The sequence below is a fragment of the Neptunomonas sp. CHC150 genome (genome assembly GCF_030397555.1).
GTDB classification, from domain to species: Bacteria; Pseudomonadota; Gammaproteobacteria; order Pseudomonadales; family Balneatricaceae; genus Neptunomonas; species Neptunomonas phycophila.
In genome coordinates, this window is sequence record NZ_JAPNXU010000010.1 from 1 (window position 1) to 230,686 (window position 230,686).

The window sequence follows — 230,686 nt, forward strand, 5'->3', positions numbered from 1 at the left end:
GGCTCTGGCTCTGGCTCTGTAATTAGTGTGTTCGCCTCTTGAGGTATGTCTACCTTCTCTAAGGAAATTTCTTCTTCTGCAGCAGCCAGAATTTCCTCAGGTACTGAATCATTCGTTTCGTCTGAGTCTGGCTCCATCAACAAGGCTTCTAAATACTCAAAAACAACCTTTTGCTGCTTTCCGTCATTTGTTTTATCAGACATATATTACCTCTGCTGCTCAACGAGAGTGCGCAGCAAGCGCGCATACGCCAGTACACCACGGCTACTAGAATCTAGTTGCGATGGTACAACACCTTTCATACTGGCATTACGAAATTTTGTATCAATAGGAACGACTGCACTGGCCAGCTCATCTGGATAGCGCTTATGTAGCTCACGTAAACAGCCTACCGATGCCTGTGTACGGCGATCATAAAAAGTTGGAATGATCGTGTAAGCTAACTTTTTCTTACGCGCGCGATTAATCATACTAATGGTTCTGATCATACGCTCCAGACCTTTTAAGGCCAGAAATTCTGTTTGTGCCGGAATTATAAGGTGATTACACGCCGCCAGTGCATTCACCATCAATACACCCAAAACGGGTGGGCTATCAATCAAAACATAGTCATAAACGGTTTTTTGGTGGCGCAAAGCACGCGCAACTTGCAGCCCCATGCCTTCGTGTTCTACCGCACGACGCTCTAAAGTCGCTAACGCCGTAGAAGCCGGTAAGATTTGGATTTTATCCACATTGGTGTCGCGGATTAATGAAGCCACTTGTTTTTCGGTAACTTCGCCACTGTGCGCAAATAAATCATAAACACTGTGCTCTAAGTCATCAGGCTCGTATCCGAAATAACTGGTTAGTGATCCATGCGGGTCTAGATCGACCAATAAAACGCGATATCCAACCTCGGCCAACAATCCTGCTAAGGAAACGACCGTGGTCGTTTTACCGACACCACCTTTCTGGTTTGCAATTGCCCATACTTGCATACGGTTATCCCAAAAAAAACGATAGACTTTTTTATTAACTCACTGATTTATATCAGCAGTATAGATGAATAGTATCGGCCGCGATGTCTTTTTTATGATGATCTATTCTTAAAAAGTAGCTAACAGTCAATAAGTTCGTTAGAAAGCTGCTTATCGTCGACCTGCGCGGCTCAACAATCCACCAATTGCATTTAGATCTAACACTTCATCAGCCAAACCGGATTTGACAATGGCTTGGGGCATACCATAGATGGTGCAGCTTTCTTTATTTTGCGCCCAAATAGTCGCCCCCGCCTTTTTAAGCAGGCGAGCGCCATCAGCCCCGTCGGCTCCCATACCCGTTAGAATAATAGCATGCACTCGATTACCCAGCGCTTTAGCTGCTGACGCATAGGTTATGTCAACACTAGGGCGATACGTCACTCGCTCATCACTCTCTAATACACGTACTCGATCTGGACGACGTGGATCAACCACTAACTGATGGCCACCCGGTGCAAGATAAGCGGTACCTGGCCGCAAATTATCGCCGTCTTCCGCTTCTTTCACCGTAATTGAACACTGCTGGTTAAGACGAGCGGCAAAAACATTAGTAAATGCTTTAGGCATGTGCTGAACGAGAATGATTGGGTAGGGAAATTGAGCCGGTAATTCGCTTAGTATCTTTTGCAATGCCGCTGGGCCGCCAGTTGAGGCTCCAATGACGACCAACCGACATTGGCTAGGGAATGCGGCTGTATTTCCTGCGGCCTGACGAACCGCCAGTGCTGCACGCGTCTGCTGACCAGAACCTGCGGCTCCACTGTGGTTTGCGCTCTGTAATACACTACGATCGTCTTTGCGATTATCCGCATTCATCATTGCACCTTTGGCAGTGATCGCTCGCTGAGCAGATATACCGTCATTAACAGAAGGGCCACCTATCCGCCCATGCGTAGGTGAAGATGTAGGTGTAGGCCTACGCGACAGGGAAAGTCGCGACATAGATTGATCCGAACTGGTTTGCTCAAATCGCCGACGGCGACCTAACTTAACCAACCGCTCAGTAAACTCATTGTGAACTAAGTTAGAAGTGGAGGTCCAGTTACGGATATCCTTTGTTAAAAAATCAGAGGCACCTGCCTCTAGTGCCTTCAGTGTAATGTTAGCACCCTGACGAGTAAGAGAAGACAACATCAAGATAGATGTGGGACTATCGCGCATTATAATCTGGACGGCATCAATACCATTCATGTCTGGCATTTCAACATCCATTGTCACCACATCAGGCTTAAGCTGCTTGCACTTAGCAACGGCTTCTCGACCGTTTGAAGCAGATCCCACCACAATCAAACGATCGTCCTTAGCGACTAGGTCATGAATCCGCTTTCGAAAGAAGCCTGAATCATCAACAATTAAAACCCTGATTGGCTGCATTTAGATTCCCGCCAATACTGAGTTAGGTAGACGCGTAATTTTTAAGCAGATTAGGTATATCAATAATTAATGCGATACGCCCATCGCCCGTTATAGTCGCACCAGACAATCCAGGGGTACCATGCAGTATCGAACCTAGTGGCTTGATTACCACTTCTTCCTGCCCTACTAACTGGTCAACTACAAACCCAACACGCATTGTACCTACCGTTACGATAACCACATGGCCTTGCTCAGGCAGATCAGTAGACTCTTGCCCCTCAACTAGCCAACGCTTCATATGGAATAGCGGTAATGCTTGGTCGCGCACGATAATAACTTGCTGCCCATCAACAACGTTTGTTTTACGCAAATCAAGATTGAAGATTTCATTCACATTGACCAACGGCAAAGCGAATGCTTGATCTTCCAAAATAACCATTAGGGTCGGCATAATCGCCAAGGTCAATGGCACTTGAATAGCTATGCGTGTCCCTTGGTTAATGACAGAGTCTATATTTAACGTGCCGTTAAGCTGGGTAATTTTGGTTTTCACCACGTCCATACCCACGCCTCGGCCTGACACATCAGAGACTTCTGTTTTGGTTGAAAACCCTGCTTGGAAAATCAAGTTGAAACATTCTTGATCAGACAGTCTGTTAGCGGCTTCTTGATCCAGCACACCACGACTAACAGCAATTTTACGCAGTTTTTCGGGGTCCATGCCGGCACCATCATCTTGAATAACTAACAAGATGTGATCGCCTTCCTGCTCCGCTGAGAGCAATACGTGACCTTCACGCGGTTTCCCTACACCTTCACGCACTTCTGGCGCTTCTATACCGTGATCGACGGAGTTACGCACTAAGTGAATCAGCGGATCAGCTAACGCTTCCACCAAGTTTTTATCTAAATCGGTTTCTTCACCTCGCAGCTCAAGACGAATTTCCTTCTTCAAACTACGGGATAGGTCTCGAATCAAGCGCGGGAAGCGGCCAAAGACCTTTTTCACCGGCTGCATACGTGTTTTCATCACTGACATTTGTAAGTCAGCTGTAACCATATCCAGTGTGCCTAAGGCTTTTGCCATTTCTTCATCTTCGCGTGATGCGCCTAAACGCACCAAACGGTTACGCACTAATACCAGCTCACCGACCATGTTCATAATTTTATCAAGTAAGCGCGTATCGACTCGCACATTACTCTCGGGAGGGGGAGCTTTTTGATTGTTTTTCTGCGCTGCAGGAGCCGAAGCCGTACTCACCGGCAAACTTGGTTCGCTTGATTCTGCAGGTTGAGCTGGCGCTTCCTCACTAGGCGCATCACTTTGAGCAAAAGCGCCTTGTCCTTGAGCTTGGAGATCATCCAACAAGCTTTCGAATTCATCATCGGTAATTAAATCAGAACTGGCCGATTCGCTAACTTGAGGGGCGGATGTATCGTTTTCCATACCGGGAGCTCCGTTTTCGCCATGCAGCTCGTTCAACAGAGACTCGAACTCATCTTCAGTAATCAAATCATCACTAACAGGCTGCTCTTGTAGGGGTGCTACATCATTGAGCAGCATATCGAATTCATCATCAGCCGAGCCGGCAGCGGGTTTCGCTACAGGTGCTGGCGTAGCTTTCGGTGCAGCAACCGGAGCGGGTTCAGGTGCAGATTCTATAGGCTGGGAAGGCGCCGCTGGGGCCGCTTTACCGGCCGCATCAGGTACACGCCCCTCACAGTACGCTTGCAAAGCACTCAATAGCGAGGGGGCCGCTGGCGATGGGGACTGGCCAGACCGGACATCATCAAACATGCTGTTGAGCGTATCCAATGACTGCAAAACGACATCCATTAAATCAGATGTGATTTTTACTTCACCATTGCGCAGCAAATCAAACAGGTTTTCTGCTTTGTGGCAACACTCAACCATGGCCTCTAACTGCAAGAAGCCTGCGCCGCCTTTTACGGTATGAAATCCTCGAAATATCGCATTTAGTAAATCTTTGTCGTCCGGGCTTTTCTCAAGATCTACTAATTGCTCTGATAGCAACTCGAGAATTTCTCCCGCCTCAACAAGAAAGTCTTCAAGAATTTCGTTATCTACATCCAAACCCATAGGAAGCTCCTAATCAAAAACCTAAGCTCGATAGCAGATCGTCAACATCGTCTTGACAGGTAGCAACGTCAGGATTTCTTCCTGCTAGTTGTGGACCTTCTGCTGCAATCGGGTCTTTTTTATTGTGAACTTGCTCTTTAGCTAAGGATTCAACACCGCTAATGCTTTCGACTTTAGAGGCCATCTCTACTAAATGAACAAGGCTGGCTTCCAATTGGGTTACCAGCGTTATTACTTTTCTGATCAACTGCCCAGATAGATCCTGCGAGCTCTGGGCAACCAGTATTTCGGTTAATTGTTCTCGCATCTCTGAAACAGTATCGGCTGATTCTTGCTCTAACTGACAGGTTCTATCGTAAACACCCCTTAGGCCTTCGTACTCACCTTCCAGCTGACCTACGAGAGACAAAAGGTTTTTAAATCTGTCAGTTTGATCATCCATCCTAGAAACCAACAATAGAGACTTATCGACTCTATCCATGGTTTCATGAGCCGTTTTTTCTGTTAGTTCAATGACATAATTAAGGCGCTCTGTCGCATCTTCCATGATGGGAATAGAACCACCAGGATCAATGTTACTGAATTGCTCGACATCCACTGAGGCAGAAAAAGACTTGATCGCCTCATGCAAACCTCGCGTTAGGTGGCCTACTTCATTGTAGAAGGCATGATGGCGGAACTCTTGAAGCTCTTGGATAATGTTCATAGCCGAGCTTAAGTCACCCTGCTGAGTGGCCAGCATAAGCTCCTCAGCCTTGGCGCGAAGCCCATCTTCAAAGTTACCCAGACCTATTGAAATATCTGATTCGGACATAGTGCTAACTACCTTTGGTCTGCTTAACCATCAATACGCTGGAAGATTTTTTCGAGTTTTTCTTTCAGCACAGCGGCCGTAAATGGTTTAACAACATAACCATTTACGCCAGCCTGAGCAGCTGCAATTATTTGCTCGCGCTTGGCTTCCGCAGTTACCATCAAGATGGGTATTGATTTTAGGTTAGGATCAGCACGGACTACTTTAACGAGATCGATTCCCGTCATGCCTGGCATGTTCCAATCGGTCACTAGAAATTGAATGCCGCCTTGCTGAAGAATAGGCAGGGCCGTTTTACCGTCGTCTGCTTCAACAACATTGTTGAAACCAAGATCGCGCAGTAAGTTTTTAATAATACGTCTCATTGTAGAGAAATCATCTACTACAAGAATCTTAATGTCTTTTTTCAAGACAACATCCCCCAAATTCAGAAATACACACTAGCAAAAACTAAATGTGACATTAGCCTGACTAAAATCTAGACCAGTTTTCTGGAAAATGGCTACTCAGAGATAAGATTTATTGCCAATCTCTGAGTCGACCACGTAATCGGTGGGCTGCTTGACTGTGAATTTGACTCACGCGGGACTCGCTTACGCCTAAAACTTCACCTATTTCTTTTAAGTTAAGTTCTTCGTCGTAATAGAGCGCTAAGACCAGTTTTTCTCGCTCCGGCAATGTCGTGATCGCATTAGCCAGGGCGCTTTTGAAAGCATTTTTCTCACCATGGATGCTAGGCCCAAGGTCATCCCCTGTTACTTGCTGTCCTGGTGTATCTTCACCGTCTGAACTAGTGAGCTCTTCAAAACTGAATAACCGGCTTTCCACAGAGTCTTTCAACAGATCATGATACTCAGCCACACTAATATCCATTTCGGCCGCTATTTCAGAATCTGAAGCATCTCTTCCGGTTTCTCCTTCAATTTTTTTGATAGCTTCGTTTATTCGGCGACCATTACGGTGAACAGAACGAGGAGTCCAGTCGCCACGACGTACCTCATCGATAATAGAACCACGTATGCGGATACCCGCATAGGTCTCAAAACTTGCACCCTTGGTGGCATCGTATTTTTTGGCTGCCTCCAGCAAACCAATCATACCTGCCTGTATTAGGTCATCTAACAGTACGCTCGCAGGCATACGCCCCATTAAATGGTGAGCAATACGCTTAACTAACGGCGCATACTGTTGAATTAAATCATTGCTAGAAGCTGTATCTTGCGGGTTGTACATGGAGCCCCTTCCAGACCCGAAAATTAAACACCCTGAACCAATTGTTCAACAAAGAATTCCAAATGGCCTCTCGGCATGCTTTGCACTGGCCAACTGTCAACTCGGGTAGCTAACTGTTTATAGGCCAATGCGGCTTTACTCTTTGGAAACGCTTTAAGTACAGGTACTTGTCGCTGTACTGATTTGCGAACGCTCTCATCATAAGGTATTGAGCCGACGTATTGAAGTGTTACATCAAGGAACCGGTCAGTTACTGTAAGTAACTTGTTAAACATGCTCCTACCTTCGGTATCGGTATATACCATGTTCGCTAAAACTCTAAAGCGCGTCATACGATAATCGCGATTGAGTAGTTTAATCAAGGCATATGCATCAGTAATTGACGTTGGTTCATCGCAAACAACAACAAGCACCTCTTGTGCTGCCCTAACAAAGCTTACCACTGAATCAGATATACCGGCCGCTGTATCAATGATCAACACATCCATTTCATCGGCAACGTCATTAAATGCATAGATCAATTCAGCATGCTCGTGAGCACTTAATGAGGTCATGGCTTGTGTACCAGAACTGGCCGGCACGATCCGAACATTGTCGTTTACGTCTAACATAACATCCGTCAAACGGCACTCACCTGCCAATACATCACTAATGTTACGCTTAGGCCTTAGCCCTAACATGATATCGACATTGGCTAGACCTAAATCAGCATCCATCAGCACAGCTTTACGACCCATCTCGCCCAAGGCTAATGACAAGTTCACTGATACGTTGGTTTTACCAACGCCGCCTTTACCGCCAGTGACGGCGATGACTTTTACAGGGTGGTGACTATTCATGTGCACATCTACTTCAACTTGCGGAAGGAAGGGCGGAACTGCCCGGCGCACTGCGCTGGCGTTCTCGTTCCAGCGCTTTTTGAGCGGTAACAACAGCACGACTAACGAGATCATTGCGCTGTGCAACTTCTATGTCATCGGGTACTTTTTGTCCATCGGTCACATAGGCTATGGGAAGGTTGCGCTCAACAGCCAATGTCAGCGCCTCTCCTAGGCTGCCTGATTCATCCAGCTTACTTAACACGCACCCATTTAAACCAATGCTATGATAGTTATCGTACGCATCGTCTAAAACTTGACGCTGACTTGAGCATGACAAGACCAACAACTTTTTCATCCGTACCGACACGCCCTCAAGCATCGCTTTTTGCGCCAAGCTAGGGCCTTCATGCTGACTCATCCCTGCGGTATCGATTAGCACTAAACGCTTCCCGCGCAACGAAGCGAGTACATCCTCTAGCGTATTCTGTTCATCAACTACCCGCACTGGCACATCCAAAATACGACCAAAGGTCTTTAATTGCTCATGTGCGGCGATACGGTAGCTATCTGTCGTGACCATCGCCAAACCTGAACTACCATGCTGCAATACGTAACGTGCCGCCAGCTTGCCAATAGTGGTTGTTTTGCCCACGCCTGTCGGCCCAACAAAAGCAATCATCCCACCACGTGATATATAGTCTTCACTCATAACAGGCACAGACTCTGTCAGCCGAGACAATGCTGAGCGCCATGCTTTTGATAACTCAAGATTAGGGTCTACTGAGTGGATTAAATGCTCGGTTAATTTTGCACCTAACCCGACACGTTCAAATCGCTTGGCTAGCTTCCCTTCAATGCTATTAGGATTGGAATGATTCGCCACATCACTGCGGCTCTTACGCTCTTCAACCCATACTTTACGGGAAGAAATTTGCATTTGCTGCTCTAAAAGGGCTTTAAGTTGTTTGATCTCATCTTGCATGGACTCAATAGCAACATGATCTCGGGTAGCTGATAAAGCATCAGGCTTAGTCGTTTCTAAACGCTCATCAGCTAGATCGTCATCTGCCATCCAGTCCAGCGTATCGTTAGGTACCCGCCTATTTATTGCCGGCGTTGCATCTGTGCCTTGCTTAGGTTTTAGCGACTCTAGGATCATTTTGAGATCCTCTTCGTCGTCTGGGTCGATCTGACGGTTACGGCTACCATGATCGGCCAACGGCTTAGAACCACCAGCACCTTCCTGGGCTTCAGCAATACGCATACGTGCTCGGCGCAGCTCTTCATCTAGATCAGCGCGAGTTTTAACCGCTTGAACCGCGGCCTGCTCTTCCCGTTCTTTTTTATGGGCTTGCTCACGAGCAAACTCAGCTTGAGCTGCTTCAAACTCATGTTCATGAGCGGCAACTACTTCAACACCACCCGCAACACGGTGATTGGAAACAATGACAGCATCAGGACCGATCTCTTCCCGGGCCCGGCGCATCGCTTGTCTCATATCAGGTGCAAATATTCGTTTAACCTTCATCTCAGTCATCCGTGCTCAGGGTGTCTAATATCATGCTATCGCGCCTGCCCACCAACGGTGGACACAATGGTAATCTTTTTATTCTCTGGTATTTCTTGATAAGAAAGCACATGTATTGTCTGTTCACTATACCTGACAAATTTAGCCATGAGCGGTCTCACCGGTGCAGCAACTAATAAAATCGAAGGCTGTCCCATCATTTCTTGTTTTTGTGCGGCTTCAACCAAAGAGTTTTGTAAACGTTCGGCCATACCCGGCTCCAACGCTAGCCCTTGGTCACTGCCTTGGCTTTGCTGTACCGACCCTAATAACAGCTGCTCTAATTTAGGATCTAACGTTACAACAGGTATTTCTGGTTCTGGACCGTTAATCGTTTGAATGATCAAGCGCGAGACAGCCACACGAACTGATGCCGTCAACGCAACGGGGTCTTGGGTGCGAGTGGCCGCATCAGATAAGGCCTCCGCCACACTGCGGAAATCTTTCAACGGTACATGCTCCATGAGCAAGTTTTGCAACACTTTTAACAACACACTTATAGATAGCTTGGTAGGCACAAGGTCTTCAACCAACTTGGGAGACGTTTTTGCCAGCATATCCAACAATTGCTGTACTTCTTCATGCCCTAGCAGCTCATGAGCGTGATTCTGTAAAATTTGGTTTAAGTGTGTTGCTACCACCGTACTAGCATCTACAACGGTATAACCTAATGTTTGAGCATGCTCCCGCTGCCCTGGCTCAATCCACGTTGCTGCTAAACCAAATGCGGGATCTTTTACTTCAACACCTTTCAACGAACCAAACACTTGTCCCGGATTAATCGCTAAATCACGGTCTGGAAAAATATCAGCTTCGCCTGCCACAACGCCCATCAAAGTGATGCGATAAGCTCCCGGCATCAGATCCAAGTTATCGCGAATGTGAACAGAAGGCACTAAAAAACCTAAATCTTGCGACAGCTTTTTGCGCACGCCTTTTATGCGATTAAGTAGTTGTCCACCCTGTAGCTTATCCACCATTGGGATCAAGCGATAACCTACTTCAAGCCCCACCATATCCACGGGCATGACATCTGACCAGTCCAGATCCTTGGCATCATCAGGCGATTCGGAGGCTTTCGGTTCTGATTTCATCTGCTGTTCGACTTCGGCTTTTACGCGCGCCCGCTCTTTTTGGCGAATCAGGAACCAAGCAGCTCCGCCACAAGCCGCCGCTAATGATAGAAAAGCGACATGCGGCATACCCGGAACCAACCCCATAATCATCATAATAGCGGCCGTTACTATCAAAGCACGAGGCGAACCAAACATCTGGCTAATGATTTGCGTACCCATATCATTAGACGAGTTTTGACGCGTCACCATGATGGCGGCAGCCGTGGAGAGTAAAAGCGAAGGGATTTGAGCGACCAAGCCATCACCAATCGTCAACAGCGAGTAATATTCAACAGCGACATCAAAACTTAAGTCATGCTGGATTAAGCCTATGAGCAAGCCGCCTAAAATATTAATAACCAGAATTAAAATACCTGCGACAGCATCGCCCCGCACAAACTTAGAAGCACCATCCATAGCCCCATAAAAGTCGGCTTCTTGCGTTACGTCCTGACGCCGCTGCTTGGCATCTTCTTGATTAATGAGCCCAGCATTCAAATCAGCATCAATCGCCATCTGCTTACCCGGCATAGCATCCAACGTAAAACGCGCACTCACCTCTGAGATACGCCCTGCACCTTTGGTAACAACGACAAAGTTAATAATGACCAGGATAAGAAAGACAACAATACCTACGACATAGTTACCACCGATAACCACGGAGCCAAAGGCTTCGATTACTTTACCGGCAGCGTCGCCTCCTTCATGGCCATACATGAGTACTACACGTGTCGATGCCACGTTCAGGGCTAGTCGCATTAAAGTAGATAAAAGCAAGATCGTCGGAAAAACTGCAAAATCGAGCGGTCTAAGCGAGTAGACACTAACTAAAAGCACAACGATGGATAATGCAATATTGAATGTGAACAAAACATCCAATAAAAAGGCAGGCATAGGCAGCATGACCATCGCCAAGATGACCAACAAAAACAGCGGTATGCCTAAGTTTCCTTGGCTCAACCCCCGCATATTTTGCATAACTGCTGTTCTATCCAACCCAACCTCTCGTCAAAAAAATGACACAACAAACACAATAACGTCAAAAAAACATCATAAATACTGAAATTTGCTATTTATCAACAAATAGCTGACATCAACCCAGAATAATTGCAATTTTTGTGCCGTTAATACAACGCAATAGCGTCAATATTAGAACAGTTTGCGGATTACGCGAATGTAAAACAGATAGCGATGGGTCGGCGTTACGTAGAGGGAGTTTCTGTACGCAACTCAGGAGGGATAATGAGCTCACGATCAGCAGGACGTACAGGTTTTTCCCCCTCACGCTTTTGGTAGCGCTTGAGCTGGAAGACATAAGCCAATACTTGCGCGACAGCTTTATACAAGCCAGCTGGTATTTCCTGATCCAGTTCTGTATTGAAATAAATAGCTCGCGCCAACGCTGGGGACTCAAGAATAGGTACTTGATATTCATTACCGATTTCTCGGATTTTTAACGCGACAAAATCAGCGCCTTTTGCAACAACAACCGGAGCATTTCGATGATCCGCCATGTATTTAAGCGCTACAGAAAAATGTGTCGGGTTGGTAATAATCACATCCGCTTCGGGAACTTCCTTCATCATCTGACGCTGAGCAATCTCTCGCTGCATCTGACGAATCCGCCCCTTGACCTCTGGCTTACCTTCCGTATTTTTCATTTCATCTTTGACCTCTTGCAAGGTCATTTTTAGCTTTTTACTGTAATCATGTAACTGAAAAGGAACATCAATTGCTGAGATGATAATCAGGCTAGCGCTCATAATTAGAAAAGCCCAAGCCACCATATCAGTCGCGTGCAATATGGCGGTTCGTATATTTTGCGCACCTAAGCCGTACAGTTCCGGTTGCAGCGTCATTAGCACAAATACAGCAAAGGCCATGACGACCAAGAACTTACCAATTGCCTTAATCAGCTCAACTAATGCTTTAACTGAAAACATCCGCTTAATCCCCGCGCCCGGATTAAGCCGACTCAGCTTAGGCTGAATAGATTGCCCACTAAAATTCCAGCCACCTAATGCAATGGGAGCGAGCAATGCCGCAGCCAGCACAAAGGCCATAAACCCAGCAACCGAAATAGCACCCTCATAAACCGAGGCCGCCAGTTGAATAATCATCATTTGGGGATCAAAAGCCTGCTCGCGGCTAAGCTCAAAGCCTGACATCATCATGCCCGCAATGTGACTAGCGGTGTAGCTACCAAACATCAACATAGCGGCCGCCGCTGCCATAAGCAAAGCGGTAGAGTTCAGTTCTCGCGATCGCGGAATGTCGCCTTTTTCGCGTGCATCCCGCAATCGCTTGGGGGTGGGCTCTTCGGTTTTTTCCTGACCTGTCTCTTCTGCCACGTTATTGCTCCAAGAGGCTCTGAATAACCGCTAACGCATGGTCAGCAATCACTTCAAACTGCCCCAAAAACCCTGACAAGCTCATCCACGTAATGACAAGCCCAAGCGTCATGGTTAATGGAAAACCAATTGCAAAAATATTTAGCTGCGGTGCTGCTTTTGTCATTATGCCAAACGCTAAATTAATAACCAGCAACGAGGTCACCGCAGGTAAAGACATCAACAAAGCACCAGAGAATAGCCAAGTGCCTGCGGTGGCGATATCCATTAAGCGCAGAGAACTAAAATTTAACACCGCCGCAGGCAGTATTTCAAAGCTCGTCGCGATCACATTAAATATAATGAGATGCCCATCCATTGCCAAAAAAAGCAACGTTACCAGCATAAGGTAAAACTGCCCAAGCACCACCACGGACACACCATTCGCGGGATCTGTCATAGACGCGAAGCCCAAACCCATTTGGTTAGCAATCAGCTGCCCGCCTACAGCGAATACTTGGAAAAAAATATGCAAGGAAAAACCTAACGCCGACCCAACCAGTACCTGCTGTGCAATCAATAAATAGGTATCGATAGAGAGGCCATTTAATACGGGCGGCTGCGGTAGTACTGGGACTAAAACGGCCGTCATTACAATGGCCAACCCTAAACGCACACGCATAGGCACTAGCTGGGTACCTATCATAGGCATAGCCATTAAGAATGAAGCAATACGAAAAAAAGGGATAAAGAAGGCTGATACCCAGTTTTCAATGTCCAGCTGGGCCAAGTCGATCATGGTGAACCAATAAGAACCGGTATCATGGCAAATATTTGATTAAACTGATCACTCAAACGCGTCACAATCCAAGGCCCCATAGCCATAACGATCATTAAAATCACTAACAAACGCGGTAAGAAACTCAGCGTTTGTTCGTTGATTTGTGTCGCTGCCTGAAAAACAGCAATAGCCAAACCCACCAACAAACTGGGCAGCACAATCACACACACCAACTCAACGACAAGCCAGAGCGCTTCGCCAAAAAGGTCTAATGTCAGTTGTGGTGTCATTTATCCTCACTCACAAGCCAAAACTTGCTACCAGCGACCCAACAATCATTACCCAACCATCTACCATAACAAATAACATAATTTTAAACGGTAATGAAATAATCACAGGTGACAACATCATCATACCCATAGCCATTAATACACTGGCCACAACCAAGTCAATCACCAAAAAAGGAATGAAGATCATAAAGCCAATTTGAAACGCCGTTTTCAACTCACTGGTTACAAATGCAGGGACTAAAACCGTGAATGGTATATCTTCAGGCGTATTAACATCTGGCGTACCCGAGATACGCAAAAACAAGTTGAGGTCATTCTCTCGGGTTTGGTGCATCATAAATTCCCTGAATGGCTGACTAGCCGCTTGCACCGCCCCAAATGGGTCTAATTCTTCATTTAAATAAGGTTGAACAGCAACTTGATTAACCTCATTGAGCACAGGCGTCATAATAAATAAGGTTAAAAACAGCGCCAGACCAATCATCACCTGGTTGGAAGGCGTTTGCTGAAGGCCCAGAGCTTGCCGCAAAATAGAGAAAACAATAACAATCCGTGTAAAAGACGTCATCATTAACAAGATAGCCGGCAGGAATGTCAGCATCGTCATTAATGCGAGGATTTGAATGGTTACGCTATAATTCTGATTTCCATCAGCATCAGTCGTTAATGTAACCGCCGGAATCCCGACATCAGCAGACCATGCCATTGCAGGCCATAATGACAAAAGCACAAGCAGCCAGCGCATTAGCGATCTATCCCTGTTGTTGTGGGTACGGGTTCAGGTGATGCGGAGCTTTTAGGTTGATCCGAGGAACTTCCTTTTTTTTGCTGCATAGCAAGCGAAGCTTTAAGCTGAGAAGCAAACTCACCGCCTTGAGGCGCCGTGATGATAGGTTCATCGTAACTTTCTAACAATGATACTCGACCAGGCGAAACGCCTAACAACACTTGCCGCCCACCTACTTCGATTAGCACCGCGCGCTCTCGCGTTCCCAGCGCCAAACTAGAAACAACTTTCATCTGCTGATGAGTATTATGTAACCGTGTGACCCGCTTAAGCACCCACGCAAGCGCCAAGATGAGTACTATAACTAAGCCCAGCCCAACAACTACCTGTAGTACGGCAGAAGTAAGATCAATTTCAGCAGGTGTATTCGAGGAAGGAGGAGGTGCAGCGTTGGCTAACCCAGACATCCATGCTACTACCGCCATTACAGAGAACAAAACTCTCATTATTTTAAACGCTTAATCCGTTCTTGCGGGCTAATGACATCGGTTAGCCTAATCCCGTACCGCTCATTAACCACCACCACTTCACCATGAGCGATTAGCGTTCCATTCACCATGACATCTAAAGGCTCACCAGCGACTCGGTCTAATTCAACCACCGAGCCTTGGCTCAGTTGCAGTAAATTTCTAATGGATATTTCTGTGCTACCCACTTCCATTGATAAGCTGACTGGGATGTCCATTATGACATCTAGCTTAGGATCATGGCCGGGGCTGCTATCATCACTTAACTCATCAAACGCAACCGCACTCACCGCATCATCAGCACCACTGGCATCAGCGGTTTGCTCTTCCATTGCGGCGGCCCACTCATCAGCCATCGCTTGCTGATCAACGTCCATTTCTGTGTTTTCGTTTTCGTCACTCATACAGCGTCTGCTCTACAGCTAAAATCAATCCGTCAGTTTGATTTTATCGATTATTTTTACAGCCAGATTGCCACGGGATGTACCCATCTTACAATGAAAGATAGGCACTGCATTGGCTTTAAGCTCAAGATTTTCAGGGATTTCAATCGGTATTATATCCCCGGCTTGTAGCTCCATCACATCGCGCAGGGTAATTTCACGCTCCGCTACCGTAACACTGACCTTCATATCAGCCAACGCAATGTCACGGCGGAAAGCATCAATCCAACGGTCATCTTTTTCATCTTCTGCCGGCTGGAAGCCAGATACAAGCAGATCCCGAATCGGTTCGAGCATCGAGTAAGGCAAAGTTACATGAAACTCACCGGTTCCCCCTTCCAAATCGACATGGAAGGTACTTACCACAACGACTTCAGAAGGACTGACTGCATTGGCCATTGCGGGGTTCATCTCATGACCAACCCGGGTGAAGTGCAGCGGGTAAACAGAACGCCACGCCTCATCTAAGTCTTTAAAGAGCAACTCAATAGCTTTGTAAACCAGCCTGGTTTCAGTGTGAGTAAACTCGCGCCCCTCGATCTTAGCGTGACGCCCATCACCACCAAAAAAGTTATCCACCATTTTATAGACCAGCTTGGCGTCCATAATCACCAAGCCTGTGCCTCGCAACGGCGGCGCCTTAACAATGTTTACACTGGTGGGTACATACAATGTGTTGATGTAGTCACTGTACTTCATGACTTGCACGCCGCCCACCGCCACATCGGCACCGCGTCGCAATAAAGTAAATAAACTAGCACGAGCCAAACGCGCAAAACGCTCATTAATCATTTCAAGCGTAGGCATACGGCCACGAACAATACGCTCGTGGCTGGCCAAATCATAGGGGCGAACTTCACCGTCGCCATAATCTACTTCTTCTTCCGCTTCCCCTGCATCGGAGTCATCTGTACCGTGAAGAAGTGCATCTATTTCATCTTGTGATAAGAGGTCTTTTACCGACATGGAGAGATTTGATCCCGTTAACGACCGACTCGACTAATACTTAGCCCGTAACTAAATTACTACTGCATCACAAAGTTAGTAAACAGGATTTTTTCAACACCTGGCTTACCAATCTTTTCTTGTAGAATGCCTTGTACTAACTCTGTTGAGGCCTGTTGCAACTTTTCTTTTCCTTCAATAGACATCAGTTCATCAAAGTCTTGCGTTGCAAATAAATTATTTAAACGCGCAACAATCAATGGCATGTGAAGGGTTAGCGCATCAGCCACATCTTGGTCTCGACTCTTAGCTTCAACAAACGCTTGTAAATAATGGCGTTTTCCATCGGCTGATTGCAAAGTTGCCACAAATGAAGGCTTACCTTCAAGTGTACGGATTTTACTGTAGATTGCTTCTTTTTTTATCGATTCTACTTCAACAACAACTTCTTCTTTCCCTCCCAGCAAAAAGAATGCTGCGCCACCAGCGGCGGCTGCACCTAAGAGAACACCGATAATAATGAAGATTATGAGTTTCTTTTTAGATTTACCGCCTTCTTCAGCTGCTGCTTGTTCTTCAGCCATACCGTATCACCCTTTACTCTAAATTATTACTATTCATAGCCGCCAAACACGGCTACAAAAAGCCACCAAAATTCAGCTCGTTATAAATATAACACACCGCTAGAATTTCGTAGGCTCAGGCATAATAATCGACCAAAGAAAGTGAAGTTTTGTTTTCATTTTCAGACACTTCCGCGCCTTCTTCACGAGAAGCATCATAACGACCATCTCTGCTCGCTACTCCTGTTTGCTCATCCCTATCTCGATCGGAAGAGGAAGCACCTTGGTCATTGACCGATGATTCACCTAAGCTCAACCCCTGTTCTTCGAGCATTTCTTTTAAACGCGGCATACTTTGCTCTACAGAATCCCTTACCGAGGCATGTGGCGACGAAAAGCTTACGCTGACTTGGTCATGCGTAATATGCAACTTAACCTGCAAACTCCCTAACTCTGGCGGGTCTAGCTGTAAGGTCGCGGTTTGCACACCTTGTTTACTTGCCCAAACTACTCGCTCAGACATCGCCTCAGACCAACCGGGTTGGCCTGGATTCATCCCCGCCGGCATATTCATTTGCACTGGGGTTGAGGTCCGGTTCAACGCTGACGCCGCCTGAGTTAAACCACTCAAGCTCGTTTCAGCTCGATCTCTTATGGACGCATTAGATGCCGATTCGTCATTCAACGCCGCATTTCTGCGGCTCACATCAGCAATATCCTGATCACGCATACTCTGATCTAACTTAGAAGCTACCGCGACATCAGCTGGAGCCGCTTGGGCATTTGAATTAATGGGGGTCTGCACAGCACCGGACGCATTAGACGCGAGCGCCGCTCCACCTCCTAAATTGTTGGTGCTGTTCTGGGATCCGGAATCTTGATAAGAACCTCCCTGCGCAACCGTCGCGTTCATTGATACACCGTTTTGATCAGCTTTAGTCGCTTGGTTAGCCCGATTTGCTGCGACGAGTGCCGCTGCAATTTCTGGCTCAGATAGCTCAGATACAAGACCATCTGTCGCTGACGTTGCCGACAAAGGTTCCAAAGTCGCATCAACCAAGTCTGCGGATGCAGAGAGGTTACGTTCATTTTCAGACATCGACGACGCATTAACCGACAGAACATCGTCGCTCGGTATCGCTTCACCATTTTGTTGCCCAGCCGATGGATCTGAAACCTTCCCCAAAGTCAGGTCATACCATTCCTGTTGCCCGGCCTCTTCTTGCAAAGCAGAGAATTGACTCAAGGACGCTTGAGATACTGTTTGCTGTGCGGCTAGCGGTTGGGAATTTAGCGTCTCACTAGTTGTTTCGCCCCCCTGCAAGCGGTTCACCACCTGCTCGATCAAACCAACCACATCGCGAGGAGTTTCAAGCGACGTATTATTAAACGCCAGTGCCAAAGCGGTTGTTGAATCGGCTTCTCCATCTTGGACGTCAGCCTTTTCACCCGTGATCTTCTCTATATCATCTAACAAGTTTTTCAACTTGGTGATTAACTGCTCACTCATCCTTGTATCAAACACATGAGTGGATACAGAGCCCTCCGTCTCCCCCCCTTCAGCGGTTAATTGATTAAACTCATCAGTTGCCGGCTCTGCAGACACATTCACAGTTTGCACTGGCTCCGATGAGTTATCTGCCGAAACCGCATCCAGCAACACATCTTGCGACACAGGAGTGCTTTCGTATTCATTAACTATTGTTGTTTCGGGATATGCACCGGAAGCACCAGCCTCAAGCGTTGCCGGGAGTGCCTGCTCGTCTAAGGAGGCTAACATCGAGCGTAAGGTATCTAGCGTATCACTCAGTTTTTGACTCAACTCATCAAAAACGCCTGTGAGACTGCCAGCCCCCGAAGAAGCTCCGTTCTCAACATTCGCCATTAATGCAAGTAACGAGGCGGCGCCCGACGGCATCATGTCTGCCATACCTAAATCGCCAGTACTCACCTGATTACTATTAGCGCCCAACATCGTTTGCCAACCGGTCAAAGACTGAGTAAGAGCGGCAAGCTGGTCCGACAAACTTCCCCCATCAAGCGGCAAGGCATTACCGCCTGCCTCTAGGCGTGATACCAAAGCGGCAAGGCTACTGGCATTATCGAGACCAGACGAATCACCCGACGAGAATGTCCCAGAGGCAACCAGCTTAGCATTGACAGAATATTCAGACATAAGCGATGAAAAACCAGAAAATCCTGATATATCAGCACCTTGAGAAGAACCACCCATTGATAACAACCCGCTAAAGGTTGAGGATGTTTTTGTATTAGAGGTCCCCGCCAACTGCATCAAGAGCGAAGTTTGTGAGAGTTGAGTCGCCATAAACATAATACCTTTTTCATAGATATTAAGCTTATTAGCAAAGAACAGGCCAGCCTCACAACAATGAAGCATTACCCACAAAGAGAGCGCTAAAAAACAGAAGTGGTCTGCTGGGAGCGCTCATCTAACTGCTTTTGAAGTGCTTTATCAGCTTTTTGTTGTTCGGCATCCAGTGCTTTATCGGCTAACGACTCCAACGCACTGTGGCGACCATGCATTTGTGCCCAATAGCGCTTCACTTGGGCTAACTGGTCTTTATTCACCTTCATGGTTTTTTTATGCTGCTCAATTGTGTCGGCTATTTTGGTCATGAACGCCTGATAGTTTACTATCTGAGGCCCCAACATCCCCTGTTGCATTGCCTGCTGATATAAGCTTTGGTATTCAGACAAATATTGCTCTAATTGCAACAACTGCGTCGCGTCAGAGTCCACCCGCTTAATCTGATCAGCCAAGAACTTTTCCGCTTCTTTCTTGCGCCGCTCAGCCAAATCAGTAACGAGCGATAGACGCTCAGAGCGTTTTTTCATAATTCAACCTATCTAACTGTAGCGATATCAGAGGCTTTTAATGACGTGAATTAAACAGCCTTATTTTTTAATAGCAGGCCGAGCCGGCGGTTCATTAGGCTGCAAAGACATCGCCAACATTTGCAAACTTTGCTCTACATTAACGGATTCATGCAAACCTTGCTGCAGAAACTGACGAATAGTCGGCATTTTTTCGATTGCAAAGTCAGTATCAGGATCACTACCACGCACATAAGCCCCCACCGCAATGAGGTCAGTATTTTGCTGATATTTTGAGTATAGCTGCTTAAATCGCATGGCAGCCTTTAAATGCGCCGCCTCAACAATTGCCGGCATAGCCCGACTAATAGAAGCCTCTATATCGATTGCCGGATAATGCCCTTGCTCTGCTAGCTGACGCGAAAGCACAACGTGACCATCTAAAATAGCCCGTGCTGAATCAGCAATCGGGTCTTGCTGATCATCCCCTTCGGTTAATACCGTGTAAAAAGCCGTAATAGACCCCTTACCTGTCGCATCGTTACCCGCTCGCTCTACCAGCTTGGGCAGTTTAGCGAACACAGAGGGCGGATACCCCTTAGTCGCTGGAGGCTCACCGATAGCTAAGGCAATTTCACGCTGCGCCTGCGCATAACGCGTGAGCGAATCGACCAACAGCAGCACACTTTTACCTTGGGACCGAAAATACTCAGCAATGCGCGTAGTGAGCTGAGAAGCTCGCAATCGCATTAAGGGCGAATCATCAGCGGGAGATGCCACAACGACAGAGCGCGCTAAGCCTTGTTCGCCTAAATTATGCTCAATAAACTCTTTGACCTCTCGCCCCCGCTCCCCGATCAAGCCTACGACCGTTATATCTGCTGACGTTGCTCGCGTCATCATACCGAGTAGCACCGATTTACCCACACCACTACCGGCAAACAAGCCTAACCGCTGCCCTTTACCTACGGTTAGCAGTGCATTTATGGCTTTAATTCCTACATCGAGAGTTTCATCAATGGGGTGTCTATCCAACGGGTTAATGGTCTCGCCAGCCATGGAAACAGATAACGCACACCCCAAAGGTCCTTTGCTATCTATAGGCTCGCCTACACCATTTAAAACGCGCCCTAACAACTCAAAACCCACAGGGACGTTCCGAGAGGCCGTCATAGGAATAACCTTTGCCCCTGCTGACAAGCCTTCAACCGGCTGCAAAGGCATTAGATAAATCTTTTCATCATTAAAGCCAACGACTTCAGCTTCAATTTTTTGCGAATTAGATACGAGAATTAAGCAATTATCACCGATAGCAACACGCAGCCCAACCGCCTCAATAGTTAGGCCTATCAAACGGGTGATTCGCCCTTCTAAACGCGGAGCAGGTTGTGCAAGCGGGGTTGATAAAATCCCCTCTAAACCAGCCGTAAAGTTACTCGGATCCATTGTCGTCTGCTTGATGAGTTTGATCCGCGAGCTGATGGCTCAATGCTAACGCAACACGCTCACGCAGCTCACCAGCCACCGCGTCAAAGCGGGTTTGGATGAGATGATCTATATCTGTGTGCTCTGATTTAATCACACAGCCGCCTTGCTGAATATCAGGCTTAGCCACCACACTCACTTGCACATCGTCATCAACCATTGCCGCAACGCATTCATTCACCGCATTCACTTCATCTGGATGAGCTAAGACACGAATACGACCTACGTTATTAGGGAGCTGCGCCAACGACTCCTCCACAGCTTGAGCGATGGCCTTAAAGTCGCTAGCCAATACAGCTGACGGTATAACCGCCTCTGCCACAGCTAATGACAGCTCAGTAGCCAATAACGCTAATTGCTGTTGGTGTTGCGCTAAGGGAGCATTTAATGCCGTTATCAAGCTAACCAATTGCGCTTGCTGCTGAGCTAGCAAAGCATCCGCTTGCGCACGGCCTTCTGCTAACCCCTGAGCCAACCCTTCTGCATGTCCAGCTTTACGGCCTTCCTCGCGCCCTTCTTCGTAGCCTTCAAGGTGGGCTTGCTCATGAATTTTTTCTAACTCTGCCAACGTCACCTTTTCTGCAACGACTTCTTCATCAACCACAGTCACTTGCGCACTAGCGGTGTTTTTCGACACTGTTTGAGCCGAATGAGCTATTCCCGCTTGACCAATGGTATTAGTGCGCTTAGATGTTGAGGGCTCAGTTGTGCCTGATGCAATGCCTACTGAAGAGCCAGCCTTAGAAGGTTGTGAAGAAGAAACATCCGGAAGCACCCAATTCTCGTAGGGTACTTGGGATGATTTTGGGCGGAATTTAGCTGACATTAGGCATCACTGTGACTTATCAATTCGCATTATGAGAAAGACACTGAATGGTTAAACCATGGCCTCGCCACCGCCACCCAGCATGATCTCTCCATCATCCGCCAAACGACGTGCAACAGACAAGATCTCTTTTTGAGCATCTTCAACTTCACTAACACGGACAGGGCCTTTCGCTTCAAGGTCGTCACGTAGAAGTTCGGCTGCTCGTTTCGACATATTCCTAAAGATTTTTTCCTGCAAGGCAGTATCCGCGCCTTTGAGCGCCAAAATCAAGACATCACTAGCCACTTCACGCAAGATCACTTGGATCGCTCTATCATCGACATCAATCAAGTTATCAAAGACAAACATGAGCTCTTGAATTTGATTTGCCAAGCTTTCATCAACCTCTTTAATGCCTTCCATCAATTCGGCTTCGATGGTGCTCTCGATGAGGTTCATGATATCTGAGGTATGTTTCACACCACCCATGGTGCGGAACTGACCAGCCGAGCTAGTTGATTGCCCTTCGAGCATTTCATTAAGCTCTTGTAAGGCTTGCGGCTGCACACGGTCCATAGATGACACACGCATAATGATGTCTAGACGCACTTTATCGTCAAAGTAAGATAACACATTGGCGGCTTGATCAGGCTCTAGATACGCGATGATGACGGATTGTATCTGCGGGTGCTCGTAACGAATGGTCTCTGCAATTTGACGCGGTTCCATCCAACGCATCGTATCCAAACCTGACGTGTTGGTCGTCATGAGTATACGATCAATCAACGTTTTTGCTTTTTCTTCGCCCAATGCCTGATTCAGCATAGCGCGGATATAACGATCATTATTGATACCAATACCGGTTTGGTCTTGTACCAATTCCATAAAGTCGCTAACAACACCTTCCACGCGCGATTGAGCGATGTTGTCCAATTCTTTCATAGCTTCGCCGATCATCTGAACCTGTTTAGGGCCAAGATACTTGAGCACTTCAGCCGCATCATCCTCACCCAAGCTAATCATGAGTATGGCGGCTTTCTCGATATCCGTTAGCTCTTCATCACTCATCTCGGTTCAACCACTGCTTCACGGCTTGCGCTACACGCGCAGGATCTTCGGCGATCATGCTACGTACTGCATTTAATTGAAATTCAAAACTCTCACTTGGCGTAGGCAACAAACCATCACCTCGCCCACCGAACGTTACCTTGTCATCTGACAGATCTTGACCGCCCAAACCTTCTAACTCAGCTGCCACTTCATCGGTTTCATCTGTTTTTTTAGTTGGGATAATTGCGCCAGTTGTCGCTAGGTTTTTCAGTATAGGACGTAATACACCAAACACCATCAAGAGCACAAACAACACGGCGCCAACCTGACGGGCTATATCCCATACCCATTGCTGCTTCCAGATAGGGATTTCAATATCCTCAAACGGCTGTTCAGGTACAAACGGTGAGTTAATCACGTTAACACTGTCCCCTCTCACCGCCGAAAAACCGACAGCATCTTGTACCAAAATACGTAAGCGTGCTAATTCACTTTCACTCCACGGTGTTCGTGTGAGCTCTCCTGTTTCTGGATCCGATGCTGTCAAATCATCGACGACAACAGCAACCGTTAAACGCCCTATTCGCCCTGTATGGTGCCGTGTATAAGAAATAGAACGGTCTAATTCAAAATTACGTGTCGCTTGATTTTTAGCCGTACCAGGCACTGTGGCTGCACCACCGTCTCCTGCCGCGCCATTCGCCACTTCAGGGACAGCTGTAGGCCCTGGCGGCTGGTTAGATAACGCCCCAGGAACACCCTGCGCCGGGGCCGTACCTACACGTGTTTCCTCCAGCGTTTGCTCACTTCTGAGTGCTGGAAGATCCGGGTTATAAATTTCGTCGGTTTGTTCAACTGCCGTAAAATCGACATCTGCCGATACTTCAGCTCGATAACGCCCTTGGCCGACAACCGGCATTAGAATACTGTTAACTCGGTTTAAGAGCGTCTCTTCTACTTTTCTTGAGTACTCAAACTGTTTGCCAGCCAAAACGACATCAACATCTTCGTCTCGCGAATTTAATAACTGCCCGCGCTGATCGACCACCGTCACATTTTTGACGTCTAGAGAAGGCACAGACGACGCGACTAAGTTCGCAATCGCCGCTACTTGGGCCCTATCTAATTTTCGCCCCGTATAAAGCTCCACAAAAATTGAAGCGCTGGGTTGCTTCTGATCGCGTACAAACACACTTTCTTTAGGAATCGCTAAATGGACACGGGCATTACGTACCGCGGTTACGCTAGTAATAGTACGTGCCAACTCACCTTCTAGCCCTCGCCGAAAGCGAGCACTTTCCATAAACTGGCTCACCCCTAAGCTTTGCTCTTGATCGAGCAGTTCAAAGCCTACCGTCTTATCATTAGTAAAGCCTTCGGAAGCAAGCCGTAGTCGGGCTTGATAGACATATTCTTCGGGGACAAGGATTGTTCGAGCATCGCCTTCAAACTTATAAGGAATACTCAATAGGTTAAGCTGATCAATAACTTCATTGGCATCAGCATATTGTAGGTTTGAGAAAAGAACGCGGTAATCAGGCGCTTTAGACCACAAGACCACAGCCAAGCCAATAGCGATACTGGCAGCCAGCCCTACCATTAGGCCAAACTGACGTAAAAACGACAGTTTATTAAACCCCGCTAGTAGCCCTCCTCCGGAGGTTTCGATTGTGACTGTGCTGTTATCAGTAGCCATGACCAGTATTACTTTCCGAAATCGTCATTAAATTGACATGTTCATTACATCTTCATACGCAGACACGAGACGATTACGCACTTCAGTCATCGCCTGAAAAGACACGGAAGCTTTTTGTAACTGCACCATTACTTGCGTTAGCTCTACGCTGGTATCCCCTTGCTCATAAGCCGTTGCAAGGCGTGACGCTTCCATTTGCGTATTATTTACACCGTCGATTGCACTTTTTAACAAAGAGCCAAAGCCATCATTACTTTCAGCAACAGGGCGAACAGAAGGCATAGCCACTTCTGCCGGATTATTGACATGACTAACACCCATTTGGGCCTGTTCTTTCATGGCTCGCATTTGGGTTAGTACACTTTGGATATCCGTTCGCTCAATCATCTTGCACCCTGAATGACAACTTATTGACATTATAAGCAATTAACCTGTGTTCACAAGCTAACCACCAGCATAAGCGCCATATAAATGACGCTTAGCGGCAATTTTGCAATATATGAATAGTTAAATGCAAAAAACGAGCCAACAAAATCATATCTATCAAGCTACTGACAAAGAAAAAGAGCGACGTGCCAACCGGTTAGCACGCCACCTCAGGTGGGGAGCCATGAGTCAACCGAACATACATGAGCGCTACGGTAATTGCGTCACCTAAAGCGGTGTGCCGCTCAAGCATCGGAATATCAAGCTGTTTAGAAATAGTATCAAATCGCAGGTCTATATTACCGCCGACTGAACGCCACTTAATAATGTCATGGTACACATGAGATAACTCTATGGCCTTATTCGGCAAACCAAACCCATAGATAGGCCGAATAAATTTATCCAGCATGCGAATATCATAATTAACGTAATAACCTAAAATTGGCCGGTTACCTACAAATGCGAGCACTTGCTGCAACGCATCTTCTAGCTCAATACCTCCCTCTAAGTCCGTTGCACGCAGTTTATGTACAACAATGGAATCACCTGTGAGTGTTTTGGGCGGTTTCAGCTTAATATCTAAGCGTTCGCTGGTTAGTAGTTTTTTTCCTCGGATCTTAACAGCACCTATCGACAAAATTTCAGCGCCGCTCACATCGAGACTTGTCGTCTCACAATCTAATGACACAACCTCGTCGCCTTTATAAGGCTCAAAAAGATGAGCATAAGGCCCTTGTTTGTGATCCATCTTGTCTTTCAGTTTTCGAATCGTACGCGGGATGATCATGAATCATCGACTCCCTAGGTGATAACGAGATTCCAGGTGCTTTTTAAACCCTTTAACCACATGAAAGGCATCACGTAAAAGCTCCCGATCCATTTTATGCAAAGATTGTAAGTCCAGCGTATTAGGCGTTGGATCAACACCCTTCTCTTCCTCTTCGGCCCGCTTAATTTGCTGCCTGAGGCGTAATTGGATAAACAACCCTAGCGCTTCACTTAACTCCCGTCCGTGTTTATCTTCCATAATACCAGCTTCTACCAACGCCTCGATACGCTTAAAAGTGTTCGTTGCCAAAATCCGATATTCAAGCGCTAAGGTACGCACCCCGTGGACGATAGGGAAAATCCCTCCCTTTTTAATGTCCAACTGCCCCTTATCTTTCAAATTACCAAATAAAGTTAACGGTGTGTGGAATTCCAGCGCCACTTTTGCAAAGTGTGAGAAGAACAAATCATTATTTTTAAGCGATTTAAAAAACCAATTACGACCCGCTTTAAACAAAGCCGGATTCCCCGCAACCGGTTTTGCATCAACGGCGATGGCTAAATTCATCTGGTCTTGCTCTTCCCAGCTACTCGACCAGTCAGCTAACTTTTGAGTCCAATCACCCAGTGAGTTCACCCAATACGGATTAGATACCATAATATTGCCTGGGCATGGCGGGTAGCCGAACTCCATTAATTTATTGGAGAATTCTTGCAATGTCTGTGACATTTGCGGCCAAACAAGCCCATCACGGTGGATAATGGCGTTATCCTGATCTGTTTTCATAATTTGCTCGCCCCGACCTTCTGACCCCATGACGATCAAACACACATGTGGCTGCATATCCTCGGGGATTAGCATTTCAAACAGTTTAGCCATAACCCGGCCGTTCATTGCTGATAACAGATCCATCGCAAAGCGCGTTTTTACCCCATACGAGACCAGCGATTTAATCAACTCGTTCAAACCGCTAGCGGCTATGAATAAGTCCTCGACGGTATTCGCTCGTTCGATGCGCAACCCAATAACATGGGAGTGACTCGAAAAGAAACTCAATACGTCGGTCAAATCAACAATACCGATCAGCTCTTGCTCTTTCATCACCACAACACGCTCAATTCGTTGCCGAGTCATGGTCACTAACGCATTAAATAAGTAATCATCGGGGTGAATACTAATCAGGCGGTATGTCGCTATTTCTGAAACCGGCGTTGTGAGTGGCATTTCACTAACAACGGCGGCATTCAGTAGATCTGTGCCCGTTACCATACCGTAACGTGTGCCGCGTTTTACCAAGAAGCAATCGACCTGGTTTTCACGCATAAATAAGGTGGCTTCTTTTATTGTGGTTTCTTCCAGAACAATTAATGGATCCCGAATCACACCTTCACCCACGCGGGCTAGCATGAACTCTGCCATGTCCTGAGTTTCGCCACTGTGTTGCTCTACAATTTCTGTTTTTGCGGCTAAGTTTTGTTGGAAATAATCGGCAAACAAGGCATTGGTTGACACCAAATCAAGAACAGTTTTGGTGGGTATAATATGGCAAATCGTTTCTTCTTCAGCGATAAAGTTATGTATCGCCTTACCTTTAATGGCAGACCAAGCACCGAAGTAATCTTCATTTTCGTAATGAACATAAACTTGATGAGATTGTCCGCTTTCATCATCGCGGGACTCACTCTCTGATACCCGGCCTTTTAAAATAACATGCACGCCTTCCGGTACCGACCCTGCCGCCATAACCACTTCGCCCTTTTGGAAATAAGCTATATCCAAATGATTACGCAATGTGGCTTGCTCGCTTTCCGTTAGCAAACTAAACGGTAAGTTATCCATCTTAAACGAAGTAGGCATAACGACACTCCTTTATCCAAGCGGCCTCATTCCTATAAACAGCAGGCTGGCCACTGATAAAAAAGGCGCATCAACTTTCGCCGATACGCCTTATGTTTTTGAGCGTAACGATATAACAAGTTTATATGCTATATCGTTCACAGGTTTTAGTGATCGTGAGCTTCACCCGCACCACGTGGGATACGTAGATCTTCTACAATACGCTGCATCTCTTCAGAAGGAGGAGGCGTCATTGATGCAACAATCATAGCAACGATGAAGTGAAGCACCATGCCTACCGCACCGAATCCACCAGGACCTATTCCCATGAAGTAGTCAGCTTTATCACCGCCACCGAAGACGAAGTACCACATGTAGCCAACGGTAGAGATCAAACCAACCAACATACCGGCAATGGCACCTTGTGTATTCATGCGCTTGTAGAAGATACCCAGCATAATAGTTGGGAAGACCGACGCACATGCAATACCGAAGGCGAGTGCCACCACCTGCGCCACAAAGCCAGGAGGGTTAATACCGAAGTAACCAGCAATACAGATTGCCACAACGGCGGCCATCCGTGCATACATAAGCTCTTGCTTCTCAGTAATATTCGGATTAATGGTTTTCTTCATCAAGTCATGCGCTACCGCTGTCGAAATTACCAACAATAAGCCTGCTGCAGTCGATAGAGCGGCCGCTACGGCACCCGCTGCCACCAAGGCGATTACCCAGGCAGGAAGTTGCGCAATATCAGGGTTAGCCAATACCATGATGTCACGGTCTACATATAGCTCGTTTGCAAACGGTTGCTTAGAGGCATCAAAATCAGCACCTTGGATCGCATTGGTAGCGATACGCTGACCTTGGTCACCACGCTCGTCGCCAAAGGCTGGCTTACCGTTGCCATCAAATGCATTACCTGCTGCATATTGGATTTTGCCGTCACCATTACGGTCATTCCAACCTAACAGGCCAGCATTTTCCCAGTTTTTGAACCAGCTAGGAATTTCTGAATAGGTTGTGCCCGTGTTATCAACACCGTTAACCGTTTGAATCAAGTTCACACGACCAAAGCCACCAACACCTGGAACAGCGGTGTAAAGTAGTGCGATGAAGATAAGCGCCCAACCAGCAGACGTACGTGCATCTTTAACACGAGGAACCGTGAAGAAACGTACAATTACGTGAGGAAGACCCGCCGTACCACACATCAGCGCCACAGTCAGACAGAAAATATCAATTGTAGACATTTTACCCGCCGTGTACTGAGCAAAACCGAGATCTACAGAGAGCTGATCAAGCGTCGCTAATACAGACTGTCCAGAATCAAGCGTCGCACCTAGACCGATTTGCGGCAGGATATGCCCTGTTACTTGAGCTGATAGGAAGAAAGCCGGAACGGTGAAGGCAAGAATCAATACGCAGTATTGAGCTACCTGAGTGTAGGTAATCCCTTTCATGCCACCTAAAACAGCATAAAAGAATACAATCGCCATACCAATGATAACGCCCGTATTAATATCTACGTGTAAGTAACGTGAGAATACGATACCCACACCACGCATTTGACCTGCTACATAGGTAAACGAGATTACAATAGTACATACCACCGCAATGGTACGCGCCACGTTAGACTCATAACGGTCGCCCACAAAGTCTGGCACAGTAAATTTACCAAACTTACGCAAGTAAGGCGCTAAAAGCATGGCTAGGAGTACGTAACCACCGGTCCAACCCATGAGATACGCAGAACCATCACGTCCGATAAACGAAACTAGACCCGCTAAAGAAATAAAGGAAGCTGCTGACATCCAGTCAGCGGCAGTAGCCATACCGTTAGCAACCGGATGTACACCACCACCTGCCACGTAGAACTCTTTTGTTGACCCAGCACGGGCCCACACTGCGATACCGATGTATAGGAGGAAGGATCCGCCTATAAAGAGGTAAGATAAAACATCAACACTCATAATCACGCCGTCCTGTTCTAAATTTTATTATTATTCGTGAACGTCATACTTCTCATCGAGTTTGTTCATGCTGAACACGTATGCCCAGATCAACCCGACGAAGACGAAAATTGAGCCTTGCTGACCAAACCAAAAACCTAATGGGAATCCAAAGAATTGGATCTCATTGAGCTGATCAACAAAAAGAATGCCACAGCCGTAGGAGACTACGAACCAGATGACAAGGTAAGTTAAGATAATCCGGAGATTTTCACTCCAGTACGCTTTTGCGGTTTCACTACTGATTGACATGGCACTTTCCTTTATTTTTTGTTATCGGATCAAGTGAAATAGTAGACAGATTGAATTTAGCAAAGAGCATTGACAAAAAAATCCCCGACTTTAGTCGGTAACCTTTGTCAACCCATTGTCAACAATTGGCTGCAAGCGGCGCCGTTGCTTGCTTCTTGTATTTGGTCGAAAACGCCTTACCCTTCAATAAGGTAGACGATGGTATAAGGGAAAGCGTTAGGTTATGCGCAAGATTCGGTTACACTAGATTTATTCAGGTGTAACTATAAGGTTTGTCGACATGCTGTCGGGCTGGTTTATCATTTTAGTCTCATTATTATATGTGGGACTGCTCTTCGGTATCGCTTATTACGGCGATAGCACCCAAAAAGGAAAGTCTTACGCAAGTAACCCTGTGGTTTACTCGCTGTCCTTGGCTGTCTACTGCTCTTCTTGGACCTTTTACGGCGCCGTCGGGCGAGCCACCTATTCAGGCTGGGAGTTTATGGCCACTTACATAGGGCCTATTCTGGTCTATGCCCTTGGGTGGCGGGTCGTCGAGAAGATGATCCTTATCAGTAAGCAACAAAACACGACAACCATATCGGATTTCATTTCGTCGCGTTACGGCAAAAGCCAATCACTTGCAGTCTTAGTTACCTTAATCGCCGTCTGCGGAACACTCCCTTACATCGCTATGCAGCTTAAGGCAGTGGCGATTAGTTTTAATGCCCTAACACCCGGTGCCACAGAAGCACTCAGCAAAGGGAGTGATACGGCACTGTTTGTAGCTATTTTGATGGCTATTTTTGCCATCTTGTTTGGCACCCGCCACATTGATGCGACCGAACATCACGAAGGAATGGTGCTGGCAGTTGCTTTCGAATCTATCGTTAAGCTCACCGTGTTCATCGCTGTCGGATTATTTGTCTCAATTAATGTATTTGACGGCTTTGGCGATACCCTCTATCAAATCACCCAAGCGCTCCATAGCGAACGAAAGTACCAAAGCTTTTTAGGAGGGAGCTTTCTCACGGAGATTCTTCTCGCCTGCATCGCTATCCTGTGTTTGCCGCGCCAATTCCATGTGGCAGTGGTTGAAAATACAGACATCCGCAATTTACGTGTCGCGCGCTGGATATTCCCGCTATACATGCTTGTGATAGGCATTTTTGTTTTACCGATATCCACAGCCGGTAATTTTTACTTTAGTGGTGAGCCCATCGACGCGGACACCTTTGTGCTTATGCTACCACTGGAGTCAGGCAGCAAAACGTTAGCCATGTTAGCTTTTATCGGCGGGTTATCTGCGTCTACTGGGATGGTCATCGTTGCCAGCATTACGCTGTCTACTATGGTGTGCAACGATATCATCATGCCTCTGTTATTTAGGCTCTCTGGACGTAAATTATCAGATAAAAAAGATTTAGGCGCCCTGCTGTTAACTGTTCGACGTATGACCATCCTCAGCCTGATGTTAATGGCTTATTTCTACTATCGAATTTTGGGTGAGCAAGGCCCGTTATCATCATTTGGTTTACTCGCATTTGCGGCAGCTGCTCAGTTTTTACCTGCCATTGTGGGCGGTCTGTTTTGGAAAAAGGGATCTCGTCGCGGAGCCTTAACAGGCATGGTGATGGGGTTTATTCTTTGGGCCTACACATTAGTGCTTCCCACCTTTATGAATGCGGGAATTTTATCACCCGATTTTTTAACAGGTACATTGTTTAACTACCACTGGCTTGCGCCTACCTCCTTGATGGGGCTGAGCTTTAATGAGCCGCTATCACATGGCGTATTTTGGAGCTTAATGGTCAATGCGAGCCTGTACGTGCTTATATCTCAATATTCACCGCAACGTTTAGTTGAACGCATCCAAGCCAGTGCTTTTGTTGACGTTTACAACAAGGACTTAACCGTGCCTTCTCGTCAGCATGGTGTTGTTACTGTTGGCGACCTTCAAATGCTCACCGAGCGCTTCCTTGGATTAACGCGCACACAAGATGCGTTCGCAGGCTATGTCGCACAACGAAACGAAGAGCCTTTATTGTCTGGCGACAAAGCCACCCCTGAACTCATTCTATTTACCGAACGCTTACTCGCCGGTGTTATTGGGGCTTCTTCTTCTCGTATCGTTCTGGCTTCAATCCTTCGGGGCCGGGAAATGCAAATCGGTGATGTTGTTTCAATCGTAGACGAAGCTTCACAAGCCTTACGCTTTAACCGATCACTACTGCAATCTACCATCGAAAATATCGGCTTAGGTATCAGCGTTGTCGACCAACAACTGCGTTTAGTAGCATGGAACCGCCCTTACATCGAGATGTTTAGTTATCCAGAAGGGCTTATCTGTATTGGTCGTGAGATAGAGGAAATATTTCGCTATAACGCTCAAAAAGGTGAATATGGTCCAGGGGATGTAGACGAGCAAGTGCATCGCCGCTTACAAAGCATAAAGGCAGGCCGTCCCCATGGCTACGAGCGCTATCGACCTGATGGTACGGTGCTGGCTGTTCGTGGTAACCCGATGCCCAACGGCGGCTACGTAAACACCTACATGGATGTAACCCAACAAAAACAAATTGAAGAAGCCTTGCGCGAAAGCGAGCAAAATATTCGCATCTATACGGATAACGTCCCTGTTCTTATCGCTTATCTTGATACAGAGCGCCGCTACCTGTTTGTCAATAAAGCCTACGCTGACGCTTTTGGATTAGACCGGCACACAATAGTTGGCATGCCTGCCTATAAGGTCCTTTCAAGTGAGGAATACGAAAAGCGTCGCGGCTTTATTCAAAACGTTCTCGAAGGCAAACGCCAGCGTTTCGAAACCATTTTACCTAGCCAACAAGACATAGAACGGTTCGCTGAAGTCACTTATATTCCTCACATTGGCGAATACGGCGATATTTTAGGCTACTTTACGCTATACCAAGATATAACCGAACGGCGCGAAGCCGAACTTGCACTACAAATAACCAATGAAACTCTAGAGCAACGAGTTAAAGAGCGGACACATGCCCTGTCGGTAGTGAATAAAGAACTGCGAAAAGAAAACACCATTCGCGCCTTGATGGAAGATGAGCTTCGCCAAGCAAAAAGTGATGCAGATGCGGCTAACTTGGGTAAAACTCGCTTCCTTGCCGCCGCCAGTCATGACCTGCTGCAGCCGTTAAACGCCTCTCGCTTATTCGCTTCCGCTTTAGCTCAACAAAGCCATAGCTCACCCGCAACTAAAGAGCTAGTTTCAAACCTCGATGGATCATTAAAAGCAGCGGAAGAACTCATTACCGCCATCTTAGACATTTCTAAGCTGGATGCAGGAGCACTTGAACCGTCCATTAGTCACTTTTCTTTGGACACCCTGTTTAGCAATTTGAGCACCGAGTTTACGGCTGTTGCCAATGACAAAGACTTAGCGTTCCATTATGTAAACTGCCATAAAGTCGTGATTTCCGATCAGAAGTTATTGCGCCGCATTCTGCAAAACTTTTTGTCCAATGCTGTTCGATATACGCAATCAGGGAAAATACTATTAGGCTGTCGACGCCATAAAGATATGCTGCGTATTGAGGTTTGGGACACGGGTGTAGGCATTCCGAAAAGCCGCCTCAATGAGGTGTTTGAAGAATTTAAGCGCATAGATAACCCCAAACACTCCCAAGTTCAGGGTTTAGGCTTAGGTTTAGCAATCACAGAACGAATCGCGCGCATGCTCGGCCATCGCATTAATGTTCGCTCGTGGGTCAATGCCGGTACAGTATTTAGCGTTGATGTACCACTGGGAGATCCTCAAAAAGCCATACAAGCCAAGCCTGAGCAGCGGGGCTGGATACGTTCTAAAGCTCTCAACGGCACAGTGACACTGGTGATCGATAATGAGCCTAAAATTTTAGAGGGTATGACAGCACTGCTACAAGGTTGGGGCTGTGAAACTTACACCGCTTTATCAATAAACGAAGCCACTGCCCTATACACTACTGGTGATGCGCCGCTGCCAGACATTGTATTAGCTGATTATCATTTAGGCGAGACAGAAACAGGCATTATGGCGCTTGAGGCACTGTATCAATTGTGGGGGACTAACGTGCCTTCCATGGTGATAACGGCCGACCGTACGGAAGCAGTACATGCCGAAATAGAAGCTTTTGGCTCACAATTATTGACCAAACCTATTAGACCCGCTGGGCTAAGGGCCATGATCAATAAACTACGAGCTTAAGGAATTGCAAAGCTGACAACGTTGGCAAACAAGATAGGCTGTAAGTGGGAGTCTAAAAAGCGAAAGAGAAGCGATAAAACCAGGACTAACTCAACATATCGAATTAGTCCTACATGGCTAGCGCTCAGAAAGGCCTAAAGGCCTTAAGATATAGCGCGTTACTCCATCTCAGTGCGCGCAGGGTCAACACTCAAATGCTGAGCAGCAATAACCGCTTGCGTGCGGCTATGAACGCCGAGTTTTCGCAAGATAGCGGTTACATGCGCTTTAATCGTCGCTTCTGACACATTCAGCTCATACGCAATCTGCTTGTTAAGCAGGCCTTCGGTCAGCATCGTTAATACACGGAACTGCTGAGGCGTTAGCGAAGCCAGCGCTACCGCAAACTTACGTTCATCTTCTGTAACATCCTGCTCAGGTTGTTCATTGATTTCACGAGGTAACCACTCTTCACCTTCTAGAACAGCAACAATGGCTTCTGAAATCGTTTCTAGCGGAGCTGATTTAGGAATGAATCCTGACGCTCCAAAATCCATAGAACGTTTCATCACACTGACTTCTTCACTACCTGAAACCACCACCACAGGAATGCCCGGGTTTTGCCCGCGTAAAAAGACTAAACCTGTAAACCCGTTAGTCCCCGGCATATGTAGATCCAGCAATACCAAGTCAGCATCGCCATGTACAACAACGGCTTCTTGCACAGCCTCAAGCGAGTCGGCCTCTACAATTTCAACGCCTTCGATTGCTTGAGACACCGCTTGTCGTAGCGCGGCACGAAACAGTGGGTGATCATCAGCAATAATGATTTTACTGGCTAACTGCATGCTTATCCTCCGGACGTTGTGCGTCCTTTTAACCTTCAGTTGTGGTTTGATATTACCATTTCATGAAACGCAAAACTCCCCCTCTAGGTCAACTAAAGGAGGAGTTTGTGGAAGTTTTAGGCTAATTGATAATAAGTTTTAGCCTTTGCGGTTCATTCGATGCTCAATTAGATCATCAACTACCGTTGGATCCGCCAATGTAGACGTATCACCCAAGGCTCCAAAATCATCCTCAGCAATCTTACGCAAGATACGGCGCATGATTTTACCTGAACGTGTTTTTGGCATGCCTGGAGCAAACTGAATTAAATCAGGCGATGCGATTGGACCAATTTCAGAACGCACGTGTAAGCGCAATTCCTTCATCAGCTCATCAGACTGCTCATAACCTGACTGTAAGGTCACATACACATAAATACCTTGGCCTTTCAGGTCGTGCGGGTAACCCACAACCGCCGCTTCAGCAACCGCAGGGTGAGCCACTAACGCTGACTCTACTTCAGCTGTCCCCATACGGTGGCCTGATACGTTGATAACATCATCAACACGGCCTGTAATCCAATAGTAACCATCTTCATCACGACGAGCACCGTCTCCCGTTGTGTAAACACCTTTATAGGTAGAGAAGTAAGTTTGAACGAAACGTTCATGATCACCCCAAATCGAGCGAGCCTGTGCTGGCCACGAATCGGTGATGACTAAGTTACCATCGACCGCGCCTTCCAGTGTATTGCCCTCAGCATCAAGCAAAGCTGGCTGAACACCGAAGAAAGGACGTGAAGCCGAACCCGGCTTAGCCGCTGTAGCACCAGGCAAAGGTACAATCATGATACCGCCCGTTTCAGTCTGCCACCATGTGTCAACGATTGGGCATTTTTCATCGCCTACAATCCGGTTATACCATTCCCATGCCTCTGGGTTAATTGGTTCACCGACCGAACCAAGAATTCGAAGGGTAGATAAATCCGAATCGCCGAGTACATCTTCACCTTGCTGCATTAATGCACGAATCGCCGTAGGCGCGGTATAGAACTGATTGACCTTATGCTTCTCGATAACTCGACCAAAGCGGCTATTGTCTGGGTAGCTCGGCACACCTTCAAACATCAACGTTGTGGCGCCGTTAGCCAAAGGACCGTATACAATGTAGCTATGGCCTGTTACCCAACCCACGTCAGCAGTACACCAGTAGATATCGCCATCTTTATAATCAAATACATACTCATGCGTCATTGACGCATACACCATGTAGCCACCCGTGGTGTGCTTTAAGCCTTTTGGCGCACCGGTAGAACCTGAAGTGTACAAAATGAACAGTGGATCTTCTGCGTTCATTTCTTCAGCAGGACAATCAGCCGACGCTTTAGCAACAAGGTCTTCATACCACTTATCGCGACCTTCAACCCATGGCAGTTCTTGCTCTACACGGTTAACAACAATCACGGTTTTACATGAAGCTGCTGCATTCTCGTTTTGCAGCGCTTTGTCCACATTCGCTTTTAATGGAACAACTTTACCGCCACGTAATGAAAAGTTTGAGGTAACCACTACTTTCGAGTTAGCACCTTCAATACGTGCCGCGAGTGCTTCAGGTGAGAATCCACCGAATACGATAGAGTGGACAGCACCAATGCGTGCACACGCAAGCATCGCTACGGCTGCTTCTGGGATCATTGGCATATATAGCGTGACAACATCACCTTTCTCTACACCTTCTGCTTTTAGGGCATTAGAGAAACGGCTTACACGCTCATGTAAATCACGGTAAGTAATCGACTCGGAGTCACTTGGGTCGTCTCCTTCCCAAATGATAGCAACTTGGTCACCACGCGTTTCTAGATGACGATCTAGACAGTTATAAGCTGCGTTCAAGGTGCCATCTTCAAACCAGCGAATATCAACATTGTGTGGATCGAAAGAGGTATTTTTTACTGTAGAGTACGGCTTAAACCAATCAATGCGTTTACCTTGCTCGCCCCAAAAAGCGTCGGGGTCATTCACGGACTGCTCATACATGGCTTCATACTTAGCATTATCAATATGCGCAGCAGCCGCCACTTCGGGTCTGACTGGATATACTTTTTCACTCATGGTGATGCCCTTAACTTGATTATTTTATTTATTTGTCCACAAGGCCATTCTTAGTTTTTATTTTTCACGATGGCAAACGGAATCGTTAATCAATTTATACAGAACCGCACACAACACCCTGAATTAGACATTGGTCTATCCAACCACCTCCAATAGTATAAGCAAGCCCTTTTTAGGCATTTTTTATTCAACTTAAGTTTCAGGCTTAGGGCTTAAGTAAGGCTTCTAAGTCAATTCCTGCCTCACGAATTTTGGCAAGCTTATAACGTAATGTGCGTGGACTAATTTCCAGTTTTTCGGCCGCTTCTTTTCGGCTTCCGCCTGTGGCGCGCAAAGCATCGATAATCAACTGGTACTCATGCTGACGTAAGTCATTGCCTAAAGTCCCGTTCGCTAAAGCAGAATCAACCGCTGCAGCCGGCTGCGGGTTATCTATAGCAACCTCCTCTGCCACCTGAGTCACCGACGATTGGTTGATAGTCTGCTCTGGAGTTGATGCATTAATCACAATAGCCCCTGTCATCATGTGCAGATCACAAGCCATGATTTGATTACCCGTTTGAAGTATCAATGCGCGCTGAATGACATTATCTAATTCACGCACATTTCCGGGCCATTGATGATTAATCAATGCAGCTTCTGCATCAGGCATAAACGTGGCCTGTGGGCGTTTCATCTTTTGGCAATATTTTTCGAGTAGCCGTTTTGCCAGAGGGACGATATCCGCTTTGCGCTCACGCAAAGGGAGCCACTGTAGAGGGAATACGTTTAAACGGTAATAGAGGTCTTCTCGAAACTGTCCGTCGGCAACATAGCTGGATAATTCACGGTTTGTGGTGGCGAGCACACGTACATCTAACTTGATAACACTGCGGCCACCAACCCGCTCTACTTCTTGCTCCTGAAGCACGCGTAACAGCTTGGCCTGCAAACTTATATCCATTTCAGTGACCTCATCTAACAACAAGGTACCTCCATTGGCTTGCTCAAACTTACCGGGCTGGCTATTCACGGCACCGGTAAAGGCTCCTTTTTCATGACCAAAGAGCATCGCTTCCAGCATATTTTCGGGAATGGCTGCACAGTTAATGGCAATAAAAGGCTCGCCTGCTCGCGTAGACTGGTCATGAATATATCGAGCTAACACTTCTTTACCAGTGCCTGATTCCCCAGTGATTAGTACGGTAGAATCGGTTACAGCGACCCGACGTGCTAATTGCAGTAACTGCTTACTTACCCCATCTTCGGCAACAGGTTCATTTCCAGAAAGCACTACGCCGCAGGCAAATTGACGAATCGTATCGACTAATGCATCGGCTTCAAAAGGCTTAACCAAATAATCGACTGCCCCTTTACGAATAGCCTCTACCGCTTTACCGACTTGGGCAAACGCGGTAATTAATAAAAAAGGCAGGGCTGGAAACTGCTCGCGAACATACTCAAGTAAAGCATGCCCATCGATTCCGGGCATATTAACGTCAGACACGACCATATCTACGACACTGTCTTTTAAACGTAAGATAGCTGTTTCACCATCTTCCGCCTCTATCGTGCGTATCTCTGCCAGTTCGAGGGTATCCACCAGAGCCTCCCTCAAATCACGATCATCCTCTACCACTAACACCGTAATCGTCATGTTAATTTCCCTATTCCATGCGCAGATATGGAAGATTAAATTGTGCACAGGTCCCTTGCCCCAGCGACGAACGCAGGACAAACTCCCCATGGTGCGCTTTTGCGACAACCTGAGCAACGGCAAGTCCAAGACCAGTGCCGTGCGACTTAGTGGTATGGAATGGTTCTAACGCCTTTTTAACACCAGCACTGTCCATACCCGGGCCCTGATCGATCACTTGCAATACGAGATTATCCGCTTCAATTGACGCTTTAATGCATAAAGGATGCACATTGCCAGCGGCCTGTAATGCGTTATTGACTAAATTCAAAATCGCACCGAGTAACGTTTCTTTATTACATTGTAGCCAATAACCTTTTGCTTGATTGTCTAATTCACAATCCGCATCAAACTGGCTTAAAGGCACATCTAAAATATCATCTATCGCATTAAATAATTGCTCGGTTGATAAGCGGTCATCCAGTAAGGTTTCCCCCCGCGCAAAAAGCAGCATGTCCTTAACTTGTTGCTCTAAATGAATTAATCGCGATTTAACTTTGTGCGCAAATTTAATGCGTTGCTCATCCGTAATATGATCTTTAGTAAGATGGCTGGTGTACAACATAGCCGCAGTTAATGGTGTACGAATTTGATGAGCCAAGGACGCCATCATCCGTCCCATCTCTGATAAACGCTGGTAGTGCGACAAACGTGACTGCAAAAGCCTCGTATCCGTTTGATCAGTTAATAACACTAACTGCCCTGGCTCATGCTTCATTGGACGCGTTAGTAAACGTACACGTCGACCATCACGCAACGAGATTTCATGCCCATCATCGTTACGTGGGGCAAAGCTACGCTGAATAACCGATACCCAACTTTGATCTTTAAGTGGCGTTCCTAACAGCGATTCGGCGGCCGGGTTACAATTTGAGACCAAACCGTGGTTATCAATAAGCAGCACGCCTGCAGGTAACAGGTCGAGTAACTGCTTCATTCGTATAGCAATTAAGTCACCGTGAGCCTCTTCCCGATCCCTCTCACGCTGGATCTGATCCAATTCCGAATGCGTTTTTGCCAGTGCCTGCTCTAGCTCGGCAATTTTCGCCGCTTGCTCTTTCTCAAGATCTGTCATTAATTGACTCGCTGTATACCGTATTTACGCATTTTTTCGACCAGCGTTGTACGACGTATAGACAACAGCGTTGCCGCACGCGCCACAACATGCCCCGTATGTTCTAACGCTTGATTAATTAAGTGCTGCTCGATGTGCTCCAAGTGCCGCTTTAGGTCAATGCCTTGCTCCGTTAGCGTGAGCATCGTTTCTCCCGCTTTATGGTCGGTGCTATCAGTTGAGGCGGCCGTTAAAAATGACTCATCAGTATCAGCTAACAGCGTTTCAGCCAAGGAATGATCCGGTAGATGCAATGCATTCTGCGATTGATAACGACCCGGTTTAGGTTCCGCTATGTGACGACACTTTTTAGGTAACTCAGAAACCCCAACCACACCATCAGGATGCATAATCGCTAAACGCTCAATTAAATTAGCTAATTCCCTGACATTTCCCGGCCATGTATGACGTTGTAATGAATCCAATGCCGATGGCTGAAAACGTAAGCGCCCCAAACCCTCCGCTTCTGCCCGTTTTGCTAACGCCTGAATCAATAAAATCACATCGTCTTTGCGGTCGCGCAGGGCTGGCGTTTCTATTGGGTAAACATTTAATCGATAATACAGGTCTTCACGAAAATCGCCTTCAGCGATCATGCTTTCTAAATTTTTGTGTGTAGCCGCGATAATCCGGACATTCACTTCAACGGTTTTAGTCCCGCCTACGCGTTCAAAGCAGCGCTCTTGTAAAACGCGTAATAACTTAACTTGCATTGCTAACGGCATATCGCCAATTTCATCTAGAAACAACGTACCGCCATCAGCCATTTCAAAACGCCCCACGCGGGCATTAACCGCACCGGTGAACGCTCCCTTCTCATGACCAAATAACTCGCTTTCTAATAACTCAGGAGGAATTGCACCACAATTAACAGGAACAAACGGCTGATCAGCTCGCTTCGAGTAGTCATGTAAACTACGTGCAACCAACTCTTTACCTGTACCGGATTCGCCCGTTATGAGTACATTCACATCGCGATCAACAACGCGTGACATCACCTGCTTAAGCTGCCCCATAGCTTGGCTTTGCCCAATTAACAACGGAAACAACCGCTCGTCAGGATGCGCTTTAAGTGATTGCCCTTGAATCACATGCGCTTCGTGTAACAGATCCGTCAACGAGTGTTCATTTAATGGCTCATCTAACACCCGTAACAACTGAACGCGTGACTGATCGGTTAATTGGCTAAGGTCATCCCACGCTTCAAGCAGGCACACTGATGCGGCAACATCTTGCCGCCGCAACGAAGCCATTAACTTTTCAAGAGACACGGGCAATTGACTACGCCCAATGAATGCAAGGCTTGCACTGGGGCGTTCAGAGAGCTGAAACCATTCTACGAAGGTCATTACTTGATGCGGCACACCTAAAAAACCAAACACAGCACTGAGTGTCTGTCGGCGCGACTCTTCATCATCAACCAGCAAAACTAATGCGTGGGATGCAAAATTAAGAGTGCTCATAAGCGGGTCAACCTTAATGCCATTTTTTTGACGAATCAAGCAACATAGTAGCAGAGTTCTACTAGTGCTCAAGTAAATATGTCAATTTATCGACACTTTACTTCCACAGCCCTTTTGTAACTGATATGAACCCACAGCACGGCCCGAATGACAGGCATTAAAAAGCGCCAATTAAGGCGCTGTTTAAAAGCTTAGCGTGTAATAAGCGGATTATGCCGGTACTTCCATACCAACCCAACCCGACTTAATTTCCAACATCAATCCAATAACTTCTTGTACCTTGTCGGCATCGTTATTACGGTTTGCTTGCAACAACGTACGAATCATATAGTCGTAGAGCGCATCAAGGTTAGCCGCGATCTCTCCGCCTTTTTCTTGATCTAAAAAATCACGCAAACCCAGAATAATATTGTTGGCTTTGTTGAGCTGAGTCGTCCGCTCTTGGATATCCTTTCGCTCAATAGCACCTTTTGCTGTAGCCATTGCCCTTAAGGCCCCATCGTATAGCATGGTTATTAACTCTTTTGGGGATGCTGTGGCGGTAGCAGCTCGTAAATCCACACTTTGATACTGTTTTAAAGCGCTTTTATTAATCATAAATATTTCCTAAAACTGGCTAATAAGTGCCTGAAAAACGTTGTTAATTAATTACTACTAGCCGTATTGGGGAGCGTATCGAATAAACTAGATAGCGAATCGCCGGTTGTTTGAAGGCTTGTAATAATGGCCTCCATTGCCGTGAACTGAGCAGTAAGCCGATCTTCAAACATCGTCATTCTTCGATCAAGATCATCTTGATCATCTGCAATATCATCTATTTGCGAGTTTATATTGTCTTCTCGCATAGCGATGGCACCCGTGGTGTCATCCAAAAAGGTATCCACTAACAACGACAGCTCGCTAGCTAAACCACGAGAAAAATTAAACGTGTGATCGCCCAGCGCACCCTCTTTGATGGTTAGGTTAATACCATAAGCATCTGACCCCACAGCTGGCAGCAAGATGTTGCCAGAACCAAACGCAGGTTCACCATTAATAGTCCCTTCTACGTTAGTCCCTGCTGTACTAACCGAATTGGCTGATAAGCCCGTAGCACTGGCGAAGTCATCTCCTTGCGCGGTGATCGAAACACCGGAGGCACTACCAAACTCTCGTGAAACAATGCTGATAACTCCAGCATCGTCTACTTGAACGTCAACCCCGATATTGGCCGCTTTAATATTCTCATCGTTATTGATTAGGCTTTGTAGCGCACTGCGTAATTCATCGGCGCTGGTAAAATCACCTTCCAACGTCAAACTTTGCGACGCTACACCATCGACCTCAACACTAAAGCTATAATCAGGCGTCGCTAAGGGGTTCAACCCTGGATCGGCTGTATTGAAAGCACTAAATGCACTGTCGCTAGTTACAGAGCCTTTAGATGGCGATGTGGTAATAGATACATCATAACTACCTGGAACAGCTTGGCCGGAATAACTCCCCATTCCCACTTCAATAGCGCTAGTACTTGAGGAAGTTTTAGGCGCAAAAATTGCGGCAACATCATCAAAGTTATTATCAATAGCGGCCGAGAACTCGTCTTCGACTATTTCTAACGTGCCATCCAACTGAGTACGAATACCGAGATTGGTCAGCGCATTAAAGTCTTCTACACCAGGCACACTAGCCGTCATCATAGAGCGAATACGTGATATAACGGCTTTTGCTGTCCCGTCCGAGGCTAATGTACCCGCCGTGGTCTCCTCGGTATCGGCATCCGTTGAAATGCCAGTGAGTGATTTGGCCGTTTCGTAAAACGTGTTGTACGCGTCTACAAAATTACGTATTTCGTCTTCGGCTGTAGCACTGTCTTCACTGATAGTGAATGATATCTTCTCTCCAGCGCTCGCTTTATTCAGCGTAAAATCAAGACCTGTAATTACGTCGTCAATCTCGTTACTTTGACGAAAAACAGACAAGCCATTCACTTTAATTTCGGCGTCTTGTCCTTGTAGGGTTTCAGTCATACTGCTGTAATCAGCGGTATTAAAATTAAAACCCGATAAGCTTGCATCATCGCTCGTTATCTCAAGTGCATTATCTTCACCTGAGGGTGCATTGATCATTAACTGATAAGCCCCGTCGACCAATAATACAGATGCTTGGACTTGCGAATCTGCCTCATTAATTTTGTCTGCGATGTCTTGGAGAGTATCGTCCGCAGCCACTTCGATATTGAGAGCTTGAGCTGATTCATTTTCAGCAAAACTAGCAGGGTTATTGCTCGCGTCATAACTCCAAGCACCTAACCGGATAGTTAAGTTGCCGGTCGCATTAAGACTGCTGTCTTTATCATCGAACGTTTGATTAGCGACTAACGTTTGTGCCTGTGCTATCGCCATTACTTCAAGCTGATAGGACCCGGTTTGCGCGTTAGCTGATAGTTCGTTAGGGGTAATAACATCAGTATCAGGGAAGGACACTGCCCGTGAATTAAAAATATCTTCACTGGTTAATGATGCTATTGAGTCTTGTAACGTGGACAAGCTACTAGACAGAGCACCGTAAGCAGAAATCTGAGACTCCAGGGTCTCTTTTTTTGTATCAAGACGTGCTTGAGGAGCTGAGCGCTGAACGTCAACTAGCTGCTCAACTAGGCTGGTTGTGTCTATCCCCGAACCTGCGCCTAGCGCTGAGACGATGCTTACCATGGGACTCTCCTACGAACCTATCCTGAAAACCGGTACCGCACTTTCGTTTATTACGAATCCGGTGCTCATTTGCTGGGTTACGCTTTATCGTTAAAAATAAGCCCTAACATCCCTTCAAGGTGTTTAGAAAGCTTAAGTGTTTCCTCTGATGGGAACTGGCGAATCACTTCTTCCGTCTCACCATCCATCACTTTAACCACCACATTATCCGTTTCTTCATCAACGCTAAAGTTTAGGTTATGTTGGCCATTCTGCATTAAGCCATTTAGCTTATCGACCACATCTTGAACTTCTTCAGTGGTTAATTGGGATTCTTGTCCAGAAACAGAATTAACCTGAAGATCTTGTATGCTGGATTGAATGGCATCAGGCTTTTGTAAGCTTGTTGCAGCTTGAGTTTGTGCCGCAGTGGCAACATTGGTATTCATTGATTCAACTGACATATTACACCCCCGGAACCAAAAATCCCCCACCTAAGGTGGTGAGGGATGGCTCTTGGTAAGTTTAGTAAACTTTCAGCTATCTGCTGTCATTGTCAAAATAACGATTACTGCAGTAGTGATAGTACGTTCTGAGAAGACGCATTTGCCTGAGCTAGCATCGCTGTACCCGCCTGTTGCAGTACTTGCGCACGGCTTAGGTTGGCAGATTCAGCCGCAAAGTCAGCATCTTGGATCTGTGAACGTGCTGCTGATACGTTTTCGGCAACGTTAGACAGGTTGTTTACCGTAAAGTCTAGACGGTTGCTGACCGCACCCAAATCACCTCGAGTCGAGTTGATTTGCTCTAGCGCCGCATCGATTGTATCGATTGCTTTTTGAGCGCCTGCCGCTGTTGAGATGTCGATAGAAGCAACGTTAGAACCAGCACCTTCAGCGCTATTCGTCTCTTGGATACCAATTGCAGTTTCCATTGCGCCCGCAACGGTCGCATCAGCGTACTCAATTGAAATCTCAGACCCATCTAGCGTTTCTAGTTTTAGTACATCTGTACCAGAGCTACCATCGATAGAAGCAACGACACCAGTCTCAGCACTCTGCTTGTTGATGTGAGCAACTACGTCAGTATTTTCGCCAGCAGTATCATTACCATCGACATCAATCGCATTGTCGTATTCATTGATAGATACGCCATTTATCTTAATGTCACCGGACTCAAATGATGCTGGAACCATCGCAGCTCGACCAGAAATAGAGCCCGCTGTGTTACGAGTATCGATACCTGTAACGTTAGCATCTGATGCCGTTGTATAAGTAACGGTGATACCATCCGTACCCGAATCAGCCGTTAATGCAAGTTGGGCTTGCTGTGCCGAACCTGTGGCCATACCAGTACCTAAAGCTGACAACGCTGTACCGGCACCAGTTTCACCAATGGTGATTGACGATCCAGCTTCGCTCGATAACTTTAAGTTACCGGAATCGTCAAGGCTTGCTTCAATTAAGCCACCTGACTTTTCGTTAATCGCTGAAACCAAATCATCCATGCTACCTGTGTTACGGATCTCTACCGAAGTCGATGAGCCATCAGCGTTACCCAAGGTAAAGGTAACCGCATTAGTACCTTGAATGACACCATCACCTTGTGTAGAAGCCGTCATTTCAGTAAATGCGGTAACTGTTACACCCGAGATGTTTGTATTAATTGCATTAAGTTTATCTTCTAATGTTGCACCCACGGTCGCGTCGCTTAGATCACCAACGTCTTGGCCATTGATAAACATATCATTAGTACCGTCACCGGCAATATTAGCCAAACTTGCTTGCAAGCTTGCACCTGAACCGGTGGTACCTGTAATGTCTGCTCCTGCACCATTACCTAGTGACTTGGTATCCATCGCACCAATTTCCATAGAAATGGTTTGGTTAGATTCAGAACCAACCTGCAGATCAACTTTACCGAGTGTACCGTCAAGGATGTTCAAGCCGTTGAAAGAAGTAGTCTCAGAGATACGATCCAATTCTTCTTTAAGCTGGCTAACTTCTGCGTTCAATGTAGAACGGTTACCTGAGTCATACGTGCCGTTGGCAGACTGAACCGACAGTTCACGCATACGTTGTAAAATGTTTGTAGACTCATCCAGCGCGCCTTCAGCCGTTTGGATAAGAGATGAACCATCATTCGCGTTACGAACCGCTTGGTTCAAACCGTTGATTTGTGATGTCATACGGTTAGAGATAGATAAACCAGCGGCGTCATCGGCTGCAGAGTTAATACGTTTACCAGATGTTAAACGCTCCATCGCTGTATTTTGCTCGTTCTGAGACATAGTCAGGTTACGTTGAGCATTTAGCGACATGATGTTGGAATTGATTACCATTGACATGAGATTTTCTCCTCATCAACTCGCTCTGCGAGTTGTTTAGTGTTCATTTCCGGCTCTGCAGTATCGCTTTTGTCGCCGGTTATGATCATTTATCGACCAATTTTTTAGATGCTTTAGTGTTTCTTTTTTTCTTTCTAATATGACAGCATGCTGTCTTGTACTTTTACTTATCGGCACTTTGAAAAACCCCTTTAGAAAAAAAATGGCTTTTTTATGATCAATCTACTTGAACAACTGTTTGAATTAACTAGGAATTTGAAGGATGCGTCGCTTAGCGGAGACTGGGATTCTGTTTTAAACATTCAGCGCCAGCGCGAAGCCCTTTGCCAAACCCTTGAAAACATGGAGAAACCCGACAGCGCAACTCAGGGAGATGAAATACGCCGTTTAATACAAGCGATACAACGTCTCGAAAATGAAGTGATGCCACTGATAAAATCACAGAAAAAAAATATTGTTGAGCAACGCAGTACGCAAAATAAAGGAAAGAAAATGACTAAAGCCTACAAAGGAATTTAACCCACAAACACATTTTCCTTCCCCCTTTCACATAGCCATTTTTACAACCCAAGACGAAAAAAAAGGCTCTTAAAGAGCCTTTTTTCTATGCACCGAATCAAACGGCTAATTAATGTAATCGAATAAAGACAAGGACGTTATCCGCCCAAATAGCGCTTGCGACGCCTGCAGTGCTGTTTCTTCAAGCGCATATTGACTCAGTACTTCGGTTAAATCAGCATCAACTAAGCTCGATAAAGCCGTTTGGGTAAATAGCTTAAAGTCAGCATTACTATCGGTAATCTTTTCAATACTGCTTAAGCGAGTACCCAGGGCAGAGGTCGCTTCTAAGTTGCGGTCAGCCGCTTGCTCAAACTGATTGAGTGTCGTTGCTAAAATTTCGTTAAGCTCTTCACCTTCTACATTGCGTAACGCAGTAGAAAAGTTTTGTGCCACGTCTAAAATGTTCATCTGCTCTGGAGCTATATCTAGTGTGATCGACGTATCAGGATCGCCAGGAGATAAGGCCGCCAAATCAAACGCTAACCCTTCGTATTCAATGGTGTCGCCATCATTGAATACCCCACCCGCTAGAGACGTACCGCTACTATCGGTAATACTATAGTTACTATTCGTCCCATCATGGGAGATGGTAACTGTGAGATCACCCAACCCTTTAGTTGCCTCAAGGAAGGCTGCTTCTTTGTCTGTATCTTCAAACGCGGTACTAAACGTAGCCCCCGCTGGAGGTACGGTTAGAAATGGACTGCCGGCAGAAACGGATGCGCCGGTCATCCCCACTTCTAATCGCCCTTCCACCGCCTCAAACAAGTAGCTTCCTGAATCATTAGAAGGAATATATAGATTGGTGCCAACTTGAATGTGGCGTTGACCGTCATCGCCATTGTATTGGTAGCTACCATCACCTAATTGCTCATAAGGCTGAGTTCCACCTTTGCTGCCTGCAAAAATATATTCGCCCAGAGAGTCCTGAGTGTTCATTAAGCTTGCCATGTACTCGGTAAGCTCTTCAACCTCAGTAGCAATCGTTGCGCGATCGGCCGAGGTGAGAGTTGAGTTACCTGCATAAATGCCTAACTCTTTAAATCGAGTGGTTGCTGTATACATACTATCGAGTATGGTTTCTTCTAGCTGCAAACGGCGCTCGGTCACATCGATGTTATCTTCGAATTTGGAATATTGAGCCAGTTCTCTTTCTAACTTTACGACTTGTGCAGCAGCTACCGGATCATCCGAAGGCGTCTGTAAACGCTTTCCACTAGAGGCTTGCTCTTGTAACTCAGCCATGTTGGTCTGAGTACGCTGCATGTTATCTACCGTTTTTAGAAACTGTTGCTGGGTAGAGATTCGCATAATAATACCTCAGATTATGAGTTACAGACTGCTAAGCAGCGTATCAAACAGTGTTTGTGAAGTAGAAATCAGCTGTGCTGACGCTTGATAAGCTTGCTGAAACTGAACAAGCTTGGCTGCCTCTTCATCTAAATTAACCCCAGACACACTGGCTTTTGCATCAGATGTCGATGTTAAAACCGCTTTATTAGCATCCAAGTTGATTTGAGCAGTGGAAGTACGAGTACCTACTCGCTCTAGCAAACTTCCGTATAAATCTTGGTAGGCGCCTTTGTTACTGACATCCGCTTCTTGTAGATCTGACATGATTAAGGCATTGCGGTTATCCGAAATACCATCCTCGTTAAAACTTATGCTGAAGCGATCACCCGCTTTAGGCTGACCTGTAATTGTGGCTTCAAACCCTTTCAGCTGGATAGAGTCACCCGCTGTGTAAGGAATGTTTTCTAATACTTCAGCCGTACCATCGCCATCGCTATCAAAACTATAGGGCTGCGGATTGAGGCTATCGGTCATGTCGTAAACGGTATACTGAACAGGGTCCGCGTTATTAAATACAATTGATAAGGGCGGCGCTAACTCTCCAGATGCATCAAAACTGAGTGCTCTAAAATCAGTGACGGCTACTTCAGTTACGCCGGAGCCCGTATTCTCGGTGTCGGACACGACCCTAATCGGTGAGGCTAAGGCTAAATGATCCCCATCTTGAATTTCTAAGTTCATGTCCTCGGCACCTGTGCGCACCGGCTGCAATACAAACTCATCACCTGTCGACATACGTCTATCAGTGCTCAGGGTGACTTTCATGCCATCAACAGCAAAAACCAGCTCTTTTGAATTATTCAAATAATAGCTGCCTTGCTCTACATCGTACGGGTCACTGACTTGCTGTAAATCATTGATACGGATAACCTTTCCGTCACTTTCTCGGGTAAGGGTGATACGATTATCACCCTCGTATAGTACGGTATATTCGCTGGCTTGGATTTGGCTAAGGTCGTCTATTTCAACAAGCCCATCTTCTAACTGTGCGCGGTTATCACTGTCTGCCAAAACACGACTGCGTTGCAGTTGCGCTGAGTTAACATCAGAGAAAATCAAACCGCCTAAGTCATTGTTAAGATCAATACCTGATTGATGCGCTTCGTTCATGCTTTCCGATAGCAGTATCGCCACACGCCCTAATTCATCACGCGCGTCATTTAATGCTTCTTCGCGATACTTAAGCGCTCCCCCTATCTGGCCACCACTTAGCTGATCGGTAACATCCACTTCATTATTGGAGATAGTTAGCGCCAAGTTTGTCTGGCTTGCATCAGGATCACCCGGAATAGCCGACAGCCGGTTAGCCGAGCCACCTACCACCAGTGGCTGTCCGTTCCCAACGAACAAACTAATTTGATTCCCATCTTGTTCAACGGCATCAACACCCACCAGCTCCGATAGTTGGTTGATTAGCTCTTCGCGCTGATCTTCTAACTCGTTAATAGGACGATTAGCCGCCGTACCTACTTTAATTTTATAGTTAAGCTCAGCAATATTCGTGGTTAGTGAGTTAACCTGATCGGCAAGATCTTCCACGCTATCATTGATCGCCACGTTCTGAGTCTGCAAGCTTGCGTCTAAATTGTTAAAACGCTGAACTAACGCGTCGGCTTCAGCAATAAACAGCTCTCGGTTAGGTGTCGATGTGGGATCATCAACTACATTCTGTAAAGCACTAAAATAGCTATCTAAGGCCGATGAGATACTGGTAGAGTCTGTTGCTAGTAAATCATCCAAACGGCTAGAAAACGCAGAGTACGTCAGGGATTGGTTGTAGGTGGATACATCTGACCACATTTGCTCCGTCAAAAAACGATCGGTAATTCGGTCGATACTTTCAACTTGAACACCCGAGCTGTATTGGACAGTCGTGAGGCTCACCACTTGTCGGCTATAACCTTCAGTATTCACGTTAGAAATATTTTGCCCAACCGTACCTAACGCACTCGAATTCGCTTGTAGCGCCTGGGTGCCTAGGTTTAAAAGGTTATAACTGGACATGTATCTTCTCCTGAGTGCCCTGCACTCGCGCTCGTTCTATCTAGAGGTTAGCGGCCGTTCGTTAACCTTCTTTAGTGGCCGCTTGTGCCATACTAAGAATGCGATTTTCAAAGATTGAATTAATTTTATCGGCGTAAGCTGGGTCTGTTGCATACCCAGCTTGCTGCAGCTCTTGTAAATACTGCAACGGACTATCCGCGACATTTAAGGCTTGCTGATAGCGAGTGCTGTTTTTTAAAAAATCGACATAATCACGGAAGCTTTCCTGATACGAACCATAACTTCTAAAGTCCGCTCGCTCTTTTTGTGCAATGCCATCACGATATTCCAGAGTGCTGACTTGCGCGCGATCTCCGTCCCAACTGCGGCCGGCTTTAATATTAAAAAGGTTGTAACTGCTACTTCCGTCACTTTCTTTTATGACGTATTTACCCCAGCCTGTTTCTAACGCGGCTTGAGCCACGAGCACTTTAGGGTCGACACCCAACTCGCCCGCCATTTTTTCGGCTAGAGGCAACAGCGCCTCCACAAACTCCTCAGGAGAATTAAAACGATCAGGCAGGTTCTCTGCGGGTTCGTCAGAACTAGCGACTGATTGCGCTAATGCTTCAACCGTTTTATCCACAGGCGTTACGCCGGGCTCTTGATCCGTTAACTTACTTTGAATTTGTCCTAACACTTGGGAGCTAGCGTTCATGGCTCCGACACTGAATGCGCGATTTAATAGGCGTTCTGACTCTGAAACATCGCCAGTCTGATCCTCTTTATCGCTATCCATACGTATATCAAATTGCTGGCTTAACTGGCGCACCAGTACATCGGTCAAGCCTACGCCGCTGCCACCTTGAGAAAGCTCTAATGTGACTTGGCTATCCATCATGTCTTGGTAAAAACGCACTTGCGAGCTGTTAAACACATCATCGCTTCCAAACGCCTCATTTGCATCGCGCATACTGGTCATCAGCATCTTTAAGAACATTTGTTCAAATTGCTGAGCCACTTGGCGTAGTGCTTCTGGGCTATCTGTTTTCGATTGGTTTTTTATTTTTTGTAGACTATTTAAGTCCGTATAAAAACCTGGATCTGTATTGCTCGTGCTATTAATGGCCATGATTGAGCCTTTTAGTTATTACGTGGTAAACCTGCTTTCAAATACAGCTTAGCCTACTTTTGGGAGGCTTTAGATAACAATCAATTCAGCTTTCAGTGCGCCGGCTTGTTTAAGCGCCTCTAGAATCGCCATTAAATCCCCTGGTGCCGCTCCTACTTGGTTGACCGCTTCAACAATATCGCGCAAAGACGTACCCGGAGAGAATTCGAACATATGGCCTGAGCCTTCATCCACTTCGATACCTGTGCGCGGTGTAATAACCGTTTCGCCACCCGCAAAAGGGTCAGGCTGGTTCACGTCTAAGTTTTCGGTGATAGCAACAGTCAGCCCACCATGCGTAACCGCCACTGGTGATACTCGCACATCTTGACCGATAACAATTGTGCCCGTACGAGAGTTAATAATAACTTTAGCGACCTCTTTAGCCGGAGTGATCTCTAAGTTTTCTAAAACAGAGATAAAAGATACGCGCTGCGCTGCATCCCGCGGAGCCCTTACACGGATAGATGTCGCATCCATTGATGAAGCCGTGTGCGCACCTAGTAGCCCATTGATTTCTTCTGCTACACGACGCGACGTTGTAAAGTCAGGATGGTTCAGGTTGAGTGTCAAACTATCACCCAACGCAAAAGCATTAGGTACTGTGCGTTCAACCGATGCACCATTGGGAATACGGCCAACGCTGGGTACATCAACCGACAAACGCGAGCCGTCACGCCCTTCAGCACCAAACCCCGAAACCACAAGATTGCCCTGCGCCATGGCATACACTTGCCCATCAGCCCCCTTTAACGGTGACATGAGCAAACTTCCGCCACGCAAGCTTTTCGCATCGCCAATTGCGGAAACAGTAATGTCGATGGTTTGTCCCGGTTTAGAAAATGGTGGGAGCTCAGCGTGAATAGCAACAGCCGCAATATTTTTTGAGCTAGGGTTCGTTGTTGGTGGTATGGCCACGCCAAAATTATTCAACATGTTTCGGAAAGTTTGCGAGGTAAAGCTGGTTTTATCACCCGTACCATCCAACCCCACCACTAGGCCATAGCCTACTAGCTGGTTATTCCGCACACCGGCTACGGATGTTATATCCTTAATTCGCTCAGCCATCGCCAGCGGCGCCAGTGTGATAATCATCAAGCCTAGTAGTAAATTACGCATCTTATTCTCCGTCGATAGGCTAATTAAGGGGTGGCTAGATTAAAATGGCCACAACGGGCTAATAAAGAACTTAGAAAGCCACCCTTGTACATTTGAATTTTGTACGCTGCCAGTACCGCTATAAGCGATACGCGCATCGGCCAACTTAGTGGACTCAACGGTATTGTCCGATTCAATATCCTGCGGGCGAACCATGCCGCTCACCGTAATGTATTCATCTCCCTGATTAAGCGTTAGCCACTTTTCACCGCGCACCACTAAAATCCCATTGGGTAATACTTCGTGCACTGTCACTGTGATATCGCCACTCAGGCTATTGCTCATATCAGAACTGCCTTCGCCATCAAAGGTGTTACCCGTCGAATCTAAGTTAGCGGAAATAGGTAAACCAAAAGCAGACAACCCAGACCCCAACACCGTGGCTTGCGGTAATGACATAGATGAGCTTTTGTCTGTTGAGGTTGAAGCGGTTTTAGATGATTGGGTTTGCTCACTCAATACGACAGTAATGATATCGCCTACACGATGAGCTCGTCCGTCACTGTAAATATTGATATTGGTGTACGCATTAAAGATCGCGCCATCAACGGGTTTAGGCTGCTGCAGTTGCTGTGGCGACACCGGTGCATAATAAGCGCGATCCGGCTTTACCGGTGTTTGCACACAGCCAACACCCGCTACACACATTAAAAGAACAAGAGCAAAACGAATCATTTTAATCACCTGTGTAAGACTGAACTTACAATTGCTGCGTTACAAACGACAACATCTCATCGGCCGTTGATATCACTTTAGAATTTATTTCGTAGGCGCGCTGAGTTGTAATCATGTTAACTAGCTCTTCAACCGCATTCACGTTGGAAGCCTCTAACATTCCTTGGCGCAAAATACCTAAGCCTTCTTCACCGGGCTGAGCTACTTGCGGTGCACCACTGGCAGCTGTTTCGAGGAACAGGTTCTGACCAATCGCTTGCAAGCCTTGGGGGTTAACGAAATCGGCAATTTCTAAGGTACCAATTTGAGTGGGCGTAGCGTCACCGGCAACAACGACCTCGACTGTTCCATCCACGCCTACGGTAAAGCTTTGCACATCATCAGGAAGCGTAATGGCAGGTTCTATTAAATAGCCTTCGGCCGTTACCAACTCATTGTCTGAATTAAGATGAAATTGCCCGTTGCGGGTATAGCCTATATCCCCGTTAGGCATGGTGACTTGAAAAAAGCCACGCCCATTAATTGCCACATCAAATGTTTCGTCGGTAACTTGAATCTCACCGGTACTAAACATTTTCTGCGTGCCCACTACACGCACACCATTACCCAGCTGCAGACCTGATGGTAATTGATTACCTTCTGCCGTCTCTGCTCCTGGCTGGCGAACTGTCTGATAGAGCAAATCTTCAAATACGGCACGGTCTTTCTTGAACCCAACCGTACTGACGTTAGCTAGGTTATTGGAGATAACTTTTAATGACGTATCTTGAGCCGACAACCCTGTTTTAGCGACAAATAATGCACCGTGCATAAAAGCTCCTCCCTTAATTCAACGACAAAATAGATGTAGCCGCTGAAGACACTTCTTCAGCCGTTTTCATCATGCGTATATTCATTTCAAACTGGCGAGATTCGGTAATAATGCTGGTCATCTCATGCACAGCATTCACATTACTCGTTTCTACATATCCAGAACGTATCTTTAAATTTAAATCAGGCGGCTGCACGGCATTAGCATCCACATGCATTAGTCCATCAAGACCTTTAAAGCTGGTTGCTGGGTCAAGCGTTACTAATTTAATGCGGTCAATGACGAGCAACTCAACGGCATCTTCACCCTGAGGCTGGATAGATATTGTGCCATCGGTGCCTATGTCTATTTGGTCGAAGGGCGGAATAACGATTGGTACGCCTCCGTTACCCATTACCGGCAATCCACTGCCTGTCACTAATTCATTAGCGGCATTAATCTGCAGCTCACCACTGCGTGTATAGCCCTCGTTGCCGTCAGCCCCTATAACGGCAAACCAACCATCGCCATCAACGGCAATATCTAGCTCTCGCTCCGTGCTGATAAAAGTACCTGCTGTACGATCGGTAGCCGGACGCTCAGTTTGTGCATAAACACGTGAGGCAAACCCTTCGCCAAAAACTTGCATTGCGCGGGCTTGAGACAAGTCTGCTTTAAAACCTGAGGTATTGGCATTTGCTAGATTGTTAGCATGGGCTTGTTGCGAAAGCATATTTTCGCGAGCGCCGCTCATTGCTATATAAACTAATTTATCCATGGTTAGACCGGAAAACCTTTGCCGTTTTTTATCGTTACTTATGACAAAAGCAAAGGGCGTGCCAACCGTTCAAACAGTTGTTTGTAGGCATGAAACAAGACAAGAAAAAAGAAAGGCCGCAGAAGCGGCCTTGTCATTCGTTAAAGTACTATTAAATCTGCAAAATAGACTGGGTGACGGTATTCAGGGTTTCTAATGTTTTAGAGTTCGCCTGGAAGTTACGCTGTGCTTCAATCAATTTAACCAATTCAGATGACAAATCTACGTTCGATTGCTCAAGCGCTGCCGATGTCAACGTACCATTTAAACCTGTTCCTGGTGGGTTAAGCACGGCTGCCCCCGAATCAAACGTAGCGATCCATTCGGTATCACCACTTGATTGCAAACCAGACTGGTTAGCGAACGTTGCGATAGACACCAATCCTAGCTTTTGAGTTTGACCGTTACTAAAGCTAGCCACCATCTCGCCGTTTTCAGAGAAAGCCACGCCAATCAGGTCTCCTTTGGGGTAACCATCTTGCGAAGAGCTTTTAACGATTGAGTCGGATGCAAACTGACTAGAGCCTGTAATATCAAGCTGCACACCCACTAACGAGTCAACATCACTATCAAGCAGCGTATCATTAGGGTTAGCTGGGTCTGCCCCTAGAATGGTAATGTTAGGTGCTGTGCCGCCATCAGGAACTTCTTCACCGTTCACTTCGGCTAACTTACCAGTCGTAGAGTTAAACTTGATAACAATAGGGCCTACTTCTGTTTTATCCGTCAAGAAACCACTCTCACCTGGATCTACAACCTTACCCAAGTTTAATTGTTGCTCATCATTTAGATAAGCATACATACGATAAGCGCCTTGGAAAGAGTTATCCCCCTGAACAACAGCTATATCTACGTTACCGGGTGTTGTTTCAACAAAAGGACTGTTAGCCCCACCAGAAATGGCGAGTAAATCCACGTTACCAGCAACGGCTTCCCAAGTAATATCGATCTCACCTGTGGCTTCATTAAACTCAACAGATTCAATATCAGGGTTATTGTCGATAATCTCTTGCTGAGCATCTTCAATAGCTAGCCCCACGTCCTCTAACGTCATACCTGTATCGAGTTCAAGAGACACACCACCGATGGCAACCGTAGTGGCATTGTTTAACGTGTCATCACCAACCGACGCATTATAAGAGAACAACGAAGAATCAATCGTAAAAGTTTGAACCTCGTTCGCCGCACGTGTACTTGGCACACCGTCATCTAAATTAGCTACCGGGTATTCAGAACCACTAGTATCACTGATCACCACATCGCCAGCACTGGTAGAGTCAGCTTTTAATTCAAAAGTAAGCGTGCCACCTGAAAGAGATAAGGTATCTAAATCAATCCGTGGATCAGCCGCTTCCAACGCATCTTCTTCGGCAGTCGTTAATGGAGTGCTAGTCGATGTAATAGTCACACCTGAGATTGTTAAATCTTCACCAGCAGGTAGGCCTGACACATCAAACTGGAACTGCTCACGAACAGCCGCTTGCTCAACAAAGTAATAACGGATTGAGTTTGCATTACCTAAGCTATCGAATGTCTCTACCGTGGTAGAATATGAGTAAGAGCTAGCGTTTGTTTTATCAAATGAGCGCGCTAACAACTCAGCATCTTTTGCCGAATCGATGTTAAATGCCAAGTCAATAGACTCTGTGGCATGTGGTGAGCTCTCTTTTTGGGTTACCGCTAAGTTTTGCAACGGTAGCTGATTACCCAACTCGTCTAAGCCATAACCCTGTAGGTATTTGCCTGTTTTAGAAACAATATAGCCTTCGCTGTCTAGTTCAAATGCACCAGCACGCGTATAGGTCGTACCGCCCTGCCCATCATCCAACTGGAAAAAGCCTGAACCATTAATGGCTAAGTCTAGGTTGTTGTTGGTAAATTCGATGGTGCCCGCACTGTAGTCGGTAGCGATATCCATCACTGTTACACCAGAGCCTGCGGTATTCACCGTGCCTGCCCCAACGACAGCGGTAGCGTAAATATCACCAAACTCTACACGCGATGCTTTAAAGCCTGTTGTACTTGAGTTTGCAATGTTGTTACCGGCGACATCCAGGTCGGTGGTTGCTGCTTTGATACCCGTAACTGCTGTATTAAAACCTGCCATAATAGTGCCCTCTTACCTTTATGTCTTAACCGATCTGTAAAATATCGCTAGTGCTGTATGCACCGGCATCGGTATTTACTTTCATACCAATACCGTTTTGTCCCAGCGTAACGCTGTTCACAGTATGGCCTATATAACTGTCTATATTTTCTGTGGTGCCATCAGATGATGATTTTTGAATCACAACCGAGTAGTTACCTGCGGCGTTTTCACCACCTTGCCACTCAAATGAATGATCTCCTGTTGCTAAAGCACCTTCAGACCAGCTATCGACCAGGCTTCCTGCCGAGTCATAAATAGAGACCTGCACATTAGAGGCACTCGTATCGAGCGTGAACGCCCCTTCAATACTTCCACCAGCGGATAAGCTCGCTTTGTCGGTTGCAACAAACGCTTGCTGACCTACCATCGATGATGCCTGCAACGCCGCCTGGCTCGTCATCATTTCTGAGCTAAGTTCGGTCATGGTTGACGTTAGCTCAGTAATGCTTTCAACCATCGTCATGTTAGATATCTGCTGCATGAAATCAGCGGTATCTGCCGGGCTGGTTGGATCCTGATTTTGCAATTGCGCAATCATCAGCTCCATAAACATCTGACTATCAGATTCACTCTGCGTGGTAGATGTAGAGCTAGACGAATTTGCCGCATTAATCTGCTCAAATATCGATGTAGCTGTAGTACCAGTAATATCAGCCATAATCGTTGCCCGCCTCTAATTATTGACCAATCGTGAGAACACGTTGGACCATCTGTTTTGCTGTATTCATAATTTCGGTATTCACTTGGAATGCGCGCGAAGCAGAAATCATGTCCGCCATTTCTTCAACCACATTCACATTAGGGTAATGCACATAGCCATCTGCATCCGCCATTGGGTGAGACGGGTTATATTCTGTACGTAAAGGGGCTTCACTTTCGACGATACCAACAACTTGAACACCCTGACCTGGAAGCAAACCCGCATCGGAATCCGTCATTTGCTCCAACGTAGGTTCTTGCAATTTAAAAACAGGCTTGCGTGCTCGATATGTCTCTTCGACGCTTGAACTAACGCTGTCTGCATTTGCCATATTGCTAGCGGTTGTATTTAAGCGAACTGTTTGTGCGCTCATGGCTGAACCAGCGATATTAAAAATATTAGTAAGTGACATAATTATTCGCCTTTAATCGCTGTTACCAGCCCTTTAAATTTTCTGTTTAGCAAATCAAACGATGTTTGAAAGCCTAAAGAATTTTCTGTGTAACGTGCCATTTCTTCTTGGATATCCACCGTATTTCCATCAACGGCTGGCTGCATCGGTGTTCGATACATTAACTCGGCTGCAAAATCAGGATTGATTAACCCCGTTTGATGCCCCGCATCAGTCTTAGATAAAGTTAACGGCGTATTCACACTCATCTCGCCTGCAAGTGTCGCGTGAAAATCGACATCTCTGGCTTGAAAATTAGGGGTTTCTGCATTGGCAATATTGTTAGCCAAGATTTCCGCACGCTTAGAGCGCAGCTGTAGCGCCTCTTCATGCAAACCTAATGCTTTATCAAAATTAATTGCCATATTGCCCCCTAATAAACTCTATCTTGATAAAAGCAAACACCATGCCAAAAAATCAATACATTGTTTTTAAAGGGATTTATAGAAAAAGGGATGATTTACAGGGGAAGAGTGAGCGGTAAGCGGCAAAGGTATGCCGCTTGTTGCCGCCTACGACCAGCGGAGGAATATAGTAACAGTAAAAATCAAATTGCTTGGTAAATAATACCCGGACGACAATGAATCATCGTGTAACAGTCACTTAACCCAGAAAGCGATTCGGATGCTCCCAAAACAAGATAGCCACCAGGTGCAAGCTGCTTATGCATTTTGCGCAAAATTTGCGTTTTAAGTTCAGATGAAAAATAAATCAGAACGTTACGGCAAAAGATAATATCAAACTGACCTAGAGTGCCGTATTGATCTAATAAATTGAAACTTTGAAAGCGTACACGCGACTTGATGCCCGGATTGATGACCCAGCTACCGCGTTCGGTGGCTTTGAAGTGACGTTGAAGTCTTTCTTTATCCAACCCTCGACCCAAAGCCAGCATCTCATACTCACCAGAACGAGCTTGCTGCAGCACATTGGTAGAAATATCAGTGGCTAAAATTTCTTCACCCGCCGAGAAGCTACCAGGGTTTGCCTGTTTAAACTCATCAATAATCATGCTCATAGAATACGGCTCTTGCCCTGTTGAGCACGCCGCAGACCAAATACGTAAACGCTGAGCACGTTTTTTATCACGCATTTCGGGCAATAACTGCCTTTTCAATATGTCATAAGGGTGGGTATCACGAAACCATAAAGTTTCGTTGGTGGTCATGGCATCAATGACCTGTTCTTTAAGGCGGCTTTGACCCGGCCGTTTAAGCTGCCCAATAAGCTCTTTCAAGTTTGTGTATGCACACTCTTGCATTATCTTATTTAGGCGGCTTTGAACCAGATATTGCTTGTGATCAGCCAATAATATTCCGCAATTATCCTCTAAATATTTACTGAATAAAACAAACTCATCCTGCAATATCTTGAAGCTACTTGACTGATCGAACATATCCATATCCTGTTATCGACGACTCTCGATTTTTCGGATTCTATCAACGACTACGCCAGCAAGATCATCCGGATTAAATTTAGCAAGGAAACCATCGGCGCCTACCTTTTTAACCATCGACACGTTAAAACCGCCGCTCAATGAGGAGTGCAGAACGATATGCATTTTATCCATTCGCGTATCTTCTCTGATCATAGCAGCCAGTGTATAACCATCCATTTCTGGCATTTCGATATCTGAAATCATCATCAAAAAGTGCTGCGTTACATCGACGCCCTTATCGGTGAGATCATTCAACATATTCCATGCAGCACGTCCATTGTTGCACGTAGTGACCTTAATCCCAAGGTCTTCTAAACTGCGTTGCATTTGATTACGAGCCACACTCGAATCATCCACACACAGAATGTGATATTCACTTGCCTTCGTTTTAACTTCTTTTGTGGCTATTTCTTCACTTACGTTTGTACGCATTGGGTACAGGTCAGCTAGAATTTGCTCCACATCTAAGATTTCAATCAGCTTTCCATCGTGCTCAAATACGGCAGTTAAGTAGTTTTCAACACCAATTTCAGCTGGCGGCGCCATTATCTGATCCCAGTGAGTGTTCAATATTCTATCTACCTTTCTAACCAAGAAAGCCAACGTCCGCTTGTTGTATTCAGCAACAATTAGAAAGCAACGTTGTAGCTCTTCTTTCGGTACTGAAGGTCGGCCTATCGCTTCTGATAAGTCCAATACAGGAATGGTTTCTCCACGAATGTGAGCCATACCTTTAATAGCCGTGGTTAATCGTGGCACTTCCGTCAAGGCTGGGCATTGAAGCACTTCACGTACTTTAAATACGTTGATGCCATAAATTTGCTCCGTCTCTAAGCCAAATAATAATAACTCAAGCCGGTTTTGCCCCACCATCTGGGTACGTAGGTTTACAGTATCTAGAATACCTGACATGATCTACACCAAATTCTATGTCACTAATCAGTGGCACCACGACAATAACCTGTAAGTCAGGCCATCCCGTGAGTTTTAAACGTCTATTCCTTGTTGTCGGCACCTTAGAGATTCTATTTAGCTCTTTTCTGCTTCCCGCAAAAGCCTTGGCCGCTGAGTCACTGCAAACAATCATCACCCAGCGTTTAGAAGCCCATTTTGCTAAACAGCTACCGCACACTAGTATCACTATAGACATAAACTCGATTAATGAAGGGATTAATCAAAGAAAATGTTCAAACTTATCTTTCCCTATCCCCAAAGCTCTCCCCCCGGGTGGGCGATTAACCTTACGCGTATCCTGCTCTGATCCACAAACTTGGCATACTTATGTCGCGGCCAAAGTCATTGCTATCGCCCCCGTTGCCTACACCGCCAGAGCCATCGCAAAAGGCAGCAGTATCACTGCAAAAGATATACGTTTTGTGAAAGATAATTTGGCCACACTCAACCGCGGCTATTTTAGAGATCCAGCTCAGGTAATTGGGCTAAAGGCTCGACGCTCTCTATCACCCAATACAGCGCTAACCCCTCAATTACTGGAAGCAGCCTTACTCGTTAACAAAGGCGACAGCGTTATTATTCAAGCACAAATATCGGGCCTCAGTATTCGAACACAAGGCGTCGCCTTGGAGGACGGCTCACTCGGGGAGCAAATTGATGTGATGAATAGTCGCTCGCAAAAAGCTATTCGCGCCTATGTCATCAGCCGTGGCGTTGTGTCAGCAACACCAGCCTATTAGTAGCATTTTAGAAGCGCTCTGTTTATACTTTATACAGTTTTTAAGCGGCAAAAAAATAAGTGACTTTTTTCCTAAAGTATTCCCTATCGCAGCCGTTATAGTCAGTAAGAACCAATAGAGGGTAGAAAAAATGGTCATTGATCTTAACAGCTCTTCAGCGCAACAAGCGTTGACGGCACGTGAAAAGGTCAGCACCCAGCGAAGTAATGGGGCTGCACCTGCAACAAGCACTCCTATCGCACCTGTTCAAAAAGATACGGTAGAATTAAGTGATACTGCTCGCGCTTTAAAGGCGGCTGATGCACAAATAGCTAACACCCCAGACGTAGACTCTGAAAAAGTTGCTCGCATTAAAGCAGCAATCGACAATGGCTCTTACGCCATTGACGCTGAACGTGTTGCGGGGAAAATGATCGATTTTGAGAGCCAAATGGGCTAACGCTATGGCACTCGATCCTTCTACGCTCGCGAAGATAGACACCCTTACTCAAGAGGGTATTCTGCTTTTAGAGCAGCTGGACAATATTCTAACGACAGAGCTAGGCGCGTTTCAGAGCAGAGACATCGACGCTATAAAGTCTACGTTTGAACAAAAAGCGTCACTGCTTAGCCAATTCGACAGCAATAACAAGCAACGCGCAGAATGCATGAGCACGGCTGGCGTTCCGCTAAATAAAGCAGGCATCGACCAGCTCGCTCAGCAAATCCCCAACCTAAACATTAAGCAAAAGTTTCTGTCCAACTGGTCGACTCTGGAAGACAGACTCAAAACAGTGATGGCAGCTAATCAGCGCAATGAACTGGTACTCATGCGCAACAAGCAAAGCCTGGATAAGCTTTTATCACTGCTGCGCGGAAAACCTCAAGCGAACACGCTTTACACCGCATCCGGCTCCAAAGGCGATTACAGCTCCCAATCACATCTAGGCAAAGCATAGACCTGTACATCAAGGCTTTCAAAGTTAGCCAAAAATCAGTAGAATCGGCGCCATTATCTCCTTGTAGTTCAACCGGATAGAACGAGGCCCTCCTAAGGCTTAGATCGGGGTTCGAGTCCCTGCGGGGAGACCATTTACTTTAGCAATACTCCAAGACTACCCTCGGGTAGTTTTTCGATGGGCTCTTGCAGGCAGCGCTCAAGTAAACGCCGCTTTTGCATTTCAATATCAGACAACTCCATACGCACCGTCAAACGCAGGTATCGCTGTACCATTTTAAGACGTTCTTCACGTTTTTCTTTTTGCTGACGCGCTGATTCTAAGAATAACTGCGCTAAGTTTAGTAATGCACGGCTATTTTTAGCATCGTATTCTATTGCCAAACCAAAATAACGAATCGCTTGGGCTATTTTAGCCGCATTATAATGCGTAACGCCTAGACGGTTTACTTTATGACTCATTTCAGGGTCGTGCTTATGTGCCACTTTTTTACTGGCTGCTGGTAAAGGTTTAGGTGAGGTAGGTGTGTCCAATATAGGTAAAGGATCGCCAACAACTTCCAACATTTCCCTTTTAATATCAAAAGGTTCATCCAAATTTTTAGCTAGGGTGCCAGCTTGCTGAAGGTGCTGTTCTGCACGCTCCGTATCTCCCAAGTCAGTGCACGTTTGGCTTTTCAATAACGCACTTTTCACCTTAAAAATTTCGTCATGCGGGTACTGGAAGCCCGCTGTATTGAGCAGCTCTTCAACTTGGTTATAAAGGGCTATTTGCTGGCGATCATCTACTTCTTTCATTTCTAAACGACGGACATTTGCCAGCTTCAAATAAGGTTCAGCAGACCGATAGCAACTGGTTTTATTCAAATTAATAGATCGCTTAAAAGCGTGATCAGCTATGGATAAGTTACGGTTGTATACCGCTATTCGCCCCAACTCCATATTGCGCAACAAACTTAAAGGGGACTGCTGTGTCGCTGCTTGAAGTGCTTCTTGAGCACCTTCTAACTCCCCTGTCTTTTCCAAGACATGTGCCAATAAGTCATAGGACGTCATTAACAATGGAAATTTTGCAATGCTTTCGACCAAGATACTTTTAGCGTCAGAATAACGTTGCTGCCCGATATACGCTTGCGCCAAACAAGGACCGCTTTCTTTTTCATTCAGGCGCGCAAAACGGTACTTGAAAAAATGCTCTGCCTCTTCAAAGCGGTTAAGCTGAAGCAATAACCGGCCTTTGATGAGCTGTACAAAATCATAATTAGCGCCAGATAACTCAACTTGATCACATAATTTAACGGCCTGACTCAACTGGCCTTTTTGGATGGCCTCTTCGACCGCCGACAGCGCATGTTTTCGATACAGCAACATATCAAGCCTGAGCTTAAGCTCGGCGGCTGAAAACGGCTTAGTAATAACGGCATCAGGCTGACTTTCCACGACATGCAAGACAACATCTTGAGATGCATCACTGGTCATAAACACCCAGCAAGTATTTGGCTTTATGATCTTTTTATAACGGCACTCTTCTAAAATCTGCATGCCAGTCAAGGGATCACTAGGGTTGTGGCCTAACAAGACTATGTCGTAGTTCTCTTCTTTTAGAAGATCATACACCTGATCATTAATACCAACGGCTTGAATATGACTCACACCCAACTGTCGCAGCATAAACACGACCGTAGATCGCATATTTCCGCTGCTCTCTATTAAGAGCACCTGCTTGTCAGAATAGTCTACGGGTGATAGTTGCACATTAGCCGTCCGGAGCTGATAAAAACATCAAGATATCAACAGTATAAGAGGCATCTATGAAGGGTGGAAGTAATCATATACATAAAAAAGACACTGGTGAGGGTGCACACCAGTGTTAAACATTCAATGCAGGCCCAAATAATAGTGCCTCACTCACTATAACGCCTATGATTCAGATCAATTGATCACCACCACTCGCCCAATTCATACCATTGCATAGGGGATATTCACCCTAGTTATGCAGTACACTGACTTAAAACACCCTATCGACAATAAAAAAAGATAATCATGACTACTACTTTAATCAGCCACGATGATTGCGGGCTACACAATATGGGGCCAGAGCACCCCGAAAGCCCTATTCGTTTAATGGCCATACATAAAGTCTTAGAAAAAACGGGGCTGATTTCACACCTTGACCGGATGCAGTCTGTTCACGTGACTTCCGACCAAATCGCCTTAGCGCATGCCTGTCTGCATGAAAAGCGGTTGCTAATGAAGCAACCCAAAGAAGGCGTCATCTACGCCGATGAAGATACTGCACTTTGCCCACAATCTTTGCATGCGGCCAGCTTAGCAGCCGGCTCAGCTATATTAGCTACGAATAGAGTACTAGCAGGCAAAAGCACCAACGCCTTTTGCGCAGTGCGACCTCCTGGGCATCATGCAGAACACAACACTCCTATGGGTTTTTGTTTTTATAACAACGTGGCTATAGGAGCTATGCAAGCGCTACAAAATGACAATATTCATCGTGTCGCCATTCTGGACTTCGATGTCCACCACTGTAATGGCACCGTAGACATCTTTAAAGACAAGCCAGAGGTACTGGTATGCTCAACATTCCAGCATCCGTTTTACCCCGAACGCTACGCAGACATACAGCGAGACAACATACTCAACTGCCCAATGCCTGCACACAGTGACAGCTTATTTTTTAGAAATTTAGTCGAAAAGAACTGGCTTCCTGCACTACAAGCACACAAGCCCGATATGATTTTTATCTCTGCCGGTTTTGATGCCCACCATGAAGATCCGATGGCTGATATCAACCTCGATGAAGAAGATTATCGCTGGGTAACCAAACTCATTTTAGATGTAGCACGAACTTATTCACAAGGAAGAGTAGTTTCTGTACTGGAAGGTGGCTATAACCCAGTGGCTCTAGCCTTTAGCGTAGAAGCACATCTAGAAACGCTACTCGGCTATTAACTCTAGCTCCCTTCTCGCCAAGTAACAGACACAATCGTAAGAGACAAAAAAGGCTGCAATAAATGCAGCCTTTTTTACGTCCAAGACACGAGCTTTAGCTAACGAACTTAATCATTACACCTGCCGCTACGGCTGAACCAATAACACCTGCTACGTTAGGCCCCATCGCATGCATCAACAAGAAGTTCTGAGAGTTAGCTTCTAAGCCTAATTTGTTGGATACACGAGCCGCCATCGGAACAGCAGAGACACCAGCCGATCCGATCAGTGGGTTAATAGCATTACCACCTGCCATCTTATTCATGATTTTAGCCATGATAACACCGCATGCAGTACCAATACCGAAAGCAACAATACCTAACACCAAAATACCCAGCGTTTGAAGGTCTAGGAATTTATCAGCAGATAACTTAGAACCTACAGACAAGCCAAGGAATATTGTTACGATATTGATCAATGCGTTTTGAGCTGTATCACTTAAACGATCAACAACACCACACTCTCTCATTAGGTTACCAAAACAGAACATACCCAGTAGCGGTGCTGCATCAGGAAGCAACAAAGCAACCAGAACAAGCAAACAGATAGGGAAAAGGATTTTCTCTGTTTTAGAAATATGGCGTAACTGAACCATCTTAATTTGACGCTCAGATTCTGTAGTCAACGCACGCATGATTGGTGGTTGAATCAAAGGAACCAATGCCATATAAGAGTAAGCAGCAACCGCAATAGCGCCTAACAACTGAGGCGATAACAAGCTAGCCACATAAATAGCCGTAGGGCCATCTGCGCCACCAATTATGCCTATAGCGGCAGCGTCTTGGATGCTAAAGTCCATTATTCCCAGCTGCGTCAAGCCAACAGCACCTAGTACTGTCGCAAAGATACCGAACTGAGCGGCGGCGCCTAAGAATAAAGTTTTAGGGTTGGCTAATAACGGCCCAAAGTCCGTCATAGCACCAACACCCATGAAAATCACCAAAGGTGCAACACCCGAAGCAATAGCAACACTATAGAAGTTATACAACATACCATTGTTATAACCACTATCATTAGCTAGTAAGGAGGCAGCTGCATGAGTACTTGGGTTGGAGACATGATAAGCATGCAATACATCATGCGGATCAGTACTCGTTATACCAAATATATTCGCAAACTGGGCCATCAGCTCAGGCGAGGCAAAATGAATAGCATTCTCCACAGCCGAGAAGGCCAGACCAGCCTCTGGTATGTTTGCCAATATGCCACCAAACCCAATTGGGACGAGTAGCAAAGGTTCAAAGTTTTTACGAATCGCTAAAAATAGTAATAACAAACCAATTACTATCATAACGAACTGGCCAAAGGAGATATTGTATATCCCCGATGCTTGCCAGAGTTCTAACACTTTATCCATTCAGGTGATCCCTCACGCTAGCGTCAGTAGCGAATCGCCAACTTGAACCGCATCACCTTCTTTAACGTCGATGGCTACAACGGTACCCGCACGAGCAGCGCGTACTTCTGTTTCCATCTTCATCGCTTCTAGAATGACTAACACATCACCCTCTTGGATTGCTTGCCCAGCCGACACTTGGACTTTCCAAATATTACCCGCTAAAGGCGCTGGCACTTCCTCACCCGCGCCTGCAGCTACTGGCGCTGCCGCAGCCGCCGCGGCTGGTGCAGGTGCAATTGAAGAGACATCTCCACCTTCAGCTACTTGAACAACGTAGTTCTGACCATTCACTGTGATTGTATAAACTTGAGGTCCAGTATTTTTAGGGGCAGCCATAGCTTGTGCATCCTCTAAGGTCGGCGCGGGTTCAAACGCATCCGGATTATTTCGGTTTTCTAAGAATTTAAGGCCGACTTGCGGGAAGAGAGCGTACGTCAGCACGTCATCAATCACCTTGTCGCCGTCAGCCAGAGTGATACCTTTATCAGCAGCAAGCTGTTTAAGCTCCGCTGTTAAACGCTCCACTTCAGGCTCCAGCATATCCGCAGGGCGACAAGTAATCGCTTCAGCGCCATCCAAAACACGCGCCTGCAAATCGCTATTAAAAGGAGCTGGCGCGGCGCCGTATTCACCTTTAAGGATCCCTTGCACCTCTTTAGAGATTGTTTTGTAACGCTCGCCCATCAAAATATTGATAACAGCTTGAGTCCCTACAATTTGCGATGTAGGTGTTACCAGCGGGATATGGCCCAAGTCTTTACGGACACGTGGAATTTCCGCTAAGACTTCATCAAACTTATCTGAAGCACCCTGCTCTCTGAGCTGGTTCTCCATGTTCGTCAACATACCGCCAGGTACTTGAGCAATCAAAATACGTGAATCAGTACCACGCAATGAACCTTCAAATTTGGCGTATTTCTTACGAACTTCTCGGAAGTAAGCAGCGATTTCTTCCAAAGCCTCTAGGTCAAGGCCGGTGTCACGATCAGTCCCCTGCAGGGCGGCAACTACGGATTCTGTTGCTGTATGACCGTACGTCATAGACATAGAAGAGATAGCAGTATCGACTCGATCAATACCCGCTTCCACGGCTTTCAGAATCGACATATCTGATAAGCCAGAGGTAGCATGTGCGTGTAATTGAACTTCTAAGTCTGTTTGCGCTTTAAGGCGAGAGACGAGATCAAATGCATCATAAGGTGTCAGAATACCCGACATATCCTTGATAGCAATGGAGTCAGCGCCCATATCTTCTAAGGTTTTAGCATACTCAACCCAAGTCTCAGTGGTATGCACTGGGCTAGTTGTGTATGAAATAGTCCCTTGCGCATGCTTACCAGATTCTTTAACAGCTTTGATTGCTGTTTCCAGATTGCGCGGGTCATTCATAGCATCAAAGATACGGAAAACATCAACACCGTTTTTTGCTGCTCGTTCAACAAACTTGAAAACTACGTCATCAGCATAATGTCGATAACCTAGTAAGTTTTGTCCACGTAACAACATTTGTTGTTGAGTGTTTGGCATAACTGCCTTCAATTCACGGATACGATCCCAAGGATCTTCTCCGATAAAGCGTATACAGCTATCAAATGTGGCTCCGCCCCAGCTTTCTAGGGACCAGAAACCTACTTTATCCAGTTTTTCGGCGATGGGAAGCATATCGTCAATACGCATACGCGTAGCGAACAGCGACTGATGCGCATCGCGAAGAACAACGTCAGTTATACCTAGCGGTTTCTTTGCATCGGACATGTGTAAAAGGCCTTCTGTCGAAAATAGTGCATTTATATTGTTGTTATATAGTTCGTTTCTTATGAACGATAGTTATGATCTGTACTTATGAACGGCAGCGGTAATCACCGCAACCAGTTCATCATTCCCACCCTGAGCTACGGCCTTACCTGCACTGTTAGGTAGCGGCTTTGCTGCTTTTGGTTTAGGCGCTGGCTCGTACTTCATGACTAATTTAGACATGAAACCAGTAACGAAAACTAAAAGCGTCAGGAATAGGAAGACAAAGCCCATACCGAAAACCATCAATCCGAGGCCTTCTGATAACAGATTATTCATCTGTGGCTGCTCCTAAATTGTTTTATTGTGTGCGCGCAACATATCCAACAGAGGCCAAAGCACTCGTTTTAAGAGTTTTTGAAACGTATCAGACATGAATCGCTCCACGCATTAAACCCGAAAAGCATGCATGTAGCAACTGAGGAAGGGGGGTGTAGGTCAACTTTTAGTTAGCTTTCTAACGTGCTAAAAAAAGCCAGACCTACAACAAAATCAATAAGATAGGATGAAATACTACTTTAGTAAAAGCCTTTTTAGACCTTAGGACGATATACTTTAACGTTCCCCAAACCCTTTTCCTGTAAGTTCTGGGCATGCAGATGACTCATAACACCTTTATCACAATACAGTAGGTATTCTTTTTCAGGAACCCACGAATCTGAGGCCGTTTCTAACTCATAGAAAGGGACTGAAATGACATCACATCCAGGCATATTAAGTGGAGTTTTTTCTTGCTCATGCGGCGCTCTAACATCAACAACTATTTGATTTTCTGATACTTTAGTCAGCGCTTCAATATCGCTTTGAATATCAAGATTCTTAATAATTTCATCGATGGCCACTACATTACAACGCTCAACAGCCTTGGCCAATACAGCTTCATCTAATAAAGCCTCTTCTTTCACGACTCGATCCAGCTTTGCTTTAGTGGTTGGCCTATCAGAAATAACACCGCAGTACTCAGGAATCATTTTGACAATATCAAAACAACCTAGCTCTTTAGTCTTATTAACGATCTCTTGTTTATCCATAGTGATCAGCGGCCGCACAATCAGCTTAGTGGTTGATTGGTCGATAACGGTCAAGTTTGGGATTGTTTGGCTAGACACTTGAGCAATACTCTCACCAGTAACCAGCGCATCAATGCCCATAAAGTCAGCTACTTGCTCCGCGGCGCGCATCATCTGGCGCTTAAGAACCACTCCCATATGTGAATGGTTAACGTTTTGGAGAATTTCTCCTACCACTTCATCAAAAGGAACTGAAATAAACTTAACCCGCGCACTAGCGCCATACTGCTCCCACAAGTGCAACGCTACTTGCTTCACACCTATTTCGTGAGCTTTACCGCCCAAGTTGAAAAACAGAAAATGTGTTTTAGAGCCTCGACGCATAGTCATATAAGACGCTACCACTGAATCAAAGCCGCCTGAGATCAAAGAGAGCACCGCTTCTTGGGAGCCTAATGGGTAGCCCCCCAGCCCTTGGTGCTGCTGATCAATAATGAACATTTGATCCTTAACAATTTCTAAATCTACATAAAGCTCGGGCTTTCTAACATCAACGCCAGCCGATTCAGAATGTTGTAATAAACCACCACCGATATAACGCTCAAGCTCAACCGAGGTAAAGTCGTGGGAGCCAGAACGTTTTACACGCACTTTAAACGTCTGGTCTTTCAAACGACCACGATAAAGCGCTAACGTTTTTTCAAAAGCATCATGAAAATCAACAAAAGGATATTCAGTAACCTCTAAAAAATGCGCTATTCCCGGCACACGCTTCATGGTTGCAACGACATCATCACGATACTCTGAATGCTCTTCAGGTAGCACCACTTCTAATTTATCCCAAAAGGCACTCACAGTTGCACTTGGACAGGCTCGTTTAACAACCACCTGCAAATTACTCTGCAGACGCTGAATAAAGCGACGGCGAACTGGACGGCTTTTAATAGTAATTTCAGGAAATAGCTTAATGATGAATTTCATAATCAATACACGAGTAGTTGTCAGGATGTTTATTAATTAGAGTCTAGCAATTGAAGAGCAAACTGATTATTTATATGGTGCGCCCGGCACGATTCGAACGTGCGACCGCCTGGTTCGTAGCCAGGTACTCTATCCAGCTGAGCTACGGGCGCATAAACATATAAATGTGTGAAGAGTAGATTATTAGATGGTGCGCCCGGCACGATTCGAACGTGCGACCGCCTGGTTCGTAGCCAGGTACTCTATCCAGCTGAGCTACGGGCGCTTATCTAATGACTTACTTTACAGGGATGATTATTTTAAGAGTGGTGCGCCCGGCACGATTCGAACGTGCGACCGCCTGGTTCGTAGCCAGGTACTCTATCCAGCTGAGCTACGGGCGCTTACTCTTAAAACAATGCGTTGATGGTGCGCCCGGCACGATTCGAACGTGCGACCGCCTGGTTCGTAGCCAGGTACTCTATCCAGCTGAGCTACGGGCGCAAATGGCGGTGAGAGAGGGATTCGAACCCTCGATAGAGTTTCCCCTATACGCCCTTAGCAGGGGCGCGCCTTCAGCCACTCGGCCATCTCACCAATCAACGGCGCGTACTATACAAAACTGATTTTCAAAAGAAAAGGAAAACTTTCAAAAATTTCAGTTTTGTTCGTCAGAGTCTCCTTTCTCACGCTGAATACGCTCATAAATCTCTTCACGATGTACAGAAACGTCTTTCGGTGCATTAACACCAATACGCACTTGATTACCCTTAACACCGAGTACGGTTACCGTGACATCGTCACCTACCATTAGCGTCTCGCCCACACGACGCGTCAAAATCAACATAGTTGGATCTCCTGTTCTTCCTGAATACATAAAACACTATCAGCTGAGAGTGGCCTGTAAGCCCCTCTCAGCGCTTTAAATTGGCCGCTATCATAGACCAATTATTAAGCGTCGTCATTCACTGACAGTGTCTACCTTGCCCAAATCAAACGCTGAATGTAATGAACGAACAGCTAACTCCAAATATTTTTCGGCAATCACAACAGAAACCTTAATTTCTGATGTTGAAATCATCTGAATATTTATATTCTCAAGCGCTAAGGCGTCAAACATTTTGCTTGCAACACCGGCATGAGAGCGCATTCCTACACCAACAATCGATACTTTAGCGATCTTATTGTTACCCACCACTTCACGTGCACCTAAGTCTTTAGCGATACCGCGAAGAATGGTCTCAGCTTTAGTATAGTCGTTTCTGTGAACTGTAAAGGTGAAATCTGTTGTTTGATCAGCTGCAATGTTTTGCACGATCATATCAACTTCAATATTAGCGTCACTAATCGGCCCTAGGATGCGAGAAGCAACGCCAGGAATATCAGGCACGCCCTGAACAGTCAGCTTGGCTTCATCACGGTTAAAAGCAATACCTGAAATAACTGGCTTTTCCACTGTTTCTTCTTCCTCTGTCGTAATCAACGTGCCTGGGCCGTCTTTAAAGCTCGATAGGACACGCAATGGAACCTTGTATTTGCCGGCAAATTCAACTGAGCGAATTTGCAATACTTTTGAACCTAAACTCGCCATTTCCAGCATTTCTTCAAAAGTAATTTTTTCTAAACGCTGGGCATCTTCAACAACTCTTGGGTCTGTTGTGTATACGCCATCAACGTCCGTATAGATCTGACACTCATCCGCTTTCAATGCAGCAGCCAGCGCTACACCAGTAGTATCGGAGCCTCCCCGGCCCAAAGTAGTGATATTTCCTTCAGCATCGACACCTTGGAAACCTGCCACTACCACAACACGACCAGCCTCTAGATCACCGCGCATACGCTCGACATCAATGTCTTGAATACGCGCTTTCATATGAGCGCTATCTGTTAAAATGCGCACCTGGCTACCTGTATAGGATCGCGCTTGAATACCACGTTTCTGTAATGCCATGCACAACAGCGCAATAGTCACCTGCTCACCAGTCGATACTAATACGTCCATTTCTCGCGGGGACGGATCATCTTGGATTGCATTGGCCAAACCAATTAAGCGGTTAGTTTCACCGCTCATTGCAGACACAGCAACCACCAAATCGTGCCCTTCTTCTTTAAAACGTTGCAGTTTGTCTGCAACTGCCTCAATACGCTCAACCGTGCCTACTGAGGTTCCACCGTATTTTTGTACGTAGAGTGCCATTGTAATACTTGTCTCCAGCGGCCTGCACAGCCGCTCCGCGCTTATACGTTTGCTACCGTCGCTTTCACAGATGCCAGAGCTTCTGGCAATGCGGCCACATCAGTACCTCCACCCTGAGCGAAATCAGGACGTCCACCACCTTTACCGCCCAATTTAGCGGTAAGTTCTTTTACTAGATCCCCTGCTTTAATACGCGAAATGAGATCTTTAGTTACGCCAGCTGCCACACTAATTTTGCCATTTTCTTCAGCAGCTAAAACTACAACGGCGGAACCTAGCTTGTTTTTCAGCTGATCAATAGTGTCTCGCAGTGCCTTTGCTTCATCACCTTCAAGTTTTGCAACCAAAACTTTGATACCATTAATCGTTTCAGCATTAGCTGCCATATCGCCGCTTTTCGCCGCTGTTAGCTTCGCTTTAAGCTGATCTAGTTCTTTCTCTAACTGGCGATTACGCTCAGACAAACCTTTCACTTTATCAACGACGGAATCACGTGAGCCTTTCAAAACCCCTGCAATATCAGATAAGGCCTGCTCACCTTGATTTAAATAAGCCAGCGCACCTTCACCGGTTACCGCTTCGATACGGCGAACTCCAGAGGCAATACCGCTTTCTGATACTATTTTCAGCAAACCAATATCGCCTGTGCGTTGTGCATGCGTCCCCCCGCACAACTCAACAGAGAATCCGTCACCCATCGTGAGAACGCGCACTTCATCGTCATATTTCTCGCCGAACAACGCCATTGCGCCTTTACCTTTGGCCTCATCAATCGCCATCAGTTCGGTCGTCACCGGAGAGTTTTGGCGAATATATTGATTTACCATCTGCTCAACGGCTGCCAACTCTTGGGCTGATACAGCTTCGAAGTGTGCAAAGTCAAAACGCAATCGCTCAGCGTTAACGAGCGAGCCTTTTTGCTGTACGTGATCGCCCAATACGTCACGTAAAGCAGCGTGCAACAAGTGCGTTGCTGAGTGATTTAACGCTGTCGCTTTACGGTTAGCCATATCAACAGTCGTTGATACCGTTGCACCAACGCGTAACACGCCCTCTGTTAATTGACCTATGTGTAAATGGTTCTTTTGCTCTTTTGTGCAATCAGTGACGGTAAATTGTCCACTGCCCCATGACAAGGTTCCATGATCACCCGCCTGACCACCTGATTCGGCGTAAAACGGTGTGTTATCCAACACAACAACCCCAGACTCACCGGCCGTTAGTTCAGAGACAGACTCTCCACCTTTAAACAAAGCGACCACGCTAGATGAGCCTTCTAGGTCTTCATACCCGGTAAAACCTGTTTCGCCTTCAATATCTAACTTTTCGTTATAATCGACATTAAACGCGCCTGATGCACGAGCTCGCTGGCGCTGTTGCTCCATTGCCGCATCAAAGCCTTCCATATCGAGTGTTAGATCTTGTTCACGTGCCACGTCAGCCGTTAAATCTACAGGGAAACCATAGGTATCGTACAAGCGGAAAACAGTTTCGCCAGATAGAACCGTCCCTTCCATCGATGCGATAGCATCCGTTAATAAACGCATGCCGTTATCAAGCGTCTTAGCAAACTGCTCTTCTTCTTTAGCTATAACACGCTCAACCAAAGCCTGTTGCTCGGTAAGTTCTGGGTAGGCTTCACCCATTTCATTAACGAGTGCCGCGGTCAGTGTATGAAAGAAAGCCCCTTGAGCACCGAGCTTATTACCGTGCCGGATAGCACGTCGCATAATGCGGCGCAACACATATCCACGCCCTTCATTGGATGGTGTTACACCATCAACAATTAAGAACGCTGTTGAACGGATATGGTCAGCAATAACACGCAATGATTTACTATCCATATCCTGAGTACCCACAGCTTTAGCCGTGGCTTCAAGTAAGCGCTGGAATAAATCAATCTCGTAGTTGCTATGCACGTTTTGCATAACGGCTGCTATACGTTCAAGTCCCATTCCGGTGTCAACGGACTGACGTGGTAGTGGCGTCATTTCACCATCAGCGGCACGGTTGTATTGCATAAATACAACGTTCCAAATTTCGATATAGCGATCGCCGTCTTCTTCTGGACTTCCCGGTGGGCCGCCCCATACTGAATCGCCGTGATCATAAAAAATTTCGGTGCAAGGACCACAAGGGCCGGTATCACCCATAGACCAGAAATTGTCATCCCCTAACTTTGAGAAACGTTCAGGATCAACTCCTACCTCTTCTTTCCAGATTTTTTCTGCTTCATCGTCACTATGATGAACAGTGACCCACAGTTTCTCTTTAGGAATCCCCAGCGTTTCTGTTAGGAATGTCCAGGCAAAACGTATTGCTTCTGGCTTGAAGTAGTCGCCAAAGCTAAAGTTACCTAGCATTTCAAAGAAAGTATGATGGCGTGCAGTGTAACCGACGTTTTCTAAATCGTTATGCTTACCGCCTGCTCGCACACAACGTTGTGAGCTGGTTGCGCGGTTATAAGGACGCTTATCGTCCCCCAAAAAAACGTCTTTAAACTGAACCATACCCGCATTAGTAAATAACAACGTCGGGTCATTGGCAGGAATAAGAGAGCTTGAAGGAACTACCTCATGCCCTTGCTGATTGAAATAATCCAGGAAAGCCTGGCGAATCTCGGCACTTGTCATGTATTTCATATAGATGGATCGTTCCGCTGGCTGGTTTTACAGTGAGCTGATATCAAAAAAAGAAAAGCCCATGCGCGTATGAAACGCAAAATGGCGTAAAGTATATATCGCGGTTAATAATTGTTCGAATTTTTTTGCAAGTTAACCGATACAGCTTGCTAATTTCATATCTGCACAGTAAGGAAGGACATTAGAAAAACATCAGAGCAAACTACTTATAAAGCAGAGTTATTTTCATCAGCTTCGTAGATGGCGTACTTGGCCTCATCAAATGAAAAGCCCCGCTGAACTAAAAAGCGCATTCGTTTATCGGCACTTTTTCTATCCTGTCGATCAAGCGGCTCTTTAAATTTTTTTTGATATGCCGTAACTGCTAACTCAAACCAATCGATAGCCTCTTCCTGAATTGCAGCCTGAATCAATATATCTGATATTCCTTTACGTCGAGCATCTTGCAATACTCGCATCTTTCCATAGCCTTGACTTGCTCTATTTCTTACCAAGGCCCCAGCAAAGCGTTCATCACTTTGATAACCAGCCTCAATAAAGGCATCCAGCACCTTGTATAACAGCGCTTCATCACAGCGCGGCGAGAGCTTCTCAGTCAACTCTTTAACACTGTAGTCTCGACGGGACAACAAATTCAGCAATGCATTACGCACATCAGATTCATTCTCTAGAGGTTTAGGCTGATAAGGCTTTTTATCTACTTTTTTATTAAATGTCATGAAGAGCCGTTTTATATGCCACAAACAATAAAGGCCAGCAAAAGCTGACCTTTAAATGTAATTCCTCAGAATACTATCAATATCGATAAGTCTTCAAAGGTACCCAACATCCAGAATCATTACAGATCCAACTGCTCTGCAGATTCTTCAGCTGTCTTCTTCTCTGCTACCTGAACGTTTAGCAACTTCTCACGCAGTGCCGTTTCAATAGCCTTGGCAGATTCAGGATGCTCTTCTAAATACTTAGCCGCATTCGCTTTGCCCTGACCAATTTTATCACCATTGTAAGCGTACCAAGCGCCCGCTTTATCAACTAAGCCATTTTGGACACCTAGGTCAATAATTTCACCCATGCGGTAAATACCTTGACCATATAAAATTTGAAATTCAGCCTGCTTGAACGGCGGAGAAACTTTGTTCTTAACGACTTTAACTCGTGTTTCATTACCGACCACTTCATCACCCTGCTTCACGGCGCCAATGCGACGGATATCTAAACGAACAGAGGCATAGAACTTCAGTGCGTTACCGCCAGTTGTCGTTTCGGGCGAACCAAACATCACACCAATTTTCATACGAATCTGGTTAATAAAGATAAGTAACGTATTGGAACTTTTAACGTTACCTGTCAATTTACGCAACGCTTGAGACATCAAACGAGCCTGCAAACCAACATGGGAGTCGCCCATATCCCCTTCGATTTCTGCTTTTGGAGTCAGCGCCGCAACAGAGTCGACAACGATCACATCAATCGCATTTGAACGAACTAGCATATCGGTGATTTCTAGGGCTTGCTCGCCAGTATCTGGCTGAGAAACCAACAGATCATCAACATTGACACCCAACTTCTCTGCGTAGTTCGGGTCGAGGGCATGCTCTGCATCGACGAATGCACAGGTTTTCCCCATGCGTTGCGCTTCAGCAATCGCTTGTAGGGTCAGTGTTGTTTTACCAGACGACTCAGGGCCATAGATTTCAACGATACGACCAAATGGCAATCCGCCTATACCCAATGCGATATCTAAGCCCAATGAGCCGGTAGATACAGAAGGAATTGCTTCACGCGGCTGATCACCCATGCGCATGACAGCGCCTTTACCAAACTGACGTTCAATTTGAGATAAAGCAGCATCTAGCGCTTTTTTTCTGTTATCGTCCATTTTCGACCCTTTACGTTGCTTAACAACAAATACTGTATGAATGGACAGTATTATTGTCACTTCAATCTCGAAATGCAACCCCTATCACACAGAGTATTTTATTACCCCATTAAGAGCCTCGTTAACTGCTTGATTCCGCACTGATTCGCGGTCCCCATTAAAGGAAAAACACGCGGCCACCGTGCTTTTATTTTTACTACTCCATGCCAGCCAAACCGTACCGACAGGCTTTTCTTTACTTCCCCCACCCGGTCCTGCAATACCGCTAACAGACACCGCTAATGTTGCTTGGCTAGAATGCAGTGCACCTTCGGCCATCTCACGTACAACAGCCTCGCTTACCGCTCCATGCTCTATTAGCGTGCTTTCTTTAACACCCAGCATGGCTGTTTTGGCTTCATTTGAATACGTCACAAAGCCACAATCAAACCAAGCAGAGCTCCCAGCAATTGCTGTGACAGCCTGCGCTATCCCGCCTCCAGTACATGACTCCGCCGTAGCTAATACATGCCCGGCTAGCGCCAATCGCTCACCCACGGCTGTTGCCAGTTCGGTTGTAGATATAGAGTTGCCCATATTTATGATCACTATAATCCCATGCAGATACGAGAAATCATAACAAGCTCACGAAAAGAAAGCATAAAAAAAAGGCGCCGAGGCGCCCATAAAAGGATGACCTACAAGAGGTCTAGAGCTACGGTGAGTAGCACTATTTACACATGCATTAAGCTGAACTAAGCGGCCATTAAACCTTCAACAGTAACCCAAGCCATTGTGTCAGCCAGCGCTTTATCAAACGCCTCTAACATTTCATCAATTTGCGCTTCGGTTATAATCAACGGCGGACAGAAAGCTACCGCCGATCCAGCAACCACACGAATAATAAGCCCGTGGTTCTGACAAGCTTGCAACATATAGCTACCGACACGTCCATCAGCGAAAGGCTTTTTCGCGGCTTTATCAGCCATCAACTCAACAGCCGCAATTAAGCCCTTACCACGCACCTCACCCACTAAAGGATGATCGGCATAAGCCTGTAAACGCTTCTGTAGATACTCACCTTTAACCGCCGCTTGTTCAAACAGACGTTCGCGTTCATAGATTTCAAGAGTTTTTAGTGCAACAGCTGCCGCAACAGGATGGCCTGAATAGGTAAAGCCATGGCCAAACACGCCCGCTTTGGCACTTTGATCGATCATGGCCTCATACATATCACCACGAATAGCAGCGGCACTGATTGGCATATAAGCTGAAGATAATTGCTTAGCTAAGGACATCATATCGGGCTTAATATCCATAGTCGTTGAACCAAAGTCATTACCGGTACGGCCGAAGCCTGTAATCACTTCATCAGCCCAGAAGAAAATATCGTACTTGTTTAAGATAGCCTGTACTTTCTCGTAATAACCTTCTGGTGGAACGATAACGCCAGAAGCACCAGTGATCGGTTCAGCAATAAATGCTGCGATAGTTTCTGGACCTTCACACAAAATTAATTGCTCTAGGTTATTGGTAATACGATCAACAAACTGCGTCTCAGACTCACCAGCTAACGCACCGTGCAAGTAATGCGGCGCATCAGTGCGCAGAATTCCTAGCGCATCAATAGGCAAGTCAAAATGTTTGTGGTTAACATCAAGGCCTGTTAAACAAGCAGCAGCAACGGTGATACCGTGATACGAGCGCTCACGCGCAATAATTTTACGTTTTTCAGGCTTACCAATCGCATCAAAATAGTAACGCAGCATTTTAATATGCGTGTCGTTAGCATCACTACCGGAGTTACCAAAGAAAATTTGCGCGTTATCCATAGGCAGCATCGCTGAAAGCTTGTCCGATAACTGCATAGCTGATTCGTGCGTTTTTCCACCAAACATATGTGAAAACGACAATTTAGCCATTTGGTCGGAAGCCGCTTGGATTAGCTCTTGATTGCCATACCCCAATGAGGTGCACCATAAACCCGCTAAACCTTCAATGTAGCGCTTACCATGGTTGTCATAGAGATACACTCCCTCTCCGCGCTCCATTGTCATGGTTTCAGTCGCTTTAAGGTTAGTCGTTGGGTAAATAATATGACTCATAAAATGCTCCTTACGCTGAGCGTATTAACGCTGCAAGCCACCCATGCAGATATATTTAGTTTCTAGATAATCATCCAGACCATATTTAGAGCCTTCTCGGCCTTGGCCTGACTCTTTAACACCGCCAAACGGAATTACTTCTGAGCTAATCGCCGTTTCATTAACGCCTACCATGCCGTACTCAATACCTTCAGATACGCGCCAAATACGGCTCATATTTTCAGTGTATACATACGCCGCTAAACCAAACTCTGTGTCGTTAGCCATGGCAATAGCTTCTTCTTCGGTTTCAAACGAGAAGACAGGCGCTACTGGACCAAAAATCTCTTCACGGAACACGGCCATATCCGGTGTTACATTTGTCAGAATAGTGGCGGGGTAGAAACAGGCACCTTGTGGGTCACGAGCTCCACCGATAACAGCTTTCGCACCGGCAGCGATTGCGCTCTCGACCTTAGCGTGTACGTCATCCACCGCTTTTTCGTTAATCAAGGGCCCATGAGTACTGGCTTCATCAAAGCCATTACCCACTGAAAATTCGCTAACCGCTTTAGCAAACTTTTCGACAAACGCATCATAAATTCCGGCTTGTACTAAAATCCGGTTCGTACAGATACATGTTTGCCCGGAGTTACGGTATTTAGAAATCAGCGCTCCTTTGATAGCCAAATCAATGTCTGCATCATCAAAAATGATGACAGGAGCGTTGCCGCCTAACTCCATTGAGGTGCGTTTCATCGTATCTGCGCATTGTTTAACCAATACTTTGCCGACTGGAGTAGAACCGGTGAACGTCAATTTTTTAACGATAGGGTTGCTCGTCAGCTCGCCACCGACTTCGCGTGAGCTACTTGTCGTTACTACGTTAAACAGCCCTGCTGGCACTCCAGCGCGGTTTGCTAACTCGGCTAAAGCCAATGCTGACAAAGGGGTTTCTGCAGCAGGTTTGAGCACAATAGCGCACCCAACAGCGAGTGCTGGAGCTGCTTTACGTGTGATCATCGCGTTAGGGAAGTTCCAAGGCGTAATGGCCGCTACAACACCCACAGGCTGTTTGATCACAATGCCACGGCGATCTGTTTGTGGTGTTGGAATAACATCACCGTATACACGCTTACCTTCTTCTGCAAACCACTTGATATAAGCAGCGCCGTAAAGGACTTCGCCGCGAGATTCAAACAACGGCTTGCCTTGCTCTGCCGTCATGATAATGGCGAGGTCTTCTTGATGCGCCAAGATCAGTTGATGCCAGCGCTCCAAAATCTCAGAACGTGTATTTGGCGATTGAGCTTTCCACGACTTCATAGCCGCGTCAGCCGCTTCAATAGCCGCGCGAGTCTCTTGAGCACCTAGACTGGCAACAGTAGCTATTAAATTGCCTGTAGCGGGATCATTGACTGAAAATGTCTGCTTATCTGCACCATCAACCCATTCACCGTTAATGTATGCTTGCGTTTTTAGCAAACCGGCATCTTGTAAATTTAATTTCACGTTATTTCTCCGCATGTCTTGTACGGTCTAGATCACCGTTTTGACATTTATATAAGGAAACACTTGGCTGTTCAGTAATAGTGCTTTTTCGCTTACGTTGAGACACATCAAACTAATCACTAGTATGAGCCTCGCAAAACCATCACAGTACACTTAGCATGGCGAACAACCCGCTCAGCATTGGAGCCAACGAAATAGCTCGCCAAACCAGGGCGGCGGGCCATCATCAAAATCACATCCGACTTTAACTGACGAGACTCCTCTAAAATTTGCTCGTGCACCGTACCTTCGCGAATGTGGCACTTAATCTCTGCCTCATTCGGTAAAAGCTGGATGGCTTGGTCTTTCAACTTACGTTTAATGTCTTTACGTGCCAGCTTTTGCTCAGTTTTGTCATAGTGTGTATATAGCCCGTGATGCACAAAAGTCTCGTCTACATACAACAAATGAAATACAACCGGGGATGTCTCATCCGCTACACGAATAGCCGCTCTGATCAGCTCTGGCATCTGTTCAGGATGCGCCATATCGACGGTTATTAATATCGTTCTATACATACGACGCCTTCCTTAATTCATCACAAGATTAGGCAACCAAAGCACTAGCTCCGGAAACACCATGCAGATAATCAAAACAGTAAGGTTCAATAGGATAAACGGCGTTACTGACTTGTAGATCTCACCCATACCCACTTCAGGAGGAGCAATACCCTTAAGGTAGAACAATGCAAAGCCATAAGGAGGAGTCTGTACGGCAATCAAAATATTGATGATCATCAGGACACCAAACCAGATAGGGTCGTAACCTAACGACACCGCAATCGGCGTAAATAAAGGTGCACACATCAAGACGATAATAAACTCGTCAATGATAAAGCCCAGCAACAGCATAATGACTTGGAACATGATAATGATCATGATCGGCGGCAGATCTAACGTATCCGTAAAATCAGCCACCATTGCCTGAACGCCCATGAGAAGGTGGAAGTTACTAAATACCGAAGCACCTAAAATAATCCACATGGCAACGCTAACTAGCACTCCCGTCTGAAGTCCTGCAGCGCGGAACATATCCAGTTTAAAGCGCTTAAAAACAATCGCTAGCAAGATTGCTCCAACCACACCAATAGCCCCTGATTCGGTTGGGGTGGCAATACCGGAAATAATACTCCCCAGCACAACAACAATTAGCAAAATTGATAAGAAGCCATCGCGGGCTACTCGCATTTTAGCCATAGGAGAAAGCTGCTGGTTATCAAAGTCGGCTTTCGTAATAGGAGCACGGTCTGGATTTAAACGGCAGCTCACAACAACATAGGCAATGAGCAACACTACCGTAATTAGCGCGGGTACCATTGCCGCCAAAAACATACGTCCGACCGAGTTTTGCGTAGAGGCTGCAAACATAATCATAGGGATGCTCGGCGGGATGAGTATACCCAAGCCCCCGCCGGCCATAATGACGCCAAGCGCTAAACGTTTATTGTAGCCACGCTCCAACATGGGACGTAAAGCAATACTGCCGGAAGTCATAATACCGGCACCGATAATACCTACCATGGCTCCAATCATGGAGCATACACAGATAACACTGATTGCAAGAGAGCCACGAACTTTACCAAGCACCATCTGGCTGGCATTAAACATAGCATCGCCAATGCCAGACTTAGTCAGTAGTTGCCCCATGTATATGTAGAGAGGAATCGCGAGAAGAATAAAGCTAAAAAAAGTGGCCTCAACGGTCGTTGGGATAACATTAAAAATGCCATCTCCCCACGTCATGTAACCTACACCCATGGCAATACCCGCTAATGCCAGGCCAACAGGTGCCCCCAAAGCGAACGCCACCAATATGCATAGCAGCAAAATGCCGGTTAATAATTCAATACTCATCATTATCGTCATTCTCCGGAGCGATTAGTGGGTTACCTGTAACCAAGTGGTAGATTTCTGCCACCATGTCACGGCTAAACTGGGCTATAAACAAAACAGAAGCCACACACATCATGATCCAAAAATGGAACATAGGGGGTGCCCATTCGCTCTGAGTCCGATAATCAAACTCAATGGCTTCTTCATATTTTTCGAAACCTAGTTTCACAACTAAGACGAGGAAAAAAATCGCTAACGAATAAGAAAACAAATTAAAAACACGACGCGTATGGGGAGACACTTTTAAATATAAAATATCAACATTGATGTGTGCTTTTTTTTGCTGTGCGTAAGCACCACCTAAAGCCGCTATGTAACCAAAAAGAAACAGCGACAAATCAAACGCCCAGATCGTGGGGTGATTTAAGAAATAACGAGAAAAGACCTCATACGCTACAATCGCCGCCAAGAATGGCATGAGGAAGCTAGCAAAATAACCAGCTAGCATCACCACAAAATCGATGCTGCGGCACAACCGTTGCAAAACCTGAGTGAACATAAGCTTACCTGTTTAACGAGATCAGGCCGGACATTCAGTGAGTGCCCGGCCTGCTGGTCGGTTAGGAACCGATTATTGCTGCTTTAAGATGTCGATCAGCTGCTTGCTGTATTTGTCTTGTGCAGAGTACTCGTCCCACAGACCTGCGCCAGCTTCAGCCCAGGCTGCTTTATCAGCTTCGCTTGGCTCTGGGCTCCACTGCAAACCTTTAGCTTCCATTTCAGCGACCGCTTCAGATTCCCATTGACGAGACTTTTCTAACTGCTCTTTCGCATGGATTACTGTAGCTTCGCGCACAACCTTTTGAAGGTCTTCAGGTAGTTTTTTCCACGCAGAACGGTTAACGACAATCGGTAATACCTGTGCACCAGCCAATGGCAGTTTGTACATGTATTTAGCAACTTCCACATGGTTACCATCACGGTGGTCAATCATGTTACTACCGATAGAACCATCAATAACGCCGGTAGCCAAAGAAGTGTAGATTTCACTCCATGCTAGCGACACTGGAGACGCACCTAAGTTACGTAGGAACTTACCGTATGCACCAGGAGCACGGATTTTAAGACCTTCAAAATCAGCTACTGAGTTAATCGGCTCTTTAGTCAATACGTAAACGGGTGGTTGGATGTACGGTTCTAACCATACTAAGCCTTGAGATCCATAGGCTTTCTCTAGCACCTTATCCCAACCTTTTTCATGGAACAACGAGTAAAGCTCATCTGGATCATCAGTACCGCCGGGCAAACCGATTTCGACGATACCCGCCGGCAACTCACCAGCGTGCATTGATTGGAAAGGAGCACCCATCGTGATCAAACCTGATTTAGTTGCACCAAGCAGACCTGATGTACCTACGCCTTCACCTGAGTAAAGAACCTGTACAGCAATACGCCCATCAGACATTGTTTCGATGTTTTTAGCTAAATCTTCATAAATTTCACCGAAAGCAGTACCGCGACCGTAAAGGTTACCAAAACGCCAGTTGTGTTCTGCCGCTGAAACATCAGCCGCTAACGTAGTAACACCCAAGGTTACAGCGATCGCTGTCGTTGATAATTTACTCTTTAATTTAGTGATGGTCTTCAGCATGTTTTTACCTTTCATGTCTATTTTTAAAATGTTTTTTCCTGAGCGGTGATTTGATCCTTCCAAAATTGACCCACCAATTAAATTAGATCAAATCTACCTAAAGGTTTATCGCGCTTAACGTAAGAATATAAACCCATTAAAAACCCGCTATATCTAAGGCTTTATGTTTTTTTGGTATCAAAATTGCTATAGATTAAGGTTATGCACCGCGCTATCCTTTAGTCTATGATTCATTTTTTTTTCATTCCATACTGCTTGTTAATGTATATTTCTCTTAGCCTAGCGCTTTTGAATAATCGATTGTTAACATGTAACAGGGGTCGGTATGACTAATAAAACATTCTCTATAGGTCAGCTCGGCGACTATGAAATCAAGCAACTAAAAATTTTTAAAACAGTTGTAGAATGTGGAGGATTTGCGGCCGCAGAGACTCGACTTAATATCAGCCGCCCCACGATTAGCATTCATATTGCCAACCTTGAATCACGGCTTCACTTGACGCTCTGTAAACGTGGCCGAGGAGGCTTTGCTCTCACAGAGGAGGGCGCTATTGTCTTTGAGCAAACCGAGAAACTACTCGACATGTTGGAAGGCTTTCGCAATACGGTCAATAACTTAAGCCACCAGCCTTCGGGCAACCTCAAAGTGGGTCTGAGTGACACCTTCAGTATTGACCCTCGCTGCCAACTTCCACTTATCATAAATGCGTTTAGCCAAGTCGCTGAAGATGTAGAGCTATGCATGAGCGTCGAACAAATGGCAAGTATGGAATGCCAAGTACTCAATGACGAACTTGATATCGCTTTTATCCCCTATCATAGAAAACTTGAAGGCTTAAATTACATCCACCTTTTTAGAGACGATTGTTATCTATATGCCAGCGCAGTGAAAGGCTTAGAAAACCCATTATGCAGCCTGCCAGACATACAGTTAACCGACGAACTGATCAACCAAGCCCCCTTGGTTCATGCGGGCTTAAAACCACACGAGGAAATCTACCATCAGCTATCTGAAATGCATTTAGCAGGTATTTCTTACCACTATGAATCACGCATCGCGATGCTTCTTTCTGGACGCTATATTGGCTTTTTGCCCCAAAACGTCGCACAGCCCTATGTCGAGAATGGAGACTTAAAGGCTATCGCGCCCGACCGTAAGCACTTTTCGCTCGGTGCAGCCGTTATCAGCAAAAAAACAGCACAAGCCAACCGCGCGCGTGATCTGTTTTTAAGTACAGTTAAACAACAGTTTGGGGTAACTGAAAACCCTGCCCCCTATTAATGCCGATTTTTTGGCGACATAGCCAATAAATATCTCTTCAGGGGTATAGGCAAAAGTAGCTTTCTCACCGTATTGTAGACACCTACCCCGGCAGTGGATCCACAGAGGATGTGTATGCCTTCGCATGCCTACTACTCATCCAAACCGGCCTATTTATGTCTGACCTTTAAGTTGAGATGATAATGTCTACATCGGTATATCCGCATTCCTATTATGCAGCTTCTATAAACGACACCCGGATACGCCACTCCCTACAAGGAGATCATACGGCTGATATTTGCGTAGTTGGCGCTGGTTTTACAGGCTTATCCACCGCCCTGCATTTAGCAGAGCGCGGCTTTAAAGTGATTGTATTAGAAGCCAGCCGGATTGGTTTTGGCGCCTCTGGCCGCAACGGCGGACAAATCGTACACAGCTATAGTCGAGACATGGACTTTATAGAGCGCATGTACGGTAAAGAGGTAGGTAACAAAATGGGAGCTATGGCCTTTGAAGGCGCACAGGTCATTCGCCGTATCGTGAGTGATTACGACATCCAGTGCGACTTAAAACCTGGTGGAATTTTTGCCGCGTGTAACAACAAGCAGTTTGATGAACTACAAAGCAAAAAAGCGCTATGGGAATCCTACGGGCATACTGAGCTTTCCTTGCTGGATAAGCATCAAGTGCCGGATTACATTGGATCACAGCGCTACACAGGCGCTTTACTGGATCACTCTAGCGGACACTTACACCCTCTCAACCTAGTATTGGGCGAAGCTAATGCTGTTGAATCATTAGGGGGTATGATTTTTGAAAACTCAGCGGTTACTCGCATCGAGGAAGGGTCACAGCCAACCGTACATACCGCTAACGGCTCTGTACGTTGCAATTTTGTCATGGTAGCCGGCAACGCTTATCTAACGGGATTACTTCCTGAACAAGAACAAAAATCAATGCCTTGTGGTACACAAGTTATCTGCACAGAACCGTTAAGCGAATCTCAGCAAAAAGAGCTTCTGCCACATGATAACTGCGTAGAAGACTGCAATTATTTGCTCGATTATTACCGTCTCACAGGTGACGGCCGGTTAATCTACGGTGGCGGTGTAACTTACGGCGCGCGCGAGCCCGATAAAATTGAGTCGCTCATCGTGCCAAACATGCTAAAGACTTTCCCTCAATTAAAAGGAACAAAGGTCGATTACGCGTGGACAGGTAACTTCTTACTAACATTAATGCGCTTACCGCAGTTTGGTCGTATCAATGGCAATATTTTCTATGCTCAAGGTTACAGTGGTCACGGCGTGACCAGCACCCACTTAGCGGGAAAAATCATCGGCGAAGCTATTAGCGGTCAAGCCGAGCGCTTTGATGTATTTGCCGGCCTTCCGCAATACCCATTCCCCGGAGGACGCACCATACGCATTCCTTATACTGCGATGGGAGCTTGGTATTACACTCTGCGCGATAAACTTGGTATTTAGTCTTATCCGTAACGCAAAAAGCACCCGTAAGGGTGCTTTAAAAAAGACCAAAGCGATTGTCTAGGCGCAACAGCCAACATACCAACACATCCTGTTACACTTGACGATTTAATACATTAACCATCCATCGAACCACTAATTCAGAATTTGTGGGCACTGAATCCAAGCTAGCCAAGCCCTGCTGTGCAGCCTCAGCAGGAATACCCGCCCCCCCTTTCAACTCCAACAAGTCACGTTCAAAGGCCGTTGAAAACTCAGGATGCGCCTGCACCGTTAGTACGTTTTTACCATAGAGCAACCCCGCATACGGGCAAAACGGGGAATGTGCAAAAACGTTGGCAAGTGCAGGCTTTTCAACCACTTGATCTTGATGAACAGCATGAAGCGTTAGCGTGCTAGGTGTATCTGGCGTATCCGACAAGCCGGAAACAGGAAGAATGCTGTATTGATTCACACCTAGCCCCCAACCACCTTGATAGGCCTCAACCTTTCCACCGAAGGCCTCAGCGATAATTTGATGACCGAAACAAATACCCAATAAAGGGATGTGCGCATCATTAATCTTTATAATCAGAGCTTTAAGCCGCTGCATCCAAGGCAAGTTCTCATAGACATTCGCCTTAGATCCCGTAATCAACCACCCGTCAAAACCCTCAATAGACGTAGGAAAGTGCTCCTCACGCACATCAAACACTTCAAATTGATAATCATATCCATGCTGAGTAAACAGAGCAGCTGACATATCGGCATAGGTGCCGTGCCGTTCGCGCAGCTCTTGAGGACTAATACCTGCTGCTAAAATTCCTATTTTCATACCCACTCCACAAAAAAGCGGCTCTATCTATCACGACAAAGCAGCCCGGGCACACTGCCCTTTCTTCATATTATTTAACGACTAGCGCGTACGTGATTGTCGGCGCATTTGCCACATGGCAACCCCGACTCCAACCGCCACAATCAAAATCATCAAGGTCGCTAACGCGTTTACCTCAGGTGTAACCCCCAAGCGTACTTTAGAAAAGATAACCATTGGCAAGGTACTGCTACCCGGCCCCGAAACAAAGCTCGCTATTACCAAGTCATCCAGCGACAAAGTAAACGATAACAACCAACCCGATAAAATCGCAGGAAAAATAAGTGGCAAGGTAACCAGAAAAAATAGCACCGGCGGTTTAGCCCCTAAATCCATAGCCGCTTCTTCTAAGGTATTATCTAATGATGCCAACCGAGACTGTACAACCACAGCTACATAAGCCATACAAAAAGTAGTATGAGCGATAATAATGGTTCCAACGCCACGGCTTGCGGGCCAACCAAACAAACTTTCCAGTGCAACAAATAGTAATAGCAATGATAATCCAGTGATTACTTCCGGCATTACCAGCGGCGCAGTAATCCAGCCAGACACAATCATGCGGCCTTTAAAGCGCCCAAAGCGACTAATAGCAAAAGCTATCATGGTGCCCAAGATCACCGATAATGTGGCACTAATAAATGCCACTTTAAGGCTAATCAAAGCTGCCGCCATAATTTGCTCGTTATTAAATAAGGCCACATACCAGTCTAATGACCAGCCGCCCCACACAGTGACGAGTTTAGACTTATTGAAGCTATAGATGATTAGAGAAATGATTGGGATATACAAAAAAGCATACCCCAAGAAGGCACTACATTTGACAACCCAAGTACCTGATAGATATCGCGATGCCTGCATCATTACCCCTCCGCTCGCTGGCCGTTTCGAAACAGCATTATGGGAAGCACCAATAACACCAACATAACAATGGCAACCGCCGATGCCATCGGCCAATCTCGATTCAAAAAGAACTCATCCCATAACACACGCCCAATCATGAGTGTCTCCGAGCTTCCCAGAAGTGCAGGAATGACAAACTCGCCCACTGCAGGAATAAATACCAATAAACAACCAGCTATTACCCCGGGTAGCGCTTGAGGAACGGTGACAAGAAAAAAGCCTTGGTAGGGTTTTGCGCCTAAATCTTGCGAGGCCTCAAGCAAAGTTAAGTCCATTTTTTCCAAGGCGGTATACAGCGGCAAAACCATAAAAGGTAGGTAGGTGTAAACAATACCAATATACACTGCAAAATCAGTTTCAAGCATCATTAACGGCTGGTCAACTATCCCTAGACTCAACAGCACTTCGTTGATCAAACCATTCTGCTTTAATAACCCCATCCACGCATAGACGCGTAATAAAAAAGAGGTCCAAAAAGGCAAGATGACCAACGCTAGCAAGAGCACCCGCTTTGTACCAGTGCTTCGAGCGATAACGTAGGCCATTGGAAAGCCGATAATCAAAGTCAACAATGTTGATATAGCAGCAATTTTAGCCGAGCTTAAGTAGGCATCAATATAAAATTGATCTTCAAATATATATAGATAGTTGCCCAAATTTATATGTATATCAAAGAAAGCCTCTTCCCAATCCCATGTCAGTATTGACGTATACGGAGGAATAGCGATTGCCGACTCAGACAAGGATATTTTAAAGACAACTAGAAAGGGAATAAAAAAGAACAAGCCCAACCAGAATGTTGGCACACCTAAAACAAAGAATCGTCCCAACTGCATGTTGGGTAAACGAACTATTTTAGAAGCGTGCAAACGACAAGCAACCCATTCAACAAGGCGACTAAAGACGATATAGCGCTCACTCAGCTTCATGACGTTAGCACCACTGCACTGTTTTCACCCCAGCGCAGACTAACAGGCTCACCTGTGCGCCAGCGCCCGCCCATTTCGCGTGAAGAGTTTGGCTGAGTCACGCGTACTTCTTGACCATTGGGTAGGCGCACCCGGAAAATACTCAAACTTCCCATATACGCAATATCTTCAATAGTGCCTGACACCGCATTAATTTTTTCAGTAACAGCCTCTCGGCTAAGCAATATTTTTTCCGGCCGTAAAGCCAAGGTCATTTTCTGATTAGGCGCACAACTAATCCCGTGATTTACAAAGAAGGTCATGTCTAATGCTTTATTGTAGAGGCTAACGCTATCAACCTGATCATCACAAATACGCCCTTCAAACAGATTTACCGAGCCGACAAATTCAGCAACAAAACGGCTATTGGGGTACTCGTATACTTCATGTGGTTCCGCAGTTTGCACTATTTTGCCCTGGTTCATCACGCCAATGCGCGAAGCCAGTGTCATAGCCTCTTCTTGATCATGTGTTACTACAACAAAGGTAACACCTAGCTCCTCTTGTATGCGGACTAGCTCAAACTGTGTTTCTTCACGTAACTTCTTGTCTAAAGCACCCAGCGGTTCATCGAGCAACAACAACTTTGGCCGCTTAATTAAAGATCGGGCTAGTGCAACACGCTGACGTTGTCCTCCCGACAATTGATGGGGCTTACGTTTACCTAAATGCCCCAACTGCACAAGATCAAGCATAGCGGCCACACGACGTTTGATATCATTATAACTGGCCCCTTCCCGCTTGAGACCAAATGCAATGTTGCTTTCGACCGATAAATGAGGGAATAAAGCATACGACTGAAACATCATATTCACAGGCCGAGCCCACGGAGGCACATCAGTCATATCAACACCATCAATGACAACACGTCCATGAGTCGGCTGTTCAAACCCCGCTAGCATACGCAACAACGTACTTTTCCCTGACCCTGACCCACCCAACAAGCAAAACAGCTCATTCTTGTAGATATCGAGAGACACTTGATCTACAGCCGTAAAGCCATCAAATTGTTTAGTAATTTGCTCTATACGTACAAAAGGTTCGGCATCCGGCTGCTGCCAAATAGGTACCTCATGAAGAGGGAGGCTCCCTCCGGGGGCAGAACCAGCGCTCTCATTGTGATTAGCAACTAAAGTACTCATAACATAAACTCCATAACAGGTTTATAAGCGAGGCTTAGCCCCGCACGCATAAATTCAGTCTGCTTAGCGGCCTGTTTTAATACCTGTCCATGCACGAGTTAACTGCCGATCAAATTTAGCGGTGTGGGCTTTTTGTGTGAATAGTTTTGCTTTAGTGGCTTCATCTGGGTAAATCCCAGGATTTGAAATAATGTCCTCATTCAGCAAAGGTTCTGCCGCTTTATTGGCAACAGCATAGTAAACAAAGTTAGAAATCCCAGCAGCAACCTCCGGACGCAGAACATAATCAATAAACTGATACGCTGCCTCTATATGAGGTGCATCCTTAGGAATAGCCATCAAATCAAACCACACCATGGTGCCCTCTTTTGGAATCTCATATCCAACTTCTACTCCCTGCCCTGCCTCATCGGCTCGACTCTCAGATTGCAAAATATCACCGTTATAACCTAAGGCCACGCATACATCGCCGTTGGCCAAGTCGGATATATATTTGCTGGAGTGGAAATAACGAATATTTGAACGTACAGACGCCATTAGTTCAGAGGCTTTTTTCAAATCCGCCTTGCTTTCAGAGTTCGGATCAAGACCTAAATAGTTCAGAACAATTGACACCACTTCGGCAGGCGAGTCCAACACGGCAATACCGCAATCTGCTAGCTTAGCTGACATCTCAGGATTAAAAATAAGATCTAGGCTATTAATAGGTTGATCGCCTAAGCGCTCTTTCACCTGTGCTTTGTTATACCCCAGACCAATTGTCCCCCACGCATAGGGGACGTTGTGCACATTGCCCGCATCGTGCTGGGCCACCTTTTCAATAAACTCTTGATCTAAGTTTTTGTAGTTACTGAGCTTTGTCTTATCAATTTCGCTGTAAATACCCGCTTGGACTTGTCGTTCTAAAAAAGCCCCGGTAGGCACGACTAGGTCATAGCCAGAGCCACCAGACATGAGCTTTGCTTCCAAAACTTCGTTTGAATCATAAACATCGTAATTAACCTTGATGCCCGTTTCTTTCTCAAAAGCGGCAATCGCATCCGGCTCTATATAATCCGACCAGTTATAAACGTTTAGTACCTGCTCCTGCGCCATCACGTTTGTCGAAAGAACCGCCGCTAAAGCAGCGGCTAATTGTAAATTTTTATGACGTAACATATCGATCTCCAGTTTATTTTTTCGAACCATCACAACCGCATGTAATGGATAAATTTCGCTAACTTCAGGCAATGGCAAGCCCATAACTCCATAAATATATTTGTGGAGTTTTTATTTATCGTTTTTATTATTAAACGTTGATGCCTGCTCTATTTGGCTGGTCTAACAACGCGTTGTAGCGATACATAAAGCAGACTCCCGTTTAGACGGGTATTGTGTAAACCTGCTTTATTTAAGGAGCAATATGACTAATCTAAGGTAACCAAGGCGGGGGTTCCTATACCCCCGAGGTAATAGCATTAACGCTTTACCTACCGTAACAACCGTTACAATAAGCCCAGATAGGCTTCGTATTCGATATCCGAGATCTGCTCATGCAGTTTACGCTGCTCTTGACGCTTGGCAGCGGTGTAAACACGCACAAATGTCTCACCTAAGTATTCTTTTAAAACATCGCTTTGAGAAAAACGATCCGTTGCATCATCCCATTTATTAGGAAGCGTTTGGGTACGGTCTGCGCTGTCATCAGTGTATGCATCACCCGTAATAGGCGCTGGTGGCTCTATTTTGTTCTCTATACCGTATAAGGCCCCAGCTAGAATACTGGCTAACACTAAATATGGGTTAGCATCAGCTCCAGACACCCGATGCTCGATGCGTCTAGCGACAGGAGGGCTTTCAGGAATACGCAAGGCAACCGTGCGATTTTCATACCCCCAGCTGGCGAACGTTGGCGCATGAGCCCCAGACATAAAACGGCGGTACGAATTCATATGAGGTGCAAACGTCAACATACTGCTGCTCATCGTTTGCATTAACCCCCCAACGGCATGGCGCATCACATCAGTGCCTTCATCGCCCCCATTATCAAATACGTTATTCCCGTTTTCGTCCAACAAGCTAAAGTGAACATGCATGCCGTTACCGCTTTTCTTGGCATATGGCTTGGCCATAAACGTAGCTGAATACCCCTGTTTGCGCGCAATACCTTTAATCAGTCGCTTAAACATAACGGCTTGATCACCCGCCAGCATCGGATTGGCTACATGGTTAAGGTTAATTTCGAACTGCCCGGGGCCTAGCTCAGAAATAATCGTATCAGCGGGTACACCCTGAATATCACAAGCTTCACGCACTTCGGTGAAAAATGCGGATAAGCAATCCATTTCATCAATCGAATAACAATCAGTTGCTTTGAGACGACGACCATGCCCTTCCACCAACACTGGTGGCCGTGGGCGTTGCGTTTCTTCTGACTGACCGTCCATCAAATAAAATTCTAATTCAGTCGCTACCACCGGGGTCAATCCCAACGCTTTAAAACGAGCCACAACACCGCTCAATACTTGGCGTGGATCAGCACTAAAAGGGGTACCGTCAGGATTAAACATCATCGCCATCACCTGACCACGAGGTACTTCTGCCCATGGCACCTCTACCACCTCATCATGGACAGGCATACACACACCATCGCTATCGCCGGTTTCAAAAACGAGGCCATTATCGAGTACGTCATCCCCCCAAAAATCGAACCCCAACACTGAACGCGGTAACTTCACACCCTCATCCATTACCTTATCCAAGCTATTAACAGGGATACGTTTACCTCTGAGATTGCCATTTAGATCCGTGATAAACAGATCAAACTCTCTTTCGTTCTCAGCACTTAAAGACATTACTTTCTCTCTTGCTTGCCAGCCAAATTAGGGTCGATTAAAAAATTAGTATAGAGGTGATTCCGGCAATACTTGTGATCACAAATATACTGCTGATATGATCATAAGTATTACACACGGTCAACTAGATACCCTGCTGCTTTACTACAAAGAGCACATAATTTACATATCCAGAAGTCCGTCAAGCCACACCCTCTTACTAGCGGATATAAACGATTGACGTATGGATAAAAAATCACCAATTGAGATAACAATAACCGAGCGCCCACCCAGTGTAACTATTACCCAATGGGTATATGCCACCTTACGATCGGCAGTTATGGATGGGCATATACTACCGGGCCGAGCGCTGACTATCCGCGAACTAGCATCGTTGCTTAATGTCAGCCCTATGCCGATAAGAGAAGCGCTAAGACAATTAGCTGCTGAAAATGCACTCGATATCCGAGAAAACCGACGCATCATGGTACCGCACATGACTCCTGCAAAGTTTACCGAGCTTTACGAAGCTCGCATCGCTATCGAATCTCATGCAGCAGCCCGTGCGCTGCCTTACATAGACACGGAACGTTTACAGGCACTCAAGCAGTTAGACCAACGCATAGACAAGGCTCAAGCGAACGGCGACCTCATCCAAATAAACCAGCTAAACCAAGCCTTTCACCGCTTAATTTATACCGCTAACCCACACCAAATTACCCTCCCGTTAATAGAAAGTTTATGGCTGCAATTAGGGCCTTTTATGCGTCTGGCCAATAGCAAGCTTGATGATCACTACCAAGTTGATCGGCATGTGGAAGCCATGAATGCAATTGCCAACCACGATGCGTTTGCATTACAGGTTGCTATTGCCGCTGATATTCGCGAAGGCATAGCATTTGCAGCCACCCCCGAGCGTATGCAGCATTTTATCGACGAAGCCAACGATCCATGTTGAGCTAAAAGCCTTTTATCATCCGACACACCAAAATACGACGTGTCTAATAACGACATGGTTGTTGACTTATTATTTTTGTGATCACATTATTGATTAGCTTTTGTGATCACAAAAAATAAGTGAATCATTCCATTTAATGCTCGTTTCAGGATGCACTCTATGACTACCGTGGCCTCACTTCACACTGACGATTCATTAAAGGCAATAGATGCCAGCCACCACTTACATCCTTTTACAAACACCCACGCCCTCAATACCAAAGGCGCTCGCGTCATCACTCGCGCGCAAGGTGTTTATCTCTGGGACAGTGAAGGTCACAAGATTTTGGATGGTATGGCCGGGTTATGGTGCGTCAATATGGGTTATGGACGAAAGGAGCTCATTAATGCTGCCCACCAGCAGCTCGAAGTATTGCCCTTCTACAACACTTTTTTTCAAACCAGCCATGAGCCAGTCATAAAACTCGCCCAAGCAATTGCTGAAATAACACCGGCGGACCTAAATCATGTATTTTTTGCCAATTCAGGATCAGAAGCGGTAGACACCTTGATCCGTCTTGTTCGCCATTACTGGTCATTAGAGGGCAAACCTAGCAAAAATATTATCATTGCTCGCGAAAATGCTTACCACGGCAGCACCATTGCCGGTAGTAGCCTGGGTGGAATGTCAGGCATGCATAAGCAAGGCGGTCCATGGGTGCCAAATATTGAACGTATTCGCCAACCTTACTATTACGGAGAAGCCGACAATCAAGAGCAATCCCCAGAAGCCTTTGGGCTAGCATGTGCCCGTGCTCTAGAAGATAAAATACTTGAGGTAGGGGCCGAAAATGTAGCGGCGTTCATTGGCGAACCAGTACAAGGTGCCGGCGGAGTTATCGTACCGCCTAATACCTACTGGCCAGAAATTCAGCGTATTTGTAAAAAATACGATATCTTGCTGGCTAGCGATGAAGTCATCTGCGGCTTTGGACGAACAGGTTACTGGTTCGGCTGTGAAAACTTTGGCTTTACACCCGATATCATGACCATGGCTAAAGGACTATCATCGGGCTATATGCCGATCTCAGCCGTAGCTATCAATGATCGAATTACATCCACATTATTAGCTCATGATGATGACTTTAATCATGGCTTTACCTATTCAGGGCACCCGGTAGCGGCGGCTGTTGCCTTAGCCAATATCAGGCTTATGCAACAAGAAGACATCATCAATCATGTTCACTCTGATACGGCCCCTTATTTTCAACAACGAATTCGCGAAGCACTTAAAGATCATCCATTAGTCGGACACATAGAGGGCGTTGGATTACTTGCCGGTATTGCCTTAGTGCAAGATAAATCGACGCGTACTCTATACCCAGATAATATTGATATTGGCTTGGTGTGTCGCGACCACTGTTTTGAAAACGGCTTAATTATGCGAGCAGTTGGCAGTCGCATGGTGCTATCGCCACCATTAGTTATCACGCACGATCAAATAGACGAGTTATGCGAAAAAGCACGTCTGTGTTTTGATCTCACATTAGCTAGCGCCCAACGATGCTTAGCGTAAGTGCCTTCACATAACTAACAAGGTAAATTTGAAAGGATATGGTCATGACTCTCAACCCAACAACCTCTGTGCACAACACTGAAGCCTATGGCCTTAAAGCACTCGCAGGATTAATTGACCATATTCACAGTGCCAGCTTTCCTAAAATGCTAGAAGAGTTCATTGGGCGTATTTGCCAATTCGACTCTTTTTTGATGCTAACTTATAAAACGCACTTTAAACCGTTGGTTCTGCACCCTAAAAGCCCTGCTGAACATAGCCCAACTCTGCGCTTTTATATCGACCAAGCGTACATTTTCGACCCAATATACCATTTGGTAAAAGAATCTCCGGCTGCCGATGTGCACCGTATATGTGATATTGCACCGGATAGCTTCCATAGCACTGAATATTATGAGAAGTGTTACAAGTATTTTGATCTGGTGGATGAGATCAACCTAATCATCCCACTTGATAATGAGGTCACCTGCGCGATTGCGCTAGGCCGAAAGTCACAACTGGGATCAATTAACCGTCAAGAGCATAATGCGTTAAAGCAATGGCTACCTGTTTTGGCCTCACTTGTGCAGCAATTTTGGTTAACTCAACAGTCTTTATATATCGATAACGCCAAACCTGAAGGCGCTATACAGCAAGCATTAACGAGCTTTGGAAGTGGCGTACTTACACGACGCGAGCAGCAAATTACGGCACTTATCCTGCAAGGGCACTCATCCAAAGCTATTTCCGCACTATTGGATATCAGCCCCGGAACCGTAAAAGTTCACCGCAAAAATATTCACACGCGTTTAAACACATCAACACAATCGGAAATATTCCAACAGTTCCTTACTCATCTAAAATCCTTAGATGATTCGATTGAGTAACTACTTTCCCCCTTAACCAAACGGAGGCCAATCGCCTCCGTTTACTAAGCACATGGGTGTGCCAGCACTAGCGCTAGATACGAATCCAGACATTCTTCATCGAGGTATATTTCTCCAATGAATGGATTGATTTATCGCGCCCATTGCCGGATGCTTTTACCCCACCAAAAGGCACAGTAGAATCACCTTCTCCCCACGTGTTAACCCAAACCATACCGCTTTTTAACTGGCGACTAACTCGATGCGCTCGTGATAAATTAGCTGTCCAGATCGCGGCCCCTAGCCCATAGCGCGAGTCGTTCGCCAGCGCTATTGCTTCGCCTTCCGTTTCGAATTCGCATACAGCTAAAACGGGGCCAAAGATTTCTTCCTGAACAAAGGTCATGCTGTTATCGGCATCAGTGATAATAGTCGGTTTCGCATAAAAGCCCTTACCTTCTGTGTAATCAGGTAAGCCGCCCGTCGCCAGCGTTGCGCCTTGATCCAAGGCCGACTGAATATAATGAGCCACTGTATTTAATTGTGCGGCATCGACCATTGGCCCCATTCGCGTTTCAGGATCGAGCGGATCGCCAGTGCGGTAAGCTTGTGCGGCTTCTTTCAATGCCGACAAAAACGCTTCTTTAATCCCTTTTTGCACATAAATACGCGAACAAGCTATACACACCTCACCTTGATTCGAGAAGATTGCCGCCGCCGACGTTCTGGCCGCTTTAACGATATCGTCGCAGTCATCAAAAATGATATTCGGTGACTTACCACCCGCTTCCAGCCAGACTTTTTTCAAGTTGGACTGGCCTGCATACTCCATCAACATACCCGCCACACGTGTAGAGCCAGTAAATGCCAATACATCAACATTCATATGCAAGGCTAGCGCTTTGCCTGCCGTGTGCCCAAAACCTGGCAACACATTAAGCACCCCATCAGGTAATCCTGCTTCCGAGGCCAACTCAGCCAAACGTAAAGCGCTTAATGGCGCTTTTTCAGACGGCTTTAAAATAACGCTATTCCCCATCGCTATTGCCGGCGCCAACTTCCAAGAAACCATCATTAGCGGATAATTCCAGGGCGTTATCGCAGCAACTACACCAACCGGCTCGTGCGTTATCAGTGCTAAAACATCTTTATTCGTTGGTGCTATATCACCATAGACTTTATCAATAGATTCTGCGGTCCAACGAAAGCAGTCAATCGTATCGGGGACATCAACGGCGACCATTTCACTGATGGATTTACCCATATCTAGCGTATCAAGGATGGCAAATTCATCATGATGCGCTTCAATTAAGTCAGCCCAACGCAGCATGATTTCTTTTCGTTTGGCAGGCGCCATTTGTGACCACACGCCGGATTCAAATACCGCTTTGGCGTTAGCAACGGCTATATCCACATCAGCATCGTCACAACTTGCAACATTCGCCAATAGCGCTTCGTTCGTTGGGTTGATAGATGGGAATGTTTGCCCACGTTGCGAAGGCTGAAAGCGACCATTGATATAAGCTTTATCTCTGAAAGAGATATCGTGGCTCAGTTGTTTCCATTCAGCGTAGCTTTTCATAAGAATACCTTCATAATATTGATGGCCTAGCCTCGCAAGCCATCAATACAAATAAAACAGTACTCGCAGTCTACGCTGCTATGCTTGCGCGAGGAATATCCCTTAGGAGATAGAAGACTATTTATGCACGCCTAATGAATGGGTAGTAGCAGCCAGCACGTACAAAAACTCTAGCGCTAAAGTAGCACCTGCTAATGCGGTGATCTCTGCATTATCATAAGCGGGCGCGACTTCTACAACATCCATCCCAATCAAATCCAACCCTTGCAATCCTCTAATCAACTTTAAAGCGCAATCCACCGTTAAGCCCGCCACCACCGGTGTGCCCGTACCAGGCGCAAACGCAGGGTCTAAACCATCAATATCAAAGCTGACATAAATTGGCTTATCGCCGACGCGTGCACGAATTCTCTCAAGAGTTGCCCTCGGGCCATGGTCATTAATCCACGCGGCATCTAATACCTCAAACGGATGGCCTTCTACTGTGTAACTTGTCCGAATACCTAACTGAATTGAGTGCTCGTGATCAACTAGCCCTTCCTGCACGGCATGATGAAAAATGGTACCGTGATCATAACGGCTCCCCCCCGAATACGTGTCCGTATGGGCATCCACATGCACCAAGGCGACTGGACCATATTTTTTAGCATAAGCGCGTAAAACAGGTAGTGTAATAAAATGGTCACCGCCAAACGTTAGCGCTTTTTTACCTGACGAGACTATGGAGCCAATGTGCGCTTCTAAATTATCCACAAGTGTTTGCGGCTCTCCATGTTTAAACAATAAATTACCTGAGTCCTCTACCGCTAAATAATCATCTAAGGCAAACGACCAAGGCCAACGGGCACCCTCCCATATCAAATTAGCTGATGCCTGCCTGATAGCTGCCGGACCTAAACGCGCCCCCGGACGCCCGCTGGTCGCTAAATCAAAAGGCACACCCGTCACGACAACCTCAGCGTCACTTCGCTCTAAATTCGTCACTTGCGGCCACTGCATAAAGGTCATGCCTAACTCGCCATAGAGGGGTAAATCTGCATTTGCTACGGACATTATGATTCTCATCCATTGTAATTAATTCGTTCTGTTTAGAATAAGCACTAGCTAATAATTATTGAAACGCATATTTTTAATAAAACTATTAATACTATACATACTGGATTTACACCAATGAGCCTCTTACGTCAGTTTGACCTTAACTTGTTAGTAATTTTGGAAGCACTGATCACCGAATGCCATGTTAGCCGTGCAGCTGACAAAGTATTCTTAAGCCAATCGGCTATGAGCCATGCCCTTAACCGACTGCGCGAACAATTAGATGACCCATTATTGATACGTTATGGTCAAGGGCTAAAGCCCAGCCCCAAAGCTTTAGAAATGCTACCCGAAATACAAACCGCTTTACGACTCATTGAACACCAACTATCACCGCCAGCCCCATTTGATCCAGCCAAGACAGAGCGTACATTTACGTTAGCAGTAACGGACTTTGTAGAAACCGTTATTCTGCCTGAACTATTACCTATCCTTATTGAGCAAGCCCCTCGGATACGCTTCTCAATAGAAATGATTGGTATGAATTATTCACAAGATGCCTTAGCCGCCCTCAACACCGATCTCGTTATCGGCTTACATACCGAGTCAACACTACCAGAAGGTTTAATTGCTACGCCGTGGCTTACCGAGCACTATGCCATTATTGCTAATCAAACGCGCCTCAACACACACATCACAACCAAAGAATACATCCAAGCAACTCACATCAACGTGGTAGATACTGCCGGTGAGAAAAACTACACCGGCGACCCCATCGACCTCTGGTTAGCCAACAATTCACTCAAACGAGATTCGTTAATAAGCACGGTAAACTACTTTGCAGCAGCTAAAATGGTAACCCAAACCCATTCATTAATGACACTACCCAAGCGCATGGCCAAACTGTTTAGTCAACATATGCCGTTAACGATTGTTACACCCCCAGCTGACTTCCCTGTGCTTAATATGAGCATCATCCGACACACTCTCCACCGTAAAAACCCAGCTATTAACTGGCTACAGGATCAATTTATCTCATACGAAAGCGGCCTATAATCATGTGGAGCTGCCACTTCAGTTAATAGAAGCCTCTATTTCCCAGACAGGGCTTTTGATAGACTGTTGCGCTCGCGTTAACCGACTAAAGAAACGAATTCATGGCTCAAGACAGCACAACTCAACACACCCCAATGATGCAGCAGTACCTCAAGATCAAAGCGGAATACCCGCACCAATTGGTCTTTTATCGTATGGGAGATTTTTATGAGTTATTCTACGACGATGCCAAACGCGCATCGGAGCTGCTCAACATATCACTAACTGCGCGCGGCAAATCCGGCGGCAACGCTATTCCAATGGCAGGGCTTCCGTTTCATGCCGCCGAGGGCTATATCGCAAAGATCGTTCGGGCTGGTGAGTCTGTAGTTATCTGCGAACAATTTGGAGACCCTGCCACAAGCAAAGGACCTGTCGAGCGTAAAGTGGCTCGCATTGTTACTCCAGGCACATTAAGTGACGAAGCTTTTTTAGATGAATCTCGCGATAACATTTTATTAGCGATCAACACACATCAAGATAAGTACGGTGTCTCTTTAGTCGATATCAGTACAGGTCGTTTTAGCTTAATGGAACTGGACGATCAAGAATCGCTCATGGCCGAACTCGAACGGTTAAAGCCTGCCGAGATACTCTTCAACGACGATACAATTTTAGAGTCTATTTTACGTGGCCGTCCCGGCCTACGTGGCCAAGCCCCGTGGAACTTTGAGACTGAATCAGCTGAACGCTTGCTGTGCCAGCAGTTTAACACCCAAGATCTCGAAGGTTTTGGTATTGCGCACATGACCTTAGCGATAGGCGCTGCAGGCTGCTTGTTACAATATGCAAAAGACACCCAGCGATCAGCGCTACCTCACATTCGGCGTTTATTAATCGAGCAACGGTCAGAAACCGTTATTTTAGATGCCGCTACGCGCCGTAACTTAGAGATTGATCAAAATCTAGCCGGCGGACGAGAAAACACCCTGATTAGCGTGATGGATAAAACCGCCACGGCTATGGGTAGCCGCTTACTACGTCGCTGGCTCAACCAGCCGCTTCGCGATATAGACACATTGTTACATCGGCAGTCAGCAATACAGTGGTTCCGCACTCATTATCGATACGAAGCCGCTGCAGAGCACCTTAAAGGGATCGGTGATATCGAACGCATCTTGTCGCGAGTCGGCTTAGGCTCTGCTCGCCCGCGTGACTTAGAGCGACTGCGCGACGCCTTAGCAAGCCTGCCTAGTTTTCAGAACGCCTTGCTGGATGAGTCAAGACCGCAACACATAAACCGCCTTGCTCATTTGGTCAGTGAATTCCCTGAACAAGCCAGTCTGTTAAAAAAAGCCATCATTGATAACCCTCCAGTAGTGATTCGCGATGGTGGTGTCATCGCTGATGGCTACGACGAAGAACTAGACGAACTGCGTAATATCAGTGAAAACGCTGGTGATTATCTGATCAAACTAGAGCAACAAGAAAAGGCACGCACCGGAATAGCTACGCTAAAAGTAGGTTACAACCGTGTCCATGGCTACTTTATTGAAATCAGTAAAGCACAAGCTACCGAAGTACCCGCCGAATACATTCGACGCCAAACACTGAAAAATGCCGAACGATTTATTACACCAGAACTGAAATCATTTGAGGATAAGGCTCTCAGTGCAAAAAGCCGCGCATTAGCGCGTGAAAAAGCCCTGTATGAGTCGCTGATCAGCCTGCTTGCCGAACAACTGCCAGCACTTCAAGATTGTGCACAGGCGCTGGCAGAGTTAGATACCTTATGCAATTTGGCAGAACGCGCAGACACACTAAACCTCACGGCTCCTCACTTACACCAATCGCCTCAACTATCCATTCGCCAAGGTCGTCACCCCGTCGTTGAGTCTGTATTGGAAACGCCGTTCGTGGCTAACGATTTAAGCTTATCTCCAGAGCGACGCATGCTGGTTATTACCGGCCCCAACATGGGCGGTAAATCGACTTATATGCGCCAAGCTGCCTTAATAGCCCTACTCGCGCACATAGGAAGCTACGTACCAGCCGAGTCGGTTGATATTGGCATTATGGATCGAATATTTACCCGTATGGGTTCATCCGATGACCTAGCTGGCGGTCGTTCTACATTTATGGTCGAGATGACCGAAACCGCCAACATTTTACATAACGCTTCTGAGAGCAGCCTCGTATTAATGGATGAAGTCGGTCGCGGCACCAGTACCTTTGATGGTCTATCACTCGCATGGTCAGCCGCCGATTATTTAGCAAGCGAAATTAAAGCGCTCACCCTGTTTGCGACGCATTATTTTGAGTTAACCGCTCTCCCTGAACAGCAAGAAGGCGTGTTCAATGTTCACCTTAATGCTTTAGAGCACAACGACACCATTGTCTTTATGCACGAAGTTCAAGAAGGCCCGGCCAGCCAAAGCTATGGGTTGCAAGTTGCTCAACTAGCAGGCGTACCTCACCACGTCATTACACAGGCGAGGCAAAAGCTAATCCAGCTTGAAGCCGACAGCGTAAAAACACAAACCGGCGCCACACCTCCACCGCCAGTCCAAAACGATATGTTCAGTGCGCCTAGCAGCCCAGCTTTGGATGCATTAAAAGACATGAATCCAGATAATTTATCCCCACGTGAAGCGCTAGAGTTGCTATATTCACTCAAGAGCTTGCTGTGATGACTCATCAGAGCGTGTTTTTTAAACCCAGTTAAGGAGAGCAACACATGGCTTTTGTAGTAACAGATAACTGCATACGCTGTAAGTATACGGATTGTGTAGAAGTATGCCCGGTTGACTGCTTCTATGAAGGGGAAAACTTTCTGGTCATCCACCCAGATGAATGTATCGATTGTGGATTATGCGAGCCAGAATGCCCAGCTGGCGCAATTTTTTTAGACGATGATGTACCTGAAAGCCAGCAAATCTTTATCGATATCAATGCCGAACTATCAGAGATTTGGAGCAATATTAGCGAACGGAAAGAGCCATTACCCGATGCTCAGGAATGGGACGGAAAACCCAACAAGCTAAAGTATCTCATCAAAGGCTAAGGCACCCGCTTGACCGGCTAGGCAAGCCTGCTGATTTATCTCAGCAGGTCTTCCCCAGATAAACCGTTCTTTTCAACAATTTCACGCAGTTTACGTAACGCTTCTACTTGAATTTGACGAACACGCTCACGCGTCAAACCTATCTCAGTACCCACTTCTTCAAGTGTACTCATCTCATAGCCACGCAAGCCAAACCGACGGGATATAACCTCTGAATGCTTTTCAGGCAACATATCCAACCATTTTTCTAGGTTGCCGCTGATATTGTTGTTCTGCAATAGCACTTCGGGATCCGACGTTTCACGATCAGCAATGGTTTCGATAACCGGCTTATCCGAATCACCCATTGGAATATCAATAGAGGAAACCCGTTCATTAAAGCCTAGCATTTTCTGTACAGCTTCAACCGGCTTGCAAACCGCTTCGGCTATTTCTTCTGCTGTTGGCTCATGATCCAGTTTTTGGGATAGCTCTCGTGCCGCTCGCAAATATACATTGAGTTCTTTAACCACATGTATAGGTAAACGAATGGTTCGTGTTTGGTTCATGATGGCACGCTCAATGGTCTGACGAATCCACCATGTCGCGTAAGTAGAGAACCGGAAGCCACGCTCAGGGTCAAATTTCTCAACCGCACGAATCAATCCCAAATTACCCTCTTCGATAAGATCCAACAGGGTTAAACCGCGATTAATATAACGGCGAGATATTTTAACCACCAAGCGTAAGTTACTTTCTATCATACGCTTGCGGGAAGGCTCGTCACCTTTAAGCGCCAAACGTGAAAAGTAAACTTCTTCTTCTGCTGATAATAAAGGCGAGAAGCCTATCTCATTGAGATAAAGCTGGGTGGCGTCGAGCGACTTGGCACTTAGCAAATCTTTATGCGCTAAACTGCCACGGCCACGGCCACTATTCAGTAACTCCGGCTCATCGTCATGGCTGTCATCGTCCATGCTTTCGCTATCAGTAGTATCTAAATCATCTTCCATGCTATCAACCAATATATCCTTATGCGGTGAATCGCTTCTATCACTACTCGTCATCACTGTTGTCACCTTTATACTTAGATAACTTTATTATTATTTACCGTTTAGGCAAATACCGTAGCGGGTTGACCGGCTTTCCATCCTTGCGAATTTCAAAGTGAAGCATCGTACTAACTGACCCGCTATTACCTATTTCGGCAATTTTTGCCCCAACCTTAACATTTTCGTTCTCTTTTACGAGAATTTTACTGTTGTGCGCATAAGCGCTTAAATATTCTTGGTTGTGATTGATGATGACAAGGTTACCGTAACCATGCAGGCCACTGCCTGCATAGACGACATTTCCAGCCGCTGCGGCATACACTGGGTCGCCTTTCTTACCTGCTAAATTAATCCCTTTGTTGGCCTCGCCACTAAACCCGGCTATGACTTTTCCTGTTGCAGGCCAGCGCCAATTAACACGGGTATTGGTGGCCACTTTGGGTTTAGAGGGAGAACTGACCGCCGGTGTTTTTTTCGGTGTCGATGGTGCTTTGGATGCATTCTGCTGATTACCAGAACTTGGCTGACTATTAGCCTTAGGAGCCTTAGCTACTGTTGTTGAAGTGTTTTTGCTTTGGCTTACAGGACTAGCCGCCACAGCTAACACTTGTCCTGGGTAAATAGTATATCGGCTATTAATGTTATTTTTTTTCGCTAATTGACGGTAATCGATCCCATAACGAAACGCTATTGAGTACAAAGTATCCCCGCGCTGCACGCGATAGTAACCTGGTGGCGTAGCAGAAGCCGATTGGCCATCACGAATAATTTCGACGTTGCGCCGCTGATTAATCGATAAATCAGTAACCGGAGCATAACCAGACGAGCAAGCGGTCAGAATAAGGCAAAAACCTACACACAGGCACCATTTTCTGTGCCTAAAGAATCCACTTATGTAGTCTTTACCCGCTTGTATAGTCATTAATCAGTGCTAGTTACATCTCTATCTATCAATAATACTAACGCAACGCCTACCACCAACATAATAACGGACATCCATAAATAGGCATGCTGGCCTGTTAACACCTCATAATTGAAAGGCGATACGTTCTCCTGAACCAACGGAACCTGATCACCGTGGCGGTTTAATGTATACGCTGTGGTATATTTCCAAGGCCATACCTTATTTAAAGAACCTAACAAAAAACCAGACATCACAGACAAGGTCGCTAGGCGATAACGTGAGAACAACCAATGCAACACGTGCGAAAATGATAACAACCCTGCTACTGCACCCGCCGCAAATAATAGTATTGTATTGAACTCAAAGCCTTTTATTGACTGAAGAATAAAGCTGTACATACCCAGCAACAATAAAATAAAAGACCCCGAAATACCCGGCAAAATCATCGCACATATGGCGATGGCTCCGGACAAAAAGATGGCTAAGGGTGTTGCTTCTATCTCGGTGGGTGTTAACGAAGTCACTATGTAAGCCAACAAAGCTCCCATTATAAACAACACGCTATTTTGAGTATTCCAAGATGAGATATGGCGCGCGATGGACCATGTAGAGGCCAAAATTAGACCAAAAAAGAAAGCCCACAATATTTCGGGATAATTTTCCAACATAAATAAAACGGCATGAGCCAGCGTTAAAATACTAACCGCTATACCACCTAATAAACTGATCAAAAAGTTACCATTAATGGCTTGCCAAAAAGAGGCAGGCCCTTTGGTAAACAACAAGCACAGTGTTTTAGGATTGCACTGCCTAATACTAAAGATCAGTTCTTCATAGATTCCCGTTATGAATGCGATCGTCCCACCTGAAACGCCAGGAACAGCATCCGCCGCACCCATCATGAGACCTTTGAGCATCACAAACACATAACCCATTAAATTCCGCTGCTGCTTCACCCACTTATCCCCTTAACGAACTGTTCCTGATAACAGCGGTACAAATTTCACATTTTCGAGGATACGTGTTTCGTAACGTTCCTCTGTTTCTCGAGTTATAAGCTGCAATTGCTGCTGTGAATCACCAACAGGGATAACCAAGCGACCGCCAATAGCAAGCTGGTTCAGCAGCTCTTCGGGTACTTGGTCAGGTGCGGCTGTCACAATGATGCCATCGAAAGGCGCCATCGTTGACCACCCCATTCCACCATCAGTATGTTGCAAATGGATATTTCTTAGACCCATTTGACGAAAGCGCTCGCGTGCTCTTACTTGCAGAGGCTTGATCCGCTCTACGGAGTAAACCGACTCAACAAGCTGAGCTAATACCGCCGTTTGATAACCAGAGCCGGTGCCTATCTCTAATACTTGCTTCAATGGACCAACAGCTAACAATACCTCAGTCATTTTTGCCACTATGTATGGCTGAGATATCGTTTGATTAAAACCAATGGGCAATGCGGTATCTTCATACGCACGATGGGATAATGCCTCGTCAATAAAGATGTGCCGTGGCGTATCACGCATGACATCTAAAATAGCCTGACTACTAATATTCTGTTCGCGTAAACGTTGAACAAGACGCTCTCGAGTACGGCGAGACGTCATACCGATCCCCTGAAGCTGAATATCAATCAACCTAAGCTCTCCAACCAATCCCCCATTTGCTCCATAACAGCATACGAGGTCATATCAATATGCAATGGCGTGATAGATACATAGCCTTGGTCCACAGCATAAAAGTCTGTGCCCGCCTCTTTATCAACCGCATCACCCGCTCCTGCTACCCAATACCGTATTTTTCCACGTGGGTCTGTCGTAGCTACTGGAACGCCCGCAGCCGCTCTATGACCGAGACGGGTTAAGTGAATGCCTTTAATTTCAGCCAAAGGAACATCCGGCACATTAACGTTAAGTACGGTGCGCGGAGGCAGATTTAATGTATCTAAGTTTTCGACTATCGTTTTAACGACTTCAGCAGCCGTATCAAAATATTTTGGTGTAAAACTGGCTAACGAGACGGCGATAGCCGACAAGTTAAGCGAACGACCTTCCATCGCAGCAGCTACGGTACCGGAGTAGAGTACATCGTCGCCTAAATTAGCGCCGTTGTTAATCCCCGAAACAACAATATCAGGCCTTTCACAAAACAGCCCTGACACCCCCATGTGTACACAATCTGTGGGGGTACCATTTAATCCAATAAAGCCATTTTTGTGGGTATGAGCTTCAATAGGCCGGTCTAACGTCAAGGCATTACTAGCCCCGCTGCGATTCCTATCTGGGGCAATCACAGTGACCTCGCCAATTGTCTCCATTGCCTTTGCCAACGCGGCTATACCCGGAGCAAATACACCATCATCATTTGAGACCAGAATTTTTTTCATTTAAACCGATCCTGTTTGTGTAACATGACATAATTCCCTTAAGACGGTGGTTGCAAAACTACCCGCGGGTAATGAAAAGTGTACTACCCATTGCCCTGGTGCTTCTTTTTCGGCCTTAAAGCCTTCTGCATACAATACTAAAGAGCGGCGCTCCTGATTCAAGCCCAAATGCTCAAGGCGTTCGGTAATTTCATGCCAAGGCTCAATGACTCGCGCTTCCCACTCTCCCGCTTGTGCTTCAGACAATGGCCGACCTCGCCCCCATAAAGGGCCGCTGAGCAATATATCACGACTTTCAAAACGTGTTTGTAAAGATTGATCAAGTTCCTCTGCCACAAAAAAGCTACGGCTGCCATTTAACATCATGACATCCCCTTGCATAGGGCGCTGCCATAACTCGTCACCTAAACGCTCCGATAAAAGGTGATTAAATAACCAAGATCGGACGGCCGAAATATAAAGGCCTTTTTTATGACGCTGACGTTCCTGGTATTCGCCCTTTATCAAGGCAACACCCTTTTCTAAATTGCCACCTTCTCGACCAAAACGTTGTTCACCAAAATAATTGGGAACCCCATGCTCAAGGTAAGCAAGACGCTCAACGAAGTCGGCTTCATTAGTAAGGTTACGTAGGCGAATAGAGAAGCGGTTACCTAATAAATTTCCCAGACGTAACTTACGAGGGTGGCGAGCAGTTTTTAACACAGTGATCGATTCACCACCAAACAAACTCCAGTTCAGTGCACGATTGCCAGGGAAACGCACACAAAACCATTGTTCAGTAACGGCATGACGGTCTTTTTTACCGGCATAGCTCACATCTTTAGCAGGCACTTGCGCAAAATTAGCGAGCTGACGCGCGACCCAATCCGTATTTTCGCCCACTTTACGGATCAATAAAAATACATGCTCACCTTCTCCCTCCGGCTCAAAGGAAGGAATTTCAGTGACCTGAAAATCTTCGGGTAATAAACGAATAAAAGCCGAACTACGGGGTTCGCCGTGTAAATAGCGGTATTGCGTTGGGAGGGACATGATTAGTTCTCGTTATTCTGAAGATGAGGTTCAACTAATTGGAAAAAAGTTTCGCCTTCTTTTACCATCCCTTGGCCGCTGCGAGCTCGTTCCTCGATGGCCGAGTAGCCTTTTTTAAGGTCCATTACTTCTGCTTCTAGTTGACGATTACGCATCTGCAAACGCTCATTTTCAGCCACTTGGCTTTCAATTTGCTGTTTGAGTTGGCCTATTTGCGTGATGTTCGCCTCACCAAACCATAAGCGATATTGGAGGCCCATCAACATAATAATTAAAAACGCTATAAACCAGCGGAACACACCTTACCTCGACATCTAAAAAAGGGGGCATTATAGCCCCCTTTCTAAACAGTCGGCGCTTTAAGCCTGACCTTTAATTTCTGAACGACCTTTATAGATCGCGTTTTCGCCCAACTCTTCTTCAATACGAAGCAAGCGGTTGTACTTAGCAACACGATCAGAACGGCATAAAGAGCCTGTCTTAATCTGACCCGCTGCAGTACCCACAGCCAAATCAGCAATAGTCGTGTCTTCAGTTTCTCCAGAACGGTGAGAGATCACAACAGTAAACCCTGCATCTTTCGCCATTTGAATCGCGTCGAGTGTTTCAGACAATGATCCGATTTGGTTAAACTTGATCAAGATAGAGTTACCAATACCTTGCTCAATACCACGCTTAAGGATCTTGGTATTAGTGACAAACAAATCATCACCTACCAACTGAACTTTATCACCAATCTTATTAGTCAAAGCAGCCCAACCATCCCAGTCCGACTCGTCCATACCATCTTCGATAGAAACGATTGGGTAGTTTTCGCTAAGTTGCGCTAAATAGTCAGCGAAACCTTCGGCATCAAACACTTTACCTTCGCCAGCTAGGTCATATTTGCCATCTTTGTAGAACTCAGATGACGCACAATCTAGTGCCAGCGTTACGTCAGTACCTAGCTGATAAGATGTTTTAGCTATTGCTTCCTGAATAACGACTAGGGCTTCTTCGTTAGACGCTAAGTTAGGTGCAAACCCACCTTCGTCACCAACGGCCGTGTTTAAGCCTTTAGCCTGAAGGACGCCTTTCAATGCGTGAAAGATCTCTGCGCCACAACGCAATGCATCGGAAAACTTCGTAAAATTAACAGGCTGAACCATGAACTCTTGGATATCTACGTTGTTATCCGCATGCTCACCGCCGTTCAAGATATTCATCATAGGCACTGGAAGAGAATACTGGCCAGACGTACCATTGATATCAGCAATGTGTGCGTACAACGGCACACCTTTTACTGTGGCAGCTGCTTTCGCTGCTGCTAAAGACACCGCCAAAATAGCATTAGCACCCAGATTCGTTTTATTCTCGGTCCCGTCTAGCTCAAGCATTTTGTTATCAAGGGCACGTTGATCCGTAACATCCATACCGATCAGAGCTTCGCGAATAACACCGTTGATAGCTGCAACAGCTTTAAGTACACCTTTACCAAGGTAGCGAGACTTATCACCATCACGCAATTCCAACGCTTCGCGTGAACCAGTAGATGCGCCTGAAGGTGCGCAAGCCGTTCCTAAAACGCCAGAGGCTAAAATAACATCAGCTTCAACCGTTGGGTTACCGCGAGAATCTAACACTTCACGTGCTTTGATATCGGCAATCTGTGCCATGCTTATCTCTCCAATTTATCCTAATAAGTATTTTTATTTCACGCTGTTTGGCGACGAGCTTGCTCTGCCAAAGCGGCTTCGATAAAGCCGGTAAACAATCCATGTCCATCACGTGGGGACGACGTAAATTCGGGGTGGAACTGACAAGCAACAAACCAAGGATGGTCTGGAACCTCCACCACTTCAACCAATTCACCATCGGCGGAACGACCAGAGATAATTAAACCGGCCTCTTCTAATAAAGGAACGTAGTTGTTGTTCACTTCAAAACGATGGCGATGGCGCTCAACTATATCAGTACTGCCATAACTTTTTGCGACAGTAGACCCTGCTTTTAAATGGCACACCTGTGCACCTAAACGCATAGTGCCACCAAGGTCTGTGTCTTCGCTACGTTGCTCAACATCACCCTCAGCCGTTGTCCATTCCGTAATCAAACCGATTACCGGATGCTCACTATTTTGATCGAACTCAGTAGAGGTCGCTCCTGCCAAGTTAGCTACATGACGAGCAAATTCAATCACGGCCACCTGCATGCCTAAACAGATACCTAAATAAGGAACCTTGTTTTCGCGCGCGTATTTAACAGCCGCAATTTTACCTTCAACGCCACGCTCACCAAATCCGCCTGGGACTAAGATTGCAGACATATCTTGAAGAATTTCTACGCCTTCACGCTCAACACGCTCTGAATCAATGTATTCGATGGACACTTTGCGACGTAGCTTAATACCCGCATGAGAAATTGCTTCGATTAACGACTTGTAGGCATCCAACAATTCCATGTACTTACCGACCATGGCAATCTTAACTTCGCCATCTGGGTTGAGGTGTGCATCAGCAACCGCCTCCCATTCATTTAGGTCAGCCGCAGGCGCATCTAAATTAAAACGCTCAACCACGATGTTATCTAACCCTTGGTCAGACAACATTTTAGGAATGTTGTAGATAGTATCGGCATCTGGCATGGAGATAACCGCACGCTCTTCTACGTTAGTAAATAGAGACAACTTACGACGCGAAGAGTCCGGGATGGCCTGCTCTGAGCGGCACACCAAAATATCAGGCTGGATACCGATAGAACGCAGCTCTTTTACCGAGTGTTGAGAAGGCTTTGTTTTGATCTCACCAGCCGTGGCTATATAAGGCACGAGAGTAAGATGCATAAACATAGCTCGAGCAAAGCCCAGCTCTGCTTTCATCTGGCGGACTGCCTCTAAGAATGGCTGTGATTCGATATCACCAACGGTGCCACCAATTTCAACTAAGGCAACGTCTGCATCCCCTGCACCTTCAATGACGCGTCGCTTAATTTCATCAGTAATATGCGGAATAACCTGAACGGTGCCGCCTAAATAATCACCACGGCGTTCTTTATTCAGCACGTGTTGATAAACACGACCTGTCGTAAAGTTATTACGCTTAGTCATCGTTGTGCGAATAAAACGTTCATAATGACCGAGGTCTAAGTCGGTCTCCGCGCCATCTTCTGTGACGAATACTTCACCGTGCTGGAATGGGCTCATAGTCCCCGGGTCGACATTGATGTACGGGTCGAGTTTCAGCATTGTGACTTTCAAACCGCGCGCTTCCAGAATAGCTGCAAGCGATGCGGATGCGATGCCTTTGCCCAAAGAGGACACGACACCACCTGTGACGAATATGTAGCGCGTCATGTGGAACCTGTATTGGCTTGTAAGTGAGGGAAAAAACTTGATCGAGATGGGGCTACAGGATAGCAAAGTAAGCACGCTTCGACAATTAGAAAGCGCGCCAAGTGAGTGTAAATGCGGTCTTTTCTTCGCTTTTTATCCAGCATGACTCCGCAACACATATTCCAGGTACAGCAACCACTTCATTCTGGCGTACACAAATAGGCCAGTTTGAGCGCAACCAAGGCGGAACACCAGCCTCCTGAAACAACTTTTTAAGGGTTTTAGTAGGGCGGTTTTTGGGCTTAATAGACATTCCATCCGCGCGTGCAACCACTTCAACACCGGGCTGCAAATCAAAACCTTCGGAGCCGGCCGTTACACAGATACGGCCTCCACGCCAATCAGTAAAAGGCACCATCAACGCTTGAGAACGCACATCTTCAACGTCATTAACTTTGTGAGGAACACAATACACGCCTTGCCGATATCGTCGCAGAACAATCCCACCCACATTTATTTGTGGCTGAGCATCAGCACGCGCAGCGATACAACGCTCAAACACTTCTTGAACGGCTAGCGCTGATAACGGTTGACCTGTTTGACACTCAAACCAACGCCTGAGCAACGCAATACTTTTTGGGTGCGCCCCCCCCCCCAACAACTCTATATTCAAGCCACCCCCTGCCAGTGCCATCGATTGAAGATCTGCATCCAAATAAGACTCTAGCACCTGCTGTTGATCAGCAAGGTATTGCGTGGTTTGCTGCAAACGAGTCACAGCCTTTGGCCAGCGCTCTACCATAGGAGGTATAACATGATGACGGATATAATTACGGTCATAGTCATCAGCAGCATTACTTGGATCATCTATCCATGAGAATGTCTGCTCAGCTGCATAAGTTTCCAGCTCAGTACGGGTTATTGTTAGCAACGGCCTTAGAAGAGTAGCCACGCCAAAACGCCTCGACACAGGAATACCGGCTAACCCTTTAGCGCCAGTACCTCGCATTAAACGAAACAAAACGGTCTCTAGCTGATCATTTGCATGATGAGCCATCAATACACAATCAGAAGCACCTACACATGACTGAATAGCCTCCAAACGCGCATCTCGCGCAGCCAATTCACTGTTCGAGGCCGGGTAAACATCGCAGACCGTACAAGTAATCGACAATAGTGCACACTGATCTAGACAGAACTGCGCCCATTGATCAGATTTTTCTTGGAGATGATGGTTTACATGGATTGCACGAACTGAGCCGGCCGGTAGATATTTGACGGCTAAATGCAGTAAAACGATTGAATCTAACCCACCACTGAGTGCGACAACCCAGCCTTTTGAAGCAAGCCCTTGCGGGGAATGGTTAACGCAGCACTGGTAAAAGTGCTGCGTTAATTTAGATGTCGTCATGGGAGACTACACCTTTCATACTGTGTCAGGGCACATCAACGTGAAATGTTGTGCTTACTGAGAGTTAATACCGTATGACATTAAGCGTTCGTAACGACGATCAACCAATTCATCCATCGTATGGACGTCTAAGCGATCTAATGTTTCGAGCAACTGAGCTTTTAAAGTCTCAGCTAACGCTTCAGGGTCTCGGTGTGCGCCGCCTAAAGGTTCTTTAACGACTTTATCCACCAACCCAAGCTCTTGTAGACGCCCAGAGGTAATACCCATTGCTTTAGCTGCATCCGGCGCTTTCTCTGCGCTTTTCCAAAGAATAGATGCGCAACCTTCAGGAGAAATAACCGAGTACGTTGAGTACTGAAGCATCACCAACTCATCACATACACCAATCGCTAATGCACCACCTGAGCCACCCTCACCTACAACGGTTGAGATAATAGGTGTTTTTAGCTGGGACATTTTAGCCAAGTTAAATGCGATCGCTTCACTTTGGCCACGCTCTTCGGCATCAATACCTGGATAAGCACCTGGCGTATCAATAAAGGTGAGGATTGGCATTGAGAAGCGCTCAGCCATTTCCATCAAACGCAACGCTTTACGGTAACCTTCAGGACGAGGCATACCAAAATTACGACGTACTTTTTCTTTAACGTCACGACCTTTTTGATGACCAATAATCATCACAGGGCGACCATCCAAACGCGCAATACCGCCAACAATAGCAGCATCATCAGCAAAGTGGCGATCGCCATGGATTTCTTCAAAGCTATCGAACATCAGATCGATGTAGTCCAGTGTATACGGACGCTTTGGGTGACGAGATAACTGAGAAACCTGCCAAGCCGTCAGATTCTCAAAAATGGATACGGTAAGACTACGGCTTTTTTCAAGCAGCTTTGTCAGCTCATCGCTGATGTTAATCTCGGTACCGCTACCCACCAGTCGGAGTTCTTCAATCTTGGCTTCAAGATCAGCGATTGGCTGTTCGAAATCCAGGTAATTCGGATTCATTTGATTCGTTTCCGCTTAAACAGTGAATAATAACGCTAAATTAGTGGACGATTTTACCGTCACGGCAGCAGGATAACCACCCTGATCAGTAGTCAATCTTCACTTGATCAAACCCAAAGTGCTCTTTAAAGGCAATTAATAGCTCATCACTGCCTTCAACTCGGTATTGATCACCCAGGCGCACAGGGCCTGCAGCGTCTTCGCGTTGATAATGGATAGTGACAGGTAAGCCTTCCTGAGATTGATATGTTTTTAGCAATGTTTTGAATTCGTTAAGCCGTCTACCGGTTAACGAGGTGGCATTAGCCTGCACTGCAACCGAAGAGGCGTACTGTGCACGAGCCATTGGTATACTGATCAACTTATTACAACGAACCTTGAGGCCTCCTGAATAATCATCCTGAGTCACCTCACCTTCCATGATCACAATTGTATCTTTAACCGCCCACTCTCGTGTTTGATCATAGAGTTCACCGTACACAGTGACATCAATACGGGCTGTGCGGTCATCCAGCGTCAAGAAACACAACGAATCACCACGTTTAGTTTTCTTAACGCGCTGATCAACTATGAGGCCAACGATTTTTTGCTGTTTACCACGTGCAGGCTGCAAACTTACAATTTTTTGCGAGACAAACTTTTTCAGCTCACGCTCGTACTCATCGATTGGGTGCCCCGTTAAGTACAAACCTAATGTTTCTTTCTCTCCACGCAGCCGCTCTTTATCTGTCCAAGGGCGTACATGTTTATAATCTTCATACGGGTCACGCGGTACTTCCGCTTCTACCTCCCCAAAAAGATCAAACATCCCGGCATCTTCATTACGAGCACTTTGACCTGCAGCCTGAAAAGCATCACCGATCGCCGCCCATAGTACAGCACGCTCAGCACCTAACTTATCAAGGGCACCAGCACGAACCAAGGCTTCCAACACTCGTTTATTGAGATTTTTAGGCCCGACCCGCTTACAAAAATCAAAGATATCCTTAAAGTCGCCTTCGCCATCTTGGCGCGCCTTTACAATCGCATCAATTGGCCCCTCACCAACACCCTTGATTGCCCCTAAACCATAAACAATCTCACCGGCTTCATTGACGGTAAACATGTAGTCGCCACTACACACATCCGGTGGCGATGGAGCAATCCCCATATTGCGGCACTCTTCAATGAAGATCACCACTTTATCGGTGTTTTGCATATCCGCAGAGATAACCGCCGCCATAAATGGGGCTGGATAATGACATTTCAGCCAAGCCGTTTGGTAAGAAACTAACGCATAGGCCGCCGAGTGCGACTTGTTAAAACCATAACCGGCGAACTTCTCAACCAGATCAAATATATTCCCAGAGAGATCCCTATCAATACCTTGTTTTTCGCACCCCTCTAAGAAGATGGCACGCTGCTTCGCCATTTCTTCAGGCTTTTTCTTACCCATGGCTCGACGCAGCATGTCGGCACCGCCGAGCGTATACCCCGCCATGACCTGAGCAATCTGCATTACCTGCTCTTGGTACAAGATAACACCGTAAGTTGGCTCCAATACCGGCTGCAAGCTATCCAACTGGTAGTCGGGATGCGGCCAAGACATTTCTGCGCGGCCATGCTTACGGTTGATAAAGTCATCAACCATGCCCGACTGCAATGGCCCCGGTCTAAACAAGGCCACGAGAGCGACAATATCTTCAAAACGAGAAGGCAACAAACGTCTTACCAGATCCTTCATACCACTGGACTCTAACTGGAAAACAGCTGTTGTTTCAGCAGATTGAAGCAAGTCAAAGGTCGGCTTATCGTCTAAAGGGATCAGGGAAATATCGAGCGCCTCTTCACCTTCTTGAGCGCGCTTGGTGTTAATAGTCTTTAAAGCCCAATCAATAATGGTCAGGGTTCTTAAACCCAAGAAGTCAAACTTAACCAGACCGGCTTCTTCAACATCGCCTTTATCGAACTGCGTTACGAGCCCATGGCCTTCTTCATCACAATAAGTGGCGGAGAAGTCTGTTAGCTTCGTTGGAGCGATAACCACACCACCGGCATGCTTACCAACGTTACGGGTCACACCTTCCAGCTTGAAAGCCATGTCCATAATTTCTTGAGCTTCTTCGCTACTGTTTACAAACTCGCTGAGCGCTGGCTCCTGCTCCATCGCTTTACTGAGTGTAATACCTACTTCGAAAGGGATGAGTTTGGACAACTTATCAGCCAAACCGAACGCTTTACCCTGTACACGCGCCACATCTCGAACAACCGCTTTTGCGGCCATTGTACCGAAAGTAATAATCTGGGAGACGGCATCTCGCCCATAAGTACGTGCTACGTAATCAATAACTTGATCTCGATTATCCATGCAGAAATCGATATCAAAGTCAGGCATGGATACCCGTTCTGGGTTTAGGAATCGCTCAAACAGCAAATCATATTCCAGCGGATCAAGATCTGTAATTTTCTGTGCATAGGCCACCAAAGAACCCGCACCCGAGCCTCGACCCGGCCCTACAGGAATATCGTTATCCTTAGCCCATTGAATAAAGTCCATTACGATAAGGAAATACCCAGGGAAACCCATTTGGATAATGATATCTAACTCAAATTTAAGCCGGTCATCATAAACTTTCCGTTTAGCTGCATAGTCTGGGTCGTTTTTATCTAACAGAATTTCTAAACGCTCATTAAGGCCATCTTCGGATACCTTAATGAAGAACTCGTCAATCGACATCCCTTCAGGGATCGGGTACTTAGGTAAATAATAGGTCCCCAAATCCATTTCGATATTGCAGCGTTTGGCTATTTCTACCGTGTTTTCAATGGCACTTGGAATGTCGCTGAACAGCTCCACCATTTCTTCAGTGCTACGAAAATACTGCTGATCTGAATAATCCCTAGGTCGACGTGGATCTTCGAGCGTTCTTCCTTGGTTAATACAAACACGCGCCTCATGAGCCTCGAAGTCTGTTTCATGTATAAACATCACATCGTTGGTTGCTACCAATGGACAGCCTTTTAGCAAACCCAGGCGAACGCTTTCATCAATGACAATGTCTTCACCCGGGCGGGCTGTACGCTGTACTTCCAAATAAAAGCGATTAGGAAAAAGAGACATCCACTCGTCTAAAAGGCTTTCTGCCGAGCCATTACCGGAAATCATTGCGCGCCCAATTTCACCATCTTTAGCGCCGCTGAGCGCAATAAGCCCCTCAGACTTTTCGACTAGCCACGACTTATAAACAATCGCTTTATCAGCCAACTGCACCTGACCCTCTGCATAGGCGCGCGAAATCAGCTCCATCAAATTGCGGTAGCCTTTCGCGTTTTGCACCAACAGAGTGACACGATAAGGTTCATCTATATCGTTATCATTGAGCACCAGTAGATCAGCGCCGCAAATGGGTTTAATGCCAGCACCGGTAGCTGCTTTAAAGAACTTCACTAGGGCAAACAGGTTAACTTGATCCGTGATTGCCACGGCTGGCATGCCTGCATCCTTAGCTGCATTGACCAGCCCTTTGACTCGCACGAGCCCGTCCACCAAAGAGAACTCTGTATGAACGCGAAGATGGACAAAAGCATTAGCTGACATATAAACCTACCTAGTAAAAAAAAGATGACCAGCCTGTGGCTAGTCCAACAAACGAGCTACTGGCTTAAACGAGCGACGGTGCATATCAAGTGGACCAAACTTTTCTAATGCCGCCATATGCGCAGCCGTTGGGTAACCTTTGTGTTTAGCAAAGCCGTAGTCAGGATACGCTAAGTCGAGCGCTTCCATTTCACGATCACGGACTACCTTAGCCACAATCGAAGCCGCACTAATCTCAGCGACGCGGCTATCACCTTTCACAACAGCCTCGCAAGGAAAAGGAATATCCGGGCAACGATTACCATCAATCATGACATATTCAGGCAACACGGCGAGCTGGAGCACAGCTCGCTGCATCGCTAACATGGTTGCGTGTAATATATTAATTTCGTCTATTTCTTGGGGTGTAGCAAAAGCCACTGAATAAGCCAACGCATTCTGGATGATCTCTTCATAAAGAGCATCTCGTCGTTTAGCCGTTAGCTTTTTAGAGTCCGCCAATCCACTTATTGGCTTGAGCGGATCAAGGATCACAGCTGCGGTAACAACGTTACCAATTAAAGGCCCTCGCCCCACCTCATCCACACCTGCGATTAGGGAGTACTGTGAGCGAAGTTGCGCCCATTCATCCACGGCATTATGCATGAGGGAGTATTCCTTTTTCTTTCATTAAAAGCTCAATTGCATCCGCCGCTTGTTGATCAGCATTCTTATGCAGCTGCTCAAAAATAGCGCTAAAACGTTGAACCACATAATGCTTATCCGTTGACGAGTCCAACCAGTGTTCAACTTCGGCGCATAGCCTCTCTGGGGTCAGCTCTTTTTGCAACACCTCAGGCACAAGCGCTTCTCCGGCTAAAATATTAGGCAGCGAAACATAAGGCGTCTTCAACATGCGCGAAAAAATAGCATACGTTAGCCCGGCCATTTTATAACCAACAACCATTGGTTTTTTTAGTAATGTCGCTTCTAAAGTGGCCGTTCCGGACGCAATCAATATCACATCACTAGCGGCCATGACTTCTCTAGAACGCCCCATTATTAATTGCACTGGCAAATCGCTAAAACTTTCATCAATCAAGCGCTGGAGCTGCTCGTACCGCTTCTCGTTTGCAGCTGGCAATAAAAATACCAAGTCATTATTGTGTTGCCATAATAAACGCGCCGCCTCTAAAAAAGGACGCGCTAAATAGCGAATTTCACTCGAACGGCTTCCCGGCAAAATGCCAATCACACGCTGTGTCGATGCCAATTGAAACGTATCACGAGCAATAGGAATTTTTGGATCATTAACGATTGTGTCAGCCAACGGATGACCTACAAAACTAATCCGCTGCTGAGTTTTCTCATAATGTTGAGCTTCAAAAGGGAACAAAGCTAACAATAAATCAACCGCTTCTTTAATTTTATAGATTCGCTTAGCCTTCCAAGCCCAAACAGAAGGACTTACATAATGAACAGTGGTAATACCGGCTTCTTTTAATCGACGCTCTAGCTCTAATGTAAAATCAGGCGCATCGATACCTATAAACACATCAGGTGGGTTTTTAAGCCAATGCTGGACTAAGGATTTACGCAATGACAACAGTTCTGGTAAGTGGCTTAGCACTTCTACCAGACCCATAACAGATAAGCGCTCCATTGGCGCTCGCGATACTAGGCCAGCAGCAATCATCAGATCACCGCCTATGCCTTCAAATGTGGTATTTGGGAATCGTTTCGAAAGTTCGCTGATTAGCCCTGAGCCCAGAATATCACCTGATGCTTCACCGGCCACCAAGGCAATTCTTAGCGCAGTCACATCTTTCCCCTAACGAATAATACCCCGAGTGGAGTCTTTGAGAGATGCGATAAGCAAATCAATCTCTGGGGAGTCCACGACTTCGGCTTCAAGTACGGCCAGTGCTTCAACCGTCGTGAGCTTTTTACGATAGATTGTTTTATAAGCTTGACGAATCCCTCTGATCATCTCTGGCGTAAAGCCGCGACGCTTAAGCCCCTCAGCATTGATTCCATGAGGTTGAGCAGGGTTGCCAGTTGCCATTACGTAAGCGGGTATGTCCTTAAGAACCACAGTCCCCGCCCCACACATCACATGACTTCCAATGTGGCAAAACTGATGTACGGCCGTGAAGCCACCCAAAATAGTATGATCACCTACATGGACGTGCCCTGCTAAAGCAACGTTATTCGCCAAAATAATGTGATCACCAACCATACAGTCATGCGCGATGTGCGCATTGACCATAAATAAATTATGGCTGCCAATTTTGGTCAAAGATTGATCTTGAATCGTTCCTCGATGAACCGTAGTCCCTTCTCGAAAAACATTGTTATCGCCGATTTCTAAACGAGTCGGCTCACCCGCGTACTTTTTATCCTGGCACTCTTCACCTATTGTTGAAAATTGGAACACTCGGTTACCAGACCCCATAACAGTAGGGCCTTTAATCACAACATGAGAAGCTATTTCTGTACCAGCACCGATGACAACATCAGCACCAATATATGACCAAGGCCCAACCGTTACATCGTCAGCTAGTTGAGCGCCAGGCTCGATAATTGCTCGCGGGTCAATCACACTTACACCTTTCGATCTGCACATAAAATGGTAGCAGAACTAACAGTATCACCTTCAACGGTTGCTTTCACATCAAATTTCCAGATGCCGCGACGCTCAGAAATGATAGAGGCTTCAAGCTTTAATTGATCGCCAGGCACAACCGGGCGCTTAAAACGTAATTTATCCGAACCAACAAAATAATAAATAGAACCATCTTCTGGCGTTTTGTTCATGGTTTTAAAACCAAGAATACCTGCCGCCTGAGCCATTGCTTCAACGATTAACACGCCCGGCATAACTGGATGTTCAGGGAAGTGGCCGTTAAAGAAAGGCTCGTTGACACTCACGTTTTTGATCGCAACGATGGACTCACCCGGTGTTAATTCAAGCACTCGATCAACCAATAGAAACGGGTAACGATGAGGGAGATACTCCCTAATTTCATTTACATCCATCATTTATTAAGACCTTCAATAGAGAGATTATCGATTTTTTGTTCTAACTGCTTTAAACGGCGAGCCATATCATCTAACTGCCGAAAGCGAACAACGTTACGCTTCCAATCACTATGCTTTTCTTGACCTGTGCCCGAAGAAAAAGCCTGACCGGATGCTGTGATTGATTTGCTAATCAGCGACATCGCTGTGATATGCGTATGATCAGCAATAGTTAAATGCCCCGTTATGCCGCAATGACCGGCAATCGTGCAATGGCGGCCAATTTTAGTGCTTCCGGCGACGGCCGTACAGCCTGCAATGGCAGTTTGTTCTCCAATGACAACGTTATGGGCTATTTGTATGTGATTATCGAGTTTAACACCATCACCTATATAGGTGTGATCAAGCGCCCCCCGATCAATCGTGGTATTAGCCCCAATTTCCACCGAATGACCAATACGAACACCACCCAATTGACAGATTTTAACCCAGCCCTGCTTAGAAGGAGCAAAACCAAAACCATCAGCGCCAATAACAGCGCCCGAGTGAACTAAACAGTTTTGTCCTAACACGACATCAGGATATAGGGTCACATTGGCTTCTAGTCGACTAGACTGCCCCACGATACTACCCGCCTGGATAACACAGTTAGGGCCAATAATGCAGTTATCCTCCAGAGTGACATTCGCATCAACAACCACACCCGCCCCTACAGTCACATTAGAGCCTATAGTCGCTGAAGCATGAACAAACGCCGACGGATGCACGCCTTCGGACTCATCATCCAAACGCCAATCAAAAAGCTGCGACACTTTAGCGAACGCCATGTAAGGGCTATCAACAATTAATGCCGTTCCTGTAACTTGGTCAGCCATCTCTGGCGTTACCAAAACAGCGCCCGCGCTAGTGCTGGTCAGTTGCGATACATAGCGAGGATTGGCTAAAAAGCTGAGCTGTTCTTGTGTCGCTTTTTCAAGCGTGTTCAAACCAAAAATGGTGCCATCCGAACCTTGGATAACACCATCTAGTTTTTCCGCTAATTCAGATAAGCGGTAGGTACAGTTTCTCTGAGCCATTACTGCTTATTCAATAGCTCTACCACTCGTGGTGTAATATCAACACCTTTGGCAGTATAAACCGTAGCTTGCTTAGCGAGTACGACATCGTAACCATTTTCTTCGATGATTTTACGAATAACCACATCCAATTTAGGACGCATATCTTCGATGAATGACTGCTCGCGCTCAATACGTTTTTGCTGCAGAGCCTGCCCGCTTCTCTGATACTCTTCAAACGCTTTTTGGAACTGCAAGCGGCTCTGATTCAACTGCTCTTGGCTCATGCTTGAACCATTTTTTTGGATTTTTTCACGCAAACCTTTTGCCTGCTTTTCAAGATCTACTACGCGCTTTTCTTCGCCGCTCAGCTCTTTCTTTAATGAGTCACGAAAGCTACCTGCTGCTTTAGAAGCCAACAAAGCCTCTTGAACACCTAATACCGCAATTTTTTCAGCCATTGCCATTGGCATAAAACACACAGCAACCAGAGCAACAATATACTTAACAGATTTCATTGAATATTTTCCTTATATTAAAAACTTTGGCCAAGTGAGAACTGGAATACTTGGGTTTCATCACTTTCTTTAGCATTCAGCGGCTTACTAATAGCAATTGATAATGGGCCAACAGGAGACAACCAGCTAATACCTAAGCCTGCAGAGTAGCGCAGCTCATCAAAACTCACACCTTCTTCACACTTAGAACTGGAAGAGGAAGAGCTAAAGCACTCGGTTGTAAACACGTTACCACCATCAACAAAGAACAATGACCGCCAACCATTTTGGCTTTCTATAAATGGCATAGGGAATATAAGCTCTGCACCACCGACAACCATAATATTACCGCCAAAGGCATCATCATTAGAGTCGCGTGGACCGAGCGAGTTACTTTCGAAGCCTTTGATTGTTGTTAAACCACCGGCATAGAAGTTTTTAAAGAATGGGTAACTCTTATCACCATAACTATCGGCATACCCTAAACGCCCTTTAAGACCAAACACCCAATCCGATTCATCCTGCAATGGCTGGTACCACTTAGTTTGGTAAATCGCGCGATAGTAGCTTAATTCACTCCCCGGAATCGCAATCTCTAACGTCGCATTGTGCGAGTAACCAGCAGTTGGGAACACACCACGATTCAAGTGGTTATTGCTCCACCCTAGCGTTGTTTTAAAGTTTAAGTACTCATCACCGTTTTCATCGATGAACGAATCAATTTCATCAACAGGCGCATTGTCATTGGTGTTAACCGAAATCTGTTCAATACCCAAAGACAAGGTCAGACGCTGATAATCATCAATAGGGTAGCCGAAGGTAACACCACCCCCAAACTCATCTAGTGAATAGCTGCTTTCATCATCGTCATCAAACTCACTCTTACGATAAAAGACATCAAAACCTCGGCTCACGCCATTAACGGTATAGAAGGGGTCAAGATAATTGAAGCTGATCTCTTTCTCGGTTCCGCTTCGGGTGATATTGAAACCAACACTTTTACCCGAACCGAAAAAATTATCCTGAGAAACACCAAAATCTAGAATGATGCCGTCACTTTGTGAGTAACCAACACTGGCCGTAAACTGCCCAGATTGCTGTTCTTCTACGGATAAATTTAAATCAACTTGGTCGTCAGTTCCCGGCACAGGAACCGTTTCCAAGTTAACAGAACTAAAATAACCAGTACGCTCTAACCGCTCTTTACTCTGCTTGATGCTATCGGTTGAAACAACCGCGGCTTCCATCTGATAAAGTTCACGACGCACTACTTCATCTGCCGTACGGCTATTACCTTTAACATTTATACGGCGCACATAAGTTTGCTTGCCTGGGTCCACATAAAACTTCAAAGATACTGAGTGATCTTCTTCATGCAATTCTGGAACAGGGCTTATATTCGCAAACATATAGCCGGCTTCACCCAATCGATCGCTCAACGCTTTTTGAGCGTCAGTCATCACTTGGCGAGAGAACACCTCACCGGGTTCCATAGAAATAATAGAGGCTAACTCTTCTTCAGGAACCACCATGTTTCCGGCCAAATTCACATCCCGAAGCGTGTATTGATCACCTTCATCTATGTTGACGGTAATAAACACATTTTGCTTATCAGGTGTTATTGAAACTTGGGTGGAGTCTATAGAAAAATTAATGTAGCCGCGGTCCATGTAATATGACCGTAAACGCTCTAAGTCTCCAGAGAGCTTCTCGCGCGCGTATCGGTCATCTTTCGTGTAGAAAGACCAAAAACTAGGCAGTTTTAAAGCAAATAGGTCTTTTAATTCTTCATCATCAAAAACAGTATTGCCCACCACGTTGATGTGCTGAATCGAAGCTACGCTGCCTTCTTTGATATTAATATCAAGCGCCACGCGGTTGCCTGAAAGCTCTTCAACTTCCGTGTCAATTGCTGCGCCGTAACGGCCTTGACTTACGTACATGCGAATCAAGTCTAATCGAATTTGATCCAAAGCTGAGCGTTTAAACACATCACCTTCTTGCAAACCTGACTGCTTAAGCCCTTTGATCAAGTCTTCGTCTTTTATGACCTTGTTGCCATTCAAACGAATTAAGCTGACGGCCGGACGTTCTTTCACTCGCAAGATCAAGAAATCGCCATCTTTAAGAACATCAACATCCTCAAAATAGCCTGATTTAAACAGCTGGCTCACAGCATCAGATATGGCCGACTCGGTAACACGATCCCCGGTTGAAACAGGAAAGTTACGAAAAACAATACCCGGCTCAACGCGTTGTACGCCCTCTAATTTAATATCTTGCACTTTAAACGGCGAAAACGCCGCTTGTGAAAGAGAGGACCACAAGGCTAGCCCAAGCATCCAACCAAACTGTTTATTCATCAAACATCATCCAACTTAAAGCGTTCGCTTAAAGACGTAAAAAATCATTAACAATGGCGACCGTCATTAGTGATAACAGAACAGCCATACCCATTTTCAAACCTGCATCTTGAATTCGTTCACTCACTGGCTTACCGCGTATTAATTCGATGGTGTAGTACAACAAGTGCCCACCATCTAATACGGGGATAGGTAATAAGTTAAGCACACCTAAACTAATGCTCAAATACGCCAAAAAGCTGATAAAAGGCTCAAAACCTGATGCGGCTGAAGCACCGGCCACTTTAGCAATGGTAATCGGGCCACTCAAGTTTTTTACAGATATGATCCCTTCAATCATCTTCCAGATTGAATCTAAGGTTAGCGCGATCATATTCCATGTTTTCGTAATAGCAACCGGAACCGCCTCTAAAGGACCATAGCTAATGCTTCGCTGCATAGCTTCAGGCCATTCAGGCGCTGTCGCGCCAGCACCAATATAGCCCTGCAACTCACCGGTTGGTTGCAAACGCTCGCGCGGTGTAACAGACAAACTTACTTCTTTTCCGTCACGCAGGACTGTCAGGCTAAGAGGTTGATTGGCAGAAGCTTGAATAATCGAAACAAGGGCAGGCCATGCGCTAATGGCTTGACCATTCACTGCGACAACCTCGTCACCCTCTTTTAATCCACCGGCCTTAGCGGCTTGGCCATCAACAACCTGACCTATAACCGGGGCTATTTCAGGTCGGTAAGGTGTTATACCTATCGCCGATAAAGGAGATTCTGATTCTAACTCTACTTTCCATTGTTCTAATGGCAGCTGAAAGCGCTCTGGCGTGCTAGCTGATGAGCGCTTAGCGGTTAACTCGACAACACCTGTCTCGCCAACGCGTGACGCCAGCGCCAAATTAGCTTCTTCCCATGAACGCACTATCCGACCATCAATGCTCACGATCTCTTCACCAGAGGTTAAACCCGCCAGCGCAGCAGGAGAGCCTTGAGAAACACTGCCCACAATAGGAACCACTGTGCTTGTGCCAACAATGAACATAAGCCAATAGGCAAATACAGCAAAAATTAAATTAACGGCAGGCCCGGCCGCAACAATCGCCATCCGCTGCAACACAGGTTTATTATTAAATGCTTGTTCGTGAAGACTCGCGGGGACGTCACCTTCGCGCTCGTCTAGCATTTTGACATAGCCGCCCAAGGGTATCGCCGCTACCGCATAGACAGTCCCGTCTTTACCGGTTCTTGACCAAAGTGCTTTACCAAAACCGACAGAAAAGCGAAGTACTTTAACGCCGCAACGACGAGCAACCCAGAAGTGGCCCCACTCATGAATGGTAACCAAAATTCCTAACGTGACTAATGTTGCAAGAATTGTTTGAAGTAAAGCCATAATAGTAACAGTCGCTACTCGTTAATTAGATCACTGAAAAAATAGCAACCCAAGATAAAAGAATGGTGCAGCCGCTAATAAGCTGTCTATACGATCTAAAATACCGCCATGACCCGGCAACAAGGTACCACTATCTTTAAGACCTGCATTGCGCTTCAAGAGACTTTCAAACAGATCCCCCATAACCGACATAGCGGCGGTAACGACACCTAAAATCATGAGATAGACCATCGACGAGAAAGACAGTTCATTCCACTGCGCAAAAACCACACACACCAAAGCGACTGTAGCTAAACCACCCAACATACCTTCTCGGGTTTTACCCGGACTCACATTAGGCGCTAGCTTAGTTTTCCCCCAGCGTTTGCCAGCAAAATAAGCACCCGTGTCAGCTCCCCACACAATGAGAAACAACAGCAAAATCCAAGCATCACCTCGTTCACTGCTTTTCAGCCCAACCAGAGCGATCCAAGTAGCGACCAAAAACACTAAACCAATGATGGCCCGCATTATCGGTAACGACCATGCACCGGGCTGCGGAAAACGCATTATCCAATAAATAGCAACAAACCAAAGCGCCAAACTCGATGCCAAAATTGCTTGGTACAGATCGCCAATAGGGAAAACCATCAAGCAGGCCACAGCAACCAAGACTATTGCACAGAAGCTGTAGCGGCTTAAAGTGGTAAGGAGACCAGATAACGGCCCCCACTCATAGGCTGCCAACAAAAGGATAACCGCTAGAAAAATAGCAAACCCCTGAAGGGGCAGTAAAAAAACACCTGCTAAAGCAAGAGGTGCTAGAACGACCGCCGTAGCGATTCTTTTTTTAAGCACGCGTTTGCGCCTCTACCTGCTCACTGGTTTTGCCAAAGCGCCTTTCTCTTGTACAAAAATCACGAATAGCATCACCCAATGAGTGCTTGTCAAAGTCTGGCCAAAAACCGTCAACAAAATAAAACTCGGTATATGCCATTTGCCAAATTAGAAAGTTACTAATCCGGCTCTCTCCCGCTGTGCGGATGCAAAGATCTGGGGCAGGTTGATCACACAAGGTCAAATACTGATTAAACGACGATTCGTTTAAATCACTAGGAGTTGCCTTACCATCGATACAATCTTGAGCAAAGGCTTTTGCGGCTGAAACGATATCCCAACGACCACCATAATTAGCCGCTACATTTAACGTCAATCGGGTGTTATTCGCCGTCAATGCTTCAACTTTTGCTATTTTGGCTTGTAAAGATTCACTAAAGCGTGTGGTATCACCGATTACTTTTAACCGAATGTTATTCTTATTGAGCTTCTTAGCCTCTCGATCCAAAGCCAACATGAAAAGTTCCATCAAGCCAGTTACTTCTAGCTCAGGCCTTTTCCAATTTTCACTACTAAATGCAAATAGAGTTAACGACTCAACGCCATATTCGACGCAGCCCTCTATTACACTGCGCACACTATCAACCCCAGCCTTATGGCCAGCCAAACTAGGCAATCGTCGCTGTTTGGCCCAGCGATTATTACCATCCATGATAATTGCGATATGTTTTGGAAGTACTTTTTCCAAAGGGATATTGAGTTTTGCGTGTACTGACATAGTGTTCTTCAGACAGGCTGGGAAACCCAGCCCTCCTTTCTGAATTTAGATTTCCATCAAGTCTGCTTCTTTCTTAGCAAGCAAGCTATCAACTTCGGCAACATACTTATCAGTAAGCTTTTGAATCAGATCCTGACCACGACGATCGTCATCTTCAGAGATCTCTTTTTCTTTGAGTAAATCTTTTAACTGATTATTGGCGTCGCGTCGCACGTTACGTACTGAAACACGAGCAGACTCGGCATCAGAACGCGCTTGTTTTGTATAACCCTTACGCGTCTCTTCAGTTAAAGGAGGCATAGGCACGCGAATAACCCCACCATTAGTAGCCGGGTTCAAACCAAGATCAGACTTATAAATAGCCTTTTCAACGTCAGGGACAATATTCTTTTCCCATGGCGTGATCATTAGTGTGCGCGAGTCTTCTACAGAAATATTCGCCACCTGAGACAGAGGAGTATCAGAGCCATAGTAAGACACCTGAATAGAATCCAGAATACTCGGATGTGCACGCCCAGTACGAATTTTTTTAAAGTGCTCAACCAAAGAATCGCAGCTTTTCTTCATGCGAGCTTCAGCTTCTTTTGTAATTTCATTCAGCATATTGATCTCCAGTCACTTCGGCGCTGATTAATGTACCTTCATCGCCACCAACCAACAGGTTAACTAAGGCACCTGGGCGGTTCATATTAAATACGCGAACAGGCATATTATGATCACGCGTCAAACAAATTGCTGTCAGATCCATAACGCCCAGTTGCTTTTCGAGTACTTCATCATACGACAAATGTAAGTATCGTTTAGCCGCTGGATCTTTCACTGGATCTGCTGTGTAAACTCCATCGACCTTAGTCGCTTTCAAAACGACATCCGCTTCTATCTCAATGCCACGCAAACACGCCGCTGAGTCGGTTGTAAAAAACGGATTACCCGTCCCAGCCGAAAAAATAACCACGTCGCCTTGGTTCAAGAAGCGTATTGCATTACGTCTATCATAGTGATCTACCACCCCACTCATCGGGATAGCTGACATAACACGGGTATCTATATTAGAACGCTCAAGCGCATCACGTAACGCGAGCGAGTTCATCACGGTCGCTAACATACCCATATGGTCACCCGTCACTCGGTCCATACCGGCTGCACTTAACGCTGCACCGCGGAACAAATTACCACCACCAATAACAATACCTACTTGTACACCAATCCCAACCAACTGACCCACTTCCAGCGCCATTCGGTTTAACACTTTTGGATCAATACCAAAATTCTCATCGCCTTGTAAGGCTTCACCACTGAGTTTAAGAAGAATGCGTTTATAGCGAGCATGTTTCTTTTTTTCGGCAGGCATACAGATCTCTCCGTAGAAGGAAGTTATATGATGGATAAACGTGCGTACTGTAACACAGCACACACGTCTTTTAGCGAGTTTTACTTGTTGTTCAGCTGTGCAGCAACTTCTGCAGCGAAATCAACTTGCTCAACTTCAATACCTTCACCCACTTCTACGCGAGTAAATGTAACAACTTCACCGCCTGCCGCTTTAACCATTTCAGCTACTTTCTGATCTGGGTTTTTAACGAAAGGCTGCTCTAACAAGCTGTTCTCAGACAAGAACTTGTTGATACGACCAACAACCATCTTCTCAGCGATTTCAGCAGGCTTGCTAGCCATATCTGGCTGCGCCATGATGATTTCTTTTTCTTTCTGAATAACTTCTTCAGACATTTGCTCTTTAGAAACAACTTGCGGGTTAACCGCAGCAACGTGCATTGCAACGTCTTTAGCTGTTTCGGCATTAGCGCCTTTCAAAGAAACTAATACAGCAATACGGTTGTTGCTATGAACGTAAGCACCAACACACTCACCTTCCAGAACAACGATACGACGAACACCAATGTTTTCACCGATCTTTTGAACTAGCGCTTCACGAGCTGATTCCAAGTCGCCAGCCATGATTGCAGCAACGTCATCAGATTTAGCAGCAAATGCAGCGTCTGCAACAGAACCTGCGAATGCTAAGAAACCTTCATCACGGGCAACGAAGTCAGTTTCAGAGTTAACTTCAACAATAACACCGTAAGAGTTATCGTCAGCTGTACGAACAACAACAACACCATCTGCAGCTGTACGACCTGCTTTTTTAGCTGCCTTCATACCAGATGATTTACGTAGCTCTTCGATCGCCAGTTCAATATCACCATTCGCTTCAGCGAGTGCTTTTTTACACTCCATCATGCCTAATGCTGTACGGTCGCGTAGCTCTTTAACCAGCTTAGCTGATACACCTGCCATCTCAATTACCTCAATTTTACACGTTCAATCAAAATTCAAAAAAGGGGAGCACAGCTCCCCTTCTCATAGAATCTGTAGACAATAGCCTAAAGAGTTGACAGAGAAATTACTCTGCAGCTGCTTCTTCTACTTCAACAAATTCACTTTTACCGCCAGCAACTTCACTACCTTCGCCACATGCATCAGCAACAGACTGAACGTAGATTTGAATTGCGCGTAGCGCATCATCGTTACCTGGGATAACGTAATCGATGCCATCTGGGTTGCTGTTAGTATCAACAACACCAATAACTGGGATACCCAGCTTGTTAGCTTCGTTTACAGCGATACGCTCGTGATCAACGTCGATAACGAAAAGTGCGTCTGGCAAGCCGCCCATTTCTTTAATACCACCAATAGAACGCTCTAGCTTTTCCATTTCACGCTGACGCATCAACGCTTCTTTTTTGGTTAGCTGTGCGAAAGTACCATCCTGAGCAGCCGATTCTAACTCGCGCAAGCGACGGATAGACTGACGAATAGTTTTGTAGTTAGTCAGCATGCCGCCTAACCAACGGTGGTTAACGTAAGGCATACCAACACGAGCAGCTTCTTCTTGGATGATCTTGCTAGCAGCACGCTTAGTACCAACGAACAATACTTTGTTCTTGTTCTGAGCCATGCCTTTAACAACGTCCAATGCACCGTTTAGTGCAGGTAGAGTGTGCTCAAGGTTGATGATATGAATTTTGTTGCGAGCGCCGAAGATGTACTGAGACATTTTCGGATTCCAGTAACGAGTCTGGTGACCAAAGTGTACGCCTGCTTTTAGCAGGTCGCGCATTGTAACTTGTGCCATGATTAGCATTCCTATGTATTGGGTTTGACCTCCACATACCCCAACTACCAACCGCTAAGCGGCACCCGGTAACTGTGACGATATGTGTGTGGAATATTCTCCGATATACCTTATGTATTTCGGGAGCGCGTTTTATACCACAACACCCAATCAATTTGAAGGTCAACCTTCGCTAGAACCCTATTATTAGGTACAATTAGTCAACTACTGATCGTAAACACCTAAAAATGATCGGTTCGCCTCTTTAACGAAAGCAAGGACACTCATGTCAGTTATCATCAAAACCCCAGAAGAGATCGAAAAAATGCGCGTAGCTGGCCGTTTAGCCGCCGACGTATTAGAGATGATCGAACCCCACGTAAAACCGGGTGTCACTACCAATGAACTGAACGATATTTGCCACAACTATATCGTCAACGAACAAAAAGCCATTCCAGCACCACTTAATTACCATGGCTTCCCCAAATCTATCTGCACTTCTTTAAACCACGTAGTGTGTCATGGCATACCCGATGATAAGCCAATGAAAAACGGTGATATCATCAATATCGACATCACTGTCATTAAAGATGGCTACCATGGTGATACCAGCAAAATGTTTGCTGTCGGCAAAGTTGCACCTCACGCTGAGCGACTAATGAATATCACTCGTGAATGCATGATCAAAGGCATCGAATTAGTTAAACCGGGTGCTTTCTTAGGCGATATTGGCCATGTTATTCAGCAGTATGCAGAAAGCAACCACTACTCTGTTGTAAGGGAGTATTGTGGGCATGGTATCGGAGCTGGCTTCCATGAAGAACCTCAAGTACTTCATTACGGACGCGCAGGTACCGGCATAGAGTTACAAGCAGGGATGATTTTTACTATCGAACCTATGATTAACGCAGGCAAACGCCAAGTAAAACTCAACAACAAAGATGGCTGGACAGTTACCACCAGCGATCGTCGCTTATCGGCACAATGGGAACACACCATTTTAGTAACAGACACTGGCTATGAAGTCCTGACATTACGATCAGATGAATCCTTTTAAGCAGTAGGAATCACATGAGCACACCTTTACAGCATTTGGTAGATACGACAGAGTTTCTTGATACAGCGGCTTTTGAAAGACAATTAGCTGAGGGCGAATCGCCCGTTAAGCTGTTCAAAAAAACCTTACGTCACTCTCAAGAAGAGATAGACAAACGCTTTAAAGCAGGCGAAGACATCCGCCAACTGGTGTATGGGCGTGCCAGCGTAATTGATCAGATCATTACTTCAGCTTGGAACCTCTTCGACTGGCCGAGTGATAATCAAGCCTCTCTAATTGCGGTAGGAGGTTATGGCCGCGGCGAACTCCACCCGCATTCAGACGTGGATATATTATTACTGTTCAAGGACTTTGTTCCTGCGGATTGCGAAGAGAGTATTAGTGGCTTTTTAACGCTTCTATGGGATATCCAACTTGAAATTGGTTCCAGTGTCCGAACCATTGACGAGTGCTATAACGAAGCTCAAGACGATATCACCATCGCCACCAACCTTATCGAATCTCGACCACTCACCGGCAACCCAGATTTACACCAAGAAATGTATGACAGGGTGACGTCGGAGGGCGCATGGACAGATAAAGAGTTCTTTGTGGCAAAGTACAAAGAACAAAAAGCGCGCCACGAAAAAACCAACAACACGGAATACAACCTAGAACCTAATCTCAAAAACTCCCCTGGTGGTTTACGCGACTTACAGACCATTGGCTGGGTTGCCAAGCGCCATTTTGGTGCTACCTATATCCGAGACCTCGTCGACCACGGTTTTTTAACAGAATCAGAATTAGACACGCTCAACCAAGGCGAGCTGTATTTGTGGTCGGTTCGTTATGCATTACATATGATCAGTGGACGTAAAGAGGATCGACTACTCTTTGACCATCAGCGCGCACTAGCTGAGTTTTTCGGATACAAAGACCAACAAGGTGCACTGGCCGTAGAGCAGTTCATGAGCAAGTATTATCGCGTTGCGATGGCTATGGCTGAATTCAACGACATGCTACTGCAGTACTTTGATGAAGCTATCTTAAAAATAGAAGACCAACAAACATTCATCACGGTCAATAAGCGCTTTAGAGTTCACAATGGCTACCTTGAAGCCACCTACGACCGCGTGTTCGAAAAACACCCCTTTGCCCTTTTAGAGGTGTTTGTACTACTGGCCAACCACGACGATATCAAAGGCGTTCGCGCATCTACAATTCGGCTTATTCGCGACAACAGACACTTAATCGATGATGACTTTCGTAACGACCTTCGAAATACATCGCTTTTCATGGAACTCATGAAGTCGCCTAACGGCGTTTCTACCGAGCTCAAACGCATGAACCGTTATGGCATACTGGGGCGCTACCTACCCGAGTTTGGCGAAATTGTCGGGCAGATGCAGCACGACTTATTCCATATCTACACAGTCGATGCCCACACCTTAAAAGTGATCCAGAAAATGCGCCAATTCCGCCACCGGGATCACATGGAACAATTTCCGATTGCCTATCGCCTAGTCAACCAACTGCCCAAGATAGAGCTACTCTACATAGCCGGTTTATATCACGATATTGGGAAAGGTCGAGGGGGAGATCACTCCGAACTAGGTGCCGTTGACGCCATGGCATTCTGTGAGCGCCACCACTTAGGCCGATGGGACTCTCATTTAGTATCGTGGTTAGTACGTAATCACTTATTAATGTCCATGACCGCGCAACGAAGAGACTTATCCGACCCCGAAGTTATCAACACCTTTGCGCAGCAAGTACAAGACAACGTCCACCTTGATTACTTGTATGTCCTCACCGTGGCAGACATTAATGCAACCAATCACACTTTGTGGAATAGCTGGCGCGCAACGTTGCTACGCCAACTTTACATGGAAACCAAGCGCGCATTACGCCGTGGTTTAGAAAACCCGGGCAACAAAGAAGATCGTATCGAACAAGTGCAACACGAAGCACTGATGATCTTAAAGCGCTCTGGCATACCAGAGACGGATGTACAGGAATTTTGGCAAACCATGGGGGATGACTATTTTCTACGCGAGGACGCTAAAAATATTGCCTGGCACACGCAATCAATATTAGAGCATGAGCCTAGCGACCTACCCTTGGTGCTTATCCAGAAGACATCATATCGGGTTTACGAAGGCGCCACAGAAATTTTCATTTACAGCAAAGACATCAACAATCTCTTTGCAGCTACTGTTGCGACGTTAGACCAGCTTTCTCTTAGCATCCAAGATGCTCGAATCATTGTGACCGATGACAGCAAGACACTTAACACCTACACCGTGTTAACCGAAGATAACGAGCCGCTCTCCGAGAATCCCGACTATATAAATAGTATTCGTGATCGTTTAATAGAAGAACTAGACGATCCAGAAGACTATCCAGACATTATACATCGTCGTATTCCGCGCCAAATGAAGTTGTTTGCCGCCCCTACGACCGTCAACCTCAGTAATGACCCTAATACCCAACAGACCGTAATGGAAGTACGCTCCCCAGACCGACCGGGGCTGCTGGCACGGATTGGTAAAATTTTCTCCGAACTCGACATTTCCGTGCGCAAGGCAAAAATTACAAGCATAGGTGAGCGCGTAGAAGACGTATTTTTTCTTACCGACATTGATGGTGAACCGATTAGCGACCCAGCCGTCTGCATTGAGCTGCAAACTCGCGTTTGTCGCGAACTCGACCAACACATCAATGCACAATAAAAACGAAAAGGTATAAAACAATGGACAAAGCAACACAAACCGAACTTGAAGCCGCTGCATTTCGTCGTTTGGTCGCACATTTAGACAGCCGCAAAGATGTGCAAAACATCGATCTTATGAACTTAGCAGGCTTTTGTCGCAACTGCCTTTCAAAGTGGTATAAAGCCGAAGCCCAAGAGCGCGGTATCGACATGGATTACGAAGCCGCTCGCGAAATAATTTATGGTGAGCCCTACGCCGACTGGAAAGACAAGTACCAACAAGAAGCAACCGCTGAACAGCTTGCTGCTTTCAATAACAAGTAACACTGTTTATTGGGAAGACACCCACGCTTGCTGCAGCTGGTTCATATCCACTTCAAGCGTGGTTGCATAAGTATCGTCTTGGATCGGATAGCTTTTAATGACACGCGCTCCACGAACAATACCCGCCACTGCCGTCTTGAATGAATCATTCTGAATCACCATATCCTGCACTGTTGTTGTCCCAAAGACATACTGCCCATGCACAACACCAACCAATTCTTGGTACGCTCGCAATTTAGAAGCTCGCATAGCAACAACCACTTTCTGCTGACGCGTAGCGCCTGGCTGAAGACTGATGGGCGCGTAGCCTGTTGCTTGCACATAATGAGGCTTCAGAGGAGGCCCTGCATCAACAAAATGAGCTTGAGGCAGCTCATCAACCACCTGTTTTGCCGTCACTTTAATCGTGTCACAGCCGCTCAAACCAAAGGCTAAAAACACGACACATAACAGTCCATACTTGCTCATTCGTTCAACCTCATTGGACCTGACCCGTTCTCTATAATATAACCATTCGCTATTGCACGCACAGGATCAAAGCCCGGCAACGCCCCTTCTAGGCGGCCGTTAGGGATATGCGTTTGCGCCGAAGCCAAAACCTGACGAGTGGTTGTATCTAGAATCCGTGCATTAATAACCACACCATCCGCATATTTGGCATAAGTACCAGTCAACACAAAATAAATTTTATAGCGATCGCGCAACGCCGACATGTTCTGCTTGGACACAGGAGACTTAGCGGTAGTGGCCAAGCTCACAGCGCGGTAGTCGACTAGATTATAACCACGCTGCTGCATAGGAAAGATAAAGTTTTCAGATAAACGCTCACCCATTAGATCATCGGCAACACTGCGGCGTAACGATGAAAAAGGTAACACCGCAATAGGAAAACGTTTTACCCGGTTTAAGGTTAAACCATGCACCAATTGCTGAGCCATCTGTCCCACAGCTTCGCTGACTGGATCGCTGCCTTGGTACGCCTCATCGACCACCGCATAATCCGAGGGCGTCGTTAGCGATTGGTTACGTGAAACTTGATCTACAATAGCCTGACTCGCTTGTGGGCTTATATGAGTAACAGACACGTCCACTGGCTGTCGGGAGCTACAGCCGGATAGTAGTAACGCACAAATAATATAAAGGTATTTACTCATACCAGCACCTACAGGTTTAATTTCAATAAGGTAGCGCACTTCGTTATATGCTATTAATGTAACTTCATTTACAAGCCGAAACATAAATACATACAGTTTCACACTATATATCGGTCAGGACAGCCTCATGTTGAGATCTTTTACCGCTTTTTTTACGTTTACAATGTCGCTCTTTGCTTTTTCATGCACGTTATTCTCCACCCACAGCGTCGCCCAAGACACAATGGCACACCCAAGCTCGCCCCAGAAAACAATGGTTGAGGCGGTAGGCCAAGGGCTAGTAATTGACGGCAACATAAGCCAAGCACGCGAGATAGCCATGAGCGATGCAAAACAACAAGCCTCCCTCCAAGCTTCTGCCTATATTAGTACCACACAGCAGTTAGAGAATGGGATTTTAGAAATCGACAACATGCGTATTTCTACGCTAAGTACTCTAAGAAACATAGAGATCATCGATGAAAAGTTACGCGGCAATACCTTATTCGTTCGTATCAAAGCCGAAGTAGATACCGATACTGCTTGCCTAAATGGCAGTAGCGGTAATAGCTTTAGAAAAAGTGTCGCGTTTGCGGCCTTCCCTCTGGCGCACCCCAATCAAGCAAACTTAGGGCAACTATCCGGCATTTCATCCGGCCTTAGCACAGCATTGGCTAACCGGTTACGACAAGAAAGCAGTGTTTACCCATTAAACGCGAGCCAGTTACAGCTATTTAGCAATCTAAACACCGCCTCAACACAGCAACTGGATAACGGCGTTCTCACAACGCTAATGAGCAATGCACAACAGCTCGACACTCAATACATCGTTTCTGGCGTGATCCGAGACCTGTCAATGAATGACCCTTCCGTCATGACAGAAAGCAACTGGCTGAAGGATACCTACAACAAGCTCGACTACAAAAGCGATAAGCACCTACGACACTTTAGTATCGACCTGTTCATCCACGACGGCTTTAGTGGCTCATTACTCGAACAACAACATTATGCAACAGCCGGGAAATGGCCTTTAGACTCAAGCAAGCGCATTGGCTTTGCAACGCCAGCGTTTAACGACACCGACTACGGCCAGAAAATAAACGCTCTACTAGATGAGATAAGCCGAGATCTTGTGCAATCCTTACGCTGTTTGCCCTTTTCTTCCCGTATCACTCAGGTTGACAACAACCAAGTCTGGATTAACTCAGGTTTGAACAGCGGTTTAAGCCGAGGAGACAAGCTTACTGTTTACCGTAAGAATATGTTTTTTAACCAAACTGGGCAGTCAACCACTGAACTTATCAACACAAATTTGACTCTCACGCTTGATGATATTCAGCCAACATCAGCCCGAGGTCGCATAGACGGCTCTGTTTCAGAGCATAATATCCAGCCTCAAGACATCGTGATGTTCTGGTAGCGGTTTACTTCGGCTTCTGTGGCTCTATAATCATCGCCTACATTTTTTATTGTCATCGCTATTGCCTGCGGGCCAAGGAATTACCATGCAACACGAGCTGTTTAATCAGTTAGAAAATAAAATCGAAAATCTAATCGAAGAAGTGGAATTGCTGCGCATGGAAGTCACAGAACTGCGCGAAGCTAAAGAGTCGTTAGAAACAGAAAAACAAGGCACACAGGAAAACCTGCAACGCCTGCTTAAGAAGTTTGACGTTCTAGACGCCGCCGAGTAAAAATCTGACGCCTGAACGGTTTTCAAGATAGCGGTTATTAACTCTCACGTTAATAACCGCTTGTACATTCTACCCCTGAGCACCACGGATATTAATTTCTACACGACGGTTCATCGCTCTACCCGCTTCCGTTGCATTATCCGCCACCGGATATCGCTCGCCATAACCATGTGTGCTAATTCTCGTTGCTTTAATACCACCACCGGCTAAATAATTAGCTACGCTCGCTGCACGCTTTTCAGACAATGTTTGGTTATATTCAAAAGATCCAGAGCTATCGGTAAAGCCATCTACACTCAACGCGGTTTCATTAAACTTCTGTAACACTTTAATTACAGAATTTAAAACAGGTTGAAAATCACTCGCTAATGCAAAGGAGTTAGTCGCAAACGTGATATGACCCGGCATGATTAGTCGAATCTCATCACCTACACGCTCAACACCCACACCGGTGCCGTCTAGCTCTTGGCGTAACTGCATTTCTTGCTGATCCATGTAGTAGCCAATACCGCCACCCGTACTGCCGCCTACCAGTGCGCCAATCACGGCACCTTTACCACGGTCTTTTTTACTTGATACCGCCGCACCCAGTACAGCCCCGGCAACAGCGCCTATTCCTGCGCCTTTGGTAGCATTACTCGTTTTCTCTTCACGCGTATATGGATCTAGCGTCGTACAGCCCGTGACCAATGTGGCAGCAGCTAAAGCAAATGCAATTTTTTTCATGAAACCTCCGATCAGTATTTTTATCAACGTGTATTCATGACAAACAGCGGTTAAGGCTCGCTGACTCAATTGAGTTCAGCATATTCCAAAAAAGGGGCAACCTTAAATACCTAGAATAAGTCTATCAGGAGTATTTTTATTCATCACGTATTAAATAAGTGACGCTTTTGACACTAAAATATCAATTAAGGTTCAGGGAAACACTGCTATTCTCTGGTCAGCTTTACTATGTGCCGATACAATATGCGGTCTATTGTTAACTATTAGTTATGTATAAGACTCAGCCGAGGACTTTTCTTTGTCACATTTACCCCTCATCGTCGGTTTCGGTGGTGTAAACCCCGCTGGTCGTAGCTCATTTCATCATGCCTACCGCCGTCTGATTCTTGATCACCTAGACGCGAAGAGCAAACAAGAAACGCTACTCAGCCTTGCCACACTTATGGGTTTGGCCCACTACGAATCCGGAAGCTACACCAACGCTGACGGTGACGTTCAGCCGCTTGAGACTTTATTAGATACTTTATTACAACAAATATTGGACCACACGCTGATTCGCCGAATAGAGCCGGCAAGCTTCAATGTAGATCAAGTGATGTTTAATAAAGCCGCGACACTCAAAAACGATGGCGAAATTCACTTTGTACTCAAAAAACGCCAATTGCCTCAACATATTCCTCCTAACTGGACATTGAGCCAGTTGAACGCTACTGAGGTCAGCGTCGCTGTTGTCGGGGATATTGAAGCTATTTTACCTGACGTCAAAACGGCACAGGTTCAATCAGCTGGCCAACTTCCCAGTGGTTTTAAGCCCGATGCTCTGTATCAATCGCGCAACCACCCTCGCAACTTGCAAATGACAGTCTTCTCCGCCTCTGACGCTTTAATGTCGACCGGCATTCATTTTGACGAGGTAATGCGACATGTCGCTCCGGATCAAGTGGCGGTTTATGCAAGCAACTCGATTGGTCAGTTAGATGATCTAGGCTTTGGAGGCTTAACCAAGTATCCCGCCTTAGGTAAGCGTACATCGTCCAAGCAGATGCCATTAGGTTATGCCCAAATGCCAGCGGACTTTGTTAATGCGTACATGCTAGGCAACGTAGGCTCAACCGGTGGCGCTCTCGGTGCCTGTGCGACTTTCCTGTACAATCTACGCAACGCTGTAGAAGATATCCGTAGCGGTAAGCGTAAAGTGGTTCTAGTGGGCGGAAGCGATGCTCCAGTGATTCCAGAAGTCATTGAAGGCTTCAGAGCAATGGGCGCACTGGCAGAAGATAAAGACCTACTAGCGCTTGACCACCTAGACCAACTTAGCGATGCCGATTACCGAAAAGCTTGTCGTCCTTTTGCTAACAACTGCGGCTTTACCATTGGCGAGTCCAGCCAATTTATTATGCTAATGAGCGATGACCTTGCAATCGAACTCGGCGCTGACATCTATGGCGTTGTACCCGATGTTTTTGTGAACGCCGATGGCCACAAAAAATCGATTTCAGCGCCAGGTATAGGCAACTATGTCACCTTAGGAAAGGCGGCCTCTCTCATTAAAACATTGCTAGGCGAAGAGTCTCTCCAACAGCGTTCTTATGTGCAAGCACATGGAACTAGCACCCCTCAGAACCGGGTGACAGAATCACATGTTATAAACGAAACCGCTAAAGCGTTTGGTATTAATAAGTGGCCGGTCACTGCTATTAAGTGCTTCTTAGGACACTCGCAAGGTACAGCTGGCGGTGACCAGCTTACGTTATCACTGGGCACCTGGTCTTATGGGTACATTCCCGGCATAACAACCACTACAGCAATTGCCGATGATGTCTATCAAAGTAACTTAGCCTTGTTAACCGAGCACACTTACGTTGGCAAAGAAGGCATGGATAGTGTCATTTTAAACTCCAAAGGCTTTGGCGGTAATAATGCCAGCGCTCCGGTTATTGCCCCACACATTGCAGAACAATGGTTAGCTAACAAGTATGACAGCGAGACCATAGCTCAGTGGAAAACAAAACGTGAGAAAACGCGCGAACGAGCAAGCGAGTACGACCTAGCAGCCATGCGCGGTGAATCACGCCCCATCTATCTTTACGATAATAATGTACTGACGGGCTATGATCTCGACATCAGCGCCACTCAAATTAAGCTACCGGGCTATGCGCGTGCCATAGACTTAACGCTGGATAACCCATTTGGGGACTTCACCGACAAAAAATAGAGCCTGGTTTAGACCCCAGGCGCATTTTAGGCGGTACGCGTGTTAGTTAAAGCTCCTTAGGGAGCTTTTTTATTGCGTTGATACCCAAGGTACGCTCCACATTAGCCGTGGTAAAACGCGCTATATCATCGACTGACTGTCCCCTGAGCTGTGCTAGTTGCTGCGCCACCTTAACTAGCTGAGCCGGGGTATTACGTTGACCTTGATAGCCCGACAAAGGCATATCAGGAGAGTCTGTCTCCAGCACGATACAGGTATCAGGAAGCGCCGCTGCCATTTTGCGCACTTTATTGGCACGCGGGTAAGTTATGCTGCCTCCTAACCCCAAACAAAAGCCTAGTTCAATATAGCGTTCGGCCTGCTGCACACTGCCGGTAAAGGCATGAACAATACCGCCACAACTAAACCGATAATCACGCAGCAGCTTTGTCATTTCTTCATGCGCCTTACGCACATGAAGAATAACCGGCAATTGATACTGGCAAGCAAGCGATAATTGAGCCAAAAAAAGATCAACTTGCGCGGCTTTATTCGTCTCAGGAAGGTAAAAGTCCAGCCCAATTTCTCCCACAGCACACACGTTTTGCGTCACAAGCAAGGCTTCTAATTGATCAAGATGCGCCGGTTCATGCTCATCCATAAAATACGGATGCAGCCCTAAAGCGAACGAGAAGGTAGTTGTTTGGCGAGCGAGGGAAATAAGAGATTCAAACCGTGCGGCTGTTGTGCCAGGTATGATGAAATGATGGATACCTAAGGCTGCACACTCGTTGACGATTAAGTCTCGATCAGCATCAAAATCGGAAAAGTCTAAATGACAGTGGCTATCGATTAGCATGCCTACTGCCATTTAGACCTCCTTAAGCGTATATAAGCTTAGAAATTAGTGCTCACGCGTAGCGCGGAATTGAATATCAGGCCAACGCTCTTGCGTCAGACTTAAATTTACACGGGTTGGCGCTAGATATGTCAGCAAACCGCCCCCATCAACCGATAAGTTCTCGTAACCTTTTTTACGGAAGTCTTCAATCATACGGTTATCGTCACACTCAACCCAGCGGGCCGTTTGAACAGATACAGGCTCGTACATACAGTCAACCTTATACTCATCCTGCAAACGGAACATAACCACTTCAAACTGCAACTGACCAACCGCCCCTAAGACCAAATCATTGTTCTTAAGCGGCTGAAATAACTGTACAGCGCCCTCTTCCGACAATTGCTGTAAACCTTTTTGCAATTGCTTCATCTTCAGGGGATCTTTAGGGCGCACACGACGGAACATTTCCGGCGCAAAGTGCGGAATACCCGTAAATTTAAGATCTTCGCCCTCAGTGAACGTATCACCAATCTGGATAGTACCGTGGTTATGCAAACCGATAATATCGCCAGACCAAGCCTCTTCGACGTTTTCACGATCGCCTGCAAGGAAGGTAACCGCGTCAGCGATCTTCACCTCTTTCCCCACACGGGTATGCTTCATTTTCATACCGCGGCTGTATTTGCCTGAGCACACACGCATGAAAGCAATACGGTCACGGTGTTTTGGGTCCATGTTGGCTTGGATTTTAAAAATAAAGCCCGAGAACTTCTCTTCATCAGCCTCTACTTCACGTGTTACCGTGGCACGGGCGATAGGCGCCGGTGCCCACTTAACAAAGTCGTCCAGCATTTCACGTACACCAAAGTTGCCTAAGGCCGTACCAAAGAACACGGGCGTTTGTTTTCCTGCCAAAAATGCATCGACATCAAACTCGTGAGTAGCGCCTTTAACTAGCTCTATTTCTTCAACAAAATCTTCATAGCTATCGCCGAGCAAAGCACGCGCCTCATCCGAATCTAACCCCTGAATACGTACATCTTCAGGAACGACAGCGTTCTGGCCCGCCTTATACACATGGATAGTATCCGTGTAGAGGTTATAAACCCCTTTGAAGAAGGTGCTCATCCCAATAGGCCAGTTAATAGGCGCGGCCTCGATTTTCAACACTTCTTCAATCTCATCGAACAGGTCAATTGGATCGCGGATATCACGGTCCATTTTGTTCACAAATGAGAAAATAGGTGTATCGCGCAAACGACATACGTCCATCAGCTTAATTGTGCGTTCCTCGACACCTTTCGCACCATCCACCACCATCAACGCTGAGTCTACAGCGGTTAACGTACGGTAAGTATCTTCCGAGAAATCTTCGTGTCCCGGTGTGTCCAACAGATTTACTACACGCTCATTCCAATGAAACTGCATAACCGAAGACGTTATGGATATCCCCCGGTCTTGCTCCATCGTCATCCAGTCTGACGTTGCATGACGATCACTTTTTTTACCTTTAACTGTGCCGGCTTTTTGAATCAAGTTGCCCAGCAACAAGAGCTTTTCAGTAATCGTCGTTTTACCCGCATCGGGGTGAGAAATAATCGCAAACGTGCGGCGCTTCGCCACTTCGCGCTGGACTTGGGAGTTTGACATGGATTTAGTATCTTCTCGTTAAACGCGGATTTGTAACACTATCGAGGATAAGCTGTTTGGCCACTCACAGCACAAATCTGCCTGTTAATCATAATTGGCGGCTATTTTCGCTGATCTAGCGTTTATACACAATCAATGGTTAATAATCAGCTATCATTTGCTCTGCCTTCAGCCCGTTCGAAACGGATTCTTCACTCACTGTTGATAAGCTAACTTACGGCCCTATCTCGAATTTATCCACGCCACAGAAGTAAGTTGCCCAAACCCATTTTAGGGTTGTAACTCAAATGGCTTACGCGTAGCTCTCCTTAAATGACCCCGCCATTGGCCCGCAACACTTGTCCATTGACCCAGCCGCTATCTGGATTCGCCAAAAAAGAGACGACTGACGCAATATCATCTGGCGTTCCAATCCGTTCAAGCGGGCTCATTTTCGCCATACGTTCAACGAGTTCATCAGGCTTACCTTTTAAGAATAGCTCTGTAGCCGTAGGCCCGGGCGCAACAGCATTGACTGTGATGTTTTTACCACGCATCTCCTTCGCCATAATGGCCGTTAGTGTTTCAACCGCTGCTTTCGTTGCCGCATAAACACCGTAGTTTTCAAGTTTGAGGCCGACAACACTGCTCGAAAAGTTAATCACTCTTCCACCCTTGTTAAGCCTTGTTGAGGCCTCACGCATGGTGTTGATTGTCCCCTTGAGATTAATATCTATTTGTTTGTCTACGTGTTGAATATCAGCTTTAGCAAGTGGCTTAAGCTCCATTACCCCGGCATTATTCACCAACACATCGACTTTACCTAATGTGGACTCGACATGATCAAACATCGCTTGCACCAACACTGCATCTGACACATCGGCTTGATAAGGTAAGGCTATACCGCCTGATTGAGTAATGTGGTTAACGACTTCCTTTGCGGCATCTTCTCTGCCCGCATAATTCACTACTACCGCAAAACCATCTTTCGCTAGGCGTTTAGCGATGCTTGCGCCGATTCCGCGCGATGCACCAGTGACTAACGCTACTTTATTAGACATTGACATGTTTCCTCCTCAATTATCACTCTTGAAAAACATCGCATTAAAAGTAACACTTTTTTAATACCGAATAATCATCCAATATTCGACAACACTATCCGAATTTTGAGAACAATCATGGACAGAATCGACGCTATGCGCATATTCACTAGAGTACTGGAAAGGCAAAGTTTTACGCAGGCAGCCGAGGACTTGAATCTAGCCCGCTCAACGGTGACAGATGCGGTAAAGAGGCTCGAACAAAGAATCGGAGTTATGCTGCTTGAGCGAACAACAAGACAAGTCACTCCAACAGTAGATGGCGAAGCATTCTACCAACGGTGTTTATCAATAATTCAAGAAGTAGAAGATACCGAAACTGCTTTTTCGGCCGTCAAACCCAAAGGCACCTTACGAGTCGATGTTCATGGAACGCTAGCTCGCCATTTTCTCATATCTAAGCTACCCCAATTTTTATCTGAATACCCCGACATCGAACTGTATATGAGCGAAGGAGACAGAATTTCTGATGTGATTCGTGAAGGAATAGATTGCGCCATTCGAGTTGGGAACGTAAAAGCAGAAGACCTCGTGTCAAAAAAAATCACCCTTTTAGATGAGGTAACCGTCGCTTCGCCTGAATATTTAGCAAAATTTGGTACCCCAACAAATGTGGAGGACTTGAGAAAACATCGAATGATAGGCTTTAGAGCCACAGGAAGCAGCATGCCTTTACCTCTAGAGTTTGTCATAGATGGCAAAGTTCACAACGTTTCCCCTAAAGTTTCGATAGTAGTCAACGCAGCCGAAACACTCGTAGCTGCCGCAAAAGAAGGGCTAGGGATAATCCAAGTTCCGCGTTATCACATTAAAAAGGATCTAGCATCAGGCGCTTTAACCAGCATATTAGATTCAACCCCTCCAACCCCCTCTCCAGTATCCATTCTGTATCCGCGAAACAGAAAATATTCACCTAGAGTTAAAGTTTTTATAGAGTGGTTAGACGTCGCTTTCGATATGAGTCATCCATCAAAGCTTGGCTAAAACCGACCACCAACAAAACCGCAGGTACCCTAACACAATATGGGGCACCTACAGTTGCTAGTGGCTGCTTATTACCCTTTAGGTGACCAAGCAAACTTTTCGAACACCTTATCAACGGGTGTTTCAGCTAAGTGGTTGGTGTAGTTACTCATTACTTTTTGAGATAACCCCAAAATGATCTCTAAAATTTGGCGGTTGCCGTAACCTGCATCGTAGAAGTTCTGAATTTCTTCTTCACTTAAATGACCACGGTTGCGCGTCAAAGCTAACGTGGTGTCATGAAGCGCCTGCAGTTTTGGTGTTGGCATCGGTTCACGGTTACGCAATGCTTCGGTTAGCGCAGGATCCACCTTCATCATGTTGGCTATACCGGTGTGCGCAGGAACACAATACGTGCACTCATGCTCAACATTAATAGTCTGCCACACGACCGTGAGCTCCTCTGCATCAAACGACGAATCCATAAACAACTTATGGACTACTTGATAAGCTTCTAGCAAGCTAGGTGATTCGGCCATAACTCCATGCAAACCGGGCACTCGACCGTTAGCTTTAAACGATTTTTCTACAAACTCTTTACTGTCTTCTGGCGCTGATTCGAGCGTATGGATAGTGAACTTACTCATTACAAATCTCCTGTTCGTGTACATATTACATTGAGAAATCACGTTATCCCAACGAAGTGATGAGACTATAAATCAAAATGAACGATCGTTCAATATATATTTGAACGATCGATCAAATATATATTGACGCGATCTTTTTTCAACCACGGCCACATTGAAAACAGGGGATTTTTTGAGACTTACTCGACAAACAGCCAGAGTGATTGCTCGCCGAGGACCAAATAGGCTATTTGATTAATGGAATGGGTAGTGTGAAAAGATATCTTCGATCATGTGCTCAAGAGGCGCTTCACTCTGATGAATTTTGGCATAGGTCCTAAGCCCTGCTATCTGTACTTGAATACAGCGCGCTAGTTCTTGTGGGTCTTTATCCGGTGCCAATTCACCTGCTGCTTTAGCGCGGGTCAGTACGGCCGCGAATGCTGCTTCCATACGCTTAAGAGACTCTTTAGCCGCATCTAATAACTCTTGATGCTCAGACGTTAATTCCGCCACGGTTTTAGCCAGCATGCACATGCCGTTTGGAGCACAGCATTGGGATTCAATGACTATGTTTTTCATAAAGAGTTTTAGACCGCTTAAAGGTGAAGCAACCTGCTGTTCACAGTCTTGCAAGTTGGCCAAACCAATCTCGGTATAACGCGCCAACGCTTCCTTAAAGAGTGCTTCCTTACTACCAAAAGCGGCATAAATACTGCCGGGGCGCATATCGACCACGTCTTGTAAATTACGCATAGAGGTCGCATGGAAGCCTTTTTCCCAATACAGATCTTTCGCTTTATCGATAACCTGCTGGCGATCAAATTTTGCCGTCTTACTCATCAGACACTCGTATACTTGTATTAACTTTCTAGCAATTTTATATTGAGCGGTCGTTCAAATCTAGTTATATTGAATAAGCTACCTGTACAAATATAAGAACTGACATCAAGGTTCATCGAGAGGCCAGCATGAAAACAACTCTAGCTTTTGACGTTTACGGTACTTTAATCGATACACAAGGTGTTTTAACACAACTACAGGCTTGGGTAGGTGATGATGCAAATGCCCTGAGTTTGTCATGGCGAAATAAGCAACTTGAATACTCCTTTCGCCGCGGACTGATGCAGGATTACCAACCCTTTTCGGTCTGTACTCGTGATGCACTTAACTATGCATGCTCATTACATAAAGTTGTATTAACTCATGAACAAAAAGACGCGCTTCTACAAAGTTACTTAACACTGCCTGCCTTTGATGATGTAGCGGTGGCTTTAGATCAACTCAGCCGATCAGGGTTACGGCTGTTTGCTTTTTCTAATGGCGAACGCAGTGCTGTTGAATCATTACTAAGCCATGCCCACATTGAGCAATACTTTGAAGGTGTGGTCAGTTGTGATGATATCAAAACGTTTAAACCTAACCCTGCTGTCTACAAGCACTTAACAAACGAAACTCACTCATTAACGAATGAAACATGGTTGGTTTCCAGCAATCCATTTGATGTTTTAGGTGCAATGTCCTCAGGACTTAAGTCAGCATGGGTCTGTCGCTCCGAAGCCTCTATTTTTGATCCATGGGGTCAAGCCCCCACAGAAACGATAGCCGATTTATTGGGCCTTACCGCCCTGTTTGATCGACAACAATAAATACCCATTCACCTAAACCCTTTTTAGCAAGCTATTAAGGGTAAAAACTACTTCGCTGTTAAAGACAGTTGTGGACGGTTAACTACGCACTCCCAATCGCTAGTCACTACCACCAGTACAATGCACTTACTGCCTGCTTTGCTCATTTCAAGCGTCGATGTTTCCAGCTGACTAAAAATAAACAAAGTTTTTTAAACAAATACCGCCTCTGCTAGATCTACTGATTTGTTTAAAACAGAAAGTATCCCTTCCTCTTTTTCCTTTTATTTCAAAGGTTCAGGTTTTAAGACCTTTAATTTACGGCCGGGCACTGCCCAATACCTACAAAATGCATTGCATTTGATCATCGGGATTATCACAAATCTGTCATGTTTGAATCATAAGCTACGCACATCACTGGCACATACCCAGTAACTAAGACAGTTTTATGAGGAGAAGATCGTGAGTTTCAGTAAATTTTTGAAGAAATCTGCCACTGTTATTTGTGCAGCAGGTGTTGTGCTTTCTTTCCAAGCCAGTGCCGATGTCAAATTGATTGGGTCGGGCGCGAGCTTCCCATTCCCACTGTATTCAAAGTGGTTTAAAGACTTTAGTAAAGAAACCGATGGCGTGCGTATCGATTACCAAGCCAAAGGTAGTGGTGCGGGTATTCAAGACTTCATTAACGGAACTGTCGACTTTGCCGCTAGTGACGCAGCCATGAAAGATAAAGAAATAGAGCAGGTAAAGGACGGTGCTGTTCTACTGCCAATGACGGCGGGTGAAGTTGTTCTGGCTTATAACTTGGAAGGCGTTGGCGAGCTTAAACTACCACGTAATGTTTACCCTGAAATTTTTGCAGGCAACATCACTATGTGGAACGACCCTGCTATCGCAGCAGCCAACCCTGGTGTAGAACTACCAAACGAAGCCATTACAGTCGTCGTGCGCTCAGACTCTTCTGGTACCACCTATGTTTTTACAGGCCACTTATCAGAAATCAACAGTCACTTTAAAGACAAGATTGGTCAAGCAAAATCTCCACAATGGCCAAATAGCGCTAAGTTTGTAAAAGCGCCTAAAAATGATGGCATTACTGCAACTATCAAACAAACACCTGGAGCTATCGGTTACATTGAGTACGGCTACGCTAAGCTCACCAACGCCAAAACCGCCATGCTAGAAAACAAAGCGGGTCACTTTGTCGCTCCGGGTTCGGAATCAGGTGCTGCTGCATTGGCTAGTGCTGAATTCCCTACTGGTAACCTGCCAAACAGTGATGTTCCCAACCTAATTGCTTGGGTCAATGACCCTGCTGGTGATGAAGCCTACCCAATTGCCTCTTTCACATGGTTACTGCTTTACAAAAACCAAGATGACGAAAAAGCAAAAGTGTTACGTGACCTTATTGAATACTGCTTAACAGAAGGCCAAAAAAGCGCTGATGCATTGGGCTATATCCCATTACCAGAGAACGTTATCGCCAAAGTACGTGAAGCGGCAAAACTGGTTCAATAATAACCCGACTGCTCACAACAAGCCCAAACGGATTACCCATTCTTGTTCGAGCTTGGAAGCGTAGTGAACAAACACCTCTGGTACGACGCAACGTACCAGAGGTATTAGTAAGACGGATGAGGTATTCTCAATGTCGCAAAACCCTTTCGCACATTTGGCTAATGCCAGCCCCATATCAGCACCCCCTTCAAGCGCCGATTACACAGCCGATAGATTGTTCCGTAGCATCGCCATATCCAGCGCATCTTTAATTGTTATTTTAGTCGCTTTCATTTTATGGCAAATAGGTGGGGAAGCAGTTCCAGCCTTTAAACTACACGGCTTTGGTTTTGTAACAGGCACACAGTGGAACACTAACACCGGAACCTTTGGTGTTCTTCCAGAAATTTGGGGCACATTGTATAGCTCCTTCCTTGCTTTAATTATGGGTGGCTTACTCGGTGTAGCAATTGCCATATTCTTAACGCAAGACTTTATTCACGCCCGTTTTGCGGTTGTTTTCAGAACAATAGTCGAGCTATTAGCGGCAATTCCATCGGTGGTTTATGGCTTGTGGGGTATTTATGTTCTGATCCCAATGCTACGTCCCATAGCCGATTGGTTACACGAGCACTTTGGCTTTTTACCGTTTTTTAGCACCGACCTAAGTGGACCTGGCTTAGCACCTGCTTCACTGGTCTTAGCCATTATGATTTTGCCGACTGTCGCGGCTATTTCCGTCGACTCTTTTCGTCGCATTCCTTACAAAGTTAAAGAGGCTGCCTACGGAATGGGCACCACAAAGTGGGAAGCTATTCTCAAGGTCATGTTGCCTACGGCATCTTCCGGCATTTTAGCCGCCTTGGTATTAGGTTTTGGCCGTGCATTAGGCGAAACCATGGCCTTGGCGATGTTAATTGGCAACAGTAACCAAATTAGCTTATCGCTTTTCTCTCCGGCGAATACTCTGGCCTCATTACTCGCGTCAAACTTCCCAGAAGCCGGTGGTATCGAAGTAGAAGCGCTGATGTATGCCGCTATGGTTCTACTAGCCATTACCTTCATCGTTAACGTGATTGGACTCGCCATCCAGCAATACACCGTTCGTAAGTTTGAGGGCAAAAAATGAAAGATGTAGATTTAAAAGCGCCCAGCATAGCTCCAACTTTACCGACACTTGAGCGCGAAATGTTTGAGCCCCGTGCGCTTAAGAATGGGTTATTGACGGGATTAACCTGGTTTGCGGCAATTGTGGCAAGTGTACCGTTATTCTCGGTTATCTTTATGCTCATCATGGAAGGTGGCTCGCGGCTGGACTGGGAAGCACTTACTGAACTGCCACCTACCGCATTCGAAACAGGCGGAGGCTTTGGTAACGCCATCTTGGGAACACTTGTGATGGTTGGCATCGCCAGCTTAATCAGTGTACCTATTGGTCTGTTAGCCGCCGTTTACATGTCCATTTTGGGACCAACGAGTAAATTGTCCATCACGGCGCGCTTTTTATCAAAAACGCTCACTGGCTTCCCATCGATTTTGGCAGGCGTATTCACCTACAGTGTATTGGTCATTACGTTTGGCTATTCCGCTTTAGCCGGTGGTATTGCCCTCTCCGTTCTAATGCTACCCACGGTCGTCTTAGCGGCGGAAGAAGCGATGCGCCAAGTTCCACAACGCATGAAAGATGCAGCATTTGGCATGGGTTGTACGCGTACCCAAGTTATTATGAAAGTAGTACTACCAACCGGTTTACCGGGCATTATTACCGGTGTGCTATTAGCTGTTGCAGGTGCTGCGGGTGAGTCAGCGCCGCTGCTCTTTACTGCTTTGTTCAGTAACTACTACCTATCAGAAGTGATGGAGCCAACGGCTTCTCTTTCTATTTTAATTTATAACTTCTCCGCGATGCCGTTTGATAATCAGATTCAACTCGCTTGGGCTGCCTCTTTGACACTTGTTTTGATTGTACTAGTGATCAACATTTTAGCTCGACTCATCGGCCAACCTAAGGTTTAACCAAAGGACTTTATTATGAGCGTAACAGCTATGCGTTTAGCAGAAGAATCAGTCGCCGCTAACCACCAACGTGCGTCAGCTTTTGTCCCGCAAGGTGAGGTCGTAATCGACTGTAATATCGACAAAATTTTTTACGGTGATTTCTTAGCCGTCAATAGCAGCTCGGTTCCGATTGAAAAGAAAAAGATCACTGGATTCATCGGGCCTTCGGGTTGTGGTAAAAGTACCGTATTGCGCAGCCTCAACCGCATGAACGACCTAATTAGCAGTTTCCGATTAGAAGGACAGGTCAACTACCACGGCAAAGATATCTATGCAAAACAGGTCGACCCCGTGATTGTCCGTCGTTATATCGGCATGGTGTTCCAGCAACCAAACCCGTTTTCAATGAGCATCTACGATAACGTTGCGTTTGGCTTACGTTTAAATCGCTTCAAAGGTGACGTAGACGAACGTGTCCAACAAGCCCTTGAACGTGCCGCACTATGGAACGAAGTTAAAGACAAACTCAAAAATAGCGGCTTATCGTTGTCCGGTGGTCAGCAGCAGCGTCTTTGTATCGCTCGTGCGATTGCAACAGAGCCTGATGTGCTTTTAATGGACGAACCTTGCTCAGCGTTAGACCCTATCGCCACAAGACAAGTTGAAGAGCTAATGCTACAACTTAAAGAGCGCTATACGGTTGCGATGGTGACACATAATATGCAACAAGCTATGCGTGTAGCTGACACAACCTGCTTTTTTGGTGTCGACCTGTCTAAAGGCGGGCGCACAGGCTACCTCGTAGAAATGGGTGAGACTCGCCAAGTATTTGAGGACCCAGTAGCAGAGCTAACCAAGCAATACGTCTCTGGTGAATTCAGCTAAGCCTATAGCCCACGCTAATCACCAACAGCTTCATAACAAATCGGTACAGTGACTGTTATTAGGTTACTGTGCCGATTTTTCCCATACCGCAGCCATGGAAATACACTGGATGGCCTCCCTTTCACTAGACATGGTAGAGATTCAACATACGCTGGAGAATGTCCAGCAACAATACTACTCGATCATTACCATGCTGGACGCTCGAATAGCACCCATGGATGACCTAGTTATCGACAACTTATTAGCCGGATATGAGCTAATTGACCAGTTTGTTAACGAAGGTATCGACCTATTTTCATTGGGTTATTCAACACATATTTTAGAGATCAATAATACGGTCCTATTTGGTCCCGCAAACGGCAAAGATCGTCAACATTACACCCAGCAACTTAAAGCAAGTGAAAAATATTTCTATGAAAAGTCGAGCGGTGGCATTCAAGACCTTATCGAATATCACCAGCAAACTCACTTTAGTGATGCGTTTACGGAAGCCGCTGCTGTGTATATTCGAACCCTTGCACAGCCTCAGCTATTTGTAGAAGGCAATCATAGGACTGGGGTACTGCTGATGAGCTATATATTGCTGCGCAATGGATTCCCTCCCTTTGTCTTATCTGCAGACAATGCAAAGCACTACTTCGAAGCGCCGCCTATCAGTAAGATAAAACGGCACAGCCTCACCATGCTGATCAAGCGCTCACAACTTAACCGTTTTATTGCCTCATTATTAAAAAAAGAAGCGTCAAAAGCCCACCATTATTTTTTGGATAAATCCAAAGCAACGCACATAACGGATAAGAAGGGACGTTTTTATGGATAAGCGACACGATGCTACTTCGTTTGCAGATGACCACTTAACGCCATTGGACAAAACCGAACAGTTCTATCAAAACTTGCTATCGCATTATGCGAATGGCGATGATAAAGAGTTAAGAGCCGCCTCCAAACTATTATTGGTGGCACTTGAAAAATTTCAGTGTCATGGTGGGCCTGCTTGGTACGCACTGATTTACGAATACATCAATATTGCCATCCACGAGCCTGAAAAGTTTGAGCTCATTTTGCAGCAAAACCGAAGTAGCACGCATTAGCAAAACAAGCCTTTGAATCTAGGATATAACGTAATACAAGTCTCATTAAATCGTCATCCAAAGGCATTACGATTGCGGCTAAAAATAACCCTAGGGACATCATTATGAAAGCTACTATTTTACCCTTATGCGCCTCGGTCATTGCGACTTTGTTGAGTATTCCTACTCTGGCTGCCCACCACGAAACCGCTCAAAAAGTAACTAATGTACAGGTAGGGCCACGCCCTTATTTTTTAGTTGCTGATATGGATGAAGGACCTCTCAAGGATAAACTGGCGTCCTGTGCTAATAGTCCGATGCAATCGAGTGATTTTTCCATTGGACATCGCGGTGCACCAATGCAGTTTCCCGAGCACACAAAAGAGTCTTACGAAGCGGCCGCTCGAATGGGAGCAGGAATTATAGAATGTGATGTCACGTTCACCAGCGACCAAGCACTGGTGTGCCGTCATTCACAATGCGACCTTCACACCACCACCAACATTCTAGAAACGCCTCTTGCAAGCAAGTGCTCTGTGCCGTTTCAACCCGCGCAATTTGGTAGCGACGGTAAGATGACTCAAGCGGCAAATGTCCAATGCTGCACGAGTGACATCACTTTGGCTGAATTCAAAACACTCAAAGGGAAAATGGACGCAGGTAATCCTAATGCACGAACAATCGCAGAATATCTAGATGCTACACCAAACTGGCGTACCGACCGCTACAGTAGCCAAGGAAGCTTGATGACGCATGCACAGAGTATAGAGCTCTTTAAATCATTAGGCGTAAAGATGACTCCCGAGCTGAAGTCTGCCAGCGTCGACATGCCATTTAATGGTTTTACTCAAGAAGCATACGCGCAAAAAATGCTCGATGAATACAAAGCCGCAGGTGTCGACCCATCTGACGTTTGGCCTCAATCTTTTAATCTAGATGACGTGAAGTACTGGATTAAAAATGAGCCTGAGTTTGCTAAACAAGGGGTGTACCTAGATGATCGATATGATATCGAAGGCTTTGACTTTCGAAACCCAGATAGCTGGTCTCCATCCATGGAGGAGTTGGTAGAATCAGGTGTTGCCGTCATTGCCCCCCCATTATGGATGCTGGTTGATGTCGAAAATGACAGCGACGGCAAAGCGGTCATTGTACCGTCAACATACGCCAAGGCGGCGAAAGACGCAGGCTTAAAAATTATTGCCTGGTCACTTGAACGCTCCGGTCAACTTACCGAAGGTGGTGGTTGGTACTACAGCTCGCTGAATACCATTAACCCTAATACTCAAGTCAACAATCCAATCGCCATTAACAATGAAGGCGATGTAATGACATTAGTCGATGTGCTTGCGCAAGACGTTGGGGTTATCGGAATTTTCTCCGACTGGCCAGCAACAGTCACCTATTATGCAAGCTGCATGAACAAATAAGTACACGCACCAGAGCATCACTAAAAAGCCCAGACATGTAGCAACATATCTGGGCTTTTTTTACTCTCAAATACAGTTAGGTTTCTAACCCTGGCACCCAGCTGGCCGGCATAGCACTGAAGCCAGAAAGTGTTTCGTTCGCTTTTTGCGTATCAAGCATATCCGCCAACAGAATTCGCTGTTCATCAATAAACATAACGGCTGTTTGTGCTTGCTTACCACTGTGGATGTCTTGGTAAGGTGCCGAAAAAACAACTCGGCTGTGTAAATCACTAGCCCCTAGCAGCTCAAAGAAATAAGGACGCCAGCTCCAGTTCGAACCTTTAGGAGCCTCATTAATAATCCATCCCCGATCACTATTTTCGAAGTTAGGCGACACCTGATTACCAGACAGATCGCAAATATAAAAGCGTAAAAAATGTTCGCTAGGTACAAATTGAATCAACTCTTCATCGCTGGGCGTTGTGCGTAACACTTCACGTAAGCCTAGCAACTCACCTTTGGCTTTTTCTGCCCGCCAATGATTTCTGGCCACCAGCTCAGTCGCCATATCCCGATAGTAATTGAGCAGTTCAGAAGCTTTCTCAACGGTGGACTCTGGATCCAACATGTTTTGCTGGGCAGGCGAGAACAAAAAACCTTGTGTACACACGGCTTGGCAGCTTAGCGCCAGAAAGAAGTCATCCTCCGTTTCAACCCCTTTACACATAACCTTACAACCCAAGCGCGAAGCAATCATACTGAGTTGTTGGACAAGCGAGACTCCTCGCCCAGCACCGGCCCCTTCGCGCAAATGCTGTATATTCAGTTTAACGTAATCAGGCTTTAATACGGCAATGCGATCTAGCTGAGAATAACCATTTCCAAAATCATCTAAGGCAACCTGCATACCTAACTCTCGGTAGCGGTTTACCAACTGTTCCAACAAATGAAGGTCCCCTTCAGACTCGGTTATTTCTATAATAACCCGTGCAGGATCAACACCTGCTTCTTCAACCATTTCAAGAGTCGGCAATGCATCCAGAGTATCTAAATGCTGTATCCATTCAGGAGAAATATTAATACTAATGAAGGTGTTAGGCGGTAGCAGATGTAACTGCTCCATTGTTTGTCGGCGTATACTCCGGTCCCATTCAATACGCTCAAGAATAGGCACCAACTGATCAGTAAAACTATCTCCAGCAGACACTATTTTGCCGCCTGGCTCTGTTGTCCGAGCCAATGCTTCGTAACCGGCTATGCGCCCGGTAGCTGTTTCAATAATTGGCTGATAAAAAGGGAAACGTTGCGATGCCATGGTCAATTCCTAATACGTAATAGACTCAATTAACTCCAGTATACCTCATTAACTCGCTTGTTTATCCTGGTACATTTTCTGGTCGGCGATCTCAATCAGCTCTGTGGCACTTAAACCTTCGACGGGATAAATGGCCATACCTAAACTGCACCCAATGCGCTCTTCTACCCCCTTGATTTTAAATGAATAGCTAAATATTGAGCGTATCTTATCGCGTATTTTCAATAATTCATGCTGATGATTAACGTCAGTTACCATCACCACAAACTCATCTCCCGCAAAGCGGGCAACCGTGTCGACTTCCCTAACAACATGCAGTAATCGGTCAGCCACTGTTTTTAATAGCTCATCCCCTGACGTGTGGCCCAGAGTGTCATTCACGCTCTTGAACTTATTTAAATCTAAGAAAAAAACACCCAATAACTGACCCGTTCGGCGCGTACGCAATACCTCTAACTCTAAACGATCAAAGAAAGCACGTCGATTAACTAATCCAGTCAGCGGATCATGGTTAGCTAAATGTGCTAAGCGTTGCTGTTCTTCCGCATGCTTACTGATGTCTGTCACCGTAATAATTGTTAGTGACTCATCCTCAAATTTAAATGGACGTGTTGTTAAATCGATACGAAAAGTATCGCCGTTTCGGCGGCTCCCCATCGTTTCGCCATTCGTTTTACGAATCAAGTTTTCAACGCCGATAGACATGAACAAATGAGCAGGATACCCAAATAACTCTTGGCTCATCCGATTAGCCATTACCACTCTTTTTCGGCTATCAATAACAATCATGGCAGAAGAAGCATTATCTAGAAGCGCAAGAAAGCTACTCAACTGCCTGCTAGACTGCTTAGCACGCTGAAAGAACATACGCACAATAACAAAAAAATTAATCAGTGCTAGCGCAAAAGCAGCACCTTGAACTCGCCTAATCAGCTGTGTTTTTTGCTGAGACAGTATCTCCATACGGCTTGTTAATTGATTCATTGCCGCCAGTAAAGGCCTGTTTACTTCAACAGCCACTCGGGCTGCCTCACCAATTGTTGATGGAGAAGGAGCCGCCTGAAGTTGGTTAATCGACGAAGAGAGAGGAAGGAATAAACTCATCGCTTTCTGGATGACCTCAGAAGCCTCCGGATCAAGGGTGCGTGAAAACGGTTTGACTATTCCACTGCCGTCAATGACATAACCGCCATTCAGAAAGCCATCCAATGTCGTAGAAAAAAGATGCCTAGCGTTATAAAGCTCTTGCCGAGTTTCTAATGAAGGTGTTTCGTACTGATTGGCTTTAATCTCTAATAGTGTTTTAGCCATTTGCTGGGATAACATGCGCTGGCGACCCGCCACATTAATCGCCAATGCATTCTGTTCAACATGCTGCGTTAGCCACACATTGATAGCCAGAATGGAGCAATCCAGAAAAATAAACAAGGTAATTGCAAAGAGCAAAGCCGTTGGCTTTCCTGCGTTACGTTTGATTAGCTGCCGATCCATCGTCGCCATTATAATTAACTTCTTGCTTTACAACCTTATAACGATCAGGTTGTTACTTGAGCTAAAAAGCACCCATGTGACGAATTAACCACATGATCTACCCACTTTATTCGTTAAGCTTCCATTCACTGCTTACCACTAACTTTAGACCAGCTCACGTGCAAAGCCCAATCTAAAATAACTAAAAAATGGGTCTTTCTGCCGAAATATGAAGCGATATATCCACTATTAATGATCGAGTACCAACCGGTAGATAGCGGATACAGGGCCATCACTCGAAAAATAGACCTCTCCTTTTGGGCTCACAGCCACTCCAACAGGGCGGGACCAGCGTTGTCCATCAACCTCTTGAAAGCCAGTCACCCACTCCACAACTGCTGGTTTTTTTTCCTCATCGAATATAACCAATGACAAGTTCGGCGGTCGCTTAGATGCCCGCCCTTCTCCGGCTTTAACAGCCCAGGAACCATGTAAGGCAACAACAGCATTTCCGGCTAACCGAGCATCCGCGTGATTAGACGGGATAAACTCAATGGCCATAGGTGCGTTACGTGAAGGAAACATAGCAACGGGTAGCGTAACAGCATCTATATCCATAGGAGGCTTATTGGTACGGCATGAATCACGAACAACCTTACCATCGATTACTTGATACCAAGGCATGCCATGAAAAGACCCTTCACTCAACGCCGCTAATTGTTCTTCAGGTTGATCATATCCCCAATGGTCTGGCCCGTTATTAGTAGCAAACAGTTCGCCTTGGTCGTTCCAAGCGAAGCCAACAGGGTTACGTAGCCCTGTCGAATAGGGCCTTAATTGCATTGATTTTCCTTTCTCTTCAACAACGAAAAGACCTCCACGTCGCTGCTCAAACGGGTAACCGGCTCCCATAAACTGATCACTGCAGTTACCGCTAATACCGAGGCTGATATACAACTTACCATCATGACCTTGCTTGACGGTACGACTGCTATGGCCGTTACCCGCAGGCAGGTCAAGAACCCGCTGTACATTCACTAATTGTTTACCATTGATGCCTTCAGCTCGATACAAGGCTTCGGTAGATGCAATAAATAACTTACCCTCGCGTACCGTCAAGCTGTGTGGATAACGAAAGCTTGGAGTTAGTTTTTGTACTCGGGTATAAGGCGGCACTAAACGATACACATAGCCGCTTTGAGATCCTGCAAACAGATCGCCATTATCAGCAAAGGTAAGAAATCTCGGTTGCGACAGATCAGTGGTTACCAGCTCAAGCCGATACCCCGGCGGGACATTCACGCTTACACGCTTCCCTGCTACCGTCAGGGACTGCGGCTGTAATGCAAAAGTACTGGCCTGCCCTGTTTGAGCTAAACTGGCGGCTATCATAATCAAACACACGCTAAAACGAGAAGTGCTTCGGGGTTTACGCATGGCGAAAGTATTCACCCAATATCTTAAACTGTCTTTGGTCATTACGCCTCCTGCTAAATGGGCACGTGAACATCCCGCACGACAAAAATGCTCTTTACAATATTAGTCGCTATCCAGGGCCGGCCTCATGAGTAATTATATTAAGGTAAGCCTTCATAATAATGTTCGATAGATTTGGGCTTACTAAAGAAATACCCCTGCCCTTGCTCACACCCCAATGATTGTAAAATAGCACACTGACTAGGGGTTTCTATCCCTTCTGCTACAACCGTTAACTCTAACGTGTGAGCCATCGAAATAAGTGTACCAACAATTTTTCGGCCGACCTCATCGGTTTCCAAGTCCATAATAAAACTTCGGTCTATTTTCAACTTATCCACAGGCAAACGCTTCAATAAAGATAAAGAGGAGTAGCCTGTACCAAAATCATCAATAGCAACATTAATACCCATAGCACGGAGCTTATCCAATGTTGCGCAAGCCTCATCTAAGCAGTCCATTAAAGCGGTCTCTGTCACTTCAACTTCCAAATATTTCGCATCTATCTCGTAATTTTCAATAAAACGCTCGATAGTCGGAACAAGCTCCGCATCCGTAAACTGCCTCGGAGATAAATTGACCGCCACCCCAAAGCGCGCGTTCCCTAAGTAGGCCGTATTCTTAATCAATAAACAGGCTTGATTAATAGCCCAATAACCCATGTGCAGCAAAATGCCGCTTTCTTCCGCAATAGCAATAAACTTATCCGGGCTTAACAGCCCGCTTTCAGGATGTTCCCAACGAATTAATGCTTCATAACTAACTACTTTCTCAGTATTTAAATTAACAATTGGCTGGTAATGTAAACGGAGCTCATCCCGTTCTAGCGCTTGGATTAGCCCTTCCTCTATCCGCAAACGATCTAACGCCGCTTGCTGCAAGGCACTATCGAAAAACTTAAAACCGCCTTTTCCTTTACGCTTAGCCGCATACATAGCGATATCTGCATTTTTAAGTAACGTGGGCACATCATCACTATCAGTAGGTATCAAGGTAATCCCGATGGAAGTAGAGATAGACAATGATTTTTTTTGTAATAGCATTGGCGCCTCAATAACTTGGATCAGCTTGTTCACCAATTGACTAATGTTATGGGTATTTGAAAAGTTAACAAACAACACCGCAAACTCATCTCCCCCTAAGCGTGCGGCAATATCACCTTTACGAATATTATTGACGATGCGTGTCGACACTTCTTCTAATAAACCATCCCCTATTTCATGCCCTAGGGAATCGTTAATACGCTTAAAGTCGTCTAAGTCCAGATACAACAAAGCTGACTGAATATTATTCCTGATGGACTTATTCACTGCATATTTTAAATGTTCAATGAGCAATCGCCGATTTGCCAAACCCGTCAGTGGGTCATAGAAAGCAAGCTGCTCTAACTCGGCAGTCTTTTCATCAACGATGAGTTTGAGCACCTCCGGTTTACGCATATAGTAATTTGCCAGAAAAGCCAACAATCCCGCAAAAGATACGCTAAGCACTCCCCCCAACACATCAATTAGCTCAACCCCATGATGAGGCTGATACACCGTCAAAAGCCAGCTAGAATTTGGCACATTAATACTGACGGTTTCACTAATCCCGTCTAGCTCAAAACCGGATTTCAAAAAAATATAAGGCGCTTTAGACACAGGATCGGTACGTGACAACTGATACCCATAGCCCTGTTCCAACAGGTCTTCAAGGTAAGCCTGTTTGAGGAGTTCTTCCAAATAGATAACGACGGAACAAAACCCCCAAAACCGGCTCCCAACCTCGGCATCCAAAAAAACAGGATAACGTCCGATAACGGCGATACCGCCCTGAACTAACTCAAAAGGGCCGGCTAACGTTAAATGACGCTCTTTAATCGCGAGTAGCGCCTCATCCCGACGCTTATCATCCCGGAGTATGTTATGACCCAACGCTTTCTCATTACCCACTAGAGGGTATATTTCAGTCACAATACCGTCAGGGGCTAACTGCAAATTAGAGATACCGCCCAGGGAGCTGATGATCTCTGATGCAAATTCATCAAAATTGTTGATGGTGCCGTTATTGCGATTAATTTCAAGCGCCATAATGCGCGTAGAAGTCAGAATATGACCTAATCGACTTTCTAAAAATCGAGCCTTAGCATTACCCAAAGCACTCATTTGCGCACGAAGATGCGCATCGGCTAACGAATGACCTAATGTGACCCCATACAAGCCGATCGCTAGCGTTAACAGGAAAACAAATGCCGTTATTAATTTACGCTGGCTATAAATACGCTGCAACGCCATTAAGCACTCTCGTTTTTATACAGTTTTATCAAAATTAATAGTCTCCTCATTAGTTATCATCAGCATAGTACAAACCTCACTACTTTGGACGCACCCAGAGGAAAAGAGTACTGAGCCAAAACCTTTATTAACAGGACTACCCAATTCTCCCTGCTAACTCATACGAAAATTTCATCAACCCCGTCTTATGAAGATAACGATCTTTCATTCTTTATGGTAAAGTTCTAACAGCTTTTCAAAAAATTAAGGATAATCTCATGAAAGGACTTCTTTCTGCTGCCTTACTACTTTCCCTTTTCAGCAGCCAGTCTTACGCACTTACCAGCCAAGAGTTTTATGACAAGTGTAATAACCTCTATCAATCTCCCGGCAAAGAAACACCACAAGATGCGGTTAACCGTGCGCTAAACGCAGGGTCTTGTTCTGGATTTGTAGGCGGTATGATCAACGGCTTTAATTTAGTGGGTAACATGTTGGGACAAAAAGGGGCGGTAAAACGTAACTTTGTCTGCCTACCTGCCGGTAAACAGTCCCAAGAGCTACTTGATGAAGTCATTGCTTACATCAAAGAGAACCCAGAGAAAGCCTCTGAGCCGGTTCAGATTAGCGTATATAACACGTTTGTGTTGGGCTACCCTTGCGAAGAGTTTGCTAATAAACCCGCAACTCAACCCTAATACGTCATCACTTTTCTGACATGATCTTCTTAACAAGAGCCTCTTATTGACGGCTCTTGTTATCTGTATGCTCCCCTCTTATCTTAGGCATCCACGCTAAGTGCCAAGCTAATCCTGCTTTCTGCTGTATCCAAGGAACTTTCGGGGTACATGTGCACTCTATGCGCTGACAAATTGTCAGCTTTCTTTACGATTAAGAGCAATTACACACTGATTTTCAAACGCTTGTTTTATTAATATTGTGTTAAGTATATGCTTTACAGGCCTATTAGCTTATCAGGCATATTTGTTGCTTTACCTTAAGAAAGGCCTTTTGATTTGGAGATTTTCAGCATGTTTTATCCGTTACGAAAGGCAGAGATTTATCGACGTTGTAAAATCTGTATTCTGCCATTACTAACAACTTTCGCACTGACCGCGCCTGTTAATGCGGCCCCAATCACCACAACCACTTTTATGGGTATCGACTTTTCTATTGAGCCGGGATCTGCCGGTATTTTCGAGAGCGCCACACTCCCCGATATTGTGAGCGGTGGGTTATTCGGGCTTTTTATGTGGAATGGTTCAGAGTTTGTCTTTAAAACCGAACACTATGCAGGAACACCTTACACATTTGATGATCCCGGCGTTACTACCTTTCGCGTTCTTGGCTTAGAAGACTCTACCGGAGTAGATGATACGGACCTTAGCTCTTTTGATGTCAACTTTACTTACACCATTGGTGATGACACCAATAACAGTTACACCATGAGCCCAGTATATAGTGATGCCTATGATGTGCCTGCCCCCGGTACACTAGCTTTACTAGCAGCAGGCTTACTGTTAGTTTCTGGAGCTTCTTACCGTACTAAAACAGCCTAATACTCAAGCGTTAAGGCCGGGAAACACTTCTACGACTCCCGCTCTTAACGCCCTCTTCGCAGTAACGTTTATTTCACTAATTCGGTACTCATCTACTTTTATTCACCCACCAAAAGCCTCATTATCAGCAATTATTGTTTGATATTTTTACGTTGCACAACGCAATGAGTGCTTGCCAACCATGCCCAATGCCAATTTAGACACATACACTTCTGTACCGCCTACGCTAACGATACGCCAAGCCGCTATCTCTGATTTAGATGTGCTTGAGCAAGTCGAAAATACGTGTTTTCTTGGCGATAAATTGTCTCGCCGTCGATTAAAGCATTGGCTGCAAGCTAACAATCGTATTTTTTTAGTGGTAGAAAATAACGCCACTATTTTCGGCTATGGACTGGTTCTTTTGCATAAAGGCACCCGCTTAGCTCGGCTCTATTCATTAGCGATCATGCCAACAGGCCGCAAAACCGGTGCAGGGCAAGCCCTGTTAACGGCTTTAGAAAACAACGCGGCTGAGAAAGGGCGTTTTTTTATGCGTCTGGAAGTCTCAAAAAATAATACGCCCGCTATCACTTTATATCGCCGTTTAGGTTACTGGTGTTTCGATGAATACAGAGACTACTACGAAGACCATAGCGACGCCCTGCGTATGCAAAAACGTATACTCAGAGGAGCTTGTGCACCCAATGTGCGGAACACGCCTTGGTACCAGCAAACCACCGAGTTTACATGCGGGCCTGCATCTTTGCTCATGGCGATGGCAACACTGCAGCCTGAGCGGGCATTAACACAGCTAGAAGAACTTGATATCTGGCGAGAAGCCACAACTATTTTTATGACCTCTGGACACGGGGGATGTCACCCGGTCGGTTTAGCGTTAGCGGCGCACTATCGAGGATTTGTTTCAGCGGTTTATATCAATACGCGCACGCCACTATTTATAGAGGGCGTACGCTCCGATCACAAAAAGCACATCATGGGCGTTGTTGATCAGCACTTTAAGGATCAAGCGCATAATGCGGGCTTACAGGTGAATTATGAAGACATCACCCAAGAACAAATACAACAAGCATTAGTGCGCCACGCCACCATTATTATTCTAATTAGCACCTACCGTATGGATGGCCGCAAAGCACCTCATTGGGTTGTTGTCACAGCCATGGATGATGATTGTTTATATGTACACGATCCCGACCCAGACGACTTGTCGCAAGACCCTCTCGACTGCCAGCATATTCCTATTGCCCGAGAAAACTTTAACCACATGGCCTGCTTTGGACGCGAGCGTTTACGCACCGCCATCATTATAGAAAACGCAGCCTACAGCAATAACCTCTCTTAAAAACACAATACGGGCTCATAAAAAAACGCCGACAGGGGAACTCCTCGTCGGCGTTTAATGATAGGTGAGCTAAGCGGCCTTGCCTGCTGGACTATCGTCCGCGCTTTTCTAAACGATTGGCAAATTCAGTCATAATGACCATGTATAGCTCATTCCCTAAGTACACGTCTTCTACCTTGTGATCGATACTTGGGTTGTCATTTACTTCAATAACATACACTTGGTTATCTTTTTGTTTTATATCCACACCGTACAGGCCATTACCAATCATATCGCAGGCTTTAAGTGCTGCCTGCAATACCGCTCTTGGAACTTCAAATGTGGGTAGGGTTTCAAAACCACCCGAGTTAAAACGCTTAGATTCGTGATTATAAATTTGCCAATGATTGCGTGCCATCATGTATTTGCATGCATAAATCGCGCGACCATTGAGCACCCCAATACGCCAATCGTAATCCGTATAAAGGTATTCTTGCGCTAACACCAAAGCCGTATCAACAAACAGCTCCTCTAAACGCTCTTTTAACTCCGCGCGGTCCTTTACCTTATAAACACCTTTAGAAAATGACCCTTCTGGCATTTTCAATACAAGGGGATAACCAAATGATTGCTCAACAGCATCTAAATCCGCTTCGCTGGCAGCAATCACCACTTCTGTTTTAGGTGACGGGACACCGTTGTAACTAAATGCGTCGTGCAAAAAGACTTTATTGCAGCATCGCAAAATAGAAGTCGCATCATCAATAACAACCAAACCTTCCTTCTCTGCCTTGCGCGCTAAGCGATATGTGTGATGATCAATCGCCGTAGTCTCACGAATAAACAGCGCGTCATACTGGCTTAATGGTCCTAACTCTTCTGCGGATAAGGCTTCTGCATGAATGCCAACCTTGCTCGCCGCTTTAATAAAACGACTGATCGCCACTTTGTCACTCGGCGGCTGCTTTTCGTTAGGATTCACCAAAATAGCCATCTCCCAACGTGCACGCTTGCGGCTAGTGGGTGTTCGCCATACATTTTCAACAAAAGAAGACAACTGCTCTAAAAAAGCCGATTTAAGATCGCCTTCTAACTGCGCATAAGCATAACGCTCAACAATACAAGGCGATTGCTTTTTAGCGGGCGTCAACGACACTTTCAAAATTGGGGCTGGATATTGATCAAACACTTGGCGCGCAAACTTTGCTAAACGCTCGTCCGGTATTGCCTGGCTATCGGCCAACTGTCCAAAGAAAATCATCAAGGTGATCGTTTTGTCGCTAGGGACACCAGCGAGGGTCGCACTTAACTGTAAGCTGAGGGTTTTCTCATCACTGTCACGCAGATCATTAATCGCACTCACACTTGGGAGCACTTTGTGTTGGCGTGCTTCAGCCAACAAAGAACAATAGTACCCGCGGCTTAAATACTGACGCGTATCACATAAATTAATAAGCCGAGTTTTACGCTCATTACGTTTAGGATAGTCCGCTAAATAACGCTCAAACGTCACCGCATCAAACGCTGACATATCAGCCAGCTGGGTTTCGTTATCAACAACGACTAATGTTTTATACATCCAAACGCCCCTCTACGGGTTGAGCCAAGCTACAAAGGCCAGACAATATATTTAAAAATCCAGAAACCGATGCCAATGGCGCCGACTCTGACAAGGTATGATAACCAGACGTGGGTATTTGCAAGGTGGTACCATCTACCAAGCCATTCGATGCGGCAATAATACGCCCCATCTCAGTCGAGCCTAATGATGAAGGCTCCTCGCCTTTTGCTTTTTGTATCGCATTCATTGCTTCAACATAACGGTCTTTAAATTGATAACGTAACCCTAACTCATCACATAAATGAGATAGGCGCTGGGTTAACGGCTCATTGAATGTGGCGTTCGCGTCTTTGTTTCGTAATACAACATGCTGTTGGCCTGCTGCTTCTAAATCTGGATACGGGCTAGTGTCCACCACTATCAATTGGTTGGTTGTTTCGCCAAAACGCCTAAACCACTCCAGCAAATACCGCCAACTTTTTCCGGCTTCTTCCTGCGCGGTAAAAAAGGCCGTTCCTTCAAAACCCAGCTCAAACAAATACACTAAAGCTGCAGCCGTTAATACGTTATCTAACTGGCCGACTAATGCTTGATCGGTTTGCTTTAAGCGGTCTTGAAAAGCAACCGGTGTACCTGCAGCTAAGTGGTTCATGCCTGCCAACTCAAAAATCAGGTTGTTACGGTGCTCACAAATATACGCTCGATCAATCACCCCGCTTCCATGATAAGCCCCTGACCACGGCTCATATGCATAGACTGATTCGGATTCAAAGCGATGTACGATCTTATTCATCAACTGCTCGCTGACCGAGTTACCCAGCAAATCAGAACGTGCACTCGCCACAAACGCGGCATACTGAAACTCATTCGGTCCAGTGCACACCAAACCGTGACGGTCGATGTGTGCCGAGAACATAACGCTTTTAGGCCGAGCGCCTTGCGCCACTAACACACCCTCATACCAGCTTACCTGCGCACCGCGCTCTTCTAGTTCACGCTTAAGAACACGGAAAAAAGAATGCTCGGCTCCCACAACACTGGGGCTTCGCAGCAAAATAGCTAATAAGTCTAAAAAACGACGTGGGACGACCGAAGAAGCGGGTCCCGATCGATCGTTTGAAGGCGGTGTAGATGTGTGTTCCATGGGCGTCAGTATCCTCGCTGGCCGATGCTTGCCACATCATATCTGACGGTCTGGGCACCCCAACGGTTGGGGTTAAAGGTCGGTAAGTAACTAGGTTGATAACCTCTCGGTACGAATCAACTTTTAAGCTACTTTTTAAAAATGCTATTTATCATGTCTATTACTCGTGGGCAATAACTATTATCGTCTTACTGTATATTTAATGAGGCTTAACCTTTAACTCTTTGTTCCCAAAATACAGTCTTACGCAGCCTATTTATTCTTTATACTGGCCTTAGCTAACAAAGCCGCTACCGAATTCCACTGGAGAACAACATGCAGTTAATTGGATCGACTACCTCACCTTATGTACGTCGCATACGCTTGTTCATGGATAACTATCCACATGAGTTTATCGCACTCAATATCTACTCGCCTGAAGGCCGCGACGCATTGCGAAAATTTACTCCGGTCATGAAAGTTCCAGTCTTGACCGATGACGATAAAACCCTACTCGACTCACGTGTAATTCATAAGTATTTAGCGAACAAGTTAAACCACGCGCAGATGAGCTGGGATCAAGAAAACCTGTTGACCATGATCGACGCTGTAAATGACTCATGCATTACACTGTTCATGTTGACGCGTTCAGGCATTAGCACAGAGGGAGAGTTGTTAATTGCAGACTTACAAAAAGAGCGGATTGCAAATACGATTAATCTGTTAGAAGCAGCCGCAGCTAATGGCAGCTTTGATGAGTGGCACTACCCGTCTATTTGTTTGTATTGTTTACTCGACTGGGTGAGTTTTCGCGAATTACTATCGCTTGAAGAAACCCCTGCATTAGCGGCCTTTTTGCAATCGCATAAGCATGAAACGCTCATCAAAAATACTGATCCGCGCCTTTAACCTTACAACAAAAAAAGCCCCGGATAACCGGGGCTTTTAAAGAAACGCAGGCTGCTTACTTAGCCAACTTCTGCATCTCATCCATAGCAGTTTGGCTAGCACTTGTAGCCAATGCCGTAAACGCTTCACCTTGAGCTTTCATTAAATCGAATAAGCCTTGGTTTGCAGCGACATTAAACTTAACCATATCTTCAGGTGTTTTAAGGTCTTTTGCTTTTTCCATTTCAGTTTTGAAAAAGCTAGCAAGTTGCTCACCAGATGCTTTTTGTAGCTCAACTGATTTGTTCATAGTAGACGCTTGAAGAGCCATTAGGGTTTTCATAGTTTCAAGCGGCTTTTGTAAGTCTAAGTTAGTCATGTTTGTAACTCCAAGAATGTGTATATTGTTTCTATACGTTGTTTTTGCTGCACTGCACAATGATTATCATGATAGTCTTTTTTATCGCTTTGTCAAACATTTTTGTGCAGTGCAACAAAACATTCTTTCTTCTGAAATATGAGATAAATTTGATCGATATCCGCCATCAATATTTTCTAAAAAAACTTATTAAAGTCATAGACTAAAAGAAAACAAGAAACGTTCACAAGCAACAGCAGCACACCTAAAGGAGAGCATACTTGATATCTTGTGTTTTGCATTTACACATTTTTTGTCGCCAATTCAGCTTCGCAGGCTTACGTAGGTGGTTAGTAGGAATATGTTGTTGCATCGCTTGCCTTCACACTAATGCAGCTACCGCAGGGGAAGCCCGTATCGCTGTAGCCGCAAACTTTTACTCATCGGCAAGCGCATTGGCCCAAGCCTTTGAACAGTACTCCCCCCACACTCTAAAACTGAGTACAGCCTCAACAGGAAAGCTTGCTATTCAGATTATGCATGGCGCACCCTTTGATGTTTTTTTAGCCGCAGACACTCGCCGCCCGCAACGCCTCATCAAACAAGGCTTTGCTGTTGCACCTGCCTCTACCTACGCTATTGGGCAATTAGCCCTCTTTAGTAAGGCCATTCGTCTAGATCAACTAGGCAGCTCTGCGCTTTTAGATGGCAGTATTCATCGGATTGCGTTAGCCAATCCAGAATCCGCCCCTTACGGACTTGCCGCTCAGCAGTTTTTAAACAGCCTTCAATTAAATAACAATATAATAAGAGTCACTGGTGATAATGTAAGCCAAGCATTACAGTTTGCCGACACCGGTAATGTTGATGCGGCTTTTGTTTCATTAGGGCAAGCCAAAGCAACTCAAGGTTATTACACCGTGATAAATTCAGACAAAATTACCCCCATTAAGCAGCAGGCAGTACTGTTAAAGCGTGCTCAAAAAAACGCAGCGGCGCTGCAGTTTTTAACGTTTTTACACTCCCCTACTGCCAAAAAAATTATTACTGATCACGGATATTTAACTGAGTAAAGCACCATCATGACCAACGCGATTCTGCTCTCACTACAACTGGCCTTTACGACAACGGCTATTTTATTAGCACTAGGCGTGCCGATAGCGTGGTGGCTGTCACGAAAGCGATCATGGGGAAGAGAAGTCGTCGCCGCTTTAGTCACACTCCCGTTAGTACTGCCGCCGACGGTTTTAGGCTTTTATTTGCTCCTATTATTAAGCCCTACAAATACACTAGGCCAGACACTTGCCGAGTGGTTTGGTGGGCCATTAACCTTTACCTTTAGTGGCTTAGTCATTGGCTCAGTCATTTTCTCTTTACCCTTTATGGTGCTACCCGTAAGAGCCGCGTTTGAGGCGATCGGCCCGAGGCCTCTTGAAGTAGCCGCAACATTGCGCGCTAGCCCAATGGATACTTTTTTTAGTGTCGTGCTTCCCATGGCACGCTCAGGCCTTGTCATTGGTGCCACAATGACTTTTGTCCACACGTTGGGAGAATTTGGTGTCGTATTAATGATCGGTGGCAACATCCCTGGCGAGACACAAGTGCTATCGATTGCTATTTACAACTATGTAGAAACACTCGAGTGGCACAAGGCACATCAAATTGCAGCGGGGATGGTGGTGTTTGCATTAGTCATCATGCTAGTGCTATCTAAGCTTAATAAGCAGCCAAGTCACGGTGGGACAGTACGATGATGACCACTACCCCACCTAGCAACCTAGTCATAAAACAAAAGACACAATTAGAGGACTTTACCCTACAGGTCGACCTTACATTGCCCTCATCCGGCTTTACGGTACTTTTTGGGCCTTCAGGTTGCGGTAAAACCACGCTCTTACGTTGTATTGCAGGCTTACATCACGCAGTAGATGGCCAAGTCACAGTGAATAATATTCACTGGCAACATGATGACAAGGCATTACCCACCCACCAGCGTGAGCTAGGTTATGTTTTCCAAGAAGCCAGTTTATTTGATCACCTCAGCGTAAAAGACAACTTACTATTTGGAGCGAAACGAAGCCGAGGCACCAATAACATTACGCTGGATCAAGTAACCAACTTATTAGGTATTGAACACCTGTTAGCACGCAAACCAACTCATTTATCCGGCGGTGAAAAACAACGGGTTGCCATTGGCCGGGCACTACTTTCACAACCAAAGCTACTGTTAATGGACGAGCCGTTATCCGCTCTCGACTTTAAAACCAAGAACGAAATACTGCCCTATTTAGAGCGCCTGCCCCACGAGCTATCAATCCCGATTGTGTATGTAACCCATGCACTAACAGAGGTTGAACGCTTAGCTGATCATTTGATTATTATGGAGAAAGGCACTGTCATTGCCGAAGGGGACGTACACACGTTAATGCTCGACCTCGAAGGTCCACTTAGCCACTTTAACCGTGCCGGAGCGCTAGTCGACGCCACAGTACACCACTACGACGAGCAGTACGCTCTGACTCAATTAACAATCGATGGCGGTATGTTATACATGCCTGGGTATATCGCTACTGTCGGTTCACAGCGCCGTATTCGCATTGGTGCCAGCCACGTCAGTTTATCGCTAACGCCACCCACGGATAGCTCCATTGTGAATTGCTTAAGCGCTACCGTGATTGGAATAAAGCCCGAAGGCGAAGCCATGTGCAATGTGCGCCTACGTCTTGGGCATAAAAGCGAAATATTAGCGCGAATTACAAGGCGGTCAAAAGACCACCTTGCTCTCGAAGAAGGCACTCCGGTGTATGCTCAAATAAAAGGGGCCTCGCTTGTTAAGCTGTAAAGTCTGCGCAGGTAACCGGTTCTTACGATAAGCGGCTAGCACGCTTTTCTTTACGGTACATCACGATACCCGCAATCAGTACGGCCATACTGACAACCAGTACAATAATTGTGGCTAGCGCGTTAATTTGAGGGCTAACCCCCAAACGCACACTCGAATACACCACCATAGGCAAGGTCGTTGCTCCTGGGCCCGATACAAAGCTAGCAACAACCAAATCGTCCATTGATAAAGTGAAAGCCAATAACCAGCCAGCTAATAATGCCGGCGCTATTAAGGGTAACGTAATAGTGAAGAAAACCTTAAGCGGCTTAGCCCCCAGATCCAAAGCCGCTTCTTCTAGCGACTGATCCATATGAGATAAACGGCTTTGCACAACAACGGTGACATAAGCCAATGAAAAAGTGACATGCGCAATCGTAATGGTTAACTGGCCCCGACCTTCGGGCCATCCCAAGGTTTTTTGCATCGCCACAAAAAGCAACAATAAGGACAAGCCAATAATAACCTCGGGCATAACCAAGGGAGCTGTCACCATGGTTTGCATAACGCTGCGCCCACGAAAGCGCTTAAAACGCACCAATGCCAGCGCAGCTAACGTCCCTAAAATAACCGCTAATGATGCGTTAACCGACGCTATTTTTACACTGAGCCACGCCGCGTCTAATATTTGTTCGTTTTGTAATAACTCACCGTACCATTTGGTGCTAAATCCAGACCACACCGTGACCAGGCGGTTTTCATTAAATGAATACACCATCAAGCTAAGAATAGGGCCATATAAAAACGCATAACCAAATACAAGCACTGTCATCAACACAGGCATTCTACGCCACATCAGCTTACCTCCTCGGCGCGGCGCTCAAAATGTCGCAATGCTACAAACGGGATAATCAAAGCACACAGTAATACAGCCGCTAAAGCCGATGCTAATGGCCAGTCTTTATTACTAAAAAACTCTATCCACAGCAGTTTACCGATCATCAAGGTGTTGGGACCACCTAACAAATCTGGAATGACAAATTCACCCATAACAGGGATAAAAACCAACATAGAACCGGCTAACACCCCCGGCAACGAGAGTGGCCAAGTGACTTTGATGAACTGTTTCCATGGTGGGCAGCCTAAATCGGCAGCGGCCTCGTTTAAAGACTCATCCAGCCGAATTAAAGTGGCGTACAAAGGCAACACCATAAACGGTAAATAGCTGTAAACGACGCCAATATACACTGCGACAGGTGTGTGCATAATTTCCAGCGGCGAATCAATAACTCCCATTCCCATTAAGACCTGATTGAGCAGCCCATTATTTTTTAAAATACCAATCCATGCATAGACACGAATAAGAAACGAGGTCCAAAAAGGCAAAATAATGAGCATTAACAAAGGCAAGCGCCAATGAGACGGCGCCTTGGCAATCGCATAGGCCATAGGGTAACCCAGCACCAGACAGAGTAGTGTAGAAATACCTGCGACTTTTACTGATCCCCATAAGGCTTGCAGGTAGAGAGGATCTTCCAGCAAGAAGAGATAGTTGCCAAAATTCAGTTGGATAGTCACCAAACCATCTTGAATCTCACCGAGCAAATCTGTGTAAGGAGGCTGAGCTAACACGGCTTGGGACAGGCTGATTTTCAATATAAACAGAAAAGGCAGCAAAAAGAACAAACCCAGCCACAGCCAAGGCACACCGATGATTAACGTGCGCCCCGTCCAGAAACGACTAACCGCGTTAATCATTCGGTGAGCACCCCGCAACTGTCTTCTTTCCAACTAAGATGCACCGTTTGTTCCCATGTCAGTGGCTGTTCGGCTAATGCTTGCACATTAGACTGTGTAAACTGAACCCGCTTACCCGAAGGTAAATCAACATGATAAATAGACACATCACCTAAATAAGCGATTTCTTTGATCACACCACTGACTTCGTTTGGCTCACCTGTTAACTCTGGGATCAAACGGCATTTTTCAGGACGAATCGCGACCGTAACAGGCATGCCTGCCACCAAAGGTTGGCTATGATGAACACGTAACAGACCGCCAGCTTCCTCACTCTGAATAGTGACGTAATGGCTAGTTTGCTCAACCACATAACCAGATAGTAAATTGATACTGCCAATAAATGACGCGGCAAATTGTGTCGATGGAAACTCATACAAACGGCGCGGCGGATCAATCTGTTCAATGCGGCCATCACGCATCAATGCTATGCGCGATGACATTGTCATTGCTTCTTCTTGGTCATGCGTCACTATGATAAATGTCATACCCAGACGCTCTTGGATATTAACGAGCTCAAACTGAGTTTTTTCGCGCAGTTTTTTATCCAATGCGCCTAACGGCTCATCCAGCAATAAAATTTTAGGCTGTTTTGCTAACGCACGCGCTAGCGCCACACGCTGGCGCTGACCACCCGATAGCTGGTGAGGCTTACGTTTTGCAAACGGGCTAATTTGTACCAGCGACATCATTTCTGCCACACGCTCTTTGCGCTCGGCTTTTGCCATGCCTTCTTGCTTTAAACCAAAGGCGATGTTGTCTTCCACGCTCATATGCGGAAAAAGCGCATACGACTGAAACATCATATTAATAGGCCGCTTGTATGGAGGTACCTCGGTAATATCAACACCGTCAATAAAAATACGTCCAGAGGACGGTGTCTCAAACCCCGCCAACATACGCAACAACGTTGTTTTACCGCAACCGGACGATCCCAGTAATGAAAAAAACTCGCCTTTATGGATATCTAAGCTAACTTCATCAACGGCATACACATCACCAAACTTCTTGGTGACCTTCTCGATACGCACCAGCGGCTCACCTTCAGGGGCTTGCCATGGTTCTTGGGGGGTAAATGAGCGAATAGTCGCCATCTAAACTCGTACTCCAATTAAAAACCCTCAGCGAGGTTCACTGAGGGTTACCTCATTACTGGCCCGTTTTTACACGTGTCCACAAACGTGTCATCGTCCGCGCTTCACGGTCACTCGGAGTTTTAATAGCTATCAATGACTTCAATTTTTCGCCTGAAGGGTAGATACCCGGGTCATTACGAATCGCTTCGTCTACTAATTCAGTGGCTGCCTTATTAGCATTGGCATAGGCAACAAAATTAGTAATTGGCGCTATAACATCAGGGCGCAACAGGAAGTTAATAAACTGATGGGCCGCGTTTGGGTTAGGGGCATCAGCCGGTACAACCATGACATCAGTCCACACTACAGCTCCTTCTTTAGGGACTAGATAGGCAATCTCGACGCCGTTATTCGCTTCCGCCGCACGATCACGCGCCTGTAGCACATCACCGCTGTAACCATGTGCAACACAAATGTCTCCATTAGCTAGGTCATTAATGTATTGCGAGCTATGAAAGTAACGAATAAATGGCCTTGCTGCGTTCACCGTTTCAGCGGCTTTATTTAAGCCTTGCGTGCTGTAATCATTAGTATCCGAGTGACTGTAAGCCTGTGCAGCTTTAAAAACTTCGTTAGGATCGTCCATTAACGAAATACCGCACTCACTCAGCTTTTCAGCTATGGCCGGATCAAAAATTAGCGACCATGTATCCAGTGAAAAGTCGTCACCCAGAATTGCTTTCACTTTGGTGAGGTTAATGCCAATTCCCGTTGTTCCCCACATATAAGGAACCGCATACTGATTGCCCGGATCAATATCCGAAAGCGAGTGTAAAATATCGGTATCGATATTCCCCAAGCGTGATAATTGAGCTTTATCCAATGGAGCGTATAGCTTCGCTTTAATATGGCGATCAACAAAAGGGCGTGCCGTTGGGAAGGCTAAATCATAGCCACTATTACCCGCTAGTAATTTTGCTTCTAGCACCTCATTAGAGTCATACACGTCGTATACAACATTAATGCCCGTTTCATCTTCAAAACGCTGAATAGTATCTTCAGCAATGTAGTCAGACCAGTTGTACACATGTAGCTCATCCTGAGCATTGGCAACTAAAGAGCTTGCCGCCAAAGTGGCGAGTATTGCTGTTTTAATGCCAGTCGCTTTTAAGCCTGTAGCAAAACGCTTCATAGGTAACATCCCCTCAGAGATATACAAGTGACTCCACAACGGAGAGATCATTTATCTTAGATGGTTAGTGGCCATCATTCAAAAACGCTGAATATGACAGGATAAACAGAAAAATCCATATTTTTTTAAGCCTTTGGCGCGATTAGAACAATCCACTCTCTTCTCTCATTTCCTAATCTCACATAGACTCTGCTATCAGCTTAAAGAATTGTTCCACACGCCCTGAAAAAAGGAATTCATTGATGCGCATTTTACTGCTATCAGCTTACGATGCTCATAGCCATCGTTACTGGCATCAAGGCCTTATAAAGCATTGTGATGACCATGACTTTACGCTGATGACACTGCCCCCTCGCTATTTCTCTTGGCGCATCAGAGGTAACAGTATGAGCTGGGCATTTGGCAAAGACCGTGCTCTACTCTCGCAATCATACGATCTCGTGATTGCTACTTCGATGACTGATTTAGCAAGCCTAAGGGGCTTTTTACCCGAGCTAGCCTCTACCCCAACACTGCTGTATTTTCATGAGAATCAGTTCGCCTACCCAGAGACGAACAATGTGCATGCAAGCGTTGAACCTATGATGGTAACGCTTTATGCCGCATTAGCTGCCGACCATCTCGCCTTTAATACCGATTACAACCGCCACACATTTTTAACAGGCGTTGATCGCTTACTGCATAAACTGCCAGACCATGTTCCCGTCAACTTGGTAGAACAATTACGCCAAAAGTCATCCGTCATACCTGTGCCGCTGCCTGCACACTGCTTTACATCCCTTCGTGAGCATAACAACCAAGGTGCTCTGCGTATGGTGTGGAACCATCGTTGGGAATACGATAAAGGGCCCGACCTTTTACTCGCCATACTAAACACACTAGAGTCGATGCGTGTTGATTACATCATTGATATTGTTGGCCAACAGTTCAGGCAGCAACCCAGCGCATTTAAAGTGATTAAAGATAAGTTTGCGCACCGCATCGACCGGTATGGTTATCTCACTCACGCGGATGCGTATCGACAATGCCTCAACCAAGCTGACGTTGTTTTATCAACCGCTGATCACGATTTCCAAGGCATAGCGGTACTAGAAGGCGTCGCCGCAGGAGCTATTCCGGTCGTTCCAAACCGTTTAGCCTATCCGGAACTATTAGACACTACTTATTGCTATACGGGAACGACTCAAAAAGAGGAAACAAAAGCAGCAGCTATCCGAATAGCTGAGCTAGCTCAATTAAAACAAAGCAAACAACTACCAACAGCCCCCGACATAAGCCACTTAAGCTGGGATCATATACAACATCAGTATTGCTCATTAATGGCGGATTTAACGGCGATAAAAAAACACCTACATCAATGAAGACATAGGTGATTTATTGGCATGGGTGCTTTATTGCCAGTGCGCAGTGCTTACTTAATTAACGATCCCAAAATCCCCCGCAGCAGGCTTTTTCCCACACTGCGCCCCAGGCTACTACCGATACTACGCACTACTGACTTCATTAAGGCTTCGGTTACTGATTGGCGATTACTACTACGTCCTGAACTACGCTTAGCGGCTTTGGCTTCTTCTTTTTCCTTGGCGGCTTGTGCTTCTGCGGCTTCTTCATCTTGAATACGTTTAGCCGTTCGTTCTAGTAAAATCTCATGCGCAGAACGAGGATCGTATGCCTCAGCATAACGGCGATTCATAGGGTCGTTTTTGATAAGCAATGCACACTCTTGCTCGCTCGCCGGCCCCATACGAGACGATGGAGGGCGAATCAAGGTTCGTTCAACAACCGAAGGGACACCACCTTTTTGTAAGACCGATACCAACGCTTCCCCCACACCCATTTGTGTAATGGCTTCTTCCGTATCTACCTTGGGATTAGCACGGAAAGTTTGCGCAGCAACCCGCACGGCTTTTTGATCTTTAGGCGTAAAGGCTCGCAGCGCATGCTGCACACGATTACCGAGCTGACCTAGCACATTATCCGGTAAATCAGCTGGGCTTTGAGTAATAAAGTAAACGCCAACACCTTTAGAGCGAATTAAGCGCACAACCTGTTCTATTTTCTCAACCAATACGCGAGAAGCATTGCTAAACAACAAGTGCGCTTCGTCGAAGAAAAAGACCATTTTGGGTTTATCCGCATCACCCACTTCAGGCAAGTTTTCAAACAGCTCAGACAAGAGCCATAGTAAGAAGGTTGAATAAACTCGTGGGCTTCGAATTAACTTTTCCGACTCTAGAACATTGATAATCCCGCGGCCATCTCGATCCACTTGCATAAAATCTTGCAGTTGCAGAGCTGGCTCTCCAAAAAAAGCCTCGCCACCCTCGCGCTCTAGCATTAATAAGCGGCGCAAAATAGCGTTAACCGACGCTTTTGAAACCGCCAACTGAGCATCTATTTCCTTACCGTGTTCTGCAATAAAGTTTAGGGAGGTGCGCAAGTCATTGAGATCAACCAACAATAGACCTTCATCATCTGCATATTCGAAAACGAGGGTTAACACACCTTCTTGGGTATCATTGAGGTCTAAAAGGCGAGCCAACAACTGCGGCCCCATTTCTGAAATAGTAGAGCGAACCGGGGTACCTTTTTCACCAAACACATCCCATAGCGAAATTGGATAACCGCGCTGTGAGTAACCATCGATACCTATTTTTTCAACGCGTTCATCAACCTTAGGATGAGGGCTACCTGCTTGGCTCAACCCCGTTAGATCGCCTTTTACATCAGACATAAAAACAGGAACACCAATATCCGAAAAACCCTCGGCTAGGCACTGCAAAGTAACCGTTTTACCGGTACCTGTAGCACCCGCTATTAATCCGTGTCGATTGGCATAACGTGGATCCAGATAAATTTTACCCGCGTCACAACCACCAATCAGAATTCCTGAATCCATTGTTAAAAAACCTCTACGTAAAGAAAAAGACGTTGACTAGTAAAGCGCACAACCCGTTTATAACAGCTTAATTCGTCTTTGTCTGCCGAGCACACGGCCACCACCAAGACCTACACAAAAAAAGTCTACAAAATGCGACACTAGCAAGCCCGCGTAATTAGCGCTACATTACGAGCGTGAGCGCAAATGATGTGGCGTGTTTTAAACACTCTTCATTTGCAATGTATTAACGGAAATCGAAATCGAGTAAAAAATGCCAACGTTCACAGGTCGTATCATTCAATGGAATGAAGAGGACGGCTGTGGAGTAATCCAGACGTCCCATGAAAGCTCCGAAATTCCCTTTACTATTAATGGCATACAGGACAGCACATTTAAGCCATTTACGGGTGAAAAAGTCACATTCGACTTAAAAGCTGTTGCTGGTGGGCGCTTACAAGCCTATGGCATCCATGCTAGCGGGGTAAATGTGGGCAGTTTCCGCTACTCGCGAGTCACTGGAGCAACCTGGTTTACTTGTTTTATTTCACTTTTGCTGTGTGTACTAGTAACGCCCGCTACCATGCTCCCCTTGTTGTTATACATTGGGATGTCAATTGCATGCGTAGTTACATTGCACCGCGACAAGCTACGCCACCGCTATAAAAACCGAGTCAGTGGTATAGAGCTGCTGATTGCTGAGCTTTTAGGTGGCTGGCCAGGAAGCCGGATCATTCAAACCGCCCTCAACCACCCTAGTCAGGATGAAGTCTATGTTCGCTGTAGCGGCTGGGTAGTTAGCTTACACATAGCCGCTTTAAGCATTCTTGCTTTGTACGTGATGCTGCCTAATTAGGCAGCATCTAGCATCCCTTGTTTGATAATAAAATCGATAATCACTTGCAAGCCTTCACCTGTTTTTAAGTTGGTGAACACATAAGGCGAATTAGGACGCATGCGCTTAGTGTCTTGATCCATCACATTCAAGTCTGCGCCTACGTAAGGTGCTAAATCAATTTTGTTAATGACTAATAAATCCGAACGCGTAATACCCGGACCGCCTTTACGCGGGATTTTTTCCCCTTCGGCAACATCAATCACGTAAATGGTAAGATCCGCTAGCTCAGGACTAAACGTAGCGCTTAGATTATCACCGCCACTTTCAACAAAAACGAGATCGAGCGTTTTATGTCGACGTGCTAACTCATCTACTGCCGCTAAGTTCATTGACGCATCTTCACGTATTGCGGTATGCGGGCATCCACCTGTTTCTACGCCGATAATTCGATCAGCATCTAACGCTTCAGCACGGGTTAAAATTTTGGCATCTTCTTGGGTATAAATATCATTCGTTACAACGGCAATGTTGTAATCATCACGAATCGACTTACACAATGCCTCTAATAAAGCCGTTTTACCTGAGCCTACGGGACCACCCACACCAATACGCAACGGGGATTTGTACTCGCTCATTTTTATATCCTTTTCATCTAATTTGGCTATTCATTAGGAACGGAATAGCCGTGTATATTGTGTTTCATGGCGGCTGCTGGCGATAGCCAATGCAGGTGTAGAACTACCCACCTCGTCATCCACTATGGCTAATGCTCGTTCAACTGCCGTTGGGACTCGCTCGCTCAAGCGCATAAGCAACTTTTGCCCTGATGTTTGCCCCAAAGGCACCAGTTTGACACCCGCCATTACAGCATTTTCTAACCAACTCCATAAATATCCCGCGCACGCCGATTGAATTGAAATATCAAACTGTTGCGCGGCCAGTGCAAAGCCGGCTATCTGCGTGCTACGCACGGCTTCGATAACGGAATCGTCCATTGCCACATTGAGGTTGGGCAATAAGGTGGCCAATGCTTGGCCTCGTTGTCGCTCTTCTTTACGAAGCTCTGAGGTTTCTCGGCTGGCAATCAGAAACTGAGTCCAGTAATGAACCGCTTCAATATCTTGCCCCTCAAACGCTCGGCATAAGCGGATCATCACAGGTAATTCGAGCGTACTAACACTATGTGCCAGCACACTTTCGAGCCACTGCTCCAAAGCCTGCTCATTTTTTACCCAGCCAGCTTCTATTGCCCATTCCAAGCCTTGCGAATAGGTGAACGCTCCAATAGGCAAAGAAGGGCTAATTAATTGATAGAGTCGTAAATCCGCTAGCATCTGTGTGTCTTACTTACGGTTGCGAATACGACGATAAAGCGCCGGAGCATACGCAGCCAGAGCGAGCACAGCTACTAACGGCAATACATGTTCTGGAGCGGTAAGCTGGTGTAAGAGGCTTGCATGTAGGCTCGAAGCTGTTTCGCTGTTATGTGCCAATACCGAAGGGCTTACTAGAGCAACCGTAGCCGCAGTGATTAGATGTTTCATTTTAATTAACTCCCAAAAAATTAATGCTCGTGATCATGTGCGTGCGCGTGATGGCGGCCGTATTCATGATGTCCATGACTACTACTGCCGCCATAGGCGCCCGCCTCAGGCTCAAAAGGCGCCTGCTCACTAACTACTTGGCCTCCTAACCCCTTCACCATATCGTCGAGTACATGATCATGCTGATAACGGACAAAGCCATCCCCTACCTGTAAAGGTACGTGCCGATTACCTAGGTGGTAAGCAATACGAGTGAGTAGCAACGGATCATGACATTGAACGGTGGATACAGACTCGTTCGCGGCGATAATACGAACAACATAGCCATCCTCCGTAGCGATTTGATCTCCATCGCGTAGCGTGATGCCTCGTTGTAAAAATAAGCCCGCTTCTTCGCCCGTGTCTAACTCGACCCGCAAGCGCCCTTTAATACGTTTATTGATAGGCAAGCTTAATGTGGCTTGGCTAGCCAAGCTCACGTCAACTTGTTTAGTAAATTGCTTCATTGTTCCCTCTTACTCACTTATTCAACACCGTCTTTTTAACGTGAACGGTCTAAAACAAGAAGTATCTTTGTGCCATTGGCAACGCGTCGGCAGGTTCGCATGTTAGCAATACCCCGTCCGCTTTTACTTCATAGGTTTGCGGATCGACTGAAATATCAGGCTGATAGTTATTGTGAATCATGTCGGCTTTACGTACCGTACGGCAGCCTTTTACCTCACCAATCAAACTCTTTAAGCCTAGCTGTTCGGCCAAGTCCGTTTTAGCGGCGGCCTGCGATAAGAACAACATTGACGTAGCATGACAGGCACCTCCCATCGCACCAAACATAGGACGGTAATGCACCGGCTGCGGGGTAGGAATTGAGGCATTGGGATCGCCCATCGGGGCGGCTGCAATCATGCCGCCTTTCAAAATAGTGCTGGGCTTAATCCCAAAGAACGCAGGCTTCCAAAGCACAATATCAGCAAGCTTACCTACTTCAATTGAACCGACTTCATGAGAAATACCATGGGCTAACGCGGGATTAATCGTATATTTTGCGATGTAACGTTTCAGACGATTGTTATCATTATCAGCTGAATCACCCTCTAACGGCCCTCGTTGCACTTTCATTTTGTGTGCTGTTTGCCATGTACGGGTAATGACCTCCCCCACCCGTCCCATCGCTTGGGAGTCTGAAGAAATCATCGAAAAAGCACCTAAATCATGCAGGATATCCTCGGCGGCAATGGTCTCACGACGAATCCGCGACTCAGCAAAAGCTACGTCCTCAGCAATACTGGGATCGAGGTGATGGCATACCATCAACATATCCAAATGTTCATCAACGGTGTTGATCGTATAAGGACGTGTTGGGTTGGTCGATGAAGGCAGCACATTAGAAAGGCCTGCCGCCTTAATAATATCAGGCGCATGCCCGCCTCCGGCCCCTTCTGTATGGTACGTATGAATAACCCTATCACCTATCGCTGCTAGCGTGTCTTCTACAAAACCGGACTCATTTAGAGTGTCAGTGTGGATGGCGACCTGAATATCCATCTCTTCAGCAACGGACAAGCAGCAATCAATGGACGCCGGAGTCGTTCCCCAGTCCTCATGCAGTTTTAAGCCCATTACACCCGCCTCTACCTGCTCACGCAGAGCTTCAGGCTGGCTCGCATTACCTTTACCTAAGAAACCTATATTCATCGGCAAGTTATCCACCGCTTGCAGCATACGATGAATATTCCAAGGCCCTGGTGTACAGGTTGTCGCATTTGTACCTGTTGCAGGGCCAGTACCCCCGCCAATCATGGTGGTTACGCCCGACATAAGTGCATCATCTATTTGTTGCGGGCAGATAAAATGAATATGCGCATCAATACCACCGGCTGTAACAATGGAGCCTTCCCCAGCCAACACTTCGGTGCCAGGGCCAATAATAATATTTACATTAGGCTGCACATCAGGGTTACCGGCTTTACCTATGGCCGCAATACGACCGGCTTTAATGCCGATGTCTGCTTTTACAATACCCCAGTGATCTAAAATCAGGGCATTAGTGATGACGAGATCGACCGTCTCTGCACTCAGTGCTTGGCCTTGACCTTGGCCATCACGGATAACTTTGCCCCCGCCAAATTTAACTTCATCGCCGTAGGTGGTGTAATCCCGCTCTACTTCTAAAAATAGCTCGGTGTCCGCTAGTCGAACGCGGTCACCCGTGGTTGGGCCAAACATCTCTGCATAGGCGCGTCGTGAAATAGTTGCCATCCGAATCTCCTTACAGGGTGCCCATTATTTTGCCTTGGAAGCCAAACACTTTGCGGTCACCCGCATACGCGACCAGCTCAACGGTTCGACTTTGCCCTGGTTCAAACCGCACCGCGGTGCCAGCGGCTATATTTAAACGAAAACCACGCGTTTTATCGCGCTCAAATCGCAAAGCGTTATTGGCTTCATAAAAGTGGTAGTGTGAGCCAATCTGAATAGGTCGATCACCCGTGTTTGCGACGCTAATCGTTACCGTCTCACGTCCTGCATTTAAGGTTATATCGCCCGCTTGTGTAATCATTTCGCCCGGAATCATAATGGTCTCCTACACAATGGGATCATGAACAGTGACTAGCTTGGTACCGTCTGGAAAAGTGGCCTCAACTTGCACTTCATGAATCATCTCGGCTATACCATCCATGACATCATCAACCGTTAATAAAGTACGGCCATAATCCATCAGCTCGGCAACGGTTTTTCCATCACGTGCACCTTCAAGAATAGCGGCACTAATATAAGCAATCGACTCAGGGTAATTGAGCTTTAAGCCTCGATCTTTGCGGCGCTCTGCCAACAAGGCTGCGGTAAATAACAAGAGTTTATCTTTCTCGCGCGGGGTAAGTTCCATCGCTTTCGGTACCTCCTCTAATCCTGATCGACTCGTCAACTATCTATCGTTAACTAGACCAGAAAAGCAAAGAATATACCAGTTAGCGCTTTATAACTTTTCTCTTTATCAAGAAGGGATGAGGCACACGATAAGCGCCTTATTTAGGGGGAGAAGCGACTTAGATGAAAGGTGGGCCGATATTTATTGAGCAGTCACCTGAACGTAGAGCACTGTTATTGAACAGAAAGCGCACCAATACTGACCCTCAAGTCCACATTGGTGCGCAACGAATCAGTGATTGGGCGGCTGGCGCTGCTTAGCAATGTCCGCCAGATCGCGGTTAAGCGTACCCTTGTGGATTTTAAGGTGGTAATGCAAACCCGTTTTGGCCATCATCATGGCTGTAACCGGTGCGGTAATGAACAAGAAAATGCTAATAAGCAATTCATGCGCACTTAACCCATTTTGATTGACGCTCACCAATATCATAGAGGCAATCAATATAGCCCCCATCCCTAACGTGGTCGCTTTAGTCGGTGTATGCAATCGCATATAGAAATCTGGCATTTTCACCAAACCTATAGAGCCCATTAGCACAAAGAAACCACCTAATAGTATTAAAATTGAGCCTATCAACTCTACCCAAAATGGCATAACACACTACCCTTATTCAATTATGTCGCCGCGCAATAAGTACTTGCACAAAGCCGCTGTGCTTACAAAGCCCAGCATTGCAATCATCAGCGCCGCTTCAAAATAAATGGCGGTACCCATAAACAAACCAAACAATAAAATCAGCGCAATACTGTTGATATACATAGTATCCAGCGCCAATATTCGATCAGGCTTATCTGGCCCACGAAACAGCCGCCATACATTAAGCACTAAAGACACCATGACCATTGCAGTGGCGATCATCAAGCTAATTTCTAGCATCCGAATATCTCCAAAAGCGGCGCTTCATACCGTTTCTTAATTTCACGCACTAGGGTGGTTTCATCTTTCATATGCAACGCATGCACATATAACCACTGCTTATCTTCTGAAACCTCAGCTGACAAGGTACCCGGCGTTAACGAAATGGTGCTTGCCAAAACAGTAATAGGAAAGTCTCCTGTTAGCTCCAGCGGAATCGCGACAAATGCTGGCTGTAAATACTTAACCGGACGCATGAGCTGCACCGTTACCTCGATATTCGCAACGATGATATCAACCAAAACTCGCAGAAAATATATAACGGCTTTAATAGGACGCCTAATGTGCGGCTGCTCAGCTTGCATACCTCCCACTAGAATCGGAATCAGGAGCGCAAAAATCAACGCCAACAGTAGATGTCCCGGCGCTATCGATTGGTTAAGCAACAGCCACACAATAAACAGCACTATACTGTGAGTTGGCATAGGGAATATACGTCGTAGCATTTACTCAGGACTCCCTAATGATGGTGTAGTGGGTAACAATAACTCAGGCTGAACGCCCAATTGGTATAACTGTAACGCGGCTTGCGAGGTAAAGTCTGAGACTTGACCACCAAAAATCACTAACAACGGAGAAGCAGATAGTAAAAAGTAGATGGCAAACAGCTTGGGTTTCGCGATTATTTTTTTCTCATTGGTCTCGCTGCTAATACGCCAAAATAAGGTTGATCCGCCCCGTGAAGCGGCAATAACACTCATCAAACTAGCGATTAAAACAGCACCCCATACCCATGCCATTTGGGCAGCGCCCACACTGGATTGCAGCACTAATACCTTACCCACAAATCCGGAAAACGGTGGTAGGCCGGTCATGGATAAAATACCGATGGCAAATGCTATGCCTAAAGGCAGCGAGCTGGTCATTCGTCGAGCACGAACAAACCGGTCAGACGCTTTACCACGCTGTTCGGCAATTGCATCAGCCAGCAAAAAGAGCGCCCCGGTAACCAACGTTGAATGTATCAAGTAATAAAGCCCAGCCGTGGTGGCTTGCACAGTATTAATGGCTACCGCACTTAACATAGTACCAACAGACACGATCACCAAGTTAGACACTAACTGGCGTAAGGATTGGCTTGCCAATGCGCCCAAAGTACCCGCGGATATCGTCAAGATTGCAGCCGGCCACAGCCAAGGCTGGATTAGGTTGGCAAGCTCACCTGCATGGTGTCCAAACACAACTGTATGGATTCGCCAAATACTGTATATCCCCACCTTTGTCATAATCGCAAACAGCGCCGCCACAGGTGCACTAGCACTTGAGTAGGTTTTGGTCAGCCAAAAATGAAGTGGGAACATGGCAGATTTAAGACCAAAGACGATCAACAGCAATAGCCCGCCAATACGCGCCAATTGTTGTTCTGCCTCAGGTAGTTCGCGTACTTTGAGTGCCATATCGGCAATATTAAGCGTTCCTAAGGTGCCATAAAGAATGCCTAGGGCGAACAGAAATAGCGAAGAGCCGATGAGGTTTAAGATTAGATAATGCAGGCTAGCTTGGGTTTTCTGTTTACCGCCAGCATGTATTAACAGTGCATACGAGGCTAATAACAGCACCTCAAAAAACACAAAGAGGTTAAAGATATCACCGGTAAAAAATGCTCCGCTGATACCCATTACTTGCAGCATAAAGAGCGGATAAAAGAACACTCCGCCTCGGTCATCGCCGGCCGTCGAATACAATAATGCTCCTAAGGCTAATACGCCCGTCAGCAGCACCATTAAAATAGCTAAGCGATCAACCACCAGCACTATGCCGTAAGGCGCTTGCCAGTTCCCTAGTTGGTAAACTTGAATCGACCCACTCAAACTAATTATGAGCAGTTCGATAGCCACGCCAACCAGCCCAAGCAAGGCAACAAATGCTACAACACGCTGGCGCTCTAGGCTGTTGGCCACCGGTGGCAACAACATCAAAACAGCGGCCAACATCGGTATTAGGATAGGTAAAATGGGCAAGTGATCCATCACTTAGACTTCTCCTTGTCCTTATCCGCTAATTGATCTGTCCCAAAATCCTGACCATCAACATGATCATTGCCTAAATCTGCACGCGCACGCATTGCTAGGATCACGGCAAACGCCGTCATTGCAAAACCAATAACAATGGCTGTCAGCACCAAGGCCTGTGGTAAAGGATCGGCATACGTTTCCGATTGACCAAGCACAGCAGGCTGATTCACCACCAAGCGGCCGCTTGAAAACAAAAATAAATTAACGGCATACGAGAGCATAGTTAAACCGACAACAACAGGAAAAGTACGTCCGCGTAGCGTTAGAAAAATCCCGCATGTTGTTAACAGCCCTACACAGGCAGCATAAATCAATTCCATTACTGATCCTCCAACACGCGTTCATCCGGACGTTCCGATGTCGTTAATGTTCCTAAGTTAGCCAAAATCAGCATAGTTGCTCCGACAACGGTTAAGTACACACCTAAATCAAATAACATGGCACTGGCGAGCTCAAACTTACCCACCCAAGGCCATTTAAAGTAATCAAACCATGATGTTAAGAAAGGCTTATCGAAGAACCAACTGCCTACACCGGTAAAAGCAGCTATTAACAAGCCTGAGCCGATCATCCACTGATAATTAATATGGACGCGCGCTTTCATCCACCCAACACCGTTTGCGATGTACTGTTGTATGAGCGCGACTCCGGTAATCAAGCCAGCAATAAAGCCGCCGCCGGGTTCATTATGCCCTCTAAGGAAGATGTAGACCGAGACTAACAAGGCCAGAGGCAACAAAATTTGAGAGATAACGGCAAGTACCATTGGGTATGTGTCGGTACTCCAATGACGGCCATACTCATCGCCGGAAGGCATATACAAACGCATTCCCACAATAAGCTTATAAATTGCAATAGCAGCGATACCTAACACGGTTATTTCACCTAAGGTATCAAAGCCTCGGAAGTCGACCAAAATGACGTTAACCACGTTGGTACCGCCACCACCGGTTTTACTGTTAGCAACAAAAAAGTCAGATATCGTCTCAAGTGGACGGGTCATCATGGCGTAATTGACGGTACCAATCACACCACCTACTAAGGCAGAAATACCTATATCCCTGACCAATCGACGCGGCGACGATTCTTTAGGCGTTTGCTGAGGTAAAAAGAAGAGCGCCAACATTAACAAAATAACCGTCACTACCTCTACCGCTAACTGGGTCAACGCTAAGTCGGGAGCGGAATACCGCGCAAAAGCGATTGAAACAATCAACCCCACAACGGATAACATCAACAAAGCCACCAGCCGTTTACGGTTCCAGATCACCGTTGCTACTGCACTGAGCACCAGCAAGATAGCAGCGGTTACTGATGCAGCATCCATAGGTAATTGCGGTTTCAGACCCGATGTTTGCTGCAAAGCGGTAAGCGGTGTCACTGTAACGGCCAGCGTGGCTAACAACAGCAAGAAGATATAACGCTGTAGCGAGCCATTTTCGATATAGGCATGACCAAACCGGCACGCTTTAATCGCTCTTTGAACCCAACGTTCAAAAACGACTTTTGAGTCCGGTTCTGGAAACTGCATTTGAAAATGAAACAAGGTTCGGCGGTTATAATACACAAAGAAACCACCAGCCATTGCCACAAAACTCATCATTAGCGGCAAGTTAAAGCCATGCCAAATTGCCAAACTGTAATATGGCACAGGCCCCAACAAAGATGCGGATGAGGCCGCGTTTAATAACTGAGCAACCACTAAACCGGGGACAATACCCACCAGCAAGCAACAACCCACCAATATCTCAACTGGCAGTTTCATATAGCGCGGCGGCTCATGAGGGGTTTTCGGTAAATTAACGGGCTCGCCGTTAAAAAACACATCATGAATAAATCGCGTTGAATACGCGACGGAAAAAACACCGCCCAAGGTTGCAAGTACCGGAATAATCCATGATAGCGACCCTAACGAGCCTTGATCTAACGTCTCGTTGAAGAACATTTCTTTTGATAAGAAGCCATTCAGCAAAGGAACACCAGCCATTGACGCAGCCGCGATAATCGCCAACGTGGCCGTGTACGGCATATACTTCCACAAACCATTAAGCTGGCGCATATCTCGCGAACCCGACTCATGATCAATAATACCGGCCGCCATAAACAGCGATGCTTTAAACGTTGCATGGTTGATAACATGGAAGATAGCCGCCACGGTTGCTAAACGAGTATCCAAACCAAACAGCAACGTTATCAGTCCCAAATGGCTGATCGTTGAGTAAGCCAACAAACCTTTAAGGTCGTGCTTAAACAAGGCCATATACGCACCAAAAAGAAAGGTACATAAGCCTGTTAAACTAACAATTAAGAACCACATTTCCGTGCCGGACAGAACGGGGTAAAAACGGGCCATCAAGAAAATACCCGCTTTTACCATGGTCGCAGAATGCAAGTAAGCACTGACCGGCGTAGGTGCTGCCATTGCTTGAGGCAACCAAAAGTGAAAGGGGAACTGCGCTGATTTAGTAAAGGCACCTAACAGCACCAACACTAAAATAAATGGGTATTCGCCGGACTCCCTGAGAGCATCACCGCTGTTAAGTACAGTCTCTAAATCAAAACTACCTACAACTTGGCCAACTAAAAGCAACCCTGCCAGCAGAGCGAGACCACCAGCCCCGGTGACGGTTAGTGCCATTCGTGCCCCTTTGCGAGCATCAGTACGTGAAGACCAAAAGCTGATTAACAAGAAGGAGCTAATACTGGTCAGCTCCCAAAAAAACCACATCTGAATAATGTTACCTGATGCGACCACACCCACCATAGCGGACATAAACATCATGAAGTAACAATAAAACCGCCCCATCGAGTCGTCGGGCGACAAGTAATAACGCGCATAGAGTATCACCAATGCGCCGATGCCGAAGATCAGTATCAAGAAGAGGAAAACCAAACCATCAAGGCGGACTGACAGATCCATCCCCATAGCAGGTATCCATGAAATGGATGACGATAGTACGACACCATCCAATAAATCTTGGCTCATCGTTAGCAGCAAAATTAAAGCCGTAACGGGGGCGATCGCTGTCAAAAAAGCACACAAAGTGCGGCTGCAGCTTTTAGCCAATAGAGGAACAACAATACCAACTAGGGGTAATACCAGCAGTAAAAACAAATCCATACGCAATTTTTCCGGTCCTATTTAACTTATCTCTTATCGGGCTTTCTATACGTACTATTTAATCAACTGCATTACTCCACTGACACACTAGAAGACGGTAACCTTAATACATGAGGCATAGATTATCGCATGTTAAAATTCTACGTCTATCCTACAAGCATAGTAAAAGAGGCTCAAAAACATAAACAATATTCGGCACTTAAGCAAACGCTGTCTATAATAGTTTTATGACCGTCTTATGACCGTACAGACTTTGTGCTAGCGCACACCGTCATCAAGGAACGATATTAACACCACGCTGGATGCAAAACAGGAGTTACGGATCTATGTTTCGACATAACGCTCAAAACCCGCCCATTATTCTTGATATTGAGGCTTCAGGGCTTAGCGAACAAAGCTATCCCATAGAAATCGGTTTTTATCATTCCGATACACACTGTTTTTGCGCGCTCATAAAGCCTGCTCGTCATTGGAGCTATTGGTCAGAGGAAGCCGAAACCCTCCATGGTCTTAGCCGTGACATTATTACCCAACGCGGACAAAGCACCCGAGAAGTCGCCATCGAGTTGAATCATTTATTGCAAGGGCGCACCGTTTTTAGCGATGCATGGGCTGTAGACTCGACTTGGTTCAATAAACTGTTTTATGAAGCAGGCGTTCCCCCCCGCTTTTGGCTTTCATCCATCGAAACCGTAATGACAGAAGCCATGATTGATATTTGGGACGAAACAAAACAGGAAGTGATTGCCGATCTCTGTATTCCTCGCCACCGCGCGTCAACCGATGCCAAAATCATTCAAGCCACATGGCTTAAAGCCTATAGCAGAACATCCGAACCGGAAAAACTACAGGCGTAGCATTAACACAGTGCTTAATTCAACTTCGATAAAACCCAGTCCCGTGACTGCCTCGCTTTAGCGATTACAGTTTCCAATGATGAAAATCGATACCGATCATCATTGGCACTAAGTACTAAATCCCCTTGATAACCCGCTGTTTGACAGTTACGCAATAAGGTCGTGAGGTCACTTGAGTGCCCTCCTTCACCGGGAAAAAGACGCTGATGATGATCAACTTCTATTTTATCCTCCAAGGTGTACAGGGTGCTCATGGCAAAATCAGATAAGCGAATAAGGAAAACTTTATCCCCCGGCACTTGCGTGAAAAGCTCATCAATATTCAGATCGGTCAGGTTGTGAAAGCTATCTACAACAAGCCCTAGATTAGCGTTACCAGCCTGCTCGACTAAACGATAAGCGGATTCATAATCGTAAGCATGGTCAGACCAAGGCAAAGGCCGGTACCCCACTTTTATCCCTCGCAACATAGCCAAAGTAGACAACGCGCGTAATTGCGCGATTATTTCATCATCATTATCGGTTCTGTTACGTGCGGATGGCGTCACCACTAACAAGTTACAGCCTAAAGCGGCCATCATCTTCAAATTAGCTTGAGCCAGTTGCATTTTGTAACGAATGACATGCCCTTTATGGCCCGTAAAATCTTTAAACTCTTTATAAGCAGATAACTTCAATCCGCTTTCCAGCAACAGGCTTTCCGCCAAGCGCAAATCGCCTTGCTTCGAGAGCTCGACCGCATCCAGCTCTATACGGTCAAAACCCGCTGCTTTTATAACCGATAAACGATCACCAAAATCCCCTGTCAGACCGGTTAGGCTAACCGCAATGTTTTGCGTAGGAACACTCATGCAGCTACCTCAAAACGCCAAACAATGGCAGAGGGAAACGTGGCGGGCAGTCTCACTTGCACACAATTATCATCTTCTGTTTCAAGGAAGGTTAAGTCTCCTTGCGCACCTATCTTCTCTAAGACCGTTTGGCTACATATCTTAAAAGTGATAGCACTATAATACTCATCACCAATATCAGCCCCAGCAGACAACTCGCTTCCATCGACCTTAACCGCTAACCCGCTTTGGCTAATCACGCCCGTACCCGTTAACGAAAAGCCAAGCAACTGCACAAAAAAATCATTCCACTGTTGTTCTCGACCATTAGCTACAGCCAGTGTTAACGATGAGATACAAGCAGCGTTATCGTCAGCCAGTACCGAAAAGCGAGAGCCTTGACCATCTAACGGTATAAAATCGATATCATAAATACTGACTCGATCATCAAAGCGGTCAATCAAATAAATGTGCGTTCCACCCACGCCTTCAATGGCCGGAATATTCAACTCCATCACACCCGCTTGGGTTTCTGCTTCCCATGCACCCGCATTAATTAAAGATTGATACGCCTCTTGGGCATCATCTACCCGTATAGCAATAGCGCAGATAGAGACACCGCGCTCAACAGCTTGGTCATGTACGGCCCCCGTACTGGCGCTATTGACGATTAAGTTGATATGCCCCATACGATATAAAGTAACAGGCTTGTGACGGTGGCGCGCAATAGCCGTAAAGCCCATTGATTCCAAAAATATAGCCAGTGGCGCCGCATCCGGGGTGGCCAGTTCTATAAACTCTAGCCCTTTCATTTGAATGGCACTTAAAAACGCAGGTTGCATACCAGCAGCCTCCTTAGAATCATCAATAAATTAGCGCAGATGAATAGCGCTAACAGTGTAGGTTCTATCAAATCAAATTAGTAGCATCGATTCTTAGACAACCCCGACTAAAACACCTGTCTTAATCATACAAAAAGCCCCATAAAGAGGCTTTATTCATAGGACTATGCGGTTGTTTTTTTCTTTTTCCATATTCCCCATAACGGGGTTTGCGAAACAAGGATCAACACAATCGCGGCAAACAAAAAAGTCGAAAGCGGACTTTGAAATAAATTACCAAAGAACATGCCTAAGCTTTCTTGATCAGAAATAATCGCACGTCTCCAGTTTTCATCTAACAAACGGCTCAAAATAACACCCAAAATAACAGGCCCTACTTGGAAGCCATACAACTTCATAAAGTAGCCCAACACACCAAAGGCTAGCATCCACCAAATATCCGTGACCGAATTATTAATCGCATACGAGCCGACAACTGACAGCAGAAAGATAAGCGGGATTAAAACGCCTTTGGGGCACTCCACAATTTTGGTAAACAAACGGATACCCGTTAGTCCAAAAATGAGCACAAAAATATTTGCCATGGTTAGGTTACCCACCGTAAACCAAAACATTTCTGGCTGCTCGGCCAACAGCATAGGCCCTGGGTTTAAACCATGAATAAACAACGCCCCTAAAAACACAGCGGTGACAGCATCGCCGGGTATTCCAAGTGTCAGCATAGGAATGTAAGCGCCACCAACAGCGGCGTTGTTTGCAGCCTCTGGTGCAATCAAACCTTCCTTTGCGCCTTGGCCAAAGGGTACTTCGGGGTTTTTCGTTGTACGTTTGGCATAGTCATAAGCCATTAACGCGGCAATATCCCCTCCTGTACCGGGTAACGCACCAACCACTACACCCAACGTGGATGTTTGCAGACTTAAAGGCAAATATTTATAAACATCCCGCCAAGCGGGTAAGATCTTATCCAACTTTTGCCGAACGGCTGCTTTTTCCATGTAGTGCAGTTGCGTGAGCGCTTCCGAGATGCCGAACATACCAATCATCACGGCAACGGGGTTAATACCGTTCCACAACTCAACAACACCAAACGTAAAACGTTCTTCTGCCGTCAACGGATCAAGGCCAACCGTACCAATCAGCATGCCTAACGCGCCACAAAAAATCCCTTTAGCCAAGCTGTCACCCGCAAGAGATCCCACTAACATAATGCCCAGCACTGCCATCATCATGTAATCACGTGGCTGGAAAGTTAATGCAAAATCACTCACCACAGGCGCTGCAATCGATAAGATAAAGATACCTACAAAGCCACCGATAACCGACATAACAGTCGACAAACCAATAGCTTTACCCGCATCCCCTTTTTGCGCCATAGGATAGCCATCCAAGGCGGTAGCTATGGCCGACGGCGCCCCTGGCATATTCAACAGAATAGCTGTACGCGACCCGCCGTAAACGCCGCCCATGTAAATCCCCACCATGAGACACAAGGCATGATTAACATCCCACGAGAAGGTAAAGGAAATCAAAATAGAAACGGCCATCGTTACCGACAAGCCCGGTATTGCGCCTACATAAATACCTAAGAAGGTACCTAACGCAGTTAACCCCATTAACTCAGGAGACACCCAAGAAATGGCAAAATTACTTAATGCGTCCATATCAGTTCCCCTCAGCCCCGAATAGATTGCCCAACCACGCTAAAATTTCTCGTTCGGGGACAATCCCCTCAGGCAAAATAATTTGAAACACCAAACGAAAAATCACATAGATTAAAATGAGGGCTCCGGTTGTAATCACCAAAGAACTAACCAGACTGCGACGATGTAATAAATGAATTGCAATCAATAGAAAAACAAAGGTGCTTGGAATAAAACCGAGTGAATTCAACACCACGGCATATACCAAGATCAAAGCAATCATTACCGCAACAAGTGGCGGTAAAATATGCGTAAAAAAACTATCCACTACCTGAGAAGGCGATTGACGTCGTGCGTTTTTAACTACAACAACACACGAAGAGATCACCATAATTCCAGCCGCAGCTAGCGGGAAAGCCCCTGGCGAACTAAGCGCCTCAAAGCCAGATATCTGATATGCCTGCCAAAATAAAAAAACACTGAGCAACAGCATCAAATAGCCAAAGACCGTTTCGCCTGGCTGTTTTTGCGTAGAGTCGACCATCAGGATTTACCGATAAAATGTACGAAAGAAAGAGCCCCAGAAAAGGGGCTCCGCATAACACCTAACGCCTTACTCAGGGCGCTTAATGCCAAAATCTTCAGGAGAATGCTTAGCAATACCAGAATCGAACACGACCCAAGAAGAAACAGAACGATAGTTATCAAGGAACTTATTCGCAGCGTCTCCAGACAGGTTCATGATGCTAAAACCACGCTTGTCCATCAGCTCTTTAAAGTCAGGTGCTTCAGCACCGGCCTTGAAAGCTTCTACTAATTTAGCTACTGCTTCATCCGGTGTGCCTTTCTTCACGAACACGCCAAAGAATGGTCCGTACGGCAGGTAGTTAGCAAACCCAGGCAGTTCTTCTGTAATGGGTTTAACATCAGGAAGTAAAGGATTAGCAACCGTATCGACTAAACCAATAGCCTTCATACGACCTGCTTTAATATGCTCAATCGCTGCGCCCAGCACCGCAGGCATCACATCGATAGCACCACCTTGTAAAGCGGTTAGAGCCGGGCCGTCCCCATCATACGGTATCGTGGTTACGTCAATACCCACTTCACCATCTAACATAGCAGAAACAATTGAAGCCAAACCGCCAGGCCCGGTAGAACCAAATTTAACTTTTTTAGGGTTTGCCGATGCATATTCAACCATTTCTGTGATGGTGTTGTAGGGAGCATCGTTGTTGGCAACAAAAATAGGAATACCACGAGCCAACACATTGACCGGAATCATATCCGAATAATCGATGTTTGCTAATCCAAGCACTTTATACATTTGTGGGTTTTCAGCGCCCATCAACAAAGTATAACCATCGGCTTTTTTCGCATTCACCAGCTTTGTTGCTATTGCACCCACACCGCCGGTTTTGTTCGTAAGAATAATATCCGTGCCCAGCACTTTTTCAGCGTGTGGCGCTACCGAGCGCATCACTGTATCCGTAGAGCCACCAGCACCCCACTGAATAACACCTTGAATATCTTTTGTAGGGTACTCAGCAAACGCCGCCGTAGAAACAAACGTCAGTGCCGCTAACGAACTAATAAACTTGGTTTTCATAGCATAGCTTCCTTCATTGTTATTATGCTTAATATTTGGGTCCGGCCTCACGTGGAAGGCTCGCTAAAGTACCGGATTAACTAAGATAAATGCAGATTATGAATCCTTAAGAGGGCCTCAACAATCCTAAACCAGCCATTTCATGATAGCCAGCTTCAACTAACCATCAGTTTGCACCTAATCGTCCAATGTTACCTTGAACTACCAGCAAAACCATACGGCAGTGTTTATCTTACTTAATTTGATAGTACGAAAGCGATTAGCTCCTATCAATTAAAAAAACATCGCACTTATTATATCAATAGTGATATAAGATAAAGAAACTAAGCCTCAGATCATATCCATACTGAGATGATAAGATACCGTTACGTAAGGCATTTACGGACAAATACCACATAACTAACAACAAAAAATGCGGCGATATCATGACAATAAAAAACACCAAGGACCCAAACACCAGCTACCAACAACTACGCCAGCATATAGTTGACGGCGCTATTCCCCCCGGCAGTAAATTATCTATCAACCACCTAACGCAGCAGTACGAGACCAGCGCCGCTCCTATCCGAGAAGCCTTATCTAGGCTCGATGCCGAAGGTTTAGTGATCCGCAAAGGGCAACGAGGCTACTGGGCAGCGCCAGTCTCATTAGAAGAATTTTTAGAAGTATCGCGCTTACGAGTCATGCTAGAAGTAGATGCGTTGGCACAGTCTATTCGGCTGGGCGATCTCAACTGGGAAGCAAACATCGCCGGAGCACGCCATCGCGAAATCACCATCAAACAACAAGCCATTGGCCAACGCGAAGCCATGGCAGGCGAACTGATTAGAGAAAACAGGCTCTTTCATCTGGCACTGATCAGCCAATGCCCATCACAATGGCAATTACGTTTTTTATCAACACTCTATGATCAATCCGAACGATATCGCCGACTGTCACTTATCCATCAATCAGAGCAAACGACTAACGACACTCACAACACAGCCCATCAAGATGACCATAAACTCATCATGGAAGCCGCGTTTAAACGAGATGAAAAAACCGCCTGTGAACTACTCAAAGCTCATATAGAACATTCCAATCAGCGTATCATCGAGACAGTTTTTTAGGCACTTGTTAAACACGCGCCCAGCCTCTGATAACCGGGCGCCACCCTAGCCAACAGGTTATTGTATTTTCTAAGCTGCCTGTGCGGCAGTGAACTCACCATGGTCACGCTAACGCGCTCATCATCATTTCTAAGCTGCCTGCGCGGCAGTGAACTAACACAACCTCAATATCTCCGGCATTTGTTGTTTCTAAGCTGCCTGCGCGGCAGTGGATGGGGATGGATCATGAGCAGCAAACCCCGTAAATTTCTAAGCTGCCTGCGCGGCAGTGGATTTCAGCAGGTCATTAATACTTACTTACGGTTGTTTCTAAGCTGCCTGCGCGGCAGTGGATTAAACAGCCCCTGATCCTCGATACCTTCAGCTTTTCTAAGCTGCCTGCGCGGCAGTGGATACAAAAAGAAAAAAGGAAAAATTGTTTTCTCATTTCTAAGCTGCCTGTGCGGCAGTGGATATGCTTTGGGCCCTGTGGCATACGCCCGCCACTTTCTAAGCTGCCTGTGCGGCAGTGGATGCACCGTTTAATTCAGCTATTGCCGACATGGCTTTCTAAGCTGCCTGTGCGGCAGTGAACGACTGGCTAAACAACAACGCCGCGGGTGTCATTTTCTAAGCTGCCTGTGCGGCAGTGAACCTGAGTCTATCGAAGGTCGTAAAAAGGGGACTTTTCTAAGCTGCCTGTGCGGCAGTGAACTTTTAGTTGTAGTCTGACCAGAAGAAGAAGCATTTCTAAGCTGCCTGTGCGGCAGTGAACGTTGTCTATGATGGCTGTGTCTATCAGCAATCTTTCTAAGCTGCCTGTGCGGCAGTGAACCCACTGCAGTTAGATGTTATTGATCGCATTGTTTTCTAAGCTGCCTGTGCGGCAGTGAACTGCAATGGGGTGAAGGCTGGAAGCCAATCAAATTTCTAAGCTGCCTGTGCGGCAGTGAACTATATCTAACCTCCTCTCTGAATTGCGGTGGTTTCTAAGCTGCCTGTGCGGCAGTGAACTTTTAGTTGTAGTCTGACCAGAAGAAGAAGCATTTCTAAGCTGCCTGTGCGGCAGTGAACAGCGTGTTGGTGTATCGCTTTCAGTTGTTAAATTTCTAAGCTGCCTGTGCGGCAGTGAACTCTTAAAGAAGCATTTAACAACACAGGTACACTTTCTAAGCTGCCTGTGCGGCAGTGAACCGGAAAAGTGGGAGGTATTAAATCGTCAAAGATTTCTAAGCTGCCTGTGCGGCAGTGAACTTGATCAGTGCGCTAATATGCCTCAATGTGATTTTCTAAGCTGCCTGTGCGGCAGTGAACCTACCAAGGATTGCCCCTTTAGGGCCTCCTAATTTCTAAGCTGCCTGTGCGGCAGTGAACGCCAACAAAGACGGGATATCTGACTACAAAGCTTTCTAAGCTGCCTGTGCGGCAGTGAACCCCGTCTTTGTTGGCTTTCAGCTCTGTCAATATTTCTAAGCTGCCTGTGCGGCAGTGAACTCACTAAGCAGGTAAGCAATGCGGCGGCGCAATTTCTAAGCTGCCTGTGCGGCAGTGAACCCGCTTCATCAAAAAGAAGGAGAGCCCCCAAATTTCTAAGCTGCCTGTGCGGCAGTGAACGCGGGCGCGTGTCTGTTAGAGCTTCTCTGGTGTTTCTAAGCTGCCTGTGCGGCAGTGAACATGCGATAGAAGATTCAGTTTCAGATTATCAATTTCTAAGCTGCCTGTGCGGCAGTGAACATAAAATTTAAAACCAGAAATCAACAAAAAAATTTCTAAGCTGCCTGTGCGGCAGTGAACCTTGTTTAGATAGATGTTAATCGCATTAACGATTTCTAAGCTGCCTGTGCGGCAGTGAACGCGGTGCCGTAAGTATTGCACCGGGAGTGAATTTTCTAAGCTGCCTGTGCGGCAGTGAACGCGTGCTAATGAAAAATTTGTTGATCCTGTATTTTCTAAGCTGCCTGTGCGGCAGTGAACAAGGTTATGTTCAAACTGTTAAGTTTAATAATTTTCTAAGCTGCCTGTGCGGCAGTGAACTTGGTAACACCGATGAGCTGGTGGTGCCTACATTTCTAAGCTGCCTGTGCGGCAGTGAACAGTGCTTAGCTTTTGGATTTTTAGGACTTTTATTTCTAAGCTGCCTGTGCGGCAGTGAACGGGAAACTGTTTATATTGGTTCTCGTTCTTCTTTTCTAAGCTGCCTGTGCGGCAGTGAACCACCGGCCGTAAGATAATGAAGCTGATAAAAATTTCTAAGCTGCCTGTGCGGCAGTGAACGTGGGTATGGTACCCCCGTATTACTGAACGGGTTTCTAAGCTGCCTGTGCGGCAGTGAACGCAGAAAAAAAGGAAAGGAGGAAAAAACTAAGTTTCTAAGCTGCCTGTGCGGCAGTGAACAGTTATTGGGACATACTGTCAAAGGCGTTGGCTTTCTAAGCTGCCTGTGCGGCAGTGAACCTGATACTCTTTTGTGTTTTTCGGATGATAAATTTCTAAGCTGCCTGTGCGGCAGTGAACGCTGCGGCGCGTAGTCAACTTCTCTTCCGTAATTTCTAAGCTGCCTGTGCGGCAGTGAACTCGGATAGCACAGAGACCGTTTCTGTCGTTGATTTCTAAGCTGCCTGTGCGGCAGTGAACACCGATCCGTCCATCAAATAACATCGACAGAATTTCTAAGCTGCCTGTGCGGCAGTGAACGGCATTCACGCAGCTTGGAGTTCCACATAAGATTTCTAAGCTGCCTGTGCGGCAGTGAACAGAAGAGTGTAATCAGAAAGAAGAGGCTCCTTTTTCTAAGCTGCCTGTGCGGCAGTGAACAAGCTTTTATTTGTTGGTTCTGAGTCTATTGATTTCTAAGCTGCCTGTGCGGCAGTGAACGTTGAACAGAAACGTTTTCCTTCTAAGTCTAATTTCTAAGCTGCCTGTGCGGCAGTGAACCAGCAATAAATAAACCTATAGTTACAAATATTTTCTAAGCTGCCTGTGCGGCAGTGAACGAAATGCTACAAGAAGGCATTTACATTAAGCATTTCTAAGCTGCCTGTGCGGCAGTGAACTTTGACTTCACTTTTCACGACATCAAAGCAAATTTCTAAGCTGCCTGTGCGGCAGTGAACTTGGAATGAGCGCAAGAAACAGGCCGACTTCGTTTCTAAGCTGCCTGTGCGGCAGTGAACCATCGTATAACGATTCTTTATCTAACGTTTTTTTTCTAAGCTGCCTGTGCGGCAGTGAACTAACACCGCTTGATGCGCTTGCGCCAACCTACTTTCTAAGCTGCCTGTGCGGCAGTGAACCTCTTAAATAATATTATTTATACTTTTCTTTATTTCTAAGCTGCCTGTGCGGCAGTGAACAATGTCGGCTCTACCGGTTTCTTTGTGCTCAATTTCTAAGCTGCCTGTGCGGCAGTGAACCCAGCCTTGCAGGTTTATGAGCAGTACAGAGATTTCTAAGCTGCCTGTGCGGCAGTGAACCAATACCGGAATCAATCAATGCTTTATAGTCATTTCTAAGCTGCCTGTGCGGCAGTGAACGTAGAACTCAATCCCTTCGCCGGAGTCTTCCATTTCTAAGCTGCCTGTGCGGCAGTGAACGAACACCATCAACCATTCCTGTCAGGTTAGAATTTCTAAGCTGCCTGTGCGGCAGTGAACAATAGATTAGCAGCATAAAAATAAGTTACAACAAGCAGTTAGGATAAAAACACTCTTTTACCTTATTAAAAACCACCATTGTAACTTGTTGTTTTTAAAATGAATTTTTAAAGAGCAAAAAAATAGGTTAAAACCAAGGTACGGTAGCTGTGGTGCTTAATCCATATGAATCAAACTTTCCGCTCGTTGGATTTGGTTGTAACTCACCAAATTCAAAAAATTTACGGTGTACCTGCCCTGTTGAGCCACTAAACAAGTCAAGGTAAGGGTTATCAAACCCTTGGCTGAGCATTTTGACTTTGTAACGCTTCTCACCTTCTTTATCTATACTGCCTCGAGCAATTAAACGTTTTAACTTGGCTTTACTTAAATTACTGCGTTTAACTGAAACAACGCGGTATTGCACTTGTTCAGGCACCGCAGAAACGGCACTAAACTGACAATAACCAGATAATGCTCCCAGCCACTCTAAATCTTGCAAATCATGTAATGCACTAGCTTGACTATGTATACGAAATAGACGACCTAATTTTGTATGTACTTTCGGAAAGCTAATGCCAATATTGTTGCTATTTAGCGTGACCAAGGCTTTGTGGAATTTAGTAAACACCTTGCTGCTAAGCTCTGCTTCGCGCATTTCGCTATCCGGTTTTAATTGAATATCAATATATGAGTCCATGGTTGCTCCTAAAGCCGAATGTTTGAAACATAAGCCAGCCCTTTTTTACCAAGGTAAAAACTCGATACGCCGGCATTTTCAATCAGAGTTTTTATTTCTTGGGCTTTATCTCGATCTACATCAATAGTAATTTCTAATTGGCCGCTGGCTTTGGTCATCATGGAAGTCACCTCCCCTTGGCCTTTTATTTTTTCTTTTTTGATATATGGATTACCCCATATTATTTTTTTTGGCCCTGTAGTATATCTTCTCATAAAATCTTTTTTGGTAAATCCACGTTTGGATATCCCACTAATACCACCTGCTTTAGTTTTAGCAGCTGTCATATCAAAATCGCTTTCTAAGCGCTCAAGTTGCAAATAAAGAGCTGAACAATAGATACTAATAGGTGTTATTAGACCTTTCTTATTATAATACTCAGTATCAGGAAAAGATGACTTTAGCAGTTTAACCGCCTTGGCCAGATCACCTTGATTTTCCATCGCTTTTTCTTTATTTAAAAATTCTAAACGATTAATAATGCTAAGCGGATTTAGATCTATGACTTCAACTACTGGTGGATTGAAAATAATAAAATCACAAAGCTGCTTGAAACTTAGGTTCAGCACACCCCAAAACTGCTGTGAGTATTTTGACGTAAATACAGGATCAGCGACTTTTATCATTCCAGTGAATGCATTCTGATCAGTGCTGCCATTCATGTTTCGGATGTAGGTCATTTCATTGGTTAGTCTTGGCTTATCTATAAAACTCAATTTATCTTCTAACTTTTCGAAATAATAAGCGGTTTCATACATTTTGCTACGCGCCTGATAAAGCTTACGTTGATCACCAATCAAACGATTCAGTACGCCCATTACTGTGTCTAGTGTATTTTCACACAGTTTAAAATTACCGTCTTTTTTTAAGCTCGTCATTGAACCTAGAAATTCACGGCCCTTTTTAGGGACTGGCTCATTATTTGAGCCCCCTAAAAAAGCATTACGCCAACAAGAGTCGTAATCAATGGTTATTTTCATGCTTCCTCCTATTTTGCATAAAAATATTGAGCAAAAGGTGCATGTTGTTCATTCACGATTTCTGATTCATCACGCTTAATGCGCATCATCTTATGGCTGTCGTTATAATCAACAGTAATCTCATCAACATACATATAACCTTTCGCCTGACGAATACTTAAGTCAGCAATACGTGATAAGGTATGTTCAACAACAGCTTGAATTGCATCATTGTTAAGTAAAATTCCGCATTCACCCTCTTCGAAGATTGTACCCTTGCGTATATAGTTACCATGGAAAGTCGCTACAGGGTTAAGTACTGGATTCAATGTTTTAATGAAATTTTGTACTGTTTTAGCAACTTCTTCACCTTTCCCTTCTGTGATAACCATGCTGGCGCGGTCAAACTTTTTATCGAGAGAAATAAACTGTAATTGCTCAATGCTGATTGAGCCATACGAAATATATTCTGTATCACCGAAGGTAGTTTTAGAAAAAAATGATGAACTATCACGTGCACCAGCTTGACCAAATTGTTCAAAATTGCCGTTACCTAGCTGATCAACAAAATCTTCAATAAGTAGGGGGCTTGTTCGTTTACATTGGCTTGACGGCACAACATAACCACGAATTAACCCAGTAACTGATGCTAAGACCATCTCTAAATTTTTATCTGCCGCGAAATGCAAATCAAATGCTTGATCTTTAAAAAGGTGATGACGAATACAATTTTGGCTGATGTATAGCGGTGTCTTCTTAAAATCGATATCCGTCGCTTCTTTTTTATACTTATAGCCAGTATCGTCTTTTACTTTACCCGTTAAATTTGTATATCCTCGTAATTTAGGTAATGTATGGTTGTCGACCGTTTTCCCATTATCTCCGGTCAAGGTTGTTGGCCCATTCCAATTCACGACACCATGTCCTGCTGCTTTAATTTTAAAATCAACACTCTTAATTCCTGTTACTTTTTCCATGATTTATTCTTCATCTTCTGTAGTTTGATTAATTTGTTTTATAGACATAGCGCCGATAGCTTGTTTATCGCATACCGCATAATAGATTGCATGTGCGTGGCGAGCACTTTCGCCGCCCACCTGCAATAAATCGTTAGTGGTATAACTTAAATAAATCGGTGACTCTGGATCTCGAGCTTCGTTTAGTAATATTTTATCGGTGAATGACTTACCCGTACCGCCCATAATGTTGTGGTGTTTTTTAAACATGTGAGACAGTAAATCTTTATCACTTTGCCCGTAGCCACAAATTGCATTAGTGGAGTAAGTAAGATTATCGATATTACTGTCATCGTCCAACGGCATTGAGTAAGCGTATTCTGTAGGGTGGTATTTCGGATTTTGATCAGTTAAATAAACAACCGCCATTTGCACAAAACGGTTATCTCCACGCAGTGAACTTTTGCTAATTTTACTGCGCTTTTTATCTTTGTTTTTTTTCGGTGGTACCGTAATGGGATCGATCACTTTATGATTTATCTGTTGCACGCTATTTTTAAGCGCAGCGACTAAATCATTTTCAATAAGCCCTCGGTTACGGTCGGTATGATGAAAGGTAAAATACAACTGATATATCTCGGGCAAGGTAAACGTTTTACCTGCTAGTTCATTATTTAAAAACTGATACCATGCGCGCGCTGAACTTAGTACGTACATTTTGCCAAGGAACCCCGCAGCTGGGCTTTTTCCTTTTCCATTTGCAATGGATTCAGGTACCGCTAAGGCGTAAATATTCACATTTTTATTTTCGCCAAAACGATCTAACCGACCTAAGCGCTGTAAACAGTTTTCTGCACTAGTTATTTCGGCCACCATGTAATCACAACTGATATTCAGTGATGCTTGCACAATAGGCCCACTGCGCAGCACTTCATATTTGCGAGTACCATCACGCTTATATGCATCGTACACTTCAGCAAACCATTTACGCTTGTCACTTTTGATGAATTTTGAATGGAGCAACACAGCATTTTCGATATGTTGATTGACTATAAAACTGTTTTGTGCGGTAAGCGCCATGTTACTGATCACAAAAGTACAATCGCTTTGTGGTGTAAAAAGTGGATTGGATTTACCTAAGTCAGTATCGTCAAATACTTTAAAATCAAGTTGATACTGGCTTTGGTTAAACGAAGGCATGACTTTAATGTCGTCTGGGTGAATACCCAACAAGTCTTCAACAAATACATAATGCGGTGTAGCCGACACTAACAAAGTTTTTGCCTGCTGTTCTTGCATTTTTTTCGCTGCTATCAGCTCAGCAAACAATAAATTAAAAGACGGCATATTGACGTATTCATGAAATTCGTCAAACACAACATGTACGTTTAAAAAATCAATAAGGGTATTGGCTTTGGTGTGGCTTATAACTGAGCCGAGAACCTGATCAATAGTGGTGATTACTATGTCGCCAGAAAAATTCTCACCCTCGGATATTGGATTATCCCATTGATTATGAAACTTAAACTCACCAGTATTAATTTCAATAGTGCTATTAGGTAGGTATTGCTCTGAGGTCAGCTCATAAAATAAGCCTTGGCATACCTGTACCCGAGGACATACCCAAATTATACGCTTTGCGCCTTGTAGCTTTGCCCATTCCAAGGCAATTTTAGTTTTACCACAGCCTGCTGCACCTGCAAGTACCGCAATATCTTCAACATGATTTAGTTGCTTGGCGATTCCACTTTGTTTTTTACTTCTGACGCTTTCTGGAAAAAATGCACCTAAACAAGTCTCAATATCACTACTCAGAGTGGATTCAACATTAAGCAGCTCGGCAACAAGCTCATTTAATGAGCGTTCAAAAATAGCCGAGTGTAAACCCTCAGCACTTAACGAAGATACTTTTCGGTCTGCCGTGATCAAGCAAGCTCTTGCAATGTTATTTAACGCGTTTATTTTTACATTGGCATTATAGGCAGAGACTGACTCCTCAAAATCGTATTCTTTATAACTAGGTAACGGTGGCGCATCGGGCAGGCTAGCCTCTATTTCTTGAAAGACTTCCATCAGAATGGAGTTCTCAAGCAGGCTTTTACTTGAATTACGGTATGTTTTATCTATACCAATAACGTGCTTTAGCAAAGTTTGAGCTTTAGCCAAGATAGCTGTCAAACTAGATTCTTTTTGATTCGCCGCCCATTTTTTACTGATGTCTTTATAAGTATCAAAACCGCTTTTTTCTTTTCGAAACGGTTTAGCATGATGCCAGTAAACTGCATGTTTGACTGTGCGTTTATTGCTCGGGTTTAATAAGGTAAGCGATGCGCTATCAAGCAATTGATATAGCAATAACGACACTTCATTGTGCCTTGGGTGTTTATCGAAGCTAAACTTAGCATCGTCAATATGCTGGCCATCTTCCGCTATAAACGTTTTCTTTTTTGGGTTAGTTACCCACTCTTGGAACTTAGGGTCAACTTTGCCAAGGTCATGCAGACAACCCGCAATAAAATTCATGATTGAAAACTGTGAATTATCTGGAAATAGTTGCCGATGCAATTGCTCAGCCACATAACCTACGGCAAATAAGTGCTCACTTAGCGGCTGTAAATGTGTGTTTGCATACAACACGCCTTGTTTGGGTTTATCTGTTGCTACATCTATAAAAACCTCTTTTTCTGTCGTGTTCACAGGCACTACACCCTCCAAATTAAACTTATTCTTATTCCCTACCACCCATAGAAACTGGCTGCGAGATCGACTTCTGATCCAATGGCAACTAACTGCCGTACTTCTACTCGCGGTTTTACGCAGCATCTTTTTAACCGTTAAGAGCCCCTCTTCGGTGATCAATGTTTGCCATGTGTTATCGCCTATGCGATTGGCAAATGCATCTAGCACACGGCGTGTTTTTTTAAGGGCATTTTTCTCGCACTGGGAAACAAAGGTCACCATCATAGGTTTTGTTCCTCAATTTGAGTTTGAGTGTAATCTTGTAATGCGACTTTTTTTACCGACTCGAACATACAATCCATGGCTTTGTGATCGGTAAATTTTTGTAGTATTTGTTGGCGAAACTCTTGCTCTGTCACGTCTTCTTTTGCGCAGATAAATGCCCACGGTAATACGATGGCGTCTTTGATTAAGTCTGCAATATCAAAGACTAAAGCTCCCCGGCGTGTTTTGCCGTGCATTACCGCAAAACCATGAGGTATACCCAATACCCATAAGCAGCTTGCGGCTAAACCGTAGGCTAAGTAGTTACCATGGTTAAGAAAATCATTCGCTTTGTCTGTGGATTGGTGCTGACGGGTAAAGTCGCTGATACTCACATTGTTTGCAGCGTATTTATAAAGCACCTTAGTCAACTGAGCTTCAGTTAAGAGCAGATCTGATTGCTTTTTAGCCGCACCTGTTCTTTGATGGAAGGTTTCAAATGGCGACGTTAGCTGGCTATCTTTTATCGAAAACCCTTCGGCTTTTAAATCTTTATCTCTATTCCATACTTGCTCCAAAAAACCAATTCTCGTTTGCTGAAACGTTTTGGCAGCCATCAGCCGCTTTTCATCATCAAACCAGAACTTCATCCAGCCGTGCAGATATTCAGTCGGTCGATATTCACTTTGTGGGGTTAACCATTCGACTTCGCTTGCCATGTGAAGCGGTGTGCCCCCACCGCCACAAAAGCCAACCAACACTCCCGCTTGTGATAACATACGCATCGCCGCTTGAGTAATAGAAGTGCCAGTACCCAACATGATGACGGTGGTGTTAGCGATGGGAATATTAAAGTATTGGTTTTCTTTTTTGGCTTCGGTGAGATAGAGCACACGCCCGTCTTTTTGCATAACTCGGCAATATTCTAGGTAATACATATTGGCTCGTTTAGAGTGCAATATGGTTTTCATATCCGACGGTGAGAACTGCTCCATTTAACTCTCCTTAAAATAAGGCCATCCTTGGCTTTTCCATTTCCTTGGTATCCCTAACCCTATTCATCCATCCCTTTGTCGTCCTGACCTTTTCATTGGAGCGTATATTTGTGAGCCGCTCAATACTGGTCAGAAACACATGTCGCTTTTTAAGGCAGGTAGGGTTTAATCGCTTTATGGCTCTCGGGTGTGATGGTAATTTGTTGAGCTTCGGGGTCTTGGGCGTAATGGTCTAACCGCAGACGTTGCCATACATAAAGTACTAAAGCGGCGCGTACAGGGATAATGCGTTGGTTGTTTTCCATTTGATAATCCATAGCAATGATACGCTTTTTGGCAGGGCTTAAACGCGGGTCTGGTTCGATGACGATATCTAACCAAGTATTCCATCGCTCATCGTCTTCAGCGGTATGTTCTGAAGGGCCTTCAAATTCGAATTCACCACTAAAGCGAGATAAGACAAAATCTCGGTATTGTTGATTTTTTTCGCACCATGCGCGTACGTGCCAGCGGATACCATCAAATACTAAACAATGAGGCGAGATAATGCGGGATTCATACTCAGGCGACGAGACGGAAGCGTAGCCTATATCTAACCGACGTTTCTCTCGTATGGCTTTAATAATGGGCTGAACCAAAGCCGGCGAAATATTGCGTAAAGGCGCTTCTAATAGAGAGAAACCTGTCTTCAAAAATGACAGGTAGTCATCATAGCCAGCTCGCGCCAGTAAGTGATAATATTCATCAAAACTACTACCGGCATGCCAAGGCGTAAATTCATCCGTCAGCTGATAGCCTTTTGCAGATGCGTTGTAGTCTAAGTTTTGAGGGTAGCGCTGCGTATAAGACCCAATAATTTCAGACGCTTTTTGCCGGCCTATGCCAAATACATTCTGGAGGTGAGTTGTATTCACTCGGCCTTCCCACAACGCAAACAATTCGATTACTCGGTATCTTTCTTTTTCGTTGTACCTTAGCGGTCCATTGCTGTTTAACATGAAAATCCTTAGTTAATCCATCAACTGTGTTTTCATACTAGCTCAAAAAAAGCACTTTACAATGACCTGCATCGATCAAATCTAAGGAGGAAAATCGAATGCAAAAAATAGACACATCAAGCGTAAAGCAAATCGGTTAGAGACTAATTGTTAGACCTTTTCTAGGATAAGCAGTAATATTCTTTCGCTCTATCAAAATGCTTATAAAGCGCATCATTAGATAAGGATATCCAATGAGCAATGCGAAAAATGATCACGGCCAAATACTCCACAGCATACTCAATGGGGAAAGCCTAAAAAAAGCAAAAGCCACTCTTCCACCAGTTGCCACACCTAGCGGTTCACCCAATACTAAAGAAACTGGTATTACCTCATTGGGTGATGCAAAAGCTGACTACACACCGCCACCCGATACCAACATTATCCCTATTTTCCCTATGCGTTATGCGCTCAAAGGGGATTCCTTAACTAGCTTGATGGAGTCACCTAAGCAAATCGCGCCGCCTCAAAATATTAATAACCTCAACGATCATGAATTACTGCGAGTACGCAAAGGTTATATCTTTATTTATGATGACAAAGGCGTATGGAATATTTTTTCCCATTACACGGATAGCGAAGATACAAACGGTACCGAGTTTAGGCAATTGGATGACGGGGATTTTTCGGCACCCTACAGCTTTACCAAAGTATTTTGGAATAATGGCGCGCGAAGCGATTGGACAAAATACGAAAAAGAGAATGGGTACCCCTTCGCATTTGTTACAAAAGACGTAAAGACATTTTGGATAGCCTACAGCGAAGAGCGATGGCCTAAGCCGTTGTTCGACGCTGTATCGACTAACAGCACGTTAAAAAATCAACTCATGACGCAGGTTAACGTAAGTGATGGTGGTGATACCCATGCCGTGCCGCTTAGCGAACTTTCCAACATAAGCGACGCATTTACAAAAGAAGTTCCGGCTCAATCAAACACCGCTTATGAATTCGAGAATCTAATTAGGCATACGATGGCTCATCAAGAACCATCAGCGATGTTTGACAGTTTTTCCAGCTACCTTAATGGGTTAATCGTTGGTATTCACGACCCCATTGGAGAACATCTGGATATTAACGCAATGGTCTCTTTTCAAAACAACATAGCAACCAAGTTTTACGATGATCACTATTACCCGTTAACTATTGGCCAACTCATCGAACAACTACAAGCATCAGACCGCAAATATAAGTACCAGCTACCCGACACTCCCAGAAACAGACGGAATAAAATAGCAGGCAATCGAAGAAGGCCACCAATTAGCGACCCTCTCAGCCTTGAATTCGATACCAAATATGGCGAATTAAAGGCTGAGTATGAAGAGAATGATAAGATCAATGCCACGCTTACCCAATCACTGGCCTTACATGGGGAGCGTACAGGCAAAGGAACGGCAGAGCCTATACTCAGTTATCTATCCAAACACCTAGAGAACGCCAAAGGCGCGGACTTAGAAGAATATATCACCTATTATTGTCTCTATTATGCCAAGACCCTAGACAACCTATCGCACACCATCCCAGGGACAAACTATATTCAAGCGATTATTAATGCGATGGATTCAGAGGACTCCCCTCCACTGTCATTCAAACAAGTAAAAGCGGCCGGTGCTTTTTTAAGCAACGGGTTAAAAGGGTTTATTCGTGCCAGTGTCGCCAGCGGCTCTGTTTCAACGCGATTCCCCATTGTTTTGGACGCTGTCTGCAAGGCCATTGGTAAAGAGGCCGCTTACAAATACGTAGAGACCAAAAAGAAAGGCAACAAAGGCATTTATAAGCGAAAAGTCATCAGTCAGTTCGTAGAAACCTTTTTCGAAGCTTCATCTGAAGAATTTAAATCGGATTCAGCTACGCGGCAAATATTTGAATCAAGGCTACGTAATGGCGGCCGGTTCATCGACAACATCATACCCATAAAACAAAACGGTACTTTTGCCTTAACAGGTAAATACCGAACTGAAAGCCCATCCTCCTCCGAATCAGGCAAGGTCTACATTTACAGGGTAAATATGAAGTTTGCGTTAACGCCGCAATCAATCGATAACCATGAGAAAAAAATAGGGTGGGACTATAAGGCGACTCATTTAGGTATTGCCCTATCGTTCTTATCGCTTTACGACACGCTTGCATCATACAACACACCTAATCGAGCGCACTCTGCTGCGGGTCAATTAATAAACGACCCACGAGCCAAAATCACCAAAGCGTTTGCAGACTCATTCAGTGCCGTATTCGCACTCAATGAAGTCAAGTTTGCAGCCAGCATGGGTATGATACGATCAGACCTTACCGTAGAAACGCTAGCCAAAGCATTTAAGAAAAGATCCTTAATAGATAAATACATCAAAGGCTTACCGAAAAGCATCGATGAGGATTGGCTAGAATTACTAAAACCCTCAAGAGCTAATGTGAGTACGGGGCGGAAACTAGCACGACACACCGTTAAAGGGTTGGGCGTTATCGGTGTATTCTTATCGGCTGGTCTTGCATATGAATCCTACGTAAAAGGCGATACCGTGGGTGCTATCGGCAACAGCATTACGGCCATCGGCAGCTTCATTTTACTGTTTAGCACGATAGCCCCGCCTTTGTTTATTGTAGCCATAGGCCTCGTCATCATCGGCACGATCATTTCTTTGTTTGCGGATGATGAAAAGGAGACGTGGATAGAGCATTCGTTTTGGGGGACAAGTGATAGTTATTTATCATTTCATGAAAGACCCAAAATCAACAAACTTATAAATCTTGCTTCTTTGAAAAAAGAAAACTTAGAATTAGGCTTCAAAAGAGAAGTTGAAGAGTTTTTAGATATAATGTCGAAATTAACAATCACTGACGAGAACATTAATGATAATAAGTTCGAAATACTTTGTTCTAAAATCACCAACGATTCTGAGCTCAAAAAACTCACAATAACATGTAATTCCTATCAAAAAATACCAACACCACATGGCCATATTAAAAAGCCTATCAAAAAAATCATCACATCAATAAAGAAATACCTAGTATCACCTGGTAAGGTAGAAGTTTTATATGAGGCCCCAAAAAAGCCCCATCGCATTCTTCTAGTTTTTCAAATAACACTACCTAGAGTAACTAACGGTGAGTTTTTTGAAGAAATAGAAATAGAGATTTAAAAAATGATCAACAATTTAAGAAAAAACTTAAAATCAAATAAAAAAACATTAAAAATAAAAGTTAACACAAACGAACACATTAGGCTAACTCTAATCATAGGATTAATTGCTTTTGTATCAGGAGTATTTTTTATAAACAATTTAAGCATAGGAGAATTAAAAGAAAACTTCGAAACCTCATATAATAAATCTTTTAATCGAGAAGTATTAACTAGAAAAACATTTATAGAGATTCTTGGATACGAACCCAAAGATCATGAATTAGCTCCCTTCGCAGAAGAATGGCTTAGACCTCTAAGCCCAGACCAAGTATTCCTTAACTATTTTGGATTTTTCTTCTTTTATATAACACCTATCGTTATATTTCTCTTCATACTCTGCTACCCAAGAAACCAACCCATTGTTTGCGATAGAGAAAGGCGTGTTATTTATACCGTATCGTTTAATCGACTTTACATTTTTCAACTTCAAAACCTAGATAAGCGCTATTACACGCCCATTACCTTTTTAAAAATGGATGATAAAACAGGGGTATTTCAACCTGTTGATGGTGCATTACATGACAGCTTACATGTTAATTTACAGCGGTCGGACAAACCCGAAGTAATTAAAACCTTTCGTTGTGGCAGCATCCCTGTTGTAGATTCGTATTTTGGTAAAGTGATACGCGACTTTGTTGCCGATTATTTTTATGGTGATTTAGACGAAAAGGATCTTTATCAGTCTAAAAACAGCTTTAGCATATTCGACCCTATTCGGTGGTTTTTTGACTACCCACTGTGCTATTACCGTGATCGCACGCGTGATAAAAAAATACTGGCTAGAGTCGACCAATACATAGCCGACAATCCTAAGCCGTTCATTTCTGAAGGCACGCCATCTAAAGAACAGGTAGTCGCCGAGCACAAAACCAAAAAAGGGAATTACCACCGCTATTATAATGGATTGGTTCCTGATTATGATTAACGCTAGGCACTGAAAGCTACGTCGCCCAAATTCGCGGTGGGCACGCGGGTACTTCTAACCACTGCTCACGTAGCGCTTTCCACACGGGGATAAGCACTTTTTGTATGTCTTCGGTGTTGTTACCTAGCATGCGAACAACAAGGAGGTTATCCATCCAAGTTGCGCCTACGGGTAAGCTGGGGTCAAACGATTCGAGTACGGTTCGTACAGTATCTAGGTGAGTTTCTGGGATAGTGCCTGCGATTAGCGAAGCATTCATAGCATACCCACGCAGCCCAGCTGCGCTCTCTACTAACGAGAGGCCATTTGTTTTCATGCTATCAATAAGCTGCAATGTGCCATCAACATGTACACGCAAGCAGGTATCCATATTGCCGTTATCAAATGTTTCTTGGATTGCGGGACGGCCTAAGCATTGCAGCTCCCATCCGATAAATCGGCTGCCCTGTACTAAGTGAACATCACTGTAAATGCGAGCATTCGCGCCTGGAAATGCGATATTTTCTTGTGGCAGCCATTCCAGTGTGGCCCCGGCTTGCACCGTTAAGGTTTGTTGCTGCAGTGCTTGTTTACCTTCGGAACGATAAAACTTGGTGGCACCCGGCGTAGTGATCATGGTATGAGCATTCGGTTGAACATCTACCCGGATATCCAATTGATCGCCGCCCACAACGCCGCCCGGAGGGTGCAGCAAATAGGTATGGCAAGGTGCACCTTCAGGATATAAAGAGCGCTGCACAGCTAAGGGGCCGCGTTGAACACGATCCACCAGCCGCGTTTTTCCATTGCGATCTTGATAACCCAATTGCAGCTGTGCTTTCCACCCTGTTTCTGGCTGTACCCGTGCATTCATACTGTTAAATACTCTTTTACTAAGGCGTCATTAAGAGCCGTCATTTCACCTTCAGCAACATGACGACCGCGATCGAGAATGCAAAAACGGTCCCCTACCTTGCGAGCAAAGGGTAGTTTTTGTTCGACTAATAGGACGGTAAGCCCCATTTCTCGGTTCAACTTACGAATGATATCACCAATTTCAGATACCACATTAGGCTGAATCCCTTCTGTGGGTTCATCCAGTATAAGCAGCTTTGGGTTGACTACTAAGGCTCGTCCTATTGCTAGCTGCTGCTGTTGGCCACCCGATAAATCACCACCGCGACGGTGTAACATATCGTTAAGTACAGGAAATAAATCAAAAATATATTCGGGTATTTTTCGATCACCGCGCGCACGAACTGGCAGACCTATTTCTAAGTTTTCTTCGACGCTCAATAAAGGAAAGATTTGACGCCCCTGCGGCACGTATCCCACCCCTAAACGAGGGCGTTGCTCTACTGATTTGTTTAACAGGTTTTCTCCAGCTAGCATCATGCTGCCACTTTTAACCGCATGATGGCCCATAATGCACTGAAGCAGGGTGGTTTTTCCCACACCATTGCGCCCCATTAGAACGGTGCATTGCCCTTCTGGCACGTGTAAATCTACATCCCACAGTGTATGGCTCTGACCATAGAATTGGTTCAATGCTTCTATTTTTAACATGGTAAATTCCTATCGTCAGCGGCTATTCGCCCAAATATACTTCCACTACTTTGGGATCGTTCTGTACTTTATCCATGGAGCCTTCTGACAGCACACTGCCTTGATGTAAAACGGTGACTGTGCGCTCTTTGCCCGCTAAGCTACGCACAAAATCCATATCATGCTCCACCACAACAACCGAGTGACGGCCCGCCAACGATATGAGCAACTCGGAAGTTCGATCCATTTCTTGATGAGTCATGCCTGCAACAGGCTCATCCACTAACAACAAGCGCGGTTTTTGCATGAGTAGCATGCCAATTTCTAGCCATTGCTTTTGGCCGTGGGATAAGCGCCCCGCTGGCATACCCACATTCTCTTTTAAACCAATAAGAGCCACTGTTTCCATGAGCATGTCGCTCTGCTCACTATTTAGTTTGGCATTCAGTATGGTCCAGACTTTGCGATCGTCGGCCATGGCCAGCTCTAAGTTTTGCCAGACGGTGAGCTCTTCGAACACCGTTGGCTTTTGAAATTTCCGCCCAATACCCGCCTGAGCTATGGCAGGCTCATCCATCTCTAGTAAGTTGATGGTTTGGCCAAACCACGCCGTACCAGAATCCGGCTGAGTTTTGCCGGTAATGATATCCATCATGGTCGTTTTACCTGCTCCATTAGGGCCAATAATACAGCGCAACTCGCCATCATTAATGTAAAGATTAAGATTGTTAATCGCTTTAAATCCATCAAAGCTAACAGAGATATCTTCTAAGTAGAGCAGGATGTTTTTATCAACATTCAAGTTACTGGCTTGCTTGGGCACCATAAACGGATAAACATGGTCTCGATTGACCATATGCTCAAATGCACTTTTTACACTCATGCCTGTGCCTCCTTACGCGATAGCAGCCCAACCACCCCTTTAGGTAAGAGTAGAGTAACAAGAACAAAAATCCCCCCCAGCGCAAACAACCATATTTCCGGCAGCTCAGCGGTTAGGTACGTTTTTGCGTAGTTGATCAGTAAAGCCCCGACAATGGCACCAAACAATGTTGCCCGACCACCTACGGCTACCCAGACAACAACTTCGATGGAGTTTAGCGGCGAAAATTCATTCGGGTTGATGATACCTACTTGTGGCACATACAGCGCCCCTGCAACACCGGCTAAAATTGCAGAAATAACAAATACCCATAACTTTACATTCTCAACACGATATCCCATGAAGCGGGCACGTGATTCAGAGTCACGAACCGCCACACAAACGCGGCCTAATCGGCTATTCATGAGAAAGCGACATACTATGTAGCCTGCTATCAAGGCGATAGCCGACGCAATAAACAACGCAATGCGTGTACTGTCTTCTTGCAAAGAAAACCCGAGCAAGTCTTTAAAGTCTGTTAAGCCGTTATTACCACCAAAACCCATCTCATTCCGATAAAACGCAAGCATCAATGCATACGTCAACGCTTGCGTGATAATAGATAGATACACCCCGGATACGCGTGACCTAAAGGCTAACCAACCAAACACAAATGCCAACAGCCCTGGGACTAAAGCTATCATGATGGCCGCAAACCAAAACTGATCAAATCCATACCAAAACCAAGGGAGTTCTTGCCAATCAAGGAAGACCATAAAATCGGGTAACTCGGGATTGCCATATACACCCCGATCACCAATCTGGCGCATTAAATACATGCCCATGGCGTAGCCGCCGAGCGCGAAAAAAGCACCATGCCCTAAAGTAAGAATCCCCAAATACCCCCAAACAAGGTCAACAGCTACCGCGAGTAAAGCTAAGGTAAGGTACTTACCCAACAAGGTTACCGTATACGTTGGCACATGAAAGGCACTGGTTTCGGGAACCGCAAGGTTGAGAATCGGGACAATAACCACCAACGCCAACACCAAACTTAATACAATTTGGCCACCACGGTCATTCTGCAAAACAGTCAGCAGTCTCATGGCTTAACCCTCCGCCGCACGGCCACGTTGAGGGAATAATCCTCGTGGACGCTTTTGAATAAATAGAATGATAAACACCAGCACCAAAATTTTTGCCAATACCGCTCCAGCCCAAGGCTCTAGCACTTTGTTAGCTACTCCTAAGCTCAAACCCGCAACCAGCGTACCCCACAGGTTGCCCACACCGCCAAAAACCACAACCATGAAAGAGTCGATGATATACGCTTGTCCCAAATTAGGACCAACGTTAGTGAGCTGTGATAACGCCACTCCTGCCACACCCGCGACCCCTGAACCTAGCCCAAAGGTCAGCGCATCTACTCGGTTAGATCGCACGCCCATGGCTTGCGCCATCGCTCTATTTTGCGATACCGCACGCACTTGCAAACCCAGCGGTGTTTTTTTCAAGACGAGTGATAAAGCAAAGAACACAATTAAGCAGAACAATATGATGTACAAGCGGCTCTCTGTTAGCGCAAAGACAGGGTTAATTTGGATAAGTCCACTCATCCATTCGGGTGTCTCAACACTGCGGTTCAGCGGCGAGAATATAGATCTGACAGCTTGCTGCAAAATAAGGCTAATACCGAAAGTTGCCAGCAAGGTTTCTAATGGACGACCATATAAAAAACGAATGACACCGCGCTCAATAGCAATCCCAACAAGCCCAGAGACAATAAACGCAGCCGGGATTGCAATAATAACCGACATCCCTATATGGTTAGGCATCAGCTGCTGAATAACATAAGTGGTATACGCACCAATCATAATCAACTCGCCGTGGGCCATGTTAATGACCCCCATTACGCCGAACGTAATGGCCAAACCTATGCCTGCAAGTACTAGTACTGACCCCAAACTCAGCCCAAAATATAGCGTTTCTAACCAACCATAATATTCAATTTTATTATCAATACCGTTAATGACCTTTTGAGCTTGCTGTTGCAGGTCTTCTGAAGGGTGATCATTCACAATATTCAGTAAAGCTGCTCGCACCTCTTGCTCTAAAGAGCCATCGACGCGCTCAATCGCTTGAGCTACGGTAGCCGCGTCATCACTTTTCAGGTCATTAACCGCTAGCGCTGTACCGATTAAGGATTTTACACCGGCATTCTGCTCTTGAGTAAAGCGTGTTTTAAGCAACAAAACAGTGCTGGGCGAAAGGTCCTTCATCAAATCACGAACCGCTACTTCACGCACTCCGGGGTCGGTGGCATTGAGTTCCATTTCAGCTGTTAATTGTGTAATAACACCACGCAGCGCATTATTTAATGTGACTTTTTTGAAGTCTCGTTTACGGGAAATAACTTGTGATTGGCCATCAAAGTTAATAGCTTCCGCGCCCGTATCATAATTTTTTATAATAAATAACTGCTTATCTTTTTTATGATAAAAAAGCTGACCATCACCTAATAGTTTTAATACTTCTTTGGTATCTGGGTTATTTTCACTGGCTAACAACTGAAGCGCCTCTGATTTATCATCAAAAGAGCTACTCATTAATAACTCACCAGCTTTCCCCAAATCACTTATGGCATAGGTTGGTAATGAAAAACTAGTCAGGAAAAGTAGAACAAGAAAAAGTCGAGCCATGCTTGAGTAACAAGCACTAACGCGATTAGAGAAGAAATATAGAGGCATAATCAACTCACTTTAAAGAGTGATAGTAGGGAAAATTTCTCTCCCTAGAAATAGAGCAGCCGAGACAGTTATGTCATATCAATCTATCGAAACGACACAGTCTATTGTAAATAGCAAGCATTACTGATAAGGGCTCTATTACTAGAGCCCTACACATTATTCTGATTAGTAGTTTTGACCAGAACACTTAGCGGTTTTGACGTTGTAGTTACCGCACGACAACGGCGCACGCCAATCAGAGATCAAATCTTTAGATCCTTCCAAGAAATCAGACCACGCATCCCCCGCAACTGTCCCTGAAGTATTCCAAACAACTTCGAATTGACCATCGTCCTGAATTTCCCCAATCAATACAGGTTTAGTAATGTGGTGGTTAGGCATCATAGTAGAATAGCCACCCGTCAAGTTAGGTACGCTAACCCCAATGATTGCCTCTTGTACGGCTTCAGAGTCCGTTGTACCTGCTTTTTTAACCGCCTCTACCCACATATTAAAACCAATGTATGTCGCTTCCATTGGGTCATTAGTTACGCGATCTTCGTTTTTAATATAACTGTGCCACGCATCAATAAACTCATCATTAGCGTCTGCCTCTACGCTCATGAAGTAGTTCCATGCAGCCAGATGACCAACCAGTGGCGCTGTATCGATACCAGACAGCTCTTCTTCACCTACCGAGAAAGCAACAACGGGGATATCTTCAGCCGACACACCTTGCGAGCCTAACTCTTTATAGAAAGGAACGTTGGCGTCACCATTAATGGTAGAAACCACAGCAGTTTTCTTACCCGTAGAACCAAACTTTTTAATGTCCGACACAATTGACTGCCAATCTGAATGACCGAAAGGCGTGTAATTGATCATGATGTCTTCTTCAGCGACACCTTTATCTTTTAAATACGCTTCAAGCACTTTGTTAGTCGTACGCGGATAAACATAGTCAGTACCCGCAAGAACCCAGCGCTCAACCCCTTGATCCATTAAATAATCAACAGCGGGAATGGCTTGTTGATTTGGTGCTGCTCCAGTGTAAAAAACGTTTTTAGAGGACTCTTCCCCCTCATACTGAACCGGATAGAACAACAGGTTATCGGTCTCTTCAAACACCGGCAAAACTGACTTACGAGATACCGAAGTCCAGCAGCCAAATACCGCAGATACTTTATCTTTCTCTACAAGCTCACGCGCTTTTTCGGCAAACAAAGGCCAGTTTGATGCAGGGTCAACGACGACTGCCTCTAATTGTTTGCCCAGCAAACCGCCTTTCTTATTTTGCTCTTCAATGAGCATGAGTACAGTGTCTTTCAGCGTTGTTTCACTGATCGCCATTGTGCCTGATAGGGAGTGCAACACGCCGACTTTAATAGTATCTGCCGCGAATGCCGATTGAGCCGCGATCGCCATTGATAATGTGCAAGCTGCGCCTAACAGGTTTTGTTTAAATGCCTTCACCGTAGTACTCCTTTATTATGTAAGTTCTAAGGGGTTCTAAAGCACAGAATGTTCCAATAGGATTTTTTAAATACAAATCAATAGGTTACAAACAAAACCAGTCATTTCATTTTTTACTGCGCAATCAAATCGCCCCAAATAAATCTAACGCACCAAGATGACGCACCACATAAGTGCGATTTTTATGAACTTTTGCTGAATATATGCCTCTTATTAGGTTGCTGACATATTTCTGTCATATTTTTGTTAGATGATGCAGCAGCTTATAAGAACGAGGAAAACACGATGGAACGACATCACTTACATGCTCAACTGAAGCAAATGTTGAAGCGCGGCCACACAGCCGAAGAACTACGCCAATCATTCGATTTACCGAATACTGTTATTAATGAGGCCATTGAAACTTGCCTTTCGGAAATTCGAAATGAACAGCGTTATCAGCGTAGCCAACAAAACCAAGCTAGCTATGCAATGGGTCTGTAATTAACAGACAACACTATCGATTGCCGATGAAAGCATAAACGCTTTCATCCGGCACTCAACTCCCTTTTAGCACTCCCCTCCTACTAAAGTCCTGCGACGCTATACCGCACTATTCAGCAATAGCCTTTAAGAGTTAGAGTATTCCTTCTATTATTTAGATGACTTGTGAGCCCCAACTATAAAGGTACCATTATGATAAAAGTCTTTATTAGCGTTAGCGCATTGTTATTCATTCCTCTTACTGCACATGCCGAGCGTGGAGGCGAAGAAGTTTACAATGCCAAATGCTTTGTATGCCATGCACAAGGCGTTGCAAATGCACCTAAATTTGGCGATGCTGCCGCCTGGAAACCACGTATAGATAAAGGAATGGATGCGTTACTTGCTACAGCTAAATCTGGTATCAATGCCATGCCTCCAATGGGCACATGCATGGATTGCTCAGATAACGAAATGAAAGCCGCTATTCAGTTTATGCTAGATAGCGCTAAATAGTGGTAACTGGCATGTTTATATTCTAAACATCAAGGAGAAAGGGTAATGGATATTGTAACGATTAAGAAAATCATCCAAGCGGCTTTACTGGGATGCACACCTGACAACTCGACAGTTTTTCGTTACGCTATTACCCCTCTGACTACAAACCAGCCAACCATCAAAATTTTTTACAACTCTGAAAAGGTCGCTGGTAAATCATTTCCTAAAGACGACCCCGCCATTTATTTAGCCCTAGGGTGTGCCCTATACAATATTAAAGCATGCTGCAAGGAGCTATCATTAGAAGTGAGTGTAGATATAGCAACCAAGGAAAACAATTCTGATCTACTAGCACTCATTTCTTTATCTAAGTTACCACCTGAAAAAGAGGAAATATCATCTACTATACAGGTTATAAAAAAAAGACATACGGACAGAGGTGCGTATCATAAAAAAATATCTGAAAAAGATAAGCAAGCCATTCAAGATATTACAACTAGATCCACACGAAATTCCACTTTGCTTTTTGAAAGCAAAGATAAATCATCTCTTATAAAACTGATCCAGAAAGCCTCTGAAATCCGCTTTCAAGTCAAAGAGATACATGCTTTACTTAAAAACAGCTTACAGTTTGATAACTCACAACCTGATGGGCTTCACATTAACACTCTAGCTCTTCCGCCAGGTGGTAAGTATTTTCTAAAATTCATATCAAAGTGGGATAATTTAGCCCTTATTAATAAAATAGGTGGGTATAAATTACTCGCATCACAAGAGACCGCTCTATTAAAAAACTCTCCTTGTTTGTTAATTCTTAGAGGGAAGGGAAGCCAACTTGATTTCATTAGCTCTGGAGAAGAGTTATGCCACGTTTGGACTAGTTTAAATAACGCGGGATACAGCGTTCACCCATATTATGTCATACCGGATATATTGCATAGGCTGGATATGAAAACGCTGCCTAGTAAGCATCATGTGCAAGCTGAACACTTACTCTTGGAGGGAGCTGCCCTACTCGAAAAGGATAAAGAATTTGTTTATATGATTTTACGTATTGGAAAAACCAAAAAATCTGCCATCCGCTCTACAAGACCTGATATTGAAAGCATTCTAAGCATTGAAGACCATTAACGAATACAGCTACTTTTTTGATATCCGTTTCTTAGCGATATTGAATACTAGTTTTTGTATAATATTTTTATTACCCCAAGGGCGGTAAGTCCGCTTTGATCTATTTAGATAGGCGTCCACATGATACCCATATGGAGCGGCCAACACCGTTCCTCGGTTGAGTAAAATTTTTACCGCATTAGCTCCCGCAACGCCAGCACATAAATCACAACCTATAACTGTTGACGGTCCTTTTCCTTTTGTAAAATCTACAGTTCCATCACTGATTAAATATTTAACTTGCATTAAAGAAGGAGATAGCCCAACCAGAAATTTAATATAGTTATCTTCCTCATCTTCCCCAAAATCAAAATATTCTTCAAAGCTCATACCATTTGGATCAAAATATAAAAAGGCAGACCCCATCCCTAAAGGTGCAGCAGTAATAGCAGGTATTCCCTTTTCTCTACACTTTGCAAAAACTTTACGGCGTATTTCTAAACAAAAGAAATCTAAAGAATCGACGTAAATATCTACATCACGTAAGAAGTCGTCAAGGTTAGAGTCATTAACACCTTCATTAAATTTATTAATTTTACTATTTGGATTAATATCGAGCGCCAATTCCGTCATTACATCTATTTTTTTTCTATCGATAGTAGAGCAAAAAGCTCCAGATTGACGGTTAAAGTTTTGCAGCTCAAATATATCGAAATCTGATATATTAAATGCACTAATCCCTAAGCGAGAAAGCGTGATTAAATGGGCTCCCCCTACTCCCCCTAATCCAGCAATAGCCACACGTTTGTTTTTTAATGAAGCTTGCTCCGAATTAGAAAACCAGCCTATATTTCGAGAGAACGCAGTTTCGTCGCTAAATTGATACACAAGAAGCACCGTATTTTTTATTAATAGTAAAACTATAGCAAAAAAATAAACTTTATCCCTTTTATTTTTAGTGTCAGCTTTATTTACAATCGCGCTTTAATTACAAAACACATAAACCCACAAACCTTTTAGAAACAACAAATTAAGAATGTAGGCACATAGCTTGCAAAGCTTACTCTGTAGAATGACCCCCCATTTACAAACGGAGTTTTAACATGGACTTTAAAAAAACAATCTTAACAGCAGCGACTGCTGTTGCACTCAGCGGTGCAGCAAATGCGGATATTGTTAATGTAGGCGGCGTGACTTGGGACACAGATGCTGTTAGTGACTTCTTTTCTGAAGCATCATTAACTGAAATGCAAGTACAAGTGACTGGCGATACTCTTTCCGGTTTCGGTTTGATCTCGTCTTTAAACTCGTTAACTGGCCCAAACGCTAGTAGCTTTTGCCCTTCGTGCGAATTAACTTTCGAATTCAAAAATTACACATTAGTCGACACAAACCCTCTCGACAGTGAATTCTACTTCACTGGTGGTGTGTTAAGCATGTATGTAGATTCTACACCTGATTATACTCTTACAAATGCACCCGATGGCGGTCTAAGCACTGCAACTAACGGTACATTATGGTTAGAGCTTGCCAGCGTAAGCTATTTCGAACCTACTTATGGTGAGACTGGTACTTTGTTTGGCTCACTAACTGCCGGGTCAATTTCAAGCCCTGAAGCAGATGAGCGCGGTAGCGGTGACGGTTTCTTCGAAGTAACTGGTGGCTTGGCTGCTGATTATTTCGATACCGATACATTTACTGATATTCAGCAAGCTGACGGTTCTACTGTAACTGCTGACTTCTCTTTCTCTTCAAGCTTCCAGCCTAGCGACGCCTTTGCCAACTTTGGTGTTGGCTTAGCGCTTCGCGGTACTGGTGAATTACGTGGTGACTCGGTTACTGTTCCTGAGCCATCATCACTTGCACTTCTAGGCTTAGGCGCTTTAGTCGCTGGGGCTGGTATGCGTCGTCGCAAGCAAAAAGCAGCATAATTGCTAGTTCTATTAAAAAAGCCGATGGCATACGCCATCGGCTTTTTTTAAACCATTAAAGAGTAACAAAAACTAAAAAATATCCTCCGGCGCCAAACTTTCTCCTTCACTATCGCCTAAGCCCCTCGCCTGTATTTTTTCTAATAGTTCTTTATCCCTGCCTCGTTGAATCACAATCTCTACTCGACGATTAGTCGCTCTGTTTTCAGCCGTGTTATTTGGCACCAAAGGCTTTGTATCCGCATGTCCAATAATTTGATACTTAGTCTGATCTATTCTCTCATCATCAAAAAGCTCATTTGCAACCGCTAAAGCCCTGGCGGCCGACAGATCCCAATTCGAGAAAAACGCACGGCCGGAATAAGGGATATTATCCGTGTGCCCTTCAATCGAAACATTGCCAGGCACATCCAGTAATACATCACGAATTTTTGCCATCACAGGTATATACTCAAACTTCAACTCGGCCGACCCTGAAGAAAACGAGCCTTTTTCTTGAACCCGTATAATGACTTTTGTTTGATCGGTTTCTACTTCAACAGCACCATCACCTATTTCTTGAGCCAATGCTTGCGCAAATTGCACAGCCTGCTCACGAGCCTCTTCCTCCATTTGCTGCTCTAGCTGCTGCATCAGTTCTGCTTCACCGTCTTGCTTATCCTTAGTCTCTGAATCGCCTTCAACTGATCGAATATCCAAGGTATTCATATTATTGTTGACGGTCATTTGCCTCACTTCATTCAACGGTGTTGGTTCTGGCCTACCAGGACTAAACTCTTGGGCAATTATTGATGTGCCTTTGGGGATATCTTCAACCTTAATTTGGTTTTGAACACCAAAAGCCTCACGCATTGATCCTGCGAGTTGCTTAAACTTTAAAACATCCATTTCAGAAAAAGATAATAGCAGTACGAAAAAACACATTAACAAAGACATTAAGTCCGCAAAGGTAGCGACCCACCCGGGAAGACCGGCCGCACAGGGAGGACATTCTTGTTCAGCATCATCACTCATGATCTACTCCTAATCCCCTGCCGCTGGACGCTTCTTCTCAGGCAAGTAATTACGTAGCATTTGCTCAATGACCCGAGGGTTTTGACCTGCCTGAATAGCTAATAGTCCATCAATAACCAATGATTGATTAAGCGCCTCTTCGTTATTTCGCACCGTTAACTTGTCAGCGATGGGCAATGCCACCATGGTCGCTATCATGGCTCCATAAAGCGTTGTTAACAAAGCAACCGCCATCGCAGGACCGATCGATTTAGGGTCACTCATATTCGATAACATCTGTACCAAACCTACGAGAGTACCAATCATTCCCATCGCAGGAGCAACATCGCCCATAGCTTTAAAGATATCTATTCCGGATTCATGGCGTTCAGCCGACAGCTTCATCTCTTTATTTAGGAGTGCTTTAACCACCTCTGGGTCATGGCCATCAACCAATAGCTGGATTCCCCGCTGCATAAAATCACTACTAACAGTTTTATCTTCAAGTGAGAGCAAACCACCTTTACGAGCGGCGTCTGCCAATTCTACAGTCTCTGAAATAATGGTTTCTGGGCTGATCGATTTAAACATAAACGATTTACCCATAATTTTACCCACACCCAGGAACTGCCCCAGCGTAAATTTCATTAAAGCGACCAGTAGCGTTCCGCCCACTACTATCAATAATGAAGGTGCGTTTACAAACGCCCCAATATCACCACCGCTAAACATCGCCGCAATAACAATGCCGAAGCCGCCTAAAAGCCCGACGAGCGTCGCTATATCCACTGAGATCTCCTTTTACTACAAGCTGATGACTATGTGTTTATGTGTTTTTCAGGGATAATGTCAATGATATGGACACAAGCCCTCTGCGCCTTTTATCGGCCGATCTTGCAATTGATTGACCACTAGTTTGTGTTTCGCTAACGTACCGTCAAGTTTTAACAGGATGCCTCTATGCCCCGTAAAAAAAAGACGCCCGACTTTGAACAATCACTATCCGACCTCGAAGCACTCGTCAGTCGAATGGAACAAGGCGAGCTCACGCTAGATGATTCACTTGCTGCATTTGAAGACGGCATACGACTTACACGCGAATGCCAATCATTCTTGGATCAAGCCGAGCAAAAAGTTCAGATCCTTAGCAGCAACGACGGCAAGCTAACCGTAGCGCCATTTGACACTGAACAGGATTAATCAATGCGGCTGCGTCACATGCTAGATCATTACAAACAACGTACTGAAAGCCAGCTAAACCAGTTCCTATTGCATTCAAGTATAGACCCGGTTTTACAAGAAGCGATGCGATATGGCTTATTTAATGGTGGCAAAAGAGTTCGCCCATCACTGGTGTATATTACTAACGAGATACTAGAGGGTCATGTCGACGCCGCCGATCGTGCCGCATGTGCGATTGAGTGTATTCATAGCTACTCTCTCGTACATGATGACTTACCCGCAATGGACAATGATGACTTACGTCGCGGCAAGCCCACATGCCACATTGCCTATGATGAAGCGACAGCTATTCTTGCAGGTGATGCGTTACAATGTTTTGCCTTTGAGCTTTTAAGCCAAGAAACCACCCACCCGGGCCAACAACTCGCCATGATTCAAGTCTTGGCTAAAGCCAGTGGCGATAAAGGTATGTGCGCAGGGCAATCGTTTGATTTAAGAAACGTCAATAAACCTCTAACGTTGACGCAACTAGAAGAGATGCACCGCTGCAAGACCGGCGCATTAATTAATGCATCACTTGAACTTGGATATCTTGCATCGGGCTGCCAGGATGAAAAAATACGCCATGCGTTACAACTTTATGGAGATGCCATTGGCCTGGCTTTTCAAGTTAAAGATGATATTTTGGACGTCGAAGGCGATACGGCTACACTGGGTAAACCACAAGGTTCAGATGTGGACCAAAACAAACCAACTTACCCCGCCTTGCTTGGCATGGACGCAGCCAAGGCAAAACTGCAATCTTTGCATAGCCAAGCCCACGATGCGCTATCACCCTTACACCAAAAAGGTGAGCCGCTAAAAGCTATGGCTGACTTCATTTGCCAGCGGTCACATTAGATGTTTACAGAAATACCTAGCACGCGCCCGGACACGCCACTACTCAACAGTATTAATAACCCAGCACAGCTTCGCCAACTAAGCCCTGAATTGTTACCCAACCTTGCTGACGAGCTTAGGGCTTTTTTACTGTACAGCGTAGGACAAACGGGCGGGCATTTTGGTGCTGGCTTAGGTGTTGTAGAACTCACTATTGCGCTGCACTTCTTACTGAACACCCCTGATGATCATTTAATTTGGGACGTAGGTCATCAATCCTACCCGCACAAAATACTCACCGGTCGGCGTGAAGCGTTACTCACTATTCGTCAACCTGAAGGCTTAGCCCCCTTCCCCAGACAAGCAGAAAGCCAATATGACGCCTTTGGTACAGGCCACTCCAGCACCTCCATCAGTGCTGCATTAGGCATGGCTGTTGCCGATAAAATAAAAGGATTAAAAAATAAGAGCGTTGCCGTCATTGGTGACGGTGCGTTAACTGCAGGAATGGCATTTGAAGCCCTCAATCATGCCGCACATACCGGTGCAGACTTACTGGTAATCCTCAATGATAACGACATGTCGATTTCGCCCAACGAAGGCGGACTCGCGACTTATTTAGCGAAAAACCTTAAATTAGCCAATAATCGAGGGGCAACGACAGCCGCTTTGTTTGAGGCATTAGCATTTGAATACCACGGTCCTGTGGACGGTAATGATTTTAATAGCTTACTACCAGCACTCAGTAACAGCCTAAACAAAGCAGGCCCCCAGTTCTTACACATCACAACCATTAAAGGCAAGGGGTTTGCCCCTGCCGAAAACGACCCTGTTGGTTATCACGCCATTACCAAACTAGAACCAATCACAGCGTCTCCAAAAACCAAGCCCCTAACTTACGCTAACTACTTTGGGCAATGGATAGTTAATGCTGCCAACCGAGACGATAGATTAGTGGGTATAACGCCAGCTATGCGTGAGGGTTCAGACTTAGTAGCCTTTTCACAACAATTTCCAGACCGGTACTTTGATGTAGCAATAGCCGAGCAACACGCTCTCACCTTCGCTGCGGGCCTTGCCAGCGCGGGTATGAAACCGGTTGTCGCCATTTACTCTACTTTTTTACAACGCGCCTATGATCAGCTCATTCATGATATTGCAATCCAAAAGCTCGACGTCCTGCTAGCCATTGACCGAGCAGGTCTGGTAGGCGAAGACGGAGCCACGCACGCTGGCTGTTTTGATATCGCGGCTCTTCGCTGTATTCCAGACATAATCATCATGACACCGTCGGATGAACAGGAGCTGCTGCTCATGCTCAATACGGGCTTTCATTACAATGGTGTGGCCGCAGTCCGCTACCCACGTGGCTCAGGGAGCTGTCAACATCCAAAGATCACGGATGAGCAAATTCCTATAGGCAAAGGCAAGGTTCTTCGGGAAGGGAAAACCGGTATCGCTATCCTTAATTTTGGTGCTCTGCTCCCAGAATCAAACGCACTAGCAATAGACAAGGGGCACACTCTAGTTGATATGCGCTTTGCCAAGCCAATTGATACAATGCTGATTGATCAAATACTCAGCACACATCACCACATAATCACCGTTGAGGATCATTCAATCGTCGGTGGTGCAGGATCGGCTGTAGCTGAACATCTAGCCAAGAAAAGCTGGAACGGCACTATAGAAATCAAAGGCATAGCTGATCAATGGATCGAACACTCCAGCCGCACGGCTCAAATACAAAAAATATTTGAATAAATTTTTGTAAAGTTCCTTTAGACATTGACGGTTAAGGTCGACAACTGTCTAATTACAGCTAAATTATTTAGTTAGTGGAACTTTTTTCGAAAAGGTCTAGCTTTGCTACCCGTCTTAACAAGGAGTTTATTAATGTCTTTCAAAATGCGCCTATTGGCTCTCATCATCATGGGCACTGGACTAACAGCGTGCGGCGGCGGTGGAGGTAGCAATGACAACTTGTTTAACCCTGCTGAGGACACAACCGATGCTACAACAGAAGATGGTGACCCAACGGTTGATGATGGCACTGCGGATGATGAAGATAGCGGCCTATCTACTTCTGATTCAGGGGATGTTTTCACAGTAGAAAACGAGTTTATAGGGTTTTACATAGAAAGCCCCCAGTACGACCCAACTAGCTATAGTGTTGGAGCGGTTTATATTAGAACGTTTCTAACCCCTGACAACATGGAGGAAGGCTTTATTTTTGAAGGCATTTCTTCATTCCACTATGAAGATTGCCAAGATGACAACCTCTTCACCTACACGGGGATCCTGCAACCCGATGACTCATTAGAGTCTTATCAAGCCAATGCGACTATAGATGGAATTTCACAAACTTATAATGTAGATTTAACGTGGGATGGGAGTGGCTACAAGGGGCCTTATAACTTAGCTGCCTCGGCCAACATCAACAACAACTGCTTAACCCATCAACAAGCTGTTAGAGGGAAAATAGAAGTATACCCACTAAACACGACACAATTCACAGATACACTATCTGACTCGGTAATTTCATTCAGCACCGAAGGCACTCGCACTATTAATTGGAATTATACAGAATTCTCCGATGTTGCAAGCGATATTGAACACATCTCTATCAGCGTTATCGACAAGGATGCGTTAGATTCCATAGGCTTCTTCTCTGACGAATACCTACTCAGAGCTGAACTTGAGGCATTACAAGACGACCCTAGTGCTGATTCCGATGATATTGAAGCGGCAGAACAGGCGCTATCGAGCGCTTTAAACAACCATAGACTTCAAATGACAGAAGATGTTTTCTTGTTCCAGCAAACTATATCGGGTTCATTAACAAGCTTCACACTACCGGATGATGTCGATTTAGTCAGCGGCGGAAAATATTTATTAAACCTGACAGCTTGGTCTTCTGATGGCGAATCAAACTTCGTCTACTACCATTCAAGTCATGAGTTCTTTGCGAATTAAATAAATAAATAAATAAATAAAAAGGAGCACTCTGATAATCACAGTGCTCCTTTTTTATATTGATAATTAGCAAACTAGTCTTTGTTGAAATGCTCTTCCGTCATCATATGACCCAGCTTACCCATTTTTGTCGCTAGGTATTGTTCGTTATGGCTATTTTTACCCACCTGTAGCGGCACCCGTTCAGCAACGTTAACACCATAGGTTTTTAGCGCTGCCACTTTACGCGGATTATTAGTCATTAAATTAACGGACTTAATTCCCAAATGCGCTAGCATAGGGTCACACATACTGTAATCGCGCATATCAGCTGCGAATCCAAGCTGCTCATTGGCCTCGACCGTATCAGCACCTTGGTCTTGCAGGTGGTACGCTTTAATCTTATTTAACAAACCTATTCCGCGACCTTCTTGACGAAGGTATAACAACACTCCACGACCAGCTTCCGAGATGCGTTTCAATGCCTCTTGCAGCTGAAAACCACAATCACAACGCAAGCTAAATAAAGCATCCCCGGTTAAGCATTCAGAATGGATACGTGCGAGCACGGGTTCATCACCACTAACATCGCCATAAACTAGTGCAATGTGGTCTTTACCTGTTTCAGTGTCCTCAAAGCCTACCATAGTAAATGTCCCCCATGGCATGGGAAGCTTCGAATCCGCTACGTATTCAATTGTCACGTATCATTCCTCTGTAAAATCAAGCCACGCAGTTTAGCAGCGATGGCGAATATTAAGTAACGATAATCCATTACTAACCGGTGCTTTTTTGGCTTTTATTTAACCAATCCATGCAACACATAAATGCAAGCACGCCAGCGCCAGCACACCCGCCAAGACGTCATCAAGCATAATACCTAAGCCTCCATGGACATGCTTATCACACCAGCTAATAGGCCAAGGTTTCCAAATATCAAATAGCCTAAACAGAGCAAACCCTAGCAATATATTCAGGCCTGTGACGGGAACGGCGATCATTGTTATCCAAAAACCAACAAACTCATCCCACACAATTCCGGGATGATCATGCACCTTTAGCTCTCTAGCTGCTTCTCCACACAGGAAAATCCCAATAATAGCTGCGGCGAACACTGTCGCAATGTAGGCTTGTGTATCGAGAAGAGATAACGCTAAATAAAAAGGAATAGCCGCTAATGTACCGACTGTTCCCGGCGCTTTCGGAGATAACCCACTCCCTAAACCAAAGGCTAAAAATTGAGCTGGATGCGTAAAAACTGAACGTGGTGTTGGTTGCATAGTTTAACTTATTACTCTTTTGAGGGCCGGCCATTGGCCGGCTGAGAAAAATGGCGGTACCCGCTCAACGCTTCCGCATCAATACCCCTGACCACACGATCATTTGGGTCTGAAGTGATCGAGCCCACAACGCGAATCGGCAATCCAGTTTCATGCCTAATTGACTGCAGCTTTAACTCGTTGGTTGGATTAATAGTAAAACAAAGCTCAAAATCTTCCCCACCGGTTAATGCCCAACTAATCGCCTGCTTATTCCCCACTAAACGCCCCAAAGCAGCCGAATAAGGCAGGCAATCCGCATTTATCTCGACTCCGACTTTTGATGCCTTAAGTAGATGCTCAACGTCGCCTAACAGACCGTCTGAAATATCTATACAAGCCGTAGCCGTATCGATGAGAGCCTCTCCTAGCGCTATACGAGGTTCCGGGCGGTAAAAGCGATCGAGCAAATATTGAGCATCAGAGCTAACGCTATCCATCGCGGAGCCATCATCTTGGGTTTGTTGCTCAAGCAAATATAGCCCACCGCGACTATCTCCCAACGTTCCGCTTACGCACAATAAGTCGCCTACTTTCGCGCCGCTTCTCATCAGCGCCATACCAGCAGGGACCCAACCATGAACCGTTGCAGTTAAAGACAAAGATCCACGCGTGGTGTCACCACCGATCAATTGAATGCCGTACTCATTGCACGCGTCGTGTAGAGCAGACGAGAATAAAGACAACCAATCATGGTCAACCTCAGGCATCGTAATCGCCAATGAGATCCACGCCGGAATAGCCCCCATTGCGGCAAGGTCGCTTACTGATGCACCCAACAGCCTCCACGCCAAATCATCGGCAGGGGAGTTCGCAAAAAAGTGAGTACCCACTACCAAGCTATCGGTTGATACTACAAGCTGATAACCTGGTGGAACGCTCAGCACCGCACAATCATCACCAATGCCCGCATATACTCCGCGGTCTATGTCCGCTTCAGAATTTGGCGGCGTAAAGTAATGACTGATTAGCTCAAACTCATCCATGTTTTATGATGACAACCGCTTTGCCTGTATTTCAGTCAAACGAACACGACCAGCCACCTTATCTAAAATACCGTTGATATAACGGTGGCTATCGGTAGCACCAAAAATCTTTGCTAAATCAACGCTTTCGTTAATGGCTACACGGTACGGCACTTCAATACGGTGCTTCAGCTCAAAACAACCTATGCGTAATGTTGCCAACTCGACGGGATCTAGATCATCGAGTGCGCGATCCAAGAAAGGAACATACAAGGCATCTAAATCTGTTTTGTGCTCAGCGACACCATGAAGCAAATCGTGAAACAGCTTGATATCAGTCGACTTCATATCGTTATCAACACGAAATTGAGCTTCAATTTCATTAATGGCTTGTCCAGCCATTTGCCACTGATACAAGGCTTGCAACGCAAAACTAC

209 protein-coding genes, 6 tRNA genes and 1 CRISPR repeat array (1 of these 216 cut by a window edge) are annotated in these 230,686 nt (G+C 45.6%); of the genes, 51 read left to right on the plus strand and 164 right to left on the minus strand.

The genetic code is table 11. From position 1 onward, the window contains the following. The 29 genes from OW491_RS11775 to OW491_RS11915 form a co-directional block, all read right to left on the minus strand. Positions 1-203, minus strand: a 203-nt coding sequence (locus tag OW491_RS11775; protein WP_290036155.1) for a hypothetical protein, incomplete at its 3' end; no start/stop codon positions are given. Between the two features lie 3 nt (positions 204-206). Further along, the gene (locus tag OW491_RS11780) at positions 207-980 is read right to left on the minus strand and encodes a ParA family protein (RefSeq protein ID WP_075171289.1); all 774 of its coding nucleotides are present in this window, start codon (positions 978-980) and stop codon (positions 207-209) included. 150 nt (positions 981-1,130) lie between these two features. After that, positions 1,131-2,396 (minus strand): chemotaxis response regulator protein-glutamate methylesterase, encoded by a 1,266-nt coding sequence (locus tag OW491_RS11785; RefSeq protein ID WP_290036157.1) that lies wholly within the window; start codon positions 2,394-2,396, stop codon positions 1,131-1,133. 22 nt (positions 2,397-2,418) lie between these two features. Further along, on the minus strand, positions 2,419-4,479 hold the full coding sequence (locus OW491_RS11790; RefSeq protein ID WP_290036158.1) for a chemotaxis protein CheA: 2,061 nt from the start codon (positions 4,477-4,479) through the stop codon (positions 2,419-2,421). 13 nt (positions 4,480-4,492) lie between these two features. Further along, positions 4,493-5,293, minus strand: coding sequence for a protein phosphatase CheZ (locus OW491_RS11795; RefSeq protein ID WP_075171286.1), 801 nt, complete (start codon positions 5,291-5,293; stop codon positions 4,493-4,495). A gap of 23 nt (positions 5,294-5,316) precedes the next feature. Further along, entirely contained in the window at positions 5,317-5,703 is a 387-nt protein-coding gene (gene cheY, locus OW491_RS11800; RefSeq protein ID WP_075171285.1) for a chemotaxis response regulator CheY, read from the minus strand. Between the two features lie 109 nt (positions 5,704-5,812). Then, on the minus strand, positions 5,813-6,526 hold the full coding sequence (locus tag OW491_RS11805; protein WP_075171284.1) for an RNA polymerase sigma factor FliA: 714 nt from the start codon (positions 6,524-6,526) through the stop codon (positions 5,813-5,815). A gap of 23 nt (positions 6,527-6,549) precedes the next feature. After that, entirely contained in the window at positions 6,550-7,365 is an 816-nt protein-coding gene (locus OW491_RS11810) for a MinD/ParA family protein (protein WP_075178639.1), read from the minus strand. Between the two features lie 13 nt (positions 7,366-7,378). Next, positions 7,379-8,875 (minus strand): flagellar biosynthesis protein FlhF, encoded by a 1,497-nt coding sequence (flhF, locus tag OW491_RS11815; RefSeq protein ID WP_075171282.1) that lies wholly within the window; start codon positions 8,873-8,875, stop codon positions 7,379-7,381. Positions 8,876-8,910: 35 nt separating this feature from the next. Further along, entirely contained in the window at positions 8,911-11,007 is a 2,097-nt protein-coding gene (gene flhA / locus OW491_RS11820) for a flagellar biosynthesis protein FlhA (RefSeq protein ID WP_283159782.1), read from the minus strand. Positions 11,008-11,231: 224 nt separating this feature from the next. Beyond that, positions 11,232-12,380 (minus strand): flagellar biosynthesis protein FlhB, encoded by a 1,149-nt coding sequence (gene flhB, locus OW491_RS11825; RefSeq protein ID WP_290036160.1) that lies wholly within the window; start codon positions 12,378-12,380, stop codon positions 11,232-11,234. Position 12,381: 1 nt separating this feature from the next. Beyond that, a complete protein-coding gene (gene fliR / locus OW491_RS11830; protein ID WP_290036162.1) occupies positions 12,382-13,158 on the minus strand; it encodes a flagellar biosynthetic protein FliR in 777 nt (258 codons plus the stop codon). Further along, the gene (fliQ, locus tag OW491_RS11835) at positions 13,155-13,430 is read right to left on the minus strand and encodes a flagellar biosynthesis protein FliQ (protein ID WP_075171278.1); all 276 of its coding nucleotides are present in this window, start codon (positions 13,428-13,430) and stop codon (positions 13,155-13,157) included. The genes fliR and fliQ overlap by 4 nt, the downstream gene beginning before the upstream one ends. Before the next feature lie 10 nt (positions 13,431-13,440). Then, a complete protein-coding gene (gene fliP, locus OW491_RS11840) occupies positions 13,441-14,175 on the minus strand; it encodes a flagellar type III secretion system pore protein FliP (RefSeq protein WP_075178636.1) in 735 nt (244 codons plus the stop codon). Next, positions 14,175-14,663 (minus strand): flagellar biosynthetic protein FliO, encoded by a 489-nt coding sequence (fliO, locus tag OW491_RS11845; protein WP_290036165.1) that lies wholly within the window; start codon positions 14,661-14,663, stop codon positions 14,175-14,177. The genes fliP and fliO overlap by 1 nt, the downstream gene beginning before the upstream one ends. After that, the gene (gene fliN, locus OW491_RS11850; RefSeq protein ID WP_075171275.1) at positions 14,663-15,088 is read right to left on the minus strand and encodes a flagellar motor switch protein FliN; all 426 of its coding nucleotides are present in this window, start codon (positions 15,086-15,088) and stop codon (positions 14,663-14,665) included. The genes fliO and fliN overlap by 1 nt, the downstream gene beginning before the upstream one ends. A 24-nt stretch (positions 15,089-15,112) precedes the next feature. Then, positions 15,113-16,093 carry a flagellar motor switch protein FliM gene (gene fliM, locus OW491_RS11855; protein ID WP_075171274.1) on the minus strand — a complete coding sequence of 327 codons (981 nt, stop codon included), beginning with the start codon at positions 16,091-16,093 and terminating at the stop codon, positions 15,113-15,115. A gap of 59 nt (positions 16,094-16,152) precedes the next feature. Beyond that, positions 16,153-16,656, minus strand: coding sequence for a flagellar basal body-associated FliL family protein (locus OW491_RS11860; RefSeq protein ID WP_075171273.1), 504 nt, complete (start codon positions 16,654-16,656; stop codon positions 16,153-16,155). A 115-nt stretch (positions 16,657-16,771) separates the two neighbouring features. Further along, positions 16,772-18,961, minus strand: coding sequence for a flagellar hook-length control protein FliK (locus OW491_RS11865; RefSeq protein WP_290036169.1), 2,190 nt, complete (start codon positions 18,959-18,961; stop codon positions 16,772-16,774). Between the two features lie 89 nt (positions 18,962-19,050). Beyond that, positions 19,051-19,491, minus strand: coding sequence for a flagellar export protein FliJ (gene fliJ / locus OW491_RS11870; protein WP_290036171.1), 441 nt, complete (start codon positions 19,489-19,491; stop codon positions 19,051-19,053). A 60-nt stretch (positions 19,492-19,551) separates the two neighbouring features. Beyond that, positions 19,552-20,916 (minus strand): flagellar protein export ATPase FliI, encoded by a 1,365-nt coding sequence (fliI, locus tag OW491_RS11875; RefSeq protein WP_290036173.1) that lies wholly within the window; start codon positions 20,914-20,916, stop codon positions 19,552-19,554. Continuing rightward, positions 20,903-21,781 (minus strand): FliH/SctL family protein, encoded by an 879-nt coding sequence (locus OW491_RS11880; protein WP_290036175.1) that lies wholly within the window; start codon positions 21,779-21,781, stop codon positions 20,903-20,905. The genes fliI and OW491_RS11880 overlap by 14 nt, the downstream gene beginning before the upstream one ends. A 51-nt stretch (positions 21,782-21,832) precedes the next feature. Further along, complete coding sequence (gene fliG / locus OW491_RS11885) at positions 21,833-22,831, minus strand: flagellar motor switch protein FliG (protein WP_215150435.1); 999 nt, start codon at positions 22,829-22,831, stop codon at positions 21,833-21,835. Then, positions 22,824-24,509 carry a flagellar basal-body MS-ring/collar protein FliF gene (fliF, locus tag OW491_RS11890; protein WP_075171267.1) on the minus strand — a complete coding sequence of 562 codons (1,686 nt, stop codon included), beginning with the start codon at positions 24,507-24,509 and terminating at the stop codon, positions 22,824-22,826. Before fliF ends, fliG begins: the two co-directional genes overlap by 8 nt. Before the next feature lie 27 nt (positions 24,510-24,536). After that, on the minus strand, positions 24,537-24,896 hold the full coding sequence (gene fliE, locus OW491_RS11895; RefSeq protein ID WP_075171266.1) for a flagellar hook-basal body complex protein FliE: 360 nt from the start codon (positions 24,894-24,896) through the stop codon (positions 24,537-24,539). Between the two features lie 196 nt (positions 24,897-25,092). Then, positions 25,093-25,722, minus strand: a complete 630-nt coding sequence (locus OW491_RS11900) for a 3'-5' exonuclease (RefSeq protein ID WP_075171265.1) — start codon at positions 25,720-25,722, stop codon at positions 25,093-25,095. Positions 25,723-25,725: 3 nt separating this feature from the next. Next, positions 25,726-27,561, minus strand: a complete 1,836-nt coding sequence (locus OW491_RS11905) for a putative nucleotidyltransferase substrate binding domain-containing protein (RefSeq protein ID WP_290036180.1) — start codon at positions 27,559-27,561, stop codon at positions 25,726-25,728. Positions 27,562-27,707: 146 nt separating this feature from the next. Then, positions 27,708-29,513, minus strand: coding sequence for a sodium:solute symporter family protein (locus tag OW491_RS11910; RefSeq protein ID WP_075178631.1), 1,806 nt, complete (start codon positions 29,511-29,513; stop codon positions 27,708-27,710). A 30-nt stretch (positions 29,514-29,543) separates the two neighbouring features. Further along, positions 29,544-29,804 (minus strand): DUF4212 domain-containing protein, encoded by a 261-nt coding sequence (locus OW491_RS11915; RefSeq protein ID WP_075171262.1) that lies wholly within the window; start codon positions 29,802-29,804, stop codon positions 29,544-29,546. A gap of 280 nt (positions 29,805-30,084) precedes the next feature. Here OW491_RS11915 and OW491_RS11920 point away from each other — a divergent pair, with 280 nt between their 5' ends. Then, positions 30,085-34,005, plus strand: coding sequence for a NahK/ErcS family hybrid sensor histidine kinase/response regulator (locus OW491_RS11920; RefSeq protein WP_290036183.1), 3,921 nt, complete (start codon positions 30,085-30,087; stop codon positions 34,003-34,005). 158 nt (positions 34,006-34,163) lie between these two features. On the opposite strand, the gene OW491_RS11925 is transcribed toward OW491_RS11920, so the two are convergent. From OW491_RS11925 to OW491_RS11965, 9 genes are all read right to left on the minus strand, one after another. Next, the gene (locus OW491_RS11925) at positions 34,164-34,832 is read right to left on the minus strand and encodes a response regulator transcription factor (RefSeq protein ID WP_075171260.1); all 669 of its coding nucleotides are present in this window, start codon (positions 34,830-34,832) and stop codon (positions 34,164-34,166) included. A 138-nt stretch (positions 34,833-34,970) separates the two neighbouring features. Beyond that, positions 34,971-36,923: an acetate--CoA ligase gene (gene acs / locus OW491_RS11930; RefSeq protein ID WP_178967978.1), complete on the minus strand. Its 1,953-nt coding sequence runs from the start codon at positions 36,921-36,923 to the stop codon at positions 34,971-34,973. Between the two features lie 205 nt (positions 36,924-37,128). Beyond that, positions 37,129-38,559 carry a sigma-54 dependent transcriptional regulator gene (locus OW491_RS11935; protein ID WP_290036185.1) on the minus strand — a complete coding sequence of 477 codons (1,431 nt, stop codon included), beginning with the start codon at positions 38,557-38,559 and terminating at the stop codon, positions 37,129-37,131. A 10-nt stretch (positions 38,560-38,569) separates the two neighbouring features. Continuing rightward, positions 38,570-39,673 carry an ATP-binding protein gene (locus OW491_RS11940; protein ID WP_290036186.1) on the minus strand — a complete coding sequence of 368 codons (1,104 nt, stop codon included), beginning with the start codon at positions 39,671-39,673 and terminating at the stop codon, positions 38,570-38,572. Then, complete coding sequence (locus tag OW491_RS11945; protein ID WP_075171256.1) at positions 39,673-41,175, minus strand: sigma-54 dependent transcriptional regulator; 1,503 nt, start codon at positions 41,173-41,175, stop codon at positions 39,673-39,675. The genes OW491_RS11940 and OW491_RS11945 overlap by 1 nt, the downstream gene beginning before the upstream one ends. Positions 41,176-41,385: 210 nt before the next feature. Beyond that, entirely contained in the window at positions 41,386-41,772 is a 387-nt protein-coding gene (gene fliS, locus OW491_RS11950; protein ID WP_075171255.1) for a flagellar export chaperone FliS, read from the minus strand. Between the two features lie 47 nt (positions 41,773-41,819). Further along, positions 41,820-43,868: a flagellar filament capping protein FliD gene (fliD, locus tag OW491_RS11955; protein ID WP_290036189.1), complete on the minus strand. Its 2,049-nt coding sequence runs from the start codon at positions 43,866-43,868 to the stop codon at positions 41,820-41,822. 77 nt (positions 43,869-43,945) lie between these two features. Further along, a complete protein-coding gene (locus OW491_RS11960) occupies positions 43,946-44,311 on the minus strand; it encodes a flagellar protein FlaG (RefSeq protein ID WP_215150468.1) in 366 nt (121 codons plus the stop codon). Positions 44,312-44,415: 104 nt separating this feature from the next. Continuing rightward, positions 44,416-46,194 carry a flagellin gene (locus tag OW491_RS11965; protein WP_290036190.1) on the minus strand — a complete coding sequence of 593 codons (1,779 nt, stop codon included), beginning with the start codon at positions 46,192-46,194 and terminating at the stop codon, positions 44,416-44,418. 213 nt (positions 46,195-46,407) lie between these two features. Between OW491_RS11965 and OW491_RS11970 the strand changes: the two genes are divergently transcribed. Then, positions 46,408-46,713, plus strand: a complete 306-nt coding sequence (locus tag OW491_RS11970; RefSeq protein ID WP_290036192.1) for a flagellar protein FliT — start codon at positions 46,408-46,410, stop codon at positions 46,711-46,713. 105 nt (positions 46,714-46,818) lie between these two features. On the opposite strand, the gene flgL is transcribed toward OW491_RS11970, so the two are convergent. From flgL to OW491_RS12035, 13 genes are all read right to left on the minus strand, one after another. Further along, a complete protein-coding gene (gene flgL / locus OW491_RS11975) occupies positions 46,819-48,066 on the minus strand; it encodes a flagellar hook-associated protein FlgL (RefSeq protein WP_249263559.1) in 1,248 nt (415 codons plus the stop codon). 21 nt (positions 48,067-48,087) lie between these two features. Beyond that, positions 48,088-50,112 (minus strand): flagellar hook-associated protein FlgK, encoded by a 2,025-nt coding sequence (gene flgK, locus OW491_RS11980; protein ID WP_178967971.1) that lies wholly within the window; start codon positions 50,110-50,112, stop codon positions 48,088-48,090. A gap of 61 nt (positions 50,113-50,173) precedes the next feature. Next, on the minus strand, positions 50,174-51,223 hold the full coding sequence (gene flgJ, locus OW491_RS11985; RefSeq protein WP_075171248.1) for a flagellar assembly peptidoglycan hydrolase FlgJ: 1,050 nt from the start codon (positions 51,221-51,223) through the stop codon (positions 50,174-50,176). Between the two features lie 69 nt (positions 51,224-51,292). Continuing rightward, a complete protein-coding gene (locus OW491_RS11990) occupies positions 51,293-52,381 on the minus strand; it encodes a flagellar basal body P-ring protein FlgI (RefSeq protein WP_290036193.1) in 1,089 nt (362 codons plus the stop codon). Positions 52,382-52,420: 39 nt separating this feature from the next. Beyond that, positions 52,421-53,095: a flagellar basal body L-ring protein FlgH gene (gene flgH, locus OW491_RS11995; RefSeq protein ID WP_075171246.1), complete on the minus strand. Its 675-nt coding sequence runs from the start codon at positions 53,093-53,095 to the stop codon at positions 52,421-52,423. A 25-nt stretch (positions 53,096-53,120) separates the two neighbouring features. After that, positions 53,121-53,906: a flagellar basal-body rod protein FlgG gene (flgG, locus tag OW491_RS12000; protein WP_075171245.1), complete on the minus strand. Its 786-nt coding sequence runs from the start codon at positions 53,904-53,906 to the stop codon at positions 53,121-53,123. Positions 53,907-53,919: 13 nt separating this feature from the next. Next, positions 53,920-54,663, minus strand: coding sequence for a flagellar basal body rod protein FlgF (locus tag OW491_RS12005; RefSeq protein ID WP_075171244.1), 744 nt, complete (start codon positions 54,661-54,663; stop codon positions 53,920-53,922). Positions 54,664-54,814: 151 nt separating this feature from the next. Continuing rightward, on the minus strand, positions 54,815-56,809 hold the full coding sequence (locus tag OW491_RS12010) for a flagellar hook-basal body complex protein (protein ID WP_290036195.1): 1,995 nt from the start codon (positions 56,807-56,809) through the stop codon (positions 54,815-54,817). A gap of 25 nt (positions 56,810-56,834) precedes the next feature. Next, entirely contained in the window at positions 56,835-57,509 is a 675-nt protein-coding gene (locus tag OW491_RS12015) for a flagellar hook capping FlgD N-terminal domain-containing protein (protein ID WP_075171242.1), read from the minus strand. Between the two features lie 19 nt (positions 57,510-57,528). Beyond that, on the minus strand, positions 57,529-57,963 hold the full coding sequence (gene flgC, locus OW491_RS12020; RefSeq protein WP_075171241.1) for a flagellar basal body rod protein FlgC: 435 nt from the start codon (positions 57,961-57,963) through the stop codon (positions 57,529-57,531). Positions 57,964-57,965: 2 nt separating this feature from the next. Continuing rightward, on the minus strand, positions 57,966-58,367 hold the full coding sequence (gene flgB / locus OW491_RS12025; RefSeq protein ID WP_075171240.1) for a flagellar basal body rod protein FlgB: 402 nt from the start codon (positions 58,365-58,367) through the stop codon (positions 57,966-57,968). Between the two features lie 182 nt (positions 58,368-58,549). Continuing rightward, a complete protein-coding gene (locus OW491_RS12030) occupies positions 58,550-59,398 on the minus strand; it encodes a protein-glutamate O-methyltransferase CheR (RefSeq protein WP_290036199.1) in 849 nt (282 codons plus the stop codon). Between the two features lie 12 nt (positions 59,399-59,410). Next, positions 59,411-60,352, minus strand: a complete 942-nt coding sequence (locus OW491_RS12035) for a chemotaxis protein CheV (protein ID WP_075171238.1) — start codon at positions 60,350-60,352, stop codon at positions 59,411-59,413. A gap of 68 nt (positions 60,353-60,420) precedes the next feature. Here OW491_RS12035 and flgA point away from each other — a divergent pair, with 68 nt between their 5' ends. The 4 genes from flgA to OW491_RS12055 all read left to right on the plus strand — a co-directional run bounded on the left by flgA (position 60,421) and on the right by OW491_RS12055 (position 62,205). Next, complete coding sequence (gene flgA, locus OW491_RS12040) at positions 60,421-61,134, plus strand: flagellar basal body P-ring formation chaperone FlgA (protein WP_290036200.1); 714 nt, start codon at positions 60,421-60,423, stop codon at positions 61,132-61,134. A 130-nt stretch (positions 61,135-61,264) separates the two neighbouring features. Next, positions 61,265-61,573 carry a flagellar biosynthesis anti-sigma factor FlgM gene (flgM, locus tag OW491_RS12045; protein ID WP_290036203.1) on the plus strand — a complete coding sequence of 103 codons (309 nt, stop codon included), beginning with the start codon at positions 61,265-61,267 and terminating at the stop codon, positions 61,571-61,573. Between the two features lie 4 nt (positions 61,574-61,577). After that, positions 61,578-62,072: a flagellar protein FlgN gene (locus tag OW491_RS12050; protein ID WP_075171235.1), complete on the plus strand. Its 495-nt coding sequence runs from the start codon at positions 61,578-61,580 to the stop codon at positions 62,070-62,072. A 57-nt stretch (positions 62,073-62,129) separates the two neighbouring features. Next, positions 62,130-62,205, plus strand: a tRNA-Arg gene (locus tag OW491_RS12055). Position 62,206: 1 nt separating this feature from the next. Here OW491_RS12055 and OW491_RS12060 read toward each other — a convergent pair. Next, positions 62,207-63,826, minus strand: a complete 1,620-nt coding sequence (locus tag OW491_RS12060; RefSeq protein WP_343287617.1) for a tetratricopeptide repeat protein — start codon at positions 63,824-63,826, stop codon at positions 62,207-62,209. A gap of 288 nt (positions 63,827-64,114) precedes the next feature. On the opposite strand from OW491_RS12060, the gene OW491_RS12065 reads away from it, so the two are divergent. Beyond that, the gene (locus OW491_RS12065; RefSeq protein WP_178967961.1) at positions 64,115-65,038 is read left to right on the plus strand and encodes a histone deacetylase family protein; all 924 of its coding nucleotides are present in this window, start codon (positions 64,115-64,117) and stop codon (positions 65,036-65,038) included. Positions 65,039-65,132: 94 nt separating this feature from the next. On the opposite strand, the gene OW491_RS12070 is transcribed toward OW491_RS12065, so the two are convergent. The 21 genes from OW491_RS12070 to OW491_RS12170 all read right to left on the minus strand — a co-directional run bounded on the left by OW491_RS12070 (position 65,133) and on the right by OW491_RS12170 (position 84,055). Continuing rightward, the gene (locus OW491_RS12070; protein WP_075171232.1) at positions 65,133-66,434 is read right to left on the minus strand and encodes a sodium ion-translocating decarboxylase subunit beta; all 1,302 of its coding nucleotides are present in this window, start codon (positions 66,432-66,434) and stop codon (positions 65,133-65,135) included. A gap of 12 nt (positions 66,435-66,446) precedes the next feature. Continuing rightward, positions 66,447-68,231: a sodium-extruding oxaloacetate decarboxylase subunit alpha gene (gene oadA, locus OW491_RS12075; RefSeq protein WP_075171231.1), complete on the minus strand. Its 1,785-nt coding sequence runs from the start codon at positions 68,229-68,231 to the stop codon at positions 66,447-66,449. 72 nt (positions 68,232-68,303) lie between these two features. Beyond that, complete coding sequence (locus OW491_RS12080) at positions 68,304-68,549, minus strand: OadG family protein (RefSeq protein WP_075171230.1); 246 nt, start codon at positions 68,547-68,549, stop codon at positions 68,304-68,306. A 254-nt stretch (positions 68,550-68,803) separates the two neighbouring features. Further along, positions 68,804-70,261 (minus strand): tRNA uracil 4-sulfurtransferase ThiI, encoded by a 1,458-nt coding sequence (gene thiI / locus OW491_RS12085; protein WP_290036204.1) that lies wholly within the window; start codon positions 70,259-70,261, stop codon positions 68,804-68,806. Between the two features lie 75 nt (positions 70,262-70,336). Continuing rightward, positions 70,337-70,413: transfer RNA gene (locus OW491_RS12090), tRNA-Arg, on the minus strand. Positions 70,414-70,449: 36 nt separating this feature from the next. Continuing rightward, positions 70,450-70,526, minus strand: a tRNA-Arg gene (locus OW491_RS12095). A 41-nt stretch (positions 70,527-70,567) separates the two neighbouring features. Beyond that, positions 70,568-70,644: transfer RNA gene (locus OW491_RS12100), tRNA-Arg, on the minus strand. Positions 70,645-70,667: 23 nt separating this feature from the next. Then, positions 70,668-70,744 (minus strand) — tRNA-Arg (locus OW491_RS12105). A 3-nt stretch (positions 70,745-70,747) separates the two neighbouring features. Beyond that, positions 70,748-70,837: transfer RNA gene (locus OW491_RS12110), tRNA-Ser, on the minus strand. 61 nt (positions 70,838-70,898) lie between these two features. Next, on the minus strand, positions 70,899-71,087 hold the full coding sequence (gene csrA, locus OW491_RS12115; protein ID WP_075171228.1) for a carbon storage regulator CsrA: 189 nt from the start codon (positions 71,085-71,087) through the stop codon (positions 70,899-70,901). 114 nt (positions 71,088-71,201) lie between these two features. Continuing rightward, positions 71,202-72,437, minus strand: coding sequence for an aspartate kinase (locus OW491_RS12120; protein WP_075171227.1), 1,236 nt, complete (start codon positions 72,435-72,437; stop codon positions 71,202-71,204). A 41-nt stretch (positions 72,438-72,478) separates the two neighbouring features. Beyond that, positions 72,479-75,070 carry an alanine--tRNA ligase gene (gene alaS / locus OW491_RS12125; RefSeq protein ID WP_290036552.1) on the minus strand — a complete coding sequence of 864 codons (2,592 nt, stop codon included), beginning with the start codon at positions 75,068-75,070 and terminating at the stop codon, positions 72,479-72,481. A gap of 215 nt (positions 75,071-75,285) precedes the next feature. Further along, a complete protein-coding gene (locus tag OW491_RS12130) occupies positions 75,286-75,798 on the minus strand; it encodes a regulatory protein RecX (RefSeq protein WP_290036207.1) in 513 nt (170 codons plus the stop codon). A 119-nt stretch (positions 75,799-75,917) separates the two neighbouring features. Then, the gene (gene recA / locus OW491_RS12135) at positions 75,918-76,958 is read right to left on the minus strand and encodes a recombinase RecA (RefSeq protein WP_178967956.1); all 1,041 of its coding nucleotides are present in this window, start codon (positions 76,956-76,958) and stop codon (positions 75,918-75,920) included. An 84-nt stretch (positions 76,959-77,042) separates the two neighbouring features. Beyond that, positions 77,043-77,534, minus strand: a complete 492-nt coding sequence (locus OW491_RS12140; protein WP_290036208.1) for a nicotinamide-nucleotide amidohydrolase family protein — start codon at positions 77,532-77,534, stop codon at positions 77,043-77,045. Positions 77,535-77,692: 158 nt separating this feature from the next. Further along, on the minus strand, positions 77,693-79,042 hold the full coding sequence (locus OW491_RS12145) for an aminotransferase (protein ID WP_290036209.1): 1,350 nt from the start codon (positions 79,040-79,042) through the stop codon (positions 77,693-77,695). A 24-nt stretch (positions 79,043-79,066) separates the two neighbouring features. Continuing rightward, on the minus strand, positions 79,067-80,533 hold the full coding sequence (locus tag OW491_RS12150; RefSeq protein WP_290036210.1) for an NAD-dependent succinate-semialdehyde dehydrogenase: 1,467 nt from the start codon (positions 80,531-80,533) through the stop codon (positions 79,067-79,069). 119 nt (positions 80,534-80,652) lie between these two features. Beyond that, a complete protein-coding gene (locus OW491_RS12155) occupies positions 80,653-81,090 on the minus strand; it encodes a universal stress protein (protein ID WP_075171222.1) in 438 nt (145 codons plus the stop codon). Between the two features lie 12 nt (positions 81,091-81,102). Beyond that, positions 81,103-82,425, minus strand: a complete 1,323-nt coding sequence (locus OW491_RS12160; protein WP_290036554.1) for a TRAP transporter large permease subunit — start codon at positions 82,423-82,425, stop codon at positions 81,103-81,105. Further along, positions 82,415-82,963, minus strand: a complete 549-nt coding sequence (locus OW491_RS12165) for a TRAP transporter small permease (protein ID WP_075171221.1) — start codon at positions 82,961-82,963, stop codon at positions 82,415-82,417. Before OW491_RS12165 ends, OW491_RS12160 begins: the two co-directional genes overlap by 11 nt. 72 nt (positions 82,964-83,035) lie before the next feature. Continuing rightward, positions 83,036-84,055, minus strand: coding sequence for a TRAP transporter substrate-binding protein (locus OW491_RS12170; RefSeq protein WP_075173395.1), 1,020 nt, complete (start codon positions 84,053-84,055; stop codon positions 83,036-83,038). A gap of 325 nt (positions 84,056-84,380) precedes the next feature. Between OW491_RS12170 and OW491_RS12175 the strand changes: the two genes are divergently transcribed. Next, the gene (locus tag OW491_RS12175) at positions 84,381-85,337 is read left to right on the plus strand and encodes a LysR family transcriptional regulator (RefSeq protein ID WP_290036211.1); all 957 of its coding nucleotides are present in this window, start codon (positions 84,381-84,383) and stop codon (positions 85,335-85,337) included. A gap of 182 nt (positions 85,338-85,519) precedes the next feature. Then, on the plus strand, positions 85,520-86,803 hold the full coding sequence (locus OW491_RS12180; protein WP_290036212.1) for an FAD-binding oxidoreductase: 1,284 nt from the start codon (positions 85,520-85,522) through the stop codon (positions 86,801-86,803). 94 nt (positions 86,804-86,897) lie between these two features. On the opposite strand, the gene OW491_RS12185 is transcribed toward OW491_RS12180, so the two are convergent. The 6 genes from OW491_RS12185 to OW491_RS12210 all read right to left on the minus strand — a co-directional run bounded on the left by OW491_RS12185 (position 86,898) and on the right by OW491_RS12210 (position 93,503). Further along, positions 86,898-87,617, minus strand: coding sequence for a gamma-glutamyl-gamma-aminobutyrate hydrolase family protein (locus OW491_RS12185; protein ID WP_290036213.1), 720 nt, complete (start codon positions 87,615-87,617; stop codon positions 86,898-86,900). 81 nt (positions 87,618-87,698) lie between these two features. Then, positions 87,699-88,520 (minus strand): ABC transporter permease subunit, encoded by an 822-nt coding sequence (locus OW491_RS12190; protein ID WP_290036215.1) that lies wholly within the window; start codon positions 88,518-88,520, stop codon positions 87,699-87,701. After that, entirely contained in the window at positions 88,520-89,395 is an 876-nt protein-coding gene (locus tag OW491_RS12195; RefSeq protein ID WP_290036556.1) for an ABC transporter permease subunit, read from the minus strand. The genes OW491_RS12190 and OW491_RS12195 overlap by 1 nt, the downstream gene beginning before the upstream one ends. Positions 89,396-89,484: 89 nt before the next feature. Further along, positions 89,485-90,669 carry a polyamine ABC transporter ATP-binding protein gene (gene potA, locus OW491_RS12200; protein WP_290036216.1) on the minus strand — a complete coding sequence of 395 codons (1,185 nt, stop codon included), beginning with the start codon at positions 90,667-90,669 and terminating at the stop codon, positions 89,485-89,487. Positions 90,670-90,732: 63 nt separating this feature from the next. After that, the gene (locus OW491_RS12205) at positions 90,733-91,827 is read right to left on the minus strand and encodes a polyamine ABC transporter substrate-binding protein (protein WP_075179290.1); all 1,095 of its coding nucleotides are present in this window, start codon (positions 91,825-91,827) and stop codon (positions 90,733-90,735) included. A 326-nt stretch (positions 91,828-92,153) separates the two neighbouring features. Next, on the minus strand, positions 92,154-93,503 hold the full coding sequence (locus OW491_RS12210) for a glutamine synthetase family protein (RefSeq protein ID WP_075179100.1): 1,350 nt from the start codon (positions 93,501-93,503) through the stop codon (positions 92,154-92,156). A 223-nt stretch (positions 93,504-93,726) separates the two neighbouring features. Between OW491_RS12210 and OW491_RS12215 the strand changes: the two genes are divergently transcribed. The 3 genes from OW491_RS12215 (at position 93,727) to OW491_RS12225 (ending at position 96,860) form a co-directional block, all read left to right on the plus strand. After that, positions 93,727-94,440: a GntR family transcriptional regulator gene (locus OW491_RS12215; protein ID WP_075171214.1), complete on the plus strand. Its 714-nt coding sequence runs from the start codon at positions 93,727-93,729 to the stop codon at positions 94,438-94,440. Positions 94,441-94,599: 159 nt separating this feature from the next. Then, positions 94,600-95,994, plus strand: a complete 1,395-nt coding sequence (locus OW491_RS12220; protein ID WP_139309054.1) for an aspartate aminotransferase family protein — start codon at positions 94,600-94,602, stop codon at positions 95,992-95,994. A gap of 44 nt (positions 95,995-96,038) precedes the next feature. Then, positions 96,039-96,860, plus strand: a complete 822-nt coding sequence (locus tag OW491_RS12225) for a helix-turn-helix transcriptional regulator (protein ID WP_215150537.1) — start codon at positions 96,039-96,041, stop codon at positions 96,858-96,860. Between the two features lie 73 nt (positions 96,861-96,933). On the opposite strand, the gene OW491_RS12230 is transcribed toward OW491_RS12225, so the two are convergent. Continuing rightward, complete coding sequence (locus OW491_RS12230) at positions 96,934-98,421, minus strand: aldehyde dehydrogenase (RefSeq protein ID WP_290036219.1); 1,488 nt, start codon at positions 98,419-98,421, stop codon at positions 96,934-96,936. A 117-nt stretch (positions 98,422-98,538) separates the two neighbouring features. Further along, the gene (gene speB / locus OW491_RS12235; RefSeq protein ID WP_290036220.1) at positions 98,539-99,474 is read right to left on the minus strand and encodes an agmatinase; all 936 of its coding nucleotides are present in this window, start codon (positions 99,472-99,474) and stop codon (positions 98,539-98,541) included. A 117-nt stretch (positions 99,475-99,591) separates the two neighbouring features. On the opposite strand from speB, the gene OW491_RS12240 reads away from it, so the two are divergent. From OW491_RS12240 to fdxA, 3 genes are all read left to right on the plus strand, one after another. Further along, a complete protein-coding gene (locus OW491_RS12240; RefSeq protein ID WP_075171209.1) occupies positions 99,592-100,512 on the plus strand; it encodes a LysR family transcriptional regulator in 921 nt (306 codons plus the stop codon). 101 nt (positions 100,513-100,613) lie between these two features. Beyond that, positions 100,614-103,181, plus strand: a complete 2,568-nt coding sequence (gene mutS / locus OW491_RS12245; protein ID WP_290036222.1) for a DNA mismatch repair protein MutS — start codon at positions 100,614-100,616, stop codon at positions 103,179-103,181. Between the two features lie 47 nt (positions 103,182-103,228). Continuing rightward, positions 103,229-103,555 (plus strand): ferredoxin FdxA, encoded by a 327-nt coding sequence (fdxA, locus tag OW491_RS12250; RefSeq protein ID WP_290036224.1) that lies wholly within the window; start codon positions 103,229-103,231, stop codon positions 103,553-103,555. 35 nt (positions 103,556-103,590) lie between these two features. On the opposite strand, the gene rpoS is transcribed toward fdxA, so the two are convergent. From rpoS to rpsB, 26 genes are all read right to left on the minus strand, one after another. After that, entirely contained in the window at positions 103,591-104,601 is a 1,011-nt protein-coding gene (rpoS, locus tag OW491_RS12255) for an RNA polymerase sigma factor RpoS (RefSeq protein WP_075171206.1), read from the minus strand. Between the two features lie 40 nt (positions 104,602-104,641). Beyond that, positions 104,642-105,508 carry a peptidoglycan DD-metalloendopeptidase family protein gene (locus tag OW491_RS12260; protein ID WP_290036225.1) on the minus strand — a complete coding sequence of 289 codons (867 nt, stop codon included), beginning with the start codon at positions 105,506-105,508 and terminating at the stop codon, positions 104,642-104,644. Continuing rightward, entirely contained in the window at positions 105,508-106,446 is a 939-nt protein-coding gene (locus OW491_RS12265; protein WP_215150546.1) for a DUF368 domain-containing protein, read from the minus strand. Before OW491_RS12265 ends, OW491_RS12260 begins: the two co-directional genes overlap by 1 nt. Positions 106,447-106,458: 12 nt before the next feature. Further along, the gene (locus OW491_RS12270) at positions 106,459-107,094 is read right to left on the minus strand and encodes a protein-L-isoaspartate(D-aspartate) O-methyltransferase (RefSeq protein ID WP_290036227.1); all 636 of its coding nucleotides are present in this window, start codon (positions 107,092-107,094) and stop codon (positions 106,459-106,461) included. 26 nt (positions 107,095-107,120) lie between these two features. Further along, entirely contained in the window at positions 107,121-107,873 is a 753-nt protein-coding gene (gene surE / locus OW491_RS12275; RefSeq protein ID WP_178967947.1) for a 5'/3'-nucleotidase SurE, read from the minus strand. Continuing rightward, positions 107,874-108,908: a tRNA pseudouridine(13) synthase TruD gene (locus OW491_RS12280; protein ID WP_290036230.1), complete on the minus strand. Its 1,035-nt coding sequence runs from the start codon at positions 108,906-108,908 to the stop codon at positions 107,874-107,876. Positions 108,909-108,910: 2 nt separating this feature from the next. Continuing rightward, positions 108,911-109,207: a cell division protein FtsB gene (gene ftsB, locus OW491_RS12285; RefSeq protein WP_075171203.1), complete on the minus strand. Its 297-nt coding sequence runs from the start codon at positions 109,205-109,207 to the stop codon at positions 108,911-108,913. A 60-nt stretch (positions 109,208-109,267) separates the two neighbouring features. Further along, positions 109,268-110,563, minus strand: a complete 1,296-nt coding sequence (gene eno, locus OW491_RS12290) for a phosphopyruvate hydratase (protein ID WP_075171202.1) — start codon at positions 110,561-110,563, stop codon at positions 109,268-109,270. Positions 110,564-110,601: 38 nt separating this feature from the next. Continuing rightward, positions 110,602-112,239 carry a CTP synthase gene (locus tag OW491_RS12295; RefSeq protein WP_075171201.1) on the minus strand — a complete coding sequence of 546 codons (1,638 nt, stop codon included), beginning with the start codon at positions 112,237-112,239 and terminating at the stop codon, positions 110,602-110,604. Positions 112,240-112,324: 85 nt separating this feature from the next. Next, positions 112,325-113,629: a tRNA lysidine(34) synthetase TilS gene (tilS, locus tag OW491_RS12300; RefSeq protein ID WP_290036233.1), complete on the minus strand. Its 1,305-nt coding sequence runs from the start codon at positions 113,627-113,629 to the stop codon at positions 112,325-112,327. A 54-nt stretch (positions 113,630-113,683) separates the two neighbouring features. Next, positions 113,684-114,640 (minus strand): acetyl-CoA carboxylase carboxyl transferase subunit alpha, encoded by a 957-nt coding sequence (gene accA / locus OW491_RS12305; RefSeq protein ID WP_075171200.1) that lies wholly within the window; start codon positions 114,638-114,640, stop codon positions 113,684-113,686. 85 nt (positions 114,641-114,725) lie between these two features. Beyond that, positions 114,726-118,217, minus strand: coding sequence for a DNA polymerase III subunit alpha (gene dnaE, locus OW491_RS12310; protein ID WP_290036236.1), 3,492 nt, complete (start codon positions 118,215-118,217; stop codon positions 114,726-114,728). Positions 118,218-118,256: 39 nt separating this feature from the next. Beyond that, positions 118,257-118,862, minus strand: a complete 606-nt coding sequence (gene rnhB / locus OW491_RS12315; protein ID WP_215150552.1) for a ribonuclease HII — start codon at positions 118,860-118,862, stop codon at positions 118,257-118,259. Beyond that, entirely contained in the window at positions 118,855-120,018 is a 1,164-nt protein-coding gene (gene lpxB / locus OW491_RS12320) for a lipid-A-disaccharide synthase (RefSeq protein ID WP_290036239.1), read from the minus strand. The genes rnhB and lpxB overlap by 8 nt, the downstream gene beginning before the upstream one ends. 9 nt (positions 120,019-120,027) lie before the next feature. Further along, positions 120,028-120,798 carry an acyl-ACP--UDP-N-acetylglucosamine O-acyltransferase gene (gene lpxA, locus OW491_RS12325; RefSeq protein WP_212667400.1) on the minus strand — a complete coding sequence of 257 codons (771 nt, stop codon included), beginning with the start codon at positions 120,796-120,798 and terminating at the stop codon, positions 120,028-120,030. A 2-nt stretch (positions 120,799-120,800) separates the two neighbouring features. Then, complete coding sequence (fabZ, locus tag OW491_RS12330) at positions 120,801-121,238, minus strand: 3-hydroxyacyl-ACP dehydratase FabZ (RefSeq protein ID WP_175574741.1); 438 nt, start codon at positions 121,236-121,238, stop codon at positions 120,801-120,803. After that, complete coding sequence (gene lpxD, locus OW491_RS12335; RefSeq protein ID WP_290036242.1) at positions 121,235-122,293, minus strand: UDP-3-O-(3-hydroxymyristoyl)glucosamine N-acyltransferase; 1,059 nt, start codon at positions 122,291-122,293, stop codon at positions 121,235-121,237. Before lpxD ends, fabZ begins: the two co-directional genes overlap by 4 nt. Further along, positions 122,293-122,790: an OmpH family outer membrane protein gene (locus OW491_RS12340; RefSeq protein WP_075171193.1), complete on the minus strand. Its 498-nt coding sequence runs from the start codon at positions 122,788-122,790 to the stop codon at positions 122,293-122,295. The genes lpxD and OW491_RS12340 overlap by 1 nt, the downstream gene beginning before the upstream one ends. Before the next feature lie 17 nt (positions 122,791-122,807). Then, a complete protein-coding gene (gene bamA / locus OW491_RS12345; protein ID WP_290036246.1) occupies positions 122,808-125,132 on the minus strand; it encodes an outer membrane protein assembly factor BamA in 2,325 nt (774 codons plus the stop codon). A gap of 28 nt (positions 125,133-125,160) precedes the next feature. Continuing rightward, on the minus strand, positions 125,161-126,516 hold the full coding sequence (gene rseP, locus OW491_RS12350; protein ID WP_178967941.1) for a sigma E protease regulator RseP: 1,356 nt from the start codon (positions 126,514-126,516) through the stop codon (positions 125,161-125,163). Positions 126,517-126,546: 30 nt separating this feature from the next. After that, complete coding sequence (locus OW491_RS12355; RefSeq protein WP_290036248.1) at positions 126,547-127,353, minus strand: phosphatidate cytidylyltransferase; 807 nt, start codon at positions 127,351-127,353, stop codon at positions 126,547-126,549. Then, positions 127,346-128,110, minus strand: coding sequence for a polyprenyl diphosphate synthase (gene uppS / locus OW491_RS12360; RefSeq protein ID WP_075171189.1), 765 nt, complete (start codon positions 128,108-128,110; stop codon positions 127,346-127,348). The genes OW491_RS12355 and uppS overlap by 8 nt, the downstream gene beginning before the upstream one ends. A gap of 45 nt (positions 128,111-128,155) precedes the next feature. After that, complete coding sequence (gene frr / locus OW491_RS12365; protein ID WP_075171188.1) at positions 128,156-128,713, minus strand: ribosome recycling factor; 558 nt, start codon at positions 128,711-128,713, stop codon at positions 128,156-128,158. After that, positions 128,703-129,461, minus strand: a complete 759-nt coding sequence (gene pyrH / locus OW491_RS12370) for a UMP kinase (RefSeq protein ID WP_075171187.1) — start codon at positions 129,459-129,461, stop codon at positions 128,703-128,705. Before pyrH ends, frr begins: the two co-directional genes overlap by 11 nt. Before the next feature lie 80 nt (positions 129,462-129,541). After that, the gene (gene tsf / locus OW491_RS12375; protein ID WP_075179115.1) at positions 129,542-130,405 is read right to left on the minus strand and encodes a translation elongation factor Ts; all 864 of its coding nucleotides are present in this window, start codon (positions 130,403-130,405) and stop codon (positions 129,542-129,544) included. Between the two features lie 106 nt (positions 130,406-130,511). Then, positions 130,512-131,243: a 30S ribosomal protein S2 gene (gene rpsB, locus OW491_RS12380; protein WP_075171185.1), complete on the minus strand. Its 732-nt coding sequence runs from the start codon at positions 131,241-131,243 to the stop codon at positions 130,512-130,514. A gap of 265 nt (positions 131,244-131,508) precedes the next feature. Between rpsB and map the strand changes: the two genes are divergently transcribed. From map to OW491_RS12395, 3 genes are read left to right on the plus strand one after another with little or no spacing between them, the layout of a single operon-like run. Continuing rightward, positions 131,509-132,279: a type I methionyl aminopeptidase gene (map, locus tag OW491_RS12385; RefSeq protein WP_075171184.1), complete on the plus strand. Its 771-nt coding sequence runs from the start codon at positions 131,509-131,511 to the stop codon at positions 132,277-132,279. 14 nt (positions 132,280-132,293) lie between these two features. Beyond that, complete coding sequence (locus tag OW491_RS12390; protein ID WP_075171183.1) at positions 132,294-134,990, plus strand: [protein-PII] uridylyltransferase; 2,697 nt, start codon at positions 132,294-132,296, stop codon at positions 134,988-134,990. A 20-nt stretch (positions 134,991-135,010) separates the two neighbouring features. Then, entirely contained in the window at positions 135,011-135,295 is a 285-nt protein-coding gene (locus OW491_RS12395) for a DUF1244 domain-containing protein (protein ID WP_075171182.1), read from the plus strand. A 6-nt stretch (positions 135,296-135,301) separates the two neighbouring features. Here OW491_RS12395 and OW491_RS12400 read toward each other — a convergent pair whose 3' ends face one another. After that, positions 135,302-135,763, minus strand: coding sequence for an LPP20 family lipoprotein (locus tag OW491_RS12400; RefSeq protein ID WP_075171181.1), 462 nt, complete (start codon positions 135,761-135,763; stop codon positions 135,302-135,304). After that, entirely contained in the window at positions 135,760-136,449 is a 690-nt protein-coding gene (locus tag OW491_RS12405) for a FlgO family outer membrane protein (protein WP_075173389.1), read from the minus strand. The genes OW491_RS12400 and OW491_RS12405 overlap by 4 nt, the downstream gene beginning before the upstream one ends. Positions 136,450-136,576: 127 nt before the next feature. Here OW491_RS12405 and OW491_RS12410 point away from each other — a divergent pair, with 127 nt between their 5' ends. Continuing rightward, the gene (locus OW491_RS12410; protein ID WP_290036256.1) at positions 136,577-137,848 is read left to right on the plus strand and encodes a flagellar assembly protein T N-terminal domain-containing protein; all 1,272 of its coding nucleotides are present in this window, start codon (positions 136,577-136,579) and stop codon (positions 137,846-137,848) included. A gap of 85 nt (positions 137,849-137,933) precedes the next feature. Continuing rightward, complete coding sequence (gene zapB / locus OW491_RS12415) at positions 137,934-138,122, plus strand: cell division protein ZapB (protein WP_075171180.1); 189 nt, start codon at positions 137,934-137,936, stop codon at positions 138,120-138,122. A gap of 69 nt (positions 138,123-138,191) precedes the next feature. On the opposite strand, the gene OW491_RS12420 is transcribed toward zapB, so the two are convergent. Next, entirely contained in the window at positions 138,192-138,848 is a 657-nt protein-coding gene (locus tag OW491_RS12420; RefSeq protein ID WP_075171179.1) for an OmpA family protein, read from the minus strand. A 298-nt stretch (positions 138,849-139,146) separates the two neighbouring features. On the opposite strand from OW491_RS12420, the gene OW491_RS12425 reads away from it, so the two are divergent. Beyond that, complete coding sequence (locus OW491_RS12425; protein ID WP_290036259.1) at positions 139,147-141,063, plus strand: beta-ketoacyl synthase; 1,917 nt, start codon at positions 139,147-139,149, stop codon at positions 141,061-141,063. Positions 141,064-141,109: 46 nt separating this feature from the next. Here OW491_RS12425 and OW491_RS12430 read toward each other — a convergent pair whose 3' ends face one another. The 3 genes from OW491_RS12430 to OW491_RS12440 form a co-directional block, all read right to left on the minus strand. Continuing rightward, positions 141,110-141,913 carry a TatD family hydrolase gene (locus tag OW491_RS12430; protein WP_290036261.1) on the minus strand — a complete coding sequence of 268 codons (804 nt, stop codon included), beginning with the start codon at positions 141,911-141,913 and terminating at the stop codon, positions 141,110-141,112. A gap of 33 nt (positions 141,914-141,946) precedes the next feature. Then, a complete protein-coding gene (locus OW491_RS12435; protein ID WP_075171176.1) occupies positions 141,947-143,533 on the minus strand; it encodes a peptide chain release factor 3 in 1,587 nt (528 codons plus the stop codon). A 308-nt stretch (positions 143,534-143,841) separates the two neighbouring features. Then, positions 143,842-144,573, minus strand: a complete 732-nt coding sequence (locus OW491_RS12440; protein WP_290036262.1) for an SDR family oxidoreductase — start codon at positions 144,571-144,573, stop codon at positions 143,842-143,844. Positions 144,574-144,690: 117 nt separating this feature from the next. On the opposite strand from OW491_RS12440, the gene OW491_RS12445 reads away from it, so the two are divergent. Further along, a complete protein-coding gene (locus tag OW491_RS12445; RefSeq protein ID WP_290036263.1) occupies positions 144,691-145,596 on the plus strand; it encodes a LysR family transcriptional regulator in 906 nt (301 codons plus the stop codon). A 71-nt stretch (positions 145,597-145,667) separates the two neighbouring features. Here OW491_RS12445 and OW491_RS12450 read toward each other — a convergent pair whose 3' ends face one another. Beyond that, positions 145,668-146,222 (minus strand): carboxymuconolactone decarboxylase family protein, encoded by a 555-nt coding sequence (locus OW491_RS12450; protein WP_075171173.1) that lies wholly within the window; start codon positions 146,220-146,222, stop codon positions 145,668-145,670. A gap of 234 nt (positions 146,223-146,456) precedes the next feature. After that, positions 146,457-147,044, minus strand: coding sequence for a TetR/AcrR family transcriptional regulator (locus OW491_RS12455; RefSeq protein ID WP_290036265.1), 588 nt, complete (start codon positions 147,042-147,044; stop codon positions 146,457-146,459). A gap of 128 nt (positions 147,045-147,172) precedes the next feature. Between OW491_RS12455 and OW491_RS12460 the strand changes: the two genes are divergently transcribed. The 8 genes from OW491_RS12460 to OW491_RS12495 all read left to right on the plus strand — a co-directional run bounded on the left by OW491_RS12460 (position 147,173) and on the right by OW491_RS12495 (position 154,709). Next, positions 147,173-147,850 (plus strand): haloacid dehalogenase type II, encoded by a 678-nt coding sequence (locus OW491_RS12460; RefSeq protein ID WP_290036266.1) that lies wholly within the window; start codon positions 147,173-147,175, stop codon positions 147,848-147,850. A gap of 441 nt (positions 147,851-148,291) precedes the next feature. Continuing rightward, the gene (pstS, locus tag OW491_RS12465) at positions 148,292-149,347 is read left to right on the plus strand and encodes a phosphate ABC transporter substrate-binding protein PstS (protein ID WP_290036268.1); all 1,056 of its coding nucleotides are present in this window, start codon (positions 148,292-148,294) and stop codon (positions 149,345-149,347) included. A 130-nt stretch (positions 149,348-149,477) separates the two neighbouring features. Continuing rightward, complete coding sequence (gene pstC / locus OW491_RS12470; RefSeq protein WP_075171170.1) at positions 149,478-150,455, plus strand: phosphate ABC transporter permease subunit PstC; 978 nt, start codon at positions 149,478-149,480, stop codon at positions 150,453-150,455. After that, positions 150,452-151,342 (plus strand): phosphate ABC transporter permease PstA, encoded by an 891-nt coding sequence (gene pstA / locus OW491_RS12475; RefSeq protein ID WP_075171169.1) that lies wholly within the window; start codon positions 150,452-150,454, stop codon positions 151,340-151,342. The genes pstC and pstA overlap by 4 nt, the downstream gene beginning before the upstream one ends. Before the next feature lie 15 nt (positions 151,343-151,357). Beyond that, a complete protein-coding gene (gene pstB, locus OW491_RS12480) occupies positions 151,358-152,209 on the plus strand; it encodes a phosphate ABC transporter ATP-binding protein PstB (RefSeq protein WP_215150582.1) in 852 nt (283 codons plus the stop codon). Positions 152,210-152,318: 109 nt separating this feature from the next. Beyond that, entirely contained in the window at positions 152,319-153,029 is a 711-nt protein-coding gene (locus OW491_RS12485; protein ID WP_075179125.1) for a Fic family protein, read from the plus strand. Then, positions 153,022-153,300: a hypothetical protein gene (locus tag OW491_RS12490; RefSeq protein ID WP_290036273.1), complete on the plus strand. Its 279-nt coding sequence runs from the start codon at positions 153,022-153,024 to the stop codon at positions 153,298-153,300. Before OW491_RS12485 ends, OW491_RS12490 begins: the two co-directional genes overlap by 8 nt. A 104-nt stretch (positions 153,301-153,404) precedes the next feature. Continuing rightward, on the plus strand, positions 153,405-154,709 hold the full coding sequence (locus OW491_RS12495; RefSeq protein WP_290036274.1) for a glycerophosphodiester phosphodiesterase family protein: 1,305 nt from the start codon (positions 153,405-153,407) through the stop codon (positions 154,707-154,709). Between the two features lie 76 nt (positions 154,710-154,785). Here OW491_RS12495 and OW491_RS12500 read toward each other — a convergent pair whose 3' ends face one another. The 4 genes from OW491_RS12500 to OW491_RS12515 all read right to left on the minus strand — a co-directional run bounded on the left by OW491_RS12500 (position 154,786) and on the right by OW491_RS12515 (position 161,225). After that, the gene (locus OW491_RS12500) at positions 154,786-156,006 is read right to left on the minus strand and encodes an EAL domain-containing protein (RefSeq protein ID WP_178967930.1); all 1,221 of its coding nucleotides are present in this window, start codon (positions 156,004-156,006) and stop codon (positions 154,786-154,788) included. A gap of 48 nt (positions 156,007-156,054) precedes the next feature. Then, positions 156,055-157,497, minus strand: a complete 1,443-nt coding sequence (locus tag OW491_RS12505) for a diguanylate cyclase (protein WP_290036276.1) — start codon at positions 157,495-157,497, stop codon at positions 156,055-156,057. Positions 157,498-157,725: 228 nt separating this feature from the next. Then, positions 157,726-158,955: a sugar dehydrogenase gene (locus OW491_RS12510; RefSeq protein ID WP_290036278.1), complete on the minus strand. Its 1,230-nt coding sequence runs from the start codon at positions 158,953-158,955 to the stop codon at positions 157,726-157,728. A 98-nt stretch (positions 158,956-159,053) separates the two neighbouring features. Next, positions 159,054-161,225 carry an EAL domain-containing protein gene (locus tag OW491_RS12515; RefSeq protein WP_290036279.1) on the minus strand — a complete coding sequence of 724 codons (2,172 nt, stop codon included), beginning with the start codon at positions 161,223-161,225 and terminating at the stop codon, positions 159,054-159,056. A 257-nt stretch (positions 161,226-161,482) separates the two neighbouring features. On the opposite strand from OW491_RS12515, the gene OW491_RS12520 reads away from it, so the two are divergent. From OW491_RS12520 to OW491_RS12530, 3 genes are all read left to right on the plus strand, one after another. Continuing rightward, positions 161,483-161,902, plus strand: coding sequence for a Rap1a/Tai family immunity protein (locus OW491_RS12520; protein WP_075171163.1), 420 nt, complete (start codon positions 161,483-161,485; stop codon positions 161,900-161,902). A gap of 333 nt (positions 161,903-162,235) precedes the next feature. Continuing rightward, positions 162,236-162,763: a hypothetical protein gene (locus OW491_RS12525; protein ID WP_290036281.1), complete on the plus strand. Its 528-nt coding sequence runs from the start codon at positions 162,236-162,238 to the stop codon at positions 162,761-162,763. Between the two features lie 181 nt (positions 162,764-162,944). After that, the gene (locus OW491_RS12530) at positions 162,945-164,105 is read left to right on the plus strand and encodes a GNAT family N-acetyltransferase/peptidase C39 family protein (RefSeq protein ID WP_290036282.1); all 1,161 of its coding nucleotides are present in this window, start codon (positions 162,945-162,947) and stop codon (positions 164,103-164,105) included. Between the two features lie 91 nt (positions 164,106-164,196). Here OW491_RS12530 and OW491_RS12535 read toward each other — a convergent pair whose 3' ends face one another. Both OW491_RS12535 and OW491_RS12540 read right to left on the minus strand, forming a co-directional pair. After that, a complete protein-coding gene (locus OW491_RS12535) occupies positions 164,197-165,663 on the minus strand; it encodes a RimK family protein (protein ID WP_290036283.1) in 1,467 nt (488 codons plus the stop codon). Further along, complete coding sequence (locus OW491_RS12540; protein WP_290036285.1) at positions 165,656-166,789, minus strand: peptidase M42; 1,134 nt, start codon at positions 166,787-166,789, stop codon at positions 165,656-165,658. The genes OW491_RS12535 and OW491_RS12540 overlap by 8 nt, the downstream gene beginning before the upstream one ends. Positions 166,790-167,104: 315 nt before the next feature. On the opposite strand from OW491_RS12540, the gene OW491_RS12545 reads away from it, so the two are divergent. Further along, the gene (locus tag OW491_RS12545; protein WP_215150614.1) at positions 167,105-167,677 is read left to right on the plus strand and encodes a glutathione S-transferase N-terminal domain-containing protein; all 573 of its coding nucleotides are present in this window, start codon (positions 167,105-167,107) and stop codon (positions 167,675-167,677) included. Between the two features lie 55 nt (positions 167,678-167,732). Here the strand turns inward: OW491_RS12545 and OW491_RS12550 are convergent, their stop codons facing one another. Then, positions 167,733-168,035, minus strand: a complete 303-nt coding sequence (locus OW491_RS12550) for a hypothetical protein (RefSeq protein WP_075171157.1) — start codon at positions 168,033-168,035, stop codon at positions 167,733-167,735. Between the two features lie 260 nt (positions 168,036-168,295). On the opposite strand from OW491_RS12550, the gene modA reads away from it, so the two are divergent. From modA to modC, 3 genes are read left to right on the plus strand one after another with little or no spacing between them, the layout of a single operon-like run. Further along, positions 168,296-169,087 (plus strand): molybdate ABC transporter substrate-binding protein, encoded by a 792-nt coding sequence (modA, locus tag OW491_RS12555; protein ID WP_290036288.1) that lies wholly within the window; start codon positions 168,296-168,298, stop codon positions 169,085-169,087. 9 nt (positions 169,088-169,096) lie between these two features. Further along, complete coding sequence (gene modB, locus OW491_RS12560; RefSeq protein ID WP_290036290.1) at positions 169,097-169,768, plus strand: molybdate ABC transporter permease subunit; 672 nt, start codon at positions 169,097-169,099, stop codon at positions 169,766-169,768. Then, entirely contained in the window at positions 169,765-170,856 is a 1,092-nt protein-coding gene (modC, locus tag OW491_RS12565; protein ID WP_290036292.1) for a molybdenum ABC transporter ATP-binding protein, read from the plus strand. The genes modB and modC overlap by 4 nt, the downstream gene beginning before the upstream one ends. A 22-nt stretch (positions 170,857-170,878) precedes the next feature. Here the strand turns inward: modC and OW491_RS12570 are convergent, their stop codons facing one another. From OW491_RS12570 to OW491_RS12585, 4 genes are read right to left on the minus strand one after another with little or no spacing between them, the layout of a single operon-like run. Continuing rightward, on the minus strand, positions 170,879-171,694 hold the full coding sequence (locus tag OW491_RS12570) for an ABC transporter permease subunit (protein ID WP_290036293.1): 816 nt from the start codon (positions 171,692-171,694) through the stop codon (positions 170,879-170,881). Continuing rightward, the gene (locus OW491_RS12575; protein WP_075179135.1) at positions 171,694-172,596 is read right to left on the minus strand and encodes an ABC transporter permease subunit; all 903 of its coding nucleotides are present in this window, start codon (positions 172,594-172,596) and stop codon (positions 171,694-171,696) included. The genes OW491_RS12570 and OW491_RS12575 overlap by 1 nt, the downstream gene beginning before the upstream one ends. After that, positions 172,593-173,729, minus strand: coding sequence for an ABC transporter ATP-binding protein (locus OW491_RS12580; protein WP_075179136.1), 1,137 nt, complete (start codon positions 173,727-173,729; stop codon positions 172,593-172,595). The genes OW491_RS12575 and OW491_RS12580 overlap by 4 nt, the downstream gene beginning before the upstream one ends. 55 nt (positions 173,730-173,784) lie before the next feature. Beyond that, on the minus strand, positions 173,785-174,903 hold the full coding sequence (locus OW491_RS12585; protein ID WP_290036295.1) for a polyamine ABC transporter substrate-binding protein: 1,119 nt from the start codon (positions 174,901-174,903) through the stop codon (positions 173,785-173,787). Between the two features lie 242 nt (positions 174,904-175,145). Between OW491_RS12585 and OW491_RS12590 the strand changes: the two genes are divergently transcribed. Continuing rightward, positions 175,146-176,264, plus strand: coding sequence for a DUF3524 domain-containing protein (locus tag OW491_RS12590; protein ID WP_290036296.1), 1,119 nt, complete (start codon positions 175,146-175,148; stop codon positions 176,262-176,264). A 50-nt stretch (positions 176,265-176,314) separates the two neighbouring features. Here OW491_RS12590 and OW491_RS12595 read toward each other — a convergent pair whose 3' ends face one another. After that, positions 176,315-177,802, minus strand: a complete 1,488-nt coding sequence (locus OW491_RS12595; RefSeq protein WP_075171149.1) for a helicase HerA-like domain-containing protein — start codon at positions 177,800-177,802, stop codon at positions 176,315-176,317. Positions 177,803-178,055: 253 nt separating this feature from the next. On the opposite strand from OW491_RS12595, the gene OW491_RS12600 reads away from it, so the two are divergent. Continuing rightward, entirely contained in the window at positions 178,056-178,637 is a 582-nt protein-coding gene (locus tag OW491_RS12600; protein ID WP_290036298.1) for a hypothetical protein, read from the plus strand. Here the strand turns inward: OW491_RS12600 and ureG are convergent. The 13 genes from ureG to OW491_RS12665 all read right to left on the minus strand — a co-directional run bounded on the left by ureG (position 178,634) and on the right by OW491_RS12665 (position 189,143). After that, entirely contained in the window at positions 178,634-179,254 is a 621-nt protein-coding gene (ureG, locus tag OW491_RS12605; protein ID WP_075171147.1) for an urease accessory protein UreG, read from the minus strand. The two genes, OW491_RS12600 and ureG, sit on opposite strands and share 4 nt — an antisense overlap. A gap of 33 nt (positions 179,255-179,287) precedes the next feature. Next, positions 179,288-179,953 (minus strand): urease accessory protein UreF, encoded by a 666-nt coding sequence (locus OW491_RS12610; protein ID WP_075171146.1) that lies wholly within the window; start codon positions 179,951-179,953, stop codon positions 179,288-179,290. 9 nt (positions 179,954-179,962) lie between these two features. Beyond that, positions 179,963-180,163, minus strand: coding sequence for a hypothetical protein (locus tag OW491_RS12615; RefSeq protein WP_290036300.1), 201 nt, complete (start codon positions 180,161-180,163; stop codon positions 179,963-179,965). A gap of 20 nt (positions 180,164-180,183) precedes the next feature. Then, entirely contained in the window at positions 180,184-180,669 is a 486-nt protein-coding gene (gene ureE / locus OW491_RS12620) for an urease accessory protein UreE (protein ID WP_290036301.1), read from the minus strand. Positions 180,670-180,718: 49 nt separating this feature from the next. Continuing rightward, positions 180,719-182,422: an urease subunit alpha gene (gene ureC, locus OW491_RS12625; protein ID WP_075171143.1), complete on the minus strand. Its 1,704-nt coding sequence runs from the start codon at positions 182,420-182,422 to the stop codon at positions 180,719-180,721. 10 nt (positions 182,423-182,432) lie between these two features. Beyond that, positions 182,433-182,738 carry an urease subunit beta gene (locus tag OW491_RS12630; protein WP_075179143.1) on the minus strand — a complete coding sequence of 102 codons (306 nt, stop codon included), beginning with the start codon at positions 182,736-182,738 and terminating at the stop codon, positions 182,433-182,435. Positions 182,739-182,747: 9 nt separating this feature from the next. Continuing rightward, positions 182,748-183,050, minus strand: a complete 303-nt coding sequence (gene ureA, locus OW491_RS12635; RefSeq protein WP_075171141.1) for an urease subunit gamma — start codon at positions 183,048-183,050, stop codon at positions 182,748-182,750. Positions 183,051-183,323: 273 nt separating this feature from the next. Further along, complete coding sequence (locus tag OW491_RS12640) at positions 183,324-183,686, minus strand: Na+/H+ antiporter subunit G (protein WP_075171140.1); 363 nt, start codon at positions 183,684-183,686, stop codon at positions 183,324-183,326. 12 nt (positions 183,687-183,698) lie between these two features. Continuing rightward, positions 183,699-183,968: a K+/H+ antiporter subunit F gene (locus OW491_RS12645; RefSeq protein WP_075171139.1), complete on the minus strand. Its 270-nt coding sequence runs from the start codon at positions 183,966-183,968 to the stop codon at positions 183,699-183,701. Then, positions 183,962-184,453: a Na+/H+ antiporter subunit E gene (locus tag OW491_RS12650; RefSeq protein WP_178967916.1), complete on the minus strand. Its 492-nt coding sequence runs from the start codon at positions 184,451-184,453 to the stop codon at positions 183,962-183,964. The genes OW491_RS12645 and OW491_RS12650 overlap by 7 nt, the downstream gene beginning before the upstream one ends. Then, positions 184,454-185,977, minus strand: a complete 1,524-nt coding sequence (locus OW491_RS12655; RefSeq protein ID WP_215150641.1) for a monovalent cation/H+ antiporter subunit D — start codon at positions 185,975-185,977, stop codon at positions 184,454-184,456. Then, positions 185,977-186,342 (minus strand): Na+/H+ antiporter subunit C, encoded by a 366-nt coding sequence (locus tag OW491_RS12660; protein WP_290036305.1) that lies wholly within the window; start codon positions 186,340-186,342, stop codon positions 185,977-185,979. The genes OW491_RS12655 and OW491_RS12660 overlap by 1 nt, the downstream gene beginning before the upstream one ends. Beyond that, entirely contained in the window at positions 186,342-189,143 is a 2,802-nt protein-coding gene (locus OW491_RS12665; protein WP_075179145.1) for a monovalent cation/H+ antiporter subunit A, read from the minus strand. The genes OW491_RS12660 and OW491_RS12665 overlap by 1 nt, the downstream gene beginning before the upstream one ends. Before the next feature lie 326 nt (positions 189,144-189,469). On the opposite strand from OW491_RS12665, the gene OW491_RS12670 reads away from it, so the two are divergent. Next, the gene (locus OW491_RS12670; protein ID WP_290036308.1) at positions 189,470-190,000 is read left to right on the plus strand and encodes a hypothetical protein; all 531 of its coding nucleotides are present in this window, start codon (positions 189,470-189,472) and stop codon (positions 189,998-190,000) included. Positions 190,001-190,014: 14 nt separating this feature from the next. Here the strand turns inward: OW491_RS12670 and OW491_RS12675 are convergent, their stop codons facing one another. From OW491_RS12675 to OW491_RS12695, 5 genes are all read right to left on the minus strand, one after another. Next, positions 190,015-190,851: a sugar phosphate isomerase/epimerase gene (locus OW491_RS12675; protein WP_290036310.1), complete on the minus strand. Its 837-nt coding sequence runs from the start codon at positions 190,849-190,851 to the stop codon at positions 190,015-190,017. Next, entirely contained in the window at positions 190,848-191,672 is an 825-nt protein-coding gene (locus OW491_RS12680; RefSeq protein WP_290036312.1) for a hypothetical protein, read from the minus strand. Before OW491_RS12680 ends, OW491_RS12675 begins: the two co-directional genes overlap by 4 nt. A 164-nt stretch (positions 191,673-191,836) precedes the next feature. After that, entirely contained in the window at positions 191,837-193,336 is a 1,500-nt protein-coding gene (locus OW491_RS12685; protein WP_075171131.1) for a tripartite tricarboxylate transporter permease, read from the minus strand. Position 193,337: 1 nt separating this feature from the next. After that, the gene (locus tag OW491_RS12690; RefSeq protein ID WP_290036315.1) at positions 193,338-193,859 is read right to left on the minus strand and encodes a tripartite tricarboxylate transporter TctB family protein; all 522 of its coding nucleotides are present in this window, start codon (positions 193,857-193,859) and stop codon (positions 193,338-193,340) included. A gap of 69 nt (positions 193,860-193,928) precedes the next feature. Next, on the minus strand, positions 193,929-194,924 hold the full coding sequence (locus OW491_RS12695) for a tripartite tricarboxylate transporter substrate binding protein (protein WP_290036317.1): 996 nt from the start codon (positions 194,922-194,924) through the stop codon (positions 193,929-193,931). A 425-nt stretch (positions 194,925-195,349) separates the two neighbouring features. On the opposite strand from OW491_RS12695, the gene OW491_RS12700 reads away from it, so the two are divergent. After that, positions 195,350-196,033, plus strand: coding sequence for a GntR family transcriptional regulator (locus tag OW491_RS12700; protein ID WP_290036319.1), 684 nt, complete (start codon positions 195,350-195,352; stop codon positions 196,031-196,033). Between the two features lie 66 nt (positions 196,034-196,099). Continuing rightward, positions 196,100-199,665: a CRISPR direct-repeat array (repeat unit 28 nt; unit sequence TTTCTAAGCTGCCTGTGCGGCAGTGAAC). 127 nt (positions 199,666-199,792) lie between these two features. On the opposite strand, the gene cas6f is transcribed toward OW491_RS12700, so the two are convergent. The 6 genes from cas6f to OW491_RS12730 all read right to left on the minus strand — a co-directional run bounded on the left by cas6f (position 199,793) and on the right by OW491_RS12730 (position 207,234). Further along, positions 199,793-200,344 carry a type I-F CRISPR-associated endoribonuclease Cas6/Csy4 gene (cas6f, locus tag OW491_RS12705; protein ID WP_290036321.1) on the minus strand — a complete coding sequence of 184 codons (552 nt, stop codon included), beginning with the start codon at positions 200,342-200,344 and terminating at the stop codon, positions 199,793-199,795. 8 nt (positions 200,345-200,352) lie between these two features. After that, complete coding sequence (gene cas5fv / locus OW491_RS12710; RefSeq protein WP_290036322.1) at positions 200,353-201,363, minus strand: type I-Fv CRISPR-associated protein Cas5fv; 1,011 nt, start codon at positions 201,361-201,363, stop codon at positions 200,353-200,355. 8 nt (positions 201,364-201,371) lie between these two features. Next, positions 201,372-202,319, minus strand: coding sequence for a type I-Fv CRISPR-associated protein Cas7fv (gene cas7fv / locus OW491_RS12715; RefSeq protein ID WP_290036324.1), 948 nt, complete (start codon positions 202,317-202,319; stop codon positions 201,372-201,374). Between the two features lie 3 nt (positions 202,320-202,322). Next, entirely contained in the window at positions 202,323-205,262 is a 2,940-nt protein-coding gene (locus OW491_RS12720; RefSeq protein ID WP_290036325.1) for a CRISPR-associated endonuclease Cas3'', read from the minus strand. Further along, the gene (gene cas1f / locus OW491_RS12725; RefSeq protein WP_290036326.1) at positions 205,259-206,236 is read right to left on the minus strand and encodes a type I-F CRISPR-associated endonuclease Cas1f; all 978 of its coding nucleotides are present in this window, start codon (positions 206,234-206,236) and stop codon (positions 205,259-205,261) included. The genes OW491_RS12720 and cas1f overlap by 4 nt, the downstream gene beginning before the upstream one ends. Before the next feature lie 149 nt (positions 206,237-206,385). Beyond that, positions 206,386-207,234: a WYL domain-containing protein gene (locus OW491_RS12730; protein WP_290036327.1), complete on the minus strand. Its 849-nt coding sequence runs from the start codon at positions 207,232-207,234 to the stop codon at positions 206,386-206,388. Between the two features lie 233 nt (positions 207,235-207,467). Between OW491_RS12730 and OW491_RS12735 the strand changes: the two genes are divergently transcribed. After that, a complete protein-coding gene (locus tag OW491_RS12735) occupies positions 207,468-210,407 on the plus strand; it encodes a toxin VasX (RefSeq protein WP_290036329.1) in 2,940 nt (979 codons plus the stop codon). 3 nt (positions 210,408-210,410) lie between these two features. Then, complete coding sequence (locus tag OW491_RS12740) at positions 210,411-211,373, plus strand: hypothetical protein (protein WP_290036331.1); 963 nt, start codon at positions 210,411-210,413, stop codon at positions 211,371-211,373. Positions 211,374-211,389: 16 nt separating this feature from the next. Here the strand turns inward: OW491_RS12740 and OW491_RS12745 are convergent, their stop codons facing one another. From OW491_RS12745 to urtA, 6 genes are all read right to left on the minus strand, one after another. Then, complete coding sequence (locus OW491_RS12745) at positions 211,390-212,226, minus strand: urease accessory protein UreD (RefSeq protein WP_290036332.1); 837 nt, start codon at positions 212,224-212,226, stop codon at positions 211,390-211,392. Then, positions 212,223-212,918, minus strand: coding sequence for an urea ABC transporter ATP-binding subunit UrtE (urtE, locus tag OW491_RS12750; RefSeq protein ID WP_075171118.1), 696 nt, complete (start codon positions 212,916-212,918; stop codon positions 212,223-212,225). The genes OW491_RS12745 and urtE overlap by 4 nt, the downstream gene beginning before the upstream one ends. A gap of 22 nt (positions 212,919-212,940) precedes the next feature. Then, the gene (urtD, locus tag OW491_RS12755; RefSeq protein ID WP_075171117.1) at positions 212,941-213,780 is read right to left on the minus strand and encodes an urea ABC transporter ATP-binding protein UrtD; all 840 of its coding nucleotides are present in this window, start codon (positions 213,778-213,780) and stop codon (positions 212,941-212,943) included. Beyond that, entirely contained in the window at positions 213,777-214,865 is a 1,089-nt protein-coding gene (gene urtC / locus OW491_RS12760) for an urea ABC transporter permease subunit UrtC (protein ID WP_290036334.1), read from the minus strand. The genes urtD and urtC overlap by 4 nt, the downstream gene beginning before the upstream one ends. Positions 214,866-214,868: 3 nt before the next feature. Next, positions 214,869-216,365, minus strand: a complete 1,497-nt coding sequence (gene urtB, locus OW491_RS12765) for an urea ABC transporter permease subunit UrtB (RefSeq protein ID WP_290036336.1) — start codon at positions 216,363-216,365, stop codon at positions 214,869-214,871. 306 nt (positions 216,366-216,671) lie between these two features. Continuing rightward, positions 216,672-217,910, minus strand: a complete 1,239-nt coding sequence (gene urtA, locus OW491_RS12770) for an urea ABC transporter substrate-binding protein (protein WP_075173381.1) — start codon at positions 217,908-217,910, stop codon at positions 216,672-216,674. Between the two features lie 333 nt (positions 217,911-218,243). Between urtA and OW491_RS12775 the strand changes: the two genes are divergently transcribed. The 3 genes from OW491_RS12775 to OW491_RS12785 all read left to right on the plus strand — a co-directional run bounded on the left by OW491_RS12775 (position 218,244) and on the right by OW491_RS12785 (position 220,049). Beyond that, positions 218,244-218,441: a hypothetical protein gene (locus OW491_RS12775; RefSeq protein ID WP_075171115.1), complete on the plus strand. Its 198-nt coding sequence runs from the start codon at positions 218,244-218,246 to the stop codon at positions 218,439-218,441. 192 nt (positions 218,442-218,633) lie between these two features. Then, a complete protein-coding gene (locus OW491_RS12780; protein ID WP_075171114.1) occupies positions 218,634-218,936 on the plus strand; it encodes a c-type cytochrome in 303 nt (100 codons plus the stop codon). A gap of 45 nt (positions 218,937-218,981) precedes the next feature. Continuing rightward, positions 218,982-220,049, plus strand: coding sequence for a hypothetical protein (locus OW491_RS12785; RefSeq protein WP_290036339.1), 1,068 nt, complete (start codon positions 218,982-218,984; stop codon positions 220,047-220,049). 9 nt (positions 220,050-220,058) lie between these two features. On the opposite strand, the gene OW491_RS12790 is transcribed toward OW491_RS12785, so the two are convergent. Beyond that, positions 220,059-220,916, minus strand: a complete 858-nt coding sequence (locus tag OW491_RS12790) for a ThiF family adenylyltransferase (protein ID WP_075171112.1) — start codon at positions 220,914-220,916, stop codon at positions 220,059-220,061. A 215-nt stretch (positions 220,917-221,131) separates the two neighbouring features. On the opposite strand from OW491_RS12790, the gene OW491_RS12795 reads away from it, so the two are divergent. Further along, positions 221,132-221,959, plus strand: a complete 828-nt coding sequence (locus OW491_RS12795) for a PEP-CTERM sorting domain-containing protein (protein WP_290036341.1) — start codon at positions 221,132-221,134, stop codon at positions 221,957-221,959. A gap of 72 nt (positions 221,960-222,031) precedes the next feature. Here OW491_RS12795 and OW491_RS12800 read toward each other — a convergent pair whose 3' ends face one another. Further along, complete coding sequence (locus OW491_RS12800; protein WP_277251681.1) at positions 222,032-222,973, minus strand: flagellar motor protein MotB; 942 nt, start codon at positions 222,971-222,973, stop codon at positions 222,032-222,034. 9 nt (positions 222,974-222,982) lie between these two features. Further along, entirely contained in the window at positions 222,983-223,741 is a 759-nt protein-coding gene (gene pomA, locus OW491_RS12805; RefSeq protein ID WP_075171109.1) for a flagellar motor protein PomA, read from the minus strand. A gap of 171 nt (positions 223,742-223,912) precedes the next feature. Here pomA and OW491_RS12810 point away from each other — a divergent pair, with 171 nt between their 5' ends. The 4 genes from OW491_RS12810 to OW491_RS12825 all read left to right on the plus strand — a co-directional run bounded on the left by OW491_RS12810 (position 223,913) and on the right by OW491_RS12825 (position 227,986). Further along, positions 223,913-224,152 carry an exodeoxyribonuclease VII small subunit gene (locus OW491_RS12810; RefSeq protein ID WP_075171108.1) on the plus strand — a complete coding sequence of 80 codons (240 nt, stop codon included), beginning with the start codon at positions 223,913-223,915 and terminating at the stop codon, positions 224,150-224,152. A gap of 3 nt (positions 224,153-224,155) precedes the next feature. Beyond that, positions 224,156-225,034, plus strand: coding sequence for a farnesyl diphosphate synthase (locus tag OW491_RS12815; RefSeq protein WP_290036345.1), 879 nt, complete (start codon positions 224,156-224,158; stop codon positions 225,032-225,034). Beyond that, the gene (locus OW491_RS12820) at positions 225,035-226,774 is read left to right on the plus strand and encodes a 1-deoxy-D-xylulose-5-phosphate synthase (RefSeq protein WP_290036346.1); all 1,740 of its coding nucleotides are present in this window, start codon (positions 225,035-225,037) and stop codon (positions 226,772-226,774) included. A 132-nt stretch (positions 226,775-226,906) separates the two neighbouring features. After that, positions 226,907-227,986 (plus strand): hypothetical protein, encoded by a 1,080-nt coding sequence (locus OW491_RS12825; protein ID WP_290036348.1) that lies wholly within the window; start codon positions 226,907-226,909, stop codon positions 227,984-227,986. A gap of 74 nt (positions 227,987-228,060) precedes the next feature. On the opposite strand, the gene ribA is transcribed toward OW491_RS12825, so the two are convergent. From ribA to nusB, 4 genes are all read right to left on the minus strand, one after another. After that, a complete protein-coding gene (ribA, locus tag OW491_RS12830; RefSeq protein WP_277251673.1) occupies positions 228,061-228,669 on the minus strand; it encodes a GTP cyclohydrolase II in 609 nt (202 codons plus the stop codon). 99 nt (positions 228,670-228,768) lie between these two features. After that, on the minus strand, positions 228,769-229,245 hold the full coding sequence (locus OW491_RS12835; RefSeq protein WP_290036350.1) for a phosphatidylglycerophosphatase A: 477 nt from the start codon (positions 229,243-229,245) through the stop codon (positions 228,769-228,771). Positions 229,246-229,256: 11 nt separating this feature from the next. Then, a complete protein-coding gene (gene thiL / locus OW491_RS12840) occupies positions 229,257-230,270 on the minus strand; it encodes a thiamine-phosphate kinase (protein ID WP_290036351.1) in 1,014 nt (337 codons plus the stop codon). A gap of 3 nt (positions 230,271-230,273) precedes the next feature. Then, positions 230,274-230,686 carry the 3' portion of a transcription antitermination factor NusB gene (nusB, locus tag OW491_RS12845; RefSeq protein WP_075171101.1) on the minus strand. It continues 70 nt past the right edge of the window, so only the last 413 of its 483 coding nucleotides appear in the window; the start codon falls outside the window, past its right edge; its stop codon occupies positions 230,274-230,276.

Excerpts from the sequence above, each read along its gene's own strand:
- OW491_RS11780 (WP_075171289.1), bottom strand. The coding sequence starts at position 980 with ATGCAAGTATGGGCAATTGCAAACCAGAAAGGTGGTGTCGGTAAAACG.
- OW491_RS11785 (WP_290036157.1), bottom strand. The coding sequence starts at position 2,396 with ATGCAGCCAATCAGGGTTTTAATTGTTGATGATTCAGGCTTCTTTCGA.
- OW491_RS11790 (WP_290036158.1), bottom strand. The coding sequence starts at position 4,479 with ATGGGTTTGGATGTAGATAACGAAATTCTTGAAGACTTTCTTGTTGAG.
- OW491_RS11795 (WP_075171286.1), bottom strand. The coding sequence starts at position 5,293 with ATGTCCGAATCAGATATTTCAATAGGTCTGGGTAACTTTGAAGATGGG.
- OW491_RS11805 (WP_075171284.1), bottom strand. The coding sequence starts at position 6,526 with ATGTACAACCCGCAAGATACAGCTTCTAGCAATGATTTAATTCAACAG.
- OW491_RS11810 (WP_075178639.1), bottom strand. The coding sequence starts at position 7,365 with ATGAATAGTCACCACCCTGTAAAAGTCATCGCCGTCACTGGCGGTAAA.
- flhF (WP_075171282.1), bottom strand. The coding sequence starts at position 8,875 with ATGAAGGTTAAACGAATATTTGCACCTGATATGAGACAAGCGATGCGC.
- flhA (WP_283159782.1), bottom strand. The coding sequence starts at position 11,007 with ATGCAAAATATGCGGGGGTTGAGCCAAGGAAACTTAGGCATACCGCTG.
- fliR (WP_290036162.1), bottom strand. The coding sequence starts at position 13,158 with ATGATCGACTTGGCCCAGCTGGACATTGAAAACTGGGTATCAGCCTTC.
- fliQ (WP_075171278.1), bottom strand. The coding sequence starts at position 13,430 with ATGACACCACAACTGACATTAGACCTTTTTGGCGAAGCGCTCTGGCTT.
- fliP (WP_075178636.1), bottom strand. The coding sequence starts at position 14,175 with ATGCGCTGGCTGCTTGTGCTTTTGTCATTATGGCCTGCAATGGCATGG.
- fliO (WP_290036165.1), bottom strand. The coding sequence starts at position 14,663 with ATGAGAGTTTTGTTCTCTGTAATGGCGGTAGTAGCATGGATGTCTGGG.
- fliN (WP_075171275.1), bottom strand. The coding sequence starts at position 15,088 with ATGAGTGACGAAAACGAAAACACAGAAATGGACGTTGATCAGCAAGCG.
- fliM (WP_075171274.1), bottom strand. The coding sequence starts at position 16,093 with ATGTCGGTAAAAGACCTCTTATCACAAGATGAAATAGATGCACTTCTT.
- OW491_RS11860 (WP_075171273.1), bottom strand. The coding sequence starts at position 16,656 with ATGGCTGAAGAACAAGCAGCAGCTGAAGAAGGCGGTAAATCTAAAAAG.
- OW491_RS11865 (WP_290036169.1), bottom strand. The coding sequence starts at position 18,961 with ATGGCGACTCAACTCTCACAAACTTCGCTCTTGATGCAGTTGGCGGGG.
- fliJ (WP_290036171.1), bottom strand. The coding sequence starts at position 19,491 with ATGAAAAAACGCTCTGAGCGTCTATCGCTCGTTACTGATTTGGCTGAG.
- fliI (WP_290036173.1), bottom strand. The coding sequence starts at position 20,916 with ATGGATCCGAGTAACTTTACGGCTGGTTTAGAGGGGATTTTATCAACC.
- OW491_RS11880 (WP_290036175.1), bottom strand. The coding sequence starts at position 21,781 with ATGTCAGCTAAATTCCGCCCAAAATCATCCCAAGTACCCTACGAGAAT.
- fliG (WP_215150435.1), bottom strand. The coding sequence starts at position 22,831 with ATGAGTGATGAAGAGCTAACGGATATCGAGAAAGCCGCCATACTCATG.
- fliF (WP_075171267.1), bottom strand. The coding sequence starts at position 24,509 with ATGGCTACTGATAACAGCACAGTCACAATCGAAACCTCCGGAGGAGGG.
- fliE (WP_075171266.1), bottom strand. The coding sequence starts at position 24,896 with ATGATTGAGCGAACGGATATCCAAAGTGTACTAACCCAAATGCGAGCC.
- OW491_RS11900 (WP_075171265.1), bottom strand. The coding sequence starts at position 25,722 with ATGATCATCCCGCGTACGATTCGAAAACTGAAAGACAAGATGGATCAC.
- OW491_RS11905 (WP_290036180.1), bottom strand. The coding sequence starts at position 27,561 with ATGCCTACTTCGTTTAAGATGGATAACTTACCGTTTAGTTTGCTAACG.
- OW491_RS11910 (WP_075178631.1), bottom strand. The coding sequence starts at position 29,513 with ATGAGTGTTGATGTTTTATCTTACCTCTTTATAGGCGGATCCTTCCTC.
- OW491_RS11915 (WP_075171262.1), bottom strand. The coding sequence starts at position 29,804 with ATGTCAATCAGTAGTGAAACCGCAAAAGCGTACTGGAGTGAAAATCTC.
- OW491_RS11920 (WP_290036183.1), top strand. The coding sequence starts at position 30,085 with ATGCTGTCGGGCTGGTTTATCATTTTAGTCTCATTATTATATGTGGGA.
- OW491_RS11925 (WP_075171260.1), bottom strand. The coding sequence starts at position 34,832 with ATGCAGTTAGCCAGTAAAATCATTATTGCTGATGATCACCCACTGTTT.
- acs (WP_178967978.1), bottom strand. The coding sequence starts at position 36,923 with ATGAGTGAAAAAGTATATCCAGTCAGACCCGAAGTGGCGGCTGCTGCG.
- OW491_RS11935 (WP_290036185.1), bottom strand. The coding sequence starts at position 38,559 with ATGACGATTACGGTGTTAGTGGTAGAGGATGATCGTGATTTGAGGGAG.
- OW491_RS11940 (WP_290036186.1), bottom strand. The coding sequence starts at position 39,673 with ATGACAGATCTTGAGAAAGAGCAAGCGGCGAAAATTGCCGAGCTAGAG.
- OW491_RS11945 (WP_075171256.1), bottom strand. The coding sequence starts at position 41,175 with ATGAGCACTCTTAATTTTGCATCCCACGCATTAGTTTTGCTGGTTGAT.
- fliS (WP_075171255.1), bottom strand. The coding sequence starts at position 41,772 with ATGATTAATAAAAGCGCTTTAAAACAGTATCAAAGTGTGGATTTACGA.
- fliD (WP_290036189.1), bottom strand. The coding sequence starts at position 43,868 with ATGGTAAGCATCGTCTCAGCGCTAGGCGCAGGTTCGGGGATAGACACA.
- OW491_RS11960 (WP_215150468.1), bottom strand. The coding sequence starts at position 44,311 with ATGTCAGTTGAATCAATGAATACCAATGTTGCCACTGCGGCACAAACT.
- OW491_RS11965 (WP_290036190.1), bottom strand. The coding sequence starts at position 46,194 with ATGTCAATGGTAATCAATTCCAACATCATGTCGCTAAATGCTCAACGT.
- OW491_RS11970 (WP_290036192.1), top strand. The coding sequence starts at position 46,408 with ATGATCAATCTACTTGAACAACTGTTTGAATTAACTAGGAATTTGAAG.
- flgL (WP_249263559.1), bottom strand. The coding sequence starts at position 48,066 with ATGCGAATCTCTACCCAGCAACAGTTTCTAAAAACGGTAGATAACATG.
- flgK (WP_178967971.1), bottom strand. The coding sequence starts at position 50,112 with ATGTCCAGTTATAACCTTTTAAACCTAGGCACCCAGGCGCTACAAGCG.
- flgJ (WP_075171248.1), bottom strand. The coding sequence starts at position 51,223 with ATGGCCATTAATAGCACGAGCAATACAGATCCAGGTTTTTATACGGAC.
- OW491_RS11990 (WP_290036193.1), bottom strand. The coding sequence starts at position 52,381 with ATGCGTAATTTACTACTAGGCTTGATGATTATCACACTGGCGCCGCTG.
- flgH (WP_075171246.1), bottom strand. The coding sequence starts at position 53,095 with ATGATTCGTTTTGCTCTTGTTCTTTTAATGTGTGTAGCGGGTGTTGGC.
- flgG (WP_075171245.1), bottom strand. The coding sequence starts at position 53,906 with ATGCACGGTGCATTATTTGTCGCTAAAACAGGGTTGTCGGCTCAAGAT.
- OW491_RS12005 (WP_075171244.1), bottom strand. The coding sequence starts at position 54,663 with ATGGATAAATTAGTTTATATAGCAATGAGCGGCGCTCGCGAAAATATG.
- OW491_RS12010 (WP_290036195.1), bottom strand. The coding sequence starts at position 56,809 with ATGGCAGGTTTTAATACAGCAGTTACGGGTATCAAAGCAGCAACCACC.
- OW491_RS12015 (WP_075171242.1), bottom strand. The coding sequence starts at position 57,509 with ATGGCTGATATTACTGGTACTACAGCTACATCGATATTTGAGCAGATT.
- flgC (WP_075171241.1), bottom strand. The coding sequence starts at position 57,963 with ATGTCACTTACTAATATTTTTAATATCGCTGGTTCAGCCATGAGCGCA.
- flgB (WP_075171240.1), bottom strand. The coding sequence starts at position 58,367 with ATGGCAATTAATTTTGATAAAGCATTAGGTTTGCATGAAGAGGCGCTA.
- OW491_RS12030 (WP_290036199.1), bottom strand. The coding sequence starts at position 59,398 with ATGTTCGATCAGTCAAGTAGCTTCAAGATATTGCAGGATGAGTTTGTT.
- OW491_RS12035 (WP_075171238.1), bottom strand. The coding sequence starts at position 60,352 with ATGTCAGGTATTCTAGATACTGTAAACCTACGTACCCAGATGGTGGGG.
- flgM (WP_290036203.1), top strand. The coding sequence starts at position 61,265 with ATGGTCATTGATCTTAACAGCTCTTCAGCGCAACAAGCGTTGACGGCA.
- OW491_RS12050 (WP_075171235.1), top strand. The coding sequence starts at position 61,578 with ATGGCACTCGATCCTTCTACGCTCGCGAAGATAGACACCCTTACTCAA.
- OW491_RS12065 (WP_178967961.1), top strand. The coding sequence starts at position 64,115 with ATGACTACTACTTTAATCAGCCACGATGATTGCGGGCTACACAATATG.
- OW491_RS12070 (WP_075171232.1), bottom strand. The coding sequence starts at position 66,434 with ATGGATAAAGTGTTAGAACTCTGGCAAGCATCGGGGATATACAATATC.
- oadA (WP_075171231.1), bottom strand. The coding sequence starts at position 68,231 with ATGTCCGATGCAAAGAAACCGCTAGGTATAACTGACGTTGTTCTTCGC.
- OW491_RS12080 (WP_075171230.1), bottom strand. The coding sequence starts at position 68,549 with ATGAATAATCTGTTATCAGAAGGCCTCGGATTGATGGTTTTCGGTATG.
- thiI (WP_290036204.1), bottom strand. The coding sequence starts at position 70,261 with ATGAAATTCATCATTAAGCTATTTCCTGAAATTACTATTAAAAGCCGT.
- csrA (WP_075171228.1), bottom strand. The coding sequence starts at position 71,087 with ATGTTGATTTTGACGCGTCGTGTGGGCGAGACGCTAATGGTAGGTGAC.
- OW491_RS12120 (WP_075171227.1), bottom strand. The coding sequence starts at position 72,437 with ATGGCACTCTACGTACAAAAATACGGTGGAACCTCAGTAGGCACGGTT.
- alaS (WP_290036552.1), bottom strand. The coding sequence starts at position 75,070 with ATGACAAGTGCCGAGATTCGCCAGGCTTTCCTGGATTATTTCAATCAG.
- OW491_RS12130 (WP_290036207.1), bottom strand. The coding sequence starts at position 75,798 with ATGACATTTAATAAAAAAGTAGATAAAAAGCCTTATCAGCCTAAACCT.
- recA (WP_178967956.1), bottom strand. The coding sequence starts at position 76,958 with ATGGACGATAACAGAAAAAAAGCGCTAGATGCTGCTTTATCTCAAATT.
- OW491_RS12140 (WP_290036208.1), bottom strand. The coding sequence starts at position 77,534 with ATGGGCAACTCTATATCTACAACCGAACTGGCAACAGCCGTGGGTGAG.
- OW491_RS12145 (WP_290036209.1), bottom strand. The coding sequence starts at position 79,042 with ATGAGTCATATTATTTACCCAACGACTAACCTTAAAGCGACTGAAACC.
- OW491_RS12155 (WP_075171222.1), bottom strand. The coding sequence starts at position 81,090 with ATGTATAGAACGATATTAATAACCGTCGATATGGCGCATCCTGAACAG.
- OW491_RS12160 (WP_290036554.1), bottom strand. The coding sequence starts at position 82,425 with ATGAGTATTGAATTATTAACCGGCATTTTGCTGCTATGCATATTGGTG.
- OW491_RS12165 (WP_075171221.1), bottom strand. The coding sequence starts at position 82,963 with ATGTTCACTCAGGTTTTGCAACGGTTGTGCCGCAGCATCGATTTTGTG.
- OW491_RS12170 (WP_075173395.1), bottom strand. The coding sequence starts at position 84,055 with ATGCTGAAGACCATCACTAAATTAAAGAGTAAATTATCAACGACAGCG.
- OW491_RS12175 (WP_290036211.1), top strand. The coding sequence starts at position 84,381 with ATGACTAATAAAACATTCTCTATAGGTCAGCTCGGCGACTATGAAATC.
- OW491_RS12180 (WP_290036212.1), top strand. The coding sequence starts at position 85,520 with ATGTCTACATCGGTATATCCGCATTCCTATTATGCAGCTTCTATAAAC.
- OW491_RS12185 (WP_290036213.1), bottom strand. The coding sequence starts at position 87,617 with ATGAAAATAGGAATTTTAGCAGCAGGTATTAGTCCTCAAGAGCTGCGC.
- OW491_RS12190 (WP_290036215.1), bottom strand. The coding sequence starts at position 88,520 with ATGATGCAGGCATCGCGATATCTATCAGGTACTTGGGTTGTCAAATGT.
- OW491_RS12195 (WP_290036556.1), bottom strand. The coding sequence starts at position 89,395 with ATGCAGTTGGGACGATTCTTTGTTTTAGGTGTGCCAACATTCTGGTTG.
- potA (WP_290036216.1), bottom strand. The coding sequence starts at position 90,669 with ATGAGTACTTTAGTTGCTAATCACAATGAGAGCGCTGGTTCTGCCCCC.
- OW491_RS12205 (WP_075179290.1), bottom strand. The coding sequence starts at position 91,827 with ATGTTACGTCATAAAAATTTACAATTAGCCGCTGCTTTAGCGGCGGTT.
- OW491_RS12210 (WP_075179100.1), bottom strand. The coding sequence starts at position 93,503 with ATGTCTTTAAGTGCTGAGAACGAAAGAGAGTTTGATCTGTTTATCACG.
- OW491_RS12215 (WP_075171214.1), top strand. The coding sequence starts at position 93,727 with ATGGATAAAAAATCACCAATTGAGATAACAATAACCGAGCGCCCACCC.
- OW491_RS12220 (WP_139309054.1), top strand. The coding sequence starts at position 94,600 with ATGACTACCGTGGCCTCACTTCACACTGACGATTCATTAAAGGCAATA.
- OW491_RS12225 (WP_215150537.1), top strand. The coding sequence starts at position 96,039 with ATGACTCTCAACCCAACAACCTCTGTGCACAACACTGAAGCCTATGGC.
- OW491_RS12230 (WP_290036219.1), bottom strand. The coding sequence starts at position 98,421 with ATGAAAAGCTACGCTGAATGGAAACAACTGAGCCACGATATCTCTTTC.
- speB (WP_290036220.1), bottom strand. The coding sequence starts at position 99,474 with ATGTCCGTAGCAAATGCAGATTTACCCCTCTATGGCGAGTTAGGCATG.
- OW491_RS12240 (WP_075171209.1), top strand. The coding sequence starts at position 99,592 with ATGAGCCTCTTACGTCAGTTTGACCTTAACTTGTTAGTAATTTTGGAA.
- mutS (WP_290036222.1), top strand. The coding sequence starts at position 100,614 with ATGGCTCAAGACAGCACAACTCAACACACCCCAATGATGCAGCAGTAC.
- fdxA (WP_290036224.1), top strand. The coding sequence starts at position 103,229 with ATGGCTTTTGTAGTAACAGATAACTGCATACGCTGTAAGTATACGGAT.
- rpoS (WP_075171206.1), bottom strand. The coding sequence starts at position 104,601 with ATGACGAGTAGTGATAGAAGCGATTCACCGCATAAGGATATATTGGTT.
- OW491_RS12260 (WP_290036225.1), bottom strand. The coding sequence starts at position 105,508 with ATGACTATACAAGCGGGTAAAGACTACATAAGTGGATTCTTTAGGCAC.
- OW491_RS12270 (WP_290036227.1), bottom strand. The coding sequence starts at position 107,094 with ATGACGTCTCGCCGTACTCGAGAGCGTCTTGTTCAACGTTTACGCGAA.
- surE (WP_178967947.1), bottom strand. The coding sequence starts at position 107,873 with ATGAAAAAAATTCTGGTCTCAAATGATGATGGTGTATTTGCTCCGGGT.
- OW491_RS12280 (WP_290036230.1), bottom strand. The coding sequence starts at position 108,908 with ATGTCCCTCCCAACGCAATACCGCTATTTACACGGCGAACCCCGTAGT.
- eno (WP_075171202.1), bottom strand. The coding sequence starts at position 110,563 with ATGGCACAGATTGCCGATATCAAAGCACGTGAAGTGTTAGATTCTCGC.
- OW491_RS12295 (WP_075171201.1), bottom strand. The coding sequence starts at position 112,239 with ATGACGCGCTACATATTCGTCACAGGTGGTGTCGTGTCCTCTTTGGGC.
- tilS (WP_290036233.1), bottom strand. The coding sequence starts at position 113,629 with ATGACGACATCTAAATTAACGCAGCACTTTTACCAGTGCTGCGTTAAC.
- accA (WP_075171200.1), bottom strand. The coding sequence starts at position 114,640 with ATGAATCCGAATTACCTGGATTTCGAACAGCCAATCGCTGATCTTGAA.
- dnaE (WP_290036236.1), bottom strand. The coding sequence starts at position 118,217 with ATGTCAGCTAATGCTTTTGTCCATCTTCGCGTTCATACAGAGTTCTCT.
- rnhB (WP_215150552.1), bottom strand. The coding sequence starts at position 118,862 with ATGCATAATGCCGTGGATGAATGGGCGCAACTTCGCTCACAGTACTCC.
- fabZ (WP_175574741.1), bottom strand. The coding sequence starts at position 121,238 with ATGATGGATGTAAATGAAATTAGGGAGTATCTCCCTCATCGTTACCCG.
- lpxD (WP_290036242.1), bottom strand. The coding sequence starts at position 122,293 with ATGGCTCAGAGAAACTGTACCTACCGCTTATCTGAATTAGCGGAAAAA.
- OW491_RS12340 (WP_075171193.1), bottom strand. The coding sequence starts at position 122,790 with ATGAAATCTGTTAAGTATATTGTTGCTCTGGTTGCTGTGTGTTTTATG.
- bamA (WP_290036246.1), bottom strand. The coding sequence starts at position 125,132 with ATGAATAAACAGTTTGGTTGGATGCTTGGGCTAGCCTTGTGGTCCTCT.
- rseP (WP_178967941.1), bottom strand. The coding sequence starts at position 126,516 with ATGGCTTTACTTCAAACAATTCTTGCAACATTAGTCACGTTAGGAATT.
- uppS (WP_075171189.1), bottom strand. The coding sequence starts at position 128,110 with ATGTCAGTACACGCAAAACTCAATATCCCTTTGGAAAAAGTACTTCCA.
- frr (WP_075171188.1), bottom strand. The coding sequence starts at position 128,713 with ATGCTGAATGAAATTACAAAAGAAGCTGAAGCTCGCATGAAGAAAAGC.
- pyrH (WP_075171187.1), bottom strand. The coding sequence starts at position 129,461 with ATGCCTGCCGAAAAAAAGAAACATGCTCGCTATAAACGCATTCTTCTT.
- tsf (WP_075179115.1), bottom strand. The coding sequence starts at position 130,405 with ATGGCAGGTGTATCAGCTAAGCTGGTTAAAGAGCTACGCGACCGTACA.
- rpsB (WP_075171185.1), bottom strand. The coding sequence starts at position 131,243 with ATGGCACAAGTTACAATGCGCGACCTGCTAAAAGCAGGCGTACACTTT.
- map (WP_075171184.1), top strand. The coding sequence starts at position 131,509 with ATGTCAGTTATCATCAAAACCCCAGAAGAGATCGAAAAAATGCGCGTA.
- OW491_RS12390 (WP_075171183.1), top strand. The coding sequence starts at position 132,294 with ATGAGCACACCTTTACAGCATTTGGTAGATACGACAGAGTTTCTTGAT.
- OW491_RS12395 (WP_075171182.1), top strand. The coding sequence starts at position 135,011 with ATGGACAAAGCAACACAAACCGAACTTGAAGCCGCTGCATTTCGTCGT.
- OW491_RS12400 (WP_075171181.1), bottom strand. The coding sequence starts at position 135,763 with ATGAGCAAGTATGGACTGTTATGTGTCGTGTTTTTAGCCTTTGGTTTG.
- OW491_RS12405 (WP_075173389.1), bottom strand. The coding sequence starts at position 136,449 with ATGAGTAAATACCTTTATATTATTTGTGCGTTACTACTATCCGGCTGT.
- OW491_RS12410 (WP_290036256.1), top strand. The coding sequence starts at position 136,577 with ATGTTGAGATCTTTTACCGCTTTTTTTACGTTTACAATGTCGCTCTTT.
- zapB (WP_075171180.1), top strand. The coding sequence starts at position 137,934 with ATGCAACACGAGCTGTTTAATCAGTTAGAAAATAAAATCGAAAATCTA.
- OW491_RS12420 (WP_075171179.1), bottom strand. The coding sequence starts at position 138,848 with ATGAAAAAAATTGCATTTGCTTTAGCTGCTGCCACATTGGTCACGGGC.
- OW491_RS12430 (WP_290036261.1), bottom strand. The coding sequence starts at position 141,913 with ATGGCAGTAGGCATGCTAATCGATAGCCACTGTCATTTAGACTTTTCC.
- OW491_RS12435 (WP_075171176.1), bottom strand. The coding sequence starts at position 143,533 with ATGTCAAACTCCCAAGTCCAGCGCGAAGTGGCGAAGCGCCGCACGTTT.
- OW491_RS12440 (WP_290036262.1), bottom strand. The coding sequence starts at position 144,573 with ATGTCTAATAAAGTAGCGTTAGTCACTGGTGCATCGCGCGGAATCGGC.
- OW491_RS12445 (WP_290036263.1), top strand. The coding sequence starts at position 144,691 with ATGGACAGAATCGACGCTATGCGCATATTCACTAGAGTACTGGAAAGG.
- OW491_RS12450 (WP_075171173.1), bottom strand. The coding sequence starts at position 146,222 with ATGAGTAAGTTCACTATCCATACGCTCGAATCAGCGCCAGAAGACAGT.
- OW491_RS12455 (WP_290036265.1), bottom strand. The coding sequence starts at position 147,044 with ATGAGTAAGACGGCAAAATTTGATCGCCAGCAGGTTATCGATAAAGCG.
- OW491_RS12460 (WP_290036266.1), top strand. The coding sequence starts at position 147,173 with ATGAAAACAACTCTAGCTTTTGACGTTTACGGTACTTTAATCGATACA.
- pstC (WP_075171170.1), top strand. The coding sequence starts at position 149,478 with ATGTCGCAAAACCCTTTCGCACATTTGGCTAATGCCAGCCCCATATCA.
- pstA (WP_075171169.1), top strand. The coding sequence starts at position 150,452 with ATGAAAGATGTAGATTTAAAAGCGCCCAGCATAGCTCCAACTTTACCG.
- pstB (WP_215150582.1), top strand. The coding sequence starts at position 151,358 with ATGAGCGTAACAGCTATGCGTTTAGCAGAAGAATCAGTCGCCGCTAAC.
- OW491_RS12485 (WP_075179125.1), top strand. The coding sequence starts at position 152,319 with ATGGCCTCCCTTTCACTAGACATGGTAGAGATTCAACATACGCTGGAG.
- OW491_RS12490 (WP_290036273.1), top strand. The coding sequence starts at position 153,022 with ATGGATAAGCGACACGATGCTACTTCGTTTGCAGATGACCACTTAACG.
- OW491_RS12495 (WP_290036274.1), top strand. The coding sequence starts at position 153,405 with ATGAAAGCTACTATTTTACCCTTATGCGCCTCGGTCATTGCGACTTTG.
- OW491_RS12500 (WP_178967930.1), bottom strand. The coding sequence starts at position 156,006 with ATGGCATCGCAACGTTTCCCTTTTTATCAGCCAATTATTGAAACAGCT.
- OW491_RS12505 (WP_290036276.1), bottom strand. The coding sequence starts at position 157,497 with ATGGATCGGCAGCTAATCAAACGTAACGCAGGAAAGCCAACGGCTTTG.
- OW491_RS12510 (WP_290036278.1), bottom strand. The coding sequence starts at position 158,955 with ATGACCAAAGACAGTTTAAGATATTGGGTGAATACTTTCGCCATGCGT.
- OW491_RS12515 (WP_290036279.1), bottom strand. The coding sequence starts at position 161,225 with ATGGCGTTGCAGCGTATTTATAGCCAGCGTAAATTAATAACGGCATTT.
- OW491_RS12520 (WP_075171163.1), top strand. The coding sequence starts at position 161,483 with ATGAAAGGACTTCTTTCTGCTGCCTTACTACTTTCCCTTTTCAGCAGC.
- OW491_RS12525 (WP_290036281.1), top strand. The coding sequence starts at position 162,236 with ATGTTTTATCCGTTACGAAAGGCAGAGATTTATCGACGTTGTAAAATC.
- OW491_RS12530 (WP_290036282.1), top strand. The coding sequence starts at position 162,945 with ATGCCCAATGCCAATTTAGACACATACACTTCTGTACCGCCTACGCTA.
- OW491_RS12535 (WP_290036283.1), bottom strand. The coding sequence starts at position 165,663 with ATGTATAAAACATTAGTCGTTGTTGATAACGAAACCCAGCTGGCTGAT.
- OW491_RS12540 (WP_290036285.1), bottom strand. The coding sequence starts at position 166,789 with ATGGAACACACATCTACACCGCCTTCAAACGATCGATCGGGACCCGCT.
- OW491_RS12545 (WP_215150614.1), top strand. The coding sequence starts at position 167,105 with ATGCAGTTAATTGGATCGACTACCTCACCTTATGTACGTCGCATACGC.
- OW491_RS12550 (WP_075171157.1), bottom strand. The coding sequence starts at position 168,035 with ATGACTAACTTAGACTTACAAAAGCCGCTTGAAACTATGAAAACCCTA.
- modB (WP_290036290.1), top strand. The coding sequence starts at position 169,097 with ATGACCAACGCGATTCTGCTCTCACTACAACTGGCCTTTACGACAACG.
- modC (WP_290036292.1), top strand. The coding sequence starts at position 169,765 with ATGATGACCACTACCCCACCTAGCAACCTAGTCATAAAACAAAAGACA.
- OW491_RS12570 (WP_290036293.1), bottom strand. The coding sequence starts at position 171,694 with ATGTGGCGTAGAATGCCTGTGTTGATGACAGTGCTTGTATTTGGTTAT.
- OW491_RS12575 (WP_075179135.1), bottom strand. The coding sequence starts at position 172,596 with ATGATTAACGCGGTTAGTCGTTTCTGGACGGGGCGCACGTTAATCATC.
- OW491_RS12580 (WP_075179136.1), bottom strand. The coding sequence starts at position 173,729 with ATGGCGACTATTCGCTCATTTACCCCCCAAGAACCATGGCAAGCCCCT.
- OW491_RS12585 (WP_290036295.1), bottom strand. The coding sequence starts at position 174,903 with ATGAAGCGTTTTGCTACAGGCTTAAAAGCGACTGGCATTAAAACAGCA.
- OW491_RS12590 (WP_290036296.1), top strand. The coding sequence starts at position 175,146 with ATGCGCATTTTACTGCTATCAGCTTACGATGCTCATAGCCATCGTTAC.
- OW491_RS12595 (WP_075171149.1), bottom strand. The coding sequence starts at position 177,802 with ATGGATTCAGGAATTCTGATTGGTGGTTGTGACGCGGGTAAAATTTAT.
- OW491_RS12600 (WP_290036298.1), top strand. The coding sequence starts at position 178,056 with ATGCCAACGTTCACAGGTCGTATCATTCAATGGAATGAAGAGGACGGC.
- ureG (WP_075171147.1), bottom strand. The coding sequence starts at position 179,254 with ATGAGCGAGTACAAATCCCCGTTGCGTATTGGTGTGGGTGGTCCCGTA.
- OW491_RS12610 (WP_075171146.1), bottom strand. The coding sequence starts at position 179,953 with ATGCTAGCGGATTTACGACTCTATCAATTAATTAGCCCTTCTTTGCCT.
- OW491_RS12615 (WP_290036300.1), bottom strand. The coding sequence starts at position 180,163 with ATGAAACATCTAATCACTGCGGCTACGGTTGCTCTAGTAAGCCCTTCG.
- ureE (WP_290036301.1), bottom strand. The coding sequence starts at position 180,669 with ATGAAGCAATTTACTAAACAAGTTGACGTGAGCTTGGCTAGCCAAGCC.
- ureC (WP_075171143.1), bottom strand. The coding sequence starts at position 182,422 with ATGGCAACTATTTCACGACGCGCCTATGCAGAGATGTTTGGCCCAACC.
- OW491_RS12630 (WP_075179143.1), bottom strand. The coding sequence starts at position 182,738 with ATGATTCCGGGCGAAATGATTACACAAGCGGGCGATATAACCTTAAAT.
- ureA (WP_075171141.1), bottom strand. The coding sequence starts at position 183,050 with ATGGAACTTACCCCGCGCGAGAAAGATAAACTCTTGTTATTTACCGCA.
- OW491_RS12640 (WP_075171140.1), bottom strand. The coding sequence starts at position 183,686 with ATGCCATTTTGGGTAGAGTTGATAGGCTCAATTTTAATACTATTAGGT.
- OW491_RS12645 (WP_075171139.1), bottom strand. The coding sequence starts at position 183,968 with ATGCTAGAAATTAGCTTGATGATCGCCACTGCAATGGTCATGGTGTCT.
- OW491_RS12650 (WP_178967916.1), bottom strand. The coding sequence starts at position 184,453 with ATGCTACGACGTATATTCCCTATGCCAACTCACAGTATAGTGCTGTTT.
- OW491_RS12655 (WP_215150641.1), bottom strand. The coding sequence starts at position 185,977 with ATGGATCACTTGCCCATTTTACCTATCCTAATACCGATGTTGGCCGCT.
- OW491_RS12660 (WP_290036305.1), bottom strand. The coding sequence starts at position 186,342 with ATGGAATTGATTTATGCTGCCTGTGTAGGGCTGTTAACAACATGCGGG.
- OW491_RS12665 (WP_075179145.1), bottom strand. The coding sequence starts at position 189,143 with ATGGATTTGTTTTTACTGCTGGTATTACCCCTAGTTGGTATTGTTGTT.
- OW491_RS12670 (WP_290036308.1), top strand. The coding sequence starts at position 189,470 with ATGTTTCGACATAACGCTCAAAACCCGCCCATTATTCTTGATATTGAG.
- OW491_RS12675 (WP_290036310.1), bottom strand. The coding sequence starts at position 190,851 with ATGAGTGTTCCTACGCAAAACATTGCGGTTAGCCTAACCGGTCTGACA.
- OW491_RS12680 (WP_290036312.1), bottom strand. The coding sequence starts at position 191,672 with ATGCAACCTGCGTTTTTAAGTGCCATTCAAATGAAAGGGCTAGAGTTT.
- OW491_RS12685 (WP_075171131.1), bottom strand. The coding sequence starts at position 193,336 with ATGGACGCATTAAGTAATTTTGCCATTTCTTGGGTGTCTCCTGAGTTA.
- OW491_RS12690 (WP_290036315.1), bottom strand. The coding sequence starts at position 193,859 with ATGGTCGACTCTACGCAAAAACAGCCAGGCGAAACGGTCTTTGGCTAT.
- OW491_RS12695 (WP_290036317.1), bottom strand. The coding sequence starts at position 194,924 with ATGAAAACCAAGTTTATTAGTTCGTTAGCGGCACTGACGTTTGTTTCT.
- OW491_RS12700 (WP_290036319.1), top strand. The coding sequence starts at position 195,350 with ATGACAATAAAAAACACCAAGGACCCAAACACCAGCTACCAACAACTA.
- cas6f (WP_290036321.1), bottom strand. The coding sequence starts at position 200,344 with ATGGACTCATATATTGATATTCAATTAAAACCGGATAGCGAAATGCGC.
- cas5fv (WP_290036322.1), bottom strand. The coding sequence starts at position 201,363 with ATGAAAATAACCATTGATTACGACTCTTGTTGGCGTAATGCTTTTTTA.
- cas7fv (WP_290036324.1), bottom strand. The coding sequence starts at position 202,319 with ATGGAAAAAGTAACAGGAATTAAGAGTGTTGATTTTAAAATTAAAGCA.
- OW491_RS12720 (WP_290036325.1), bottom strand. The coding sequence starts at position 205,262 with ATGATGGTGACCTTTGTTTCCCAGTGCGAGAAAAATGCCCTTAAAAAA.
- cas1f (WP_290036326.1), bottom strand. The coding sequence starts at position 206,236 with ATGGAGCAGTTCTCACCGTCGGATATGAAAACCATATTGCACTCTAAA.
- OW491_RS12730 (WP_290036327.1), bottom strand. The coding sequence starts at position 207,234 with ATGTTAAACAGCAATGGACCGCTAAGGTACAACGAAAAAGAAAGATAC.
- OW491_RS12735 (WP_290036329.1), top strand. The coding sequence starts at position 207,468 with ATGAGCAATGCGAAAAATGATCACGGCCAAATACTCCACAGCATACTC.
- OW491_RS12740 (WP_290036331.1), top strand. The coding sequence starts at position 210,411 with ATGATCAACAATTTAAGAAAAAACTTAAAATCAAATAAAAAAACATTA.
- OW491_RS12745 (WP_290036332.1), bottom strand. The coding sequence starts at position 212,226 with ATGAATGCACGGGTACAGCCAGAAACAGGGTGGAAAGCACAGCTGCAA.
- urtE (WP_075171118.1), bottom strand. The coding sequence starts at position 212,918 with ATGTTAAAAATAGAAGCATTGAACCAATTCTATGGTCAGAGCCATACA.
- urtD (WP_075171117.1), bottom strand. The coding sequence starts at position 213,780 with ATGAGTGTAAAAAGTGCATTTGAGCATATGGTCAATCGAGACCATGTT.
- urtC (WP_290036334.1), bottom strand. The coding sequence starts at position 214,865 with ATGAGACTGCTGACTGTTTTGCAGAATGACCGTGGTGGCCAAATTGTA.
- urtB (WP_290036336.1), bottom strand. The coding sequence starts at position 216,365 with ATGAGTAGCTCTTTTGATGATAAATCAGAGGCGCTTCAGTTGTTAGCC.
- urtA (WP_075173381.1), bottom strand. The coding sequence starts at position 217,910 with ATGGCGATCGCGGCTCAATCGGCATTCGCGGCAGATACTATTAAAGTC.
- OW491_RS12775 (WP_075171115.1), top strand. The coding sequence starts at position 218,244 with ATGGAACGACATCACTTACATGCTCAACTGAAGCAAATGTTGAAGCGC.
- OW491_RS12780 (WP_075171114.1), top strand. The coding sequence starts at position 218,634 with ATGATAAAAGTCTTTATTAGCGTTAGCGCATTGTTATTCATTCCTCTT.
- OW491_RS12785 (WP_290036339.1), top strand. The coding sequence starts at position 218,982 with ATGGATATTGTAACGATTAAGAAAATCATCCAAGCGGCTTTACTGGGA.
- OW491_RS12795 (WP_290036341.1), top strand. The coding sequence starts at position 221,132 with ATGGACTTTAAAAAAACAATCTTAACAGCAGCGACTGCTGTTGCACTC.
- OW491_RS12800 (WP_277251681.1), bottom strand. The coding sequence starts at position 222,973 with ATGAGTGATGATGCTGAACAAGAATGTCCTCCCTGTGCGGCCGGTCTT.
- OW491_RS12810 (WP_075171108.1), top strand. The coding sequence starts at position 223,913 with ATGCCCCGTAAAAAAAAGACGCCCGACTTTGAACAATCACTATCCGAC.
- OW491_RS12815 (WP_290036345.1), top strand. The coding sequence starts at position 224,156 with ATGCGGCTGCGTCACATGCTAGATCATTACAAACAACGTACTGAAAGC.
- OW491_RS12820 (WP_290036346.1), top strand. The coding sequence starts at position 225,035 with ATGTTTACAGAAATACCTAGCACGCGCCCGGACACGCCACTACTCAAC.
- OW491_RS12825 (WP_290036348.1), top strand. The coding sequence starts at position 226,907 with ATGTCTTTCAAAATGCGCCTATTGGCTCTCATCATCATGGGCACTGGA.
- OW491_RS12835 (WP_290036350.1), bottom strand. The coding sequence starts at position 229,245 with ATGCAACCAACACCACGTTCAGTTTTTACGCATCCAGCTCAATTTTTA.
- thiL (WP_290036351.1), bottom strand. The coding sequence starts at position 230,270 with ATGGATGAGTTTGAGCTAATCAGTCATTACTTTACGCCGCCAAATTCT.